Source organism: Arcanobacterium hippocoleae (assembly GCF_031456295.1).
Lineage (GTDB): Bacteria > Actinomycetota > Actinomycetes > Actinomycetales > Actinomycetaceae > Arcanobacterium_A > Arcanobacterium_A hippocoleae.
In genome coordinates this window covers 173,015-403,700 of record NZ_JAVDUJ010000001.1, presented here as the reverse complement: position 1 = coordinate 403,700, position 230,686 = coordinate 173,015, and the positions used below count along the sequence as shown (strand labels likewise).

Annotated in this window: 193 protein-coding genes, 4 tRNA genes, 1 other RNA gene, 2 pseudogenes and 1 riboswitch (2 of these 201 cut by a window edge); of the genes and pseudogenes, 83 read left to right on the top strand and 117 right to left on the bottom strand. The window is 47.9% G+C overall.

The genetic code is table 11. The annotated features are described in order from the left end of the window. Positions 1-418, bottom strand: partial view of an arginine deiminase-related protein gene (locus J2S36_RS01825; protein WP_309954949.1) — the beginning only. Its footprint begins 488 nt before the window's first position; only the first 418 of its 906 coding nucleotides appear in the window; its start codon is at positions 416-418; its stop codon lies beyond the left edge, outside the window. Between the two features lie 107 nt (positions 419-525). On the opposite strand from J2S36_RS01825, the gene J2S36_RS01820 reads away from it, so the two are divergent. After that, the gene (locus tag J2S36_RS01820; RefSeq protein WP_309954947.1) at positions 526-2,073 is read left to right on the top strand and encodes a Mur ligase family protein; all 1,548 of its coding nucleotides are present in this window, start codon (positions 526-528) and stop codon (positions 2,071-2,073) included. Positions 2,074-2,151: 78 nt separating this feature from the next. Here the strand turns inward: J2S36_RS01820 and J2S36_RS01815 are convergent, their stop codons facing one another. Next, positions 2,152-4,260: an ABC transporter permease family protein gene (locus tag J2S36_RS01815; RefSeq protein WP_309954945.1), complete on the bottom strand. Its 2,109-nt coding sequence runs from the start codon at positions 4,258-4,260 to the stop codon at positions 2,152-2,154. Continuing rightward, the gene (locus J2S36_RS01810) at positions 4,250-4,927 is read right to left on the bottom strand and encodes an ABC transporter ATP-binding protein (protein ID WP_309954943.1); all 678 of its coding nucleotides are present in this window, start codon (positions 4,925-4,927) and stop codon (positions 4,250-4,252) included. The genes J2S36_RS01815 and J2S36_RS01810 overlap by 11 nt, the downstream gene beginning before the upstream one ends. A 653-nt stretch (positions 4,928-5,580) precedes the next feature. Here J2S36_RS01810 and J2S36_RS01805 point away from each other — a divergent pair. Then, the gene (locus J2S36_RS01805) at positions 5,581-5,916 is read left to right on the top strand and encodes a hypothetical protein (RefSeq protein WP_309954941.1); all 336 of its coding nucleotides are present in this window, start codon (positions 5,581-5,583) and stop codon (positions 5,914-5,916) included. A 139-nt stretch (positions 5,917-6,055) separates the two neighbouring features. Here J2S36_RS01805 and J2S36_RS01800 read toward each other — a convergent pair whose 3' ends face one another. After that, positions 6,056-7,000, bottom strand: a complete 945-nt coding sequence (locus J2S36_RS01800; protein WP_309954939.1) for an aldo/keto reductase — start codon at positions 6,998-7,000, stop codon at positions 6,056-6,058. A 65-nt stretch (positions 7,001-7,065) separates the two neighbouring features. Between J2S36_RS01800 and uppP the strand changes: the two genes are divergently transcribed. After that, the gene (gene uppP / locus J2S36_RS01795; protein ID WP_309954937.1) at positions 7,066-7,908 is read left to right on the top strand and encodes an undecaprenyl-diphosphatase UppP; all 843 of its coding nucleotides are present in this window, start codon (positions 7,066-7,068) and stop codon (positions 7,906-7,908) included. Between the two features lie 71 nt (positions 7,909-7,979). Here uppP and J2S36_RS01790 read toward each other — a convergent pair whose 3' ends face one another. Beyond that, positions 7,980-8,810 (bottom strand): RecB family exonuclease, encoded by an 831-nt coding sequence (locus J2S36_RS01790; protein WP_309954935.1) that lies wholly within the window; start codon positions 8,808-8,810, stop codon positions 7,980-7,982. Positions 8,811-8,867: 57 nt separating this feature from the next. Between J2S36_RS01790 and J2S36_RS01785 the strand changes: the two genes are divergently transcribed. From J2S36_RS01785 to J2S36_RS01715, 15 genes are all read left to right on the top strand, one after another. Continuing rightward, entirely contained in the window at positions 8,868-10,040 is a 1,173-nt protein-coding gene (locus J2S36_RS01785) for a tRNA (adenine-N1)-methyltransferase (RefSeq protein ID WP_309954933.1), read from the top strand. Positions 10,041-10,043: 3 nt separating this feature from the next. Continuing rightward, positions 10,044-11,648, top strand: a complete 1,605-nt coding sequence (gene arc, locus J2S36_RS01780; RefSeq protein WP_309954931.1) for a proteasome ATPase — start codon at positions 10,044-10,046, stop codon at positions 11,646-11,648. Between the two features lie 132 nt (positions 11,649-11,780). Continuing rightward, positions 11,781-13,418, top strand: a complete 1,638-nt coding sequence (dop, locus tag J2S36_RS01775; RefSeq protein ID WP_309954929.1) for a depupylase/deamidase Dop — start codon at positions 11,781-11,783, stop codon at positions 13,416-13,418. 95 nt (positions 13,419-13,513) lie between these two features. Beyond that, a complete protein-coding gene (locus J2S36_RS01770) occupies positions 13,514-13,702 on the top strand; it encodes a ubiquitin-like protein Pup (RefSeq protein ID WP_309954926.1) in 189 nt (62 codons plus the stop codon). 2 nt (positions 13,703-13,704) lie between these two features. Next, the gene (locus J2S36_RS01765) at positions 13,705-15,108 is read left to right on the top strand and encodes a proteasome accessory factor PafA2 family protein (RefSeq protein ID WP_309954924.1); all 1,404 of its coding nucleotides are present in this window, start codon (positions 13,705-13,707) and stop codon (positions 15,106-15,108) included. Then, positions 15,105-15,992 carry an FKBP-type peptidyl-prolyl cis-trans isomerase gene (locus J2S36_RS01760; RefSeq protein WP_309954923.1) on the top strand — a complete coding sequence of 296 codons (888 nt, stop codon included), beginning with the start codon at positions 15,105-15,107 and terminating at the stop codon, positions 15,990-15,992. The genes J2S36_RS01765 and J2S36_RS01760 overlap by 4 nt, the downstream gene beginning before the upstream one ends. A gap of 116 nt (positions 15,993-16,108) precedes the next feature. After that, entirely contained in the window at positions 16,109-17,041 is a 933-nt protein-coding gene (lgt, locus tag J2S36_RS01755) for a prolipoprotein diacylglyceryl transferase (protein ID WP_309957440.1), read from the top strand. Between the two features lie 9 nt (positions 17,042-17,050). After that, a complete protein-coding gene (gene pyk / locus J2S36_RS01750; RefSeq protein WP_309954920.1) occupies positions 17,051-18,478 on the top strand; it encodes a pyruvate kinase in 1,428 nt (475 codons plus the stop codon). Positions 18,479-18,600: 122 nt separating this feature from the next. Beyond that, a tRNA-Leu gene (locus J2S36_RS01745) sits at positions 18,601-18,685 on the top strand. A gap of 121 nt (positions 18,686-18,806) precedes the next feature. Beyond that, positions 18,807-19,451, top strand: coding sequence for an ANTAR domain-containing response regulator (locus J2S36_RS01740; protein ID WP_309954918.1), 645 nt, complete (start codon positions 18,807-18,809; stop codon positions 19,449-19,451). A 19-nt stretch (positions 19,452-19,470) separates the two neighbouring features. Next, on the top strand, positions 19,471-22,296 hold the full coding sequence (polA, locus tag J2S36_RS01735) for a DNA polymerase I (protein ID WP_309954916.1): 2,826 nt from the start codon (positions 19,471-19,473) through the stop codon (positions 22,294-22,296). 159 nt (positions 22,297-22,455) lie between these two features. Further along, positions 22,456-23,925, top strand: coding sequence for a 30S ribosomal protein S1 (gene rpsA / locus J2S36_RS01730; RefSeq protein WP_309954915.1), 1,470 nt, complete (start codon positions 22,456-22,458; stop codon positions 23,923-23,925). Between the two features lie 199 nt (positions 23,926-24,124). Further along, positions 24,125-24,730, top strand: a complete 606-nt coding sequence (coaE, locus tag J2S36_RS01725; protein ID WP_309954913.1) for a dephospho-CoA kinase — start codon at positions 24,125-24,127, stop codon at positions 24,728-24,730. After that, positions 24,731-26,815: an excinuclease ABC subunit UvrB gene (gene uvrB, locus J2S36_RS01720; RefSeq protein WP_309954911.1), complete on the top strand. Its 2,085-nt coding sequence runs from the start codon at positions 24,731-24,733 to the stop codon at positions 26,813-26,815. Positions 26,816-27,335: 520 nt separating this feature from the next. Beyond that, the gene (locus J2S36_RS01715) at positions 27,336-28,328 is read left to right on the top strand and encodes a TerC family protein (protein WP_417281542.1); all 993 of its coding nucleotides are present in this window, start codon (positions 27,336-27,338) and stop codon (positions 28,326-28,328) included. 71 nt (positions 28,329-28,399) lie between these two features. On the opposite strand, the gene J2S36_RS01710 is transcribed toward J2S36_RS01715, so the two are convergent. Next, the gene (locus J2S36_RS01710) at positions 28,400-29,362 is read right to left on the bottom strand and encodes a bile acid:sodium symporter family protein (RefSeq protein WP_309954906.1); all 963 of its coding nucleotides are present in this window, start codon (positions 29,360-29,362) and stop codon (positions 28,400-28,402) included. 54 nt (positions 29,363-29,416) lie between these two features. Then, a complete protein-coding gene (locus J2S36_RS01705; RefSeq protein WP_309954904.1) occupies positions 29,417-29,695 on the bottom strand; it encodes a YciI family protein in 279 nt (92 codons plus the stop codon). Positions 29,696-30,002: 307 nt separating this feature from the next. Between J2S36_RS01705 and J2S36_RS01700 the strand changes: the two genes are divergently transcribed. The 13 genes from J2S36_RS01700 to J2S36_RS01640 all read left to right on the top strand — a co-directional run bounded on the left by J2S36_RS01700 (position 30,003) and on the right by J2S36_RS01640 (position 47,532). Continuing rightward, positions 30,003-30,695, top strand: a complete 693-nt coding sequence (locus tag J2S36_RS01700; protein ID WP_309954902.1) for a hypothetical protein — start codon at positions 30,003-30,005, stop codon at positions 30,693-30,695. 384 nt (positions 30,696-31,079) lie between these two features. After that, entirely contained in the window at positions 31,080-32,021 is a 942-nt protein-coding gene (locus tag J2S36_RS01695; RefSeq protein WP_309954899.1) for a hypothetical protein, read from the top strand. 159 nt (positions 32,022-32,180) lie between these two features. After that, positions 32,181-35,156 (top strand): excinuclease ABC subunit UvrA, encoded by a 2,976-nt coding sequence (gene uvrA, locus J2S36_RS01690; RefSeq protein WP_309954897.1) that lies wholly within the window; start codon positions 32,181-32,183, stop codon positions 35,154-35,156. 153 nt (positions 35,157-35,309) lie between these two features. Further along, positions 35,310-37,400, top strand: a complete 2,091-nt coding sequence (uvrC, locus tag J2S36_RS01685; protein ID WP_309954895.1) for an excinuclease ABC subunit UvrC — start codon at positions 35,310-35,312, stop codon at positions 37,398-37,400. A gap of 229 nt (positions 37,401-37,629) precedes the next feature. Then, the gene (rapZ, locus tag J2S36_RS01680; RefSeq protein ID WP_309954893.1) at positions 37,630-38,574 is read left to right on the top strand and encodes an RNase adapter RapZ; all 945 of its coding nucleotides are present in this window, start codon (positions 37,630-37,632) and stop codon (positions 38,572-38,574) included. A gap of 1 nt (position 38,575) precedes the next feature. After that, positions 38,576-39,550 carry a gluconeogenesis factor YvcK family protein gene (locus J2S36_RS01675; RefSeq protein ID WP_309957438.1) on the top strand — a complete coding sequence of 325 codons (975 nt, stop codon included), beginning with the start codon at positions 38,576-38,578 and terminating at the stop codon, positions 39,548-39,550. A gap of 114 nt (positions 39,551-39,664) precedes the next feature. Next, on the top strand, positions 39,665-40,645 hold the full coding sequence (whiA, locus tag J2S36_RS01670) for a DNA-binding protein WhiA (protein WP_309954891.1): 981 nt from the start codon (positions 39,665-39,667) through the stop codon (positions 40,643-40,645). A gap of 191 nt (positions 40,646-40,836) precedes the next feature. Beyond that, positions 40,837-41,844, top strand: a complete 1,008-nt coding sequence (gene gap, locus J2S36_RS01665; RefSeq protein ID WP_309954889.1) for a type I glyceraldehyde-3-phosphate dehydrogenase — start codon at positions 40,837-40,839, stop codon at positions 41,842-41,844. Between the two features lie 193 nt (positions 41,845-42,037). Beyond that, the gene (locus J2S36_RS01660; RefSeq protein ID WP_309954887.1) at positions 42,038-43,231 is read left to right on the top strand and encodes a phosphoglycerate kinase; all 1,194 of its coding nucleotides are present in this window, start codon (positions 42,038-42,040) and stop codon (positions 43,229-43,231) included. Between the two features lie 2 nt (positions 43,232-43,233). After that, positions 43,234-44,010, top strand: coding sequence for a triose-phosphate isomerase (tpiA, locus tag J2S36_RS01655; RefSeq protein WP_309954885.1), 777 nt, complete (start codon positions 43,234-43,236; stop codon positions 44,008-44,010). Positions 44,011-44,181: 171 nt separating this feature from the next. Beyond that, positions 44,182-44,427, top strand: a complete 246-nt coding sequence (gene secG, locus J2S36_RS01650; RefSeq protein WP_309954882.1) for a preprotein translocase subunit SecG — start codon at positions 44,182-44,184, stop codon at positions 44,425-44,427. Positions 44,428-44,759: 332 nt separating this feature from the next. Further along, complete coding sequence (locus tag J2S36_RS01645; protein WP_309954880.1) at positions 44,760-45,989, top strand: SPFH domain-containing protein; 1,230 nt, start codon at positions 44,760-44,762, stop codon at positions 45,987-45,989. Positions 45,990-46,023: 34 nt separating this feature from the next. Then, complete coding sequence (locus J2S36_RS01640) at positions 46,024-47,532, top strand: hypothetical protein (RefSeq protein WP_309954878.1); 1,509 nt, start codon at positions 46,024-46,026, stop codon at positions 47,530-47,532. Between the two features lie 80 nt (positions 47,533-47,612). Here J2S36_RS01640 and tkt read toward each other — a convergent pair whose 3' ends face one another. Then, positions 47,613-49,682 (bottom strand): transketolase, encoded by a 2,070-nt coding sequence (tkt, locus tag J2S36_RS01635; RefSeq protein WP_309954876.1) that lies wholly within the window; start codon positions 49,680-49,682, stop codon positions 47,613-47,615. Positions 49,683-49,994: 312 nt separating this feature from the next. On the opposite strand from tkt, the gene xerD reads away from it, so the two are divergent. The 8 genes from xerD to der all read left to right on the top strand — a co-directional run bounded on the left by xerD (position 49,995) and on the right by der (position 57,499). Beyond that, positions 49,995-50,957, top strand: a complete 963-nt coding sequence (gene xerD, locus J2S36_RS01630) for a site-specific tyrosine recombinase XerD (protein WP_309954874.1) — start codon at positions 49,995-49,997, stop codon at positions 50,955-50,957. A 77-nt stretch (positions 50,958-51,034) separates the two neighbouring features. Next, a complete protein-coding gene (locus J2S36_RS01625) occupies positions 51,035-51,892 on the top strand; it encodes a ParA family protein (protein WP_374717325.1) in 858 nt (285 codons plus the stop codon). Between the two features lie 101 nt (positions 51,893-51,993). Further along, entirely contained in the window at positions 51,994-52,833 is an 840-nt protein-coding gene (locus tag J2S36_RS01620; protein ID WP_309954872.1) for a segregation and condensation protein A, read from the top strand. Position 52,834: 1 nt separating this feature from the next. After that, positions 52,835-53,431: an SMC-Scp complex subunit ScpB gene (scpB, locus tag J2S36_RS01615; protein ID WP_309954870.1), complete on the top strand. Its 597-nt coding sequence runs from the start codon at positions 52,835-52,837 to the stop codon at positions 53,429-53,431. Continuing rightward, on the top strand, positions 53,428-54,183 hold the full coding sequence (locus tag J2S36_RS01610) for a pseudouridine synthase (protein WP_309954867.1): 756 nt from the start codon (positions 53,428-53,430) through the stop codon (positions 54,181-54,183). Before scpB ends, J2S36_RS01610 begins: the two co-directional genes overlap by 4 nt. Beyond that, positions 54,170-55,312, top strand: a complete 1,143-nt coding sequence (locus J2S36_RS01605) for a prephenate dehydrogenase (protein WP_309954866.1) — start codon at positions 54,170-54,172, stop codon at positions 55,310-55,312. Before J2S36_RS01610 ends, J2S36_RS01605 begins: the two co-directional genes overlap by 14 nt. After that, positions 55,309-56,007, top strand: a complete 699-nt coding sequence (gene cmk / locus J2S36_RS01600; RefSeq protein WP_309954865.1) for a (d)CMP kinase — start codon at positions 55,309-55,311, stop codon at positions 56,005-56,007. Before J2S36_RS01605 ends, cmk begins: the two co-directional genes overlap by 4 nt. Further along, complete coding sequence (gene der / locus J2S36_RS01595; RefSeq protein WP_309954863.1) at positions 56,000-57,499, top strand: ribosome biogenesis GTPase Der; 1,500 nt, start codon at positions 56,000-56,002, stop codon at positions 57,497-57,499. The genes cmk and der overlap by 8 nt, the downstream gene beginning before the upstream one ends. A 664-nt stretch (positions 57,500-58,163) precedes the next feature. On the opposite strand, the gene J2S36_RS01590 is transcribed toward der, so the two are convergent. Further along, a tRNA-Pro gene (locus J2S36_RS01590) sits at positions 58,164-58,237 on the bottom strand. 126 nt (positions 58,238-58,363) lie between these two features. On the opposite strand from J2S36_RS01590, the gene pepN reads away from it, so the two are divergent. The 4 genes from pepN to J2S36_RS01570 all read left to right on the top strand — a co-directional run bounded on the left by pepN (position 58,364) and on the right by J2S36_RS01570 (position 62,968). Then, positions 58,364-60,907, top strand: coding sequence for an aminopeptidase N (pepN, locus tag J2S36_RS01585; protein WP_309954861.1), 2,544 nt, complete (start codon positions 58,364-58,366; stop codon positions 60,905-60,907). Between the two features lie 128 nt (positions 60,908-61,035). Further along, on the top strand, positions 61,036-61,494 hold the full coding sequence (locus tag J2S36_RS01580; protein ID WP_309954859.1) for an FHA domain-containing protein: 459 nt from the start codon (positions 61,036-61,038) through the stop codon (positions 61,492-61,494). A 3-nt stretch (positions 61,495-61,497) separates the two neighbouring features. Then, on the top strand, positions 61,498-62,250 hold the full coding sequence (gene ftsR, locus J2S36_RS01575) for a transcriptional regulator FtsR (protein ID WP_309954857.1): 753 nt from the start codon (positions 61,498-61,500) through the stop codon (positions 62,248-62,250). Between the two features lie 133 nt (positions 62,251-62,383). Beyond that, the gene (locus tag J2S36_RS01570) at positions 62,384-62,968 is read left to right on the top strand and encodes a MerR family transcriptional regulator (RefSeq protein WP_309954855.1); all 585 of its coding nucleotides are present in this window, start codon (positions 62,384-62,386) and stop codon (positions 62,966-62,968) included. 94 nt (positions 62,969-63,062) lie between these two features. Here the strand turns inward: J2S36_RS01570 and J2S36_RS01565 are convergent, their stop codons facing one another. Then, a complete protein-coding gene (locus tag J2S36_RS01565; RefSeq protein ID WP_309954854.1) occupies positions 63,063-64,976 on the bottom strand; it encodes a solute carrier family 23 protein in 1,914 nt (637 codons plus the stop codon). Positions 64,977-65,242: 266 nt separating this feature from the next. On the opposite strand from J2S36_RS01565, the gene J2S36_RS01560 reads away from it, so the two are divergent. Continuing rightward, positions 65,243-65,596 (top strand): RNA polymerase-binding protein RbpA, encoded by a 354-nt coding sequence (locus J2S36_RS01560; RefSeq protein ID WP_309954852.1) that lies wholly within the window; start codon positions 65,243-65,245, stop codon positions 65,594-65,596. A gap of 116 nt (positions 65,597-65,712) precedes the next feature. On the opposite strand, the gene lnt is transcribed toward J2S36_RS01560, so the two are convergent. The 6 genes from lnt to J2S36_RS01530 form a co-directional block, all read right to left on the bottom strand. After that, complete coding sequence (gene lnt, locus J2S36_RS01555; protein WP_309954850.1) at positions 65,713-67,344, bottom strand: apolipoprotein N-acyltransferase; 1,632 nt, start codon at positions 67,342-67,344, stop codon at positions 65,713-65,715. Between the two features lie 57 nt (positions 67,345-67,401). Then, positions 67,402-70,161 carry a DEAD/DEAH box helicase gene (locus J2S36_RS01550; protein ID WP_309954848.1) on the bottom strand — a complete coding sequence of 920 codons (2,760 nt, stop codon included), beginning with the start codon at positions 70,159-70,161 and terminating at the stop codon, positions 67,402-67,404. 9 nt (positions 70,162-70,170) lie between these two features. Then, positions 70,171-71,082: a diacylglycerol/lipid kinase family protein gene (locus J2S36_RS01545; RefSeq protein WP_309954846.1), complete on the bottom strand. Its 912-nt coding sequence runs from the start codon at positions 71,080-71,082 to the stop codon at positions 70,171-70,173. Between the two features lie 54 nt (positions 71,083-71,136). Continuing rightward, a complete protein-coding gene (locus tag J2S36_RS01540) occupies positions 71,137-71,526 on the bottom strand; it encodes a hypothetical protein (protein WP_309954844.1) in 390 nt (129 codons plus the stop codon). 76 nt (positions 71,527-71,602) lie between these two features. After that, positions 71,603-72,628, bottom strand: coding sequence for a helix-turn-helix transcriptional regulator (locus tag J2S36_RS01535; RefSeq protein ID WP_309954842.1), 1,026 nt, complete (start codon positions 72,626-72,628; stop codon positions 71,603-71,605). A 12-nt stretch (positions 72,629-72,640) separates the two neighbouring features. After that, on the bottom strand, positions 72,641-73,756 hold the full coding sequence (locus J2S36_RS01530) for a helix-turn-helix transcriptional regulator (protein ID WP_309954841.1): 1,116 nt from the start codon (positions 73,754-73,756) through the stop codon (positions 72,641-72,643). 31 nt (positions 73,757-73,787) lie between these two features. Between J2S36_RS01530 and J2S36_RS01525 the strand changes: the two genes are divergently transcribed. Then, positions 73,788-74,945, top strand: coding sequence for a DUF3866 family protein (locus J2S36_RS01525; RefSeq protein ID WP_309954840.1), 1,158 nt, complete (start codon positions 73,788-73,790; stop codon positions 74,943-74,945). 4 nt (positions 74,946-74,949) lie between these two features. Here the strand turns inward: J2S36_RS01525 and J2S36_RS01520 are convergent, their stop codons facing one another. Both J2S36_RS01520 and J2S36_RS01515 read right to left on the bottom strand, forming a co-directional pair. Then, on the bottom strand, positions 74,950-75,939 hold the full coding sequence (locus tag J2S36_RS01520) for an ABC transporter substrate-binding protein (RefSeq protein WP_309954838.1): 990 nt from the start codon (positions 75,937-75,939) through the stop codon (positions 74,950-74,952). 121 nt (positions 75,940-76,060) lie between these two features. Then, positions 76,061-76,816, bottom strand: coding sequence for an ABC transporter permease (locus J2S36_RS01515; protein WP_309954837.1), 756 nt, complete (start codon positions 76,814-76,816; stop codon positions 76,061-76,063). A gap of 94 nt (positions 76,817-76,910) precedes the next feature. Continuing rightward, positions 76,911-77,083: riboswitch (FMN riboswitch) on the bottom strand. Between the two features lie 83 nt (positions 77,084-77,166). Here J2S36_RS01515 and J2S36_RS01510 point away from each other — a divergent pair. Then, entirely contained in the window at positions 77,167-77,913 is a 747-nt protein-coding gene (locus J2S36_RS01510) for an HtaA domain-containing protein (protein ID WP_309957434.1), read from the top strand. A gap of 367 nt (positions 77,914-78,280) precedes the next feature. Here the strand turns inward: J2S36_RS01510 and rpe are convergent, their stop codons facing one another. From rpe to J2S36_RS01400, 22 genes are all read right to left on the bottom strand, one after another. Next, complete coding sequence (gene rpe / locus J2S36_RS01505; protein WP_309954835.1) at positions 78,281-78,943, bottom strand: ribulose-phosphate 3-epimerase; 663 nt, start codon at positions 78,941-78,943, stop codon at positions 78,281-78,283. A gap of 45 nt (positions 78,944-78,988) precedes the next feature. Next, positions 78,989-80,413 carry a transcription antitermination factor NusB gene (locus tag J2S36_RS01500; protein WP_309954833.1) on the bottom strand — a complete coding sequence of 475 codons (1,425 nt, stop codon included), beginning with the start codon at positions 80,411-80,413 and terminating at the stop codon, positions 78,989-78,991. A gap of 25 nt (positions 80,414-80,438) precedes the next feature. Further along, positions 80,439-81,389: a methionyl-tRNA formyltransferase gene (gene fmt / locus J2S36_RS01495; RefSeq protein ID WP_309954830.1), complete on the bottom strand. Its 951-nt coding sequence runs from the start codon at positions 81,387-81,389 to the stop codon at positions 80,439-80,441. Between the two features lie 32 nt (positions 81,390-81,421). Continuing rightward, positions 81,422-83,662, bottom strand: coding sequence for a primosomal protein N' family DNA-binding protein (locus J2S36_RS01490; RefSeq protein ID WP_309954828.1), 2,241 nt, complete (start codon positions 83,660-83,662; stop codon positions 81,422-81,424). A 116-nt stretch (positions 83,663-83,778) separates the two neighbouring features. Next, positions 83,779-84,966, bottom strand: coding sequence for a methionine adenosyltransferase (gene metK, locus J2S36_RS01485; protein ID WP_309954826.1), 1,188 nt, complete (start codon positions 84,964-84,966; stop codon positions 83,779-83,781). Between the two features lie 96 nt (positions 84,967-85,062). After that, positions 85,063-86,367, bottom strand: a complete 1,305-nt coding sequence (coaBC, locus tag J2S36_RS01480) for a bifunctional phosphopantothenoylcysteine decarboxylase/phosphopantothenate--cysteine ligase CoaBC (RefSeq protein ID WP_309954824.1) — start codon at positions 86,365-86,367, stop codon at positions 85,063-85,065. 112 nt (positions 86,368-86,479) lie between these two features. Beyond that, positions 86,480-86,752 carry a DNA-directed RNA polymerase subunit omega gene (rpoZ, locus tag J2S36_RS01475; protein WP_309954822.1) on the bottom strand — a complete coding sequence of 91 codons (273 nt, stop codon included), beginning with the start codon at positions 86,750-86,752 and terminating at the stop codon, positions 86,480-86,482. 113 nt (positions 86,753-86,865) lie between these two features. Next, positions 86,866-87,504 carry a guanylate kinase gene (gene gmk, locus J2S36_RS01470; protein WP_309954820.1) on the bottom strand — a complete coding sequence of 213 codons (639 nt, stop codon included), beginning with the start codon at positions 87,502-87,504 and terminating at the stop codon, positions 86,866-86,868. Positions 87,505-87,618: 114 nt separating this feature from the next. Beyond that, positions 87,619-87,930: an integration host factor, actinobacterial type gene (gene mihF, locus J2S36_RS01465; RefSeq protein ID WP_309954819.1), complete on the bottom strand. Its 312-nt coding sequence runs from the start codon at positions 87,928-87,930 to the stop codon at positions 87,619-87,621. Between the two features lie 174 nt (positions 87,931-88,104). Continuing rightward, complete coding sequence (gene nusB, locus J2S36_RS01460; protein WP_309954817.1) at positions 88,105-88,629, bottom strand: transcription antitermination factor NusB; 525 nt, start codon at positions 88,627-88,629, stop codon at positions 88,105-88,107. 126 nt (positions 88,630-88,755) lie between these two features. Continuing rightward, on the bottom strand, positions 88,756-89,313 hold the full coding sequence (gene efp / locus J2S36_RS01455; protein ID WP_309954815.1) for an elongation factor P: 558 nt from the start codon (positions 89,311-89,313) through the stop codon (positions 88,756-88,758). A gap of 213 nt (positions 89,314-89,526) precedes the next feature. Then, on the bottom strand, positions 89,527-90,105 hold the full coding sequence (locus J2S36_RS01450) for a hypothetical protein (protein ID WP_309954814.1): 579 nt from the start codon (positions 90,103-90,105) through the stop codon (positions 89,527-89,529). A gap of 39 nt (positions 90,106-90,144) precedes the next feature. Beyond that, complete coding sequence (aroB, locus tag J2S36_RS01445) at positions 90,145-91,740, bottom strand: 3-dehydroquinate synthase (RefSeq protein WP_309954811.1); 1,596 nt, start codon at positions 91,738-91,740, stop codon at positions 90,145-90,147. Beyond that, the gene (gene aroC / locus J2S36_RS01440; RefSeq protein ID WP_309954809.1) at positions 91,741-92,970 is read right to left on the bottom strand and encodes a chorismate synthase; all 1,230 of its coding nucleotides are present in this window, start codon (positions 92,968-92,970) and stop codon (positions 91,741-91,743) included. 23 nt (positions 92,971-92,993) lie between these two features. Then, on the bottom strand, positions 92,994-93,584 hold the full coding sequence (locus J2S36_RS01435; protein WP_309954807.1) for a hypothetical protein: 591 nt from the start codon (positions 93,582-93,584) through the stop codon (positions 92,994-92,996). Between the two features lie 164 nt (positions 93,585-93,748). After that, positions 93,749-94,657, bottom strand: coding sequence for a shikimate dehydrogenase (locus J2S36_RS01430; RefSeq protein WP_309954805.1), 909 nt, complete (start codon positions 94,655-94,657; stop codon positions 93,749-93,751). A gap of 15 nt (positions 94,658-94,672) precedes the next feature. After that, positions 94,673-95,797: an endolytic transglycosylase MltG gene (gene mltG / locus J2S36_RS01425; protein WP_309954803.1), complete on the bottom strand. Its 1,125-nt coding sequence runs from the start codon at positions 95,795-95,797 to the stop codon at positions 94,673-94,675. Between the two features lie 161 nt (positions 95,798-95,958). Continuing rightward, positions 95,959-96,522, bottom strand: coding sequence for a Holliday junction resolvase RuvX (gene ruvX / locus J2S36_RS01420; RefSeq protein WP_309954801.1), 564 nt, complete (start codon positions 96,520-96,522; stop codon positions 95,959-95,961). A gap of 71 nt (positions 96,523-96,593) precedes the next feature. Next, positions 96,594-99,263 (bottom strand): alanine--tRNA ligase, encoded by a 2,670-nt coding sequence (gene alaS / locus J2S36_RS01415; RefSeq protein WP_309954799.1) that lies wholly within the window; start codon positions 99,261-99,263, stop codon positions 96,594-96,596. Between the two features lie 208 nt (positions 99,264-99,471). Beyond that, positions 99,472-99,846, bottom strand: coding sequence for a DUF948 domain-containing protein (locus tag J2S36_RS01410; protein WP_309954797.1), 375 nt, complete (start codon positions 99,844-99,846; stop codon positions 99,472-99,474). A 122-nt stretch (positions 99,847-99,968) separates the two neighbouring features. After that, entirely contained in the window at positions 99,969-100,589 is a 621-nt protein-coding gene (gene rpsD / locus J2S36_RS01405; RefSeq protein ID WP_309954795.1) for a 30S ribosomal protein S4, read from the bottom strand. Between the two features lie 170 nt (positions 100,590-100,759). Beyond that, on the bottom strand, positions 100,760-102,241 hold the full coding sequence (locus tag J2S36_RS01400; protein WP_374717324.1) for a replication-associated recombination protein A: 1,482 nt from the start codon (positions 102,239-102,241) through the stop codon (positions 100,760-100,762). A 109-nt stretch (positions 102,242-102,350) separates the two neighbouring features. Between J2S36_RS01400 and J2S36_RS01395 the strand changes: the two genes are divergently transcribed. Continuing rightward, positions 102,351-104,816, top strand: a complete 2,466-nt coding sequence (locus J2S36_RS01395) for an MMPL family transporter (RefSeq protein ID WP_309954793.1) — start codon at positions 102,351-102,353, stop codon at positions 104,814-104,816. A 69-nt stretch (positions 104,817-104,885) separates the two neighbouring features. Here the strand turns inward: J2S36_RS01395 and J2S36_RS01390 are convergent, their stop codons facing one another. Both J2S36_RS01390 and aspS read right to left on the bottom strand, forming a co-directional pair. Continuing rightward, on the bottom strand, positions 104,886-105,779 hold the full coding sequence (locus J2S36_RS01390; RefSeq protein ID WP_309954791.1) for a GNAT family N-acetyltransferase: 894 nt from the start codon (positions 105,777-105,779) through the stop codon (positions 104,886-104,888). Positions 105,780-105,926: 147 nt separating this feature from the next. Continuing rightward, on the bottom strand, positions 105,927-107,741 hold the full coding sequence (gene aspS / locus J2S36_RS01385) for an aspartate--tRNA ligase (protein ID WP_309954789.1): 1,815 nt from the start codon (positions 107,739-107,741) through the stop codon (positions 105,927-105,929). A gap of 333 nt (positions 107,742-108,074) precedes the next feature. Between aspS and J2S36_RS01380 the strand changes: the two genes are divergently transcribed. Then, positions 108,075-109,586: an MFS transporter gene (locus tag J2S36_RS01380; protein ID WP_309954787.1), complete on the top strand. Its 1,512-nt coding sequence runs from the start codon at positions 108,075-108,077 to the stop codon at positions 109,584-109,586. A 195-nt stretch (positions 109,587-109,781) separates the two neighbouring features. Then, complete coding sequence (locus tag J2S36_RS01375; protein WP_309954785.1) at positions 109,782-111,740, top strand: DEAD/DEAH box helicase; 1,959 nt, start codon at positions 109,782-109,784, stop codon at positions 111,738-111,740. 164 nt (positions 111,741-111,904) lie between these two features. Here J2S36_RS01375 and hisS read toward each other — a convergent pair whose 3' ends face one another. Together hisS and J2S36_RS01365 are read right to left on the bottom strand one after the other, a co-directional pair. Continuing rightward, positions 111,905-113,233, bottom strand: a complete 1,329-nt coding sequence (hisS, locus tag J2S36_RS01370) for a histidine--tRNA ligase (protein WP_309954783.1) — start codon at positions 113,231-113,233, stop codon at positions 111,905-111,907. Between the two features lie 174 nt (positions 113,234-113,407). Further along, positions 113,408-114,130 carry an MBL fold metallo-hydrolase gene (locus J2S36_RS01365; RefSeq protein WP_309954781.1) on the bottom strand — a complete coding sequence of 241 codons (723 nt, stop codon included), beginning with the start codon at positions 114,128-114,130 and terminating at the stop codon, positions 113,408-113,410. Positions 114,131-114,387: 257 nt separating this feature from the next. Here J2S36_RS01365 and J2S36_RS01360 point away from each other — a divergent pair, with 257 nt between their 5' ends. After that, positions 114,388-115,716 (top strand): DUF349 domain-containing protein, encoded by a 1,329-nt coding sequence (locus J2S36_RS01360; protein ID WP_309954779.1) that lies wholly within the window; start codon positions 114,388-114,390, stop codon positions 115,714-115,716. A 21-nt stretch (positions 115,717-115,737) separates the two neighbouring features. After that, positions 115,738-116,484, top strand: coding sequence for a hypothetical protein (locus J2S36_RS01355; protein ID WP_309954777.1), 747 nt, complete (start codon positions 115,738-115,740; stop codon positions 116,482-116,484). Between the two features lie 31 nt (positions 116,485-116,515). Here J2S36_RS01355 and J2S36_RS01350 read toward each other — a convergent pair whose 3' ends face one another. The 12 genes from J2S36_RS01350 to thrS form a co-directional block, all read right to left on the bottom strand. Next, positions 116,516-118,729, bottom strand: a complete 2,214-nt coding sequence (locus J2S36_RS01350) for a RelA/SpoT family protein (RefSeq protein WP_309957429.1) — start codon at positions 118,727-118,729, stop codon at positions 116,516-116,518. 258 nt (positions 118,730-118,987) lie between these two features. Then, on the bottom strand, positions 118,988-119,536 hold the full coding sequence (locus J2S36_RS01345) for an adenine phosphoribosyltransferase (RefSeq protein WP_309954775.1): 549 nt from the start codon (positions 119,534-119,536) through the stop codon (positions 118,988-118,990). After that, entirely contained in the window at positions 119,533-120,654 is a 1,122-nt protein-coding gene (gene secF / locus J2S36_RS01340) for a protein translocase subunit SecF (protein WP_309954773.1), read from the bottom strand. The genes J2S36_RS01345 and secF overlap by 4 nt, the downstream gene beginning before the upstream one ends. Then, positions 120,654-122,540: a protein translocase subunit SecD gene (gene secD / locus J2S36_RS01335; protein WP_309954771.1), complete on the bottom strand. Its 1,887-nt coding sequence runs from the start codon at positions 122,538-122,540 to the stop codon at positions 120,654-120,656. Before secD ends, secF begins: the two co-directional genes overlap by 1 nt. Before the next feature lie 71 nt (positions 122,541-122,611). Continuing rightward, the gene (locus J2S36_RS01330; protein ID WP_309954770.1) at positions 122,612-123,031 is read right to left on the bottom strand and encodes a preprotein translocase subunit YajC; all 420 of its coding nucleotides are present in this window, start codon (positions 123,029-123,031) and stop codon (positions 122,612-122,614) included. A gap of 159 nt (positions 123,032-123,190) precedes the next feature. Further along, positions 123,191-124,216 carry a Holliday junction branch migration DNA helicase RuvB gene (gene ruvB / locus J2S36_RS01325; RefSeq protein ID WP_309954768.1) on the bottom strand — a complete coding sequence of 342 codons (1,026 nt, stop codon included), beginning with the start codon at positions 124,214-124,216 and terminating at the stop codon, positions 123,191-123,193. A gap of 2 nt (positions 124,217-124,218) precedes the next feature. Continuing rightward, the gene (gene ruvA, locus J2S36_RS01320) at positions 124,219-124,842 is read right to left on the bottom strand and encodes a Holliday junction branch migration protein RuvA (protein WP_309954766.1); all 624 of its coding nucleotides are present in this window, start codon (positions 124,840-124,842) and stop codon (positions 124,219-124,221) included. Between the two features lie 117 nt (positions 124,843-124,959). Further along, positions 124,960-125,592 carry a crossover junction endodeoxyribonuclease RuvC gene (ruvC, locus tag J2S36_RS01315; protein ID WP_309954763.1) on the bottom strand — a complete coding sequence of 211 codons (633 nt, stop codon included), beginning with the start codon at positions 125,590-125,592 and terminating at the stop codon, positions 124,960-124,962. A gap of 243 nt (positions 125,593-125,835) precedes the next feature. Then, entirely contained in the window at positions 125,836-126,594 is a 759-nt protein-coding gene (locus J2S36_RS01310; RefSeq protein WP_309954761.1) for a YebC/PmpR family DNA-binding transcriptional regulator, read from the bottom strand. 198 nt (positions 126,595-126,792) lie between these two features. After that, entirely contained in the window at positions 126,793-127,380 is a 588-nt protein-coding gene (locus tag J2S36_RS01305) for an NUDIX hydrolase (protein WP_309954759.1), read from the bottom strand. 92 nt (positions 127,381-127,472) lie between these two features. Further along, positions 127,473-128,102, bottom strand: a complete 630-nt coding sequence (pgsA, locus tag J2S36_RS01300) for a phosphatidylinositol phosphate synthase (protein ID WP_309954757.1) — start codon at positions 128,100-128,102, stop codon at positions 127,473-127,475. A gap of 144 nt (positions 128,103-128,246) precedes the next feature. Then, positions 128,247-130,289 (bottom strand): threonine--tRNA ligase, encoded by a 2,043-nt coding sequence (thrS, locus tag J2S36_RS01295; protein ID WP_309954756.1) that lies wholly within the window; start codon positions 130,287-130,289, stop codon positions 128,247-128,249. Positions 130,290-130,480: 191 nt separating this feature from the next. Between thrS and J2S36_RS01290 the strand changes: the two genes are divergently transcribed. Next, positions 130,481-131,848 (top strand): L-serine ammonia-lyase, encoded by a 1,368-nt coding sequence (locus J2S36_RS01290; RefSeq protein WP_309954754.1) that lies wholly within the window; start codon positions 130,481-130,483, stop codon positions 131,846-131,848. 206 nt (positions 131,849-132,054) lie between these two features. Here J2S36_RS01290 and J2S36_RS01285 read toward each other — a convergent pair whose 3' ends face one another. Both J2S36_RS01285 and J2S36_RS01280 read right to left on the bottom strand, forming a co-directional pair. Continuing rightward, a complete protein-coding gene (locus J2S36_RS01285) occupies positions 132,055-133,713 on the bottom strand; it encodes an LPXTG cell wall anchor domain-containing protein (protein ID WP_309954751.1) in 1,659 nt (552 codons plus the stop codon). Positions 133,714-134,121: 408 nt separating this feature from the next. After that, positions 134,122-134,208: transfer RNA gene (locus J2S36_RS01280), tRNA-Leu, on the bottom strand. Between the two features lie 277 nt (positions 134,209-134,485). On the opposite strand from J2S36_RS01280, the pseudogene J2S36_RS01275 reads away from it, so the two are divergent. Further along, positions 134,486-134,947, top strand: a pseudogene (locus J2S36_RS01275) (pyrophosphohydrolase domain-containing protein); the annotation flags it as partial. A 78-nt stretch (positions 134,948-135,025) separates the two neighbouring features. Here J2S36_RS01275 and J2S36_RS01270 read toward each other — a convergent pair. After that, complete coding sequence (locus tag J2S36_RS01270) at positions 135,026-135,523, bottom strand: hypothetical protein (protein ID WP_309954749.1); 498 nt, start codon at positions 135,521-135,523, stop codon at positions 135,026-135,028. A 330-nt stretch (positions 135,524-135,853) separates the two neighbouring features. On the opposite strand from J2S36_RS01270, the gene J2S36_RS01265 reads away from it, so the two are divergent. From J2S36_RS01265 to J2S36_RS01255, 4 genes are all read left to right on the top strand, one after another. Beyond that, positions 135,854-137,269, top strand: a complete 1,416-nt coding sequence (locus J2S36_RS01265; RefSeq protein WP_309954747.1) for an FAD-dependent oxidoreductase — start codon at positions 135,854-135,856, stop codon at positions 137,267-137,269. Positions 137,270-137,360: 91 nt separating this feature from the next. Continuing rightward, positions 137,361-137,624: a (4Fe-4S)-binding protein gene (locus J2S36_RS08605; protein ID WP_374717323.1), complete on the top strand. Its 264-nt coding sequence runs from the start codon at positions 137,361-137,363 to the stop codon at positions 137,622-137,624. Positions 137,625-137,735: 111 nt separating this feature from the next. After that, positions 137,736-138,053, top strand: a complete 318-nt coding sequence (locus tag J2S36_RS01260) for a hypothetical protein (RefSeq protein WP_309954745.1) — start codon at positions 137,736-137,738, stop codon at positions 138,051-138,053. A 39-nt stretch (positions 138,054-138,092) separates the two neighbouring features. Beyond that, a complete protein-coding gene (locus J2S36_RS01255) occupies positions 138,093-138,371 on the top strand; it encodes a hypothetical protein (RefSeq protein ID WP_309954743.1) in 279 nt (92 codons plus the stop codon). A 54-nt stretch (positions 138,372-138,425) separates the two neighbouring features. On the opposite strand, the gene J2S36_RS01250 is transcribed toward J2S36_RS01255, so the two are convergent. The 4 genes from J2S36_RS01250 to J2S36_RS01235 form a co-directional block, all read right to left on the bottom strand. Beyond that, on the bottom strand, positions 138,426-139,799 hold the full coding sequence (locus J2S36_RS01250; protein ID WP_309954742.1) for an FAD-binding oxidoreductase: 1,374 nt from the start codon (positions 139,797-139,799) through the stop codon (positions 138,426-138,428). A 98-nt stretch (positions 139,800-139,897) separates the two neighbouring features. Then, positions 139,898-140,785 carry a MetQ/NlpA family ABC transporter substrate-binding protein gene (locus tag J2S36_RS01245; RefSeq protein WP_309954741.1) on the bottom strand — a complete coding sequence of 296 codons (888 nt, stop codon included), beginning with the start codon at positions 140,783-140,785 and terminating at the stop codon, positions 139,898-139,900. A 118-nt stretch (positions 140,786-140,903) separates the two neighbouring features. Continuing rightward, the gene (locus J2S36_RS01240; RefSeq protein ID WP_309954739.1) at positions 140,904-141,584 is read right to left on the bottom strand and encodes a methionine ABC transporter permease; all 681 of its coding nucleotides are present in this window, start codon (positions 141,582-141,584) and stop codon (positions 140,904-140,906) included. After that, on the bottom strand, positions 141,568-142,608 hold the full coding sequence (locus tag J2S36_RS01235) for a methionine ABC transporter ATP-binding protein (RefSeq protein ID WP_309954737.1): 1,041 nt from the start codon (positions 142,606-142,608) through the stop codon (positions 141,568-141,570). Before J2S36_RS01235 ends, J2S36_RS01240 begins: the two co-directional genes overlap by 17 nt. A gap of 481 nt (positions 142,609-143,089) precedes the next feature. Here J2S36_RS01235 and J2S36_RS01230 point away from each other — a divergent pair, with 481 nt between their 5' ends. Beyond that, positions 143,090-143,212 (top strand): hypothetical protein, encoded by a 123-nt coding sequence (locus J2S36_RS01230; RefSeq protein WP_309954736.1) that lies wholly within the window; start codon positions 143,090-143,092, stop codon positions 143,210-143,212. Between the two features lie 220 nt (positions 143,213-143,432). Next, positions 143,433-143,505 (top strand) — tRNA-Val (locus J2S36_RS01225). A 110-nt stretch (positions 143,506-143,615) separates the two neighbouring features. Here the strand turns inward: J2S36_RS01225 and J2S36_RS01220 are convergent. The 4 genes from J2S36_RS01220 to J2S36_RS01205 form a co-directional block, all read right to left on the bottom strand. After that, entirely contained in the window at positions 143,616-144,623 is a 1,008-nt protein-coding gene (locus J2S36_RS01220) for a permease (protein ID WP_309954735.1), read from the bottom strand. Between the two features lie 20 nt (positions 144,624-144,643). Then, positions 144,644-145,459 (bottom strand): TIGR03943 family putative permease subunit, encoded by an 816-nt coding sequence (locus J2S36_RS01215; RefSeq protein ID WP_309954733.1) that lies wholly within the window; start codon positions 145,457-145,459, stop codon positions 144,644-144,646. A 97-nt stretch (positions 145,460-145,556) separates the two neighbouring features. Beyond that, a complete protein-coding gene (gene phoA / locus J2S36_RS01210; RefSeq protein ID WP_309954731.1) occupies positions 145,557-148,748 on the bottom strand; it encodes an alkaline phosphatase in 3,192 nt (1,063 codons plus the stop codon). A 220-nt stretch (positions 148,749-148,968) separates the two neighbouring features. Further along, the gene (locus J2S36_RS01205) at positions 148,969-149,244 is read right to left on the bottom strand and encodes an ATP-binding cassette domain-containing protein (protein WP_309954729.1); all 276 of its coding nucleotides are present in this window, start codon (positions 149,242-149,244) and stop codon (positions 148,969-148,971) included. A 252-nt stretch (positions 149,245-149,496) separates the two neighbouring features. Here J2S36_RS01205 and J2S36_RS01200 point away from each other — a divergent pair, with 252 nt between their 5' ends. Further along, entirely contained in the window at positions 149,497-150,849 is a 1,353-nt protein-coding gene (locus J2S36_RS01200; protein WP_309954727.1) for an amidase, read from the top strand. A gap of 245 nt (positions 150,850-151,094) precedes the next feature. After that, positions 151,095-151,526, top strand: a complete 432-nt coding sequence (locus J2S36_RS01195) for a hypothetical protein (protein ID WP_309954726.1) — start codon at positions 151,095-151,097, stop codon at positions 151,524-151,526. A 231-nt stretch (positions 151,527-151,757) separates the two neighbouring features. On the opposite strand, the gene J2S36_RS01190 is transcribed toward J2S36_RS01195, so the two are convergent. Together J2S36_RS01190 and J2S36_RS01185 are read right to left on the bottom strand one after the other, a co-directional pair. Further along, positions 151,758-153,320, bottom strand: a complete 1,563-nt coding sequence (locus J2S36_RS01190; protein WP_309954724.1) for an aspartate-alanine antiporter-like transporter — start codon at positions 153,318-153,320, stop codon at positions 151,758-151,760. A gap of 157 nt (positions 153,321-153,477) precedes the next feature. Beyond that, complete coding sequence (locus tag J2S36_RS01185) at positions 153,478-154,053, bottom strand: TetR/AcrR family transcriptional regulator (protein ID WP_309954722.1); 576 nt, start codon at positions 154,051-154,053, stop codon at positions 153,478-153,480. A 103-nt stretch (positions 154,054-154,156) separates the two neighbouring features. Here J2S36_RS01185 and J2S36_RS01180 point away from each other — a divergent pair, with 103 nt between their 5' ends. Genes J2S36_RS01180 through J2S36_RS01170 form a run of 3 tightly spaced genes read left to right on the top strand, consistent with a single transcriptional unit; the run spans position 154,157 to position 157,135 of the window. Continuing rightward, a complete protein-coding gene (locus tag J2S36_RS01180) occupies positions 154,157-154,924 on the top strand; it encodes an ABC transporter ATP-binding protein (RefSeq protein WP_309954720.1) in 768 nt (255 codons plus the stop codon). A gap of 10 nt (positions 154,925-154,934) precedes the next feature. After that, positions 154,935-156,014, top strand: a complete 1,080-nt coding sequence (locus J2S36_RS01175) for an ABC transporter permease (protein WP_309954718.1) — start codon at positions 154,935-154,937, stop codon at positions 156,012-156,014. Further along, the gene (locus J2S36_RS01170) at positions 156,011-157,135 is read left to right on the top strand and encodes an ABC transporter permease (protein WP_309954716.1); all 1,125 of its coding nucleotides are present in this window, start codon (positions 156,011-156,013) and stop codon (positions 157,133-157,135) included. Before J2S36_RS01175 ends, J2S36_RS01170 begins: the two co-directional genes overlap by 4 nt. Before the next feature lie 120 nt (positions 157,136-157,255). Here J2S36_RS01170 and J2S36_RS01165 read toward each other — a convergent pair whose 3' ends face one another. The 14 genes from J2S36_RS01165 to J2S36_RS08650 all read right to left on the bottom strand — a co-directional run bounded on the left by J2S36_RS01165 (position 157,256) and on the right by J2S36_RS08650 (position 171,131). Continuing rightward, complete coding sequence (locus tag J2S36_RS01165) at positions 157,256-158,998, bottom strand: hypothetical protein (RefSeq protein WP_309954715.1); 1,743 nt, start codon at positions 158,996-158,998, stop codon at positions 157,256-157,258. A 374-nt stretch (positions 158,999-159,372) separates the two neighbouring features. Further along, positions 159,373-160,347, bottom strand: a complete 975-nt coding sequence (locus J2S36_RS01160; RefSeq protein ID WP_309954713.1) for a lactate/malate family dehydrogenase — start codon at positions 160,345-160,347, stop codon at positions 159,373-159,375. Positions 160,348-160,628: 281 nt separating this feature from the next. Then, positions 160,629-161,063 (bottom strand): hypothetical protein, encoded by a 435-nt coding sequence (locus J2S36_RS01155; RefSeq protein ID WP_309954711.1) that lies wholly within the window; start codon positions 161,061-161,063, stop codon positions 160,629-160,631. A 42-nt stretch (positions 161,064-161,105) separates the two neighbouring features. Continuing rightward, entirely contained in the window at positions 161,106-161,474 is a 369-nt protein-coding gene (locus J2S36_RS01150; RefSeq protein ID WP_309954710.1) for a hypothetical protein, read from the bottom strand. A 778-nt stretch (positions 161,475-162,252) separates the two neighbouring features. After that, the gene (locus J2S36_RS01145; RefSeq protein ID WP_309954708.1) at positions 162,253-162,795 is read right to left on the bottom strand and encodes a helix-turn-helix transcriptional regulator; all 543 of its coding nucleotides are present in this window, start codon (positions 162,793-162,795) and stop codon (positions 162,253-162,255) included. A 553-nt stretch (positions 162,796-163,348) separates the two neighbouring features. Then, the gene (locus tag J2S36_RS01140; RefSeq protein ID WP_309954706.1) at positions 163,349-164,383 is read right to left on the bottom strand and encodes a hypothetical protein; all 1,035 of its coding nucleotides are present in this window, start codon (positions 164,381-164,383) and stop codon (positions 163,349-163,351) included. Positions 164,384-165,139: 756 nt separating this feature from the next. Further along, positions 165,140-166,798 (bottom strand): UvrD-helicase domain-containing protein, encoded by a 1,659-nt coding sequence (locus tag J2S36_RS01135; RefSeq protein WP_309954705.1) that lies wholly within the window; start codon positions 166,796-166,798, stop codon positions 165,140-165,142. Continuing rightward, a complete protein-coding gene (locus J2S36_RS01130; protein ID WP_309954703.1) occupies positions 166,795-167,766 on the bottom strand; it encodes an ATP-dependent nuclease in 972 nt (323 codons plus the stop codon). Before J2S36_RS01130 ends, J2S36_RS01135 begins: the two co-directional genes overlap by 4 nt. Then, the gene (locus J2S36_RS01125; protein WP_309954702.1) at positions 167,750-168,442 is read right to left on the bottom strand and encodes a hypothetical protein; all 693 of its coding nucleotides are present in this window, start codon (positions 168,440-168,442) and stop codon (positions 167,750-167,752) included. The genes J2S36_RS01130 and J2S36_RS01125 overlap by 17 nt, the downstream gene beginning before the upstream one ends. Continuing rightward, the gene (locus J2S36_RS08600) at positions 168,417-168,695 is read right to left on the bottom strand and encodes an AAA family ATPase (protein WP_374717322.1); all 279 of its coding nucleotides are present in this window, start codon (positions 168,693-168,695) and stop codon (positions 168,417-168,419) included. Before J2S36_RS08600 ends, J2S36_RS01125 begins: the two co-directional genes overlap by 26 nt. 183 nt (positions 168,696-168,878) lie before the next feature. Beyond that, positions 168,879-169,952 carry a primase alpha helix C-terminal domain-containing protein gene (locus tag J2S36_RS01120; protein ID WP_309954700.1) on the bottom strand — a complete coding sequence of 358 codons (1,074 nt, stop codon included), beginning with the start codon at positions 169,950-169,952 and terminating at the stop codon, positions 168,879-168,881. Beyond that, the gene (locus J2S36_RS01115; RefSeq protein WP_309954698.1) at positions 169,949-170,371 is read right to left on the bottom strand and encodes a DUF7768 domain-containing protein; all 423 of its coding nucleotides are present in this window, start codon (positions 170,369-170,371) and stop codon (positions 169,949-169,951) included. Before J2S36_RS01115 ends, J2S36_RS01120 begins: the two co-directional genes overlap by 4 nt. Further along, positions 170,368-170,895 carry a phage antirepressor KilAC domain-containing protein gene (locus tag J2S36_RS01110; RefSeq protein ID WP_445344341.1) on the bottom strand — a complete coding sequence of 176 codons (528 nt, stop codon included), beginning with the start codon at positions 170,893-170,895 and terminating at the stop codon, positions 170,368-170,370. The genes J2S36_RS01115 and J2S36_RS01110 overlap by 4 nt, the downstream gene beginning before the upstream one ends. Next, entirely contained in the window at positions 170,892-171,131 is a 240-nt protein-coding gene (locus J2S36_RS08650; RefSeq protein WP_445344340.1) for a BRO family protein, read from the bottom strand. The genes J2S36_RS01110 and J2S36_RS08650 overlap by 4 nt, the downstream gene beginning before the upstream one ends. 499 nt (positions 171,132-171,630) lie before the next feature. Here J2S36_RS08650 and J2S36_RS01105 point away from each other — a divergent pair, with 499 nt between their 5' ends. Next, positions 171,631-172,326 (top strand): DUF3800 domain-containing protein, encoded by a 696-nt coding sequence (locus tag J2S36_RS01105; protein WP_309954696.1) that lies wholly within the window; start codon positions 171,631-171,633, stop codon positions 172,324-172,326. Continuing rightward, positions 172,323-172,850: a hypothetical protein gene (locus J2S36_RS01100; protein ID WP_309954694.1), complete on the top strand. Its 528-nt coding sequence runs from the start codon at positions 172,323-172,325 to the stop codon at positions 172,848-172,850. The genes J2S36_RS01105 and J2S36_RS01100 overlap by 4 nt, the downstream gene beginning before the upstream one ends. Positions 172,851-172,941: 91 nt before the next feature. On the opposite strand, the gene J2S36_RS08645 is transcribed toward J2S36_RS01100, so the two are convergent. The 8 genes and pseudogenes from J2S36_RS08645 to J2S36_RS01065 form a co-directional block, all read right to left on the bottom strand. After that, positions 172,942-174,177 carry a DNA polymerase gene (locus tag J2S36_RS08645; protein ID WP_445344339.1) on the bottom strand — a complete coding sequence of 412 codons (1,236 nt, stop codon included), beginning with the start codon at positions 174,175-174,177 and terminating at the stop codon, positions 172,942-172,944. Positions 174,178-174,328: 151 nt separating this feature from the next. Further along, positions 174,329-174,898 carry a hypothetical protein gene (locus J2S36_RS08640; RefSeq protein WP_445344338.1) on the bottom strand — a complete coding sequence of 190 codons (570 nt, stop codon included), beginning with the start codon at positions 174,896-174,898 and terminating at the stop codon, positions 174,329-174,331. Between the two features lie 70 nt (positions 174,899-174,968). Beyond that, positions 174,969-175,133 (bottom strand): hypothetical protein, encoded by a 165-nt coding sequence (locus tag J2S36_RS01090; RefSeq protein ID WP_309954692.1) that lies wholly within the window; start codon positions 175,131-175,133, stop codon positions 174,969-174,971. 7 nt (positions 175,134-175,140) lie between these two features. Continuing rightward, the gene (locus tag J2S36_RS01085; RefSeq protein WP_309954690.1) at positions 175,141-175,698 is read right to left on the bottom strand and encodes a DUF2815 family protein; all 558 of its coding nucleotides are present in this window, start codon (positions 175,696-175,698) and stop codon (positions 175,141-175,143) included. Between the two features lie 10 nt (positions 175,699-175,708). Continuing rightward, positions 175,709-176,850, bottom strand: a pseudogene (locus J2S36_RS01080) (DUF2800 domain-containing protein). Next, positions 176,837-177,268 carry a hypothetical protein gene (locus J2S36_RS01075; protein ID WP_309954688.1) on the bottom strand — a complete coding sequence of 144 codons (432 nt, stop codon included), beginning with the start codon at positions 177,266-177,268 and terminating at the stop codon, positions 176,837-176,839. The pseudogene J2S36_RS01080 and the gene J2S36_RS01075 overlap by 14 nt, the downstream one beginning before the upstream one ends. Continuing rightward, positions 177,265-177,519, bottom strand: coding sequence for a hypothetical protein (locus J2S36_RS01070; RefSeq protein WP_309954686.1), 255 nt, complete (start codon positions 177,517-177,519; stop codon positions 177,265-177,267). The genes J2S36_RS01075 and J2S36_RS01070 overlap by 4 nt, the downstream gene beginning before the upstream one ends. Before the next feature lie 15 nt (positions 177,520-177,534). Beyond that, positions 177,535-178,047: a sigma-70 family RNA polymerase sigma factor gene (locus J2S36_RS01065; protein ID WP_309954684.1), complete on the bottom strand. Its 513-nt coding sequence runs from the start codon at positions 178,045-178,047 to the stop codon at positions 177,535-177,537. 459 nt (positions 178,048-178,506) lie between these two features. Between J2S36_RS01065 and J2S36_RS01060 the strand changes: the two genes are divergently transcribed. The 6 genes from J2S36_RS01060 to J2S36_RS01035 are packed head-to-tail and all read left to right on the top strand — an operon-like array spanning position 178,507 to position 186,223. Next, positions 178,507-179,634: an ABC-three component system protein gene (locus J2S36_RS01060; protein ID WP_309954683.1), complete on the top strand. Its 1,128-nt coding sequence runs from the start codon at positions 178,507-178,509 to the stop codon at positions 179,632-179,634. Beyond that, positions 179,631-179,858 carry an ABC-three component system middle component 7 gene (locus J2S36_RS01055; RefSeq protein WP_309954681.1) on the top strand — a complete coding sequence of 76 codons (228 nt, stop codon included), beginning with the start codon at positions 179,631-179,633 and terminating at the stop codon, positions 179,856-179,858. Before J2S36_RS01060 ends, J2S36_RS01055 begins: the two co-directional genes overlap by 4 nt. Beyond that, the gene (locus J2S36_RS01050; protein WP_309954679.1) at positions 179,848-181,569 is read left to right on the top strand and encodes a DUF2326 domain-containing protein; all 1,722 of its coding nucleotides are present in this window, start codon (positions 179,848-179,850) and stop codon (positions 181,567-181,569) included. The genes J2S36_RS01055 and J2S36_RS01050 overlap by 11 nt, the downstream gene beginning before the upstream one ends. Continuing rightward, positions 181,566-181,790 (top strand): helix-turn-helix domain-containing protein, encoded by a 225-nt coding sequence (locus J2S36_RS01045; protein WP_309954677.1) that lies wholly within the window; start codon positions 181,566-181,568, stop codon positions 181,788-181,790. The genes J2S36_RS01050 and J2S36_RS01045 overlap by 4 nt, the downstream gene beginning before the upstream one ends. After that, positions 181,791-183,635 carry a site-specific DNA-methyltransferase gene (locus tag J2S36_RS01040; protein ID WP_309954675.1) on the top strand — a complete coding sequence of 615 codons (1,845 nt, stop codon included), beginning with the start codon at positions 181,791-181,793 and terminating at the stop codon, positions 183,633-183,635. It abuts the gene before it with no gap. After that, the gene (locus J2S36_RS01035) at positions 183,635-186,223 is read left to right on the top strand and encodes a DEAD/DEAH box helicase (protein WP_309954673.1); all 2,589 of its coding nucleotides are present in this window, start codon (positions 183,635-183,637) and stop codon (positions 186,221-186,223) included. The genes J2S36_RS01040 and J2S36_RS01035 overlap by 1 nt, the downstream gene beginning before the upstream one ends. On the opposite strand, the gene J2S36_RS01030 is transcribed toward J2S36_RS01035, so the two are convergent. From J2S36_RS01030 to prfB, 7 genes are all read right to left on the bottom strand, one after another. Further along, positions 186,207-186,905 (bottom strand): recombinase zinc ribbon domain-containing protein, encoded by a 699-nt coding sequence (locus J2S36_RS01030; RefSeq protein WP_309954671.1) that lies wholly within the window; start codon positions 186,903-186,905, stop codon positions 186,207-186,209. The genes J2S36_RS01035 and J2S36_RS01030 overlap by 17 nt on opposite strands. Positions 186,906-187,525: 620 nt before the next feature. Next, positions 187,526-187,906, bottom strand: a transfer-messenger RNA (tmRNA) gene (gene ssrA, locus J2S36_RS01025). A 285-nt stretch (positions 187,907-188,191) separates the two neighbouring features. Further along, the gene (smpB, locus tag J2S36_RS01020) at positions 188,192-188,728 is read right to left on the bottom strand and encodes an SsrA-binding protein SmpB (RefSeq protein ID WP_309954670.1); all 537 of its coding nucleotides are present in this window, start codon (positions 188,726-188,728) and stop codon (positions 188,192-188,194) included. 225 nt (positions 188,729-188,953) lie between these two features. Next, positions 188,954-190,297, bottom strand: coding sequence for a peptidoglycan DD-metalloendopeptidase family protein (locus J2S36_RS01015; protein WP_309954668.1), 1,344 nt, complete (start codon positions 190,295-190,297; stop codon positions 188,954-188,956). A 77-nt stretch (positions 190,298-190,374) separates the two neighbouring features. Next, positions 190,375-191,283 carry a permease-like cell division protein FtsX gene (gene ftsX, locus J2S36_RS01010; protein WP_309954666.1) on the bottom strand — a complete coding sequence of 303 codons (909 nt, stop codon included), beginning with the start codon at positions 191,281-191,283 and terminating at the stop codon, positions 190,375-190,377. Next, a complete protein-coding gene (ftsE, locus tag J2S36_RS01005) occupies positions 191,283-191,972 on the bottom strand; it encodes a cell division ATP-binding protein FtsE (RefSeq protein ID WP_309954664.1) in 690 nt (229 codons plus the stop codon). The genes ftsX and ftsE overlap by 1 nt, the downstream gene beginning before the upstream one ends. 91 nt (positions 191,973-192,063) lie before the next feature. Next, positions 192,064-193,200, bottom strand: coding sequence for a peptide chain release factor 2 (gene prfB, locus J2S36_RS01000; protein ID WP_309954662.1), 1,137 nt, complete (start codon positions 193,198-193,200; stop codon positions 192,064-192,066). Between the two features lie 261 nt (positions 193,201-193,461). Between prfB and J2S36_RS00995 the strand changes: the two genes are divergently transcribed. Beyond that, complete coding sequence (locus tag J2S36_RS00995; RefSeq protein ID WP_309954660.1) at positions 193,462-194,466, top strand: phosphotransferase; 1,005 nt, start codon at positions 193,462-193,464, stop codon at positions 194,464-194,466. Positions 194,467-194,478: 12 nt separating this feature from the next. Here the strand turns inward: J2S36_RS00995 and J2S36_RS00990 are convergent, their stop codons facing one another. Together J2S36_RS00990 and J2S36_RS00985 are read right to left on the bottom strand one after the other, a co-directional pair. Continuing rightward, complete coding sequence (locus J2S36_RS00990) at positions 194,479-198,267, bottom strand: ATP-dependent helicase (RefSeq protein WP_309954658.1); 3,789 nt, start codon at positions 198,265-198,267, stop codon at positions 194,479-194,481. Further along, the gene (locus J2S36_RS00985; RefSeq protein ID WP_309954655.1) at positions 198,264-201,536 is read right to left on the bottom strand and encodes a PD-(D/E)XK nuclease family protein; all 3,273 of its coding nucleotides are present in this window, start codon (positions 201,534-201,536) and stop codon (positions 198,264-198,266) included. The genes J2S36_RS00990 and J2S36_RS00985 overlap by 4 nt, the downstream gene beginning before the upstream one ends. Before the next feature lie 471 nt (positions 201,537-202,007). Between J2S36_RS00985 and J2S36_RS00980 the strand changes: the two genes are divergently transcribed. Beyond that, positions 202,008-202,232, top strand: a complete 225-nt coding sequence (locus tag J2S36_RS00980) for a DUF3107 domain-containing protein (protein WP_309954653.1) — start codon at positions 202,008-202,010, stop codon at positions 202,230-202,232. 54 nt (positions 202,233-202,286) lie between these two features. Beyond that, positions 202,287-203,885, top strand: a complete 1,599-nt coding sequence (locus J2S36_RS00975) for a DEAD/DEAH box helicase (RefSeq protein ID WP_309954652.1) — start codon at positions 202,287-202,289, stop codon at positions 203,883-203,885. 111 nt (positions 203,886-203,996) lie between these two features. Here J2S36_RS00975 and J2S36_RS00970 read toward each other — a convergent pair whose 3' ends face one another. After that, positions 203,997-204,614, bottom strand: a complete 618-nt coding sequence (locus J2S36_RS00970; protein WP_309954651.1) for a MarC family protein — start codon at positions 204,612-204,614, stop codon at positions 203,997-203,999. Next, positions 204,604-205,470, bottom strand: a complete 867-nt coding sequence (locus J2S36_RS00965; RefSeq protein ID WP_309954650.1) for a PHP domain-containing protein — start codon at positions 205,468-205,470, stop codon at positions 204,604-204,606. The genes J2S36_RS00970 and J2S36_RS00965 overlap by 11 nt, the downstream gene beginning before the upstream one ends. A 210-nt stretch (positions 205,471-205,680) precedes the next feature. On the opposite strand from J2S36_RS00965, the gene J2S36_RS00960 reads away from it, so the two are divergent. The 5 genes from J2S36_RS00960 (at position 205,681) to J2S36_RS00940 (ending at position 211,300) form a co-directional block, all read left to right on the top strand. Beyond that, positions 205,681-207,252, top strand: a complete 1,572-nt coding sequence (locus tag J2S36_RS00960; protein ID WP_309954649.1) for an aminopeptidase P family protein — start codon at positions 205,681-205,683, stop codon at positions 207,250-207,252. Beyond that, the gene (locus J2S36_RS00955) at positions 207,249-208,709 is read left to right on the top strand and encodes a magnesium transporter MgtE N-terminal domain-containing protein (protein ID WP_309954647.1); all 1,461 of its coding nucleotides are present in this window, start codon (positions 207,249-207,251) and stop codon (positions 208,707-208,709) included. The genes J2S36_RS00960 and J2S36_RS00955 overlap by 4 nt, the downstream gene beginning before the upstream one ends. Positions 208,710-208,713: 4 nt before the next feature. Continuing rightward, positions 208,714-209,268 (top strand): DUF1003 domain-containing protein, encoded by a 555-nt coding sequence (locus J2S36_RS00950; protein ID WP_309954645.1) that lies wholly within the window; start codon positions 208,714-208,716, stop codon positions 209,266-209,268. Positions 209,269-209,338: 70 nt separating this feature from the next. Continuing rightward, positions 209,339-210,466: an Mrp/NBP35 family ATP-binding protein gene (locus tag J2S36_RS00945; protein ID WP_309954643.1), complete on the top strand. Its 1,128-nt coding sequence runs from the start codon at positions 209,339-209,341 to the stop codon at positions 210,464-210,466. A 201-nt stretch (positions 210,467-210,667) separates the two neighbouring features. Further along, entirely contained in the window at positions 210,668-211,300 is a 633-nt protein-coding gene (locus J2S36_RS00940) for an O-methyltransferase (protein WP_309954641.1), read from the top strand. 81 nt (positions 211,301-211,381) lie between these two features. Here J2S36_RS00940 and J2S36_RS00935 read toward each other — a convergent pair whose 3' ends face one another. Then, positions 211,382-211,555 carry a DUF3117 domain-containing protein gene (locus J2S36_RS00935; RefSeq protein ID WP_309954639.1) on the bottom strand — a complete coding sequence of 58 codons (174 nt, stop codon included), beginning with the start codon at positions 211,553-211,555 and terminating at the stop codon, positions 211,382-211,384. A 160-nt stretch (positions 211,556-211,715) separates the two neighbouring features. Then, positions 211,716-212,477 (bottom strand): LOG family protein, encoded by a 762-nt coding sequence (locus J2S36_RS00930; RefSeq protein WP_309954638.1) that lies wholly within the window; start codon positions 212,475-212,477, stop codon positions 211,716-211,718. A 163-nt stretch (positions 212,478-212,640) separates the two neighbouring features. On the opposite strand from J2S36_RS00930, the gene J2S36_RS00925 reads away from it, so the two are divergent. Both J2S36_RS00925 and J2S36_RS00920 read left to right on the top strand, forming a co-directional pair. Beyond that, positions 212,641-213,474, top strand: a complete 834-nt coding sequence (locus J2S36_RS00925) for a purine-nucleoside phosphorylase (protein WP_309954636.1) — start codon at positions 212,641-212,643, stop codon at positions 213,472-213,474. Between the two features lie 16 nt (positions 213,475-213,490). Continuing rightward, complete coding sequence (locus J2S36_RS00920) at positions 213,491-215,182, top strand: phospho-sugar mutase (protein ID WP_309954634.1); 1,692 nt, start codon at positions 213,491-213,493, stop codon at positions 215,180-215,182. Positions 215,183-215,536: 354 nt separating this feature from the next. Here J2S36_RS00920 and deoC read toward each other — a convergent pair whose 3' ends face one another. From deoC to J2S36_RS00855, 13 genes are all read right to left on the bottom strand, one after another. Beyond that, complete coding sequence (deoC, locus tag J2S36_RS00915; RefSeq protein WP_309954633.1) at positions 215,537-216,196, bottom strand: deoxyribose-phosphate aldolase; 660 nt, start codon at positions 216,194-216,196, stop codon at positions 215,537-215,539. A 57-nt stretch (positions 216,197-216,253) separates the two neighbouring features. Beyond that, positions 216,254-217,543: a thymidine phosphorylase gene (locus J2S36_RS00910; protein ID WP_309954631.1), complete on the bottom strand. Its 1,290-nt coding sequence runs from the start codon at positions 217,541-217,543 to the stop codon at positions 216,254-216,256. Then, positions 217,543-217,977, bottom strand: coding sequence for a cytidine deaminase (locus tag J2S36_RS00905; RefSeq protein WP_309954629.1), 435 nt, complete (start codon positions 217,975-217,977; stop codon positions 217,543-217,545). Before J2S36_RS00905 ends, J2S36_RS00910 begins: the two co-directional genes overlap by 1 nt. Before the next feature lie 125 nt (positions 217,978-218,102). After that, positions 218,103-219,407: an ABC transporter permease gene (locus J2S36_RS00900; RefSeq protein WP_309954628.1), complete on the bottom strand. Its 1,305-nt coding sequence runs from the start codon at positions 219,405-219,407 to the stop codon at positions 218,103-218,105. Then, positions 219,404-220,552: an ABC transporter permease gene (locus J2S36_RS00895; RefSeq protein WP_309957426.1), complete on the bottom strand. Its 1,149-nt coding sequence runs from the start codon at positions 220,550-220,552 to the stop codon at positions 219,404-219,406. The genes J2S36_RS00900 and J2S36_RS00895 overlap by 4 nt, the downstream gene beginning before the upstream one ends. Before the next feature lie 52 nt (positions 220,553-220,604). Then, positions 220,605-222,173, bottom strand: a complete 1,569-nt coding sequence (locus tag J2S36_RS00890; protein ID WP_309954626.1) for an ABC transporter ATP-binding protein — start codon at positions 222,171-222,173, stop codon at positions 220,605-220,607. 227 nt (positions 222,174-222,400) lie between these two features. Next, positions 222,401-223,492 carry a BMP family lipoprotein gene (locus J2S36_RS00885; protein WP_309954624.1) on the bottom strand — a complete coding sequence of 364 codons (1,092 nt, stop codon included), beginning with the start codon at positions 223,490-223,492 and terminating at the stop codon, positions 222,401-222,403. Between the two features lie 169 nt (positions 223,493-223,661). Next, a complete protein-coding gene (locus J2S36_RS00880; protein WP_309954622.1) occupies positions 223,662-225,122 on the bottom strand; it encodes a YhjD/YihY/BrkB family envelope integrity protein in 1,461 nt (486 codons plus the stop codon). Positions 225,123-225,201: 79 nt separating this feature from the next. Further along, complete coding sequence (locus tag J2S36_RS00875; protein WP_309954621.1) at positions 225,202-226,029, bottom strand: exodeoxyribonuclease III; 828 nt, start codon at positions 226,027-226,029, stop codon at positions 225,202-225,204. Then, entirely contained in the window at positions 226,010-226,954 is a 945-nt protein-coding gene (locus J2S36_RS00870) for a bifunctional methylenetetrahydrofolate dehydrogenase/methenyltetrahydrofolate cyclohydrolase (RefSeq protein WP_374717341.1), read from the bottom strand. Before J2S36_RS00870 ends, J2S36_RS00875 begins: the two co-directional genes overlap by 20 nt. Next, entirely contained in the window at positions 226,941-228,230 is a 1,290-nt protein-coding gene (glyA, locus tag J2S36_RS00865) for a serine hydroxymethyltransferase (RefSeq protein ID WP_374717340.1), read from the bottom strand. The genes J2S36_RS00870 and glyA overlap by 14 nt, the downstream gene beginning before the upstream one ends. Before the next feature lie 222 nt (positions 228,231-228,452). Then, positions 228,453-229,184, bottom strand: coding sequence for a LuxR C-terminal-related transcriptional regulator (locus J2S36_RS00860; protein WP_309954615.1), 732 nt, complete (start codon positions 229,182-229,184; stop codon positions 228,453-228,455). Between the two features lie 34 nt (positions 229,185-229,218). Continuing rightward, entirely contained in the window at positions 229,219-230,535 is a 1,317-nt protein-coding gene (locus J2S36_RS00855; protein WP_309954613.1) for a PspC domain-containing protein, read from the bottom strand. A gap of 134 nt (positions 230,536-230,669) precedes the next feature. Between J2S36_RS00855 and J2S36_RS00850 the strand changes: the two genes are divergently transcribed. Next, on the top strand, positions 230,670-230,686 hold the 5' portion of the coding sequence (locus tag J2S36_RS00850; protein WP_309954611.1) for a PspC domain-containing protein. 1,525 nt of this gene lie beyond the right edge of the window; 17 of the gene's 1,542 nt are visible here — the first part of the coding sequence; its start codon is at positions 230,670-230,672; the stop codon falls past the right edge of the window.

Here is a 230,686-nt window from a genome sequence, read left to right as displayed (position 1 = left end):
CAAAAATCATTGCCCCGGTACTTTCTAAAGCAATTCCATCGCGTGTATAAGAAGTAAAATCAAGCGTCTGCTGAGGCTGATAGATCTCGATTAGATCGGGGGCAAATTTCGTTACTTCCAGTTGACGATTTTTTGCCATCATTGGGTAAAGGATCAAAGTACCTTCATGAGTGGAAAACCAGTTATTGGGAAATATTGAATCGGGTGTGTATGGGGAAATTGAGTCAAACAGAATTTCCACGCGCACTCCAAGTTTGCGAAGCGTATCTGCTAAATCGTTAAATTCAGCTAAAGCTGATTCCTGCAATTTTTCAGCTAAGTTTTCGGCCGTCTCTGTTTCATTTTGGGAAATGGGTTGTTGGAAGGCGTTGTCGATGGAGGTTTCGCAGTTATAATTAAACATTGCTGGACGTACCATAAGTACGTGATTCGTTGATTGAATAGTCAAAATGGTTTTCACTTATCTGTGAGATGCATCAGCATGAGTAATAACGCAATAATTATAACTGTTGAAGGTGATTTAGCTTGGAAAATAAATTGGGAACTCAAAATACATGCCAACTTTCCCAGCTGGTACAGGAAATACAGCATGCACAATTACTTGTCGATACGTGTAATTACGATGCGCAACATGAAATTCAGATTGCTGATATCACATTTGATTCGCGGAAAGTTTTCCCAGGTGCACTCTTTATTTGTAAGGGGGCCAATTTCAAAGTCGAGTATCTCCTGAACGCGATTGCGGCAGGTGCGGTCGCATATCTGTCTGAGACTAGATATGACGTACCGATTCCAGGGATCATCACATCAAATACGCGACTTGCGATGGCTGTGGCAGCTCGAAAATTTTTTGCTTATCCAGATCAGAAACTTCATTTGATTGGTGTAACAGGTACGAAAGGAAAATCTACGACGGTTTATATGGTCAAGGCAGTACTCGATGCTGCTTTGGCGGCAAGTGGAAAAGCGCCGTGCGGATTACTTTCTGGAATTGAAATTTTTGATGGCGCAACAACGAAAGAAGCACATCTCACCACTGAAGAGTCAGTGGAATTGCTGCGGATCCTTGCCGAATGTGTAAAAAATGGAGTCACGCATTGTGTAATTGAAGTTTCTTCACAAGCACTGAAATACGGTCGAGTGGCGGGAATCGAGTTTGATATCTGCAGTTTTGCCAATATTGGATTTGATCATATCAGTCCGGTTGAGCATCCCGATTTTGCTGATTATTTGGAGTCGAAGCTGAAAATTGCGGAACAAACCAAAGACTTCATTTACTCGCTAGAAATGGATCAATTAACCGCGGTAGAAGCGAAAGTAAATGCTATTGGAGTACATGCGCATACAATTTCCGGAGCAGACGGTAATCGCGGAGAATTTGTGATTTCAGATATTCTCGCTGGAAGCAGTGGAGCAAAATTTCAGCTTAACGGTCATCCATACGAAATTACGATGCCTGGAACGTACAATGTTGAAAATGCAGCAGTGGCAATTGCTTGTGGCTTGATTAGTGGTGTTACGCCCGAAGATATTGCTGCTGGTTTGCGTGATGTGGCAGTGCCAGGCCGCTCGGAGTTGCTTTCCACAGCTGACGGAAAAATTCATTTCTTCGTCGATTATGCCCATAATGCCTTGAGCTTTGAAAAAGCATTGCAATCTTTGCATGAGCTTTATCCGGCAGCAAAAATCATTACTCTTTTTGGCGCTCCGGGGAATAAAGCCTATAACCGGCGGATTGATTTGCCACAAGTAGCTGAGAAATATTCGGAAGCAATATATATCATCCCGGAAGATACCGGCACTGAAGATGTGCAAAAGATTGCTTATGAAGTAGTGCAGAATATCCAGACTTCGATCCGCACTGAGATTTACGATGATCGTGAAGCAGGGATCCAGATCGCTTTTCAAAAAGAGCTGGATCTGCTGAAAGAAGGCGCGCAAAGAGAAATTGTATTTTTTGTGGCAGGTAAAGGGCGTGAGAATTTCATGAAAGTCAATGGCGGATATGAGCCCTATATTGGAGATCATCGTGTGGCGCAGGATTTGATTCGTGCATATGCTTCTAAAAAATGATGGCTCCTTGCTATCGTTTCAAACTGGCTAAATAACAATCCACTAGCGATTTCACCCCGATTATTTGTCTGTTAGCCTTTAGTTACTAACAGCGCATTGAAGATATTGCTGATATATTGAAAGCTGTGACAAGGATCGATATGACACAATTGAAGTCAGAATACTAAAACCGAATACTTCGGCAAAGGTTATGCCCATCGCTAGAGGGCTCACGCTGATATTTATGAAAGTATCTGTACTGGCTAAGATCATTGACGTTAACTTATCTGTTAAAGGGTGTGCGAACGCGAGTACCAGTACTAATGCTGCAGCAGCTATTGCGAGAAGATGAACCACCGTAGCTGTTGTAAACTCCATAAAGGTTATGCCGAAGCCGCGTAGTACGTTTAATCGCCACATGATCGAACTGATGTAGACCGAAAGTAACTGATAGGCAATAAAGGCACTAACTAATGATATTGCAATACTCAAGGAAAACACTAAGACAGTCATAGTCGAGGCAGAGCTTTGATACAGCTGACGGTAGTCATCGCGTGTCTGAACGCTTGATCCAGGTGGCAATTTTGATTTGATAGGGGTGATATCTACATCTGTTGCATAAATCGTGTTTCCAGTAGTGCCAAATATTTTTGCGAAGGAACTTTGCGACAGATATACAATCATTCCCGCGTATTGCTCTGAGTTTACAATATGCGAGATTGTGAACGTTTTGCCATTAAGAACAATCGGGCTACCCACATCTGCTTTATTTCGAGTTGCAAGTGCAGCGCCTATCATAATCGAGTCATCATTGATCACCCCGCCAGATGTGACGTAGGAGGCGTACCTTTGCAAATCGGTGGAATAAATCAATGGATCAGCCTGCAGACCGGCTAAGGTCACGCCATCGAGTGGATTTATATAGGAAAATCTTTGAAAATCTTTCGAAGTATTGTACGGTTTCGGTAAGGTTTCAGCACGAATAAGAGCTTGGTAGGGCATAGTGGTTTTCACCGCAAGGTCTTCTTTGGAACTGGTAGCAGACCATAATGAGATAGCCACCGCATTGATTACCGCTATCATGGCGATCATTACGAATAGCGCTATTGCTGATGATCTGATGGTTCCATAAAGAGATTTCACCACGACAGAGTGACGGATAACGAAGGTGAGTGCTACGAGTAAAATAGCCGCGAGCCAGAATCGGTAATCGCTCCAAAAGGCTTTCCCAGCCAAAACCAGTACTCCCAGTGCGATGCAAGACAGAAAAATCCGTAGCCAAAACACACTCTTTGAGTTTCTGGTAGTTGGTGACCCCGTGTAGCTAAAGATAGCAACATAAACGGTGAGAAAGACGAGCAACCATCCTCCCAGCCACGATAAAAGTAGTAACAGTCCCGAAATATGCTGGAGCAGTAATGCACTGGCGACTCCCGCAGCCACGAAGACACCTACAGTTTCGGCACCGAGCCGTAGTAGCACTCTCCGTCGTACAGCGAGGAACACCAAGGGCATTTGCCAACGACTGATGCCAAACGAGGTAAGAGTTTCTAATTCGCCGCGTCTATCCACGACTAGCTTGAAAACATAGCTGAGCCAGGATGTCAACGCCATGAGCAGCAAGACTAGGCTGACAATATTGATTACTAAGTCAATCAAGGAAAAAGTCTCAGCCTGAATTTTTCGGTCTATATTTTGGGCATTGATCTGAACGAAGCCATTTTGGTGCAACACATCAGCCTGGGTCTGCGTAGGAGGCTTTCTCATCTCGATTTGAAGCAGCGAGACACGATTACCTGGCATCAATAGTTTGATGCTACCGACACCGTTGACAGTAAACGTTTCCTTATAAGTACCGACCATTATAGAATGGTGAGGTTGGATTTGACTTCCGTTTGGTTTGTCTACAACCGCAACATACTCATTTGCGGCTATTGGGGCGCGCCCTGAAATCAAAACCAGATCAGAAAAGTTAGAGAAATAAACTTGCTGATTAGAATCTTTCGCGATCACGTTAGCGTTCAGTGATTCAACAGTTTCTAGTATCAACTCAGGATCAGCAATGACTCCCTGCGGATTATTGGATACGTAAAAGATGCTACCCGTACTGTATTCAGATTTCTTGTCGTCAACGATGGAACCGACAATATTGTGGGCTACTGCAAACAGTAATAAAACAAGGAAAAGGAAACGGATATTAGCCTTCACTGTGCTCACCGCTATCAAGCAGCCGTCCACCCTGCAGCCAATGCTGATGCTTAAAAGTATCGGCAACCAGATGAGAATGAGTAACTAAGATAACAGTGCACCCATTATTGGTTGCGATATCTTGCAGCAGATTGACAATAATTTTTGAATTATCCTCATCGAGGGCACCAGTTGGCTCATCAGCCAGAATAAGCTTCTTATCTGAGGCAACAGTACGTGCAATCGCGATACGTTGTTTCTCGCCGCCACTCAGCTGATTCGCAGGCTTATTAGCAAAACCGCCTAATCCCATTCGTTCAAGCAAGACATCGGTACGCGAACGCCAATCCGACTTTGGGACATGGCTGAATCGTAGCGCGATCTCAATATTTTCTCGTACGCTTAAATCCTCAAAAAGCCGAATATCTTGATAGATGTATCCAGTAGTAGCCCGAATGATTTTTCTTGTCTCCCGATTGGATCTTCCGCTCACTATCACGCCATCATAAAGAATCTGACCAGCGTCCGCGCTTTCGAACAAACCGATAATATTGAGTAGCGTAGTCTTACCAGAACCAGACTCACCGAGAATCACATTTACCTGATTCGGAACAAAAGAATGGTTGAGTTCGCGAAAGAGATCACGATCTGCAAATGCTTTGGTAAGGTTGGAAATCTGAATCTGCATGGTGTTCCAAATTAAATATTTTCTATGAGTGAATATCGTCATCTGTGCGCTATAGGAATGTTCATAGAACACAGACGACATTTCCGGTTAGCAGTACCTCCATATCCAAAAGAAATGGCTTTCCGCACCGCAGGAAACCTCCTATTGCAAGCACCTTTCAGAAGGTTACCATAACATATAAGAGATCGACGTACCGTATGAAAAAATGAGCGCAAATAGTTGGCGATGATGAGTTGAGCTAAAAATCTCCGCTACTAACTCAGTGGCAGGCTCGTGAAATCTCACCACACACTCGCCAAATAGCTTAGTTTATTCACCGTTAGGGCGTTTAATTCCAAACCGTAGGCAATGCCATGTGAAACAACGACTAGTCTCCTAAGTTTAGTTCTCGCATTTTGACGGCTATTTCACCACGCCGAGCACCTAATAAACTGATAGTGTCGCGCACGTAGCTTCCGACGGTGTTTTCAGATAAACTTTCGTGAGAAAACCTTTCGCACCAGCAGCTAATGCTTGCGAAGCGTTTGCGGTCGTTGCTTTAGAATCGACCCAGTAGCGCGAAAGGAAATATATTTTGGATGAGTTGAGATACGGTAAGTGCAAATTATCTTTTAATCTTGGTAACTCGGGCAAATGTGAGCTAGGCTAATTACATGGCTATCGATATCACAAGTGCTTTTACTCGGCTTCAGAATGCGCTCGAAGAATTTCACAGCGCGGTTATTCAATTTCAGGATGCAGAAGCGCCAGCAGTGCTCCGCGCAGTTGACCAATTAGCCGATGCATACACGATCTATGATGATGCAATTTTTACTGAATATGGGGTAGAAGCTCCTTTTGATACTTTCAGTGATGACGAATACGAAGACGACGTTGATGATCCAGACATCGACGAAGACGACTACACCGAAGATGAAGAAGATGAATATTCCGATGATGAGGAATATGAGTATCTTGACGATACAGATTATTTTAGTGACGAAAGCTGAGTGCACTACGTAAGTTTTGCTTGCCAGATTTCCTGATTGCGCGGATTATGCTTCGGGAATCTGGCATTTTTACACCTAACTGATTTGAAACGTTGAAAATCAGGAACCTCTTTTGCTCACTTGTGCCTGGTTACGCATTTTATGGTGCGGATACTTCACTGAGTACTTCGTGAACTTGAATTGGGAGAATCCCAAAATCTAGCTTCAAAAGCTGTTCGGCTTGTGCGGCTGTACGCGGGCCACAGAGTAGGGCATTTACTTGTGGCTGCCCAAGTAGCCATGCTAATGAAACATCGGTTGGCGTGCGCCCGAGCCCATCTGCAGCTTTCACAACTGCTTGCGTGATTTTTCGTGGTCGATCAGTTAGAAAGGATTCAACTGTATCCGCTAGATGCGCTGTCGCAGCACGCGAAGTAGGCGGGATCGTGTTTTGATATTTGCCGGTAAGCACTCCGCCTGCAAGTGGTGCAAAGCTCAGCACACCCTGCCCGCTATAAGCGGAAAATGGTACTAAATCAGTTTCAATATCACGGCATAACAGAGAATACTGCGCGCCAAAAGCAATCGGAGTGGGCTGGTGTGCGTCCTGCATTTGTTGCCAGATCAGCGCTGCTTTCCATGCTGGAAAATGATGTAGGCCGTAGTATCGGATTTTTCCTTGCTGTAAAAGAGTGCTGATAGCTTGCATCGTTTCATTTACAGGAATCGGGGTTTGCCCAGACGCTAGTTCGAGCCCGTCGATTATCAATAAATCAAGATAGCTGGTATTTAATGATCTGAGTAGCTGCTCGACTGTCGCAATGAGTGAAGCGCGCCCAGTATCGCCAATTATCTGCTGATCAAGAAAATTCCAACCCGCATGTGCACAAATTACAAAGTCATTGCGACGATATGATTTTTGCAATAACTCTCCCAGCGCTTGCGGAGCTTGCCCTTCGCCATAGGCGGGCGATATATCAATCAGGTTGCCGCCAGCATCAAGCAAAGTTCCTAAAATCGCATGTGCGTCATCAAAATCGGTATCGCGCCCCCATGTGAGTGTGCCAATCCCAATTTCTCCTACGCGTAAACCACTATTACCCAAAAAACTATGTTTCACACCATAGAGCCTAACGCAATTTTTACAGTTTTAGGCGCTAGGCTTACCACGTGAATATTTTTGAAGCAGTGATTTTAGGAATTGTGCAAGGGCTAACGGAATTTTTACCGATTTCTTCGTCAGCACATTTGCGCATTGTTGGTGGTCTATTCCCAAACCTGGGAGATCCAGGCGTTACTTTCACCGCAGTGACCCAAATTGGTACTGAGTTGGCAGTAGTGATTTTTTTCTGGAAACAAATCGTGCAAATCATTCGGAAATGGTTTCAATCCTTGCCGATTGGTCCTTGGAAAAATCAGGTAGCGAGTTCAGATCCCGATGTACGAATGGGATGGATCGTAATTATCGGCAGTTTTCCGATCGTGATCCTTGGTTTGCTGTTAGAAGATGCAATCGATTCAGTATTCCGTAATCTGTATGTTACCGCTGGAATGCTGGCTTTGTTCGCGGTTTTCTTAGGATTAGCCGATCGCTTTGGGAAGCGTGATTTGCAATTAGAGAAAATCACATTTCGTGATGGTTTGCTTCTTGGGCTGGCACAATCGCTCGCGTTGATTCCGGGAGTTTCGCGCTCTGGGGGCACAATCACTTTTGGTTTACTTCTTGGGTATACCCGTGCGGCTGCTGCGCGAGTGAGCTTTTTGCTTGCGATTCCAGCAGTACTCGGATCAGGGTTTTATCGGCTGCTTTCAGATGATGGTACGGGGCCGCAGGTAGGAGCATTACCACTGTTTGCTGCCACTCTGACGGCATTTGTGGTGGGGTATGCAGTGATTGTGCTCTTCTTGAAATTGGTTGAGACGAAATCTTTCCTGCCTTTTGTGGTTTATCGGATTTTGCTTGCGATCGTAGTGGTGACGATGATCGCAAGCGGGCTCCTTGCAATTTATTAAGATCCATTGGAGTGAAAAAATCGGAAGCTGTTTGCCTGCGTGCAAATTGTGTGCAGGCAAACAGTTTCCGGTTATTTATTTCTTTTGGCAGTGAGCAATTTTTGGATGCCGCTTTGGCTCATCTGTGGTGCAACGCCCTGATATGCCGGGCAGATATTTTTGAAATGACACCAGTTGCAAAGTGGCCCGGTCTTTGGCTCAAAATGCGCCAAATCAATCCGGTGCGTGATTTGCTCCCAAATCGCATCGAGCTGTGCAATTACCTGCTGCACATCGAATTGTACTGGATCGTAGGTGAGTACTCGTCCATTTCCGAGGTAAATCAATTGGGTTCGTTTTGGCAATTGCCCTTGTTCTAAGAAAAGTGCCGTTGCATAAAATTGCATTTGGAAATGTGCTTCCCGCGCATATTGCGGTGCGGGAGATTTTCCTGTTTTGTAATCAACCACACGTAAATCTCCATTGGGTGCTTCATCGAGTCGATCAATGATTCCGCGAATTGCTAAACCTGACGGCAGCAGCGCATTTACAAATTGTTCACGCCCTTTCGGTTGCAGCCGTTGCGGGTTCTCGATTTGAAAATACTGATGGAGTAGTGGACGGGCGCTTTCAAACCATTTTTGAAATTGGGTGTCGTCTGCAAAAAGTTCTTTTAAGGCAGGATCTTTTTTGCTCAGGTTTTCCCATTGCGTGTATAAACTTTCCTGTGCGTTCTCTTCTGTTCGTAATGAATAAGGCAAATCGAAGAGATGCTCAAGCACCGCATGTACGAGTGTGCCGCGCAGCGCAGCAGTTGATGGCGGTTCTGGAAGTTGATCAATTACCCGAAACCGAAATTTCAGTGGGCACTGGCGGAAATCGTTTACCCGCGAAGGTGAAAGTGCTGCATGGTATGTGTTCATGCTCCTACCGTACCGCCTTGTCTAAAAGATTTGCGAGACGGCCGATAGAATGGATGCATGAATGATACTTATCCACACCCGTTTGGGGCAGACCGGCGGCGCGGGCCGTTTCGCGCTGGTGAGCGCGTGCAATTGACCGATACCAAGGGAAGAAAATACACCACAATGCTCCGGCATGGCGGGTTTTTTCAGTCACAGCGGGGAAATTTTCGGCATGATGATTTGATCGGGCAACCGGAGGGAACAGTTTTTACAGCCGAAAATGGGCACCGGCTGCAGGCAATGCGCCCGCTGATCAGCGATTACGTACTTTCAATGCCGCGAGGTGCTACCGTTGTGTATCCAAAGGATGCAGGGCAGATCGTGCATCAGGCTGATATTTTTCCAGGGGCAAGAGTGGTAGAAGCGGGGCTTGGATCTGGAGCATTGGCAATATCGCTGCTTGCTGCGGTTGGAATGGAAGGTCATTTAACCTCTGTGGAGCGGCGTGCAGAGTTTGCAGAGATCGCGCAGGCAAATGTGGAATCCTGGTATGGGCCGCAATTGCCACCGTGGGATGTACGTCTAGGCGATTTAGATCAAGTATTGCGTGAAATGGAGCCGCAATCAGTCGATCGTGTAGTGCTGGATATGCTTGCTCCCTGGGAAAATATTGATAGCGCGGCACATGCCTTGATTGACGGTGGTGTAATTTTGGCATACGTTGCCACCACCACTCAAATGTCACGATTTGTGGAAACTTTGCGTGAATCGCTGTGCTTCACCGAACCAGAAGCAAATGAGACGATGCTGCGCACATGGCATCTTGATGGCTTGGCTGTGCGACCAGATCATCGAATGGTAGCGCATACTGGATTTCTGGTAGTCGCACGACGGATCGCCCGCGGATCAGAGCCATTAGTGCCCAAGCGTCGTCCGGCACCGCTTGCGCATAATGAGGCTTTAGATTGGGAAGAATCAGAGCTTGCGGAACGGCCGATCGCAGCAAAGAAGTTACGTAAAGTACGCCGTGATGTGGCTACCCGCGCCGATCTGGAGGCATCTGGAGTTTCTGGAGAAGGCGCAGCTAGCGCGCAGATCCGTGAAAAAATTGCGGCAGAACTTGCCAAGCGCGATGCTGCCAGATACGCACAGCGTAAGGCGCGCCGTGATGCAGCACGGGAAGCTTTTAATCCATCCGATAATTTGGAAGCTGTGGCGCAAGATGCCGCACAAGAAAGAACAATATAAGTGATGACAGAAAATCTGCACGGAGAAATTTTTGGTCTACAAAGCCAAATCATTGCACTCACTGAGAAGAATGCGAAACTTGCGAAAGGACTCCAGGATGCGCGGCATGAGATTTCGCAAATGGGGGAGCAAATTGAGACGCTTACTCGTCCGCCAGGTTCTTTTGCAGTATTCATTTCAGCCAATCAGCTCAAACGTACAGTAGTTGCAATCGTCAATGGGCGAAAAATGAACTTAAATGTATCGCCATTGGTATCGCTTGGGAATCTTCAGCCGGGCCAGGAGCTATTCATCAATGAGCAGCTTGTAGTGGTAGGTGCAGGTGGATATGAGCGAGTTGGTTCTACCGTCGCAGTAAAATCAGTGATTGGGCAAGACCGGGTACTTGTTGCTGCAAATACTGGTGAAGAACGAGTATTGCGTTTGGCTGGGCGGTTGCGTGATCAGCGTGTGCATCCAGGTGATTTATTGCTTGCTGATAATTTCAGTGGTTTTGCATTTGAGCAGGTACCGCGTCCAGATTTGGAAAATTTCCTCCTTGCCGAGATTCCAGATGTGGAATATTCAGAAATTGGCGGTTTGTCCGCACAAATAGAGCAGATTCAGGATTCAGTAGAACTTCCTTTCATGCAGCCTGAACTTTACCGTGAACATGGTTTACGCCCTCCCAAAGGAATTTTGCTGTATGGCCCGCCAGGATGTGGCAAGACTTTGATCGCAAAGGCCATTGCCACCTCTCTATCTCGGAAGTGGCTTGCCAGAAAAGACGCTGATTTAGCAGATGCACAAATTACAGCTTCCCGCAGAGCATACTTTTTTAACATCAAGGGGCCACAATTACTTGATAAATATGTGGGAGAGACTGAACGCCAAATTCGTGAGATCTTTGCGCGTGCGCGTGATTTGGCGGCTGCAAAAATGCCGGTGATTATCTTTTTTGACGAGATGGAAGCATTATTCCGGACACGTGGATCTGGTATTTCCTCTGATCTGGAAACGACGGTCGTGCCGCAATTATTAGCTGAAATTGACGGCGTAGAAGCTTTGCAAAATGTGATTGTGATCGGTGCATCAAATCGTGAAGATATGATTGACCCAGCTATTTTGCGTGCTGGACGGCTCGACGTGAAGATTCGTATTGATCGCCCAAATGCACCCGCAGCTCTTGAGATTATGCAAAAATATCTCACTGAGAAGTTGCCGATTCATGAACGAGAATTGGTTGCACGAAGCCGGAGAGAAGCGGTTCTTACGCTCGCACAAGATGCGATCACACAGCTTTTTGCGCTTTCACCGGAAAACAAATTCTTGCGGTTGATTTATGAAAATGGACATCAGGAAGTGCTGTATACTGCCGATTTGGTCTCTGGCGCGATGATTGAGTCAATTGTTGATCGAGCGAAGAAACTTGCGATCAAGAGTTTCTTACAAAATCGCGAATACGGCATTACTGCGGCGCATTTAACTGCCGCGATTGCGGAGGAAATTGCGCAAAATCAGGATTTGGCGCAGATCGCAAATCCAGATGAATGGGCACGAGTCAACGGTAAATTAAATTCAGGGCGGTTGCTCGCGGTAGAACAAATTGAGAAACGAATAAAATCTTAGCTTCATCCTGATCCCACATGTAATGTGAGCATTATGCGGTAGCCAGGCTGATAATTACATTGTTCTGTTCGGTGGCGCATGCTGAATTTAATGGGTGAGTAATTGATGCAGGATAAGGAGAATGATAAAAATATGTTTCGCCGTAGTATCGGAATGGAAACTGAGTGGGGCATCGTCGATTTAGATTCTCCAGATGCGGACCAAATGCAGCTATCTTCTGAATTTGTAGCTGCTTATTCCCGTGCTGGGAGTGCAGTATCTCAGCAGCGCAAAACCCGGTGGGATTATGCGGGCGAAGATCCCTTGAATGATGCACGTGGATATCGTCTTTCCCGTCGCTTTGCTGATCCTTCCCAGCTCACTGATGCAGGCGAGCAAAAATTATTTGCAGCAAATTTGCAGAGCACGGCTGAAGCGTACGATTTATTTAGCTCAGCTCATCCCCTGTTGGAAAAAATCCCGCGCGCTGCTTTTTCGTGTGCATCTGGTGTAACGAATACAGTCTTATTCAATGGCGGACGGCTTTATGTTGATCACGCACATCCAGAATATGCATCGCCTGAAGTCATTAATCCGCGCGAAGCGGTCTTATGGGATCGTGCCGGTGATTTTTTGGCACAAGAAGCGATGCAAATTCTGGCACAAGAAGGCAAGAATTACGCGATTTATAAAAATAATGTTGATGGTAAGGGTGCTGCATACGGCACCCATGAAAACTATCTCCTTTCGCGGAATGTTGATTTCACAGATGTAATTCGATATTTGACACCGTTTTTTGTTACCCGTCCGATTATTTGCGGCGCTGGAAGAGTTGGACTTGGGCAAAAATCCCAATATCCGGGCTTCCAAATTTCGCAGCGTGCAGATTATGTGGAAAATACCGTCGGCTTGGAAACTACATTTAACCGGCCAATTATCAATACGCGTGATGAACCGCATGCTGATGGCGAAAAATATCGTCGATTACATGTAATTGGGGGCGATGCGAATCAATTCGATTACTCAAATTTATTGAAAGTGGGTACTACATCGCTCGTCTTGTGGTTGCTGGAACAAGATGATCTTCCTCTCGAATTGGATGCATTGCTGATGTTTGATGCTGTGGCAGCAAGCTGGGAAGTGTCTCACGATATTTCGCTGCGCAAGGGTATTGAGATGCATGACGGCATATCTCGCACTGCGATTGAGATCCAGCAGGTGTACCTTGATGCAGTTTTAGCAGCGGTAGAGCGAGTTGGAAATGATGATTTCGATACCGTTGAAATTCTGCAATTATGGCAAGAGGTATTAGACGCTTTACGCGGCGATATGACGCGCGCTGCACGAAAAGTTGAATGGGTGGCAAAATATTTAGCTTTGGATGGACTGCGGAAGCAAAAACAACTGCCTTGGGATGCGCCGCAGATTCGTGCTTTTGATCTGCAATGGCATGATTTGCGTGCCAGCAAGTCAATTGCGCAGAAACTGATCAAACTTGGGCAGGTAGATCAGATTTTCACTCCGGAACAGGTGCAATGGGCCGTGATAAACCCGCCAGAGCAGACACGAGCTTATTTCCGTGGAAACCTGCTCCGCTATTACGGAAAGCAGATTCCAGGTGCTGCATGGGCGAGTGTGATTTTTGATTTGCCAAATTCACAGCATTTGCTGCGGCTTTCGTTACCTGAGCCTTTTACCGGCACGAAAGAACAAGTCGGGATGCTGTTTTCAGCTGGTTTAGCACCAGATGCCTTGCTTGCGGCATATTTGCGTCAAATCAAGAGCAGCTAAAGTGAATATGTATGGGCATGCACAAATTTTATGTGCACCGGTGTAGTTTCAGACATTTCAAAATATAATTATGCAAATACGGGAGGAGGGCGTTAATGGCAGAAAGAATTTATCAGCAAGTGCAAAAATCATCGCAAAATGAGGTTACGCCTGCGGTGTTGCCGTCAGCTGGAACTCAGGATAATGAATTTAACGTAGCTGATTTGCTCGCGGATATTGATTCACTTCTCGAAACGAATGCTGAATCATTTGTGCAAGGCTTTGTGCAAAAAGGCGGTCAATAAAAATGACTCTGCCGCGGCGGATTTTTGGAATTGAGACGGAATACGGGATCACATGCGCTGCAATTGGCGGTGGATCGCCTCCAATTAGTGCAGAGGATGCTGCTGAGTTACTCTTTGCTCCGATCACTGCTGCACGGCAAAGTACAAACGCTTTTTTACCAAATGGTGCACGGCTCTATCTTGATGTTGGTGCGCACCCGGAATATGCCACTGCTGAGTGTGATTCTTTGCAAGATTTACTTTTGAATGATCTTGCTGGTGATGCAATTCTTGCTGATCTGATCGTGAAAGCAGATGCACAGCTTGCCCGGAAAAATATCGCTGGAAAATTGCATTTATTGAAGAATAATCATGATGCAATTGGGAATTCATATGGCTGCCATGAAAATTATTTAATACATCGCCGTCGTGATTATCGTGAGCGGATTGGGTCATTAGTGGCATTTTTTGTGACCCGGCAAATTCTCGTCGGAAGTGGCTATTTGGATCCCGGACGGCAGAATATCCGTCCGGCGCATTTTGCGATCTCACAGCGTGCCAATAAAATTTTCGATGCTGTCTCGAATGCTTCAACTCGTACACGTCCGATGATCAATACCCGCGATGAACCGCATGGGGATGCTCAGCGTTATCGCAGAATGCATGTGATCGTTGGTGATAGCAATATGAGCGAATCCACTACTGCGCTGAAAATTGCAATGACCGAAGCAGTCCTCAATGTATGTTCATTAGGTTTAAAATTTCCCGAATTTGAGTTGGCTTATCCGGTACATGCAATTCGACAAGCTGCCCAAGATCTGGACGGCAAAGCATTGCTTGAAATGGCTGATGGACGCAGTGCTTCAGCACTCGAAATACAGACGGCATATTACGAATTTGTGCAGGAAGTTTATGCTGCACAAGGGTGGTTTTCAGAGCTTGATGAGCTGCGTAAATACGCTTTTGATTTATGGTATCGAGCTTTGCAGGCGCTTCATTCTGGAAACCATGAAAATGTGGCGAATGAGATTGAGTGGATCGCAAAACGTAAATTACTGGATACGTATCGGGAGCGGCTTTCCTGTGGGTATGATGATTTCCGGTTAGCGCGAATCGATTTTGCCTGGCATGATATTTCGACGGACGGATTGCGTAATTCATTGTATGCAAGTGGTTTTTTGCGAAGTATTGTGCAAGATGCGGATATTGTTGTAGCGAAAACGATTCCGCCACAAACCACTCGGGCGAAGCTCCGAGGTGATTTTATTGCAGCTGCAATGGATCACCGTCGAGACTATTTTGCTGATTGGCAAAATCTGAAGCTGATCCATGATGCTGATCCCAGAAGTGTTTTATTACAAGACCCGTTTTGCGCTTTTGACGCGCAGGTGATGGAAATGATCGAACAGATGGAGATAACGCAATGAGGAAGTATGGTCACTGGCGTCAGTATTTAACGGTAATTTTTGGTGCGCTGATTGTGGGAGTGGCAATCAGCTTTGTCTCGCATTTTTGGGAACGCTCAAACCACATTGCCCAATCGTTTACAGTGCAGAGTTTTGGCGCTCTGGGAGCGCCGGTATCGTTGCAGGTAAAAGGCGGACTTCCCACATCCGATCAGCCAATTTTATTGGAAAGCGGCAGTGGCGATGAGCTGAAAAAAGGTGATCAGTTGCTTTATATTGTTTCGTCTTTTACGTACACTCCTGGGCGCGTACTGCAAGACAATAAACTGACACAAATACATGCAGGCACGGTCAACGAAAGCGAATTAGGCGAACTATCTGAGGCGATTATTGGGCAACGAGTTGGTGCAAGGGTGGCTGATACAAATACGAATATTGCACAAAATTCGACGGAAATAGTGGTGATCGATATTCTCCCGACACGGATTTCTGGCACGCATATTCAGCCTGCTGGTTGGCCGGGAAATCCTGCTGTAAATAATTCACCGCAGCTGCTGCCACAGATTGTGGGTCAGGGGGAGCCTCCAACCGAGCTGAAAGTACATGATCTGGTGGCTGGTAATGGAGATCAGGTAGCTGCCGGGGATCAGATCTATGCAAATTATCTGCTAGTTGATTTTTCGGGAAAAGTTATGAAGGATACCTACCGTGATCCGCATCCGGTGAAAATTGATACCAGTAAAATTTTTGCCGGGCTGCGGCAAGGAATTATCGATCAACGAATTGGTTCACGGCTCTTGATCGGAATTCCGGCACGGCTTGCGCATGGCGAAAAAAATCTGCTCGCAGTGGTTGATTTGCTGGGAAAGGTGGAAAATGCTACCGAAACGTCTTCCGATTCGTAAGGTTTGTGAAATAGGATAGAACCAGTTTGCAGTAATAAATCTGTGTTGCAGCAAATTTTTGCTAGATCAAGAGAAAGCGTCTCATCTTGTTAGAAACTGTTGGATTGGGTGCCCTGATGCATTTTGAATGGCTTACATCTATTCCGTCACCACCGATCAATTTGATTTATCTTGGACCAATTCCGCTGCGTTTTTATGCGTTATCGATCCTTACGGGGATCATCCTTGCATTGCTCTGGACTGATCGGAGATATCGTCGGATTGGTGGGCCAGAAGATATCGTGATCGATGTTGGCACTTGGGCAGTGCTGATTGGGATCGTTGGTGCGCGCATTTACCATGTGATCACTTCACCGGCAGCATATTTTGGCGAGCATGGTGATATCTGGCAGATTTTCCGGATCTGGGAAGGCGGTCTGGGAATTTGGGGTGGCATTGCTTTTGGTGCCGTTACTGCTGCGATCGTTTTGCATCGGCGAAATTTGCGTGTGGGAGCTTTTGCTGATGCTGCTGCACCAACGATATTAGTGGCGCAAGGTATCGGTCGGTTTGGCAATTACTTCAATCAAGAAATCTATGGTTTACCCACGGATTTACCTTGGGCCCTGGAAATTGATGCAGCCCATATTGTGGGAGGATATCCGCCCGGAACTACTTTCCACCCGACCTTCCTTTATGAAGCTTTGTGGTGTTTTGCTGGTGCTGGCTTATTGCTTTTTTTGCAGCGCAGGTTCCGGCTTGACGGTGGTCGATTGATGATTATTTACGTGATGTACTACACGCTTGGGCGGGTGTGGATCGAAATGCTGCGAATTGATGATGCACAAATAATTGCTGGTTTACGGTTAAATGTGTGGACTTCAATTTTCGTATTTTTGATTGCTTCGATTGCATATCTGTTGTACTCGCGGAGGCTTGCAAATCAGCGCCAGTTGGCGGAAATATATCTTGCCCCGGTTCCTCAGAACGATGAAAAATCAGCGGCAGAAATGAAAGATAAAATCAGCGCGGCTCTCGCCGAAGCTGAGAATCGGTACTCAATAGGTTAGGATTAGGCTATGCGTAGAGCGAAAATTGTATGTACTTTAGGTCCTGCCGTCAGCACAAAAGAATCGATTATTGATTTGGTGCGTGCGGGGATGAATGTTGCCCGAATCAATGCTTCTCATGGCACCCATGCGGAGCATGAAGAAAGAATTGACTGGGTGCGTGAAGCAGCTGCCGAGTTAGATACCTCAGTAGCGATTTTGATTGATTTGCAAGGTCCGAAGATCCGTCTGGGGAAATTTGAAAACGGTCCGGTATTGCTGCAAAATGGCGATATTTTCTCGATCACTACTGATGATGTGCCAGGAGATAAGGAGCTTGTCTCCACTACACACAAGGCGTTGCCGCAGGATTGCCATCCAGGTGATAAGATCCTGATCGATGACGGCAAGATCCAGGTGCGAGTGATCTCCGTTGAGGGTAATACTGTGAATACGGAAGTTATCGTCGGGGGTACGGTTTCAGATCATAAGGGTGTGAATCTTCCAGGGGTAGCTGTTTCGGTGCCTGCTCTTTCTGAGAAGGATAAGGTCGATCTTGAGTGGGGTCTTGAATACGGCTGTGATCTTGTGGCGCTTTCCTTTGTGCGTTCGCCAGAAGATGCTAAGGACGTGCACGAAATCATGGATCGCGTCGGACGGCGTGTGCCAGTGATCGCAAAGATCGAAAAGCCACAGGCTGTTGAAGTGCTTGAGGAGCTGATTCAAGAGTTTGATGGTTTCATGGTAGCGCGTGGTGATTTGGGCGTAGAACTGCCGCTTGAACAGGTGCCGATGGTGCAAAAGCGTGCGATCAATATCGCACGACGTTATGCGAAGCCAGTGATTGTGGCGACTCAGGTGCTTGAATCGATGATCAATTCGCCTACTCCTACCCGTGCGGAAACTTCTGATTGTGCAAATGCAATTCTCGATGGTGCCGATGCGGTGATGCTCTCGGGTGAAACTTCCGTCGGTAAGTATCCGGTGCGTTGTGTAGAAACGATGGCTTCGATTATTGAATTTACTGAAGAGCGTGGTCTTGAGTCGATTCCAAAGCTGGCAAATTTGCATCGCACCCGAAATGGTGTAGTGACGCGTTCAGCAATGGATATTGGTGAGGCTCTTGGCGTGAAATATTTGACCGTATTTACGCAGTCTGGGCAGACGGCACGTCGGATGGCGCGGTTGCGTGCGCGGATTCCGCTGCTTGTATTTACTCCGTCAGAGAATATCCGTCAGCAGCTTGCGCTCACCTGGGGTGTGCAATCTTTTATTGTGCCGGAAGTGAAGCACACTGACGATATGGTCGATCAGGTGGATTATCTCCTGCGTGAGAAGGGGATGGCTGTAGAAGGTGATCGTGTCGTGATTATTTGTGGAATGCCAGCAGGAAAAGTTGGTTCCACGAATACGATCCGGATCCATAAGATGGGTGAGACGGTAGTACACCATGACTAATCCGCTGCTACTGCTGGCCGATGGTGAGTGGTTGACCAGCCGAAATGATGTGATATAAAACTCGCATTGCTTAGAAAATTGCTCCTGGCTTTCGAAAAATGTATGCTTTGAAAGTCAGAACTGCTCCTGTGGTGGAATTGGTAGACACACAGCACTCAAAATGCTGCGCCGAAAGGCATGAGGGTTCGAGTCCCTCCGGGAGCACCAATAAAAAGTTAACGCGGCAAATTTCAGAAAGTCGATATTTCTGGATCTTGTTCGCGTTAATATTCTATTAGCGGACAATTTTCATGGCAGATTTATCCCGCGATGGTTCAAAGGAGAGGGAATGGCAACCGAAGAAGAGCAGAATCTGCAGCTTGCAGACGCGCAAATACCGGCATCTGACGGAGAAGACGCGCGAGAAACGGTGCGATGCTTAGTTGTCGAAGATGAAACGTTGATCCGCCTGGATATTGTTGAAACGTTGCAGGATGCTGGCTACGAAGTAATTGGCGAGGCCACGAATGGTGATGAAGCGATCGAACGTGCAGCTGAGCTTGATCCGGATCTGATTGTGATGGATGTGAAGATGCCAGGTACTGACGGGATCACTGCGGCTGAGAAAATCCTTGATGAACAAAGCCCAGCAATCGTGATGCTCACCGCGTTTTCGCAGCGTGATTTGGTGGAGCGGGCGCGCGATGCAGGAGCGATGGCTTATGTAGTGAAACCATTTACGCCAGCTGATTTGATTCCAGCTATTGAGATTGCGATTTCGCGTCGTCAGCAGATCAACTCGCTGTCTGAAGAAGTCGCTTCGCTCACCGATCAATTTGAGACACGGAAGCGTGTAGATCGTGCTAAAGGCTTGCTGCAAGAGAAGATGGGCTTAACGGAGCCAGAGGCGTTCCGTTGGATCCAAAAGACTTCAATGAATCGTCGTTTGACAATGCGGGAAGTTGCCGATGCAGTGATTGAGCAGGTCGGATAGAGCGCAAAGACTGCGTAGAATGGGTATGCTATTGTGTGTGAATACGCAAACCCTGTTATTGATTGACGGCCATTCGATGGCATTTCGCTCATTTTACGCACTGCAAGCTGATTCTTTCCGCACAGATTCTGGCATTTATACGAATGCTGTGCATGGTTTTACAAATACACTGTTGCGTTTGTTGAAGGATTATCAGCCGAGTCATATTGCGGTGGCTTTTGATCTTCCTGGTGGTACTTTCCGGACGCGGATGTATGCGCAATATAAGGGTGGCAGAAAGCAGACCCCGGAAGAATTTAAGGGGCAGATCGATTTGATCCAGCGCTTGCTTGATGCGATTGGAATCAAGTGGCTGACCTACTCCGATTATGAAGCTGACGATATTGTTGCGACTCTCTCACAACGCGGGTATGAACAGGGGATGCAAGTAGTGATTGCATCTGGAGATAAAGATTCTTATCAACTGGTAAATACGGCTGTGAAGGTGGCTTATCCGATGCCGCGTTCACAAATGTTGCTTCTTGATGCAGATGGTGTGCAAAAGCGGGTGGGAGTACGCCCAGAGCAGTATGGAGATTATGCTGCGCTCGTCGGTGAAGGCGCGGATAATATTCCCGGTGTGCCTGGCGTAGGGCCAAAAACTGCCGCAAAATGGTTACATCAGTACGGTTCGCTCGATGCTTTGATCCTTGCTGCAGATGAGCTGAAAGGAAAGGTCGGTAATGCTTTCCGTGAGCATCTTGCACAGGTGCAGCTCAATCGCCAATTAAATACGTTAGTCCGTGATCTGCCACTTGATCTGAAATTATCCCAGCTTGAACCGCAGGGAGTGGATTATGCAGAGTTTAATGATTTATGTGATTTACTCGATTTTCAAAGTGTGCGTACACGTGTGCTTAGCGCTTTGCCGGTTCGTGACGGTGGCACGGTTATCAACGCAGATGCTGCAGACGAGGTACAGCAGGGTGCGCATGGGCAGCAGCGTTTTGCTGCACCTGTAATGCGTGATGCAGTAAGCCGCACTACCGAGATGAGTTTGCGTGATTTTCTTGACGCGCCGACTCCTGAGAAGCATGACGATGCTTCTCAGCTCGTTTCACATGATCTTGAAGATGGTGAAAATCGCTGGGGGATCGCGGTTTTTGGCTCTCAAACACCTGGGAAAGGCAGTGCCGAAAGAATTGCGATCGCAAATAATGCTGGTGAGGTTTATGCGTTCAGTCCCACTGCGCTCGGAATAGATGATCATGCAGCGCTCACTACATGGCTGGAAAATCCAGAAATAGCAAAAGTCGGGCATGGAGTAAAAGGGATCATGCATGCCTTAGCTGGCAGTGCGCTGAGCTGCGAGAGTTTTACTTGTTGTACTGAAGTGCAGGCGTATCTTTTACATCCTGAGCGGCGTTCCTATGATTTTGCAGATTTAGTAAATACCTATTTGGGCGTAAGTATGCAGCTAGAGAATCAGGGGACGCTGGGGATCTTGGCTGACGGTACTTTAGCAGCTAATGAAAGTCTTGAAACGGCTGCAGTGCAAGTTCTTGATTTAGCCGATGTGCTTGATCTGAAATTAGCGCAGGTAGGGCAAAATGAGTCGCTGGTAAGCCTGGAGACGGAACTTTCTTTGGTGCTTTTCCGGATGGAAGATCGTGGGATAGTTGTCGATACGCAAAAATTGCAGGAACTGCATGATGAGTTTGCAACTCGGGTGGCGCAAGCTGAGCATTTTGCACATGCGGCGATTGATGATGATTCGGTTAATCTCGCCAGCCCGAAGCAATTGCAAGGAGTGCTTTTTGAACGGCTGCAACTGCCGAAAACGAAAAAGACGAAGTCTGGTTACACTACAAACGCTGAGGCTTTGGCGGGATTGCTCACAAAAATATCGGGGTTTGAAGACGAAAATAGTGTGCGTGGGCAGGAATTCCTGAATGCTTTGATGCAGCATCGTGATGCTGTGAAATTGTTGCAATCGGTGGAAGGCTTGCAAAAAGCAGTGCAAGCTGACGGCCGGATCCGCACTACTTATCAGCAGACTGTTACAGCTACTGGGAGACTTTCTTCGACAGAGCCGAATCTGCAAAATATTCATGCTCGTACTGAGGCAGGGCAGCAAATTCGGGAAGTGTTTGTGCCCGGTGAAGGTTTTGAAGCTTTGCTCACGGCAGATTATTCACAAATTGAAATGCGGCTGATGGCGCATCTTTCTCGTGATGCTGAATTGATTTCAGCTTTTTGTGAGGGAGCTGATTTGCATCGTTATGTGGCAAGCCAGGTGTTTGAAGTGCCAGAGGCTGAAGTGAGCGCTGCGCAGCGCTCGAAAATTAAAGCGATGAGCTATGGGCTGGTGTACGGACTTTCAGCTTATGGGCTTTCGGCACAGTTGCACATTTCAGTATCAGAAGCACAAGAATTGATGGACGGCTATTTTTCGCGGTTTGGCAAGGTCAAAGAATATCTTGATTCGCTTGTAGTGCAGGCTCGGAAAAGTGGATATACTCAAACGATCCTTGGACGGCGCCGGTATTTACCGGATTTACTTTCTGATAATCGGCAAATCCGGCAAGCAGCTGAGCGGGCTGCGCTGAATGCGCCAATTCAGGGTTCAGCAGCTGATTTGATCAAATTGGCGATGCTTGCTACTGAGTTTGCTTTGCATGATGCCGGTTTGAAATCGCGTGTTTTATTGCAGGTGCATGATGAATTGGTGCTTGAAGTGGCGGCAGGTGAAAGTGCTCAAGTGCGGGAAATCGTAGCGCAACAGATGGGGCAAGCGTATGCGCTTTCAGTGCCTTTGACGGTCGGGATTGGCGAAGGGAAGAATTGGCGGGCAGCAGCACACTGAAATAGCGAGTGAATGTGAGCGAAGTAACGTTACAGGTAAGTGCGGCGCGCAGAGAGAAGACTTGCGAATAACCGCACATTCCCAATAGTATTAATGACTGGTGCACTCGCACCATGTCCTTATCCGTAATCTATATGTAAATCCGGAGTCACCAACTCTATGACCATTAACAAAACCACCTCTTACCCAGAGGTCGCAATCAACGATATCGGCACCGAAGAAGATCTCATTGCTGCCGTAGATGAAACTATCAAGTACTTCAACGACGGTGATATCGTCGAGGGTATCGTAGTGAAAGTCGATCATGATGAAGTCCTGCTCGACATCGGCTACAAGACTGAAGGTGTAATTCCTTCGAAAGAACTTTCCATCAAGCATGACGTAGACCCAGATGAGGTCGTCGAAGTTGGTGACAAGGTCGAAGCTCTCGTGACGCAAAAGGAAGACAAAGAAGGTCGCCTGATGCTCTCGAAGAAGCGCGCACAATATGAACGTGCTTGGACCGAAATCGAAGGCATCAAGGATGCTGACGGTATCGTCACCGGTTCAGTGATTGAAGTTGTGAAGGGCGGTTTGATCCTCGATATCGGTCTGCGCGGCTTCCTCCCAGCTTCTCTCGTCGAAATGCGTCGTGTGCGCGATTTGCAGCCATACATTGGTAAGCAGATTGAAGCGAAGATTATTGAACTCGATAAGAACCGCAATAATGTGGTGCTTTCCCGTCGTGCTTATCTTGAACAGACGCAATCTGAGGTTCGTTCCAACTTCTTGAACACCTTGCAAAAGGGGCAGGTACGCGAAGGTGTGATCTCCTCGATCGTAAACTTCGGTGCATTCGTGGATTTGGGTGGCGTAGACGGTCTTGTACACGTTTCTGAGCTTTCTTGGAAGCACATTGATCACCCGTCAGAGGTTGTCGAAGTCGGAACCCCGGTTACGGTTGAGGTTCTTGATGTTGATTTCGACCGTGAACGCGTGTCGCTCTCCTTGAAGGCAACTCAGGAAGATCCGTGGCAAACCTTCGCCCGTGAACATTCGATCGGCAATGTTGTCCCAGGTAAGGTTACGAAGCTTGTTCCATTCGGTGCATTTGTCCGCGTGGAAGACGGCATCGAAGGGCTTGTACACATTTCCGAGCTTGCACAACGGCATATTGATTTGCCTGAGCAGGTTGCAAAGGTTGGCGATGAAGTATTCGTGAAGGTAATCGATATCGATCTTGACCGCCGTCGCATTTCGCTTTCTTTGAAGCAAGCAAATGAAGGTGTAGATCCAAATTCTGAAGACTTCGATCCTTCGCTTTACGGTATGAAGGCCGAATACGATGAAGAAGGCAACTACAAGTACCCAGAAGGCTTCGATCCTGAAACCAACGAATGGATGGAAGGGTTTGAAGAGAACCAGGCTGCTTGGGAAGCTGATTACGCAAAGGCAGAGGCTCGCTGGAAGGCGCACAAGGCTCAGGTAGCTCGTGAAGCTGAAGCAGATGCAGCAGCTGCAGCAACTGCCCCAGCACCGGAAGCTCCAGAAGCTGTACCTGCAAACTACTCTTCAGGTAACGATGCTGCTGGCACCTTAGCCGAAGATGAAGCCCTTGCTGCACTTCGTGAACAGCTTACTGGGAACTAATTCGCATTTGCTTTCAACTAATTTATGCTTTCGCTTTGCGAACTAATGTGAATTAGGAAAGTGATGAAAACGTTTTGTGGGATGGAAGCCATGAATTTGGTTTCCATCCCACTCTTTTAGCAAGCTGTGCATTACCGTCAGCGAAAAGTTAGCGATACTTAGCTCAGGTAAATTTTCATTTCGTAGTATGCTGAGATGCATGAAAAGAATTGCAGTAACCGGAGGAATCGCGAGTGGGAAATCGACCTTTGCGCAGTTGCTGGGTGAACTAGGTGCGAAAATTATTGATTATGATCAGATTTCCCGAGTAGTTTTGGCGAAAGGAACTCCGGCAACGGCTGCGATTGCGGCATCTTTTGGGCAAGATATTTTTGATGCGCAAGGTGCTCTTTGTCGTTCTCGTCTGGCCGAGATTGTATTTGCAGATGAAAAAGAGTTGGCAAAATTAAACGATATTACGCATCCGTTCATCACGAAATTGGCGCAAAAATCTGAGCAAAAATTTGCTGCAGAAACGAAAGATCTTGTGATTGTGCATGATATTCCGCTTTTTGTAGGTTCCTGGTTAATGGGGCAGACGGATTATGCAGTATTGCTTACGGCACCGTTTGATCAGCGAATCGAGCGCATGGTGACTAATCGAAAAATGAATATTGCAGATGCAAGAGCTCGGATTGCTGCGCAAATGAGTGATGCAGAAATTGCACCGCATGTGGATGCCGTCATTGAAAATACTGGTGACCTTTCCCAGCTGCGAAATTTCGCTGATCAGTTGTGGCAAAATATTACTGAGGATGATGCATAAATGAATTCAAATCAGCTTTTTCGCGCTGAAAATCGGATTGAAGTAGTTTCGCAATACACGCCATCGGGTGATCAACCACAGGCAATCAGGGAGCTTGCACGCCGAATCAATGATGGGGAAAAAGATATTGTCCTCCTCGGCGCTACCGGCACGGGAAAGTCAGCTACAACTGCCTGGTTGATCGAGCAAGTGCAACGCCCAACCCTGATTCTTGAACCGAATAAAACACTTGCTGCGCAAATGGCGGCGGAGTTTCGTGGGTTGATGCCGCATAACGCGGTCGAATATTTTGTATCATATTACGATTATTACCAGCCAGAGGCGTATGTGCCGCAAACGGATACATTTATCGAAAAAGATTCTTCAATCAATGATGAAGTTGAGCGGTTACGCCATTCAGCTACAAATTCTTTGCTTACTCGGCGCGATACCGTGGTAGTAGCATCAGTTTCCTGTATTTACGGGCTTGGTACACCACAAGAATATGTGGATCGCATGATTCAGCTGGCGGTGGGGCAGGAACTTGATCGGGATGCGCTGTTGAAGCAGTTTGTACAGATGCAGTATGTGCGCAATGATTTTGAATTTACCCGCGGTACTTTTCGGGTGCGTGGCGATACGGTGGAGATCATTCCAGTTTATGAGGAGCTTGCAGTACGGATTGAATTTTTTGGTGACGAGATTGATGAAATCGCGATGTTGCATCCTTTAACTGGTGATGTACTTGAGAAAGTAGATCATGCGCATATTTTTCCAGCCTCGCATTATGTGGCTGGTCCAGAGCGAATGGCAAAAGCGATTGCTTCGATTGAAACTGAATTGCAGGCACGGCTGGCAGAATTTAAGCAGCAAAATAAATTACTTGCAGCCCAGCGCCTGGAGATGCGTACTACTTTTGATCTGGAAATGATGCGCAATATTGGTTCTTGCGCGGGAATCGAGAATTATTCGCGGCATATTGATGGGCGCGGTCCTGGTACAGCTCCGCACACTTTATTGGATTATTTTCCGGAAGATTTCCTACTGATTATTGATGAATCTCATGTGACAGTGCCGCAGATTGGTGCAATGTATGAGGGAGATATGTCGCGTAAGCGAACGCTTGTTGAATATGGATTTCGCCTGCCGTCAGCGATGGATAATCGGCCGTTAAAATGGGATGAATTTTTGGAGCGTATTGGGCAGACGGTATATCTTTCGGCTACTCCTGGAAAATATGAACTGCAGATGAGTGACGGATATGTGGAGCAGATTATTCGTCCGACTGGGTTGGTGGATCCAGAGATTATTGTGAAGCCTACGAAGGGGCAGATTGATGATTTGCTTGAAGAAGTGCGTTTGCGTGCTGAGCGTGATGAGCGTGTGCTCATCACGACATTAACGAAGAAGATGGCGGAAAATCTTACCCAATATCTGAGTGATCGCGGTGTGCGCGTGGAATATTTGCATTCTGATGTGGATACGTTACGGCGAGTAGAGCTTTTACGTGAATTACGGCAAGGCAAATTTGATGTGCTGGTAGGAATAAATTTGCTGCGTGAAGGGTTGGATTTGCCCGAAGTGTCTTTGGTGGCGATTTTGGATGCGGATAAGCAAGGCTTTTTGCGTTCTACCACGTCTCTGATTCAGACTATTGGGCGTGCTGCGCGAAATGTTTCCGGGCAGGTGCATATGTATGCTGATACGATCACTCCGAATATGCAGCAGGCGATTGATGAAACAAATCGACGGCGAGAGAAACAGCTTGCTTTTAATACGGAACACGGAATCGATCCGCAACCTTTAAGAAAAAAGATTGCGGATGTAACGGATATGCTTGCCCGTGCTGATGTGGATACTGAGAGCCTTTTGGCAGGGGGTTATCGGAAAGAACAAAGTGCTGCTACTAGGCAAAAGAATGCAGCTGATCAGCGACGTAGTGTGGATTCAGAAAATCTTGACGGCAGTGAAATTGCTGCGCTCCTTGCCGAATTGACTGAGCAGATGCATGCGGCCGCGGAGCAATTACAATTTGAGCTTGCAGCGCGGTTGCGTGATGAAATCAATGATTTGCAGCGTGAGTTGCGGGTGATTAAAAATCGCTAAGTGAATTGTGATTGTGGTTGCTCATGGGGCAAGTGGTGAGTTGATTGCTCATGCTGATGTGGTGATTGACTTTTCGCATCATGAAATTGTTTTCTAAGATGAGAAGTCTTGGAGGGAAGATGCGGAAAGCGAATTTGGTAGCTAGTGGTTTAGCTCAGTATTTTGTATTTGATAACGTGTTAATTCCCACGCGTGCAGCATACGAATACCAGCAAACAATCAGATTAGAATAAGAATACGAGGGGAGTATTCCCATTAATATCGATTCGTCAATACGGCATCACAGATGCGTCGTTTCCAAGTATTTTCTGCGAAGCAGTTAGTTTTGGTGTGTCCGCAGTAGTGAGTCCGGATCGGCAGCCTAGTAATTTCAATCAGGCGGGAAGAGACCTCAGGGATATTTATAAATTCACTGATACCTAATTGATAGAAAAGGTTAATTCTCTTGAACGCTTTGATGAGCTTCGCTGCTGGGCATCTCCCGCTCCTTGCAGCTCCGAATACCGTTGACGATTCGTTAATGCATGTTTATCCGTGGGAGTGGATTGTGCTTGGCGTGCTTGTACTTGCGCTAATCGTTTTTGATCTGCTTGGGCATGTGCGCAAAGCACATGAGCCTACGATTCGTGAAGCAGCCATGTGGACAGCATTTTATGTTTCACTCGCAGTAGTCTTTGGTTTATTGACGTTCCTCCGGCATGGTTCAGATTTTGCTGCAGAATTCTTCGCCGGTTACATCACTGAATATTCACTGTCACTAGATAATATTTTCGTCTTCATTATTGTGATTGCTGCATTCCGGGTGCCGCGCATTTATCAGCAGAAAGTGCTGATGTATGGCATTATTATCGCGCTTGTGCTGCGATTTATCTTCATTATGATTGGCGCTGCGCTGATTCAGCGCTTTGTCTGGGTGTTCTTTATTTTCGGGCTGTGGATGGTTTACACGGCAGTAAAGCAAGTACTTGACGGGATCAAAGAAGAGCGGAATCGAAAAGCTGGGGTTACGGAAGAAGATGAATATCAACCAACGTTTATGACCCGTCTCGTATCTAAATTCGCCCCAGTGACGAATGGTTTTGAAAGCGATCGATTGATTGTGAAGCATGATGGTAAACGCTGGATTACTCCGCTACTGTTATGTATCGTCTCAATTGGTTCGATCGATTTGATGTTTGCTCTTGATTCGATCCCAGCTATTTTTGGTCTTACCAAAGAACCATTCATCGTTTTCGCATCGAATGCCTTTGCACTACTCGGTTTACGTCAGCTCTTCTTCCTCGTAGACGGTCTGCTTGAACGCTTGATTTATCTCCATTACGGTTTAGCAGCAATTTTGGGCTTCATTGGATTTAAGCTGCTGGTGCACGCTTTCCACGGATACGGAATGCTTGGGTTTATCCCAGAACCGAATATTCTCTTCTCGGTCGGCTTTATTATCGGTACAATCCTGATCACGATTGCGGCTTCCCTTTATGGTTCGCGAAAGATCGCGAAAAATAGTGAGTCATAATCCGAATTGCAGTTGTATAATTTTCGCTTAAATATGCAACTGTGTATTTAAGAAATGTGGGAGTTGATTTTTTATCCAGCTCCCACATTCTTTTTTCCGAGATGATCGGCTAATAGTGAGCAGACAAAGAGCTGGATTTGATGATACAAAATTACGGGCACGATGAGTGGAGCAACTGAAGCTGCGGGGAAGAAAGCATTTGCCATTGGCAAGCCAGTTGCTAATGATTTCATCGATCCACACATAATCAGTACGATTTCACTTTCTTTTGGTTGTTTTAAGATTCGTGCTGCGCTCACACTGAAAAATAGTGTGAGCCCAAGCATGATCAGAATTGCGCTGATTACGAATGTGAGTTCCCAAGCGCCAATTTTTGACCATACTCCGGCATGGGTAGCGCTGATCACTGCACTTAGTACGACGGTGATGATTGCGAATAGATCAACTATTTTTGTGATCCAATTATGTTTCCGTAAATATGCTCCAGTGAATGGTTGAAAGAGTTGCCCGATAAAGAACGGGAGCAAGAGTTGGGTCAACACTTTTTGGAAGTTTCCTGCGCTAACTCCTGCTACGTCAAGGAAGAGTAAAACGAGTACCGGAGTGAGGAAAATTCCAACGACATTAGAGATCGTTGCTGCACAGACGGCACGTGCCACATCGCCACCAGCAATCGAAACGAAAGAAACTGAAGATTGGATCGTAGACGGCAGGAGCGTAAGGTAAAGCAACCCCAGTAGGAATGGACTCGCACTGAAAATTCCGATCCCATAGTAAAAGGCAAGACCAATGAGTGGAAAGATACCAAAAGTGAGGGCAAAGACGGTACCTTGTAATTTAATATCCCGTAAGCCTCGCAAAACTTCACTGGTGCGAATCCGCAGACCATAGGCAAGGAATACTCCAGCTACGCCAACATTGCCGATAGTATTGATCACATTGGCAGCACTTTCTCCGATTGGCACAGCGATCCCAATAATAAAAGCGAGAACGATCCCAATGACGAGAGCTTTAGTTTTTAAGAATGCAAGCATAAAAATTAATTATCAATGAAAATGAGCGTATTTTGGCGTTAGCTAAATTTTGAATTATTCCCATGGTCCGATTACTGGATTCCATGGTTGAGCTGTGCGTTTCAGGATGATGTCTGCTTCGTAAAGCGGATCTGCTGCCAGTATTTCGAGGGCTGATTCTGGTGATTCAGCGCGCACAATGATCAGTGCTTCGTCTGTTCCAAGCGGTCCCGAAGCTAAAAGCTGTGCTGCGTCAAACAAGGAGCGAAGAAATTCCCGATGTGCTGGACGGTGTTGGTTGAGCTCGGCTGATTTTTCCGGATCGTATACGTAGTTAACTGCGATGATATTCATGTTTTGATTTTAGACCGGAATTTTTATTCTTTGTGTGATTTTGCGGTAAAGAAAAAATAAGGGCAGGAATCGGGGCAGTAGTTCGCTCAAAGATGGATGAAATTTTAATTTGTTTAGGCAATTTGTCCTACTTTTTCTCCAAATATTCACAAATGAGATTAGCTGATGTAGTTTTGCACACTTTTTATCTTTCAGTTGTCGAATATGCCTTGACAATCATTTGCGGGGGGGGGGGGTACGTTGAAGTTGTTGACAGCATTTATGTTGTCAGACAGTAAGCTCATGAGAAGAAAAATTGAGGTCAAAAATGAAACTTGTAAAGAAAGCATGTGCATTTGGTGCAGTAGTTGCACTCGCTGGTGCAGCTTCGGTTCCAGCTTTCGCCGCACCAGGTGGCACCGAAGGTGAAACCGAAGTTAATGCTACTTGGAACACCAATCCAGCACCAGCAGGCGAAACTCCTTCCGGTGACGCAGCAACTTTGAAAAACCTCGGTGTGCTTTTGGATACTGATGGTTCAATTCAGCCTTCCAGCGCTGCTGGTGAAGCTACCGATAAGGTTAACACTCCTGCTGGTTCTACCTATGGAGCTAGTGCACGCGAAAAGGTTGGGAACGATAACGCTCCTGCAGTTTCGAAGGTAGAAAAGGACACCAAGGGAGTCGCATCTGCATTGGATCTGGGTACTGTTAACAACAAGACTGAGGCATATGTGAATGCTCCAGGTAAGAAGGGTGCTACTCGTGGTGGCATCGAAGAACTGACCGCAAAGGCTGATGCTGCTAAGACTGCTGAAGCTGCTAAGAAAGCTGAAGCTGCTAAGAAAGCTGAAGTTGCTAAGAAAGCTGCTGATGTGAAGAAGGCTGAAGCTAAGAAAGCAGCTGTGAAGGCTGCTTCCGGCAAGACGTTGGCTAATACTGGTGCTGGTGTTGCAGCTGTTGCAGGTATCGCAGGTCTGCTTGGTCTTGCAGGTGCTGGTCTTCGCCGTAAGTTCAACTAATTACAAATTAGTGTAATTTTTTGTACTAAGCGTGATTTATAAGTGGTGTTACTTGAAATTCAAGTAACACCACTTTTCACTATCAAAAGTTCAATAAATTCACACCACAGCAATAGCGTAGTAGAACATTTGTTTGAAAAAATTAGGCTGGAGAGAATTATTTCGGGCAAAAGCCATATTAGGCTTGTGCTTTATTGAGATGATTTGAACTAATTTTCTTCAAATATTCACAATCAAAATTATGTTGCATTGTTTTGCACACTTTTTATTCTTCAGATTGTAGATATTGCTTGACAATCATTCGCGGGGGGGGGGTACGTTGAATTACGTCAAGGCTTCAATGTCTAACGACACTTAAACTCATGAGAAGAATAAGAGGTTAACATGAAACTGAAGAAGACGATTGCGGGCGCGATTCTCGCTGGCGCACTTTGCTTCTCTGGTACAACAGCAGCATTCGCTGCTGAATACACTCCAGGCTCGGGCAAGGCTTCGGTCGAGAATGCAGTTGCTGCTCGCGACAAGGTCGTAACCGATACCAATAAGATTGATCGTCCTGCTGAAAAGAAGAAGGCTGACAAAAAGCTTGAGGAAACTTTGACTGCGCTGAAGGCTCAGATTGAAGCAAAGCGCACTGAGCTTGAAAAGTCTGCTGCAGATCTTGAAAAAGCTCTCAAGGCTTCTGATAAAGCAAAGGAAGATTTGAAAGCTGATGCTGCGGCAAAGATTCCTGCTATCGACGCAGAAATCAAGGCACTTAACGACGCCATTAAGAAGATCGAATTCAACTACGAGATTCGCAAGGCTGGTGTTGGTGAAACTGCAGCTAAGGCACAGATGAAGGACGAACTTGCAAAGATCGACCTCCACAAGAAGGAAATTAAAAAGAAGGAAGCTGAAAAGGCTCACTATGCAGGTATTGAAAAGTCCCCTGCATTTGCTGTGGCAAACCAAGCAATCAAGGATAACACTGCAAAGCTTGCTGAAGTGAAAAAGCAGCTTGAAATTGTTTCTAATGATGCATACTTGGTTGGTAACGCACTTCGTAACGTGAAGTACGGCATCAATGTGACTCCGAAGCACGACATTACCGCTACTCCAAAGGCTGATAAGAAGCCTGCTGCTCCTGCTCCAAAGGTAGAAAAGAAAGCTGAGGCTGCGAAGAAAGCTGCTGACGTAAAGAAGGCTGAAGCAAAGAAAGCTGCTGACGTAAAGAAGGCTGAAGCAAAGAAGCTTGCTAATACCGGTGCTGGTATTGCAGCTGTTGCAGGTATCGCAGGTTTGATTGGTCTTGCAGGTGTAGGTATTCGCCGCAAGTTCAACTAAACAATTGGTGTAAATTTTTACACTAAAGCATGATTTATAAGTGGTGTTACTTGAGAAGATCAGGTAGCACCACTTTTCGCTATCGAACGTTCAATAAATTCACACCACAGCAATAGTAGAACATTTGTTCGGAAAAATTAAGACTGGTAGAATCACTACGTGCAAGAAATGATCCATGTACAGGGTGCCCGTGAGCACAACCTGAAAAACGTTACCGTCGAAATCCCACGTGATCAGCTCGTAGTATTTACTGGGCTCTCTGGTTCGGGAAAATCGTCACTTGCCTTCGATACAATTTTCGCTGAAGGGCAGCGGCGCTACGTTGAATCTCTCAGTTCCTATGCGCGTCAGTTCCTTGGGCAAATGGATAAACCGGATGTTGATTTTATCGAAGGTCTTTCACCGGCTGTTTCGATCGACCAAAAATCCACAAACCGGAATCCGCGTTCCACCGTCGGCACGATTACTGAAATTTATGATTACCTGCGATTGCTCTATGCTCGCGCCGGTGTACAATACTGCCCAATCTGCAATGAGCGGATCCAAGCGCAAAGCGCTGAGCAAATGGTGAATCATCTACTGCAATATCCAGAAGGTACTCGCGTAGAATTACTTGCGCCCGTAGTTCGTGGGCGCAAAGGCGAACATCTTGATATTCTCGCCGATTTGAAAGCAGAAGGATATACTCGGTTGCGGATCGACGGAGAAAATTACCGTATTGATGAAGTCCCCGCATTAGCAAAAACGAAAAAACACACAATCGAAGCTGTAGTTGACCGCATCGCGCTCAAGCCTAATGCGAGATCGCGGATCAACGATTCGGTAGAAACCGCACTTCGCCTCTCCAAAGGATTACTTATTGCATATTTTACTGATGCAGCAAAATTGCAGGAAAAAAGTGATCACGAAACTATCGAAACACAAGCAGAATCTCAGGGAGAAGAACTGGAAATCCAGCGTACCTTCTCTGAGAAGCGTTCCTGCCCAAATCAACATCCGCTTGAACTGGATGAAATCGAGCCGCGTACATTTTCTTTTAATGCTCCTTATGGAGCATGTCCTGATTGTGACGGAATCGGCTACTCGCTGCAAGCTGATCCGGATCTTGTGATCCCTGATCAAAATAAAAGTATTGCCGCAGGCGCGATTCTCCCGTGGTCCTTAGCCACCACGAAAAAAGCAGCTGATTATTTCCTGCGGCAGCTTGCATCACTGGGCGAAGAACTCGGATTCACTCTCGATACTCCATGGAAAAAACTGTCTCGAAAACATCAGGAAGCAATCCTCTTCGGGCATAATTTTAAAGTTAAAATGCGCTACAAAAATCGTTGGGGAAGGGAAAAAGAATACCACTCCGGATACGAAGGAGTAGTACGGTATGTGCGGCGCAAATATAACGAAACCGAATCAGACTACTCGAAAGAACGCTTCCGGGGATATATGCGTACCGTCCCATGCGAAACATGCGCTGGTGCGCGTCTGAAACCAGAAGTGCTTGCAGTACGGATCGGGAAACTAAATATCACTGAACTCACCGATCTTTCGATTGAAGATGCATTAAATTATCTTGACGAGTTGAAATTAGACGCGCGCCAAAGCAAAATTGCTGCACAAGTGATGCGCGAAATTCTTGCACGCCTGCAATTCCTCGTTTCCGTTGGTCTTGGCTACCTGACGATGAGCCGCTCAGCAGGTACGCTCTCCGGCGGTGAAGCACAGCGAATTCGTCTTGCCACACAAATCGGATCTGGATTGGTGGGTGTGCTTTACGTACTTGATGAGCCATCGATCGGGCTGCATCAAAGAGATAATACTAAACTTTTGCAAGCCCTCTTACGATTACGAGATCTCGGAAATACCCTCGTAGTAGTAGAACACGATGAAGAAACAATTCGCTCCGCTGACTGGCTCCTCGATATCGGGCCACGTGCCGGTGAACACGGCGGGGAAGTAGTCTACTCTGGTCCACCAGCAGGAATTGATCAATGTGAACGTTCAATCACCGGGCAATATCTTACCGGAAAGCGTCAGATAGCGGTTCCAGCTACCCGCCGGAAAACTCGAAAAACCGCACAAATAAAAATAAAAGGTGCGATCGAAAATAATCTGCGCAATATTGACGTATCCTTCCCAATCGGTGTATTTACTGCTGTTACAGGAGTATCCGGATCAGGAAAATCTTCACTTGTAAATACGATTCTCTACCAGGTGCTTGCGAATCAGCTAAACAATGCCCGGCACGTACCAGGGCGGCATCGCGAGGTAGTTGGGATCAGCGAACTAGATAAAATCGTGCACGTTGACCAATCTCCAATTGGGCGCACGCCACGATCCAACCCTGCCACTTACACCGGGATGTGGGATCCGATCCGGCAACTCTTTGCTGCTACCGAAGAAGCAAAAATGCGCGGATACGGGCCGGGAAGATTCAGTTTTAATGTGAAAGGCGGGCGCTGCGAATCCTGCTCTGGCGACGGCACATTGAAAATCGAAATGAACTTCCTGCCGGATGTGTATGTGCCGTGCGAAGTCTGCCATGGTGCACGCTATAACCGTGAAACACTCGAAGTGAAATATAAAGGGAAGAACGTTGCGCAAGTGCTTGATCTGACGATTTCCGAAGCGCGGGAATTTTTCAAAGCTGCACCGCGTATCGTACGCCATCTTGAAGTGCTCGATTCCGTCGGGCTCGGATACATCCGGCTTGGGCAGCCTGCAACTACGCTTTCCGGTGGAGAAGCGCAACGCGTCAAACTTGCCTCTGAGCTATATAAACGCTCCACCGGCCGCACGGTTTACGTGCTTGACGAGCCGACCACCGGATTGCACTTTGAAGACGTGCGCAAACTCCTCGAAGTATTGCAAGGATTAACTGATAAAGGAAACACCGTCATCGTAATTGAGCATAATCTTGATGTGATCAAAAGTGCAGACTGGGTGATTGACCTTGGACCTGAAGGAGGTAAAGGCGGCGGGCTGGTAATTGCTGAAGGCACGCCAGAAGATGTGGCACAAGTAGCGCAATCGTATACAGGTCAATATCTGCAGCCGCTTCTCGCATCTCCGCAAGCACCAAAACTTGTTGCATCGGCAGCCGCCAAAATAGCGCAGATAAAAACAAAAGCAGAAAAATAGAAAGAAAAATAGCTCCTAATTTATTCATGGCACGTACGTATGCTTCACATCCCGATATCTGTGGTGATGACAATGAGCAGCGACAATATTTCCTGAGATAGTGAAAATAGTGAAAAATTTGCAGAAATTTGCGTAGGGGGGGGGAAAAAATAAATGGCAGATCCGCAAAGCTACCGTCCAAAAACCTCAGATATTCCAGCGGATCCGGGAGTATATCGTTTTCTTGATCATGATGGGCGGATCATCTACGTTGGCAAAGCGAAGAATCTGCGAAACCGCTTGACCTCGTACTTCCGTGATCCAGCGCAGCTGCACCCGCGGACCCGTCAAATGGTATTCACTGGCGAACGCGTAATCTGGGTCGTCGTAAAATCAGAGTTAGAAGCATTAACACTCGAATATGCCTGGATCAAAGAATACAATCCAATCTTCAATGTGATGTATCGGGATGATAAATCATACCCATATCTCGCAATCACAGCCGGCGAAGAATATCCACGGCTTACCGTCACCCGTGACGCACATCGAAAAGGGAATAAATATTATGGTCCATACACCCAAGTACGGGCAGTCCGTGAGTCGGTGGATTTACTCCAACGCGTATTCCCGATGCGTACCTGCACAAAAGGCGTCTTTAATGCAGCTGCGCGCGCTGGGCGTCCCTGCCTCAACGGATATATTGAAAAATGCGTTGCCCCATGCGTTGGGCGAGTAAGCGCAAATGAACACCGTAACATAGTCGAATCACTCGTGAAATATCTCGAATCTGACGGAGCTGAGCTAATCGCGGAAAAACGGGCAGAAATGACAGCGGCAGCAACAAAATTAGATTTTGAAACAGCGGCGAAGATCCGCGACCAAATCTCCGCACTAGAAACCGTGACCGAAAAAAATACCGTCGTACTTGATGCAAACGTAGATGCAGATATTTATGGGATCAGTGCAGATGAACTTGAAGCAAGTGTGCAAGTATTCTATGTGCGCGGCGGAAGAATCCGCGGGCAGCGCGGCTGGATCACTGAAATTTCCGGCGATAGTACGGCACAACTATTGGCAGACTTATTACTACAAGTCTATGGAGCTTTTGCCACTCCAAAGAATAAAAATTCTGCAGAAGTAATCAGACAACAAAAAATAAAAAGCGATGCAAAATCTGTAGACGATGTGGCACACACTGCGGTAAATGCAATCCCGCGCGAAATTTGGCTACCGCAGTTGCCTGACGGTAGTAGCGAACTTACACAGTGGCTCGCTGAGCTACGCCGCGGTGCCGTCACAATTCGGACACCCCAACGCGGAGCAAAAGCAAAACTGCTCGATACTGTGGAAGTAAATGCGAAGCAAGCACTCACTAGGCATAAGATTTCCCGCTCAGGAGATATCACTCAACGCTCGCAAGCACTCGAAGAATTGCGGATTGGGCTGGATTTGCCGCGTGCTCCGCTGCGGATCGAATGTTACGATATTTCCCATATTCAAGGGCAGCATCAGGTAGCTTCAATGGTGGTGTTCGAAGATGGGCTGGCGAAGAAAAAAGACTACCGGCATTTTATTGTGCGCGGAGAAGACGGAAACGGCGCGCGAGATGATACTGCGGCAATGAGTGAAGTATTGCGGCGGCGCCTTACCCGGCTTACAAGCAGCGACTTGCTGGAAAGCGTTACCGTTGCCGGAGATTCTGTGCAGCCGCGCGATTCCGAAAATAAAACAGCCAATTTGTGTGAAACAGATAATTCCGCAGTTGCTGCGGAATCCGGTGCAGCCACACTAGCCGCAGCAATAGCGCAAACAAGGCAAAAACCGCGTTTTGCATATCGCCCAGATTTAATCGTGGTCGATGGCGGATTGCCGCAGGTAAATGCGGCGCAAGCAGTGGTAGATGAAATGAAAGCTGACGTAACTGTAGTCGGATTAGCGAAAAGGCTCGAAGAAATCTGGATTCCCGGAGAAAACTATCCGCTAATCCTCAGCAGAAACTCACCGGCGCTGCACCTTTTGCAATATTTGCGCGACGAATCACATCGTTTTGCAATCACTTTTCATCGTAAACGCCGCGGGAAAGCCCAAACTGTTTCCATTCTCGATGAAATTCCGGGGCTTGGCGCGGCAAAGCAGAAAGCACTGCTGCGTAAGTTCAAATCAGTAAAACAAATTCGTGCAGCGAGTATCGAAGATTTGCAGCTTGCCGACGGGATTGGGCCGGCACTTGCGCGCACAATCCGCGAATATTTCGATCAGCTGTGAAGAATGCGGAAATACGCAAACGAAACCATTACCTGCTGCGCATATCTAGCAATAGATAAAAATCTTATATTTTAGAGTTAGAGTATCTCTTTGAAAAATATTTCAAAATATAATGCAAAACCATGCGGCGCAATGTGAAAAATTTACACTTAGATTAAATCTGCTTTTTGAATCTGATTTATCGGATTTCAACTAGGTTTTTCTCAGCTTTACATGGCACGATTACTACATGAACGATTTCGATTCCATCAACGATACCGGCAAAATCCCACTCGATATTCTGCGGCTGGAAGCGCAGGCAGAGCTTCCCAAACCAGAACATTCCGAAATATTAATTATTACTGGGATGAGCGGGGCAGGGCGGAGCCGGGCAGCAGCCACTTTGGAAGATCTTGGCTGGTATGTGATTGATAATCTTCCTCCGCGCCTATTACTCCCAATGGCAGGTTTAATTGGGCCAAACGGTTCGGTAAAACAGCTTGCCTGCGTGGTGGATGTGCGCTCTCGTGAATTTTTTGTCGAACTGTTGGAAGTTCTCAATACTTTACGTGAGCAAAACTTTGATTACCGCATCGTCTATCTTGATGCTTCAGATGCGGCTCTTGTGCAGCGTTTCGAAAATGTGCGCCGCCCGCACCCGCTGCAAGGCGACGGCTCCCTCTTGCAAGGGATTCAAACTGAACGCCGCACACTCGCAAATCTTCGCTCACGGGCAGACGTAATTATTGATACGTCAAATCTTTCGGTACACGATCTTGCCCGGAAGATCCGCAATAATATTGCTGCTTCCGCAGAAACAAAAATTAACCTCACTGTAATGTCTTTCGGTTTCAAATACGGGATTCCGCTCGATGCTGACTACGTGGCTGATGTGCGTTTTATCCCGAATCCGTATTGGGTTACTGAACTGCGGCACCTGACTGGAAAAGATGCGCCGGTGCGCGATTTCGTGCTTGGAATCGACGGCGTAAAACAGTTTGCTGCGAACTATGCGGCATTGCTGCATTCAACCGTCGCCGGATATGAGCATGAACTAAAACCATACGTGACAATCTCAATTGGCTGCACTGGCGGAAAACACCGCTCAGTAGCGATTACTGAAGAAGTAGCGCGCATTTTACGTGAGTATGGGCATAGCGTGCGGACGATTCACCGTGACTTAGGGCGTGAATAAAATGCAGAAATCGCTGCGAACATCGCAATTTGGTGTGCAAGGGCCAAAAGTAGTTGCTTTTGGCGGCGGGCATGGTTTGTCAGCATCACTTTCGGCATTGAAACTGATTACACGAAATATCACTGCGATCGTCACTGTAGCTGATGATGGGGGTTCCTCAGGTCGGTTGCGTACCGAATTTGGAATATTACCACCTGGTGATTTGCGAATGGCGCTCTCGGCGTTGAGTGATAACGCTGAATGGGGGCAAACCTGGCGTGACGTCTTCCAGCATCGGTTTAATTCTCAGGGAGAACTCGATGGTCACGCGCTGGGAAATATTGTGCTCACCGCGCTCTGGCAGATTTTGGGTGATCCGATTGCTGGGCTTGATTGGGCTGGGCGTCTGCTGAATGTGAAAGGACGCGTATTGCCGATGGCGGCAGTACCGCTGGAAATTGAGGCTGATGTTAAGACCTGCAATTCCGCACTCGAAACAGTGTATGGGCAAGTTTCGGTAGCAATGTGTGAAGCGCCGATTCGTCGAATACGGATTCACCCTGAAAATCCGCCAGTCTATGCTGCGGCATTGGATGCGATTCGGGATGCACAATGGCTGATTTTTGGCCCAGGCTCATGGTATACCTCGGTACTTCCGCATCTTTTGATCCCAGATCTATATGCGGCTATTTGTGCGTCAAAAGCCCGGAAATTGCTTGTATTGAATCTTATTGCAGATACCGAAACAAGTGAGATGACGGCTGCTGATCTGGCACGCACCTTTGTCTCTTATGGGCCAGATTTGAAAATCGATGCATTCCTTGCAGATGCACAAAGTATCACAGATATTTCGGCATTAGAAAATTTGGCTGCAGATTATGGCGCCAGCTTGTTTACCCGAAATTTAGCTGCTCCAGATGCAATAGCTGTACACGATTCGTTATATTTAGCTGCTGCGTATCGTGAAATTTTTGGGAAAATGAAACAAGATAGCTAGGCTTTACGGAGTGCCATTAAAATTTGACGTGAAAACTTTCTGCTGCGCGTCATTTTATAATGGCAGCTGTTTTTATTTTCAAGATATTGAGATTAGTTCTGAAGGGAAGACGCAGTGCCGGCTTTGACGATTAGCGTAAAAGACGAGATCTGTGCGGTATATCCGCAGCTCGCCACGTCGATGGTGGCGGAAATATCGGCGATGTTCCGCTTTTCTGGAGGTATTCAGATCAACGGTGGGCAGGTTACCTTGCAAGCAGAGCTGACTCACCCAGGTGCTGCACGTCATTTATGGGAATTGGTGCGAAAAGTATTCAGTATCGAAGCTGATTTGATTGCTGTGCGCAATTCAATGCGCAATGGAAATCATTATCTGTTGCAAATCAGTAGTAATGGTGAACGTATTGCCCGGAAGATCGGTTTGATCGATGCAAAAGGACGCTTAGTACGTGGTCTTTCGCCGTTAGTGGTAGGCGGTACAAAAGCTGACGCAGCAGCGGCTTGGCGTGGCGCATTTCTCGCTCGGGGAACATTGATGGAGCCGGGACGGAATGCGGCTTTAGAAATTGTTTGCCCGAGTTTGGAAGCAGCTTATGCGATTGGCGGTCTTGCGCGTCGGCTGGGGATCCCGTATCGTGCGCGTGAATCACGTGGGGCGTTTCGGGTTGATATTCGTGAAGGTGATGCGATTTCGGCAATGCTGACACGCATCGGTGCAAATGATGCTGTATTGCAATGGGAAGCACTGCGTACTGAGCGTGAAGTTTCGGGAAATGCTAATAGACTCGCGAATTTTGATGATGCAAATATGCGTCGTAGTGCCGATGCGGCGGTTATCGCTGTACTGCGGGTAAAGCGCGCTTTTGAGATCCTCGGCGAGAATATTCCAGATAATTTGCGTGAAGCTGGTGAATGTCGGATCAAGTATCCGGAAGATTCGTTGAATTTATTAGGGGAGCGGCTGAATCCACCGGCCACGAAGGATGCAGTAGCTGGCCGGCTGCGACGCTTAAATACAATGGCTGATAAGAAGGCTGCTGAATTGCGAATTCCGAATACGCTCGATGCAGTGGCACACGCGACTCGTAGAAACTAAACAATACAAGAAAATATGCTCTGTGTGAACGGCTGAAGTAAATGGCCGTTAGTCCTTCATGATTTTGCTGTAATGCGCTAGAATTATCGAGGATCGAGCGCGGTTCACACCGCGAATCGTGAAGTCCCGCGCATCGCTCGGGAGAATACTTGAAACTACGTGCATTAGTTTATGCACAAGGAGGAATTAGAGTGACTGTTCGCGTTGCAATTAACGGTTTTGGTCGCATCGGCCGTAACTTCATTCGTGCAGCATACGGCAAGGAAAATTTGAACTTTGAGGTTGTTGCAGTTAACGATCTCACTGACAACAAGACCCTCGCACACCTACTTAAGCGCGATTCAATTCTCGGTACCTGGGATCATGAAGTATCCTACAACGATGATGCAATTATCGTTGATGGTCGTGAGATTAAGGCTTTTGCAGAGCGCAATCCGGCTGATCTTCCATGGGCCGAGCTCGATATCGATGTAGTTATCGAATCCACTGGCTTCTTCACCGATGCTACGAAGGCTCAGGCACACGTTGAAGCAGGTGCAAAGAAGGTTATCATTTCTGCACCAGCAAAGAATGAAGATGCTACTTTCGTGCTTGGTGTAAATGAAAAGGATTATGATCCAGCAAAGCACAACATCATTTCCAATGCTTCTTGCACCACCAACTGCCTTGCTCCTTTGGCAAAGGTGCTCAACGATGAGTTCGGCATTGTGAAGGGCTTGATGACGACTGTTCACGCATACACTGGTGATCAGCGTCTGCTTGATGCTCCACACTCTGATTTGCGTCGTGCACGTGCGGCTGCGCTCAATATCGTTCCAACCAAGACGGGTGCAGCGCAAGCAGTAGCAGTTGTGATTCCAGAGCTGAAGGGCAAGTTTGATGGTTACGCAATGCGCGTGCCAGTACCAACCGGTTCTGTTACCGATCTTACCTTCGAAGCTGGTCGCGAAGTTACTGTTGAAGAAATCAACGCTGCTGTGAAGAAGGCTGCTGAAGGTCCGCTCAAGGGTGTGCTTGCATACTCCGAAGAACCACTCGTTTCCAAGGATATCGAAACCGATTCCCACTCCTCCATCTTCGATTCTGGTTTGACGAAGGTGCTCGGCAACCAGGTGAAGGTTGTTTCCTGGTACGACAACGAATGGGGCTACTCCAACCGTCTCGTTGAACTCGCTGACCTCGTTGCAAGCAAGTTCTAATTTCGGTCAAGAAGCTTAAATGAAAGATAGGTGTTCGTGCAATGCTGTGCGGGCACCTATCTTTTAACCAGTAACCAGCAAAACTGCGAAGATTCAGATGCTATTGCTCAGATTTGCATTTGCTTTTGGGATAAACCTCCAAGTATGCAACTGTTAGCAGAAAATCTGAAAGCGCATGATGAAAAGGATTAGTATGCGTACAATCGATTCTCTCGGAGATTTATCGGGCAAGAAAGTGCTTGTTCGTTCCGATTTTAATGTGCCATTAGATGAGGCAAAAAATATCACCGATGACGGCCGGATTAAGGCTGCATTGCCGACGATTCAGAGGTTGCTTACAGCTGGTGCCAAAGTTGTGATAGCTGCCCATCTGGGACGTCCAAAGGGTGAAGTGAATCCTGAATTTTCACTTGCTCCTGTGGCAAAGCGTCTCGGAGAGCTACTTGATCAAGAAGTGAAGTTAGCCGGCGATACTGTCGGTGAAGATGCTCAGGCTTTGGTAGCGGAAATGGCTGCTGGGGATGTAGTACTTCTCGAAAACGTGCGTTTTGATGCACGTGAAACCTCGAAGGATGATGCTGAACGGGCTGAGCTTGCGAAAGAATATGCAGCGCTTGCAGATGCTTATGTATCTGATGGATTTGGCGTAGTGCATCGGAAGCAGGCATCTGTTTACGATATCGCCCAGGTGCTCCCAAGTGCTGCCGGTGAACTCGTCTTCAAAGAAATCGATTCGCTCTCAAAGGCAACGAATGATCCTGCCCGTCCATATACTGTTGTACTTGGAGGATCGAAAGTATCAGATAAGCTGGGTGTTATCGATAATCTTATTGAGAAAGCTGATCGGTTGTTGATTGGCGGCGGCATGGCATATACCTTCTTGAAGGCACAAGGCCATGAAATTGGTAATTCATTACTCGAAGCAGATCAGGTAGAGACGGCTGCAGCTTACCTGCAAAAGGCTGCTGAAAAGGGCGTGGAGATCTTCCTCCCAACCGATAATGTGACCGCTCCAGAATTTAAGGCTGACGCACCTGCTGCAGTACATGCAGTGGGAGAAATGCCAACTGATGAAATGGGTCTTGATATTGGTCCGCAGACTGCTGAAAAGTATGCTGCAGCAATCGCTGAATCACAGACGATCGTCTGGAATGGACCAATGGGCGTTTTTGAGTTTGCAGCATTTGCTGGTGGTACTCGTGCAGTCGCGCAGGCAATGCAAGATGCAGATGGATTCACCATTGTTGGCGGTGGCGACTCGGCTGCCGCAGTTCGGATCCTCGGTTTTGATGAGGAAAAGTTTAATCATATTTCTACCGGTGGCGGTGCCTCCCTCGAATTCCTTGAAGGAAAGACACTCCCAGGTATTGCAGTATTGGAGGACTAAAAATGGCACGTATCCCACTTATGGCAGGTAACTGGAAGATGAATCTTGATCATCTTGAAGCTACTGCACTTGTTCAGAAACTTGGCTGGACGCTAAATGATTTGAAGCATGACTACTCCCAGGTAGAGGCTGCAGTGATCGTGCCATTTACTGATATTCGCTCAGTACAGACACTCATCGAAGGTGACGAGCTGCCATTGAAGTACGGTGCACAAGATGTGTCGATTCACGACGCAGGTGCTTATACCGGTGAAATCTCAACGGCAATGCTGACAAAGCTTGGCTGTACTTACGTAGTTGTAGGGCATTCAGAACGCCGTGAGTATCATGGCGAAAGCTCACAGCTCGTAGGGCAGAAGGCAAAGAAAGCTCTCGATGCAGGCATGATTCCAATTATGTGTTGTGGTGAAGCACTTGAGATCCGGAAAGCTGGCACACACGTAGAATTTGTACTCGCGCAGATTGCGGAAATGGTTGCCGAATTAAGCGCAGCAGAAGTGGCGAAGTCTGTAATCGCTTATGAACCGATTTGGGCTATTGGGACTGGCGAAGTTGCAACTCCTGAGAATGCACAGGAAGTTTGCGGGGCGATTCGCGGAAAGATTGCTGAGCTTTTTGATCAGGCAACTGCAGATGCTGTGCGAATCCAGTATGGTGGTTCGGTGAAGAGCTCGAATGTAGTTGAAATCATGGCACAGCCTGATGTAGACGGCGCTCTTGTAGGCGGTGCTTCTTTGCAAGCTGAAGAATTTGCAAAGATCGTACATTACGAGGCATAACACAGTAACCAACTCATTTAGATATCCAAGAAATTTCTGTGATGAGTTAAGCTAAGTAAAATGAAATTCGGGAGTAGGCAACTTCGCATTGCTCCCGAATTTCTTGTACAATGACTTGTGGTAAATTGGCTTTTTTCTCAAAGCCTTCCCCGAAGAGAAATGTTTAGTTCCGTGACCGTAATTATGATTATTTGCCAAGTTCTCCTTGTAATCACGAGTTTGCTGCTCATAGGTACTGTGCTGCTGCACAAAGGCAAAGGCGGGGGAATCTCGGATATGTTCGGTGGAGGTATTTCTACCTCGATGCGCTCTTCAGGCGTTGCGGAGCGGAATTTAAATCGGATCACAATTGGCGTAGCACTTATCTGGTTTGTGGTTATCGTGCTGATTGGTTTGTTGACTAAATTTGGCGCATAAGTATCTTTTTCGAGTGGGGGCTCATCTGCGTAGGTGAGCCCCCACTTTCGGCTATTTTGGGTGAAGAATCGTGTTGATCAGCAACAATGAAATCATGCAGTCTTGCTGATTTGGGTAAAACTCCAGTGCACACTGTGAACGTTCAGCGATAATTAAACATCTGGAAACATTAGGTGAACGCCCGGTATAGATTTCTTTGGATAATTCCTAATTCACAATTTATCCAATGTAGGGTGATATTAGGAACAAATAATGTTTCCGTCGGAGTAATGATTCATCTATCGATCATACTTTCGAAAAATGCGAACATAATTCTCTAAATAGGAGATTCAATGGGATTTATACAGGCACTCGCAGGGGCAATCGGTGGCACATTTGCAGATCAGTGGAAAGACTTTTACGGTCCAGTCCCGTCGCTTCCTCCCACCGCTGGCGTGTTTCCTGGAATTCTAATGGGAACGAATAATAACCGTGGTGCAAATTATAAAGGCAACCAAAATATCATTACGAATGGCAGTAAGATTATCGTTCCAGAAGGTACTGCCGTTATTACGATGCAAGACGGCGGAATCACTGGCTGCATCACTCAGCCAGGTGCATACACCTACACGAGTAACGATCCGAATGCAACTTCGATTTTCGCCGGCGACGGGATTATTGCTCCGCTTGTGAAACAATCATTTGAAAAATTTAAGTATGGCGGTATTCCTGCTGCACAGCAACTGTTGTTCTATGTGAATCTGAAAGAGATTCCAAATAATCGTTTTGGAACACAATCTGAGATTTATTGGGACGACGCATATTTGGGTACGCAAGTGGGTGCCATTACGCGCGGTACATACACATTACGAATTGTTGATCCAATACTTTTCGTGAAAAATTTTGTGCCGGTTACATATTTAACTCAAACTGGGCAGATATTCGATTTTGCTGATTTAGATAATCCTGCTGGCGAGCAACTCTTCAGCGAAGTTGTCGGAAGCCTTTCTGCTGCTTTTTCAAATTATACGAACAACCCTGATAAAGGCAATCGTATGGCGCGGATTCAAGCCGATCAACTTGGCTTTGCCGCCTCACTCTCTGGAGCCGTTGAAGATGCATATCAATGGAAGACGAGCCGGGGATTAGAAATTATCAAAACGGCAATTTTGGCAATTGAATACGATGAAGCGACGAAGCAGTTGCTGCAAGATGTGAAGAAGGCAGACGCGCTATCAGGGAACAGAGCGAATACTTTCTTCCAGCAAGCTACAGCACGCGGGATCCAAGCTGCTGGTGAAAATGGTGGCGGCACAGATATGGCCTTCCTCGGAATGGGAGTTAATGCCGTCGGTAACATGATGGGGAATGTGGTGCAGCCAAATAACGGTTTTGTGCCAAATCAAAACTCTCCGCAAACGCAAGCTGCTGCAAATAATTTCGCTGCAGCAGCTACGGATCAACCAGCACAAAATTCTGAAAATGTAACTGCGAAACTCTTGGATATGAAGAAATTACTTGATGCTGGAGTGCTCACGCAAGAAGAATTCGATGCAGTAAAAAAGCAGCTACTTGGATTGTAGATAGATGATCTTAATGCAATAAAAAGCAACTACATTGAGTGAAATAACTGAGCCGGTAAACCAGATTCATCGCGTGGAAACTGAAGCAAAGAATGGGCAATCGAAGTGTCCGAAGTGCGGTGCGAGTGATATTTCACCGTTAGCTGAGGGAGAATATCTACGATGCAATTATTGCCGTCATGTTTTTACCTGCAAACTTTTTTCAAGTCAGACAGAAATATCGCAGTTAACGGGAGAACATATTGCCCGGAGAGCTGCGGACATTATTCCGGATGCATCTGAAATATTGACGCTGAAATGTGAGAGTTGCGGTGCTGAAGTGGTGATTGATACTGCTTCGGCACTGCAGGCGCGATGCCATTGGTGCCGCAATACTCTTTCGCTCAACTCACAGGTGCCAAATGGTGCTGTTCCTGATGCTTTGCTTCCGTTTAAGATTACAAAAGAAGAAGCGCGGCAAGAAATCAAGAAGTTTGTTTCGTTACGGAAATTTTTCGCAAATCGTAGATTCAAAAAAGAATTTAACGTCGATAACATTTATGGTGTTTATTTACCTTATATGATGATTGATGTAAACGCACATTTGTCTTTTGCTGGTACAGGTGAAAAACTTGTTCGCAGTTATAGTGTGAGATGCGATGAAGATTCGGATAAAACGATAACGTTGCATGATGCAGACGCGTTTCAAGTTAGCCGTGATTTCGATTTATCAGTTAAGAACCTTACTGTTGAATCTAGTAAAGATAAATTGGATACTAGATCAAAGACAAAAACTAATTATGTAATTAACGCAATCATGCCTTTTGATACGGAAAATTGTGTACGATTCGATGCGAACTATCTTCGTGGATATACTTCTGAAAAACGCGATACAAATGTGGCGAATCTAAAACCGATTGTGCATACGCAAGTGACAGATATCGCGCGATATGAAGCAAATAAAACCATTGCTGAATATGATCGTGGGGTTGCCTGGGAAGAAGAAAATTTGACGGTTAAAGGCGATTCTTGGACGACAGCCTATTTACCGGTGTGGATTTACAGCTATATGCAGGTGAAAAGAAAGCGGAAAATTCTGCATTATGTGGCAGTAAATGCACGTACTAAAGAAACTATGGGCAGTGTGCCATTAAATTATCGTAGATTGATTTTCTTTACATTTTGGCTGTGGCTAAGTGGCTTAGGATTTGTGCCATTTCTGCATGAAGAATATCGGATGTTGTCATTTGTACCATGTATCGCATTTTTCATTTTCATGTTCCGAAAATATCGAAATTTAGGTGCACGACATGAATATGAAAAAGAAACTTACCGTGAAGTGCGGAATATAGTTCCAATAGATAGATTTTTGGAACATCGTACTGAGCTTAGTGAAACGCGTATAGAAGGTGCGAATAATCATGCGATGAAAGGCTTTACGGAAAGATTTACCATCAGCGACACTCTTGAAGAGATGGTTAAAATGGGAGAGAAATACAACGGGATTCAAGAGAAACTATATACGCGTAAAGAAGAATGGCTGAGTAAGAGAAAACGTAATTGAGCTTGACATAGCACGTGCTGAATTAAGTGTGCGGGGTTTGGAATGTTTTCTTCCAAGCCCCGCACAAATTTTTCAGTAGTTTAAGCTTGCGCAGCTGCAATAGATTCTTTGGCTGCCATCGCCACAGCTTGTGGGGTGAGTCCATATTTTTCAAACAGCATCGCGCCATTTGCAGATTCGCCAAAATGGTCTATCCCAATGCATTGCCCTGCATCGCCAACGATCGCTTTCCAGGGAAGGGTTGAGCCAGCTTCGATACTTACTCTTGCCCGAATTTCTGGTGGGAGCACATTTGCTTGATATTCTTGTGGTTGTTGTTTGAACCAGGATAAACATGGTGCGGAAATCACAGCGGCACTGATACCTTCGGTTTCCAGAATTTCACGAGCTGAAAGAGCGATGTTCACTTCAGACCCTGTGGCAATGAGGAGTACGTCTGTGCCAGGAGCAAGGATATAAGCTCCGTGTGCTACGCCAGTTGCTGCAGCGTATTTTTCCCGGTCAATCACTGGCACATTTTGCCGTGTCAACACAATCCCTGCCGGACGCTCAGTTTGGCGCAAAATCTGCGCCCATGCTGCGGCAGTCTCATTTGCGTCTGCCGGGCGAACCAAATCAAAATTTGGGATCATCCGATAAGACCACAGATGCTCAATCGGCTGATGTGTTGGACCGTCTTCACCAACTCCGATCGAATCGTGAGTCCACACAAAGATCGAAGGCACCTGCATGATTGCAGCTAATCTTACGGCTGGGCGCATATAATCAGCAAATACGAAGAAAGTGCCGCCATATGCGCGAGTAAGACCATGTAATTGGATCCCGTTCAGAATTGCTGCCATCGCATGTTCGCGAATCCCAAAGTGAATTGTGCGACCGTATTCATTACCACTAAATAATTGTGATGAACGCTCAGGGGGGAAGAATGACGGTTCACCGACCATCGTCGTATTGTTTGATCCACCAAGATCAGCTGAACCACCCCATAATTCCGGCAGCGTATCCTTTAAGGCAGTGAGTACTTTGCCAGAAGCAGCGCGAGTAGCGATGGAGGTGCCCACAGCAAATTCAGGCAAGGATTTTTCCCAATCAGCTGGGAGCTCACGGGATTGTAGCCGACGCAGGAGCTTTGCGCGTTCCGGATAAGCCTGCTCCCAGGCAGCAAACTTTGCATCCCAGTCTTTGCGTGCAACTGCCGCATTTTTCGCTGCGTTCTGCCGGGTGTATGCCAAAACTTCTGGATCTACAACGAAACTCTCATCTGGATCGAAGCCGAGAACTTCCTTCAAAGCACGGACTTCCGCATCGCCGAGTGCTGCACCATGCGAAACGCCAGTATTTTGCAGTGTTGGGCAAGGCCAGGCGATGATCGTCGAAAGTTTGATCAAGGACGGCTTATCCGTCACTGCTTTTGCTGCTTCAATTGCGCTAAACAATGCTTCTGGGGATTCCTGATATCCATCATCAGTGCGCCAATTTACTTCACGCACATCCCAGCCATATGCTTCAAACCGTGCAAGTACGTCTTCAGAGAATGCGATCCGAGTATCATCTTCGATCGAGATTTGATTTTCATCGAAAATGAGAATCAAATTGCCGAGTTTTTGTGTGCCTGCTAAAGAGCACGCTTCACTTGTTAACCCTTCTTGCAAGCAGCCTTCACCGGCGACGGCGATGATGAAATGATCGAAAGGGCTTTCTCCTTGTGGCGCCTCTGGATCAAATAATCCGCGTTCGCGCCGTGCTGCCATTGCCATACCTACAGCTGATGCTACGCCTTGCCCAAGTGGACCGGTGGTCATTTCTACACCAGCGGTGTGACGGTACTCAGGATGACCTGGAGTAAGCGAACCTTCCTGCCGTAATTCTTGCAAATCTGTAAGTTCTAGACCATAACCGGCAAGAAACAGTTGATTATAGAGAGTAAGTGAAGAATGCCCAATTGAAAGAATAAAACGATCACGTCCAAGCCAGTTCGGATCGGCTGGATCATTACGGAGGGATTTTTGGAATAGCGTATAAGCCATCGGAGCGAGTGAAATCGCACTGCCAGGGTGACCGTTTCCGGTACGTTGCACCGCATCGGCAGCAAGTACACGCGCACAATCGACAGCTTTTTGATCAAGCTCGTTCCATTCAAAAGCACTCATTTAGCGGATTCCTTTTCCTTCAGTCGGCTTGTCGGCTTGGTGGCGCTCAGGTACGCCTCGGTTTTTATTCTAGGACAAAGGAAAGCATTTTCCGTCATTCGCAAGGGGATTGCAAGATGTAAGATATGGCACCGAATGATCTTGATCAGGGAATTTAAGCTATTCGGAATTACATTGCTACCGTCTTGCGGCAACGGGCTTTCCCATGTTTAACACGATATGATGAATGTCGTGGAGATACTCCTTTGCAGCAAATGAAGTTCTGATATTTAATACGATGAAAACGGGATCGAGAAAGAATGGGAGTGGAAATTGCAAATATCACGCATAAATTCCCAGTTCTTGGCGCATTTACAAGTTGAACGTTCACTTTCGGAAAATACTTTAGCTGCATATCGTCGAGATTTGAATTATTACGAAGAATATCTTACCCAAGCTGGTATTTTTGAAATTGCACAAGTTGATGCGTCGCGAGTAGCTGGCTTTGTGGATTACTTACATGCTCCAGTGCAAACCCGTATGAATCCAGGCAAAACGAATTTAGCGGATGGTTCAGAAAAAAAATTCGCACTCGCTAATTCCTCAATTGCCCGAATTTTAGCTGCCGTGCGTGGAATGCATCGTTTTGCACTTTCAGAAGGGATTACGCAAACCGATCCTGCTGCAGAAGTGAAGCCTCCGAAACTTGCAAAACGTTTACCCAAAGCGATCACCATCTCCCAGATGGAACAGCTGATCCAGGCTACGGGAAATGAAACACCAGTACAATTGCGCGACCGTGCACTTTGTGAATTGCTTTATGGTACCGGTGCACGAATCTCGGAAGCTGTAGGAATTTGCATGGACGATATTGATTTTACGCAACAAATAATTCGACTGTTTGGAAAAGGCGGGAAAGAGCGATTAGTACCATTGGGAAGTTACGCAATTGCAGCACTGACGGCATATGCCGTGCGATCTCGCCCGATGCTTGCGGAGAAAGGTAAAGGTAGCACGGCATTTTTTCTAAACAAACGCGGGAATCGGCTTTCGCGCCAGTCAGCATGGGAAGTGATTCAAAATGCGGCACAGAGCGCACAGCTCGAAAACATTTCTCCGCACACATTCCGACATTCTTTCGCTACGCATTTGCTCCAAGGTGGCGCTGATATTCGTTCAGTACAAGAAATGCTTGGGCATTCCTCCGTCACTACCACGCAAATATATACAAAAGTTTCCCCCGAGACTTTGCGTGAAATCTACCTCACCACGCATCCGCGAGCGCAGCACGCTTAAGCGTTGCAGCGGGCAAAAGAGGTTTCCAGGTATTAACTGTGGGTGTAGATTTGGCACTTATCGGGTAATATCGAAACGTGAGCTCAGAACAATCAGATATCTTTACAGAATTACAGCCGAGTGGAGAATTTCGGCTGCCACCGGATCTTGAATCGCATGGTCCGGCGCGAATTATTGCGATGTGCAATCAAAAAGGCGGGGTTGGGAAAACCACTACTTCGATCAATCTTGCTGCGTCTTTGGCAGGATATGGACGGAAAGTGTTACTTGTTGATTTCGATCCGCAGGGGGCAGCATCTGCTGGCCTGGGTGTGAATGCGATGGCGCTTGAGCGCACAATTTATAATGAGATGATTGCCCGGCAGTCAGATGTGCGTGAGGTGATCGTCCCAACCGGTGTAGCTAATCTAGATTTGGTACCGGCAAATATTGAACTTTCTGCGGCTGAAATCCAGCTGATTAATGAGGTGGCCAGAGAGCAATCGCTTGCTCGCGTATTGCGGCCGGTACTTAATGATTACGATGTGATTATTGTGGATTGCCAGCCTTCTTTAGGCTTGCTTACGGTGAATGCACTTACTGCTGCGCACGGTGTGATCATCCCGCTTGAGGCTGAGTTTTTCGCGATGCGTGGCGTGGCTTTGCTGGTCGATCAGATCGAACGAGTACAGGATCGTTTGAATCCGCGGTTGCAGATCGATGGCGTGCTATTAACGATGGTAGATAAACGTACATTGCATTCGCGTGATGTGATCCAGTTGGTGCAGGAACGTTTTGGAGATCTTGTTTTTGATACGCAAATTACGCGCACTGTAAAGTTTCCTGATGCAACGATTGCGGCGTTGCCAATCACGGAATATGCTCCAAATCATAATGGGGCAAGGGCATATCGGCGGCTTGCGCGTGAATTGATTGCGCGCGGTGCGAGTGCTTAAATTTCAATAGAAAATGGTACAGAGCGGCTCGTTCATCACGCAGACTAAGAAATTTTCAGCTCGAATTACTAACTGGGAAGTTATTACCGAAAATGGTCAAATTGGCAGTTACAGCGCACGGCTCAGCGTCAGCTGAAGCGCAAAATACGCAAGGCGATCTTTTCACGCATGAACCGGAAGATTTTGCCGTTGAGCTGGATGTATTTTCTGGTCCGTTTGATGTATTGCTTTCCTTAATTGCGCGGAAGAAACTTGATGTTACTTCAATTGCACTGGCACAAGTGACGGATGAATTTATTTCATTTGCGCTGGCACAAGAAGATCTGAACCTTTCGCAGGCGTCACAATTTGTGGTTGTGGCAGCTACTTTGCTTGATTTGAAAGCTGCGCGGCTACTACCGCACGAAGAAATTGACGAAGAGATCATCGCGATTCTTGAAGCGCGCGATTTACTTTTTGCCAAGCTTTTGCAATACCGCGCATTTAAGGAAGTGGCACGCGATTTCGCGGCACGTTTATTGAGTCAGAGTATGGCAATTGCACGTGATGTACCGCTTGAATCGCATTTCAAAACTGCACTTCCCGAATTGCGCATCAATTTTGATTGTGAAGATCTTGCGCGCTTGGCTGCAAATGCATTTTCGCGGAAACCTGCTGTCGTTGGTCTGGATCATTTACATGATCCGCTTGTACCAGTGGAGAGCCAAATTAATTATCTACGGCAAAAAATGCTGCCAGGGGAGCAGATTTCTTTTGCAAAATTATGTGCGTCAGCGCGCAATATCCCAACTGTAGTTTCACGTTTTCTGGCTGTATTAGAAATGCTGCGAAATAACGAAATAGCGATCATGCAGGAATCTCCACTTGCGCCATTGATCATCACGCGGTTGAAATTAGAGCTGGATCAAGATTTCGCGCAGCTGGCATCGAAAGAGGAGTGAAATGCAAAATAATGGATCTCAAATCCTCGCAAATAACGCAGAAGCACAGTTTGCGAAGGGTGCACTTGAAGCAATTTTGATGGTGGCAGCTGATCCGGTATCAGTTGATGATTTATCCAAAGCACTTGATTTACGTGCTGGGATCGTTGATCAATTATTGCGTGAACTGGCAGCACAATACGCTGATAGCGAGTTTCCGCGTGGTTTTCAATTACGCGAAGTCGGCGGTGGATGGCGTTTTTATTCGCACCCGCACTATGCCGATATTGTGCGAGGTTTTGTGACGGCCGGCCAAAAGCAGCAGCTTTCGGTGCAGGCACTGGAAACTCTTGCAATCATTGCCTACCGTCAGCCAATTACGCGAGCACAGATTTCAGCGATTCGTGGTGTGGATGTAGACGGAGTTGTACGTACTTTGCAAATACGTGGTTTAGTGGAGCAGGTAGGTGTTACTCAAGATACGGGTGCCTCACTCTACCAAACTACTGCTTATTTTATGGAGCGAATGGGCTTAAACTCACTTGATGAAATGCCTGACCTTGCCCCTTATCTGCCAGATAATGAAATACTTGAAGAAATAGAAAAGGAAATTAAATGAGTAGAGCGATAAACGATATTCATGTGGCTGACGGGGAGCGCCTGCAAAAAGTACTTGCCCACGCAGGTGTAGGCTCTCGGCGCGCATGTGAAGAGATGATTCAAGCTGGTCGCGTTAGCGTTAATGGGGTTATCGTAAAGCAGCTTGGGATCCGGATTGATCCTGAGACGGCTGTGATCCATCTTGATGGGCAGCGAGTGCAGCAAGATGCATCAAAGGTGACGATTGCTTTATATAAGCCACCTGGGATCGTCTCAACAATGCAAGATGATCAAGGGCGAAAGACACTGCAAGATTTGATTAGTGACCGTCCTGAGAGATTTTTCCATGTGGGGCGGCTTGATGTGCAGACGGAAGGTTTGATTTTGCTTTCCACGGATGGTGAGCTCACACATCGTCTTACCCATCCGTCTTTTGAGGTGCCGAAGACGTATATTGCGCGTGTGGAAGGTACTGTTACGCGCGGACTTGGGCGAGTACTTGAAAAAGGCATTACACTGGAAGACGGTCCGATCAAGGTCGATAAGTTTGTGTTGCGTGAAGCGGCACGAAAGAATTCAATTGTGGAAATCACGCTGCATTCAGGACGGAATCGGATCGTGCGCCGGATGATGGAAGAAGTGGGGCATCCGGTGATGGAATTGGTACGTACACGATTTGGAAATATTACTATCGGGCGGTTAAAGCCTGGGCAGAGCCGTGTGATTGGTGGTTCGGAACTAGGTGCACTAATGCATCTTGTCGGGCTCTAAAGTAGCGCAAAATAACTATGAAGTAGGGAAGATGACGATTTCATCGCTTTTGCTCACGCCTTCGCCAGTACTGATTATTGGTGCTGGTTTGCTTGGCACGTCGATTGCTTTGCGGCTCCGTCAGGGCGGGGTGGAGGTTTATTTAGCGGACGTTTCGCCGATTGCTGCGCGTTTGGCACAGGATTTGGGTGCAGGAAAAGCTACTGCGGTGGCTGCGCCAAAGCTTGTGATAGTGGCAGTTCCACCGGATGTTACTCCGGCAGTGGTGGCAGATGCGCTCGAAAAGTATCCGAAAGCTATTGTCACTGACGTGTCTTCTGTGAAACAGTTGGTGATTGATTTGATCGCGGTTCATCCTTGCGCGAATCGTTTCGTGGGTTCGCATCCAATGGCCGGGCGGGAGCGGAGCGGGGCAATTGCAGCTGATGCGGATTTGTTTGCGGGGCGTCCGTGGGTGATCGTGCCGCATGAGAAATCCGGACGTACCGCACAGCGTGTAGTACAGAATCTGGCAGTCGATATGGGCGGCTCGGTGATTCAAATGAGCGCGCAAGAACATGATCACGCGGTTTCACTCGTTTCGCATTTGCCGCAGATAATGTCTTCGCTTGTGGCTGGGCAGTTAACTGGTGAGACGGCTGATTCTCTGCAGCTGGCTGGGCAGGGATTGCGTGATGTGACTCGAATCGCGAAGTCTGATTCGCTGCTGTGGACTTCAATTATTAACGCAAATCGAAAAGAAATTGCCGCTGCTTTAAGGCGTACCCGTAAAGAATTAGATGACTTCATTAAGGCAGTTGAAAGTGATGGAGATTTAAGTACGATTTCACGTCTAATTGCACTTGGTAATGAGGGTGTTTCAAGAATTCCGGGTAAGCATGGTGGCGCGCCTACAAGATATACCGAAGTGACGGTACTAATTCCTGATCAGCCTGGGCAGATGGGTCGTCTTTTTACTGAAATTGGGCAGATCGGCGTAAATATTGAAGATTTCACTCTCGAACATTCCGTTGGACAGCCGGTAGGACGGGCGGTGCTTTCTGTGATTCCGGCGCATACGCGAGAATTGGAGATTGGTTTGATTCAGCGCGGCTGGCAAGTTATTTCTGTGGGTGAGGAGCAAAGATGAGTATCGTGATTGCAATTGATGGCCCGTCAGGCTCAGGAAAATCTACGGTTGCGCGCGGTGTAGCCAAAGAGCTTGGTTTAAGTTATTTGGATACGGGAGCGATGTATCGTGGTGCTACATGGTGGGCACAACGCTGCATGATTGATTTAGACGATCAGGATTTGGTTGCGCAAGCAGTGAAAAAAATGCCGCTGGAGGTACGTTTAGATCCGTCAGATCAGAGATTTATTTGCGATGGTGTTGATATCACTGAGGCAATTCGTGCCTCTGAGCTTTCGAAAGTAGTTTCAAAAGTGGCAGTGAATCTTGCAGTACGGCGCGAAATGAAACGTTTACAGCGTGAAATCATTGCTGCCGAATGTACTCCACATGGGTTTTCGCAAGGTGCCGGAATCGTTGCGGAAGGCAGAGATATTACTACGGTAGTAGCGCCAGATGCAGATGTGCGGGTGCTGCTTACTGCTTCAGCGGAGGCACGTTTGGCTCGGCGCGCGAAAGAAGTAAGAGGAAGTGTTGATGCGCAAGCGCTTGCTGCGACCCGGGATGAAGTCTTACGGCGTGATCGTGATGATGCTACTGTTTCTGAATTCATGACTGCGCAAGATGGAGTAACCACAATCGATTCTTCAAACTTGACGATTGCTGAAGTGGAATCAGCTGTAATTAAACTCGCCAAGGAGGCGTTCAATGGATAATAACTTTGCAGATAATTTGCCTGAAGAACTCGATATCACTGTTTTCAGTGCTGCGGATAATGACGATGATCCAGAAAAGCTGAAGGCATTTCTAGCTGATTATGAACTGGATGATGCAGACTTTGCATATCTCGAAGATAATTATGAGTTTGTGTCTCAGGATGAAAATAATGGCTTACCAGTACTTGCAATCGTGGGGCGTCCAAATGTCGGAAAATCTACGCTGGTAAATCGGATCGTTGGGAAACGCGTTGCCGTCGTGCAGGATGAACCTGGAGTTACTCGTGATCGGGTACGTTATGATGCAAACTGGGCAGGGCGAGATTTTACTGTTGTAGATACTGGTGGATGGGAATTCGATACTTCTGGAATCGACCGTTCGGTGGCGCAGCAATCAGAATTTGCGATTGAGCAGGCAGATGCGGTGTTATTGGTGGTTGATGCTGTGGTGGGTGCCACGCAAACAGATGAAGAAATCGTGCGTTTATTGCGCAAATCGGGCAAGCCAGTAGTTTTAGCTGCAAATAAGGTTGATTCTGCGCAATTAGAATCTGATGCGGCATATTTGTGGTCGCTTGGCTTGGGGGAGCCTTACCCGATTTCCGCCTTGCATGGGCGTGGTACGGGAGATTTGCTTGATGCTGCGATGCGGATTCTTCCTGAAGTTTCGGCCTTTGCAGCTGCACGGCCGGCAGGTGGGCCGCGCCGGATTGCGCTTGTTGGTCGGCCAAATGTGGGAAAATCTTCCTTGCTGAATCGGTTGGCAGGGGAAAATCGGGTAGTGGTTGATCCGCTTGCTGGTACTACTAGAGATCCGGTTGATGAATATCTTGAGCTTGACGGCACGATCTGGAATTTTGTGGATACGGCTGGGGTGCGGAGGCGCGTACATCAAACCCGTGGGGCTGATTATTATGCTTCCTTGCGTACACAGAATGCGATTGAGAAAGCTGAACTTGCCTTAGTTTTGATTGATGCTTCAATGCCGCTTACCGAACAGGATATTCGCGTAATGCAGCAGGTGATTGATGCGGGCAGAGCAATGGTAGTGATTTGTAATAAGTGGGATTTGGTGGATGAAGAACGGCGTTTTGAGCTTGATCGTGAGCTGGAACGTGAACTGGTGCAGATGCCGTGGGTGGAGCGAATAAATCTTTCTGCGCTCACTGGATGGCATACGAACCGTCTGACGCGAGCAATGGAGACGGCACTTGCTTCTTGGGATAAGCGTGTACCCACTGGCAAACTGAATGCTTATCTGGGAGAAGTAGTGGCTGCAAATCCGCATCCGGTACGTTCGGGGAAGCAGCCGCGGATTTTGTTCGCAAGTCAAGTTGCGAATCAGCCGCCCAAATTTGTGCTATTTACGTCAGGATTCCTTGATCATGGATACCGACGTTTTATCGAACGGAAACTGCGGGAAAAGTTTGGCTTTACCGGTTCTCCAATTCAGATTTCAATGCGCGTAAGAGAAAAACGCCAGCGGAAATAGTTATGCAAATCGTCAAACCAAAATGTTTTGAGTTGATAGATCATCTGCAGAGTACGAGGCTAGATCAGATTTAATTTTTAGCTGACTGTAGCTGCCTACTTGTATCAATTACGCATATATGTATTCCGTCTCACACGTTTAAGGTGTAAGATGTAACACATATTCAGTTGCAGAAAGGAGGGTGGTTAATTTTTCGTCCCAAAAGGCTGCGTTAGTAGCTTTTATTGTTTTGATATTTTTTGGCTCAATCTCTTTGCAGGTATTTGTTTCACAGGAACAAGGATATTTCTGTATCCTGCTCGTTAGATCAAAGAGAAGCTCTAGTGAAGCTGTTACCGAAGTTAAGCAGTGAACGATCCATTCTGTATTCTTCGCATATTATTGAAGACATAGTGGGTATCGCTACCAATATTTTGCATATTTACAAAGGACGCACTCGAAACTATAGTTTTTGGTAACGGCACTGAAGCAGATAAAAAACAGGCAGTGACAACTTTCAATACAGGATGGGGGAACTATTACTTGGCATATTGATATTGATGCGAGGTGGGGACTTTTTCTTCCATTAATCTGTCTGCTATTAAGTTCATTTTTATATGCGTACAAGTACCCTGCGCAATGGAGTCTACAATCCGTGTACGAATGATAAATATGTTTCATACCGTCGGGCTGACCGGATTTGAACCGACGACCCCTTGACCCCCAGTCAAGTGCGCTACCAAACTGCGCCACAGCCCGTGATGCGTTAAGCAAAGCAGAATTCAAAGTGATCCCTCTTTACCACTGCAACGCTTCGATAATAATCAATTTAGATGCATAATAGCAATTTCCAGAAAATCAGCATCACAATCTAGAATGAATAGCATGTCTGAGAATCTTACCCGTGAAATCGCCCAATATCGCAGTGAATTGTTAAAAATTGAGAAATATAAGATTGAGCTTGATGTGAGTGAAGCGCAATCCAAATCTGACAATTTTACTGTAACTTCTCAGATTTCACTCATACAGCTGCATGAAGGCTCCTTCCATATTGATTTTATTGGTGATTCCGTACAAGCCGTCTGCATTGATGATCAAGAAATTGATTTTCAATACGACGGCGCACGGATTACTTTCGCTGCGCTCACACCAGGCGCGCATGAAATCATGATTGCAGCAAAGGGCAAATATTCCACATCAGGGGAAGGTTTGCACCGTTTCCGTGATCCACTCGATAGCGAAACTTATCTGTACACTCAGTTTGAACCAGCTGATGCACGCCGCGTTTTTCCAAATTTTGAGCAGCCCGATTTGAAAGCCGAATTTGCGATCGCAATTACTGCACCCGCAGCATGGACGGTACTTTCCAACGGAGCTGAAATACATTCCCAGCCTGCTGGTGAAAACTCGCAAGGGAAAGCATGTAAACGGGTAATTTTTGCAACCACAAAACGCATGTCTACGTATCTCACTGCTTTTATCGGCGGACCATACCACAAGTTCAGTGATGTATATAGTGGCCCAGATGGAGATATTGCACTTGGTTATTACTGCCGTGAAACCTTGGCGGAATATTTCGATTTTGCTGATATCAATACCGTCACCAAGCAAGGCTTAGACATTTTCCCGCAAGCATTTGGGATGCCATATCAGTGGGGAAAATACGATTCTGTATTCGTGCCTGAGTATAATCTTGGCGCGATGGAAAACCCTGGATGTGTCACTTTCAACGAGAACATGTACATCCATCGTGGGCATACAACCCGTGCGCAAGCTGCTAGCCGTGGAAACACGATTTTGCATGAAATGTCGCATATGTGGTTTGGGGATCTCGTTACGCCAAAATGGTGGGATGATTTGTGGCTGAAGGAATCATTTGCGGAATATATGGGTGCCTGGGGGCTGGTGAACGGCACAAAATATGATGAAGCATGGGAAGCTTTTACCGGTGCACGCCTAGCATGGGCCTTAGCAAATGATCAATATCCAACTACACATCCGATTATTGCAAATGTGCCAGATTTAGAAGCAGCCGACCAAGTTTTTGACGGTATTACTTATGCGAAAGGTGCTGCTGTGTTGCGCCAATTGGTATCTTGGCTGGGAACAGAAACATTCTTTGCCGGTACGCGTTTGTATTTTGCAAAGCATGCTTTTGAAGCTGCTACTTTCGGCGATTTGCTTGCGGCTTTGAGCGAAGCCTCAGGAAAAGATGTACAACTGTGGGCAAAGGAGTGGTTTGAAACCCCAGGCGTTTCGCAAGTGGAAGTTACCCGCCTTGCTGCAGGGGTACAGCTAAAACAAATCGGCACAGATCCTTTTACGGGTGAAGATATTCGCCGACCGCATCTGATCAACGTATCGGGCTGGCAATTAGATGATCACAAGATACTCCAACGAGTAGCCGATACGAACATCGAGTTGATTGATGAAGTGATGATTCCGTGGGAAAACCTTGGCGGATCCGAGGTTGCTGCGATTTTACCGAATGACGGCGGACTCTCTTACCTCAAGATAAGTTTTGATCGTGCATCTTGTGATGCTTTCTTGAACTACGATGTAAATGATTCGCTTTCACGAGCCGTTATTGCAAATGCACTCTGGCAAGAAGTACGCGATGCGAAGCTGAAAGTAGCGAAATACCTCGAATATGTAATGCGGAATGCTGCTCTGAAGCAAAGCGCATTATTGAACCAAATGCTAAAGACGGCATTGCAGGCAATCAAAGATTATTTACCGGTGCAGCAGCGAAAGGATTTTGCAGCAAAATTATTCACAACCGGGATGCAGCAAATTACAGAATTTGCCGAAACTGAAGATCTCGGCGTGATTTGGCGGCATACCATTGCTGAACTTGCCCCAATTGCGACAACTGGTACAACGCAAATTCGCACGCTTCTTCACGAAACCACGGATCAGGAATTGCGCTGGGCACTACTCACTGCGCTGGCAAATATGAATTTGCTTGCGGATGGGGAACTTGCTGCTGAACTTGAAAAGTCACATTCAGCGAAAGATGAACTGGCTTATCTTGGCGCAAAAGCCAGCATCCCTGGTACTCAGCACGAAACTTTGGCACTCTTATTGCAAGAAGATGCAAAACTATCAAATCTGGAAATTGGTGTGCTGGCTGCGGGCTTTATGGCAGCGACCACTCCGGCAGCAGCTCGTGCTGCGCTCCCGAATTTCTTTGAACGAATCGATCAGATTTGGCGCTCACGCTCACAAGAAATTGCTGAACGAATTATTTATGGGATCTTCCCGCGTACTGAAATTATGGCCGCAGATCCTGACGCGGAAGTGTCCTTACAGCGCGAAGCAAAGAATTGGCTTGCTGCAGGTGGTCATGAAAGTGCACTTGTGAAAATTATTCGTGATTGTCTTGACGATAGCTATCGTTGCGCAAAAGCACAGAAATTTAATTCTTGAACGTTTCTTTGTATTCAGTTTGATTACGCTGATTGCAAAGTGGCATTGCTGTGAGTTTTCAAGTATGAACTAACTCGCACTAGAATTTCGTATTAGAGTAGGACTAACACGTCAACAGGGAGCGAATTATGGAAAATCAAGAGTTTGATTTGAACCGGGTCGATGCGATCCAGGATCCGTCGGTCACATCGCGTTTTTCTGCGATAAATCGTGCTCAATTTGAAGTTCCTGCACATCCGCGTGGTCTTGATGGCGATGATATTGCTGCGATTGAGGCTTTACCGCTTGGCTCGGCATTGCTAATTGTGCGTTTTGGTCCAGGAGAAGGTGCGCGCTATTTACTTAATTCTGATCAAGCCTTCGCTGGGCGTCATCCAAAATCAGATATTTTTCTTGACGATGTGACGGTTTCCCGCAAACACGCAATTTTTATGCGTCATAATAACGAATTTTACATTCAAGATTCTGGTTCGCTAAACGGTACTTATGTCAATGATGAGCTGGTGGATGAAGCCAAGTTGAATAATCATGACGAAGTGCGCATTGGAAAATTCCGTTTTACCTTCTTTGAAAGTGTGCAAGGCTAAGGTATGTCTGCACAGATTAGAATTGCCCAAGAGTGGCAAAATGACTATGTTTCGTGGCCGCAGGAAGTATCACATGAGCCGAATTTAAAGATTGGTGAAGTGATTTCGCTCTTAAATAAGGAATTTCCTTTTCTGCAAGCTTCAAAAATTCGCTACTACGAATCTCAGGAATTAATTTCTGTTTATCGGACAGATTCAAATCAACGCCTTTTTTCCCTGGCAGATGTGGAACGTTTACGTTTCATTTTGGTAGAACAGCGTGATCGTTATGTGTCCTTGCCGCAAATCAAAGAGCAATTGCGGCAGCTCGATTCGGGTCAAGCAAATGCAGAGCATCCGGGTAAAATGCGGGTATTGAAAGATGCTGAACGTTTCACAGTGCAAGCAGGTACACGGCTGCATAAAGCTGAATTAGCTGCGCTGACCGGAGCTTCGATACAAGATCTTGAAGAGCTAGCGAAGCATGGGATTTTACAAGCTGATGCGCGGGGTAGATTGACTGCGCAGGCAGTAGATATTGTGCGATACGTAATGCTGCTTTCAGAACAGGGGTTTGATTTACGTCAATTGCGTGCAGTGCGTAATTCGGCTCATGCACATGCGGTAAATACGATCAATCAACTCTCCACGGACGGTCCGCGTGGTACATCGCGAGGTAAAGAAAGAATGATTGCGCAAGCTGCGCAAATCAGTTCTTTACTGACGAATCTTTACCGTGCACTTCTTGTTGACAATATCGAGATTGAGCTTCGCTAACGAAAGTTTCATCACTTCACTAATACTTAAAGCTAAAACTTGAGGCACGCCGGCGCGACACGCCAAGAATACTTTAAGCTATTTTGTTGTTTTCTGTTCGTTTGCGCAATAGGCTTAGCTATAGAGAATTTTGATGATAGAGGAGGCTGCCTTGTTTGGTGACGCATCCACGCAAAGCGTTCGCCCGCAGCGTGCACAGCAAATGCTCTTTGGAGATTTGCTTCCAGATCTTGATGAAGAGACGGGATACCGCGGTCCGGCAGTATGTCGTGCTGTTGGTATTACTTACCGTCAGCTTGATTATTGGGATCGTACAGGGCTTGTAGTCCCAAATATTCGTGGCGCAAAAGGATCAGGCTCACAGCGGCTTTATTCATTTCGTGATGTGTTAGTACTAAAAGCAGTGAAGCGACTGCTTGATACCGGAGTATCATTACAGCAGATTCGTCTCGCGGTAGAACAGCTCGAATCTTATGGTGTAGAGCATTTAGCCGGCGTCACGTTAATGTCTGACGGTGCGTCAGTATATTTGTGTACATCAAATGATGAGGTTATTGATTTGATCAGCGGGGGGCAAGGCGTATTCGGGATTGCACTCGGTAAAGTCTGGCGTGAAGTTGAAGGATCACTTTCAGAGCTTCCAGTGGAGCATCTTGATGCGACAGCGAACCATGTGGACGAACTGGCTCTGCGCCGCGCGAAACGAAACGCGGTTTGATAGCTGAATAAAGTTTTTACTTTATAAAATAAATTAGCTGTGGTACGTTTTTCCTAACGTACCACAGCTAATTTATTTGAGGTTGATCTGTTTCTTAGTTGGAATACTTTGATTCCCAGGAAGCAATGATCGGATTTGCGTCAGCTACAATTTTATCGAAACGATCATTCGCAATTTCTGTTATTTCAGATAGCAATGCAATCCGTTCACGAGCAGGAGAGTTTTCTAGCCGTCGCAAACCCTGAGCAATGATCTGCTGTGGTGTATCGTAAATTCCCAGGTATGCGACCCAAGGATAAGCAAACTTTTCGCGGTACTGTTCAGAAATTTCTTTTAGTTGCGCAAGTTCCTCATCGGTAGCTGCATCAAGCGCAAGCGAACCAATATCTTGTGAAATTTCAGCCGCAGCTTCCGCGTCTGTAGCAATCAACTGATACATATCCGGATAATCAAGAATCAGCTGATGCTGCAGCTTCGGGTCGGCAGTCAATACTGCTTCTTGAATTGCGGCACGCAGATTCAGCACGTCAGTAAAATTCCGTGCTTCCCAAGCCTGCTCAAGTGGCCACGTCTGGTTATTAAATACTTTCCGGAAGGTTGCAACAAACGCTTCTCGCGACATCAAGTTGATGTCATCAATAGCGACTTTACCCATTTTTACAGCGCTGATTGGCTCATTTTGGTTGCCAACATGGAAAAAGAGTAGATTCAGTAAGATTGCGGTAATTGCACCAATCGTCATTCCAGAAGAGCAGAAAATCTGCGCCCATTCAGGGAATACCCCAGCAATACCTGGCTTGAAGGTGACGAGCATTGCCAATCCAAGAGCAGTAGTGACAATAACAGCATTGCGGGAACTCTTCATATCGGCCTTGGCGATTGTTTGCAAGCCAACCCAAGCAACATTTGCAAATAATGCAAGAGAAGCTCCACCCAGTACCGGTGAAGGGATCGCTGCAACGATTGCCCCAGCCTTTGGAATTAATCCGATAAAAAGCATGATCACGCCAGCGCCAGCAGCAACCCAGCGTGACTTAACTTGTGTAATCCGCACGAGTCCTACATTTTGTGCAAAACATGTGTAAGGGAAAGAATTGAGAATACCGCCGAGCAATGTGGAAATTCCATCAGCACGGATAGCTGCAGAAACATCTTTTTGCGTGATGCGCTTTCCAACGATTTCTCCGGTTGCAAATACATCGCCGGTAGTTTCAACCATTGTAATAATCATTACAATGATCATTGAGATCACGCCGGTAAACGTAAAGGCCGGAATTCCAAAATAAAATGGGGTGGTTATTCCAACGATATCGGCAGCTCCAATTGCCGAGACTTTTGCCGGATCAAGATGCCCAGCAATTGCAGCTACGATAGTTCCGCCAATCAGGCCGATCAATACGGCAATAGTTCCGAAGAAACCTTTGAAAAATCGTTGTGCCAGCACAATTACAGCAAGTGTACCAAAGCCGTATCCAAGCCAGACTGGATCGGGAGTACCTTCGGCGTAATTAATAAAATCATTTGCCGAAACTGAAAGCAGGGAAGTGCCCATGACTAAGAGCACAGTACCGGTAACGATCGGTGGGAAAAATCGCAACAATTTCGCAAAATATGGAGCGGCGAAAAAGGTGAATAATCCGGAGAAAATGATGGCACCGTAGATATAAGGCAGACCTGCAAGACCGCCTTTACCGCCCGTTGTTGCCAGCCCAATCGCGATTATCGGTGCGACGGCAGTAGTGGTTACGCCTTGAATAATCGGCAAGCGGACACCGATTTTCTTGCCTAATCCCACTGATTGAATCAATGTTGCGATACCGCAGGTGAACAGATCGGCATTGATCAAATGAATTGTGGTTTCCGGGTCGAGATTCAGCGAAGAAGCAATAAGTAATGGAACAATTACTGCTCCTGCGTAGAACGCAAGCACATGCTGGAGGGAAAGAATTGATATTTTTGCAGGACTTGGCACTGCATCAACTGGATGTGTTTTTCGTATTTTATTCACTTAACTTATTTTCGCTATCACAGCAGGGAAGTTCTTAACTGGTCAGAATCTGGACATGGTTTATTTTGAATCCTGAGACGGAAAGGCACAAGTAGGGGGCATTTGTCGGTCTGGGAAAATTACACCCTGCTATTATCTGACATAATGTACATTATCGGATACTTATTTTCTTTCGATTCAGCTCTTACCTGGAAGAACGCACCTCGTCTCAGGTAATAACTATAATCTTACTGGTAAATATCTAAACGAAGGAAGAAGGAAGTTACGTGGCAGAACGTTCATTACGCGGGATGCGGATCGGTGCTAATTCACTTGAATCTGAAGCAGGCGTTGCCTTTGTAGGTCGTCGCGACGAAGAGTACGGATGCACTAATGGCCATAAGTTTGTAGTGACACTTGCTGATGATGCTGAGGCTCCAATGTATTGGGAATGCAAATGCGGAGCTGAAGCGCAAATTATTAGCGGCGAAGGACACGAAGAAGAAGAAAAGATTATAAAACCAGTGCGCACGCACTGGGATATGCTTTTAGAACGTCGCACCGAAGCTGAATTACAAGAAATTCTCGAAGAACGCCTCGAATTATTGCGTACTGGCAGACTCTTTAAACGGATGCACTAATTTTATTTATTAGTAAAAATTGTGTTTACACTGAATCAAAAATCAGTGTAAACACAATTTTTTGATCAGCTGCATTTTTACGATAAACATTCCCTTTCAAGATAAGGCTTTTCACATCAAGCCTTTGAAATCCGATTTTTTCTACCTAATCTGACATAACTTATTGCCGCATACATTGTGGCAACGCCAGAAATGATGTAAATTGCCAGTTCACGAAGGTAAATAGTGCGCGTGGCAAAAGTACTTTCTGACTGCAAGATCACCTTTACCACGCGTGCATCCGCAGAATAAAGATCCGTGGTATATGCAACTACTCCATTCGGATCAATCGCACCGGAAATCCCCGATGTGGCAACCTGGATCACCGTCTTGGCGTGTTCTACAGCGCGGAATCTTGCCATTGCAAATTGCTGAGCCGCTTGCCCCGTATGCCCAAAAGAAGAATTATTCGTTGGAAAAATTATAAAATCCGTATTCTGTGCTGCTTCAGCCACAATCCCATCAAAAGCTACTTCAAAACAAATCGGTACCCCCACACGTACCGAACGTGATCTTTCAGTATTTTGTAGTGTTTCTTTCCGCAGTGGGACATCGAGACGAGCCGGCAATTTACCGGGAATCATATCGGATGCAATTTGTTCTATTTGAGTGAAATATTTTCCGAGTGTTTTACGCCATGGCACATATTCACCAAATGGAACTGGATGCTGTTTGGAGTACTTCCCTACTATTTGTCCGAAAACTGAAACTAGATAGTCGTTCGTACGAGTCCCGTCAGAAAAGTATTCTTGCGTGCCCAAAAGAATTGGAGTATCGCCAAGTATCGGAAAAATTTTTGCAAATGTACTGCGAGCTTTTGCGTCAGTACGAATATCGCGATCTGATGCAGACTCTGGCCAAACTACCAAATCAATGCCATCGCGAAAAGTCTTCTGTGTGAGTAAAACATGATTTTCGGTGATTTCCAATGCCCGCGCACCACCAGCATAATTTGCAAAAGAATCAGGAGCATTTCCCTGCACTACTAAAGCATTTATCGCTGGGCCTGAAACTTCTACTGATGGCACAAAGAATGGCAAAATTGCAAGCAATGCAGCGAAAAATACAAGCTTTAATGCAGCGAAAAAATAACTTTTTACAAGCAGCTGATAAATAAAAGCGAAGCACAGGCTGATCAACACTGCAAAAAACTGTAATAATTGCGTTGCACCAAAGCGTGCAAGTGGCAAAAATGGTGAATCAGTCAGCGAAAAAGCGATATTTCCCCAAGGCATCCCGCCAAATGGAATCGCCATCCGCAACTGCTCGACCCCGATCCAGGTAAAAGCAGCAAGCATCATGACCCCAAGAAGTCCAAGAAAGCTTTGCTTATTGCTGGAAAACGATATTACTCTCTCCCGATAAGGAGCAAAAAGTAACGCCCAGATCAGTCCGATAAAAAAGAAAAAACACGCCAGTACAAGTGCGAGCACAATACGGGCAATCGGGGTGCCCGCAGAAACAGTGATCCAGTCGAAAATCGTAAAGAAATAGGTAAAAGCCCAAAGCGCTCCCAGAAGTGCAGCTCTCAAAGGTTTATTGTGCAGTGCAAGGAGCGCGAAACAAGCTACACTCAGAAACACAAACGGCCAGAAATCAAAAGGTGGAATTGCCAAAGCACCCGCGATTCCACCTAGGATCGCAAGCAGCAAAGCGCTTAAGAGATGCTGATTTGGTTGCTGCATAATTTTTCGATCATCTGCTGCCATCTGCACAAACATACCCTAACTGATTTCACTGCTATTTTGAAGACTTTTGTGTGAAAACTAAAGCCAATCCCAGCGACGGATCAAATGGATCGCCGTATCTGCGCGCTTTCCAATCCAACTATCTGCACCTGCACGAGCGAGTTGACTGAGTAAATCAAGTAAGCGCCGAGTACTACCAATAAAATCGCCTACTTCAATCCGACCAAATTTCAAGATTGCAGGTAGCGTTGCGCCATCAGCCCAGAGAGTAAAAAGCTGTACTCCCGAAGAATTTGGTTCAGCGGTTAAATCAATTCCATGCTTTGCCTCCAAATCGCGTAAGAACCAATAATTAGCATCAATTCTTTTCCAGGCGGCTCGTAATTTTGGATCAGCTATTGGAAGCTTACTAATCCGCTTATCTCCTAAGAAACCGGCACAAATTCCAGCAAATTGTGCTGCGTTAAGTTCATGCAGCACCGACTCATTCAAACAAAGCGCCAGGAGCAAATCATTTTCTGTGTGTATCGCACGCAAAAAATCACCACCAATCCCCAACCGCAATTCACAATCAGGATTGTTTTGGCTTGATAAAACCCCAGTATCAGTTTTACGAATAGAAATATCTGTATCAGACTGCAGAAAACCCAACTTTTTCAGCACTTGCGCTGCTGCATCAAATTGCCGCGCAATCGAATCATGAGAAGCATCTGCCTTTGCTTCCAAGGCTTGGCGCCGATTCACAAGCGATAAATATTCTTCGGCAACAATAAGATGTGCTGCTAAATCTCGACAATGATGCACTGGATGTGCCAATAATTCCGGCGTTTCCCGCACTGCAAAACGATCCTGCGCACCAATCAGATCGGCATCCTGCTCTAATTCAATTCGTTCAGAAAGCTGCCGAAAGAGTTTTTGCGAAATTATTTCCCTTGCTGCAGCCTGCTTTGGAGAAAGCCCGTGCGGTAACAAAAATTCACCAAGATTACGTAACGGCGCACTCACCTGATTCGCATAAATCCACTCTAAATCGCCATACAATGAGATGATCCGCGCCCGACGCTCATTATGTGAAAGCACTACCCCATAAGTAACTTCCCCAGCTAAAGCGATTGCATAAAGTATTCCATTTTGCATTTCGCGCCAAGATGCTGCAATAGATCGACGATATTCAGATTTTGCCTTCCTCCGTGCAGCTTTTGAAGCTCTCCCTGCTTTCATGCGTAATTCTAAATACTGAGGCAAATTACCTTTTTGGCAGAGCGTGGCAAGGTCAGCAGAATGAGCATGAATTTTTCGCGAAATCCGGGCAAGCTTTCCCTGGATCTCCCCTAATTGCGAGTTTAACTGGTACTGTGCAAAGGAAGTCCCCATAATCAATCGGGCATCGCGATATCCATAATTCCCAATCAAATTCACAACAGTATTGTATGACGGAAAAAATACTGAGTTTAACCGTTCAAGTTCCCCACTGCTGAGCTTTGCCAGTAATTCAATATCCGTATGCGGACGAGCCAAAATCACTGCCGTCCCGAGCTGATCCTTACCCCGCCGACCAGCTCTCCCAATCAACTGTGTATATTCGGTACCAGAGAGATCTTCGAAAGAATCACCATTCCATTTATAAAGTTCCTCTAAAACTACAGTACGTACTGGCATATTGATTCCCAGTGCAAGAGTGCCAGTAGCATAAATCAGTGAGAGGAACCCAGCAGCTGTCAGCTCCTCAATCAACTCTTTCAATGCTGGAAACATCCCCGCATGGTGTGCTGCGAAACCGCGAAGAATTGCTTTCTCCCAGAGTCCAAACTGGATTGCCTTACGTTCTTCCGCATTTAGCGCACGACGCAAATGCCCAAGCTTCTTGCGAATGATTTTGCGCTGAGCGTCAGTGGTAAAAGAGACTTCACGCTCAAGTAGATCCTGCACTGCCTGATCACAGCCTTTTCGTGAAAAAATAAACTCAATCGCTGGCAGCAGCTCCAGATTCCGTAATTGGAGTGCGATCTTTTTCCGAAATACAGCAGAAAGCCGTTTTCCATTACTCCCCCGCCCCCGCCGGAGATCCCGTCCTTCCCGATTACTTCGCTGATTCTCAGATTCGATTGCACGCTGTACAGCTTGCAGCTCAAATTGACTGTCAGGCTGCGAGACTGCAGTATCCTGCGGCGAATTTACCGATATGTGTCTTTGGGTATTCCGATAAAGCTCGATTAACTTTCCACGATTCAGCATTGCCTGCGATAGTGGCACCGGGCGTATTTTTGATTCTACAAACGTTACTGCCGGACGTACCGTGCGCAGCCAAGCAGTAAATTCAGCCGAATTCGCGATCGTGGCAGAGAGCGCCACCAAACGAGTATCTTGTGGGAGTTGCAAAATCAATTCTTCCCATACTGGTCCGCGCGATTTATCTCCCAGATAATGTACTTCATCCAAAACTACGTAACCAATATCATGCAACGAAGAATCCTGGGCGAAAAGCATATTTCGCAGCACTTCAGTAGTAACCACGAGAATTTGTGCATCGCGATTAATTACAGTATCACCAGTCAATAATCCAATTTGCGCCTGCCCGTATCGCTCAGATAATTCCCGATATTTTTGGTTTGAAAGCGCTTTGATCGGAGCAGTATAGACACAGCGCAATTCGCGTGCGAAGGCAAGCTCAATTGCAAATTCTGCAACTACCGTTTTTCCTGCGCCTGTCGGTGCACTTACTAAGACATCTGAATCTTGTGTAAGCGCCGTAATTGCTGCTTGTTGAAAATCGTCAAGAAAAATCCCTCTTTCACGGTAGACATCTGCAAAATGCGCAATTAAATCTTGATACAACATCAACATCACTCACATTGCAAGCTGTAAAGCGCCCGGCAAAACATTGATTTTTGCAGGTAATTCGCAGATATATTCGCCGTCGGCCATTAATGCTGGCGGCTGTGCCCCGCAGCTCAAATCTGGTTCGATCAGTACCGACTTGATCCGCCGCGTATGCACAAAAGGATGCAAAGTATGGCGCTCAAACATTAACCGGGACAGTAAACCACCAATAGTACGCATTTTTAATCCGCCAACTAAAACTAAATCGAGTAAGCCATCATTTGGTAAAGCATCTGGAGCAATATTGAGCCCGCCACCAAAATAACGCGTATTAGCGATCGACAAAAGCGTGATCGAACCCGATTTTACGACCCCATCAATTGTCAGTTTTACACCATAAGGTTGAAAAGATTTCAACGCTGGAGGGATCGCGCGCAGATATCGCAAATTTCCCTTTGGCCACGACATCTGATTTGCGCGTTGATTCACGTCCGCATCAATTCCCACACTTGCAATCGCAAGTGCATAATGCGTTTCTGCACGAGAAGTAATTTCTAAAACATCTGCGAGATAGAATTTTTGTGTCAGAAAAGCCGTCATGATCTGTTGTAGTGATCCTTCGATGTGATGCGAAGGAAGCATGAATTCGCGCGCAATATCATTTCCAGTACCGATTGCAACGATTCCAAGCGGAATATTTGAACCAGCCGTCGCTGCTACCGCTAAGTGAATCATACCGTCACCACCGGCTACGATCAGTGCGTCAATTTCGCGAGTCTGCACAGCTGTACGAATCCGAAGCAACCGTTGTTCAGCGCTATCGGCTACCAGTTCAACAACTTTTACATCGTAGGTGCTTAATATCTGGAAAATTTCGCGTCGGTACCGGGAACCGCGGCCTTTACCCGATTCAGGATTCAATGAGATACCAATAATCAACCGTTACTCCATTTAATTATGCAATCGAACACGTTCACTTTATGCCGTGAATTGCTATTTTTCAGTTCGTAAGTTTTCTTTGCGTGCCGCGCGATAGTTTTTCGCCTGCATCCGTGCTGGTGTATCGATACGCGAATAGCTAGCTGAATCACTCTGCATCCAACGATCGGTAGCGAGTGTGAAACGCCGTTGGCGATTGCATTGCCGAGTATCCTTGATCTGTGCGTGCACAGCAAGCGCTGCAACAATCCGCTGCGGATCTTCCCAGACACTTCGGCTGGCAACGTATTTGCGCAAATGCGCAGTGGCATAAGGAGAAAATGCGGCGCCGAATCCAGAAGCCGCATGCGCCAGCTTTTTTAGCGCACGCACCAGGAGAAATACCTGATAGCCAAAATATATCGCAAGCACGAAAAGCCCTACGATTAAGATCTTCCAAGCCATTAGCTATTCCTTTCATAGTAGCGATGGCAGTTGCGGCACTGAATATCAATTTTTCTTTTGCCTGACGGAATCAGAGTTAGTTCGAGCTTGCTGAGAAACCGTCTGGATAAATATCAAGAATTTTCCTCGCATATAATCCAATCTTATCAGTTACCGATCCCGCTTCGATTTCCAGTATTTGCTTTCCTAGTCGCATCAATATTGCAAATAAACTCGCAGTATTCGCATAACTGATTTTTAGGCGGATAAAGTGAGGAGTTGTTGCAGATGAATCATGCGCACTGGTGCGAGTATCGGTGTCACTAATGATCTCGATTTCGGGATATGCATCGATGATCCATTGGGCTTGTGGCGTGCATTTTAAAATGAGCTTTCCGCCGGTAAACGAAATCTGCTCTTTGCGTGCAAGCGAGCGTGCAGTATTTAAATCTTTCCGATTTCGACGGGCTTTAATGACCGCAACGTCAGTGATGCGATCAAGCCGATATGTGCGAATTCCTTCAGCTGTATGCAGATGTATCGCTGGCTGACGGGTAGCGATAAATTCAAGTGGCGTACCAGTAACTAAATGGGATGAGGCACCCGAATTTTCTGTGGCAGCTTTCCAATATGCGAATTGCACATCGTGCTGGCGTGCCATCGCAAGATTAAGTTTTTCGATTTCGGTACGATTCAGAGTGTTACTTGGAACAGGCCAGGTTGCTTGCTGGTAGCCGCTTTTTGCCAATCCGGCACAGATTAAATCGCGCAATGAAAGTAAAGCTGTATGCTGCTGATCGTCAGCGATTGGCAATAAATAGTCGATCCATGCCAGTACAGTGATTACCTCATCGAAACCCAGATGTAATTTACTTAATGTACGTGCAGACTCAAGTTGTAAAGATACATAATCGTTGATTGAATAAGATTCACTAAAATCAAGATCGATCGGGCATTCATATCCGCCAGCCTGAGTCAATTCCACCAGAAATAAATCGCGTAATTCACGGTGCATTGCTTCTGGCGTAAGGTGATAATGGAGCGCAAGTTCGCGTAATGGTATCGGACCTTGAGCAGCTAAATATGCAAGTATTGAGAGTTTTCGAGAAAGGGTCAAATCCATGATTTATACTCCTTACTGCGCCGAACTGTGCTGAGACGGTGTTTGTATCAAATCTGCGCTTGTATAATGTGCAAGCTGTGTCAAACGTGTAATAAACTCATTGCGGAGTGCTTGTGGAGCTATCAACTCTACATCGTTGCCGTAGAAACAAAGCAGTTCAAAAAGATCTTCTGGATACATCTGGGGCAGTTTGAAATAATCAAAGTTGATCGCATCTTGAGTATTTTGGGGGAGAATTTTTTGCGCAATAGCGCGCAATGGAATTGCTTTCTCCTGCCGGATCCGAACGACTGCAGATGCAGTAGCGAAATGGTTAAATTGCACCGGACTATCCGGGGTATCTGAACGCTCTTGCGTATTTGATGTGTACCTATGCTGCTTGTAAGCAGTCGAAGTGGATCTTTGCGGCATTAAGCGAGGCTGCTTGGGAAGCGAAAAATTTGCCGGCAAGATAAATTCACTTGGGCTGGTGAGAATACGCGATGTACGGAAGATACGTTCATCTGGCGCGATGATCAATTCCGCATTCGAATGATTTAGCACTTTATATCCATATAGATAGAATGACTCAAAATGCGGCACTAATGCGCGTGGTACCACTGTGTAACGCTTTGGTTCTTGTGCGTTGACGGAATAGTAATCAAAGCTGATTCCGTTTCCTCGCGCAATTGCGCGAGCGATTTGTGGAATGAACCCGCCTTTTGGCAAGTTTGCAACTACCTGTGCGCGATGAACAGATTTCTGATCCGCAGGATTCGCCTCTGCAAGTAGTTTTTGTACCCCCGACATCGCAAATTGTACCTGCGTAAAATCCGAATGATAGCGCAAAATCGTCCGCAATAGGGTTGCATCAAATCCAGGAGGAATATCTAACGGAATCTCATCACTAGTATCAATCGAAAAATAATGCGTACCGGATATTTGGTGATTTACTACATCGATCCCCGACTCGCGAAGAATTTTCAGATCCTCGTGAATGCGATTTTTCAATGCTGCATCCGTCAGCTCCAGCGCGCGATAAATCGGTAAATTTGCAATCTGCTCAGCCGTCACCCGGAGATTACTTTGTAAGAAAATCTGCAAAGTAATTCGACGTTGACTCGTAAGTGAGGTTGTCTGCTTGACCATAGCTTCCATTCTAGTGAAGTACGATGTACTTATGATGATTTGGCGACGAGGAAAAGTAATTTCACTTGGACGTAGTTGGAGCGAAGCAGTTGAACTGCAAGTGCAACTACTTGACACAGATGCAAGTGAACTTGATAGTACAAAGCAATTGCAGACGCATCAGGCTCTTGCCTATCGTCCAATCACCGGAGAAGTACATATCGGCGATATTGTACTACTGTCGACAGCAGCCGTGCAGAAGGGTTTAGGGACAGGTGGATATCTTTTTGTTGTCGCAAATACTTCTTGTCTACCCGCTGATCCGCCGCCGCAACCAGGGCATCTAATGAAGGCGCGTTACACTCCAACGCAATTCATGGTACAAGGCGTCGATGAGCAAGAATCAGACTATCATCACTTACTTGCTGATGCTGACGATATCAAGCAAATGCCAGTTATTTGCGCAGATCTACATTCTGCATTGCCAGCTATTGTGCTCGGTATTCAATCAGTTTCTCCGCGCAAACGGATCGCTTACGTGATGACCGATGGTGGAGCATTACCAGCATGGTTTTCCCAGGTAGCTGCGCAACTAGAAGCGGACGGTGCGATCCTGGGCACGATCACTGCAGGGCAGGCTTTTGGTGGCAAACTGGAGGCAGTAAATATATATACGGCGCTACTTGCTGCAAAACACGTGTGGAATGCAGATATCACGGTGGTGGCGCAAGGCCCGGGAAACCTTGGTACTGGCACGAAATGGGGATTTTCTGGTACACAAATCGGTGAAGCATTGAATGCAGCGGGCATTTTAAACGGACGCCCGATCGCTGCGTTGCGTTTATCAAATGCAGATAAACGCGGACGGCACTATGGCATTTCGCATCACTCGTTACGAATCTTGAAAGATCTTGTGAATGTTGAATGCAGCATTATCGTGCCTGCACTTCATGAACTTGCGCAAGCTCAGGATTCTGCTGGAAATTTCCTCCTTCATTCAGATTTTCTTGCGAAGCTAAAGAAAAATCTTGCGCAGCTAACACAATACAAACAATTGCAGCTGAAGTCGGTAGACATTGCACAGCTGATTCCAATTCTGGAAAACAGTCCGTACTCGCTGCGCACAATGGGACGCAGTTTTAGCCAGGATGCAAGTGGATTTATTGCTGCAGCTGCGGCTGGAAAGTTCGCTGCCGAAATCAGTGGGTAAAAGTCTAGTTGCTTGCTGCAGTAAGTACAGCCGTCGTATATGATTCTTCGGCTGCTACGGGGCCTTCTAAAATATTATTTTCTGCCAGGAATTTAGCCATTTGTTTCCAAATAGTTGGATTCTGCTGCCCAAACTCTCCTGTTCCGCGATAAAGCCGTAGCGTTTCTTGTAATACTTCGCGTGCATTTTTACGGGCAGTTGCTTCGCTCAGGCTCGGCACATATTTTTCAGTAATGGTTAAGACAGTTTCAGGATCTGCACTTGCTTCTTGCACTGCTCGTTCAATACAATGCAAGAATTTGTGATACACCTCTGGATGGATATTGTTGCTCATTGATCCGAATCCTACTCCCACCAGTGGTGGTTGCGTGCCGTCAGTAAGTCCAATATTCACCACATCAAGACCAGCATTGCGCAATGCGATCGGATCATTATTAGCAAAACCAATGATTGCATCAACCCTTTTTGCCTGCAATGCGGCAGCTTGTGTATATCCAATAAATTCAATTTGTACTTTGTCGGTTAATCCATGAATCTGCAATGCCGCAAGTAAGCCGTAATAATTTTCGCCGTATGGACCTGGAAGCCCGACTTTCTTTCCGGCAAGATCTGACCAAGATTTAATCTGTGCGGCTTTCGGCGCAATTAGCAAAACCGGGTACTGTTGATACATCGTCGCCCAGTTTACGACATCAATTCCGGTGGAACGTGCCTGCATCATTTCATCGCCACCGGCAAAGACGATGTCTTCTTCGCCGGCTTGCAATGCACCAAAGAGTGTTTCCTGAGGTCCATGATGACGCAAATTAACATCAAGACCTGCCTCTTGGAAATAACCTTTCGCAGCTGCTACATATAATGGCGAAAATTGAATATCTGGGATATATGTTAATCCTACGGTGAGCTTGGTAGCACTTGCTTTACCAGTATTTTGTTCGGAATTGACATCAGTCTTGCCAGTGTTTCCAATAGTACATGCAGTGAGAGCTAGCATTATCGCAAGTATGCAGCTAAGGGAGCGGAATTTGTGAGACATTTCTTTCCTTTCGGATATTTTAATGATTTTCTCTGACGCTAGTTATTAGTGAATTATCGGCGAAATAGATGTGCCGTATTTAGACTGATACGATTTGCACTACCTTCATTTCAATAGCGCGGAGTATCAGGTAAATAAATACTGCTGTGATTGCAAGTAAAATGATCGTTGCGAACATCGCGGGCAAATCATGTAAATGCTGCGCGGTAATCAGCATGATGCCAAGTCCTTTTTGACCGCCAATAATCATTTCCCCTACTACTGCTCCCGTGATTGCAAGAGTGAAACCGTTCCGAAAACCGGCGAGGATATTTGGAGCAGCAAGTGGAATTTCAATCCGAGTTAATAGGTTGATACCGCCGGCACCGTCGAGACGCGCCGCAGCAATCACATCTGAATCGATGCTCCTGATCCCGACTCCTGTGCTGATCACGATTGGGAACACGACGATAATTGCACAGAGTGTAATGATGGGTGCGATCCCGTAGCCAATCCACGTGACTAAAAGTGGTGCAATTGCAACGGCTGGGATGGCTTGAGACGCGGCAAGATACGGCTCGATTGAAGCACTGAAAATTTTCCAATGTGCAATCGCTAATCCGAGAGGAACTCCAATTATTGCTGCAAATCCAGCGCCGATCCCGGCTTCGATATTCGTTTGCACAAGCGAGTCGAGAAGATATCCTGCAGTTAAGCCGTGAATCAGATTTGCTAGTACTGCTCCCGGATGCGGTAAAAGATACGGTGCAATGATGCCGGTAGTGGTAAAGATCAGCCATCCCAAGATTACGGATAATCCGAGTAATACTGGTGCGAGCCAATTTGGTAAACGCAAATTTGTGTCCTTATTCTTGTGCTATTGTTTTAGCGCAAAAGCACGCCAAGAAAAGTACACAAACAATCCAGATGCCGCAATAGCTGCATCTGGTAGAGTGCGCCTCCCATCCGGACTTTTACCGTCGGTAGAGGAATTTCACCCCTTCAACCAAAGCTCAGACAATAATCCATAACCAAAACTCATCGTGGCCGAATTAGATTGCTGCGCGAATGGCTCGCGGACTATCACCGCCGGTTCAGACTTTCACTGACCCTGGAGCACTTTCGTACCCGTTCAGTATAGCGCAATTATTCTGTACGAGGAAGGGGTGCGTGCCTTACGTATAGCAGGCTCCGCCTCAACCACAGATTCAGCCTCAACCGCCGACGCAGCATGAACAGCTTCAGAAGTGCGAAGCTGACCCGCACAAGAAGCGCATCACCAACGGATCGCTAAGCTGGGCGCTACGCTCCTCTTTCACATCCTACCTGCGCGGCCCGATCGCGCATGGTAAATGGGATCTCGCTGGCGCTTCCTGGGACGGGGCGCAGTTCAACTTCCCGGCAACCGGCGGACGCTACAACACCGCAACCCGCACCGGTAAAATTTACTACAGCGGTTCAGTTCACTTTACCGGCCATAACGGCGTTCTCGACATCCGTATCAGCAGCCCGGCTCTCGTTATTAACGGAAACACCGCAAGTCTCTATATGAATGTTTCCGGATCCGATATGAGCGGCAATAAGTTCAGCCTGGGTCGAGTCAATTTCGCAACCGTTACTTTCAACGGAATTAAAGTTACCGATTCCCGCCTGATCTTCTCTGGAGCAGCAGTCAGACTCACCGCTGACGGTGCAAAAGCATTTGCCGGCTTCTACAAAGCAGGTGAAAAATTAGCGCCGATGTCTTCCTCCGTTGCTCTAGTTTCGGCAACTACATGTGATAAGGACGGCAATTTGGTTGAATATGACGCTTTCGGCAACACACTTGCCCGTACCGGTGCTGCTGCAGGAAATTTGATTATTTGGTCGCTGCTGATTGCGCTTATGGGTGCAGGGATTCTTGCCTCGGTATACCACCGACGCAAGAACACATACCAAGCGGAAAACGCCTAAACATCACAACTGAGTGCGGATAGCGGCGATATCGCCGGCATCTTGCGGCGGCTGAGAATATTATTAATGTTCTCAGCCGCCGTTTCTGCCGCCGGAAATCCGCGCTAATATGTTCTGCAGACAACGGGTTTCTAATGAAAGTGTAGGGTGTCGATAATACGTAATATAGCAGCCGGTGCTATCGAGGTGGTTTACCACGAGACAGACATGCGAAAGTTATTGCGAAAATATCCAAAACAGATTATTACAATCCGTCGGGCTGTGGAATCGCAGTTAGCAGAGCAGCTTGCGAATAATTTTTCAAAATAGAAATGAAAAACCACTAGTTACACGCTGAACGAGATAGACCCACATAAGGCACACGTAGTTAGTGACAATGTGCGTGAGCTAAATTTCGTAAAGACTCTACTTCTTGATATGCGTCTGCAGCAGAATATACTGCTGAACCAGCTACAAAGGTATCTGCGCCAGCTGCGGCCGCAATTTCGATCGTGTCTCGTGAGATTCCACCATCTACTTGAATCCACACGTCTAAACCGGATTTATTTACAGCTTCACGTGTACGTATAATTTTTTGTTGCATCTGTGAGATGAATTTCTGCCCACCAAAGCCAGGTTCTACCGTCATGATCAAAATCATGTCGAATTCGCTTAAAATCTCAAGGTATGGCTCGATTGGTGTTGCAGGTTTTACTGCGAGACCTGCCCGCGCACCGAGTTTTCGTAACTCTCTTGCGAGCCGGATTGGTGCTTGTGCTGCCTCAGCATGAAAGGTGACAGATTCACTGCCAATTTCGGCATATTGTGGAGCCCATAGATCAGGTTTTTCGATCATTAAATGGCAATCGAGTGGAATTTTTGTAGCTTTTTTGATTGCTTCCACAATCGGCAAACCGAGAGTTAAGTTTGGCACAAAATGATTATCCATCACATCGATGTGTGCAAAATCGGCGTTGGAAATTTTTGCGATTTCTCCGCGTAAATTCGAGAAATCACAGTTTAGAATTGAGGGATTGATGCGGATACTCACATTCGGCCTTTCAGATTTCAGAATCAGTGATCGATAAATCCAGTTTTATTTCTTTATAACGGCTGCGAACATTGCATCACTGTGATGCAAATCAGGCCATAACTGTAACATTTTCGTGGGCGATGTAAATTTTATTTTTGCCACGCTGTTGGCAATTTTTGGCGCATCTAGTAGTTTGGCTGCAGGATGTTCAGCTAAAAATTGCTTTATGACTTCGTGTGTTTCCGGAAGATATGGCGAACAGGTGGAGTACACTAACACGCCACCTGGCTTGAGGGCATTCCATGCCGATTCGAGCAGTTCAATCTGGAGTTGCTGCAGATCGATTGCATCTGACGGATTTTTCCGCCATCTTGCTTCTGGGCGACGGCGCAATGCTCCAATTCCTGTACAAGGTACATCAACTAAGATCCGATCGTAGCTTTCCGGTTCTTCTATTCCGATATCGCGTCCGTCTCCGGTACGCAAAGAAATAATCTCTGACCATGGTTGAACTGCTTGGGAAACGAGATCAAGCCGATGTGAATGTAATTCATTCGCATATAAATGTGCGCTGCGCTGGGTGGCGATTGCAGCAATAGTGGCGCTTTTCCCGCCTGGTCCAGCGCATAAATCCAGCCATTTTTTGTCTTCATTCTCAACTGCGGCAGTGGTAAATATTTTTGCAACCAGTTGTGAGCCTTCATCTTGCACGCCAGCTAACTTATCTTTTACTGCAAAGATGCGAGCTGGATCACCATTAGTGAGAAGCAGGGATTGCGGCATGAGTTTACCTGGCTCGTGCCGCATTGATCCTTTTTCGATATCAGTTTGTAAATCTGAAATTTTCAGATCCCGTGCAACTAAGGCTACAGGAGCTGGAATATTATCTGCTTTCAGCACCGAAACGATATCTTTTGTTGATCTGCCATTGGCCTTCAATGCATTCACCAAAGCTCGCACGATCCACTCCGGATGAGAAAACCACGTTGCCAAAAATTGTACCGATCCGTAATTTCCACCAGAAATATCGCGTACATGATCACGCCATTGTGTAATTGTGCGTTCGGAAACTCGGCGGAGCACGGCATTTATGAATCCACTTGCGCCACTGCCCAATTCATTGCGTGCAAGAGTTACTGTTTCATAGATTGCTGCATGTGCTGGAGTTTTGAATTCCAATAATTGATGTGCACCCATGCGTAAAAGTACCAAGACCGGAATATCAATATCCGTGAGTTTTCTTCCATTCGTACACGTAGCAATAATTGCGTCCCAACGCCCTTGTAAGCGTAGAGTGCCATAACAAAGATTAGTGGCGTATGCTGCATCTTGTTTTTGGAAATTGCCTCGTTTTAATGCTTTCGGTAACAAGAGGTTAGCGTAGGAATCATTTTGTGCAACATCAATCAGCACGTCGAAAACAATTTTCCGAACGCGATCAGATGCAGCACGCCCTGGGCGCCAATTTTTCGGACGATATTGAGTCATAGAATATTCCTAATTTTGCGTGATTTTACGCTTGACTTGTATTTGTTTTGTTGGGAAGACCAAATTTCGGATCTGATTGGCGGATACCACGCAGCCAATCAGCAGCAGACATCCATTTTTTCCCTGCTGGTGCTACGTCACTCAATTCGATCGTGCCTTTTGCGGTAGCAACGCAAACTTTTTTTCCAATTAGAAAAATGCTGCCAGGCTGAAATTCAGAACTATTTTCGTTTTGAACTTTTACTGCGTTGATCTTGATCCTCTTAGCATTAAATTCCGTCCATGATCCAGGCTCAGGAAGATATGCATGAATTTGGTTCTGCACTGAGGAGGCAGGACGATCCCAATCGATTTGTGCCATTTGCGCGTTGATCATTGGGGCATAACTGGATTCGCCCTCTTGGTCATGAGATGTTGCAGTGCCTGCAGCAAGTTGTGAAAAGACATGCACCATTTGCTCCGCACCAGATTCTGAAAGTTGCGCAAGAATCTCGCCAGCCGTAAGACTTCGATCCAAGACGAAACTATTTTTACTCAGTACCGGACCAGTATCAAGACCCTTCTCAATTTGAAATACACAAGTTCCGATTGTCTGATCACCAGCAGCAATAGCAGCCTGCACCGGAGCAGCACCACGCCAACGAGGCAGCAGCGAATAATGCAGGTTAAACCAGCCAAGCCGAGGAATTTGCAATAGTTCCTCGGGAATCAATAAACCATAAGCAACTACTGCTACCGCATCCGGAGCTAAATCTTGCAACTCTTGGGCAACATCCGGATCGCGTAAAGTGCTGGGAGTATATACCGGATATCCATGCTGTAATGCATAGTCATGAACTGGAGAGTTTGTAAGTACACGTTTCCGCCCTTGTGGTGCCGGTTCACGTGTATATACTGCAATAATTTCATGACATTTTGCCAGTGCATGCAATGTTGGGATGGCTGTATGAGGTGTGCCAGCAAAAATAATACGCAATGGATCCTCCTAAAATTTCTTGTCGCTAATGATTATAGTGCCGGATTGCGGCAAATTCGCAGACCAGGCGTGAGCTTTTGAGCTGAAGCAATCCGATTAATACGATCAATTACAGCTAGGTAGGTATATCGAAATTCATTTTCAGGTACTAAGTATATTCGCTGCAAATTATCACTGATCGTGTTGGGCCCAAGAATTTTTGCGCCGATAAGTACTTCGTGGCTTCCTCCAGTGCTGAGCGGATCAATTATTTGTGCGGCAGAGCTTTCTTCTGCGAAGGAAAGATTTACGGTGGAGCTGCGGTGATTTTCGATCGCAGTATACTTCGCGATTGATTCTGTGATCATACTTTGCAATAGACCAAGGAATTTCCGCAATTCAAGATGTGAACCAGATACTTCGATCCAATCATGTGCTGGCGGAAGACCTAAATTAGTACGTTCTGCAAATGCATTTACTTCCCATTGCAGATATTCCCAGCGACCAATCACATTGATCAGCTCCGTTGGCACCGCGCCAATTAATAATATTTTTCCTCCTTCGGATCTAGGCTTTACAAAACTCATCGTCTTTGCAATCGTGCGTAAGAATTGTGCTTCCGTATTCAGACTATTTCCGCTGAGTAAATATCCGCAATCAAAAACCACCGCAGCCGCATACCGGGGGTGATATCGCGGCTCATTCCCCGGAGTCGCAACAACTATTTGCCCAGCTTTTACTGCTGTGTTCACATTTTGGCTTGCCGTTAAATTTATTGGAACAGACGGGAAAGCTCGCCCAATTTCAAAAGCTGTACGTTCGGAGCCTACTTGCGAGCTTTTGAGCTGCTGCCCTTGGCAGTGCACGCAACAATATTTTTGCGCACGCAATCCGCAACGAATGCATTCTGGAAAGCGATTTGGAGCAGGGATTTGGAGCCTCCCGCCGCACTCAGTACAAACTGCAATTTCGCCACAACGCAGACAAGCTAATTTTGGAATATACCCAGCTTGGGGAACCACAATTAGCACAGCATCGCGGTTCAATCCTTCCCGCACAACGGAATATAAGGAACTAGGCATCCTGCTCCAAGGCGCGGCTTCATATTGAAACTGATTTGCGCCAAGTACTTGTGGCAATAATCCTTTTCGAGCTGCTAAATCAGCCATTATCACTTGTTCTTTCGGCAAAAGATCTTCGCCTGCAGGTAAAAGTTTAAGAGCACCGTCATGAATTTGTTGATTTCTTTGTACTTGCGCAGCAATCGGCATCATCCCTGCAAGCGCGGGAATACTTGGACCATAAGCAGCAATACAAAACTTTGCTGATTCAATTCTGGTACGTTGCCGAAGCACATCACGCGCATCGAGATAAGGACTCCGCCGCTCACGATAGGCAGAATGAGAATCATCGAATTGGATGATTAATTTTAGATCCTTCAATGGCGCCCAGATTGCTACACGAGTACCGATTATGATGCGTGTACGCCCTTCGAGCGCAGAAAGAAACATCGTATAACGAGCTGCATGTGAATTATCTGAAGACCATTTCGCAAGCGATATATCAGGGAAAATCAGCTTGATTTTTGCTGCGATCCGCTCAACTTCACGCGCAGTAGGAGCAAGCAATAATACTGTACCTGCATCACATAAAACACGTTTGATACATGGCACAAAAATTTCGATATCATCGGAGGGAAGAAGATGAAGCAGCGTCTGCTCTGGAAGCGCGAGATAATCACCACTGGAGAAAGCAGCTGCATCCTGATAGTACTGTGGAAAACGATAATCATCAGAAATCTCTCCATGCGCTGCTTGCGCAGGTGGAAGTGCATAATACTCTTTTTCTGCGCGAGCATGCCGCCCCGGAATAGCCAGCCGAAATAATTCAGCAATTGGACTGAAATATGTAAGCGAGATGCATTCTAATAGTTCGCGCAACTGCGGCTGTAATACCGGTACATTTGAAATCACTGACTCAATTTCACGCAATTTACTATTATTCACTGTGGTTGCACAACGCTCGGCAACGATTCCGGTGACCTTTTGCCCGCCAAGTGAAATTTTTACACGCGCACCCACAGATAAATCAGCAAAACGGGGTGGAATTTCGTAATCAAAAAGCTGACTCATATGCGGCAATGGGATATCAGGGTAAATGCGCGCTATTGGATCATGCACTGATGAATCAATATTTACCGGCATTGGCGCAACACTAAGCAGCTCAGTTTGTTTAGAAAACTGAGGTAAATCTTGTAATAGTGATTCGCGAGAAAACTTCGTATTTGATCCCATGGATATATTGAATCACGGCCTTCCTCGGAAAATCGCTTGCTTTTTAACTGATTAAAATTTTCAGCTGCAAGAACCTCAGATTCTCAGCACACCAGAGTTAACAACAACCAGGAAAATTATAATGCAGCAAGCAAATCTGCAATACGATCAGTCCGCTCCCAAGTGAATTCAGGCAGCTCACGGCCAAAATGACCATAGGAAGCCGTCTTTGCATAAATCGGACGGAGCAAATCAAGCTGTGCGATAATCGCAGCTGGTCGCAAATCGAAAACCTTCTGAACCGCATTCTCGATCCGTGAAAGTTCATACTTTTCTGTGCCAAAGGTATCAACGCGCAAGGAAACTGGATGTGCTCGCCCAATTGCGTATGCAATTTGGATCTCACAGCGTTCTGCGAGCCCAGCTGCAACCACATTCTTCGCGACCCATCTTGCGGCGTAAGCAGCTGAACGATCCACCTTTGAAGGATCTTTTCCAGAGAAAGCTCCGCCACCGTGACGAGCCATTCCGCCGTACGTATCGACGATAATTTTCCGCCCCGTTAAACCAGCATCGCCCATTGGGCCGCCAATCACAAACCGTCCGGACGGATTAACCAATATTTCTGGCCGCCGTGGTAAATATCCCTCAGCATGAATTTCCAAAACTGGATCAATTACTGCATTTTCGATCACGGCAGCAAGCTCAGCTTGGCTGATGTGATCATCATGCTGTGTAGAAACAACGATCGTATCGATTGAAACAGGCACTCCACGATCATAAGAAACTGTGACTTGTGTTTTGCCATCAGGGCGCAGACCTGGAACTTCCCCACTCTTGCGAACCTTTGCCAATTGCTCGGCAAGTCGATGTGAAAGGTGAATCGGTAACGGCATCAAAACAGATGTTTCGTTAGACGCATAACCAAACATCAAGCCTTGATCCCCTGCTCCTTGCTGATCAAAAGTTTCAATCTCACTGCTAGCATTACGAGCTTCGAGAGAATTTACAACACCCTGGGCGATATCTGACGACTGTGATCCAATCGAAACTGAAATTCCGCAAGATCCTGCATCAAAACCAATTTGTGAGGAAGTATAACCAATTTCAGCAAGAACTGTCCGAATTATTTCCGGGATTTCCACATAAGCGGTTGTAGTAACTTCCCCGGCTACATGCACTAAACCTGTAGTTGCCATCGCCTCCACGGCCACATGCGCAGCAGAATCCTGCTGTAAAATCGCATCCAAAATCGCATCTGAAATACGATCACAGACCTTATCAGGATGACCTTCCGTAACAGATTCAGAAGTAAACGCTTGCATCGCCAAAGTTATACTCGCTTTATAAACTAGAACTTGAAAATAAATACCGGATTTGAACGGCTCAACAACCATTCATTCTATCGATCTATCGCCGATTCAGCTACTTTCTAAAGCTAGTACTTGCTCACTTATGAAAGCTGCAAACGCTTTTGCCACTTCGAGTTTACTGCCAGATGCAGCAGCGAGTATCTTACCGTCTCGATCGACGAAAGAAAGTTCGGTCTGTACATCACCAAAACCGAGTTCCTGCCCAACTTGATTTATAGCCAGAAGATCAGCACCCTTTCGCCGTGCTTTTTCCTTCCCATACTCAAGATATGTTTTTTCAGGGCTGCCTGTTTCGGCAGCAAAACCGCAAATAACTTGTGCCTTTCGCGCGTTTCTTGTATCCACCAAATGTTTTAGAATATCCGGATTCGGCACAAGCACAAGCTCTTGTAACGCATCACTTCGCTTTAACTTTACCGACTGAGCAGATGCTACGCGATAATCACTTACAGCAGCAGCCATGATCAGTGCATCCGCATTTGGTGCCAGCTGCTCCATTTTCTCAGCCAATTCCAGTGCGGTAGTTACTTTCACGATTTTCAACTCAGACTGTTTGCCACAATACTGCAAAGCCGAAAGATTTTCATCGGTAATATTTGCGCTCACAAGAGTAACTTGCGCACCAAGCCGCAGAAACTCATGGGCAAGAGCTACTGCCATCTTGCCAGTAGATTTATTTGCGATATATCGTACCGGATCAATCGGCTCATGAGTGCCTCCCCCACTGATCAGAATATTTTTTCCAAGCAGTTGTTTTGCGGCAGCAGATAGACGGCACTTTGCATGCTGCAAGAGATCCATTACTGAATTTAAGATTCGATCTGGTTCGCTCATTCTGCCGATACCGGAATCCGCTCCAGTCAGTTGCCCGTTTTCTGGACCAACGAAGTGAAAACCGCGCGCTTTTAAGATTGCGATATTTTCTTGCGTGGCGGGGTTTTGCCACATTTCGGTATGCATCGCAGGTGCGAGCAATACCGGACAGCGCGCAGCAAGCACAGTATTTAGCAACAGATTATCGGCTATTCCGAAACGAATTTTTGCAATCGAGTTTGCTGTGGCGGGAGCAATCACAATTAAATCAGCACGCTGCCCATAGGCGACATGAGTTACACGATCGGCACCGTCATCGGTATAAACATTGACAGAATTTCCGGAAATAGCTTCCCATGTGACTTTGCCAACCATCGAAAGCGCTGCGGGAGTAGGAACCACGTGTACTTCAATTCCCAGCTTTCGCAATTGACGCAGCAAAATCACGCTCTTGTACGCGGCAATGCCCCCCGTTACCCCAAGTACAACTACGGGACGGGAACCATTATCCAAATCGGATACTGCTTTTGAAGGATCCAATTGTGTTTCTTTCTTTAGCGCTAAACTGCTTGCAAGCAGCTAACTCAATATTGATCAGCGGCGCAATCTACAGCAATAATTTACACAATTGCATAAAATTACAGGTGAAATCTTAAGCTTCCTGGGCCAAAGACTTTTCAAGCTTATCTGCAGCTACTTCTTCAAGGGCGATTGAAAGCGGCTTATCTTCAGGATTAGCCGCAACAAGTGGCCCAACTTCGGTAATATTGCCATCACCAGACTTCATTTCCTGGCGGTATGCATTGATTTGACGAGCGCGGGTAGCACCAAAAACGGCTAACTCATATTTGGACTCAACACGTGAAAGCAACTCATCGATTGCTGGCTTCGTGATACCTTCTGGATTTGCCTTTGTACCAAACATTTGTACCCCTCAACTTTCGTTATCTAAATTCAGTTTACTCGTGCCCTGAAGCCGATTGCCGGACTAAGGCAAGATTTTCAAGCTAACATCGAAAATACCTACAGCGACCAATCTTACCGATGCTGGGTGATAATTTGCAGAATCTCTTCGGTGGCATTAGCCACTGTATTATTAACCACTATATAGTCAAACTCATTTTGTGCAGCCAATTCGATCTTTGCGGTAGCCAGACGCCTTTGCTGCTCTTGTTGAGACTCAGTGCCACGACCGATGAGCCGTGTTTGTAGTTCTTCCCAGGAAGGAGGCGCGAGAAAAATTTGTGGCGCCTGCGGCAAGGAATGACGAATCTGCCGTGCACCGTCGAGATCAACTTCTAAAATCACGGTCTTCCCGTGAGCAATCGCGTCATGTACTGGTGCTGCTGGAGTACCATAGCGGTGAATTTTGTGCACGGTCGCCCATTCGAGCATCTGCTGCGCTGCTACGAGAGCCGAAAACTCAGCGTCATTCAGGAAATAATAATCTTTCCCATTAGCCTCACCAGGACGCGGAGCACGCGTAGTTGCAGAAATCGAATACCACGATTGCGGTAAACGCCGAAAAACTTCCCGCAGAACTGTACCTTTCCCAACTGCCGTCGGCCCACAAATCACGAAAGCCAATCCTTGACATGAATTTGCTGGAGCTGAACTTTCCGAAGTTTTGAAATTAGGACACAGCAACTGATTAAAGTAGGGATTTTCTATTTCCATAGCGCAATTATCTACCGCTCCGCACCAAGATGCAAAAATTGATCGCAGCGCGAAGAAGCAGTTAATGCCGATCAGGAAGAAAACTACTAACTACTGAATTATATTAAGCGAAAATTATCCGAAAATTTCGATCAATGCTTCTGCCTGATGTTGCCCAAGACCACCAACTCGCCGAGATGCAGAAATCCCGATCTTTTCCATGATCGAAGCAGCCTTCGCAGTTCCGATACCGGGAAGTGAAGTAAGCAAAGCACTTACTTTCAATTTACCCGCTACACTATTTTCTTTTCCGGCAGCAAGAACTTCGGAAAGTTTAATTTTTCCGTCTTTCAAATCTTTCTTTAATTGCGCACGTTCTTTACGTACTGCTGCTGCCTTCTCCAACGCTACTTTGCGTTGTTCTGCGGAGAGAGCTGGGAGTGCCATTTGAATACCTCCGATTCTTTTTAGCTGCCGTAATAAATACGGCTTAGGTACATTTTACGGGCATTTTCGAAAAAATACTTGATATTTCAGCATTCAAATTTGCATCAGCCGAATAATTTCTCCAATTTTCGACATCAAAACTCCGCAGTTATAGCGTAGCTGCAGGTAGCGGGACTAATCTTGGTGTGAAGGCAAATTAAATTCATCGGAGGTACTGGCGTCTACAAGATTCGCGTTACCTTCACCCGAGGTTTCCAGAGAACGAATTTCGTCAATCCGGTTCAAAATACCCATTGTAAAGCTGACGGCTTTATCCCCGGAAAATTCGCGTGCTAAATTAGCGATCTCTTTGACAACAATTGGCAGATCCACATTCAGATACATCAATTCTGTGGCGCCAATTCTGAGGAGATTACGATCTACCATACTCATTCGTGACAGTGCCCATGCAGGTGAAGCTGCCTCGATCATTGAATCAATATCATCATGCGATGCAGCATAGGTTTCCACGATTTGCGTCCCATAAGCCTGAATCGGCTGTTGCGCAGTCGAAAGAGTTTGTCTTGCAGCAAGCAAATCAACTAAATCAGTAATCTGCAAATCCTTGCAATCGGCCTCAAATAGTACATCAAGAGCACGTTGACGTTGCTTTGAACGGCCTTTACGCTGCGTTACACGATGATTTTGCGTTTGTCCCACGAGTTCGTCCAGTCCTGATTATTGGGTATGAAATTCAAATTTAACACTCAAATAATGTGAAAATGAGCGAGATTATGGCCGAGGACAATACCTGGCAATGATCGCCCTCGGCCATATTCCGAAATATCAAGCGCGATTAATGTACTCGCCAGAGCGTGTATCAACCTTCAGCTTATCGCCTTCATTTACGAACAAAGGCACTTGAATTTCATAACCAGTTTCAAGGGTTGCCGGCTTTGTACCAGCATTAGAACGATCACCTTGCAGCCCCGGCTCAGTGTGCGCAACCGTCAGGATGACAGAAGCTGGAAGCTCAATGAAAAGCACGGTACCTTCATTTGTTGCAACCACTACATTCTGATTCTCAAGCATAAAATGCGCGGAATCTCCCACAACCTCTGCAGAAATTGGAAGTTGTTCGTAAGAATCAAGATCCATGAAGATGAAATCCTGACCGTCATTGTAGAGGTACTGCATATCGCGACGATCCACAGTAGCCGTTTCGACTTTCACGCCAGCATTGAACGTTTTATCTACGTTCTTGCCAGAAAGCACATTCTTCAGCTTGGTGCGCACGAAAGCTGGACCTTTACCTGGCTTCACATGCTGAAATTCAACAACCTGCCAAAGCTGGTTATCGATCTTGAGCACCATTCCATTTTTTAGATCATTGGTAGTTGCCATTATTACCTCATTCTGTATTCACTAAGCTCTTCATTATCGCATAAAAGCATTTCCATCTCTACAATAACCAATCTTTATTCGCGCAGATATATTGATATCTAAAGTGAGTGACGTTTAACTCTCGATACGTACAATAACTTTACTTTTGCATGTATGACCACACAGATCTGAAAATATTACGACAGATCGAAGCCTTTGCTGCGAACAATAATTTTAGTATTCGGCAATGATTTGTGTAACAATTTCCATCTTGGTCTGAGGAATACTCACGTCGATAACCATTGGTGAAAAATTACTTACCGCAAAAGTAAATTCAGCTAATTGCGAGCGGAGGATTCGACGCGGGAGGATCACGTTATTTCTATTCCCGAACAGATGATTATCAATTATCATCTGTGAAAGGTTTTCCTGCAATACTGCAAGTCTCACATTGTTCCGCGAAAGTTGGGTTGCAATCATTTGCGCAGTTAAGGGGCACAATCGCGATAAAAAGGCAATGGTCGGAAGCAAAATTACGAAATGCGGTTTCACTTCGGTTTGGCTTGCTCGTGCTTGCTGTGCTGAGATATCAGTGAACAGCAAATCTAAAACCGCAGTGCCTGCCTGATCAAATTGCGTATATGAGTTGAGTTCGATCGCGGTTTGCAGGTTTGCATCCCGATCATAACTTTCCACAAGAGATGTAAAATCAGCCACTTGGATTCCGCTATTTTCAAAAGCAATACCGACTTCTGCAATCCCAGTACCTGGAGCGCCTGTGAGAAAAAGTATTTCTGGATAATTCAGCTCCATCTTTCGTCCTCAGATTTTGCTATCGAAACGAATTCAAGTTTACGCCACCGATGCAGAATGAATACCAATTGCTGTGAATGCTTTATCAAGAACTTCCTGACTTGGATTCGTGATGATTTCGGGCTGACCGATATGACGTAAAATCACAAAGCGCAACTCTCCTTGCCGTACTTTTTTATCTGCATACATGAAGTAAGACAATTCATCCCGTTTTCCTTGCGGATATGCTACAGGCAACCCGAGCGCCAGAAAAGCGTCATGATGCAATTTTGTAAATCCCGGTGGCGCAATTTGTGCAGCCTCAGCTAAGGCACTGGCAAATACGCAACCAATTGCCACAGCTTCTCCATGACGTTTCTGATAATCTTCAGCACGTTCGATCGCATGGCCAAATGTGTGCCCGTAATTCAAAAACTCGCGCATTCCGCTCTCACGAAAATCACTTGAGACGATCTCGGCTTTCACTTTTATTGCACGGAAAATGCTTTCGGTAAGTCCAGGATTTTGCCAATTCAAAATATTCCGACCGTGCTGTGCGACTAACTGCAAAATTTCCTTATCAGCAATGAAACCGCATTTGATTACTTCCCCCATACCAGCGCGAATTTCATCAATTGGCAGAGTCGCGAGAGTATCCAAATCGCAGTATACGCCGACGGGCGCATGGAATGATCCTGCAAGATTTTTTCCTGCACCAGTATTGATTCCAGTTTTTCCGCCAATCGCCGCGTCAACCATGCCCAGCAGTGTAGTTGGTACATGAATTACATCTATCCCGCGCAGCCATGTAGCAGCAACAAATCCCCCAAGATCCGTTGTTGCGCCCCCGCCCACAGTAATAATTAAGCCATCGCGGCCAAGATGATGTTTGCCAGCTGCTTCCCAGGCTGCAGCGAGCACCTGCACATCTTTCGCAGCTTCACCGCACGGCAGCATGAAAATTTCTACTTGCACTCCGCAGATCTTTAATTTTCGCTGCAAAGATTGCGCCAGCTGCGCTAATTGCGGAGCGCAAATTATTAGTGCAGCCGGATAGCGCTGCGCCTGTGAAAGGATGGCAGATTGCAGATGCCTCCCGATTATTACTCGATATTCCTTTTCACCAGCTACTTTCACGATATTATGGGCAGAATCGATCGTTGCCATTGCATCCTCCACTACCGAATAAACTGGTTCTTCATTAGAAATTAATACTTCAGATGCAAGCGAGCGATATATCGGCAAACGAGTTTTCCTGATTTGCCCGAGTCGAGCCTCAACATCGTCAGCCAATATTGGACGAATATTTGGTGAATTGCGCAAGCGTGTAGCTAAAACATGATCTTCAGCTTCAATCAAGATCACTCTTTGCGTGCGCAATAACTCCTGCGTCCGGGGATGCGTAATTGCCCCTCCTCCAAGTGAAAGAATCCCTGAAAAATCTTGCAATGCCGCAGCAATCACATCAGCTTCAATTTCACGGAAGACGGCTTCTCCGTCATGCGCGAAAATTTCTTCGATGCTCTTGCCAGTACGTTCTTCAATCAACCAATCAGTATCTGCAAAATCTAAGCCCATCCGCTTTGCAACGCGCCTACCGACGGCAGATTTCCCAACACCGGGCATTCCGATGAAAATTGCCTTTGGAGCCGTCATTTATCTACGCTCCTGCGGAATCGAATTGATGAAAGAATGAAGATTTTCTTTCGCTTGGCGCATACTATCTCCACCGATCTGAGAATTCAGTGCGCGTGCAAGCACGAGTGCAAGCATTGATTCGCCAATTACTGCCCCTGGTATCACCGCTGTCGTATCGGAACGTTGGTGCAATGCTGTGGCTGCCTGCCCAGTTTCTGTATCGATAGTCGAAAGAGCATGTGGAACGGTCGAAATTGGTTTATAGGCTAAACGCACTACCACTGGCTCGCCATTACTCATTCCTCCTTCAATTCCGCCTGCACGATTCGTTTTACGGAAGAGCGTATCTGAGTTTTCTGCGCTTGCCGGAAAAATCTCATCATGAGCCGCGCTCCCCCTGCGCCCTGCGCTGCGGAAACCATCGCCAATCTCCACACCTTTTACTGCCTGGATCGACATCATCGCAGCAGCAATCTGTGCATCAAGGCGTTCTGCAGCAATTGTATAAGTACCTAATGCCTGTGGCACATTGAAGGCAACTATTTCAACTACTCCACCCAAAGTATCGCCAGCCTTTTTTGCTGCATCAATTTCAGCAATAAATCTATTTTCGAGATCAAGATCAAGGGTTCGGACGGGAGAAGCATCGAGATCAGAAAAATTATCAGGCGTGAAATTTCCGCGGAGCGATTCGGGGCCTGAAACAGAACCAACTTGCAGCACTTGGGAACCAATTTCGATGTGTGCTACTTGTCGTAAATACTCTTTTGCAATTGCGCCAAGTGCCACACGTGCTGCAGTTTCTCTTGCTGATGCACGCTCAAGCACATTCCGTGCATCTGTAAATCCATATTTATTCATTCCCACCAGATCAGCGTGCCCTGGGCGCGGCTTAGTTAGCTTTCGATTCCGCGCAATTTCGCGGGTATCACCAACGCCTGCATCAATCTGTAATGCTGCCGGGTCTACAGGATCAGCGCTCATCACCGTTTTCCATTTTGGCCATTCAGAATTGTGGATCAATACAGAGATAGGTGAACCCAGAGTTTTCCCGTGCCGGATGCCGGAAATCAACTCAATCCGATCTGCTTCAAATTTCTGTCTGCTCCCGCGCCCGTAACCAAGCCTCCGACGTTCAAGCTCACGAGAAATTTTCGTGCTCTCAATTTCAACTCCTGCTGGCATTCCTTCAATCAATGCCAGCAATGCTGAACCATGTGATTCTCCTGCTGTACTCCACTTAATCATGATTTGATTGTGCCACGTTCAGCTTATATTTGCGCAATTTGCCCAAATACCACTAATCCGGCAGAGATTACGATCGGCAGTCCCATTGGCGCCCGCTTTCTCCGGTACAGCTGGTTAAGCTGATCCTGAAAACTGTTTTCGTTCCTGCTTGTGGGCAAGTTTTCGCTGATTGCCTGAGCAGATAAGATTTTTGGATCAGTGAAGAAATTTTTCCCACGGATAAATCCGAATATCAGTAGCATGATGCATCCAGAAAGCATCACTGCGATAAATGCCGACGATACGCTGTGCAGCGCGCATAAATAACTGGTTGCTGCATAGACACGATAATCACCTTGACCAAGCGCGCCAATACCGGTTTTGGCAGGCGTTGCAGATTTCGCGATCACCTGGAGCATCGAAAGTATCAGGAGCATGGTCATAAGGGCAATGATGATCTTTCTTGGATGTAATTGTGCAAAACAGCATAAGCTGAGACTTCCAAAAATTACGGTAAAAATCGCAAAATCACTGAGCGGACGGAATAAATATCCAGTGAATGCATCAAAAATTCCATTGATTAATAGTGGCGCAAAAGTAAGAATTGCAAGCGTGAGAAACTGACTTTGGTTCATGATTTGAGCATAAAACAGCACAAATATTTTGCGTCAATGATGTTTTTAGCCTGTGCAAAATGAATCCAAAAGAGCATCTTGTGGATAATCTCGTGAGAAGCAGTGCACACTTCAGCTAGCTAGCTAAACCTATTCAATACGAGTACAGAATTTATTTTCCCAAGTCAGTTCTTCCACCGAAAAGCATCACGCTCAGCAAGTGCCTTTCGTAAAGCACTACGCATTGCTGATACATCAGGCATTTTTCCGGTAAAAAGTCGTGCCTGGTCAATTGCCTGATGCAACAACATCAACCACCCTGGAGCCACCGTACCGTGCGCACTCTCCCATGCTGACATCAGCTCCGTCGGCGATGGATCATAAATGACGTCCAATAGCACTTTGCCAGCAAGCGGCGCTGTGCCAGAGGCATTTTCAGCAGAATCAGCGAAGCTAAGTTTTTTCAGCTGCCTGGCAATTGGATCAGCAATATGCGCCGGCAGAGTGGAAATAACTAAATCGCTTTCGGCAATTCGCTGTGCGCATTGGATACTTTCAAGCGGAAGATATTGAAGATCTAAATGCAGACGATGCGCGGCTGCAAATACAGTATTGGGGCCGCCTGCACGCCGTGCACAAACGGTAATATCTGCGACACCTAATTCAACCATCGCAGCAAGCGCTGACGATGCAGTGGCACCAGAACCAAGGATCACGCCTCTTTGGAATCTGACCGTTTCGGTACTTTCACGAATCGCATTTACGATCCCCGCCACGTCTGTATTGAATGCGACACATAAACGCGAATTTGCCCCAGTAGGCTGGAATACGATTGTGTTTGCAGACCCAACCGCTTTCGCAAGTCCGTCAACAATATCGGCTGCTTTTACCGCCTCGTATTTCAACGGCATTGTCACCGCAATTCCTGCCCAAGAATCATCACATTCTTGTAAAAATGAAGCAAGTCCAGCTGCGGGTAATTCAATTTTTGTAAAATTTACAGCATTCCAACCGGCAGTATGCAGCTGTGGTGAAAGCGAGTGCGCAATCGGATTTCCAACCACTGCAGCTCGTGTACGCACCGAGCTATTCATCGAATACTCCCCCAATTATCTGCGATTTTTATCGTACCAGGCACGGAACTCAGCTACATATTTCTCATGTTCTTTCAACGTATTCGTAAACTTTGTCTCGCCCGTATCAAGATTTACGGTGACGAAATAGAGCCAGTCGCCGCTTGCCGGATTCATCGCGCCTTCGATCGCCTGCCGTGAAGGGTTAGAAATTGGACCGGGTGGAAGCCCCTTGTGTTTATAGGTGTTGTAGGGGTTCTCATCGGCTAAATCTTCAGCAGTTGGAACAGATTCAGTCTTCTGCAAACCGTACATCACGGTTGAATCCATTTGTAGTAAGCCATTTGTTTCTGAGTTATCAGTGAGACGGTTTTCGATCACTCGTGCCACTTTCGCATATTCTTGTGGATAGCTCACTTCACGCTGCGCAATTGAGGCAATCGTCAAAGTACGTAACCATTTATCGCGTGGCAGCCCAAGATTTTCAAGTTCTTTGATCCGATGGCTGACCATTAATTTCAAAACTTCGGTAGCATTCGTATCCGGTTTCAGCTCATAGGTCAATGGCGCGATCCAGCCTTCAATATCGCCATTTGCCTCTGCTGGCAAACCGATTGCGGCAGCGTTTTCCGCAGCTTTCGCAACTGCTTCTGGAGAAACTTTCAGCACGTTTGCAATACGCTGGAAAACTTGTGTTTTGCGAAATCCTTCAGGGATCGTCACGCGAATCTCTGCCCTGTTTGCGGGATCTAAAAGAGCAGAAACAGCACTTGCACCAGACATCTTTTGCTGAAGCTTAAATGTGCCGGATTGAATTGAATTAGCTCGTGGATTTTCAGTAAAAGCTTTGGTGAAAGCCTGCTTTGAAGCAACTATGCCCTCTTTTGCCAAAATCGTACCAATTTCTGTGCCTGTAGCATCCTTCGGAATTTCAATAACTACTTCGTTGCCATTGCCATTTCCTTGGTAATCTTCATATTTTGGGCTGTGCAGCAGTGCCGAGATCCGTGGCCAAACAATCACCAGTGACATCACGATCAGCATAATTGAAAACAATGAAATCACCCATGCCGCATATTGGCGTGCACGCGTTTTTCGGCTCTTTTGACGCCGCGAGTGATTCTGAGGGAATCCTGCATTCGTTTCAAAAATTTCAACCAAAGCAGCTAATCCTTTACGCTTCGAGCAAATAAACATATTTGCAGATAAATGTATATAACAGTTTTATAACACAGACGAAAGAGAAAGGCTTAGTTTTCTAACTGTGAGTTTGCTTCAATGACGGCATTACCAGTAGTACCAACAAAGTCGGAAAAATTTTTTTATTCCAGCGCTATCCCGGGGATCTGCCCCGAATTACGTTCCCTTTCAAGCGCACCTTCGAGAATTATGATCGCTGCTTGTTGGTCAACCACAGCGCGATGAGCCACCATTTTTTTGCCAGCTTGAGTTAACTGCTGATGCGCGGTAACGGTAGTCAGACGTTCATCGATCATCCGAATCTCAGGCCCAAAGCCGTAGTATTTATTAGTAATCATCCGCTTCAGGCGGTTTGCCCAGCGGCGTGCACCTTTTGCAGCTTTCCCCTCTGAGCCATCCATATTTAACGGCAAGCCGACATAAATTTCGAGTACATGAAATAACTCAAGTAAATTTAATACGCCTGCAAAATCGTCTACTTCACGTGTAAAAGTATTCACTGGCAACGCCATGATGCCATCTGTATCGCTCCGCGCTACTCCCACACGTGCAAGACCAACATCCACAGATATCCGCACGCCAGCACGGATTTTTCGATTGCCTCGATTTTCTGGATTTACCGCAAGAGAGGCATCTTGATTATTTTGCTGATCGGAATCGTCTCCGCCCTGATTCTGTGAGATCAAAAATAGCTCCATCCAAATAGCATTTGGCGCTTACATTGCAAAAGCCAAATGCTGTAAGCGCCAAAATGTATTTAGTTCTTTAGTGTGCCTTCGACAGCAGCCATCGCTGCTGCAATCTGTGCCGGATCTTGCCCGCCGCCTTGCGCCATATCATCACGGCCACCGCCGCCTCCGCCAAGGGTTTTAGCAGCTACAGATACCAATCTACCGGCTTTTACTCCGAGCTCACGAGCAGCTGGTGTAGTTGCAATTACTACGAGCGGGCGCCCTTTCGCAATCCCAAAGACGGATACTGTACCGGCAATATCTCCAAGCCGAGTGCGAATTTCTGATGCAGCATTACGCAATTCATCTACTGCAGCCACTTCACCGAAGTTATGCTGAACGAATTTCACTCCCCGCAGTTCACTCGCATTTTCAAGCAAGGTATCGAATGATGCCGCAATTTTCGCTTGCCGAAGTTTTGCGATCTCTTTCTCAGCAGCTTTCAGTTTCCCGAGTAATGCGTCAATATGTTCTGGTAACTCCTCGCTGCGCACATGAGTCAGTGCACCAATCTGCGCCAGAATTGCACGTTCTTTAGCACCTGCCGCATACGCTCCAGCTCCCACTAAAGCTTCAATCCGCCGTACGCCTGAACCAATTGAAGATTCGCCCAGAAGTGTTACTAAGCCCAGTTCACCCGCATCTCGCACATGTGTGCCAGCGCAAAGTTCACGGCTCCAGGTATCACCGATCGAAACCATTCGCACCTCTTTGCCATATTTCTCGCCAAAGAGTGCCATCGCACCGGCTGCCTTCGCATCATCAATGCTCATAATTTGATCTGTGACTGGCAGATTCTCTTGGAGTCTGTCATTTACACGAGCTTCAATTGAAGTGAGTACATCAAGTGGAATTTGCTGACCATGCCGGAAATCGAAACGCAACCGTGATGGGGAATTTTCTGAACCAGCCTGCGTCGCCTGCTCACCAAGATGCTCATGTAAAGCCTTGTGAATCATATGAGTAGCAGTGTGAGCTCGGGCAATCTGACCACGCCGAACTGTATCAATTTGTGCAAAGACGACATCATCAAGAGCTACAGCACCCTCAGTGAGTGTACCTCGATGTACAAATAATCCCTTCACTGGCATTTGTACATCTGCCACATCGATAATACCGCCGCCAGCTACGGAAATCGTTCCATGATCTGCAAGTTGTCCGCCTTGTTCTGCCCAGAAAGGCGTAGCATCAAGTACTACATCAACTTCAGCTGGTGCTTGCGCTGCTGGTACCGACTGCCCGGCAAGCAAAATCCCAAGTACTTTTGCTTCAGCTGCAGTTTCGGTATAGCCCAAGAAATGTGTTTTGCCGCCGGATTTTTCTTGCAACTCATGGTAAATCGTGGCGTCCACATGCCCTGTTTTCTTTGCTTGCGCATCTGCTCGTGCGCGATCCTTTTGCTCCTGCATGAGCCGCCGGAATTCGCCTTCGTCTACGGAAATCCCCTGTTCGTGAGCCATTTCAAGAGTAATATCAATCGGGAATCCATATGTATCATGCAGGGTGAAAGCATCTGCACCTGGCAATACTTTTGCCCCAAGTTTTGCCTTCGCAACAGCTAAATCAAAAATCTGGGTACCCGCTGATAAAGTGCGTAAGAAAGCATCTTCTTCTTGATATGCAATCTCAGAAATACGCTCGAAATCCTGTGCTACTTCCGGATATGTTTCCTTCATTGCATTCATCGAAGCCGGCAGTAAAAGTGGGAGTGTAGTTTCTTCTACGCCAAGGAGCCGCATTGAGCGTACTGAACGGCGAATTAGACGGCGTAACACGTAGCCGCGTCCGTCATTTCCTGGTCGTACTCCGTCACCAATCAGCATCAAAGAGGAACGTACATGGTCGGCAATCAGCCGCATCAATACATCATCAGCTTCTTTTACCCCATATTTTTTCCCGGAAAGCTCTTCCGCTGCAGCAATCACTGGATAGACCTGATCCGTCTCATACATATTTGCTTTATCCTGCAACAAGAAAGCAATCCGTTCAAGACCAGCACCCGTATCAATTGCGGTTTGATCTAGCCGCCCGAGGATCGGGAAGTCTTTCCCCTCCCCTTCACCGCGGAGGAATTCATCAAACACCAGATTCCAAATCTCCAAGTAGCGATCGCCACCTGGATCTACCGTACCGCCAACTGCTTCCGGACCGTACTCTGGCCCACGATCATAATGGATTTCAGCACAAGGCCCTGCTGGCCCGGGCTGACCAGTGGACCAGAAAATCTCTTCTCGCTTGAGTTTTACGATATGCTTCGGATCAAGCCCGACTTTCTTCGTCAGCTCATCGTAAGCTACCTGGTCTTCATCCCAAATCGTCACCCAAAGCCGATCGCCATCGAGCTCAAAGCCACCATCTGCACGCTTTGCCGTAAGCAATCCGAAAGCCAAATCGATTGCGCCTTCTTTGAAATAATCGCCGAATGAGAAATTACCGCACATTTGGAAAAATGTTCCATGACGGGTTGTGCGACCCACATTGTCAATATCATTCGTGCGGATACATTTTTGCACTGAAGCTGCGCGCGGGAACGGTGCCGGCTCAGTACCGACGATATACGGAATAAAGGGAACCATTCCAGCAATCGTGAAGAGGATCGACGGATCTGGCGAAACCAGCGGCACACTGGGCACGATTTCATGATCATGCTTGCGGAAATATTCGAGCCAACGATTTCGGATTTCAGCACTACGCATTTGGGTTCCTTTGAGATTTTGGGATGATTATTTTTTAATTCAGAGTCTATCTATTTTAACTGTTCTGGATCGACAAAAGTAAATGCCACCTCGATGAATGGCGTTCAATGCTGTGGATCAGGTGGAAGAAAATTTTGAAATGAAAATCTTAGCTAGAATCAACAGCCGTTTTATTGGCAGTGATTTCAAGTTTCTCTCGATCCGAAACTTAATCAGCTTCTGGCCGATCATTTTTCGCGGTAAATACACCTTTTAACTTCTCGGCTCCCTTTCGCGCAGCAAGAAATGGCGCACCAACGGTTGAAGTTACCAGCGTCGTCATTGCAGAAATATCTTCCGATGTACGTGCAGCAGCTTCAGTAATTGCATCAAGCTTTTGTACTTGCCGATTCGCCTCACCCACAGTTTTTGCAGCTTCATCAATTGCTGGAAGAGTATGTTCGGTGAGTTCACGCAGGCTTTCAGCCATCCGTTCGAGTACACCGGATAAACGCTGCAGTGGTTTGATCGAAAAATATACAAGTACAAGAAACGCAAGTGCCGCAATCAGCCCGGCAATCTGCCCAAGTGTAATTTCTGCCATGTATCAAAGCCTATCTCAATGCCAGGGATAATTAGTTTGTAAATAAGAGTGATTTTCACACTATTAGCAAATAGCACAGCGCGCCACATCTGTTGACGCGGCGCGCTGTATTTTCCAAAAAATTAACGAGAGTAGTGTTCGACCACCATCTGCACATCACAGGTGACTGGCACTTCTGCGCGCTTTGGACGGCGAACAAGCTCAAAACGCAACTTTGGCAAATCTACCTTCATATATTCTGGCACTGCTGGAAGCACATCTGCATGCTGACCTTGTGCTGCAACCAGGAACTGTGAAGATGTTTGTGAACGTGGCTTCACCTGCACAACTTGACCAGGCTTTACTCGGAATGACGGACGATCAACGATCTGACCGTCAACTACAATGTGACGGTGCACAACTACCTGACGTGCCTGTGCGATAGTGCGAGCGAAACCTGCACGGAGCACAAGCGCATCAAGACGCATTTCGAGCAATTCGACCAAGTTTTCACCAGCAAGACCATCTTGCCGACGAGCTTCGTCCCATACCTTGCGCAGCTGTGCTTCACGGATCCCGTATTGTGCGCGCAAACGCTGCTTTTCCTTCAAACGTACCGAATAATCGGATTCCTTCACGCGACCGCGACCATGCTCACCTGGACGGTAAGGACGGCGAGCCATGTATTTTTCAGCCTTTGGGGTAAGAGCAATTCCAAGTGCGCGTGATTGACGCACAGACTTACGTGAACGGTTAAGAGCCATTATTTTTTCTCCTGTCGTCTAATGGCACAGTTTTCACTGTGGGATCAACCTTTTGGCTAAGATCCCAGGTTTGCGCAAACCAATTGATTTGCTGATCTGGCTACCCAGCAAAGCGAAATCTGATCAATTCAATATCGATACCGCAAGCGAGCAACCCCGAAATTCTAGCATTATTCTTTTCCTAATGCCTGATTGATTTTTGCTAACCGCTCTGTGATTTTCGCTTCATAACCGTGATTCGTTGGGATATAGTAACGTTTTCCAGTCATTCCATCAGGTAAGTATTGCTGTTTCACAATTGATCCAGGTGCATCGTGCGCATACTGATACTCTCGCGCTTCCCCCGTTTGCTGTGCCATAACTCGCGATGCCAAGGCACTTTGATCCCATAGGTGCACCGGTACTTGCCCATAATTTCCACTGCGGATATCAGCAATTGCGGCATTGATCGCCTGATATGCGCGATTCGACTTTGCAGCCGTCGCCAAATGTACTACGGCTTCGGCGAGAATTATCCGCGCTTCGGGCATCCCCACAAGCGCTACTGCTTGGGCTGCTGCAGTTGCCGTCTGTAATGCTGACGGATCAGCGATCCCGATATCTTCAGCTGCCGAAATCATTAAACGCCGTGCAATAAACCGCGGATCTTCGCCAGCTTCAAGCATTCTTGCCAAATAGTGCATGGCTGCATCTACATCTGAACCACGAATTGATTTAATAAATGCTGAAATCACGTTGTAGTGCTGATCTCCAGAACGGTCATAACGGATCGCATAGGTGTCGATAGCTTTTCGCACTACTTCCAAAGTAATCAGCTGCTGTGGTTGAGGATCTAAAATCATTTCTGATTCGGTTTCTGCAGCAGCGGCGAAATGATCCTTTGCAGCATTTTGATCGGCTTTCTGCCCGTTCGGCTCCGATTCACGCAGCGAGCCTGGATCTTGTGCAATTGGCACAGCTTGACTCGCTGCTGCTTCAAGGATTGTTAGCGCACGCCGTCCGTCATTGCCCGCTAAACGTACTATTTCGGCTCGTGCCTCGGATTCGAGTGCAATCTCAGCAGCAAAACCGCGCTCGTCATGAAGAGCACGATCAATGATCACTCCAATATCTTCCCCGGATAAAGGATGCAAAGTAAGCAACAGAGATCTCGAAAGGAGTGGAGAAATAACTGAAAAAGACGGGTTTTCAGTTGTTGCGGCAAGCAAGATTACCCAACGATTTTCAACAGCCGGAAGCAACACATCTTGTTGGGCTTTTGAGAACCGATGTACTTCATCAACAAAGAGAATTGTTTCCTGCCCGGAAATGAGTAAATGATCTTTTGCGGTATCAATTACTGAACGAAGTTCTTTAACGCCCGCTGAAACAGCTGATACTTCTACGAAATTTCGTTGCGAACTGCTTGCGGTGAGATAAGCGAGTGTAGTTTTTCCGATGCCAGGAGGCCCCCAAAGAAAAATTGCCGCAGGCGCACCTTCCCCGCGTGCCTCGATTAATCGCCGCAATGGTTGGCCAGGCCCAAGCAGATGATCTTGCCCAACGACCTCATCGATCGTGCGTGGGCGCATTCGCACCGCAAGTGGGGCATTTACCTGGGTTGAGTTTGGTATACCAGCTTGAAGCTGTGCTGCATCTGAGAACAAATCCACAAAGCGATTCTAGCTGCAAAATCTCGTTAATACTGCTTCTAAGTTTGCTTTCCACAAATGATTTTCGATCTCATACAAATTTTGATCCGCAGCGCACTAGAATATAAGCATGTTTACGTTCCTTGGCAAATCTGTGGCGAAACGCCCTTTAGTGTATGTGATCCTCTGGTGTGTTCTGCTTGTATTGGGCTTTACTGCTGCGCTTTCGGGATTTGGTCAAGGAAATCTATTTCAGCGCATCGAATCTTCGTCTTCACTCGTTCCCGGTTCAGAATCAGATATTGTAGCGAAAAAGACGAGTAGTGAAGAATCTGGTGAAAAAATAACCGCAATCATCCAAGGCGTATCGCTGCAAGAATCAAAAAATGCACTATTGGAGTTGAATCAGCAAATCGCCGAAATTGAAAATGTTGCGCAGGTGCTTGATCCAATCAAAATCGATGAAAAATTTAAAGCAGAGCTGGCAAAAGAAGAAGAAAAAGCACTGCAGGAAACGATTAATAATGCTCAGCCGCAAATAACGGCAGCAATCACGCAAACTCTTGCAGCACAAAAAACACAGCTGCAACTTCTTCCAAGCTCGCTGCGAGAGCAAACTGAAGCTCAGATCAAAGCAAAAGTACGAGCTGAAATCACTGCGCAAATCACGGCTAAAGTAAAAAGTGAGTTTGCGGCAAAAACAGCAGATTTGAAAAATCCAGCAGCTGATTTTATGCCGGAAAATGACGGTAATGCAGCTACCGGATACGCAATGCTGGTAGAACTTGCACCCGGGATCCATCCAGCTGCACATGCTGCAGTTGTGTCCAGTTTTCAGCAATATCAACAAGTATTGCGCGCACACGGAATGAAATATGCAGTAGTAGAGATCGTGTCAAAGACGGTGATCCAAGATGTGATCTTGCAGCAGGTGGCAGCAGACTTGATTCATGGTGAGATAGCCGGGTTGCCGATCGCGCTCCTGTTAATGATCCTGGTTTTTGGCGGAATCCTTGCTGCGGGCTTGCCGCTTGCAGGCGCATTGACGGCAATTGGAATCGCAATGGGTTTGATTTGGTCTATCACCTTTGTCACCAATGTTGATTCTTTTGTCTTAAATATCCTTTCGATTACCGGCCTTGCACTTTCCATTGATTACGGGCTGTTGGTGGTTTCGCGATATCGCGAGATTATCCAGGGAAAATTAGGTCAAATCGCGTTTACACCTGCCGAATTAAAACAACGAAAAACCCAAATTATGCCATTGATCCGTGATGCAGTGAGCGAGACGGTACTCACTGCCGGTCGCACTGTTTCCTTCTCTGCGATCACGATTGCTGTCTCGATTGCTGGCCTATTCTTGATTAAAGCTCCGATGATTCAAATCATTGGTACTGGCGGCGTGTTGGTGACGTTATTTGCAGTACTCACGGCAGTCACCCTGGTGCCTGCGTGTATCGTCCTCCTCGGGATTCGTCTCCTGCAGCCTTCTCCACTTTCTCGTATCCCAGGAATTTCCTTTCTTTTCCGCCATCTCGGCGACGCTTCGGAAAAACGCGGCATTTTTTCTGCATTAGCTGCCTGGGTGCACGCTCGTCCGTGGAGAGTGTTGATTGCAGTGACGGCGATTTTGATGATTTCCGCGATGCCGATCAAAGATTTACGGATGCGTTCCAATTTCGTCGAATATGTACCGCAAGATACCCCGGTAGCTGCTGCAATGGAAGAAATCAAGACCCACTATCCACTATTCCAAACGCCTGATATCACAATTTATGCAGAAACTACTTCGGCGAACACAAGTGATCTGATCGCAGAAATTCAGGAAATGGATCATGTCCAGCGGGTCAGTGAACCAAATAATTTTGATTCAGGCGTAAATATTTCGATTTACACCGATGCAGCAGATGCTGTCGGAAAAGAAGTAACAGATCTGGTGCATCAGATTCGCGCTCTCGATCTGGGATTCCCAGTTTACGTCGGCGGATCAGCAGCAATGCAACTTGATTTCACCCAAGCAATTATCGCGGGAGCACCTGCTGCGGCAATCGTGATTATCTCCGCAGTATTTGTATTGCTCTTCCTACTGACTGGATCGTTGATCGTGCCGCTAAAAGCACTTTTAATAAATACGCTTTCGTTAGTTTCTTCAACTGGGATTGCGCTGTTTATATTTGAAAACGGACTCTTTGGAATGCCAGTGAGCCACGGTTTAGAAACATTTGTGGTAGCTTGCGCAGCTGCCTTTGGCTTCGGCTTAGCAATGGACTATGAAGTATTTTTGATTGCGCGCATCAAAGAATACTGGGATTTGGGGATGAGTAATGACGCAGCCGTTGAGCGCGGTTTACAGCAATCAGGGAGGATCATCACTGCTGCTGCAGCAATTATTATTGCCGTCTTTATTGGCTTCTCGCTTGGAGAATTAATGCCGGTCAAGCAAATTGGCGTAGTTCTTGCAGTGATCGTCTTTGTTGATGCCACGCTCGTCCGAATGCTGCTGGTGCCATCTTTGATGACCCTCATGGGTAAATGGAATTGGTGGGCGCCAAAACCATTGCTAAAATTCTATGAAAAATTCAAACTTGTGCATTAATACCAATACCGTGAGCCAGATCTATGGATGTAGCGAAGTAGAACTAGCTCACGGTACTGAGAATCTTCGCTAACGCCATTTTTGTGCACGCCCAAGAATCACTTTCCCATTTGCTGAGATGCCAAGGCGCTGATATAGGCTGCGGGCACGATGATTCCAATCCCACATGCCAAACCGGATAAAGTCATATCCGTTTTCCAAGTGCCAGTTGATGGCTGCCACCATCACTGCTGTGCCAAAGCCTTTCCCGCGATATTGCGGATCAGCGCCAAGACCCGCAAAATGCACCGAACGTACTCGTGATTTATCCAAATTTCGTGATTCTTCCCGCAATGCTTGCCGCAAGTCCATTCCAATGAGCTGCTGATATTCCTGCGGATCAGGATGTGCATCTGCTTCGACCCCCATTGCTGCGCTGATCGTACCATTTGGCAGACGATGTACAAACCAGTCAAAGTGCTCCATCTGATTCAACGCATGCGATTCTTTGATCGATTTGCGCAGCACTTTTTCAATTTCAGCTAATGCGGCAATAGTTTCCTCAGATCCTGCAGGAAGCCGCGCTACTTGTGTGGTCTGAGAAACTTCCGAAATCGGATTCAAAGCATAGAAAAATTCCCATGCTTCACCCCAGCATGGACCGTAATAGTTTTTTAATTCCAACGGTAATGCTTGAAAAATTCGCTGATCGATCATCGTCAAATCTGGACGCGGATATTTTTCTGCAACTTTTTCCAGTTCAGCCACGCCAGCAGTGCCAATACCAAAAGCATTGAGCACATACTGCGGGACTTTTGCATTTTCTGGATACGAAAGCGCAGTTTGCGTAAGTCTGATCGCCACATCTTCACCAAAGTAACGATAAAGCACGTCGGTGTGTGGTGGTAATGCACGTGCCCCAACTTCGAGCATCCAAAAAGCAGACTTTGCACCTTCCCCAAAGTTAAATTTCATTTTTCCCATCTAGATATTGTCATTACCTGTTACTGTATTGATGTTTTTAAATACCGTGCAAACTGGAAAACACACTCAAAAATGTGGGTGCAAGTATCGCTTGAAAGCGAAACACTTGCACCCATTTATTGATGATTGTGATTTCTGCTCAGTTCACTACATTTTTACATTCTCTGTGCTGTTTTCCGCAGTTGCCGAGCGCTTCTCCTTCGGCTTTGCATCAACACCTGCTTCTTTCCGCTGCTGCGCAGTGATCGGTGCTGGAGCGTCAGTCATTGGATCCCAGCCGTTACCAATCTTCGGGAATGCGATCACATCACGAATCGACGGTGCTTTAGTCAGCAAAGCGACGATCCGATCCCAACCGAATGCAATCCCACCATGCGGTGGTGCACCAAACTTGAAAGCATCGAGTAAGAAACCAAACTTTTCCTGCGCAGTTTCTTGGTCAAGACCCATGACCTGGAAAATTCTTTGCTGCACATCGCGCTGATGGATTCGGATCGAGCCGCCACCAATTTCGTTTCCATTGCAGACGATATCGTATGCATAGGCAAGGGCATTGCCTGGATCTTGATCGAATTTGTCTAACCATTCTGGTTTTGGCGAAGTGAATGCGTGATGCACAGCTGTCCAAGCACCGCCAGCAACTGCTACATCACCTTCAGCTTCAGCGTCCTTTGTTGGCTTAAACAAAGGCGCATCCACAACCCAGACGAAAGCCCAGTCGTCTTCATTGATCAAGCCGCAACGTTTTCCAATTTCAAGACGGGCCGCACCCAGCAAATCACGCGAAGCAGTAGGCTCACCTGCGCCAAAGAAGATGCAGTCTCCTGGTTTTGCGCCAGTAGCTTCGACCAAACCTGCACGTTCACTTTCTGAGATGTTCTTTGCTACCGGACCACCAAGTGTGCCGTCTTCATTTACCGTCACGTAGGCAAGACCTTTCGCACCACGTGCTTTCGCCCACTCTTGCCATTTATCAAAGGTCCGGCGCGGCTGAGAACCACCACCAGGCATCACGACCGCACCCACGTATGGTGCTTGGAATACTCGAAACGGGGTTTCTTTGAAATAATCAGTAAGATCAACAAGCTCATAGCCGAAACGCAGATCAGGCTTATCGGATCCAAAGCGCTCCATTGCTTCCTTGTATGGCATGTGCGGAATCGGGGTTGGGATCTCTACGCCAATCAGCCCCCAAACTTCTTTAATGATATCTTCAGCTACAGCCATGACATCTTCTTGATTTACAAATGACATTTCAATATCAAGCTGTGTAAATTCAGGCTGACGGTCAGCACGGAAATCTTCGTCACGATAGCAGCGTGCAATTTGGTAGTAACGCTCCATCCCAGCTACCATCAACAGCTGTTTGAAGAGCTGCGGCGATTGTGGGAGCGCATACCATGAACCAGGCGCAAGACGTGCCGGTACAATAAAATCACGAGCACCTTCTGGCGTGGAGCGAATCAATGTCGGGGTTTCAATTTCCACAAAATCATGCCCGTCAAGGACCCGGCGCGCAGCTTGCGAAACCTTCGCGCGCAAGCGGATCGCTTTTTGCTCAAATGAACGACGTAAATCAAGATAGCGGTATTTCAAGCGGGTTTCTTCATTCACGCTGCCGCCGTCTTCAGCATGATCTGAAACTTGGAATGGCAATGGTGCGGAAGGATTAAGCACTTCAACTTCACTGGCTGCAACTTCCACATCACCAGTTGGCAGCGCAGCATTTGCATTTCCTTCAGGGCGTTCATTCACTACGCCAGTAACTTTCACGACAAACTCGGAACGTAATTCATGCGCTACTTCTTCACGAATCGTTACCTGCGCAATACCTGAAGCATCGCGCAAATCAATGAAAGCAATTCCACCATGATCACGGCGCCGATCTACCCAGCCTGTAAGGGTAACGGTCTGACCAATATCTTCTTTACGCAGGGATCCTGCCATCCGAGTGCGGAGCACTTGAAACCTCTTTCAGTTGTACTTAAATTCACCCGCGAGACGAGCGGGCTACAGGCAGCCCGAGACGGGGGCTTGCCACGCGCATTATTTTACGCCCCTTGTAAATAAGATAAAAAGCTGCCGTTTGTGGGGAGCCGAAATTCACAGCAGCGCAAATTGCATGCTTTGCAATGAACTTGAGAGCATAGCATTAGTGCAAGGAGATTTGTGCAATAGAACTACCAAATTAAATACAATAAATACAAAGCTGCAGCAAAATCCGCTGCAACATCGAAACACACCACATAACTTCACTAGATTCAAAAATCGTTTTCTTAAAGGGAGCAGGCTTTCATGGCATTTTTCAGCAAGCATCGCAGCCAGGTGGCGAATTCTGAAAATGCAAACGCCACAGCAGAGCCGGTAAACTCTGGGATAAATCGCGATAAATATCCAACTACGGATGTGCCATCGGCACCGCAAGAAACAAAATATGAAGTACAAAAAGCAGTCGCTACAAATCTTTGTTTGTGGTTAAAGATCATCTCTGTATCAGTAATTTCATTAGTCGCATTTGAAGTGATTGCAGTAGCTACTGCAATGCCCTTTGTAGTTGAGGAATTACATGGAGAACACATGTATGCACTTGCTTCCGGGATCGTGCTTGCAACGCAGCTTATCACTACCGTCTTGGCAGGCCCCTGGTGTGATGCACGCGGACCGAAACCAATTTTCTACACTGGGATCACATTCTTTGTACTTGGCTTACTTTTTGCAACCGCTGCAATGAATATTGAGCTTTTAGTGCTCGGCCGTGCGATTCAAGGATTTGGCGGCGGGCTGATCGTGGTGCCGTTATACGTGATGATTGCGAAATTTGTGCCACCGCGCAGCCAACCGGCGTTCTTTGCCGCTTTTGCTGCCGCTTGGATCCTCCCTTCACTGATTGGTCCGATGCTTGCCGGATTACTCGTTGAACATTTAAGCTGGCGTTGGGTTTTCGGGCTTCCGGCAGTACTGGTGATTTTTGCAATACCACTTATCATGCTGAAAATGCGGCAATTCCCGAATACTCATAGCACTGCGAAAATTGCTCACTTACCACGCGTAATTACTTTCGCAACACTCGCTGGCGTGTCAGTTGGGGCACTGCAAATTATCTCTGGTACAAAAGCTGCGGACTTCACCGCACTGACCTTCCTCTCGATTGCAGTGCTTACGATCGTTGTTTTCGCAGCCGTGCGTCCGCTCCTGCCTCCGCATACGTTCAGAGTCACACCGGGGCTTCCAGCTACGGTGTTTTATCGTGGTCTGATAAACGGCTCATATTTAACCGTCGAACTCTTCCTCCCGCTAATGTTGAAAAATCTACACGGATATTCACCGACGGCTGCGGGGATGGTGCTTACGGTTGGCTCAATTACGTGGGCAATTGGTTCATGGATCCAAGGAAGAATTTTTGACCCGCAGCTGCGGGCAAAACTCCCAGTGATTGCATCCACACTTCAGCTGATTGGAACGCTCATTACCTTCCTTGGGATATTTTCTGAAGTAAGCGGGATCGCGGTCTACATCGGCTGGCTGATTGCTTCTTTCGGAATCGGCTTAGTCTACCCTGCCCTTTCAGCGCATGCGCTTGCACTCACACCAGCGGAACGGCATGGGCAAACCTCCTCAGCGATCCAAGTGTCTGATACCTTGGGTGCTGCTGTGCTGATCGCATTTGGCGGAATCATCTTCGCCTTCGCTGAGCCAGCAGGCTTCCTTGCATACCTCTATGCCTTAGGTTTTGCCGGGGTAATTATCGTACTTGGTCTGTGCATCACTGGGCGGATCAAGATGGGAAAGAATGAGAAAGTCAAATAGGTGTGGCATCTCACCGATTTGAATTGCACTTTCGAAGCTTAGAGCGCGTATGTTTGTGAAGGCGTTGCAAAGAATAAGCGCGCCTGCCTTGTGCCGAGTTTCGTGTGTTTAATGTGTGGGTTTTCGGCAAAGTGTAAATTGTTTAGTTTTTTACACTCTAGGCTAACCGAACAAACAGATGGATAAACACCAAAGATGCATAACGAAATTACTTTCTCTGATTTAAATTTGCCAACAGATATTTTGCAGGCAATCAATAATCTTGGCTTTCAGCACCCAACCGATATTCAACGCGAAGCTATTCCGCATCTCATTGCGGGAAATGATGTGGTAGGTGTAGCACAAACTGGTACCGGAAAAACGGCAGCTTTCGGTCTGCCGATGCTTACTCATGTGCTTCCTGCCGAGAAAAACGTACAGGCACTCGTCCTTGCTCCGACACGTGAACTCGCTTTACAAGGTGCAGCTGCAATTCGCACTTTCGCTGCGCAAACTGCAGAATTAAATGTCGTTGCAGTTTATGGTGGAAGCGCCTACGGCCCGCAGCTGAGTGCACTGAAAGACGGCGCACAAGTAGTAGTCGGTACGCCTGGGCGAATCATGGATTTAATGGATCGCGGCGCACTCAAATTGGCACACGTGCGATATTTTGTCCTAGATGAAGCTGACGAAATGTTGCGGATGGGTTTTGCTGAAGATGTCGAAAAAATCGCTGGTGAATTGCCTGATGAACGCGTTTCTGCACTATTTTCTGCGACGATGCCAAAAGCGATCCGAAATATTGCAACTGCGCATTTGCATGATCCGATCGAAATTACAATCACTCCGGCTGCCTCCACCGTCGATACGATCGAGCAAACTTTCGCAGTAGTACCAAATCGGCATAAGATCGGTGCGCTATCGCGGGTACTTGCGACCAGTTCGGCTGATGCTGCCTTGGTTTTTGTGCGCACCCGCGCAACCGCAGAAGAATTATCTCTCGAATTGACGGCTCGCGGGGTACATGCTGCTGCGCTTTCTGGAGATGTTGCACAAACAGAACGTGAGAAACTCGTAAACCGGCTGCGCTCTGGTTTTCTCGATGTGCTTGTTGCGACTGATGTGGCAGCACGCGGTCTGGATGTAGAGCGGATCGGTTTAGTCGTCAATTTCGATGTACCGCGCGAAATAGACACATACGTACATCGTATCGGACGCACAGGTCGAGCTGGCCGGGAGGGGCTTGCACTTACTTTCGTCACTCCCAAAGAGCGTTCTCGATTGCGAAAAATTGAAGCCGTCACAAAATCAAAAATGAGCCAGGTAGAGCTTCCAACGCCAGCTGAAGTCTCAGCTTATCGCGCACAAAAACTGATCCAACAAGCCGAAACAAGGTATCATTCCGGGCGCCTTTGGGTTTATGAGGAAGTACTTTCAAAATATCTTTCACAGGATTCAGCAACAAATGATCCAGAAAAGATCAACTCAGAAGGGGAAAAACTTTCTGAAAAGCAGCTTTTGCTTGCGCTCATGGCACTCGCTGTACGTGATTTCGGTCCGCAGGAGTCAGACAATGAACCTGATATCCTCACCGCTAAATTTGAAGATTCTGCCCGCGACGATGCAAAGCAGAGCAGACGCCGCAAAGAATCTGGAAAAGCGCGCACTTTTGACGGCATTGGCACCATGTACCGAGTCGAAGTTGGCAAACGTGACGGTGTAAAACCAGGCTCGATCGTGGGCGCAATCACCGGCGAGAGCGGATTAAATAGTTCCCAACTGGGCCGGATCGATATTTACCCCTCCTTTTCAATTGTTGAATTTGCCGATGAGCTCGATGAGAAAACGTTACGTAAAATTGCACGAGCAAAAGTGCAAGGACGTGCACTAGCTATTTCCCGCGATCGTGGGCCTGGTGGAACCAAATCGAAACATTTGAACCGTGATCTGCAGCGCCGAACAAAATCTGATCGTGAACATGAATATACTGAAGCCCAAACTCGGAAATATCGTGCCGATAAAAAATTTGGGCAGGAAAAACGTGCCCGTCTCGAATCAATGAGCCGTGACGAACGCCGGAGCGGAAAGCAGCACAAGCGAAAAGGTAAATTCGGCTCGTTTGCAAAGCACAACCGGAATTTGACGCATCGCGGATTTGGGAAGCACAGCTCCTGAGATATGATCAAATAGCTCGCTTGCGCTGAGTAAAATAGAAAAAAACATTGCAGCTCTGTCAGTAATTATTGACTACTGACAGAGCTGCAATGCATCTGCGATTTTTTGATTTCGACAAGATTTAAGTTTCTACTGAATTTTCAGCTTTGCTGGCAACTCGGATTTCAAAAATTCTCCGAGACTAATTGCGGATACAAATCAGCGACTGGAGGCATCCAATCAGCGATATCCACTGTGGATTGTGCTCCAGAGCGGATATCTTTCACCTGCTCTCCATCTTCGGTAGTAAACCAAACGTATGGGATCCCACGTTTATCGGCATATTTGATCTGTTTCCCAAACTTTGCTGAACTTGGTGAAACTTCTGCCGCGATCCCGCGACGGCGTAAAATCATTGCGGTTTTTGCCGCATGTGCACGTGCATTCTCGTCATTCACTGCGATCAGTACCACGGTTGGGACCTTGCGACTTGCACCAATCACTCCCTGCGAAATCACACGTGAAAGCATCCGTGAAACACCAATTGAAAGACCCACTCCGGGGAAAGTACGTTTTCCATCGCTCACTAGCGAATCATAACGACCACCGGAGCATACTGAACCTAAATCTTCATGCCCGTCCATTACCGATTCATAGACTGAACCCGTATAGTAATCGAGTCCACGAGCAATCTGCAGATTTGCGATTAATGATCCCGGAATCAGTTCATTAGCTCCTTCAACTAAGCGCACCAACTCGTCAAGACCAGTTTCTAATAATTCGTTGCGGTAGCCGAGCGCAAGTACCTGATCGGCGACACTTGCGTCATTCGCCCGAATCTGCGCGAGTGAGAGTGCCGCAGTGATTTGTGCATCAGTTGCACCAACATTTGCTGCAAGCATCTGCTGCACTGCACGTGGTCCAACTTTTTCGAGCTTATCGATAATCCGCAGTGTTTCTTCGATATTTTCAATCCCAATTGCTTCGTAGAAGCCTTGTGCTACTTTTCGGTTTGATGCATGTATCGTGATCTTCGGTAATGGTAATTTTCCAAGCGCATCAACCATCACGAGTGGAAGCTCAATCTCATGGTGGAAAGCTAAAGTATCCTGCCCTACTACATCTACGTCTGCCTGATAAAACTCTCGGAATCGACCATCTTGCGGACGTTCGCCGCGCCAAACTTTTTGAATCTGATATCGCCGGAATGGAAAATCCAGATGCCCGGCATGCTCCAGCACATAGCGTGCCAGCGGCACTGTGAGATCAAAATGTAATCCTAGTTCAGGAGCTTTTGATCCGTCGAGATCTTGTAACCGTGAAAGCAGATAGATCTCTTTTGATGTTTCACCCTTTGCAAGCAGTTGCGAAATTGGCTCAACGGCGCGCGTTTCAATTCCAGAAAATCCATGTAACTCGAAAGTTTTCCGCAGCGTATCAAGTACGGCTTGCTCAGCTAGACGACTTTCTGGGAGCCATTCAGGAAATCCAGATAAAGGTGCAATTTTTGCCATTTTATTTACTTTCGTGAGTACTCGATGCGGCACAAATAATGCACCGCATATTTGCGGTTTTCTCTTCAACTCTTAATAACGTTTTCAGTTTAGCTGACGAAATTCGGATGGCGATCAAGAAATGCGATCAAGCTAAACTTAGTGGAACTGATCTGATAGCTATTTGCGATACATTCAACTCATCACTGAATGCAGGTACGGAGAATGCCGTGTTTCATGGAACATCGTTGTATATTCACCATGACCAGGTAAAAGGTAAGTTTCTGGACGGATCACATTGATCAGAAAACGTAAAGAGGCAGCCATTTTTTGCGAATCACCGCCTGGCAAATCCGTGCGTCCGATCCCATTTTTGAAAATCACATCGCCGCTGAGCATAAAATGCTCTTCCCGATCAGTTTGCAAAATTGCTTCATCAGCCGAAAAATCACTGCGCCCGTCAAAAAGGAAGACGGAAGATCCTTCAGTGTGCCCTGGTGTCGCAACGGCTCGCACCGTCACTCCCGGCACAAATTCAAAACTATCTGTATACGCCGATTTTGGCACTTCCTGCAGATTTGCAGGTTTGCACCATTCATCGACTCCCATGCGCGGAAAAGCCAAAGCGAATTGCGGCATTCCGAGCGAGGCAAGTGGATCTTCCAAACGATATAAATCTGGTGCTGGCACGTATACCGGTACATCGCCAGCAAATGCGCTCACATCCCAGACATGATCTGCATGCCCATGCGTGAGCAATACAGCACCGAGCTGCAGCCCATGCGTCTCAAGCATTTGCTGAATCCAGAAGCGTGAGCCTGCACCTGGATCAACTACCAAAGCCACCCGTTGATGAGTATCGGCTAAAAGATAGCAATTTGCGTCGAGAAAAGTCCTAGAGTAGCGCAAAATAATCATATCTTCAGCATACTCGCGTGCACCCCTGATGAGCTAACTAGATCTTGTATAGCTGCTCTTGGAGATGAAAAATCAGCGTGTGTTTGTAAAATTCAATGCCCAAAATAAGATTACTTGGAAAAACTTCAGCATTTTCACGAAGAGAATGCACAATTATCGCGAAATACGCGTAAACTAAAACTGTTCTATCAATCAAATTACCGTGAACGGTGCGGATTTTGAATCCCTGACCCCGGCTGAACTTTTTAAGGAGCATCATGGCCGATAACACGCAAAACATCAAGCCAGTCCCCACACCCAAAGCTCATGTCTTGCCTACAGCTACACTCAAATCAGGTACTGACGAAGCTGCGCTTGCTGCTGCAAAATGGGGGCGCGTGGATGAAGACGGAAATGTATACCTGCGCCTGCCTGAAGGTGAACGCCTAGTCGGTCAGTATACAGCAGGTGGTACAGCTACTGACGCGCTCAATCTGTATGTACGCAGATTCCTCGATTTACAGGCCCAAGTTGCCTTACTCGAAACCCGCCTTGAGCATATTTCTCCTGAGGAAGCTCGTAAATCGCTGCAGACGATTAATAATGAATTAGTCGAGCCTGCCGTGGTGGGTGACGTGGAATCTCTTCGTGAGCGTGCTCAGGATGCGGAAGTGAAGATCGCACAGCGTGCAGAAGTTGTGGCTGCACAGCGTGCACAGGCAAAAGCCGAAGCGCTTACATTGCGCACTGAAATCGTTGAACGGGCTGAAGCGATTGCGGAGCAAGAGGTTGGCAGAATCCATTGGCGTAATTCTCGTGATGAATTAGCGCAGCTTCTCGACCAATGGAAACAAGCGCAGCGCAAAGGGGCACGGATCGATCGTGCAACCGAAGATGAGTTGTGGAAGCGTTTTTCAGCAGCTCGCACAAAGTTTGATCGGCATCGCCGGCAGCATTTCTCAGAATTAGATGCACAGCGGAAGCAAACAATTGCATTGAAGGAAGATATCATCAAACGTGCTGAAAAGCTGCAAGACTCTTCTGATTGGGGAAATACTGCAGCTGCTTACCGCGACCTATTAGAAGAATGGAAGCGAGCGGGAAGATCTACCAAGAAGGATGACGATAAGCTTTGGGAACGCTTCCGTGCCGCGCAACAAGTATTCTTTGATGCACGCGCAGGGCATAATGCAGCTATTGATGAAGAATTTGGTGCAAATCTGACGGCCAAGCTTGCGCTACTTGCTGAGGCAGAGAAACTGCTTCCGGTGGAAGATGTTGAATATGCCAAGGCACAGATTCGCGCAATTGGTGAGAAGTGGGATGCAATTGGCCGAGTACCGCGGGCTGATGTAACTCGTACCGAGGGAAGAATGCGCGAGATTGAGCGTGCAATTCGTGATGCTGAAAATCAGCAATGGGCTGATGCTGATTCAGAGCTTAATGAACGCTCAATGGGAATGGCAGCGCAATTGCAAGCCCTCATCACAGAGCTCGAAGAGCAGCTGGCACAAGCACAAAGCGCTGGAGATGAGCAGAAGATTAAGGAATACACTGACGCTCTAGAAGCTCGTAAAGCTTGGTTATCCACAGTTTTGGATAGTTAAGAAAGATTCCACAGTGATGCCGTGCGGAAAATAATTTCCCACGGCATCACTTATATTTTTAACGTGAATCAAGAATTACCACTTTCTCCCGCTTCCAATAGCGCTCCCTGGCAGAAACTAAACTCGATATGGGGCAAACACCAAACAGGGAAACTGAATATTTCGCGAACAAGCGCAAAATATCACAACAATCCACCTTCCATCCATAACGAATACCCCTTAGCGTACGCACATGATCTCGCAGCTCTAAACCATTATCGCGCATATCCCGAATACTATTTTGAATTACCCGAAAAGCATTTTGCAGCCTATGCTGCGATATCTTCTCCTGCATTGCGTGCGCTAGCGATCCAGCCTTTTATCAGCCGTGAAGATGTGCTCATCCAGGCTTCAGCGCTTTGGCTCCATACCGGCTATACAAATGCAAATATGCTCCGGAAAGTTGATGTAGCAGCAACTAATAGGCATCAAAAGAAAAATACGATACGCCGAATTATTCCTAATAATCATCTCACCAGAATTGCTGATGTAAAAGTGACCTCGCTTGAACGGACAGCAATTGATTTACTTCTTTCTGATCTCGAACTTGGAATTTGCGCAATTCCAAAGTTGATTCGCTGCGGCACGAATATCGCTAAAATTCATAGTTTCAGCGAAAATATGCACGGCAAACAAGGTATCGGAAAAGTCCGGAGTGTACTAACTCAACTGCGTGAAGTACGTTCATTGAAGCAACTTGAAAATCTCAGCAGCACTTCCCTGGCGTAAATTTTCCAGTGCGTGATTTACTGCAAACAGTTTATACTCGCCGTGCGGATTCCTTCCGGGAATTCGTGACACGATATGCATCGTATACGCCTTCAATCTTCTTTAACTCTTTAAGTACCTGCCGTAAATGCCGTGGATCAGCCATTTCAAACGTGAAATTAGATCGAGCAACTCGCTCACTGGAGGTATTGATATAACCGCTCAGCATATTTACATCATGTTCAGATAGCACCCGAGTGATATCAGCAAGCAGCCCGCGGCGATCAAGTGCCTCAATTTGCACCTGTACTAAGAACACACCATCAGCCTGGCTATCCCAAGCAATATCGAGAAACCGTTCTGGTTCATTGCGCAACTGCTCAACATTTGGGCAATCAGCACGATGGACAGAAATACCCTTTCCACGTGTCACAAAACCCACAATTTGATCTGGAGGTACTGGTGTACAGCATTTTGCCAATTTCACTAATACGTCAGTGTCCTCAATACTTGAGACTACCACTGCCGAAGAGACTGCTCCTACCCGGCGATGTGCAATGCGTGTAGGGGTGAGGGCTTCTGCGAGTGTCTCTTCTGCTCCTTGCCGTCCCCCCTGGCTTTGAATTAAATGATTAACCACATTCTCAGGAGAAATTGCGCCTTCGCCAATTGCGATATATAAATCGGAGACGTCTCGCCGATTCAAATCTTCGGCAACTGCTCGTAAAGTTTCATGCGTCATCAAACGTTGCACTGGTTCGTTCTTGCGACGTAATGTTTTCGCGAGCTTTTCCTTCCCAATTTCAAGTGCTTCATCGCGTCGGTTTTTTGTAAACCAAGCTTTGATTTTCGCGCGTGCCCGGGGTGTTACTACAAAGTCCAGCCATCCTTGTGATGGGCCGGCATCGTCAGATTTCGCAGTAATGATTTCCACTGAATCGCCAGATTCAAGCCGGTGATCAAGCGTGACCAGCCGGTCGTTGACTTTCGCGCCAACAGTTCGATGCCCAACTTCAGTATGTACCGCATAAGCAAAATCTACTGCAGTCGCTCCCATTGCCAGCTCCATCACTTCACCAGCTGGCGTGAACACATACACCTGTGATCCCGACATTTCATACCGGAGTGAATCAAGGAATTCTGCGGGATCAGCAGTTTCGCGTTGCCAATCTACGAGTTGCCGGAGCCATTCGAGTTGTGAATCTTGATCGGTTTGCGGTGCTTGCCCACTCGTCTTATTCGGATTTTCTTTATACCGCCAATGTGCAGCTACACCAAATTCAGCGCGGCGATGCATTTCAAAGGTCCGGATCTGGACTTCAACCGTGCGATTTCCCGGACCGAGCACAGTAGTATGAATCGACTGATAAAAATTGAATTTCGGACTTGCGATGTAATCTTTGATGCGCCCTTGCACCGGTGTAAATACAGAATTAACAATGCCTAATGTAGTGTAACAATCCTGTACTTCGTTTACTAACACCCGTACACCGATCAAATCATAAATATCTTCAAAATCGCGGCCACGCAGGATCATCTTCTGATAAATCGAATAATAGTGTTTTGGACGGCCTGAAATCTTGTATTCAACATGTGCGTGCTGAAGTTCCTGATTTAATTGCTGCGTGATTTTCTCGATATATGCTTCGCGCTCTGGATTGCGCTCTTTCACCATTCTTTCAATTTCTGAATATACAGCTGGATAAAGTGTAGAGAATGAGAGATCTTCGAGTTCCCATTTGATCGAATTCATGCCTAGCCGATGTGCAAGTGGTGCATAGATCTCAAGAGTTTCACGTGCTTTATTTTGCGCAGAAGTAGACGGCACATATTTCCACGTGCGTGCATTATGCAGCCGATCCCCCAGTTTGATCAAAAGTACGCGAATATCTTTGGCCATTGCGACAACCATTTTTCGCACTGTCTCAGCCTGCGCTGCGTCTCCAAATTCGACTTTATCAAGTTTAGTTACACCGTCAACGAGCAAAGCTACAGTCGGACCGAATTCTTTTGTCAGCTCTTTGAGCGTATAGTTCGTATCTTCGACAGTATCGTGAAGCAACGCTGCTACAAGTGTATCTTCATCCATCCCCAGCTCTGCCAGAATCGTACAGACGGCTACTGGATGTGTAATATATGGCTCACCTGAACGCCGCTTTTGCCCATCATGCTGCTTATATGCGACCCGATAAGCTTGCACAATTCGAGCAATATTCAAGGGACGATTTCCAATTGCTGCAATAACTGGTGCGAGCAGAGAAGGCATTTGTACTGGTGATTCTGCTGCCAACCACGGATACTTTGTTGCACGGGTGTCAGTATGAGCGTCAAAATGATTTGCTTCCATGTAGAAAGTATAAGGCCTGAAAGCATTTTGCCACAGCAGCACACAATGAAATCTTAAAATCAAGACAGATAGATTTCCCTGAAATAAACAAAGAAGTGGGCGGCTAGTTCATTTTGAACTAACCGCCCACAAACCGTTCCCGCTTGCGGTACCGTAATATTTCCGGAGATTCAGAATTTAATATGCAAGCACTGATTCAATCGGTACTCGTTCACCAAGACGATTGCGCCCGTCAAGATCTTTGAGTTCAAGCAGCACACAAATTCCAGCTGCTTTTCCGCCGGCTTGTTCAATTAAGTTGATTGCCGCACCAGCCGTACCACCGGTTGCTAAAACATCGTCAATGATCAAAACGCGTGCGCCATCTTTGACGGTAAAAGGTTGTAATTCCATTCGTGCTGAGCCATATTCAAGATCATAATCGATCCCGACAACTGGTCCAGGTAGCCGGCCAGCTTTACGTACCGTAAGCATGCCCACGCCGAGTTCCAATGCAAGTGGCGCCCCTAAAATGAATCCGCGAGATTCCAGACCGGCAACAGCATCAACTTTGCCGCGATAGCGTTCAGCTAAAATTTTAATCAATGCGCCAAATGCTTCTGCATCCGCAATTAATGGAGTAATATCTCGGAATAGCACGCCAGGAGCAGGAAAATCTTGCACTTTCCGCACATGACTTTCAACTAAATCCACTACTTCCTGGGGAAAGATAGCTGTTTCGCTCATTTCTTATTCCTCTTCTTTCGCTTTGGTTGCGAACGCTGACCAAGATGCCCGCCGGCTACACGCTCCTCAATTCCTGCATTTGCAAGCATATCGGATTCCATCTTATTACGGGTTTGCGCATCCACATTATTGGATGCAATTTCAACTGCATTTTTGCGCATTTGCTCAACCATCTCAGTGTGCGAGCGAATATCTTTGTTCCGCATCCCCAAGGCTACGGCAAGCGGAGCAGCTAAGAAAATAGACGATAATGTGGAAAGGATCATTCCCACAAACATCACTAGCGCAAGATCACGCAGCGTATCTGCACCCAGGAAACCTACGCCAATAAAGAGTACTGAAATTACTGGCAGAAGACCCGTCAGTGACGTATTTAAGGATCGAATCAAAGTTTGGTTGATCGCCAGATTTGCAGATTCTGCAAATGTGTATGCAGATTGCGCACGCAGTTTTTGCGTATTTTCGCGAACTTTATCAAACACAACAACTGTGTCGTAAAGTGAATAACCCAAAATCGTCAGAATCCCAATAATCGTTGCTGGGGTGATTTCAAGACCAAGGATCCAGTAAACGCCGAGTGTGACCACGAAATCGTGGAGCAAAGCTCCAATCGCTCCGACGGCAATAGTCCAGGAGCGGAAGTATCCAATCATCACGATTGATACCAGCACCATGAAAACGATCATTGCCCGAATTGCTTTACTGAGAATATCTTGCCCCCAAGATGGGCCGATATATGTGGAAGTTACTTCATTTACAGGTACCGCATATGCTTTCGCCAAAGCATCTTTTACTTGCTGCGTTTGCTGATCATCAAGCTGTACCGTCTGCACTCGTACACCGTTTGTGCCAACGGTAGATACGCGTGGTGCATCATCTTTTCCGACTTCTTTAATTACTTGATATGCAACATCATGGGATAGTGAAGCAGCCCCCGAGACAGTGAACTGCGAACCGCCCCGGAATTCGATCCCAAGATTTGGACTTTTTATCGCGAAAGATAGCAGCGAGATCACAATTGCTACAATCGCGATTCCAAACCAGATATTTCGCTTGCCAATAACGTTAAATGAGCGACGTCCAGAGTAGAGACTATTGCCAAAAGAATACATCGACATTACTCATCACTCCCTTCAACTATTTCAGTAGCAGCAAGATTCTTCTTTGCGCGACGTTCGGCAGCACGCTGCTGTGCCAGCGAAAAAGTAGTATTGCTACTTGACGCATTTGCTTCTAATACCGACGATTCTGAATCTTCTTGCACCTTCGGATCCACGCCTACGTTTTCGTTTGGATGCACATCATGCTGCAATGATTTGCTTCCGCGCCCTCGATAACGCGGCGTCTTCCGCAATTTCGCTTCATTCAAACCAGAATATGGCATTCCGTGACCAAAGAACTTGCTTCGTCCAAGAAGCTCCATTAATGGGTAGGTAAACATCATTACTACGATCAAATCGAGAACGGTGGTAATCCCAAGTGTGAATGCAAAGCCGCGTACTGAGCCAACCGTGAGGATGTAGAGCACAATTGAAGCCAAAAGGTTTACACAGTCAGAGATAATGATCGTGCGCTTTGCACGTTGCCAACCATGAGTGATTGCACCACGGATCGCACGTCCGTCACGGATTTCATCACGAATGCGTTCAAAATAAACAATGAAAGAATCTGCCGTCACGCCAACGGAGATGATCATACCGAGTACGCCAGCCATTGAGAGGCGATATCCCATCGTCCATGAAAGCAGACAAATCACAAAGTATGACAGCCCAGTAGAAAGCAAGATTGAAAGCACAGCAATCCATCCGAGTGCGTGATACTGCCAAACCATGTATGCCACAATCAGCAGCAAACCGATCAAACCAGCAATCAAACCAGCTTCAAGTTGTGAAATACCAAGGGTTGCCGAGATTTGTTCCTCTGACTGTACTTCAAAGTTTAATGGTAAGGATCCGAAGGAAAGTTGGTTTGCTAAAGTTGCGGCTTCGTCAGCTGTAAAATTGCCAGTGATTTGTGCTTGCCCGCCAACAATCGCGCCATGCGGTACTGGTGCAGAGATCACCCGCCCATCCAATACGATCGCAAATTGATTTTTCGGAGCTGGAAGATTGTAGATGCGCCCAGTGATCTCGCCAAATTTATCTGCCCCAGCCTGATCAAAACTCATTGATACTGCCCAGCCACCGCTCGGATTGCCTTGCTGATCGACGGCGAGATTAGAAGATGCTTGGGTCAGATTAGTACCCTGGATTTCTGCTGGACCGAGCAAATATTTCACTTGACCAGTGGTGTCACAAGCAACTACACCAGTATCTGGATTATCGGCAGTTCCCTTCAATTGGGCATCTTGAGTGCCACATTGGAGTTTGTATGCATCATAGAGCATTTGTTCGGTGATCCATGCTTCATCTGATGAATCAGCAGGTTTTGTAGCTGGTTGATCAGATAGCTTACCGTCGCCGTCTTTATCAGCGAGTTTCATCAGCTCTGCATCGATCTGTGCATCGCTCAGCTTAGGTGCATCTTTTGCCTCGGGAGCAGCTTGCCCAGCAGCTTGTGCTTTCATCGCTGCGATCGCAGCACTATCGAGTGCATTTGGGGCAAGTGCACCGATCACTGTACGCAGGCGCAGTACCGCAGAAGTACGCACCAAATCTAGGGTTTCTTTGGAAGGCTCGCCAGGTAGCCCAACTACGATATTTGAACCGCCTTGCGCAGTAATTTCAGCTTCTGCAACGCCTGAGGCGTCAACTCGCTGCCGGATAATTTCGATTGCCTGATTTACATCTTCCTGTGTGATTTCCGAACCATCGGTAGTTACCGGTGTTAAAATCAGCTGCGTTCCCCCCTCAAGATCAAGAGCGAGGGACGGAGTAAATTTAGTTTCTTTCTGAACAATGCTTCCGTATACAAGGCCACCGATTAAGACGGCAACGAGCACAAAAAGCACAATCAGTCTCTTCAACGGTGATGACTGAGCATCTACCCCATTTGTTTGTGCCAAGGGAAATCTTTTCTCTCGTTATTTATTGATATTTACAAATAATCTATTTATATATTCTGCATCTACAAAACTTAGCGCGATTCATTATTTTGATCGGCATCTGAAGGAGTTTCTGCAGTAGTGAGTACGCGCTGGTTTCCGAAGGATTCAGCAGCAGTTTCGACTTCGGTTTCTGCTTCTGAATCTGCTTCTGCTTCTTCCAGCAGCAAATCTGCTTCCGACAAATCTGCAAATGGAATATCCATTTGCGCCATGATTGAAGTGGCAAGCCAAACCGTTTCATCACCAGCAGGTGATTCAAGTGTTACTGCGTCACCATCGATATCGACGATTCGCCCGAAAAAGCCTGAAGTAGTAACCACATTATTACCCAATACAATTGCTGCTTTGCGGTGCTCTAGCTGCTTTTGTTGCGCTTTCTTCGCACCCGAGGACATCAGCCAAATAAGGCCAATCACTATTACAAAGGGGGCAATCATTAATGGATCCATACTGTTTTCTCCCGTTTATTAGTAAACTCTCATACCGTATCGATATATGAGCTAAAAAGGTCAGAACTAACACAAACTCTACCGCTTTTTGGCGCGAACTCGAAAAGAAAAATCAGAGCTGTGGATAGTACCACTCAATTCTGAAATTTGCAGTCCGATTTAAGCAAAGAGTGTGCCGGATTCACTCGGCGGAATCAGCCCGAGATGCTGCCATGCCAGAGCCGTTGCCATCCGTCCACGTGGAGTACGTACTAAAAATCCTTCACGAACTAAGAATGGTTCTGAAACGGTTTCTACAGTTTCCGGCTCTTCACCAACTGACACTGCAAGTGTCGTCAAACCAACAGGCCCTCCATTAAAACGCTTACATACAGCTTCAAGCACACTGCGGTCAAGTCGATCAAGCCCGAGTTTATCAACTTCAAAAACTTCTAAAGCAGATTTTGCTGCTTGCAGATCAAGCTCTCCTGTACCGCGCACTTGCGCCCAATCCTGCACCCGTCGCAGGAGCCGATTCGCGATCCGCGGTGTGCCACGCGATCGCGACGCAATTTCCATTGCAGCATCCGCCCTCAGTACTACTCCCAGTTTGATTGCATTTCGTTCTACGATCAATGCTAATTCTTCATGTGAGTAATAATCCAAATGTGCAGTAAAACCAAAACGATCACGTAACGGAGCTGGGAGCAGGCCCGCACGTGTAGTTGCCCCAACTACCGTAAAAGGCGGTAACGGAAGCGGAATCGAAGTAGCCCCAGGCCCTTTACCAACCATCACGTCAACGCGAAAATCTTCCATCGCAAGATAAAGCATTTCTTCCGCGGTACGTGCCAGCCGATGAATTTCATCAATGAATAAGACATCGCCTTCCTGCAGTGAGGAAAGTACCGCAGCCAAATCGCCTGGATGCTGAATTGCAGGTCCGGATGTCAGCCGCAGAGCACCATTTACTTCAGCTGCAATAATCATCGCCAGTGTGGTTTTCCCAAGCCCTGGCGGCCCGGAAAGAAGCACATGATCTGGCGCTTTTTGCCGCGCTTTCGCTGCTTCTAGAACCAGCGAAAGCTGATTTTGCACAACTTTTTGCCCCACGAACTCAACTAATTGTTTTGGCCTTAAGGCAGCTTCTTGCGCACGTTCAGTATCGCTTGCATCAGATTGCGTGATGCCCCAATCAGAATGCACCGCTATCTCCTACTTCCCAAAATTTGTAATGCAAGGCGTAAAACCTGCGGCACATCGCCGCTCGGCAATTCTAAAACTGCTTCTGCTACCGCAGCTTGCGCCGCACGTTCGTGCCAACCAAGATTCACCAATGCCGCAAGCACGTCAGATTGCAGCATCGGCTTGCTTTGTTCCGTGCCTTCCACTCCGGATTTATCCGTACCAACAATTGCACTGGAACTTACGGGAGCACCAAGCTTGTCACCGATTTCGAGAATAATGCGTTTCGCTACTTTTGGACCAATGCCTGGAACTTTGCAAATTATTTTCTCATCTTTTGCCATTAACGCACCCCGCAAATCATCGGGACTCAATACAGCGAGAGCAGCGAGCGCCGTCTTTGCTCCGATACCACTCACGCCAAGTAAAGTATTGAATACATCTCGCTCATCAGCATCGGCAAAACCAAATAAAATCAGCGCATCCTCACGGACTATCAGCGCAGTTAGAACACGAGCAGACTCTCCAATGTGCAGATGTGAAAGCGTATTTGCAGTAGCGAAAAAATGAAAACCCATACCTCCAACTTCGATCACCGCACTACCGGGGTGAACTTCAAGAACTTCTCCAGAGAGAGAGGAAATCACTGTACACACCTCCAGATCTCAAATCGAACAAATGTTTCAATAAATAAAGCATATCCTAAAATTAGATAATTCATCGAACGGGGAAAAAGCATCAACATAATATTCCCGCTGCAGATTTCACTTGCGAAATTTTTCTGGCGCAACTGCTCCGTGACGAGCTTGCAGGCGCTCAGCTTGTGCCCATAGTTTTTGTGCTGCAGTCAAATCAACACCTTCAGCCCGCGGTAATGTACCAGCTCCCCCATGTTGTGCTCTGGTTGCATTCGTATTCACAGCCAAATTTCCCCGCCAAGCATGACAAATTGCGATTGCAAGCGCGTCCGCAGCATCCTTTGGACGCACAATTTCTTTCAATCCAAGAATTTGTTTCACCATTAACTGTACTTGCGCTTTACTCGCGCGTCCGTTCCCACTTACGGCAGCTTTTACTTCTGAGGGACTGTGCATTTGTACTGGAATACCGTGCTGCGCAGCGCAAAGCATCGAAATTCCCACTACTTGTGCAGTACTCACCACGGAACGCACATTTTCTTGAGCAAAAACGCGCTCGATCGCAATCACATCTGGACGTAATAAACGTATTGTTTCTGCAAGCTTATTGTGAATCAAGAGGAGGCGTTTTTCAGGCAGCATTGCTGGATTTGACCTGGCGACATCGACGTCAACGAAAGAAACTCTCCTGGCACCTACAAAATCAATGGTACCCAAACCACACCTGGTCAGCCCTGGATCAATGCCAAGAATCCGCATTTGTATCCTTCACTATCTGCAAACATCGCATTACATAGTTGCAAAAATCTCTGCAATATTCGTAATTAAATTGCCAGTTCAAAATTCATCACTCTGATTCAAGCAGATTGATTTGAATCTAAAAGATGCGACTCGCCATAGTTATCAATTCTAAAGCGAGCCGCATCTTTTGAAGTACTGCAAGCTAATTTCGTATGCGAGGTAGAACTACCACGAATATATTTATCAGCTTACGCGGTTAACTTATTCGGCTTCTAGCTCAGCCATCACCGCATCTGGAATGTCTACATTCGAGTAGACGTTTTGAATATCGTCAAGATCATCGAGTGCATCAAGTACCTTTAATACTTTTTGCGCTCCTTCTTTATCCACGCTTACTTTCATTGACGGCACAAATTGCACTTCAGCAGAATTGTAATCAATGCCTTCATCCATCAGCGCACTGCGTACTGCCACTACATCATTTGGTTCACAAGTAACTTCGTAGACATCGCCTTCGTCGGTAACTTCTTCCGCACCCGCATCAAGTACTGCCATCAGAATGGTATCTTCGTCAATCCCGTCGGATTTTGGAACTTCAACTACGCCTTTCCGGTTGAAAAGGTAGGAAACGGATCCAGGATCAGCAAGCGTACCGCCGTTGCGGGTAAGTGCCACGCGCACTTCCGAAGCTGCACGGTTGCGGTTATCGGTCAAACATTCAATTAGTACCGCGACGCCGCCTGAAGCATATCCTTCATACATAATATCTTCATATACGACGGCATCTGATCCTTCACCGGCTGCACGTTTGAGTGCGCGATCAATATTGTCGTTTGGCACAGAGTTTTTCTTTGCCTTTTGTACAGCGTCAAACAGCGTTGGATTACCAGCAGGATCAGGACCGCCTGTACGTGCAGCGACTTCAATATTTTTAATCAGACGTGCAAACAGCTTGCCGCGCTTGGCATCAATTGCTGCTTTCTTATGCTTAGTTGTTGCCCACTTAGAATGCCCGGACACTAGATCTCCTAACGCATTGATATCATTACCGCGCTCATTCTACCCTGAAGCGCAAGTTGAGCGAAACTCCCGCTGTAATCTTGTTTTATTTTTGATGTTTTAACTCGAAAATATAATCACACGCATTCGCAAGTTCAAGGTCATGTGTTGCGATAATGAGCTTAACACCGTTCAAAAGCAATCGCACAAGTGCGCTATTTATTCTGTTATTTCGCGCATTACTCCATCCCAGCTAATAACCCATGATTCAAGCATCTGTGCAAAACCTGTCGGGTACACTTTCTCTCCTGCCTGGCTTAACTGCACCAATTCTGCTGCGCTAAACCACCCCTCGCGATCATGAACCTGCTTTTCAAGAGCCGTCAGCGCACGCCCTTTGCCGGAATCGATTACTTCCTGTTCCGCTTCGCTTACCCGCAAAATGAAAAATAATTCGTCTTGTTTGCGGATTTCACGAGCGAAATGGAAAGTAGCTTTTCGCGAAAGCACTGGACCTGCTAACCGCTCGGCTTCCACACGCAAACCAGTTTCTTCAAAAAGTTCCCGCAATGCCCCGTCGCGAAGATCTTCCTCCGGCTCCAAACCACCGCCGACGGTAAACCACCAGCAGTGCGAGAGATCAAAATAGTCGTGCCCCTGAATCAAATAGGCTTGCCCAAGAGAATTAATCAAAACTATCCGCGCTGCTTTTCGGTGCGGAAAACCATCGGCATCCAGCGGCCACTCCCGTTTTAAGTTTTCTTCTACTAACGAAAGTGTTTCATTTTTATTTTCCGCTTTTTCCAATACAACTCACCCCTAAAATCTGCTGTAAATATAATTCGCCCGTGAAAACGTAAAAGCAAAGTACAGCCGCTAATTTTCGCTCCACTTCGGATTTACGGATTATGCTGCGCCTGATTGCACTGCTGAAATACAACATACATTCGCTGGATTACTGTCACTAGCGCAGCGAAAGCCAGCAGCCATAATCCGGCTACAAGCACCCAAACACTTGCCCCTAATCCGACAAGCAGCGCACAAACACCAACAAAAACCAGCCGATCTGTACGTTCGGCGATCCCAACTGCTGCAGTTTTCCCAATTGCTTCCGCCCGCGCCCGGGCATAAGGCACAACTGAACCAAAAACCAAAGCCATTAGCGCCCCCAGCATTACCCATTCACGCTCCGGATGCGCAGCCCAAAAATAACCCCACAGAATAACTGACACAAACACTGCTGCGTCAGCGATCCGGTCAAGCGTGGAATCAAGGAAGGCACCCCATTCAGAGGTAGTTCCAGTAAGGCGCGCAATCTGCCCGTCAAGACTATCAAAAAGAATCGCCACAGTAGTTAACAGTGAACCAGCGATTAGCTGATTCCTCGGAATCAGCGTGAGTACAATCGTACAGCTCAATACTGTGCCAACTACAGTGACGACATTGGCTGAGATTCCAGCTTTCACAAAAAGTTTCGCAAAAGGACCGAAAAATTTTTGCGCAAAAGGACGCCCGGTTTTGCTCAGCACTATTTCCTCACTCGTCTGCAATACGCAGATGCCGTCAGCAACTGTTACTTTTCAAAGCAAAAGTATTTGACCGATGACGGCATCTGCTTTCATTTCACTTGGTTTATTCCCAATGATCTAAGCTGCTGGTCCAGCCGCCGATGATCACTGATTCGTGTGACGGCGAATCTGCTCTACGATCCGCTCAATTGCTTCATCTACTGGTACCCCGTTATCTTGCGAACCATCGCGCATCCGGAAAGATACCGCATTTGCTTCCGCATCTTCACCGCCAGCAATCAGTGTAAACGGAATTTTTTCTTTCGAAGCATTGCGGATCTTCTTCGGGAAGCGGTCGCCGGATTTATCAACTTCTACACGCACACCGCGTTCGCGAAGCTTCGCAGCTACGCCGTCAAGATATTCAGCGAACGCATCAGCTACCGGCACGCAGCGCACCTGCACCGGTGCCAGCCATGCTGGGAATGCACCCGCATAATGTTCAGTCAATACCCCAAAGAAACGTTCAATTGAACCGAAAAGTGCGCGGTGAATCATCACAGGACGCTGACGTGAGCCGTCAGCAGCCGTGTATTCGAGCTCGAAACGCTCCGGCAAATTGAAATCTAACTGGATCGTGCTCATCTGCCAAGTGCGCCCAAGCGCATCACGTGCCTGAACCGAAATCTTTGGCCCATAGAATGCAGCACCTTCCGGATCTGGGATAAGCTCCAGCCCAGATTCTTGTGCTACCTCTTCCAAAGTTTGAGTAGCTTCATCCCAAATATCGTCGGCGCCCACAAACTTCTTCGGATCCTTTGTGGAAAGCTCCAGATAGAAATCATCGAGCCCATAATCTTTCAGCAAATCCAGCACAAACTGCAGCAAACGTGAAAGCTCATCTTTCATCTGTTCCCGAGTACAGTAAATATGTGCATCATCCTGAGTGAATCCGCGTGCACGGGTGAGCCCATGAATCACACCCGATTTCTCATTGCGATAAACAGTGCCAAATTCAAAAAGCCGCAACGGCAGCTCGCGGTATGAACGCCCGCGCGAACGGAAAATCAAGTTATGCATCGGGCAATTCATCGGCTTGAGATAATAATCAGCGCCTTGCTTTGTAATATTCCCCTCGGCATCCTTTTCTTCATCTAAATGCATCGGCGGATACATTCCTTCAGCATAAAAACTTAAATGCCCGGAAACTTCAAAGAGATTCGACTTCGTAATATGCGGAGTATTCACAAAGGAATATCCGCCTTCAATATGCTTGTGACGCGAATAATTTTCCATTTCCATTCGCACGATTCCACCCTTTGGATGGAATACTGCTAATCCCGAACCGATTTCATCAGGGAAAGAGAACAAGTCCAGCTCAGTACCAAGTTTGCGATGATCACGCCGCTCAGCCTCTGCAATCCGCTGCTGATATGCCGTGAGTTCGTCTTTAGTTGGCCAAGCAGTACCGTAAACCCGCTGCAAGGAATCATTTGCCTGATCTCCGCGCCAATATGCAGCAGAGGCACGAGTGAGGGCAAAACCATTTCCAATCAGCTTCGTATTCGGCAAGTGCGGACCGCGGCAAAGATCAGTCCAAACCACTTCCCCCTTGCGATTTACGTTATCGTACATTGTTAGCTGTTCGCCGCCGACCTCGATTGCTGCACCGTCAGCCGCCTGATTGCTCTCTGCATCTGAGCCACCCTTCAAATCAATCAGCTCAAGTTTATAGGGCTGCGCAGCAAGCTCATCACGCGCATCAGCATCAGAAATCTCACGGCGTACAAACCGCTGCCCTTCCTTCACGATGCGCTTCATGTCTTTTTCAAGTTCTTTCAACAAATCTGGAGTAACAGCGTCAATATTGCCGAAATCATAGTAAAAACCGTCGGTAATGAAAGGACCAATTCCCAGATTCACTTCCGGAAACTTATTCTGCACTGCCTGCGCGAGCACATGCGTTGTTGAATGACGCAAAATATTCAGACCATCTTCACTATCAATCGTGACTGTCGCTACTTGACTTCCCTCAGGGAGAGACGTAAGTACTGTCGCTAAGTCTCGTAATTGCCCATTCACCCGCAAAGCCACGATCTCCCGTCGCTTTGCAAAATAATCAATACCATTCAAATCTTCGACGAGTTCTACAATTTCGCCATCAATATTGAGTTTCAACTCAACCTCCATTATCGGGTCAGCCGTCATACAAGGACGCCTAACATCTGGCACGCAACGATACCGGGGCCACGTGCACTTTGCTTACACCCCTAGCCTACCGTTAAAACCTGCAATGAACATATGTAAAATTCCGACTCACCCGCGAACGAGGCTAAGAGCACTTTCCGAACTTTTACATCAACAGGAGGAAAATATTATTCCTGAGATATCCTAAATCCATGGCATTAAGCGTATTTGATTTATTTTCAGTTGGGATTGGTCCATCATCATCACACACGGTAGGGCCAATGCGCGCAGCGTATAAATTTGCACAGTCACTAGGGGCAAAACTCTCAGTAACAACAAAGATTAAATGTGTATTATACGGATCATTAGGATCTACCGGGAAAGGCCACGGTACAGATTTTGCGGTGATTCTCGGACTCATGGGAGAAATTCCGGAAACCACCGATCCGCGCTGCACAATGCCAATAGTTGCGGAAGTAAACCTGAGCAATCAGCTTAAGCTCTTAGGGCAACACGAAATTTTCTTCTATCCTTGTGAAGATATCGAATTTGCCGGTCAAATCGAACTTCCTGCCCATCCCAATGGAATGCGTCTGCAAGCCTTTGACGCTGCCGGTAACCTAATTCAAGAGCACTACTATTATTCGGTAGGTGGCGGGTTTGTAGTATCTGGCGATGCATCCGGCGCCGAATCGATTGCAGAAGATGACACACTAGTTCCCTATCCGTATCGCAATGCAGCAGATTTACTTTCAATCTGCAAAGAAACTGGCTTTTCGATTGCGAAAGTAGCGCTTGAAAATGAAAAGTCCTGGCGCAGCGAGGAAGAGATCCGCAACGGTTTGCTCCAAATCTGGAATGTAATGAATGAAAGCATCGAGAACGGGATCAAAACCGAAGGGATGCTTCCTGGTTCACTCCGCGTTTTACGCCGTTCTCCTGGCTTATACCGCAAACTCTGCAATGAAAAAATGAGTGCAGACCCACTTGCCGGAATGGACTGGGTTACGCTTTATGCACTTGCAGTGAATGAAGAAAACGCTGCCGGTGGGCGTGTGGTGACGGCTCCGACCAATGGAGCTGCGGGAATTATTCCAGCCGTGTTGCGTTATTACACAAAGTTTGTAGACGGCACACACGAAGAAGATATCGTCACATTTTTACTTACTGCCGGTGCAATTGGCATAATTTTTAAGACCACAGCCTCAATTTCAGGAGCAGAAGTGGGTTGCCAGGGCGAAGTCGGTTCAGCTTGCTCAATGGCAGCTGGTGCAATGGCTGCGGTGCTCGGAGGATCGCCCGCACAAGTGGAAAATGCTGCAGAAATCGGGATGGAACACAATCTTGGTTTAACTTGTGATCCTGTTGGCGGTTTGGTGCAAGTGCCATGTATTGAACGCAACGCGATCGCGTCAATCAAAGCAATTGCTGCAGCACGGACTGCGCTTCGTGGCGACGGTTCGCATATCGTTTCGCTTGATTCGGTAATCAAGACGATGCGTGATACTGGGCTTGATATGCAGTCAAAATATAAGGAAACCTCACTTGGTGGGCTTGCTGTGAATGTCACTATTTGCTAATCAGAATCAAAGTTAAGGGATATGTGATTTCAGCGCTTTCATTGCCGTCGGATTTTTTTGATACACAACGGGAAGCTACGGCTGCAAAAATCGCGGGTACTCCGTAATTTGTATCCGGTGTCTGTGCTTGCAAGGTGAAAAATGGCTGGGAATATTGCAAAGATATTCCCAGCCATTTAGCCATTTCAAAAATGATTTACGAGATATTAGTCTTGACGGCGCTTGCGTGATCCGAAAATCGAGGCAACACCAGCGAGAACGAGAGCTGCTGCCCCGAGCAAACCGCCCCGCTGATCCGCACCAGTTTGTGGCAATTCCGCAGCTGCAGCCGTGCTATCGAGCACTGGCGTATTTGGCTTGTTCTTTGCATCAGCACCAGATGCTGAAAGACCGAAATCTTTCACACCCGCAATCTCCGGATATTCTAGTTTACCAGCGAATGTAGCACCTGCGGCGCTCTTTGGAAGTACAGCGGCTGTGCCTGGCTGATCCTTAGTGTCTGCTTCATTCACATTCGTACCGATTGCACTGTAACCAGCAAGCTTCGGATATTCGAGTGCGCCTCTAAATTCAGAACCGTTCTCCGTTGCCGGAAGTGTTGCCGGTAGACCGAGACGATCTTTGGTATCAGCTTCGTTTACTGGGGTACCGAAATCAGATAAACCAGTAAGTTTCGGATATTCGAGTGCGCCGGTAAGCGATGAACCTGCCGCATCCTTTGGAAGTACAGTAGCGTCACCAGCAGCTGGTTTATCCGTGACGGTCACATCCAACTTACCGCCGCTACCGGTGTGGAAGCTGCCCCAGATTTCTTCATCTTCTGCTGCTGATAGAGTCTCGTTCCATGCCACTGTCTCATATGGTGTTGCATCTAATTCGGCAATGGATCTTGCTTCTCGGTGGTTACCAAGATTAGCACCACGAACTGGTGCGGTAGCACCAATATTTTCAACATTATTAGCTGTAGTATCAGCCATTTCTAAACGTTCTGGGGTTTCCGAACCAATATTTTCGATATTGGTAGCGTCATTATTTACCAAATAATCCCGACCCGGAGTCTCAGAATCAAGATTATAAATATCGGTAGCATCATTAGCGACTAACTCACTACGCCCAGGAGTCTCATTCCCAATAAAATCAATATCCGTCGCCTCAGCATGATCGGGAGTATAGCTATCAATCGCACCAATGAGCGTAGCGTCACCAGCAGCTGGTTTATCCGTGACGGTCACATCCAACTTACCGCCGCTACTGGTGTGGAAGCTGCCCCAGATTTCTTCATCTTCTGCTGCTGATAGAGTCTCGTTCCATGCCACTGTCTCATATGGTGTTGCATCTAATTCGGCAATGGATCTTGCTTCTCGGTGGTTACCAAGATTAGCACCACGAACTGGTGCGGTAGCACCAATATTTTCAACATTATTAGCTGTAGTATCAGCCATTTCTAAACGTTCTGGGGTTTCCGAACCAATATTTTCGATATTGGTAGCGTCATTATTTACCAAATAATCCCGACCCGGAGTCTCAGAATCAAGATTATAAATATCGGTAGCATCATTAGCGACTAACTCACTACGCCCAGGAGTCTCATTCCCAATAAAATCAATATCCGTCGCCTCAGCATGATCGGGAGTGTAATCACCAAGCAAATCAATACTAGTTGCATCATTGTAAACCAACGGGCTCAATTTCAAATCAGGATTTTCAGATCCAATCGAAAGTATTGAAGCATTAGCCGTCGGAACGCCAAGCGCAAATAAGCTACCCACCATTGCGGACTTCACCCCGAATGATGAATATTTCGGGGAAACCTCAACCTTATGACGCGCTCGATACGCATCCTTCCCATCATTTTTACCAAACATGAAAACTCCTCCGTTTTATTTCAGTTTCACGCACAGGCACATCAGCACACCGAAAATACGCGAATTAAATCTCTGGTGTGTATACGCATAGAGCACGCGATTTCCACTCTATTGCCCCCCCCCGCATTTTTCAAGATCTGAATTCTCCCGAAACATATGACATAAATTACTGTGAGATGAACTTCGGATTCGCCGCATAACTGGCGGCAAGAACTCATTTTTTATCGCATGAGTGGATGAAGAAAATGGAAAGACGGCCTCCACATCCGAAAAGGCTGGGGCAGGACGATCAACATAAACCACGACACGCCGCCATAAGCAACGATTTTGGCACTTAGCCCGTCACGTAGCTCCGAACTTCACTAATAAGAAAGCCTGAACGGCTTTCTCACCGTTCAGGCTCATTCGTGCGCGGAGGGGGACTTGAACCCCCACCCACGTAATATGTGGACTAGCACCTCAAGCTAGCGCGTCTGCCTATTCCGCCACCCGCGCATTTATTTTTGCTTTCGCAACGGGTAATAACTTATCACTCTATCTACACATTTGCCAATTCTATTAACACTTAAACAATGTGATTTAGCGCAAGTTTGCCAATATCAGTTCCCGATATTGGCAAACAGATATTGCACACCATGCATTAATAATGCAGCATGAGTACACTTAGTCACGAATCGCTCCACACTGAAAATGCACAGAAGTAAAAACAGAAATAGAAAGTGATGCGTAATTAAGAAAGGATCCTCCTTTGCAAAAATCACAAGCAAATCCGGAAAATCCAGAATCGCTGGTACGTGAATTTCACGAAACGTATAATCTTCCAATCTATACCGGCACCCCAAGCGTAGACCGCGAACGGATCGATATGCGCATGGCGTTGATCGCCGAAGAATTCGCCGAGCTTGTAGGAGCCGTCTATGGGAAAACAGCACGTGAAAAAATCGAACGCGCCTACGCAGAAGCTTTGCAAGAGGACGACCACACTCGCGATGTTATTGAAACAGCTGATGCACTGGCAGATTTAACTTACGTGATCTACGGAATGGCATTAGAAACAGCTATTCCGCTCACAAAAGTACTCGCGCAAGTACAAGCGTCAAATATGTCAAAACTCGGCGCTGACGGAAAACCGATTTATCGTGAAGACGGAAAAGTATTAAAGGGACCAGGATTTTTCCCACCAAATATCGCGCTCGCACTCGGCTTAACAGATGAATCAGCAGCTAAATCTTAAATAACTGGGGTGGGCAGTTTGATAGATAAACTGCCCACCCCATGATCAGAAAGCATCATCTTTGCATTTTTGCAAAATTCAGTATGCCGTAGCGTCAGGATCATTCATTTCCCGCGCTTTTTGATTGCCTGATTCAAATTCTGCGTCTTCAATTTCATCTTCAATATTGGCCGAAATGATTGCTGCCGATAGCTTGTCGATCCGCTCATTTAATACTTTTAGCTCAACTTTTTGAGCTTTCTTGGCCATTGCTTCCAGCAAAGGTAAAGATTTCTCGATACCGGAAAGTTCTGTACGCCATTTTCGCGCACGCTGCGCAGCTTCTGGCGTATTAGCTGAGGCGTACAAGTAGGTTACTTGCTCCCGCAATATTGCGACGCGTTTTGCAAGACTTTCTGCATTTGCGTCGTCTTTTCTTGCCTTTGAAATCAAATTCATCTTATTCGTTAATCTTTGGAAGACTTCCGGATTTTTTTCATACAATTCACGCAATTGCGGACCGTATTTACGCACAATTTTGAATACTGCCGGCCCGGCTACCGTCATAATTTTAAATAGGATCTTCGGATTTAACATTTTTCTCCTGAAAAGTTGAATAATGACAAGTCTCAATTAAAACTCTTTAAGCATATCTAAATAGTGATGTCGGAAAACCTTTTCGCGCGAGCAGCGAACATGCAACATTTATTTCTGCATCTTAGACCGCGGTGAAATATCACTTTTACTACGCAACTTTCGCAAAACTGTTTTCACAACTGATTTTGGGCTGTTTCGCGTGCTGTTCGCAGCTTTGGGAATACGATTTTGCTGATCGGCGTTAAGCAAAATATCGCGTTTGTTGCACAAAATTTATAGTTACTTGCGCTAATTCAATAAATAACAGCTCTCAATCTGAAAAGGATGATCATGCCATTTTCTCCAGCTACACTCGAAACTACCCATGTTGATCTTGCTGTTATCGGATTTGGAAAGGCGGGGAAAACTCTCGCTGCCAAATTTGCGAAAACAGGGAAAAAGGTGGTGCTCATCGAACAAGATCCAGCCATGTTTGGCGGTACTTGTATCAACATCGGATGCGTTCCAACAAAAACACTACTCCACGATGCCACTGCATCTCACTCGCACCAGTTCTCCGATGATTTTTACCAGCAAGCAATGAGTCGCAAACGGACACTGCGGGAAAAAATGAATGCAGCAAATCTTGCAATGATGGAAAAACCAGGTGTGCTTGTAGTAGTTGCACATGCTGAATTTATTGACGAAAGAAAATTGAAGCTGACAGCCGGCACCGATGAACTCGAAGTTACTGCAGATCAGATCATCATCAATACTGGCGCCACCCCAGTAATGACTCCAATTACAGGTTTGGGTGATAATCCGCTGTTAGATCCACGAGTGCTCACATCTACTGAATTGATTGATCGGGAAAATTTACCGCGACGGCTAGCAGTTATCGGCGCCGGATATATCGCACTTGAACTAGCAAATATATCCGCACATTTTGGATCATCCGTAACTATATTAAATCGTAACGAATCAATTCTTCCGCATGAATCCGAACAAACCCGCGCCACAGTCGAAAAAATCCTCAGCGATGCTGGAATAACTTTCATGCATCAAACTTGGGTGGAAAAAGTAGCTGCACCAGCAGATCCTACTGCCCCACTCACAATCCACACTAATCACGCGTCCTTTGACACAGATGCATTGCTGATCGCAATTGGTCGGAAACCAAATATTGACGGCTTAAATCTTGCAGCAGCTGGGATAGAAGTAAAAAATGGCGCAATTTTCACTGATGAGTTTTTACGCACAACCGCCAGAAACATCTGGGCTGTGGGAGACGTAAATGGCGGCCTGCAGCATACTTATATTTCTTTTGACGATCACCGAATCGTAGCAGATCAACTCCTTCACGGGAAAGATCTTTCAGGTCGCTCTTTGCTAAATCGTGGCGCAGTACCAACTACTACTTTTCTCACTCCACCGCTTTCCCGAGTTGGACTTACCGCTGAGAAAGCTAAAGAACTAGCTGCGGAAAATAATTGGGAAGTAGCTATCGCAAATCGCGAAGTTTCATCTTTAGCTACAATGCCGCGCGCGAAAGCCGTCAATGACACGCGCGGGTTTATGGAAATCGTTGTAGACAAAAAGAGCGAACAGATTCTTGGTGCCACACTTTTCTGCATCGATTCACAAGAATTAATCAACCTGATCACGTTGGCAATGGATCATCAACTTCCTTACACGTCATTGCGCGATCGAATCTATACTCATCCTGCAACAACCGAAGCATTGAACGAACTACTCGCTGAAATTTAATATTTCACGCGCAAGATTCTACTTTTTCTGACAGCATAGAAATTAATTAATAATTCAACCGTTTAACGATAATTATGCTCAGAAAGCGCGTATGATTAAGAATAAGGGAAAGGAAAATATGCAAGATCCTAAAAGAAAGCTGTACACAGGGCCGCTTGTGGATGTTAGCTTCGATTCTGATTTATGTATCCATTCTGGAAATTGTGTGAGATCAATGCCTGAAATTTTCAACGTTAAGGCACGTCCTTGGGTAAATCCGAGTGTCGCCGATACAGCACAAAAAGCGGATTTTCTCCGTAACGTGGTAAGCACTTGCCCTCGGCACGCTTTGCGTATTGAAGAACACCCAGCTTAAATTAATGATTTTTGGGAGCAGTTCAGAATCGAATTGCTCCCAAAATACTCCCACCCCTACTTCCTAAGTTACATAGTTATAATCAGTAACATCAGGAGGTAGCTAAGATTGGTGAAATTAAAATTCGATTTTGATCCACACGGGTGTAAAGCAATCTTTCGAAAATATGCGGCACACGAAGCAGAAATTCGCAACACCGTGATAAATCAAATCACCCAGCAAATCGATACCGGATTTGCGAAGACGAAGCTGGCTACTCGCCTTTTATCTCACGAACTTCATGTCTATGAATGTCGTGTCAATATCGGAAAACTCCCTCCAATCCGGGCAGCTTTCACCGTCGCGAAAGAACACATCACGGTAGTCTACATCAGCATAAATATCCAGAAGTCAACCTTCACCAAAGAAATTACTGATTTCTTAAAATAACCGCTGTGTAATGCTTTGCTCTGGCAGAAAGGAATGCGGATGAAAGCGATGCCGTTAAAACAAGCACAGGCCCGGTTATATGCAACTGCACAACGAGGTCAGAATGCTGCTGTCACGGTTTATACCTGGAAGCAAGATCGCTGGGTCGAAGTAACATATAAGGACGACGGCAGAATCATTCTTCGTGAGCACGGCTATCGTAATGAGACATCCACATTTGACCAAGCGCACCAGCTGAAACGTGCCCTGAAAGACGCGTGCGCTCGCGAATTTCCCCGTTCCAATAAGGTACACGTGAGCGAACACTCCAAACGTTAAATTGCAATTAACTTCTTTGCAATCAGCGCAATCAGCAGGGAAAAGCTGCTCTGGCTAAATGCTATAGCTTTTGCCTGGATTAAAAATTCCTTTCGGATCTATTGCTGCTTTAATCTGCCTTTGCAAGGTGACGATTGCTGGGTCAGTTAACGCAAGATAGTATCGCTTTTTCGCAATACCAATACCATGCTCAGCACTCACCAATCCACCTAAGTCAGCAGCTTTCCGATAGAGATGCGTGAGAAAATTCGTTAAATCAGCCTGCCATTCTTCATCGTTTCTTTGCTCACGCAAGACGCAAAGATGCACATTCCCATCGCCAGCATGACCAAAAGCCACAGTTACCACACCAGTTTCGGCTGTTAGCTGCTGCACGGATTCGATTAAATCAGCAGTTTTATCTATTGGTACAACCAGATCAAGAGGCTCTTGTGCACACTGTGCTTCAACCGCCTTTACCAGACAACCGCGAATTTTCCATACCGTTACACTCCCTGATTTATCCAAAGTAAGAAAATCTAGTGCTTTGAGTTCTCGCAAATGGTTTTCGACGCGCCTGAGATCATCAGCAATCTGAGGTTTTGGACCATCAAAGGTAAGCAGTAAATACGCGGTAGCTTTCGGTGCTGGAAACTGTAAGCTAGTAAAACGCTCTCCCATTTGCACTACTGAACCGGCAATAAATTCAATTGCAGTAGGAATGACCCCCGTTTTCAAAATCTCAGGAACACTTTCCAACGCAGTGCGTAATGACGAAAAAGAAACTAAAACATCTACGGAAAACTCCGGCTTCGCAATCAGTCTAAGTGTAGCTTTAGTAACTATTCCGAGCGTCCCTTCGGCACCAATAATCAAGTTTTTCAAAGAAAGCCCGCTTGCATCTTTTACCGTCGCTGCCCCTAAGCAAACTATTTCCCCATTTGGCAAAACTACTTCAAGCTCACGCACGTAATCTCTGGTCACACCGTATTTGACGGCTCTCATCCCGCCAGCATTCGTAGAAATATTTCCGCCGATCGAGGCGTGTTTTTCTCCCGGATCAGGCGGATAAAATAATCCATGGGATTCAACATATTCTTGCAAATCACAAAGCAATACGCCAGGTTGCACTGTAACTGTGAACGTTTCTGGGTTCAATGCAAGAATTTGATTCATTAACGATAAGTCAATGATGATCGCATTATGCACAGCTTCGGGAAAAGTAGATCCGGCAAGATTTGTGCCCGCACCACGTGGAATCACGGGCACACGATATGCATCTGCCAAGCGCACGACTGTGCTTACTTGCTCCGTCGTTTTCGGAAATACAAGCGCAATCGCAGCACCCTTTTCTCTCCCGAAAAAATCTGAAAGATATTTTGCGTCAATATTATCGCCAATAAAAATCTGTTCACTTGGCAAAATTTCGCTGAGCTTGTGTAAAAACACGACCATCACTGCCTTAGTTCGTTAACCATCTAGAATGGAATTTTTGTATTGAAATTACTAATGTTTTAAGCGGCTACTGTGGTGATGCAACATCAGTTTTACTTTGCAGATAGTCCTTTTGGTGCTTCGCCTGCTTTTTGCCCATCTGGCTGATCCCATGCGGAAATCAAATTTCCTTTGAATTCGGCTGCAAATAGCTGCTGTACTTTCGCTGTCTGGTATGCTTGCGCGATCCGCTGATATGTTGGATTGTCTTTATCTGCAGTGCGCGCAGTGATATTCAGATAGTAAGCATTTGAATTCCATTCTTTTTCAGTGAAAAGTTTTTGCTCCGCAGGCAATTTTGCATCTAAAGCATAATTTCCATTCACTACTGCAATTGCAACATCAGGAATCAGTGAAGGAACAAGATTTGCATCTACTTCTTGGAATTGTAAATTTAATTCATTCTTCGTGATATCTGAAACTTCTGGTGTATCTCCTTTGGCTGAATCAAGTTCAATTATTCCTGCTGCTGCAAGTAATTTAAGTGCCCGTCCGCCATTTGTTGCATCATTTGGCAGGGCTACTTTGTCTCCGGCTTTCAGCTCTTTCAAATCTTTGATCTGATCGGAGAAAATGCTCATCGTGACGATGTAAGTATCGCCAATTGGGGTCAGATCGTATCCGTGGTTCTTAATTTCATCTTGCAAAAATGCGTGGTGCTGAAAGGCATTTAATTCGATATCGCCTGCTGCAAGAGCCGCATTCGGTAAAGAATAATTTGCAAATTGCACTGTTTTAATCTCAATCCCTTCATCTTGGAGATCGTCTTTCACAATTTTCCAAATATCTTCATTGAATGTGCCAGTTAAACCAACACGCACTTGTGTTGTTTCTTTTGCCGTCGCCGTATTACTTTTACCATCTTCACTGCTAGTGCCAGCACATCCGGAGAGGGCGAGAATTGCTGCAGATGTGAGTGCGAAAAGTACTTTCTTTTTCATTATCTTTTCCTTATATAGTTTGCTATTTGCTTATTTTGGATGAAGCGTATCCACGATTTGCGTGATCAAAAGATTCACGCGCTACTTTAGCCTTTGATATTTTCGATAAAATCCGTCGTTATTTCGTATTCCGCTTTGCGGCAAGATAGCCAATAATTTGGATTATCGTGACGATCACGACGAGGATAATCACCGTCGCCCAGATGATGTCCATTCGATTTCGCTGCTGACCATAAATATAGGCGTAATTACCTAGACCACCAGCACCCACGGCACCTGCCATTGCGCTTAAAGATACTAAGTTAATCAAAGTGATGGTAGTGCCGCGCGCAATACTGGCAATGCTTTCCCGCCAATATACACGGTAGATAATTTCAAATGTATTCATCCCAATAGATTGCGCCGCTTCAATCAGCCCTCTGCCAACTCCTGCGAGTGCTGCTTCAATTTGCCGGGCAAAAAATGGTGTTGTACCAAATACGAGCGGCACAATCGCACCGTCTACGCCAATGGCTGTACCCATGATCAAACGCGAGAGCGGCAGTAATAAAAAGAGCAAAATAATAAAAGGAATCGATCTTCCAAGATTCAGCAACTTATCTACCACCTGGTAGAGCGGAGGTAATGAATAAATTCCAGTCTTTTGCGTTACGGTAAGCAGGGTTCCAAAAAATAGTCCCAGAATAAATGAAATGATTCCCGCAACAACCAGCAGATACAGTGTCTCCCCTGTCGCTTGCCACAATGCCGGCAGATCAGCAAATACGTTGGGAAAATAAGTTTCAAGCCACTCTTGCATCAACAAGCACCTCCGCTCTAATTCCGAGTTCATTAAGATACGTGAGAAGGTTCGTAATATTTTCTTGTAAACCACTCAGCTTGCAAATCAAACCTCCAAGCGAAGCCTGCTGAATTATCTCCAAATCGGCAAGAATAATATTGAAATCTACATTGAAACGTCGTGAAAGTACTGATACTAACGGTATTTTTGTGCTTGAACTTAAATATTGCAGTTTCAAAAGCACTTCACCAGGAGCCAATTTAACGAGTTCATTATGATCAGCAATCAGTTCATGTACTACGCCAAGATTCCCTGCTGATTGCACAAAATCTTTGGCAATCAGAGTTTGTGGATCGGCAAAAATTGAATAGACATCGCCAGATTCTACGATCTCACCTTGTGCCATGATCGCAACGCGATCACAGATTGACTTAATTGCATCAATTTCGTGCGTGATTAAAACGATCGTAATCCCTAATTCGTGATTGAGCCGTTTTAGGAGTCTCAAGATCGAGTGCGTCATTTGCGGATCAAGTGCCGAAGTAGCTTCATCGCAGAGCAGTACTTTTGGTTTGCTTGCGAGTGCTCGCGCTATTGCCACACGCTGTTTTTGCCCACCGGATAGCTCTGCCGGATATTGATTTGCTTTCTCGCTTAAATCCACAAGCTTTAACAGTTCGGCAACGCGTGAGCTGCGTTCAGCTTTTGAAAGACGGAGATGTTTGAGTGGCAGTTCTACATTTTGTGCAACTGTGCGTGATGGAAATAGGTTGAATTGTTGAAAAATCATTCCGATTTCTTTGCGTTTTGTCCGCATTTGACGGGCTGAAAGCTCAGTTAAATCAACTTCATCTAAATAAACTTTTCCTGCAGTTGGGCGTTCTTGCAGATTGATCAGACGCACCAAGGTAGATTTTCCAGCTCCCGAAAAACCAATTATGCCAAAGATTTCTCCAGTTTCGATTGCGAGATTTACATCTTTCACAGCCGTAACCGGGGTGTTTCCAGTGAAAGTTTTTGATACATTGCTCAGTGTAATCACCTGAACAAATCCTTTCCTCAAAATATTGCGCAGCTTCCCGTCATCTAAAGAAAATACAGGTTTCCCTAGTACGTGATGCACTAGTGTGGAAAACACTTAATTTCACGATGAATATCTTCGAGATGCTCCAAATAAAAAACGGTTCTGGATTTTCTCTCCCGAACCGTCTGAGGAATACTGAAAGTTCTTCCGCTAAATCGCTAACACCATCAACAATCGAATCTAGTTAAATGCGAATGAACCCCACTAAACCTACGAAATGAACGGTTCGGGAGCTAAACATTCGCTGCATCATCGAAAGCTGATGATTATTTGCTGTGATTGCACTTTTAGCCAAGCTCATCGCGAACCTCCTTTCGTAGCAAAAATTTGTGTTGATGCAAGCGTAATCGCAGCTGCGAATATTTTCAAATGAGTAGATTTCCTGTTCATATTTTGGGATACAGCGGCAATGCATATGCCGCTGAGTATTCCCGAGCAGATGGGATTGCTAATCTTTATGATTATTGCTTCTAAAGGTGCAGCCGGTGTTTCAGGTGCTGGGCTTGCCACGTTAGCTGGTGGTTTGCAAAGTTTCCGTAGGCGTACCACCAGCACCAGTTAATCCTGCCGATCGGCTCACCCCCAACTCCGATGCCAATTTTACCGGAGGAAAAATAAAGCAAAATCATCTGAAAATAGCGGCTGATCAATCAATGAAAGTTGCAATATGTCTGATGATAGCGTTTCATTTTTTCTATGACAGCCACCTACGTGGGGCAGATCACTTCGATTTTTAGTAATTGGATTTTACAAATCCGTAAAGAGTCCGTAAATTCGTTTACGGACTCTTAGCTCAGTTGGTAGAGCACCTGGTTTACACCCAGGTTGTCATCGGTTCGAGTCCGGTAGGGTCCACCGCTAAATGTCGCTCTCTCAAAAGAGCGACATTTTTGCATCTGCGAAAAAGGAAATAAGCTGCCGACCGCCACGGGAAAGAAGCACTACAGGAAAGAACCGCAGCGCAATTACAGCGAGCCAAAGAACAGGAAGCCGATAAAACAACCTGCAGCTATCGCCACTAGCAAGGTGAGTGGTACGAAACGCCGCGCGAAACGCCCGCCCCAGGTGCCGGTCTGCATCGCGATCAGTTTCAGATCCACCATCGGCCCAACCACCAGGAACACAAGTTGTGCAGTCAACGAGGTGTGCGTCAGCGATGCCGCAATGAAAGCGTCAGCCTCTGAACACAAAGACAACAGCACTGCCAGCACCACTACTGCCAAGATAGTCGCAAAAGGCACCTGCTCCAAAGCTTGAAACCAGTAGCGCGGCACCAGCACTTTCACGGCCGCTGCTGCCATTGCCCCAAAAACCAAGAATCCCCCAGTATTGAGCAGGTCATGGAAAGCAGCCGTGCGAAACGCCTCCAATTTGGAAACCGTCACCTCTCCGTGCACTTCACTTCGCTTTATCGACGTATCACTGCCAAAAGCAATCCACAGCCAACCCACCAACACCGCAGCCACCAGCGAAGCCACCAGCCGCGCCCAAGCCATCTCCGGACGCCCGGTATAGGCAACGGCCGTGGAAATCAGAACTACCGGGTTAATAGCCGGACTAGCCAGCAGGAACGCCAATGCAGCAGCCGGGGGAATCCCCCGGCGCATGAGCGCGTTAGACACTGGCACCGAGGCACACTCGCATCCCGGCAGCAGTAAACCTGTCGAACAGACCACCGGCACCGCAGCCACCTCGTTACGTGGGGTAAAACGACGCAGCAAATCCTCAGGAACAATGGCGGAAATAACGGCAGAAACCAAAATCCCCAACACTAGAAATGGCAGGGCCTGGAAGACAATAGCGATGGTGATAGCCGCCCAGGATTCGAGAGTTCCCGGCATTTTCCATACCGGCCCGGTAATCGCAGTTAGCGCCACCAGCATCACTGCCGCCGCCGATAACAACACCAGCACCCAAAATTGGTGAGCTGCACGCAATCTGGCTAAAACCGGATTCTTAATCATCAGACTCATCCTCTTCTTTCACTCATCGCTCACAGATACGGTGAATCCGGTTGCTTCACCGGATTCACTTGCACCCCGCTCAGTGCCACAATCCCGTCAGACTGTGACACTTCCACAGTTCCAGTGACTTCTACCCAGGAATCTGCTGGCGGCATGGCTGCCCCAAGGACGGTAGCCACATAAGGCACTGCATCAGCAGCGCAACAGTAAATCTTGAAACGACTAACTCGCCACACCGCACTGTTATTGGGGTCTGGCGCCACAAAACCGACCAGTTTCACCTGTTTCCCAGCCAATTGTGATTTGGAGCCAAAAGAATAGCGGCTGTTTAGCTCCTCCAGGTCTAACTCGTTCACTCCGTCGTTCAGCATCGGGTAAGCTAACGTACCATCGGAATTACGCTGCACCCGCTGCACGGCAGATTGCGACGGAGCAGTAGGCGCCGTCCCCTGCCCGCCGCCTACTGCAGCAGAGTTCACCAGGGACGATCCCAGTGGTGCGGGCAAAGCCACCAACACCAGCAGCAGCGGCACTAGCAGCAGGTAGACCGTACGATGCAGGCGATGTTCATGCCCTGCCGATTCCGCATGAGCTTTGTGAATCTGATGCGCAGCATGGGACGATAAACACAGCGAAGTCCACAGCCCCAAAGCCATTAGGGACGCACCAGTCAAGGCAATCCACGGCTTAAACACAGGCTGCAGATAGTTTGAGAGACCGTTAGTAAATACCAAGGCAATCAGCACTGCCCCAATTACCGCAAGAATCGCGCACCCCGCGAAATTCGCCCGGCTAGTGTCCATCCGCAGCGAGTGAAACTCCGCATCTGTCGTCATTTTGCTCATCCTTCGGGATTCTCCCCGGCCCTTCTTGCACAGATTTTTGCAATGCCTTGCCAAGAGGACACTTCCATCCTTTTGGCAAGGCACGCTAATCTAGAAACTATTCTTCGTCGTTATTCGCTGTCACTCCAGCAGCACCTTGCGTAACCCCAGCTTTACGCCGTGATCCCACGATTGCCAAAGCCGCTACGAGCGCCACAACGATCCCGCCTACTAGCACCCAAATCATGATGTTGCCAGAACCTACGCCAGACTGCGGGTATTGGCTAGGCTTATCCCACTGCGGGGTAAGGTCAATCTTCGTATCCCCTCCGTAGAGCCCTAGGGCGTTTGCCACCACGAAATGCACATCGGTCTGGTCAATCTGCCCAACCACATTACCTGCGCCCGGCCCCTCAGCCGCGACCCGCAGCTGTGCACCAGTATGAGTCTGACCGCCCAGCGCTTCCTTATCGTCATTAGATGCAGCAGTAGCATAGTTGACGGTCATTTTCGACCCTTCGACCGTGTTCAAGGTGGTCGCCCGGCCCGATGTCAGCATCCCCGGTGCAACAATCTGTGAAGTATGAGCATGGTCAGCAGTCATGATCAGCAAGGTTGGCTCGTTATTCTGCTTCACCCACTCACGGGCTGCCTGCACTGCCAAATCCAGTTCGTTCAACTCGCCAATCTGCCCGCAAATATCAGCATCATGGTCAGCCTTATCGATCGACGCGCCTTCTACCTGCAGCAAGAAACCCTTGTCGTTCTTCAGCAAATCCATCGACTTGGTGGTCATCGCAGCCAAGGATGGAATCGTGGCGGGACGTTCAGCGTTATTGGTGCAGGTCACGGGCGGAGCTTTGGGTCCGTCTACCTCGGGAATGGTCTGGGTGTAATTACGCGGGAAGTTACCTTCCGCGAACAACCCGAGCACTGGTTTATCCTGGTTGGCTTCAGTAATCTTATCGAATTCTTCAGCAGTGGTGACCACCTGGAAGCCTTGCGCTTTGGCATTATCCAAAACGCTCTCACCTTCTGTCCACTTATGTCCGCCCCAGGTGCCGCCTTTCTTAACACTCTGTCCGAAAGCTTTGGATCCGCCGCCCATCGTAATGTCTGCACGGCTGTCTACCAACTGTTCGGAGATAGACCCAAGACCGCCGTTTTCCCGATACTGTCCCTTGAAGTCTTCTCCCTGACAGCTCTTAGAGTTTTCTTTCTCATCTGGTCCGTAACACTTGCGATTCAAGGCATGGGTAGCGAAAGCGGCCGGGGTGGCATCTTGAATCTCCGCGGTGGTGATGTTTCCGGTTTTCAGGCCTTGCTTCTTCGCCAGCTCTAAGAGTGTCGGCACCGGCTCGCCTTTCAGGTTTACCGATAATGCCCCATTGTAGGTCTTAACGCCAGCGGACCATCCTGTAGCCGAAGCGGCCGAATCCGTCACTAAGTCTGGCACCCCAGTTTTCTTGTTCAGCGCATAGGTCGTATAGCTGCCAGTGAAAGGCAGGTTATCAATTCCCGGCAGACGCCCAGAAGCCCCGTACAGGTAGTTACGCCCGCTGGTAAGCTCCGAATCTCCTGTACCGTCCCCGATGAACAATACAACATTCTTCGCCTTGGACTTATCCCGGCCTTGGCCCTCCTTGCCGAACTGGGCGCAGTCGCCAGCCCCTGGCACCACGCTGCCGTCAGCCGAAATCTCATAGCAAGTTGCTGGGACGTCCTTGGCCTGCGCACCCTTGGCTAACTCACCAAGCACAGCTTTGTGCTGATCCCCACCCTTGGTGATTCCCAAAGCATTAGTCATCACGAAGTGCACATCAGTCTGGTCAATCTGACCGATCACATTCTCTGCACCCGGCCCATAGGCAGCCACTCGCAGCTGCGCACCCGTGTGCTGTGTGGAAGACTTTGGATCGTTTTCAATCACGTCAGCAGGAATGGTGCCATAAGCCACGGACATCGACGAACCATCGGCAGTCTTCAGGCGCGTGACCGGGGAAACCGACTCAGAGTTATCGTAAATAATCTGGCTGGAATGAGAATGGTCAGCGGTCATGATCACCAGAGTCTCGCCGTCTTTTGCAGCAAAGTCCAGCGCAGCCTTGGCAACCTCGTCAAATCGCTCTACTTCACCAATCATGCCGCAAGCGTCTGCAGCATGTGCCCGCTTGTCGATAGAGGCAGACTCTACCTGCAAGAAGAAGCCCTTTTCAGATTTCGGGTCGTCCAATAGTTCCAGCGCCTTTTCAGTCATCGCCAACAGTTCTGGTTCGCCCTTTGTATCCTGTTTCGTACATGAAGCAGGGGCAGCTAGTCCCGCGCCGCGTTTAGCCTTGGACGGGGCGTTCCGAGTGGTCATATTCTTTTCATGGAACAGTCCCAGTAGTGGTTTGTCTTGGTTCGCTGCGGTAATTTTGGATAATTCGTCAGCGTTGGTAACGACCTGGAATCCGTTATCTTTCGCGTTATCCAACACCGATTTGTCTTTGGCCCACTTCATCGTATTTTCCACGTAAGGGTTACGTCCCTCACCGTCAGCCTGGACTTTCTGGTTGAAATACTTAGATCCTCCGCCCAAGGTAACATCAGCTCTCAGGTCAAGGATTTGCTCAGAGATTGAGCCTAATCCCCCATTTTGCCGCCACTGTTTATCGAAAGCCTCACCCGTACAAGAGTCGCTGTTTTCTTCCGGGGAATAGCATTTCCGGTTCAAGGCGTGTGCGCTGAGAGCAGCAGGTGTGGCGTCCTGAATTTCCGAAGTGGTGACGTTACCAGTGCGCATCCCATGCTTCTTGGCCATCTCCAAAATGTTCTCCACCGGCTTACCGTCCAGCGCCACCCCGATGGCACCGTTATAGGTCTTTACCCCTGTGGTCCATGCCGTCGCAGATGCCGCAGAATCGGTGACGTAGTTGATTTTCCCGTCTTTGCGATTGATGGAATGATGCGTGTAAAAGCCAGTCATCGGGAAGGCGTCGATTCCTTCAAAACGTCCGCCTGCACCTTTCAGATAGTTGCGTGCAGCGGTGATTTCTTGCTGACCGAAGCCATCCCCAATCAGTAAGATCACGTTCTTCGCCCGCGCATTAGTGTACTGCTGGCCTTCTTTACCGAACTGGGCGCAATCTCCTGGCCCAGGAGCCTTCACTTTGCCGGAGGAATCTACTGCGATGCAGGACTCTGGACCATTGTACTTTTGGAAGGTGCTCTCACCTTCCGCAAAGCTGACGCTCTGTGGGACTATAGAAAGAGCCGCGACCGTCAGACCTGCAGTCAACACCCCCACTGACTTTTTCTTGGAAAACATATGTACTCCTATTGCAACAATGTGGCTCAATAAACGCCGCGTTTATTGCCTGCCGATGGCGACTTTACCACCACCGCGAATCGGAAAATAAGCTTAAAATTCCCTGTTTTACAGACATTAAATTCAAACTAGATACCAGTAAGAAAGTGTTAACCAGATATTTAAGAATCAGGCTTCGTTGACGGATTCTATTCACAATATCTCGCGTAAGTCCGTGCATCTAAAGCGATTCACGGCGCATTCCGGCACGCAAACGAGAAAGCGCATACCGCGCCAGTTCGGGGTGTTTTACTGCGTCGATTCCGGCAATCTCAATACTTCCGGAAGTTGGGCGAAGCAAAGTGGCGCACATCCGCACTGTCGTTGTTTTCCCCGCTCCGTTCGGTCCCAGCAGGGCATGAATCTTTCCCGGCGTTACTTGCAATGAAATATCGGCGACGGCAGTGAACTTTTCTTTTCTCTCAAAAACACGGGAAACGTTGGTCAAAGTAAGCATAGTAGTATCTCAAAACACAACTTCAGTAAAATCTGGCAAGGTAGGCCCTAACTGATCTGATTTTACGAAATTGATATTTTTTACATTCATCCCTATCTAAAACATTGGGCTATTAGCACTAACAGCATATAGTACGATTTATATCAACGCCAAGATAAATCGTTTTCCAGCAGTTATTTACTATCTGAAAAATCACTCTTGATATCTGAAAAGTGTCTGCACGCCGCTCAAGAGTATCGATATACTCTGGCTATGGAGAACTACGAGCGGCTTACCGTTACCGAAATAGCTTTTCGAGTCCGCAAAGGAACGCTCAGCGCTACCGAGCTGTGCACTGAAGCGCTCAATCGTGCCGCAGCAGATGAATATAATGCTTTCCAACAGTTGTGCAAAGATTCCGCACTTCAGGCAGCAGCCGATATTGACGCTTTGCCGCTTGCACGCCGAGAATCGCTTCCGCTTGCCGGCGTTCCGATGGTGATCAAAGCAGAGAACGATATTAAGGGTATCCCCACCACTTTTGGCGGACGATCTCAAAGGACACCAGCAGCCCATGACAGTGAAGTGGTGCGGCGACTGCGGGATGCTGGCGCAGTGATCATCGGCGTCACCAATATGCCAGAATTTGGTCAATTCCCGTTTTCTGAAAGCGCACGCTATGGTATGGTGAAAAATCCGCGGGCTCCCAAACGTACACCCGGTGGGAGTTCTGGAGGTACAGCATCGGCGGTTGCATCAGGAATCGTCCCGGCAGGCATCGGAGGAGATGGCGGCGGATCAATTCGGATTCCTGCTGCTGCATGCGGGCTGGTGGGTCTAAAACCGATGCGCGGCCGTGTTTCTACCGCACCAAACGCAGCCTTGTGGGGAAAGCTCGGTACAATCGGCCCGCTGACTCGCACTGTCGAGGATTCCGCACTGATTTACACTGCAATATCTGGGACTACCAGCAAAGATCGCTGGCACGCCCCGCAGTTAAGCCGGTCATTACAAGCTGCCGTAAACGAACCGAAGAAGCCGTTGCGTATCGGCTGGACAGATCAGAGTGCTCTCGGGAGTGCCAAAGTCCAGCCAGAGGTAATTGCAGCTACGCGAAACTTTGTGAATCGGCTGAAAACCCTTGGACACCAAGTGACTCATATCGGAAGATTCCCTTCAGCATCACCATTTTTCGAGGTGCAATTCTTTGCTGCTCTGGCAGAAGAAGTCGATAGTGTAGAATTCCCTGACCGTGTTGAAAGACGCTCGGAGCAGACTGCAAAGGTGGGCAGACGAATTCCCGCAAAGATTCTTCGTGCTGCACAGAACAATAAACTGGCTGACCGTCTGGCTGAACGTTACAAAAATTTTGATCTGATTATCAGCCCCACGCTGGCGTGTGTGCCGCCCTTGCTTGGGCAGTTGGACGGAGTTGGCTCATTATCTGCACTACTTCGATCCATGCCAATGATTGCATTCACAGCGTTAGCAAACGTCACAGGAATGCCCGCGATATCGATTCCAGCCGGCAGTGCGCCTGACGGAACACCCATTGGAATCCAAGTCTCAACTTTCCACGGTGATGAGGCTGATCTCCTCTCATTCACAGCAAGTCTCGGATTTTAAATTGTTGTAAAACCCATTGCAGGTTAGGGGTACCTAATAATAGAATAGCTTTGTGCTTAACCAAAGCACCACTTCTTTCACGGAAGTAAAATCTACTATCAAAGAAGATAGAAATACAGTGTGAAAGGAAAACAAAGCAATGAAGCTGCGTAAAATTACCCGCATGGCAGCAGCAAGTATTTGCACGCTTGCGCTATCATTTACAGCCGTAGGAGCAGCTACTTTCAGGAAAGGAACTTACTACCGTGTCCGTCGCTGAAAGAATTGGCAGGCAAGTACTTCCGCTGCTTTTGGTTTCAGTGGGGATTGGCATATTGTGCTACCGTTTTTGGATCGATGTGGCGTACTTAGAACATGTTGCGGCATCTGTAGCTCTTATATTCTGCGGTATTTTTGCTACGAGTGTGCAAACGATAGCTACGTTGCTTTTTTCAAAACACCGGAACAAGTTTCTGATCGCATTCCTTGACGCTGTGATTTTTGCTGCTGCAGAATTCGTCTTACTTCAAGGGGAGGATATTGCAAACGATCTTGATATTACGATAGTTTCATATGACTACTATCCGGGTCCCATAGTAGATGGAACTAGCGCATGTATCGCAGCAGCTGCCGTAATAGCTTTAGCTTTCTACCCAAAAGCTGCACAACCCACAAACCCTAACTCAGCAACTTCGTAAATAAAATAAGATATCGGCGCAATTCACTTTAGCTTAAGTAAATTGCGCCGATATCTACCCTACTCAAACCGAGCCACAGTGCACATCTTCCAAACAACAGAAACTCACCGCAGCTCTTCCAACCCACTAGAAACTATAACCTAGACGAAAAACTCTGCAACCAACTAATCAATGAAGATTTAGTTAACACTTTAGGTCAAGCCAAAAAACAATCTTTCGAGCAGCATCAAATTAGAGCAGCATAAAAGGAATAATGAAAATCTTTAAGATCAGCGCAATGGCAAATACCGAGGTGTAGCCTTCCATCACACGCGGATCGGAGGAATTAGCCAACGCATATTGCAGCACCGCTGGTTGCCCCAGCATCCCGCAGCCACCGCCAGAAGCTCGTTCCACTGCCTTACCAAATAACCTAGCACAAAGAATAAAACCGGCGATAACTGCAATCACCACAGCAATCCCCAAAATCATGGCCAGCAGGCCGTTTAAGGAAAATGCCGTGGCCGCAAACGCCCGCCCCGCATTAAGACCAGCAGCCGCCAAGAAAATCATCAGACCCAACTGTTGCAAACTTGTGTTCGCACTTGCCGGTACCTGCCAAGCAACTCCACCTGTGCGCTTGAGCGTGCCCAAGATCAGCCCCGCAAACAATGGCCCCAAGGCAGTACCAAGCGCAAAAGATCCGCCGCCTGGCAATGGAATTTCAATAAGCGCTGCCAGATACCCGATTGACAGACCACCTGCCACAGAAATCCAGTTCAGAGCCGCATATTGCTTTATCGAATCTCCGAAGAATGCGCTAACATCCTCCCTGCGATCAGCATCAATAATGACTTCCACCCGATCACCGTAAGCAATATGGGTATCTTTATACGCCAAAATCGCGTCATCACCACGAAAAACTCGCACAATGCGGGCCTGAAAGTTTTTATGCAGTTGCAATTCTTCCACTTTTGCACCCGCCACCAGATGATTACTAACCACAAATTCATCAATCACCAAGGCTTTGTCCAAAAAAGGCATGGGCGCAGTGCGCCGACCAAACAGCTGCACAATATCGGAAGTATCCCCCTCTGACACCAATATACGCAGAATATCGCCTTTCCGGATGTCCACATAATCCGATGCCACGGTAGTTTTACCATCCCGCCGCGTACTGATAATCACGAAGCGCCCCGCGAAATTATCAACCAGATCTTGGAATACAGCATCGGTGGTAACCTGCACGGATATGATGTGCAGCGTGTCTACTCCGCCTGATTTTTTATCTTTCGGCGATTCCCATTTCAGTTTCATCGCCACCGCGATAAGCAAGATCGAAACAACAACACCGACCGGATACCCTAATGAATATCCCACAGCTGGCAGATCAGACCCAGTTTGCTGCTGCGCTACAGCCATTGACGGCGTAGAGGTCAGCGATCCGGCAAAAACTCCCACCGAAATAAAACGTGGCATACCAAGCAAAGTTCCCAACCCTAAGGCAACCGCAGCGCCAATACATACCGCCACCACTGCAGCAACCATCAAGCCCACTTGCTCTTTCAGGCCCCGAAAAAACACCTCGCCAGCAGTCAAACCCAGCATATACACAAAAAGACCCAAACCCAGACTTTGCAATAAACTTAAGGCAGCATGATCAACAATCACGAAAGCGCCGACCGCTAAGCCTACGAAAAGCGCTCCAGCAGCTCCAAAGCGAATCGGTCCAAAAGGAAGCTTTCCAAAGAGCGTGCCCAAGGCAATGACAATAAATACGGATAGAATGGTATTGCCGTCAAGAATGGATAACATGATTTTCACTATACGCGTCAATGCACATATAACGCCATCCAAAGGCTTCACCCACAGCAGGCCTCCACGCTATTTCGCCTAATTGCATTATGTTTTCTAACTCAAATCATCCGGACAGCGTGTTTTTATCCGGTTTCGGAGACGGTTAGACTTCGGCTCATTCTGCCGATTTGTAAGTAGCAACGAATTCTAGAACGGATTTAGAAAATACCTGGCTGATACTTTGCAGATAGGCATCGAATTTTTCGTCTATGGGTTTGCGTATCCAGGCACCGAGGATACCGCTAACTCCAGATGCCATGAAGGTGATGATAGCTTGCACATCACTCCTGCTAACATCCACATGGAAGCGCCGGATCCATATTTCTTGCAATACTTGTTTAAATTGCATTATCAGGACGTTGGCGCTGGCATCGCCAGCCACCAGCGATAGCCTTGCGATAGATTCCCTAGTTGCAGAATCGAGTTGCAGGCTGGCATGTGCTCCGGTCAGAAATCCTTCGACAAGGTCGATAAGGTTGACTGGGATTGACGTCGCGACTGCACGCCTAGCAAGGTCATCGATTGAATCGAAGTAATAGTAGAAAGTCGCTCGGTTGAGCCCTGCTTCCCGCACGATGGAGGCCACAGTAATGGATTTGTAAGAGCCTTTCGCGAGCTGTTTCCAGAAAGCCGTCACCATGCGCGCATCCCCGGAGGGAATACTTTCATCTTTTCTTGGCCTGGCCATCATCCCCTGCCCAACATTTACTGCTTGATTGCTGGTTTTATCTGTTCAAAATTCCTGAAACAATAAAATTATACAACAAGTGTCGGGTTTTTTGATTGGAGTACAGATGAGTGACGAAAATGTTGTATTTTGCGAAAGCATAACGAAAGTTCTCGGGAAGAAACCCCGTATCGACGGTCTCAATATTCAGCTCAATCCTGGGCGGGTGTACGCACTGCTCGGACCGAACGGTGCCGGGAAGAGCACCCTAATGAATCTAATCACCGGCCTGTATCGTCCGACGAGTGGAATAGTGCGCGTATTCGGGCTGGATCCAATCAAAGACGCCAAGCAGGTGCGCCGCATGGTTGGCTTGGTTCCACAAGATACCGCGCTCTACCCAGAGTTATCCGCTATTGAGAATTTGCAGTTCCACGCCGCCCTCTACGTCACCAAAACTCAACATGCAGCTCAACGAATCTCCAAGATCCTTGAACTTGTCGAACTCACCGATCGCGCAAAAGAGCCGGTTCGTACATATTCGGGCGGAATGAAACGCCGCCTAGCAATTGGACGAGCATTGCTGAGTGATCCGAAACTTCTACTGCTCGATGAACCAACATTGGGTGTTGATGTGCAGGGAGCCCATCGGATCTGGGATTACATCGAACGCTTTAAGACAGAAGGCCGCACCGTAGTGGTCTCCACGAACGTAATGACCGAAGCCGAGCGCTTGGCAGATGAAATCTTACTGCTCGACCAGGGCAAATTGATTGCCTTCGGCACACCTCAAAAACTCAAAGCAACAGTCGGCCAAAGTGTGACCCGCGTCGTCACCACACCAACCTTGGATGACGCGTTCTTAAACCTCACCGGCAGAAACCTCCGCGACTAGGAGCAAGACCATGCATATTCTCGCCATCATCGTTAAAGAAATACACAGCATCAAAGAAAATCCAGCGTTCAACGTAGCTACGATTATCTCTCCTTTGTTGTTTCTGCTCGCATTCACGGCCATGGTCTCTGGCGGCATCACACTTCCCGTTGAGACGCAGCCAAACCAAAGCCAATCACAATTTCTACAGTCTGCCGCCGCTTTCCAGGCACCCGACGGCACACCTTACTTGCAACTGGAATCCTCCTCAAAACCCGGCATGACACAAGCAAGAAACATCGATGGTTATACCGTCACCGACGAGCCGCAAGTGAACGCCGCAGGAATTTCAGGGTCAGTGACGCATGTAGTAACCGATGTCAACGCCAATATGACCAAGAATTACGCGAACCGGCTAACCGGAGCCGCCGTCAACTACATCAATCAACACCTAGACGCCGGTACGGTTGAGATTGTAGAACAAACTAGATATCAAGTAGATATCGGCTGGGATACAAGTTTCGCAGTCAACACGATAATCTTCGGCGCCATACTCGCAGGCTTCCTCTTTGGGCAACTTTCGATGACCAACGAATGGGAGAACAGCACCACGAAACTGCTTGCCCTCTCACCCAAACCCGCATCCATGATTGCAGGAGGCAAAATAATCGCGGCATTAATCAAATCAGCCGTCGCTACGGCAGTACTTGTTACCGTAATAGCGTTTATGTTCTCACTACCGATAAATCACCCATGGCATTTAGTCGGTGCAGCAACCCTGTTAGCAGCGACCTTTGCTTGTTTAGGATTGGTTCTCGGGATTATCGTTCGCTCCACCATGACGGCATTCCTTGTCTCACTCGTGATTTCACTGAGCCTATGGGTCGCTGGCGGCGGTTTCGGAGATTTATCCTATTTCGGTTCCCTTACACAAACAATCGGCATGCTTAACCCTGTAGCATACGGACTCAACGCTGCCCGGTACGCATACTTCGGCGGCACACTACAACCAATCACACTCCCACTCCTGGCTTCAGGCACAATTATCGTCGCATCCATCACGGTCATCGTGTTTTCGAAATGGATGCACAGCGAGCAGGTGGTATCATGAAACTTTTTCTCCAAGAGACACGAAAACTGGCCGCTTTGACCCGTTCAGATCCGAAATCACTCGCGGCAGGAATTATCGCCCCAACAGTGATCTTGATAATTTTTGCACTCACGTTCGGTAACTTCGCTGCGTTAAAAATCGCAGTCGTTAACAACGACACCGGCCCGATGGGCAATGAACTCACCTCGTCCGTGTTCACCCAAACCTCACCTTTAACGGGCAAACCTTACTTTGAAGCAGTTCCGACCACACTACTTGAGGCTACCCAGCTATATGAATCTGGAGCCATTAATGGGATTCTCACTATTCCAAGCGATTTCAGCGACGAACTCAGCTCTCACATACCTGCCCGTATCGGATACGAATTCAACAACTCAAATACCGACATGGCGAAAAACCTGCGGCTCTATCTCGACGAGGGCATCTACGACTTCTACACTCGACACTTGCCCGGCATGAATCTGCACATCAACACAGAGATGAAAGCACCAACTCAGTTAGACTGGTTTACCATTATCGCAGTCGGAATTTTCCTACTCGCCTTTCTAATGGGAGCAATGTTCAACTTTCTCTACCTATTCAACAAGGAACGCCAATACGCCACCCTCACCCAATACCGGCTCTCACCGAAACCATTACTAGCCACGTTCCTTGCCCGACTTACAGTAGCGTTGGCCGCGGGCCTCACTACAGCCGCAGTTAACGCTGCGCTCCTGCGGCTATTAACCAGTGTAAATCTAGCAGATCACGCCCTGCGCCTACTGCCGATACTTTTCATACTCGGCCTGGCTTTCATCTCCTACGCAGTACTGATCTCAATGCTTGTCAATAAATTTAGCGGCGCTGCAATGCTCGCCATGATTAGTGCCGTCGTAATCTGGTTCCTCTCCGGAGCTACTACCTCCGTCACCTACGCGAGTGGAGCACTCCTAAACATTGCACTTGCACTCCCCTCAAGCTATGGTCTAGCGCAAATCCGCGCCATTATATTCAACGTAGACCAAAGTGCAGGCGGTCTGCTAAACATTGAAAAAGGCTGGCTCGTCATGACTGCCTACGCACTCATCCTTACGATCACTGCCTATGGTGTCTATCGACGAAAGCTCAGCGCCGCAAGCTAAATCCTGGAAATCATGCTGGATCCGTACGACGCAATACCAGATACAGAAAGAAACGGAGAATATTAAACCAAAAGGGTGATCTAGCAATTCGCTAAATCACCCTTGAGGTTTTCTCAGTAACTACCGTCTGCGATAGGCAAGCAACGCGGCGCCTCCGGCGCTTAGCAGCACCAAAGCCGCAATCAAAGTCAACAGAGACGAGCCGGTCTTAGCTAGTTCCGCTACTTCCTTAGCAGGATGTGCCAGAGGAGAGCCTTTAATCTTTTGAATCTTTTCGATCTTTTGGATCTCAGCCTTAGCCGGCTGCAGCAACACCGGACCAGTAATACTCTTAATCTGCTTCTTCTCCGGCTGCAGCAACACCGGACCAGTAATACTCTTAATCTGCTTCTTCTCCGGCTGAATCAACGGCGAACCTTTAATACTCTCAACCGGCTTCTTCTCCGGCTGAATCAACGGCGAACCTTTAATACTCTCAACCGGCTTCTTCTCCGGCTGAATCAACGGTTCACCGGAAGTCTTGCTAACTGCTGGAGTTAGTTGAAGTCTCGAAGTAGCATCTGGCACACCCCAGCCTTTATATGCCACACCATTTAGCACATAGAAATAAGCCGCCCTAGCACCAAAGGAACCAATCCCGCCTGGCGCCAGCACCGTGTAACGACCATCTTTAAGGCCTTGCGGTAATTCCAGTGGGGCGTTTAGATTACCGTCAGCTCCAGCCATCACCTTTGGGGCAGAAATTTCTTTACCTGCCGGGTCTAATACTCGCAGAGTCACTTCAGAATTTGGCTTGAACACTTTGTCGGTAGATAGCGGGTCAGTATTGGTTGAAACGATCCGCAGTGTCTCTTCGTCGCTGGTCACATTAATCTGTGTTGAACGAGGCGCTTGTACTTTATATACTGCGTCCAGCTGGTAGCCGTGATTCTTGCCGACCGCAATCACGGAATAGGTGTCTTTAGCTGTAATTGGCAGCCAAAGATCCGCTAATAGCCGTCCTTCATTATTGGCCGCTACCGTAAGCGGAGTACCGACAGGCTGACCGTCAGCGAGCACCTTTATTTCAACCTTCTCTCCCGGTTCAAATGCATCCGGAACTGACTTATCTACCAGGCTAATCCCGTTGTGGCTTGGTCGGCTATCTAATTTGACCCGATCACCTGGCTTTGGCAAATGCGTATCTAATCTATCGCCAAAGAAATCCAATTCCAAATTTGCGCGTGTCAGTTTAGTAGTAGCCGACACTTCGTTGAATTTCTTCTTGCCATCTAGGCTCACGCACTTTGCTTTCAAAGTGTAATTCCCGGTTGGCCAAGTAGAAGAATTAATCGCAGCCTTACGGCCATTCTGGGTATTTTTCAGCGATACTTGCTTGCCACCAAAATACAATTCCACTTTTACGGTCTTTTTGTTTCGTACCGAGCATCCGGTGATATCCCAGCTCAAGGAACGCTTCGTCGGAATTTCAGAGAAAGCGAAAGTCTTAATCGTCATTTCGTTTTCTTGGGGATCCTCAGCAGTAATCACTAGCGGATCAGACGGCTTACCAGGATCTGGCGCTAGCCATTCGCCTCTATTACATTTACCTTCCACTTGGTAGGTACCACCTTGCCCATTAGTTGCGTAAGAGGTGTCTTTAGTCTTTTTCAACACCGGCTGCCCATCACGCTTCAAGGTAAATTCAGGCGTGTATGGAGATTTACAATCAGGCATAGACCACTGCAAAACAGTCTGTGCCCCAGAACCACTCTTGGTCAAAGTAATTGGATGTCCAACAGCTGCTTGAGCTGGGCTTTGCACCCAGACCCCTCCTCCTGCAGCTATCACAAATGCTCCCAGCAGAGCAGCTACCTTTTTCATATCTTAACTCCTAAACGAAGAAACATTATTAGGTAAGCCTTACCTAATCTTAAGATATGTTAAGGATTTATTGGGTTATTTGCAATTCTGGGCTAGATCCATGTGAGATTGAAGTCTCCGATTATCTTGGCGAAGATACGTTTTAGCTTGGATTATGCTCAAGTTTTGCGAGTTTGTAGATTAATGGCATGAGCTGATCAAATTTTGCAAAGGTCTGCTGCTGCTCGGGTGGGGGGCTTTTTCTGAGAACGCTCATATGCCAGTTTTCAGTGCAGCTGACAGATTGGAAGCAGCTTCGACGGGCGCTCCTGCGAAGCTGGAAAATAACGGTTACGCCTTAGCTTCTGTTAAGTACATATACCCGATTAGAATTCTTAGAATTCACATCCTGCGTCCCGCATCGCAGCCTGAATTGCTGAAACTGATCGTTCTAAAGCTTCTTTTTCCCACGTGTTAAGTTCATACACAAGTTTTGTTTCCAAACCAGCTGCTCCGATCACACATGGTTGTGAAAGCGCCACATCTCCATCATGGCCAAACTCTCCGCGTAATGTGGTTGATGCTGGGAACACCGCTTTTTCATCAAGCAATACAGCGCGAGCCATCGCAAGTGCAGTTTGGGCGACCCCGGCGTTCGTCCAGCCTTTACCGTTGAGCACATTGTAAGCTGAATCAACAACTTCTTGCGCAAGCTTTTCCGGATCGAGCGGCTCCATCTGATAAACATCTGACAAGTTGTCGGCGGGGATTCCTCCCACGGTGAGATGACTGAGCACGGGGAATGCTGCCATTCCGTGTTCACCCATCATGAATCCATATACTGCGCTCGGCGCTACCCCAGCTCTATCTGCCACAATCCGGCGCACACGTGCTGAATCTAGCGATGTGCCAGTGCCCCAGATCAGGTTTTCGGGGTAGTTGAATTCATTTTGCGCAATCCACACCATAGTGTCGAGCGGGTTGGTAATGAGAATGACGACGGCTTCTTGTGTGTGCGCCGAAATATCGCGCATTATCTGGCGAATATGCTTGGCATTTTCTACCGCAAGAATTGCGCGATCTGGTTTGGCGTGAGGATTCTCTGGGTCTTTCAGCATCGAGGGCCCTGCAGCAATGATGATGACGTCGGCGTCGGCGTAGTCCGCAGCTGTACCGGGATATACATCGACATTGCTAATCGTTAACGCGCCTGTTGCATGATGCTGATCAAGAGCTTCTCCTAAAGAAACGTCATTGAGGATATCAATCGTGGCAATTTCTCCGAATAGGTTCATTTTCATGGCGTCTGCCAAAACATAAGATCCAACATGACCTACACCAGTAACCACTAATTTGTGCGGCTTATGCATGCGTACTCCTTGAGACTATCGGGAACCACGTCGATATATAGCTGCTCCATGTGTATTCTATCAAAACTTTCTGGTGCCGCTATCGGCAGCGGCTCAGCGACGGCGCAGGTCATCTAGCTGTGCGTTGATTTATTGCTGTTATTGTTCGAGCTGGTTTTGCCTAGTTTCGAGTTGCTGGTAGCTTTCGAGTTACCGGTAGCGCAAAAGCAATACCCGCCGCGCGAACCTCCGCAATTAGTGCAGGCTCTTCGCAAACAAATCCGGATACGCATTTTGCATTGCTATGCGCCTGAGGCGCTCGGCAGGATTTTCTTCTCAGACGCCCTCATAATGCCAGTTCTCAGCACAACTGACTGATTTGCAGGCAGCTTCGACGGGTACTCTTCTGTGAAACTGGAGAATTCAAGCCAGCTGATAATTCCCGAAATGACGAATAGATTGGCTTGCCAATCAGAATCCTTAATGTCCACCACCAAGCAAATCTGACTTTCATCGGCGGCGCTTTCCGCAAAGAACTCGTTTTCCCACTCGTTTCGTCCGCGGTAGGCAAAGTCAAGGCATGGACAATTTTCAACCCCGCATCCTCCAGGCTCTGCAGTAAGATACTCAATCTGAGCTGCAAGCTTTGCGCGATCAAGGGAAACATCCGCATCTACCCAACCACGCATACAAATATGGCGAATAACGTCACTTTCGCTGCTAGTCAGTGGGCGCATCAAACCTCCCTCATCACGTGTCAAAACATTCGTCGGTATCTATCAGAGCGGTGAGAATGCTGTGGGATCTTCTGCCAGTTTTTTCCGAAATACCGCTGTGATAGCATCTGCATCACAAATTTCGTAGTACTCGCCGTCACGGGTTGCTTCGAGTTCTTCAACGTTGGCACCGTCTGAAATTGCTTGGTAAATTTCGAGTACCAAGTCCGCAACGACATTCAAGCCAAAATAGCGAAACCCCGCAACACCGGCGAGTATCTCACCTTCTTCAAGCAGATCATCGAGCGCATTTGCCATCCCGCCATTTTGAATCATTCCATCCAGCAGAAGCACTGCGCCGAGCATCTTGTCACCAACCCCGTCACCTTCGCCATCGACGGCACGGTTCCAAATATCATCTGCGCTACTCATACAGAAAGTTTAACCACAACTCAGATACGCTACACAATCTTTCACCCAGTTTCTTCATCTTTGTAGCATCTGCCGACGGCACTCTGCGGCCGACGAAGATAATCAGCGATTCATCTAAAACATTGCAGCAATAATTGCTGCATCAAAATAATCCGCGGCGGGTTCCTAACCAATATCTGCTGCCAGCCCAATTTTCCCACCTACTCAAAGAGAAGAAAAACTTGGATTCTTTCTGTTTTCTAAACGTCGATATACTTAATCGTAAAGGCACACTGACGATTAACCAGTAGATTCCACGGAGACAACATGGAACCTGTACATGGGGCATAAATTACATCTTGCCAGCGAGTTGGTGTGGCACGACTTTCTGTGTCTTGGAAGGAGCAGCTGATGTGGATCACCGGCGACGTCGAATTGCCCGATGAAATACTAGATGCCTATGAACGCGGTGAGCTCGTGTTTTTTGTCGGCGCAGGTGCTTCGGTGGGAGAACCTTCGAATCTTCCACTTTTTGAAGGACTCGCAAGACAGCTGGCTAAACTAGCCGCACACCCTTTTTCTAACAACGTCGCTCTAGACTTCTTCATTGGGCAGTTGGAGAAAATACCTCATGGATTTGATGTGCACCAACATACTCTCAATATTTTTTCTGATTCCGAGTCGAAACCCAATCAACTTCATGGTGCGATTGTCGACCTCGCGGGAATTGGTAAATCGTTCCGAGTAGTGACGACGAACTACGATAGTCATCTTACCTCTGCTGCAACTGAACGATCGATTACGGTGCCAGACATTTGGTATACCCCTGCTTTACCGCTCGGGAACGCTCCTTGGTCCTTTTCGATTTCTTTTTTCCATCGGCGATTGATTTAGCAAGCCACACATTTACGGCGGCAATGCCCGCGCCGATTCCGAGAGGCCCCATAAGAACTCCGGTACCAACTACAGCACCGGCTGCTTTCATCCATTCCTTAGACACATCTGCACGGGTAGTAGTGCCTGCAAGGATGGAAGGAGCCATCATGTTTGCTTTCGCCAAGAGTTCATTTCTGTGGTCTTCACTGTAGTTTTCCGGGTGATCCACAAGCACATCCAGAAGGACTTTCAGCATTTCAGTGTCTTCTGGCTTCTGAATCATTTCAGCATCAAGAACACTTCTCATGGCAATATACTGTGTTTTGGTTAGTTTATTGCGACCACTTTCAATATTGTTGATGGTCTGGCGAGTAACACCGATTTTTTCACCAAACTCCTCAGCTGTCCAACCAACGGTGCGTCGAATTAAAAGTAGATTGTCTTGCATACGAATTATTTCTTCCATATTCACACCTCCCATTTGTATACATAATAGCCATTGACAATAAATTTGTCAATGGCTTAAAAATTACTTTTTGCAAGATTACAAATAAAATAACCTCCTTGGTTTCATACACTACAACGACCGTTTTACACCGCAAAGGCACACTTTTAAATTCTTCCTTGTATCAAATTTTGAATAATTATTTCAGCACAATTTTTTATCCAAATAAGGCATAAGCATACAAAAAACCGAGGATCAAGGTACATAGTACCTTGATCCTCGGTTTCTGTTTTGACATCACAGCCACACCCTTACGGCAAAACCGCCTTTGAAAAAGTAGGTGTTCGTGTAATGTCCATCTGGTGGAGCCCAAGGGGCACGTGTCGAACTTATCGTTTTCCGCTCACATCTGATTCTACACTCCAGTCCTTCACTGGCAGTGCAAAGCGACGGGCATCAAATTACTAAGCTCTCCCCAAGGTGAGGTCTAATAGGTCAACGTGGGCAGCCCAGGGTACATCTAGCGGCTGTCGCCGCTAGAGATCATCAGGCGGGCCGCCTAATGGGATTGGGATTACTGAGCCTCTTCTGCGAAACTCGCGTCGTCACGGTCTTCGTGCGGACTCAACAGCCCGTTCTCATCGGGAAGCATCAAACGGCTTATCCCCATGATTTTTCGCTGATCCTCAGGCAAAGACTGCCGCGCGTTCCAGGCGTCGTAGGCGAAGTCTCTCCGTCCCAGCCGAATCGCCGACTCCACCACGAAATGACGACAACGGCGGAAGATGTCATCGGAAAGACCGGCTCCGGAACGCCAATGCAAATAAGCGTTCCCACCCGACATCATCGTGACCCTTGGAGTATATGCCAAGAAGAACGTATACTCTTGGACATCGATCCCTAGAACTAGAATTCTCACCCAACTATCTAAGTTCTCCAGCCACTCGAATGCTTTCTCCCCGACCTTCCCACCATAATCTTGGATATCGAAAACTGAAGGAAGAAAACTCGGCTTGGTCGTAATGAGGGGCCGACCCGGGGAGTAGCTCTTGCTTTGCTGGTACCCCTTCACCAGTGTCTCGAAGGCCAGGCGCAGGTACTGAAAAGCAAGCATGCGATCTTCGAGTGCGCCAGAGCTGCAGTCATCCGCTCGGTGTATGTACTCGCGCACCTTGGAATCACGCACAAATCCAAGCAGCGACACTTCGGCGAACGAGGTGTTGAGTCCTTGCACGGCTGCGTCAGCGAGGAAGTTGAGCCCGTTCGCGATGTGCCTGTCGATTGTCTGTTTGTTGCTTTGATTGCCGTGGTGTTTGAAGCCGACTCGGGCGTTATTCAGAGCAATCATGGCACCGCGATGGCCGGACAGATCCCCGCCCTGAGTTCTCATACGATCGCTGACGGCGTCAAATAACTTCGCGAAGTCCTTACTCGGAGTGGCCACTTGATGGGCCTCCGCAATAAGGCTCAGCATCGACTCGACTGCATCGTGGATGGTCGAGATGCTTACCGTGTTAAGCGGCTCCGGCTCCTTCGCTTGGTTCTCTGCAAGATCAGACTGGTATCTAACGAGGCTCAGCCACTCGACGTGTTCCCGCTTCAATTCCATGTGAGTCTCCTTCCCTACGACCATACTACTAAACAACAGGAGTGCCAAGACCGCAGCGAGAACCTTCTGGAGGCGAGAAAACAGGGGCAGTGTTGAGCTATCCCCTGCTCAATCATCTGCTGTTTGTGACCGTAGCACACGCGCCGTAACGCTAGGCGAACAGCAGTTCTGCTCGTATACGAGGAGAACCGAGAAGAGCGCTGCAAACGTGCCATTAAGGCCAAAAGCGCTAGACTGGGTGTGCCCTGTTCGCCATCAGGTTTCACAGTGGGGATGCGAGCAGAGAAAAAGAACCCCGATCCCCTCATCAGGGACTGGGGTCAGGCTAGGAGTCAACAGCTCAGGAAGACGAAGACCTCGCCATCCGGGACGTTAAGCACGTCGTAGTCGAAGCGAGCCTCGCGCTAATATGCGCCCTCATTGAAATAACTCACAGCCTCGTCAGGCCAGTTCCGCTGCATCTCCTCGAACGAGCTCAGGTCCGGGAGGTCGTTCGAGTCGAGAACACATAGCCGTTCTCGGTCCTGGCCAGCAGTGCAGGTCACTGCGCTTCTCCGACCTTATCGAACAGCTCACCCCACTGTAAGGCGGTCAAGGGGGACATCTCGCCAGTTCCCTGTGTGAAACCCTCGATGTTATTCAACGATCCCGTGAACTCGTCTACCGAACGCAACCACGCCATTCTCCGATAACCTCGGGCTAGCCTGGCGTAACTTACGCTTCCACCTGTCCCGCGCAAGGTCCCACACAGATCCGCTAATTCTCATTGGCGTAGCCTAGGAACTCCTGCATCGGATGGCGTTGCTCTTCCCATCTGGACACCACTCCCGCCGGACGAGGGCGTCGCTGTGTAGGGGTCAAGACCAATTCGTTCTTGGCCCTTGAGATCGCCACGAAGAACTCCGACCGGCAGTCTTCGATCATGTCTCCCCAGAAGAGCTGGCTCTCGACACCGAAGACCACGACCTTCTCGAACTCGAGTCCCTTGCTCTTGTGGATCGTAAGGATCCGGACAGCATCCTCTTCAGAAAGCCGCACCATAGCCGCTACGGGATCACCGTCCTTGTCGAGCTCTTGGTTGAACACGGCGATGGTATCCGCAATGACTTCCTCGAGCCGCTGCCCACGCTGGTATTCGGGCGAGAGGGCATGCAGAACCGGCAAGGTAATCATCTCCAGGAACTCTGCGATGGTTCTCTCCCAATCTGTCGGATTCGACCGTGCCGCCCGCCCCTCTCGGAATTGTTCTCGCCTCGCCGCCAAAAAACGAGTCATAGCTCTGGAGTTACGCAACGCTTTCTCCTCTGCCAGGCTGCTGGGGATGCACCTCCGCATAAGGTCCTCGTAGGCCGTTGAACTGCGATCATCGGCCACCGCCCGGATGAGATTCAGGATCAAAGCGGCTACTGGCTCAGCCGTCAGATCCTGATAACACTGCTCGTTACGCGACGCGATGCCAAGACCGTTCAGTTCACCGACCAGCAGTTGGCACACTAGCTCTGGCTGCTGACGTACCAAGCTGGCAATCTCGCTCGCCGGAACTCCTGCGTCGAGCCAGACCTTGATTCGACGTGCGATCTCCACTGCCTCATCCATGGATGAGGTGAAAGGTAGAACTTTGATCGAGCCTTCGTTGCCTGAAAGCTCTGCAAGTGGCACCGCGCCTTGTGGATCCATCACCTGAACCATGCGGTTCTGCATTCGGCGCAGCGCCGGGGCGGAGCGATGGTTCTGGTACAAAGTCAGTGCTTGAGCGTGGAAGTCCGTGGCGAAGGTTTGCATGATCCCGTCCAGCGCACCGGCCCAGCTCATGATACGTTGCTTGGTGTCACCGACAGCCGTGAGAATGGTGTTACTGCCGAGGAAGGCTTCCTTGAGTAACAAGTACTGGTCGCCTGTGGCGTCCTGGAACTCATCGAGGAAGACATGGGTGTACGTTTGTCGGATCACGTTTCGCGCGTACGGACTCTTCTGTAGGATTTCGAGTGCTAACGGCACCATCTGCTTGAAGGTTATCTGTTTGCGGGGAACGTGCTTTTCGCCAATCGTATAGTCCGGATCGAGGGACTTCGCTCCCGTCAACACGGGGCGGTAGTTGTCGATGATCCGCTTGGCGAACGCGTGGAAGGTAAGACTGTCGAATCGTAAGGCAAGTTGTTCGCCGCACCGCAGAAGAACGCGATCACGAATGTTCCGCGCCGCATCCACCTTGAACGAGATCGCCAGTATCCGATACGGATAGCGGCAGGTACCTGTCGTCAACAAGAACTCCGCCCGCTGGGACAGCAGTTCAGTCTTACCCGCTCCAGGACAGGCAGCCACAACGACATTAGACACCAACTGCTTGACTGCCCGTATGGCATTTGGCTCCAGCGTGATGCCGTCTGTCGGTTTCCAATCCTCTGGTCGGATCATTCTGGGATCGATTCCAGCCGTTGCTGAATGGCCTCCACCAACCGCTGAAGCGGCCCCGGCAGGGTCTCAAGCAGCTCTTCGTCTGTAAGCTTAGACATGGCAGCGATGTGACTGGCTGGTTTGCTGCCCCTCTTGAACTGCCTCATATACTCATCAAAGAGTTGAAGGTAGCCGTCGTCGAATCGGTCCACGTTAGCACGCGCCTTGCCAAGAACTGCCTCCTTAGTGGCCTCCTCTGGAGTCATCGTGGTGACCTTGTACGCATCGGGGTAGGCCTCCAACAGCATTAGGTCTAGGTCGAGCGGGTATGAGAAGAAAACGCCTTGCTTCTCTAGTTCTTTGAGCCAATTTGTGTCGTTAAATTGCGGGAAGTCAAGGTCTTCGTCCCAATTGGGGATCTTGTTTACTTCATCGTCGTCAAGCGTGCCAGGTCGGAATCTGTTCAGCTGTTTGGCGGCGTATTTCACCCTCCCCCAGCCGCCCTGGTAACGCCCGCAGTCGAGATCGAGCAGCGTAATGTACGGAATCCCTAGCTGCTCAAGCAGTCGCCAGAAATGATTGACATGACGACCGCCGAGTGGGACAATCGACACTGAAACATCGTCCTCAGAAATGCCAGTAGCAGCGAAAACCCGCGGGAGAACAATCTGCTCACTATCGCCCTCGACCAAGACAACGAGACGAGAGAAGTAGAGCTCAGGGTAGGCTAGCACAGCTTCGCGCACGTACTTTGCTGCCTCGCCAGTGGCGGGAGGCAGCACGATCGTGTGGACTGTCGTTGTGCGGTCCTCAGCCAACCGCAGGAACCGGATGTCTTCCGGCTCGGCACGGTGCAATAACGCTGGGGCATGCGTCGCAACGACACCCTGCACATCCTTCTTGTCGCATACCTCCCGGAGCTGCCGGATGATCCGGCCAAGGTATTGCGGAGCTAGGCTATTCTCCGGTTCTTCAAGAGCGATAACCATGTGAACTGGTGGCCGCAGCTGGCAGGTTCCTTGTCACCCAACACCTTACGCGTGACCCTTGCCATGCCAGGACGAGCGAGATATACAGCAGTGACTTCTGACCATCACTGAGTCGTTCAAAGCCGACCACGTCACCTACCGGCCCCGGTGTGAAGGTGACCGTCAGCTGACGCAACACACCCTCAATCTCGCCGCGTCCGAAGGCAATGGTCGGCTCCTTGAAGAACGCCCCCTTATGTAGAACAGCCCAAACTCGCTGGATCTCGAAACTGATATCGGTTACGGCATCGTTGTTAGCCATCGAGGTGGAGATTTCTTCCATCAAACGCGCCATACTGGATCGCTCTTGCGTCCAGTCGGCAGCTCGAAGCATCCGCCCGAGAAGAGAGGCGGTCGTGTACGCGATGTGGTCAAGGGGGTCGCGGCGTGCTGGCAGATAGTGCACCTCGATGGCTGCACGGTCATGGCGCGACATGTTCGATCGCTTAGTCGGCTCGCCGTGATCATCGACTTGGGTGATGTATTCGATTTTCTCGTCGATGTATCCGTCAGAGTCAAGGACTGCCGTAAGGCGGACTCGAATGCGTGGAAGCTCTCCTGGCACCTCTATCGCCATGTGGGCACAGAAGGGCGGAATCAACGGATGTTTTTCACCCTCGTCGGCTTTTCTCCTCAAACTCGATGTCGACCTCAATCCAGAGCTCGTTGTCTACCAGATCTCGGCCGACAGACGTAGGGACATGGAAGTCCTCAAGTTGTACGCGGCGGAGCGCAGGCGACGGACTGAAAAGCCGAGCTAGCGCGACAAGAGCAACTGTCTTGCCTGCACCGTTCGGGCCGAGGAGGAACGTGAGCTGGTTGAGCTTGATCTCGATTGGATCTGGCCCGAACGATTGGAAGTTCTTTAGCCGAAGTGTACGGATCCTCATGGAAGGTTGGGAACTCCTTGGTTGTCCGCCCAGTGTGGGCTCAATTTGAATGTGCTCGTGTCCACTCTATTCTAGTTCCGACGATTGACTCGAATGGGATGGACACACTGCCAACTGACAGTTTCCATCTATGTGATCTCCGCGTGGACGAGCAGGTGATGAGCAGGATTACCTCTGGATTACCTAAGGACACGACGATGCAGAGGCGATCACCAGGTCAGCGCCCGTGGTCTGCATGCGCTCCCACGCCTGAGCGACGTGAGCGTTGGCTTCATCGAGTTGGCGGGCGGTGAGTTCTTGAGCCACGCCTTGGGCAGACAGATCGTTTTCTACCCAGAACCCGCCCTCGAACACCAACCAGCGGGTAGCCAGCGAATAGCGGATCTTTGAGGCGTATTCGCCAGCGAGCGTGTCAGCCTGCCCAACATCTGTGAAATCTTCCGGTTTCAACCCCGTCAGCGCGGCATACACCTCTGGCGGCACGTAGCCAGGGCTGGTCGCAACCTTGGTGGCGAAACGTAGCACCGAAGCCCAAATATTCTCCACCTCGACACTCGGTAGGGGCGGTTCGCACAGCCCGGCCTTGCGATCAAACAGTTCACGGGCTTGCGGGCTATCCCCGTAGCGCACCAACACCCGCCCAGCAAACCGCGACAACGTGGCATTACGCGACCCTGGCGCAATCGCCTGCGTAGCAGTATCGAACGCGGCGAACATGTCCGCATCCACCGCCTCCACCAGCCACTCATCAACCAGTTTGTCGCCATCCTGAACCGTGGTCTCGGGTGCCGGGTGGCCGTAGATGAACCGACCAGCATCCACCGCATTAGCATCAAAGAAGCCGTATTTGGTGGCGAGTTGCTTCTTCAACCCCGCATACTTGTTCGCATCCGTCACGGGGGTGATTGGGAAATAGACGTGGAAACGTGGCCTGGCCGACTGGGCACCTTTTGTTTTCATATGGTTTCGGCTAGTAGCAGTCATAAACGCCACCCCCGGTATTAATCCAGCAAGGGTTTCTGGGGTTACCCAGTCGGCTGGCTCCTCGCTGTGATCGTTGTCCACATCCATCACCAAAGTGTTCGAGGACAAGAAATTCGCGCTCGAGCGTCGCCGGTCTTGATAATCGGCCACCACATGATCCAAACGCGCCACAGCTTCCAAATCAGCCGCCGTGCTGACTTCATGCCGGTTCGGGTAGACGGCGTTGTTGTGTTGGCCTGCGACAGTGGAGGTGTACATGGTCATTGGTTTCATAGGGTGACCTCCTCAAAATCGGCCGTGAAATAGCGGATGGGTTTACGGGCGGTTTTCGCCCAATCGATCTCTTTGGCCATGCCCTCACTAATCAACGGCTGATACACCCACACCTCGTCACAGCTAGCGAGGATCAGATGGTTGATACCAAACGCAACCCTGCGCTCGAACGGGTTTTCATCATCCATAAACTGGGTCAACAACAAATGAGGCGCGATAGGCGCGTAACCTGCCTCGACGGCGGTGGCGCAAAACTCGCGAGCCAGCCGCACGTTTCTGGCGATCTCGCCTCGGTAGGGTGAGCAGATGTACACCAGCGCCTTCGGGCAGTGTTCCGGCCGGTCGATACAGGCCAACGCATCGAAGGCAGTGAGGTCGAGGTAGCCTTCAGTGTTGCGTCTGGATAGTTTCTCACTCACGCCGCACCGCCTTGTTCGATCACCGGCAGCACACCTTGGGTTTTCAGCAAGTCGTAGATGAACAGGCGACCTTTTTGTGTCCAGTAGGTGTGGATGCGGGTGTGGCCGTCCTCGTCTATGACGTGAGTTTTGGTATCGGTGTACCCGTTACCGGAGTGGGGTTGGTACAACACCCATACCCCGGACTGTTTGTATTGCACGCCTAGCTCGTTGAGAAGCTGGTTGAGCCTGCGAGCCGAGTAACCGTAGTCCTTAGCGATCAGCGTGACCGGCACCGCATCTTTAGACTCCAACACCAAGTCGTAATACGAGATTTTCGGTGCGGCCTCCGCCAACGCCTGCTCGGCCGCTAGCCTCTTGGCTCGCTCCGCCCGCAACGTGACGAGAGCTTGTTCCAGCAGTTCGTCGTCGGCCAACAGCTCGTCGATGGCATACACCCCGTGCCTACGGATCGACGGGAGGACTTCATCGAACATCCACGACTCAAACTCGACCGCCGCTGGTAGCTTCGACGATGCGATCAACCGATACAAATCACCCTCGGTAATAAACCGGGTTTGCTGGATACCACCAGCAGTCTCAAGGGGGTAACGAAATGGACCCCCCCCTTGCAGTGGTCACGAATGGCTTTACCAGGGTTCTCATACCCCAGCGCGGTAGCGACATCACGGCCACAAAACATCACCTTGCCACCGTCGTCGATAGTGCGAATCGTTCCAAACCCTGCCCGGGTGAACACTCGTAGTGCTGTGTTTGCCATAATTTGGCTCCTTGTCTGAGAGCCAAATCAGTTATGTCCCACAGTCACCTGGTGTGGCTGCTTCAGGCTCTCACCGATACGCCCTTGAGCACCCCCAAAACCGGACGGGTAGGCCAGAGTTTTTTCCAAACTTCGGTGATGGCTCGTATCGAGTGCATTACGAGCGGCACAAGCTGGTGCTAAACTTGGGGGTAATCGTTCAGCCCGCCTCAACCCCTGGTTGGGGACGGGCTGGATTTCTGTTACAGACCAGGTGAGGTGTGGTTGGCTGGCGCGGGGGTTTGGTAGAGTTGTTCTCAACACGACGGGTTCCGCTGCCCGCTTCGGTGGGAGTCTAGGGCCGGTTCTCATTTTTCGTCTGGTACGAGGTGCGTGTGTGCTCTTCTGGCTTGCATGCGGATTTGGGTAGTATTGCTTCTATGACGTTGGGTTGAGCAGAGCTTCGCAGTCAACCCACTTAGACGGAGAGTCTGTTGATATTGATCTAGGGAGGTGAATTTTGTCTGCACTTAGTATTTACTGTGACGAGAGTACGCATCTGCCTCATGATGCCCAGCCATTTATGGTTTTAGGAGCAGTTGTCTGCCCAACAGCAAAATCGCGTGATGTTGCTGTACGACTTCGTGAAATCAGGGATAAGCATCAAATTCCTACAAGTTTCGAGATTAAATGGACAAAAGTCTCTCCGGCAAAACTCGATTTTTATCTCGACATAATTGATTATTTCTTCGATGACGATGACCTAAATTTTCGAGCCGTAGTTGCCCCCAAAAAAGGTCTTGACCATGAACGTTTCCAGCAAACACATGATGACTGGTACTACAAGATGATGTTTTATCTCATCCGTAACGTAATTCCAGCGCAGGACGAGGCCTATGTTTACTTCGACAAAAAAGACACAAATGGTCACCAGAAAATCATTCGACTGCGCGACGTTATAGCTAATGCAGAATACGACTTTAATCGCGGTAATATTCGCCGATTGCAAATAGTGGAATCCCATCATGTTGGTTTACTTCAGCTTGCCGATTTACTGATCGGTGCAGTGAATTACGCAAATAGAGGTGACGTAGCAAGCCAAGCTAAGTTACGTCTCATCGAGCGAATACGGCAGCGTTCAAGCGTGTCCTTAACCCGTACGACGTTACTTTCAGAAATGAAAATGAACATCTTTCGGTGGCGAGCACAAGGATGACTTCAAACCGCCGGTTTACTCCTGGTCAACGCTACAACCCGAAGGACATGACGCTCGATAACTATATCGAGGGTCTGTATCAGCTTTTTCTTTCAGACCTTATTACACGCCCACTCGCATGGAAAAATAATGGTTCAACAGTAAGTCTTCGTAGGCACCCTGAGATTGAGGGCCGCCATGCAGTTTTTTGGCACATCATCTCAGGCGGAACAGGTGCAGAAATGACACGGCAAATCGAGCACCAACGCTGCATCAGGATTCACTGGATACGATTACTTGTCGAAATCTTCAACGAAGAGTTCCCTCAAGAAACACAAATCCGTTGGTGGATTGACGAAAAACGAAGCAGCAGACATCGCTACGTCATAACTAGACCCGAATTTGACTACATCGTCGTAATCGAACAACGTGACAGCTACGCTCTCCTAGTAACCGCTTATTATGCAGAACAAGAGCATCGTCGCAGAAAACTTAAGCGCGAACACGACGATTTTTGGCAAAAACAAGAGCCGCCCAAAGAATGAACGGCCCCAGATACTCCTTCAACACCTGGTTGATGAGCTGACATCAGTCTAGCATCCAACCGCTCATCTGGCTAGCGAAACTACGAAGACATCAATCTTTGCGGTAGTAGTCGCATTCGTAGCCGTCGGCGGCTAGTGGTAGCCCGCCAGCCCAGTCGGGCGGACTGGTCATCAGTCCACAGATTTCTTGGATGGTGGCTGTGCGGGTTTCGATGATGATTTCATCGTGGATGTGCATCACGATCTTGTGCCCGGCTGCGGCTACTTGGTGCATGGCGTGGACGAGGATGTCTCGGGCGATAGCTTGGACGATGTTTTCGGTGAGTTTCCCACCATAAGTCTCGAGCCGGGCCCATTTACGGGCGGTGGTTAGGCCAGTGTAGGTGATAGAGGTGCCGCCGAACTGGTTTTCACCCAACCCCGGCTGCACATACGAAAGCCTCCTGCCAGACGGCAGCTCGACGAACAACATCCCTGCCTCAAAGCTGAACCGCAGATTCCGCAACCGCACTGAGCTTCTGGTGGTGATGGCTTCGATGGCTGCGGTCTCGATGTCTGCCCAGAGTTGGACGATGTTGGGGTTAGCCTGCCGCCACGCTTGGACGATGGGTTTCAGTTCTGCCTCGGATAAGCCCATGCGTAGTGCCCCCATTGCCTTCAACGCACCTACGGAGCCGCCATAGCCACAGGCCAAAACTGCGATTTTCCCTTTCTGCCGCAACTCACTGTTGGCACCGTGTTTTTCGACGGGGACATTGAACATGCGGGATGCGGTTTCACAATACAAATCCTTACCGTCACGGAACGCATCCAGGGTGGTTTCTTCTCCTGCCAGCCAGGCGATGACGCGCGCTTCAATGGCAGAAAAGTCCGCGACGATGAATCGGTTACCGGGGCTGGGGATGAACGCGGTTCGAATCAACTGTGAGAGGGTGTCGGGCACGGAGTCGTAAAGCAACTGGAGGGCTTCGAGGTTGCCTTGACGCACGAGGGTGCGAGCCGGGGTGAGGTCTGGCAGGTAATTCCTTGGCAGATTCTGTACCTGCACCAATCGCCCTGCGAACCTGCCTGTCCTGCCCGCGCCATAAAACTGAATCAAACCTCTGGCTCTGCCATCTTGGCCTTTGGCGTGTTGCATCGCCTGATACTTCTTCACTGAGCTTTTCGCCAGTTCGCTGCGTAACTGCAGCGCCTCGCGAACCTCGCCGTCGGCGGTTTCTAGGGCTTGTTCGACTTCACTTTTGGCGAGCCCATTCATGTAGCAGCCGCGTGTGGCGAGCCATTCTTTGAGCTGGATTGGCGAGTTCGGATTCTCTAACCCCGTCACCGCCCTGGCTCTAGCTAACGTTGCCTCACGGTGCTGAGCATCGATGGCGACCGCGCTATCAACCAGGCGGTGTCGAGTAGGACTCCTGTGTCGTTGATGCGTTGATCTAGCACGTAGGCCGTCCACTCGGCCTTGGGCATCGGGTGTTTCGCTAACCGGTGCTGGATTGCTTGTTCCACCTCGACGTCACGGGCGTTATGCGTTTGAATCTTGCCCAGCCGGCCGGGTCGGATGCGGGTAGGTTGCGGTTGGTGCCGTTGGAGAGGATGTTGGCTTCGGTGGGTGTGCAGAACTGGCGGATTAGGCGTTTACCAGCAGCATCCTTCTGCACATCAAGCCGGAGGGTTTTAGCAACATGGTCGAGACTCATCGGCAAACCCAGATAAGCCGCCCAGATCATGGTGCAACGCCACTGTGCCGGGTCAAGAAACCCGGTTGGCAACAAGCCCGGATGGTGTTTTCGTAGCCATGCGGAGAGGCAGACCCGTTCGAAGGTGGCGTTGAATGCCCACTTCACCACACCAGGGTCAACCAGCCCCTCAAGAACCTCAGTAGGTAGGGCTTCACCTTGGGCAAAGTCAACCACCCGCACCGGCAAACCGTCAACCGCATAAGCAAACAACAACACCTCAAAATCTGGGTGCTCCGCGTACGGGTAGACCCCAGTCTTGGCGAGGTTCACGGGGCTGAAAGTCTCAATATCGATTGCTATGGTGCGCAAAGTTTCGTCCTAGAGATAAGGGTGGGAGCCAACCAGGGCGTGTCGGCCCCCACCATATAGAAAGGGTTGGTTAGTTGAGGTTGAGTTTCTCGGCCAGTTCTTCACGGAGCTTTCTTAGCCGCCGCAGCTCAAACCAATTGGTGATTAATGTCCCTAGAGCGACACCAACGCAGGCCCAAAGCAGGGTGACGGTATTTGCCCAAAGGGCGGCTTCGTAACAGGCTTCATTCATCATGGTCTCCTTAGTTGAGGAAGTCATCGTCGGTGGTGAACGCACCAAAGTCAGACTCAGCACTCACTCGGCCGCCGCCCAAAGGTTCGCCATCTCGTAGCTTTTGGATATTACCCAACCCACACGCAATACCACGGTTACCGTTCGTGTTGAACGCATAGAAGCTGAGGCTGACGCGGGCGTAGCAGCCGGAATACACCTCGGAACGATCCAGGATCGGCTGGACATGCTCATCCACAATCTGCGGAGCCGTCACGGAATTAGCGTTAACAAAATAGGCGTTCTTATATGCGTCGTCATCACGCTCCACGTCACCGTCACGAAGCGGCAACTTGAGCGCTGCCTTATTCGGACGTTTGCCACCAAACTTCGCAATACCCGCTTCGATAGCGGCATCGATGGCACGCTCGATTTTGCCGATAGTAGTGATATCGGTTTTGGGGATGATTAGGGAGACGGAGTATTTGGGTTTTCCGCCCTCGACAGCGGTCGCATCCCACACATGCGCATAAGACAGGCGCACTTCACCGGTGACCACACGGGTCAAATTCGTAGTATTCGTTGACATAGTTTTCTCCTTACTTGTTGTTTGGTTGGAAGTCGGTGGCCGCATCAGCGACCTGAATAGCGGGACGCTTATCGCCCTCAGGGACAAGGCACGGTTTACCTGCAGGTTTTGTGACGAGTGAGCCGAGGATTTCAGCAAACCGAGCCTTACCGAGCTGCTTCTCCAAAGCAGTGATAGTTTTCAATTTCTGCTCGAACACATCCACAACCCCAGCCTTGACGAGTGTCTCAGCAGCTTGAGTTTCGTTGGTGTAGCGGCGGATGGAGCGGCCTTCAACGAGCTTGAAACCAGCCCAGACCTTGCCCTGATTCATAGCCATTGACAAGGCGTAGGCCTCAACATCAGCAGCCCAAGATTTGAGCTGTGGGATCCGTGTGAGCACGTCGGCAATCTCCACGTCGGACAGTTCGGCTGGTGGCGCGAACTCCAGCTTGGCAAGCGCCAGGTTGGCCTCGGCACGTGCCCGACAGGTGGGCGCGAGTTTGCAAAAAAACACCACGACCCCGACCGGAACTCGCCCTCACCCTGAGCAGCCAGCTCGGCGATTGGTTTAACCTGAGTTTCGGCCCAGTTGAGAAGCTCGGTGACGGGTATCTGCCAGGTTGAGACGTTGCCGCGGCGGGGCTGGAAAATCGTCAACGTCACTGTCTCGATGTCATACAAGTCACCGAACGCGTAGAGTGCCCCCAGGGCGTAGAGCATGAGCTGCGGATTCCGCTCCGCATCAACAAGCACGCCTTGGCCGTATTTCAGATCAATGATGTGCAAGGTCGGCTCCGCGATAATCACCACATCACCAGTACCAAAACCACCCGGCACCACATGAGAAAAATCCAGCCGCTGCTCAACCAACACCTGCGGATCACCACAGGTCTCCCGCGCCAGCGAGATATGCTCCTGGACGAACGACACGTAGTCATCGGTCAGGCGCTCCATCTCCTCGTCGATCCAGTCGGACTCTGGCTTGAAAGTGGATGCTTGGTGGAGGGCGCGGCGTAGCTTCCACTCCGCTAAAGCGTGAGCTGCAGTTCCTTGCTCGGCAGCAGACGACGAAGAATCCGGCTCACCAGACTCCAGACGTGCCGAGGGCGTGCAATTCAACCACCGGTGCGCACCAGAAGCAGACAACAAAGCATGATCAGAGGTCGCCATCAGCCAACCCCTTAGCCTGCTCCAACAACCACGAATACTTGGCTGGGTCAACCGCAGAAAGCCTGTCCGCACCCGCAGCGACAATCAACTCCCGCACCTTCACCGTCAACCCCTGAGAGGACAAGGCGGCCAGCACGCCACGCACCTGCTCTAACGACACAGGTTTAGGTGTTGGTTCAGGTGCAGGTGCTGGTGTAGGTTCGGGGGCCTGCGAGTGGGTGGCTCCATATTCGGCTACCGCTTCCTCTAGTGCGGGTTGTGCCAGCTGGGCTGCCGCGATAGGACGAGCACCAGACATTCCCGCGTGATCCTCAAACCCCTCCCACGCCAGCCGCTCCACATCCACCGCCAACCCGGTAACCAACTCAGCCACCTGATTCAACGCGGCAATCACATAATTCGCATCCGACACGTTCACGACCGATCACCACCACTACCAGCGACACCAACCGCATGGGCTAAAGCCATCAGATCGTCGTCGGGTTCGACGTGTTGAATTTCTACACTGGTTGCTTCAGTGCCTGGCAGTATGATGGCCATCTTGTGGCGTGGTTTAGTGGTGCCGAAAATAGTGCGCAGTATCCGCTTACTCGGCTGGATTTCTTTTGTTGAGAGCAGCGCCTCAGGATTGGGGTGTTTGCCGATTTTGACTTTGAGTTTTGTACTCATCTTTCTTCTCCTTCCTTAAGCGTTGCTGTGTGCTCCGCTCATTAGAAGGCCAGAAAGATCAGCCGAGTTAACCCCTGCCGCTGCCAGCCCATCGCGTAGCCGTTGGGTCGCTTTTTTCAAGGTTTTCGAGACAGCCGCTTTCGACACGCCACGCTGCGCAGCAACATCAACCTGCGAACGCTGCTCGACAAGCACCGCCACGATGACTGCTCGCTGCACCTCAGGTAGCCCCTTGACCAGGTCGAAGAGCAGTTGCCTGATGGTTTGGATGGAACGGTCTTTTTCCTCGGCAGTTTCCTTGTCACAAATGACGTCTTCCACCGATGGGCAAGCTCCCGTTTCTTGGTTACCAAAGGCGTTGTATACCTCCCAAGAACAAAACTTGACCCCCTTACGGTCTTGACGGTAGTAGCCGTGCTCGTTGTTGTATTCCTGCCGGTCAAGCTCAGCAACGATCTCGACCCACTGGTCGTTGGCCTCAATAACAATCGGAGCGCCAACAGCACTGTGATAAGTGATGAATCCCATGAGTGGGGTTCCCTTCTGGTAAAGGGAGACCCGCTCGAGGAAGCAAGTTCGGGTGTCAACGCTGCAAGGCGACAGTGCGGTAGAGAAACGAGAAGGCAGGAACCCAACACATGGGTTCCTGCCACTTGCTTCTCTTGCGCGTCTCTTATGGTTGACGGCCTTGTGTGATCAGCACGCGGCACTATGTAGGAGCACCTGCCACGGAATGTGGCCGATTCACCTCATGGGGCTCATGCCGTCGACTGCCTGAGCCCTTTCCTCCAGACATCGCGTCGAGACCGTGTCGTGTCTGTCTTCTTCTGCTAATGCAGTAAAATGTGAAGAAGTTCTACACAAACGCGATCCCGAATGGTGTGCCCGGAGATCTGTTTTCAGGCTACGAACACAGCTGTTTGGAACCGTGAGAAAACGTGATGGGCTTTCGTGAGGAGTCGTGAGATTTTCGATGGCAGGAGGGTGATGAAGTTCTTTGAACTGGCCGACGCTCTTCATCCGCTCGTGCCTGGCGGGCTCGCTCGCGCACCGTATCTGCGAGAACTGATCTCAATGTTTACAACTGTTACTGAGACTGAGTGGACTACGCGGGCTGACCCCTCGTTTCTACCAAGCGACGCGACCTTAGAAAGAATGGCCTCAACTGACAGCGCTTTCACTAAGAAGCTTGCAAAAGCGATAACCGCACGTTGGGGAATCAAGAATTTTGTAAACATTCTTGACGGGCTGGAGCTGGAAACTCAGCAATTAATCACCGATCACATCGCCGCATACGGTGAGCAGGTTCGGCTCGATCATTTCCCAGATGATGTTGCGCGACTACTTGTCGAGATCATTCACGACAAGGCCGGCATCGATAAGGGCAAGGAGGCAGTGCTTGAAGAGATCGCTATTCAAACAGCTCGTGTTCGATACGAAAAACTCATTCTCGCCCGCTCACGAGGTTGCACTAAATGCAGTATGCCGCTAGGTATTTCTTCCCACGGGCAGCAAGCCGACTCCTACACGATAGTTTTCCTTGATGCTGATCAAGCTGAATACACAGCCGATGACTTTGCCGCACTATGTAAACCGTGTGCAGAAAGATACGAGCTAAGCCACACGCCACAAGACGTCGCCGAACTGCGTAGAGCTAACAGATTGCTGTCCTTGAACGATCATGTCGGTGAGCACCTTGTTCCACTTGGCTTAGACCAGAAAATTGCCGACCTACTGATAGCGATATACAACCTGCCGGTGGAGAACCTTGCCCCAAACATCACCTACGACGTGATGCCGATGCAGGAAAAACTCGATGACACAAGGCTTGTTCGACGCGTGCGAGACCACATGAGTATCTACGAATCAGTTGTTCGTGAAAAAGCTAAATCTCTCGAAGAAGTAGGAAAACTTGATTTTGAGCGGATGCGAGACGACATTTGGGGCGCGTGGCGAGTTCTCGTCGATGCAGGGTTGAGCCAAGATGAGATATGGTCACGCCTAACCGAGTGGATTCACCGGCACACAAATGTTGATGAATATGCATGCGGTGTTGTTGTGTCGTTCCTGACGCAAATCTGTGAGCTGTTTAAACCGAGGAGGCAGATACTGTGATCCGCCTACCCAACAAGCTATACCGATTCAATGAATCAGTGCTTGCCGACTTCGTAACGATCCTAAAAACCATTGACGAAAGCCCAATCTCGGTTTTAGATCTTCAACGCAAACTCGCTCAAAAACTTCACACCGAAGACCTCATTGATGCCCTCACCCTCCTGCTCACTCTCGGGGTGCTCGACCTAGACACCAGTAAAGGGGTGCTCAGTCATGCTCACTAGACTCTGGTCACCCGCATTCAAACAGGAAGGAAAACCCCGCCCCGTCATCAATCTGCATACCGGGTTGAACATCGTTGAGGGCGCTGACGAAGCACAAAACTCCATCGGCAAGTCAACACTGCTGCAAATAATCGACTTCGTCTACGCTGGGAAAGATTTCCTGGACTCCGACGCTGTGCGACTCCCGCAAGCCGTCGGCCATCACGCAATACACTTCTCCCTCAGACTGCACGATAAAGACCATCACTTCGTCCGTGCTACCGACAGGCCCGGGTTCGTCACTCGCTACCACGACCCAAACTGGCAGGAGTTGGATCGGGACTACGAGCTTTCTGAATACCAACAGTTCTTGCTCGACGAATACGGTCTCGGGGATACCGGCGGCACATGGCGTGAACTGGTTGGGCGGTTCAGCCGCGTCGACGAACGCGACATGGCCCTGCTCGACAGGCCACTAGCCGCAGCTGCACGCGCCAACGACATCGACGGCGCTAAAGCACTACTTCGGCTCTTCGGTGCATACGAAGAGATCGACAAGATCCAATCCCGCTACGACCAGGTACGCAAAGAAGTCGACGCGCTCAACGCGATGGCAAAGGGTAAGTACTCCAACTACATCAAGTTCACCACAAAGAAAGAACGCGACGCAGCCCAAAGAGAACTTCTTCAAGCCCGCAGTGAAGCCAAACAGCTACGCACCCACGCCGACCTCGACCTGTTCGAAACCGAACGCCAAGCCAGGCACGAGCAGGCACAACGCCGCGCCGAGTTGCGACCTCTCACACAACAGCTCGACGCGATTAACAGCAGACTCGCCATCGTCAACGCCACCCTGTCTGGGCAAACACGCATCACCACCCGAGATCTAGAAGAGTTCTACGAATTCTTCCCGAACGCAAACCGTGAATCCTTAGAAACCATCGAGTACTACCACCACCAGCTCACCGGCATTCTCGAAGATCAACTCCACGAGCAGCAACATCACTACCAGGCACAAGCAGCCCAACTTCAAATCGCCATCGACAACCTCCAAGCCCAAATCCTGGCTCTCGGCGAATCCGTGCGGCTCGATGACGAGGTCTACGACCAGTCCGCCGAGATACAAGCCAAGATCAACCGGCTCGAAGAACAAATCCATACCTTCGACCACAACCAGGAACTCAAGAAGGAAAGCAAACAGCTCAAACAAGAAATCGACGAGGCAATCCCCAACACCCTCGGGCATCTCGCTGACACAATCAACGCGCAGATGAAAACTGTCAACGATGCTCTCTACCCGCAACAACACCGCAAGAGCCCACTGTTCACGTTCAAAGCCGCCACCAAAGGTGTCTCCTACACATTCGACCACAACGGAGACACAGGCTCTGGTGCCAAGGCCAAGAACCTGATCGTATTCGACCTCGCCACCCTTCACAGCACACCACTACCGTTCCTCATCCACGACTCGGCAATCATCAAACCCGTCGCTTTCGCACCAGTACGCGAACTACTCAACATCTATGCCGACAGCAGCACGTTCACCAGCGGTGCGAACGAACCCAAGCAGGTGTTCTTCTCCTTCGATGCCACCAAGGCCTACGGCACCGGAGCCGAGGACTCCGTTGCCAAGAACCAAATCATCCACCTCGACGAAGGCTCCGAAGCCCTCTACGGCTTCACCTGGAACCTCGAAACCGACCAACATGATGCAGGAGACGACCAGACGTGACTATCACCTTCAAACCCTTATGGAAACTCCTAATCGACCGCGACATGACCCGAGAAGACCTACGCCACGCAACCGGCCTATCACCAGCCACCATCGCCAAACTAGGACGTGATGGCAACGTCACCACCGACGTCCTCGCCCGCATCTGCCAAGCGCTCGACTGCGATATTGCTGACATCTGCGAGGTCGTCCCCACCGACCTGAAGGGAGAGACCGATTAGATGACCGCTCAGCGTCTCCAACTCACCTGGTACAACAAGGACAAGGCCCTTATCCCTACCGAGACCGGTAAGTACGGCTACACGTGGGTTGACCCCTCTGATCCGCGCTACTGCGAAACCCACACCCTCGTGCTAGACGACTACGTGCAAGGTGCGCAGACACCGAAGTCTGACGAGTTCGCCTACTCCGAGCGCGCTGACCTGGAGCCCCAGGATGACAACCTGCTGATCTTGGGTGAATCGGGCGATGTCCTCGAAGCCCTCACCCGCGTGCCCGAGCTTGCCGAGAAGTACGTCGGCAAGGTGAAGCTGGTCTACATTGATCCGCCGTTTAACACCGAGAAGGCGTTTAACTATTACGAAGACAACCTGGAACACTCCATCTGGCTGACCATGATGCGCGACCGGCTCATGCACATGAAGAAGCTACTCGCCGATGATGGGTCAATATGGATCCACCTGGACTTTTCTGAGAACCATCGCATGCGGCTTCTTCTGGATGAGGTGTTTTCTTCTGGCTCATTTATTGGTGAAGTCACGTGGAAGAAGCGCGGGAACTTGCCAAATGATCGCCCTATGGCAGCTAATGACGACAAAATTCTGGTCTACGGTTCAGAGGGCGCCTTCAACTTGCGCCCACGTCCTACCGGGCACGGAGGTTATATCAATACCGATGGTGATCCTCGTGGCCCCTGGGCTACGCACCCGGTTGACGCTAACGCGAAGGGTGGCAGAAATGTTGAGCATCTGCGCTATTCGATTATTAATCCCCAGACGGGAGTCGCATACACTCCTGCTGCTGGACGCAACTGGGTGTATTCCCAGGAAGACATGGAACGCGGAATAAGGGATGGACGTATAATCTTCGGGCGCACTGGTCATAGCGGACCTGTTAAGAAGGCATACCTGTCCGAAACTAGGGCTGGCCTTACCTGGCCCACGCTGTGGTTGGCCGATGAGATCGCTGATTTCGTGTACAACAATGCGGCCGATAAGCATTTGCAGTCCATGTTCCCTGGTAGGAGCCCATTCGACACCCCAAAACCAGAAGAGTTGCTGGAGCGCATCATTCATATCGGTTCGAATCCTGGCGACATTGTGTTGGATGTGTTTGCTGGGTCTGGTACGACGGCTGCGGTGGCGCAGAAGATGGGGCGGCGTTGGGTGACGTGTGAGTTGTTGGAGTCGACGTTCACGACGTTCACGCGTCCGCGTCTGGAGAAGGTCGTCAACGACGAAGACCTGGGAGGGATCACTCGGACTAAGGGCGAACGAGTCGACGCTACGGAAGACGGGCTGCCTGATGGTGTCTCGCCGGAGGACGCCGCGAAATTCACGAGCGTGCTCAACAAGCTGATCAAGGACGACCCAGAGCTAAAGACCAGCGCCCAGGTGAAGGCGTTGAAGGCTGCCTCGAAGACCAGACGCACGAAAGAAGTAGTGAACTGGCGTGGTGGCGGTGGTTTCCAGGTCGCGCATCTCTCGCCTGCCTGTTTTGACTACGACCCCGCGCTTGATCGGGTGATGCTAACTGCGGCCGCGACCGGACAGACTCTGATCGAGTCTGTGGCTGCGAATCTCGGCTTCACGTTACTGCACCCGGATGATGACTACGTTTTCGACGCTCGCCGAGGTAACATGCTACTCAAAGTCGTTGAGGGGGTTGCCACGCCCGAGATTGTTGATTGGCTGGCCTCACAGGTGCAGCCCGGGGAAACCATCGTGCTTGCCGCGACGAGCGTGATGGATGGGGTGCGCCAACTACTGCGCAAGGCTGTGAAGGGGTCGCGGGTGATTGCCTTACCCGATGATGTGTTTCGGTACAGCGAAGGTGGTGACCAGTGATGGCGAACAGGCTCAACATCAGTTTTGACTCCGACATGCTGGAGTCGATCAGTGCCGAGTTCGACCTGCGTGCTCCGAATAAGGAAGCGCTGCGCCAGCTGGTCTTCACTCTCGACGGCGACTATGACCCGACCGTGATGCAGGTGCTCAACCTCGCTACGGGCGTGGGAAAGACCTATCTGATGGCCGCGTTTATGGAGTATCTGCGCCGCCAAGGGGTCAGCAACGTCGTCATCGTCACCCCAGGCAAGACGGTGCAGGCGAAGACGGTGCAGAACTTCACGCCCGGCACACCCCGCTACATCACCGGCACGGCGGTGCCGCCCGAGGTGGTGACCCCACAGGACTACTCGGCGTGGATCGCCCGGCAGAACGGCCCGGCTCGACTCGCGTTCGGCCGTGAAGTGCCAATGCTGGCGTTTATCTTCAACATTCAGCAGCTCATCGCGCCGAAGGAAGCCGAGGGTGACACCCACGGTGGTACCCAGGACGCGATGCGCCGTAAGCCCCGCCGGTTCGATGAGAACGCCGGCGTGCTCTTCGACTACCTCAAGGGTCTCGATGATCTGGTTGTGATCGCCGACGAGTCCCACCTGTACGGGTCCAGCGCGGTCGCGTTCAATGCAGCGTTGAAGGAACTCGATCCAGCGGCGGCGATCGGTCTGACGGCCTCGGTGGATAAGAAGACCGATCACGTGATCTTTGAGTACCCGCTCTACCGGGCGATCCAGGACAAGTACGTCAAGGCCCCCGTGCTGGCGTTCCGTAAGACCGGATACGGCTCCGATGAATCCTCCGAAGAACAACAGCTACGTGACGCGCTTCAACTGCGCCAGATCAAGCAGGCCCACTATGACGCCTACGCTGCCAACCAGAACCGCGCCCACGTCAACGCGGTGGTTTTCGTGGTCTGTTCGGACGTCGAGCACGCCACCCAGGTGGCTGAGCTGCTGCGCACCCCCGAATACTTCGGCAAAGACGAGGCTGTGCTGCAGGTGGACTCCAAGCACGAGGATGAGTTGACTCAGCGTCGCCTCGACGAATTGGATCGGCCCGAATCGCCTGTGCTGGCAGTGGTGAGCGTGAACAAGCTCAAGGAAGGCTGGGACGTCAAGAACATTGCCGTGGTGGTCACACTGCGCGCCATGGCGTCCGAAGTGCTCACTCAGCAGACGATGGGGCGCGGGCTGCGGCTGCCGTTCGGCCGGTATACGGGTGTGTGGCAGATCGATCAGCTCGACATCATCGCCCACCAATCCTTCACCGAGCTGCTCAACGCCGAGAACGTGCTGCAGCAGTTCGGCCTGGACGAAGCCATCGCCGAGCCCGACAAAGCCAAGGTAGAAGAGGCGATCCGTAAAGCCGCCGAAGAGTCCGGCACGGGTACAGGTACGCCCACGACCGGCGGTGACCAACCAACGAAGACAACCGGTTCTGAACCGGGCACCGGTGTCAGTGGTGAGGTCGCCGGTGGTATGGCTCCGCAGCCGGGCACCGTTCCCGTCGGCGGCAGTGATTCCCCGGGGGCGGGTTTGCCCGGTGTCGGGGTTCGCACCATCACCGAGCAGGAGGATCAGCCCACCTGGGAGTTGGTTTCTATCGGACGCAACCCGAGCTTTGCTGACGTGTCCTACCGATTCCCGGTGACGACGATGACTGTGCAGCAGCCGCCCATTGACCTGTCAGAAATCAGTGACGCCGAGATCGAGCAAGCAGCGCGTCGGGTCACCTCTGCTGGGGACGTGCTGCTGCGCAAAGAGATCATCGCCGCCCTAGGCAAGAAACTCCGGGCAGAGGATCGAGAAAGCGCCGAAGTCGACTCCGTCCACGTCGACGACGCCGACGCCGAGGAGGCGCTGGTCAAACTGGTGATCAACATGTCGCTGGTGCCCAAAACCGAACAGACCGCTCGCTACGTCGCCACGTTCCTGGTGCCGAAGTTCATGCGCGCCGTGACGTTCACCGGCTGGACCGTCAAATCCCTCGACTCCGCCCGCGCCGAACTCCTAGCGCTGATCAAGAACTACACAACCGAGACACTGCGAGCCACCCGCGAGGTGCCGACCATACACCCTAAGTCGATGCCAGGCACCGGCTACACGCTCCCGTTGGGTGAGAAGGTGCATGACCAGATCGAGAGTCGTGACCAGTTCGTGCGAGGCCGGGTCTATGGCGGCTGGTTCAAGTCGCTATTCGCCGAGGAGTCCTTCGACTCCTTCACCGGCGAATACCAGCTTGCTCGCCTGCTCAACACGTCGCCGGGGATCGTGTGGTGGCATCGCCTGCATCCGCAAGACCAGACGTTCGTGTACTACAACGCGAAAGACCGCTACTTCCCCGACTTCGTAGCCTTGGACACCAACGGGGTGCATTGGATCATCGAAGGCAAGGACGAGCGCGGCCGCGATGACGCCAGGGTGCAGGCCAAACGTAAGGCTGCCGAGGCGTTGGTGCGCCGGTTGGTGGCTGAGGATGCCTACGCCGGTCAGCACTGGGGCTATCTGATCGCCTACGAGCAAGACACCGCCCGTGCCGACTCGTGGGAAGACCTGAAAGCCTTCGCCAGCCCGGTCAGCAACGCCCTGTAGCTGCGAGTTCGCCTGGGCGCATCACGGGGCTCCAGCGTTGCGGGAGGTCGAGGGTGACGGCCTCGCCGGTAATGAACACGAATCCGAGCCTGCCATCGGTGAGCCTGCACCCGCCCTCCAGAACCGCAAGGAAGTCCGGGATGTGGAACGCAAGCTGCGTCGGCGATTCGGTCAGGAGCTTGTCGATCGCGGCACTGAGCGTCGATGGACGTCGCCGCGCACCCGTTGACTGCAGGCTGTCCACGGCCTGGTCGACCGCCGTGCTGTTGCGCCCAGCGAGCACCTGCAGTGCTTCACCCATCTTGGCCAGCAGCACCTCCTGGTAGAGGTGGCTGGTGGTGCAGGTGCCGCGCTTGACGTAGTTCGTGGGGCACTCCCACACGTCGACCCGGTTCGGGGTACCGGAGTGCCAGGTCTTGTGGCCGAACGGCCGTCCGCAGTCGCCGCATACGATCTTGCCAGACATGCGCCGACCGAAAGACTTGTGGCCGCTCGGGTCGACGCGAGTGGCGAGCCAAGGCAACTCCCTCTCGGTGATCTTGAGGACGCTGGCTGTGTGGCGTTGGGCGCGGAATGCGTCCATCCACTCGACGGTGTGCCCGGCGGCGAGGTTTTCAAGGAGGAAGCTGATCAGCCGGTAGGTCAGGCGAGCTTGTACTGTTGCGAGTTCGGGGTAGTGCATGGTGGTGGCTCCTGTCTTTGCGTCACGTACATACACGCTCTAATCAGGGCTAATAGCAAGTCGTAACCGGCACTACCTTTTGGCGCTTGCCGCACCTTTTGGCGCTCCACTGACAGCTGTATCGTTCGTGGTTCACGTCGAACCACGACGCCTCCTGGACAAGTCGCCGCCGGAGCCGAACCGTCCGAGTAGACCGCTCAACGGCTCGCGCTATCCCGAGCTTTCCCTAGTGGCGCGCGAGTTTCTTCCAATCCAGGTCGCTCACGCCCCACGAACCCTTGTATCCAACCTGATACGGTCTGCGACCCGACCTGTGGCACAGTCCCGTACTTTTAAGACCTACACAAACCTTTTAGCGCTTACCAACACTTTTTAGCAGATACCCATACCTTTTAGCGGAACCCATACTTTTTAGCGGCAACAAGAACCCGCCACCCCACGCCACCTAAACCGACGACAAAAAGAGGCGAAACCACCGCCGCAACCCCTCACCAAACGCCCCAAAGACAGGGCAAGAACCGCCTCAAAACAACCACCAATACCGCCCTGACAAGCACAAACACCGCCGCAACAACAAAAGACGCCCACCTCGATACTTTGTATCAAAATGAGCGTCCTAATGGTGGAGATGCAGGGAATCGAACCCTGGTCCGATAATGCAATACCCAAGACTTCTCCGGGTGCAGTCTGCTAAACGTTGTTTTTGGCTCCAGCACTCACGCAAACAAGTTGCTGACAAACCTAGTTCGCTAAAAGTTCACTGCAAATCACGAACAAATCTGCAGCGCAGTGGCTTCCATAAAAACGACGCCAGTTCACTTACGCGAAAGCTACGTAAGGCTGACGGACTCCTTTAAATGCGCTCGCGCTTAGGCAGCGAGGGCGAAGTCGTTATGCTGCTTGTTTGCAACTAATTTTCGTACAGAATCGTTAAAGAGATGACTGTACATCCTCTACCCGCTTCTCTTCGGCCTTCATTACCGTCGAAACCGATCATCCCCATATTCAGTTATCAATTCGTCCAGCTGAATCTTCATGCCATTATCAACACCAAAAGATCACCAACAATGAAAACAGCTAATTCAGCAAACGCATTAACCTGCAAGCCAGTCTAGCCCATACTTTCGATAAAATCTAGCGCGCCGCAATGTGCAGCAAAACAAAAACATGACAAAGCCATCTACTAAAAATGCAGTTATCTGCAGATACCGCTTCCAATTCCCCGCAGCACAGAGCGAAACTACAACCAAGTTCGGCTCTCACGCACCACATTCACAAAATCAAAGCTAAATACGCCCACGCTTATGCGCATCAGACATTGCGCGCGCAGTATCTCGTTCATCTTGCTTTCGCCGCAGTGTCTCGCGCTTATCCCAATCTTTTTTACCGCGTGCAAGAGCAATCTCGATTTTCACTCTGCCGCGTACAAAATACAGCTCAAGTGGTACTACCGTCGTGCCTTTATCACGCACTTTCAAACGCAAATTATCGATCTCGTACTGATGTAATAAAAGCTTCCGCTTTTGCGTCGGAGCATGATTCGTCCATGATCCCATCGCATATATCGGAATATTACAGCCAACTAGCCAGGCTTCTCCCCGACGGTCGAACTCGATCCATGATTCCGTCAGTGAGGCACGCCCCATCCGTAGCGCCTTTACTTCGGTACCGGAAAGCACAAGACCGGCTTCATAAATTTTATCAATATGGTAATCATGCCGTGCCTTTTTATTCCGGGCAATCACCTTTTTTGCGTCAGCTTCCGCCTTTGCTTTTTGCGCTGGAGTGAGCTTTCCGGCAGATTTATTCGATTTTTTCGCCATTTTAGCCTCCTCACAATTACATCACAATCAAAATACACAGTGCACCAATGTATATTGGCGTTGTATCCGCACTCATTTCTACTCTGAGCCAGATATCCATTAAAACACATTCTTGCCCGCAGTAGAAAGGCATCATATTTTATGCGTATGGATGCAGAAAATATCTTCTGCAGCACCATCAGCACGCTTTACGCTACCCGTAAATACCGCAATTTTGAAATAAAATCAGTTGAAGCTGGGCAATGACATTGGATTGATTTGCTTCCCATTACGGAAAACCTCATAGTGCAAATGGCAGCCAGTAGACCATCCAGTAGTTCCGGTCAACCCAATTGGCTCTCCTTTTGCTACATGTTGCCCAATACGTACATCAATTCGGGAAAGATGCGCGTGGAAGGTGACCCAACTTGCGCCATTTACTATCCCGTGATTGATGTATACGGCGTTTCCATACGGATTGCCATCAGATGCATGACGGAACCTCGTGATCGTACCGGCAGCACCAGCCCGCTGCGTTGTGCCACATTGTGAACCAATATCGATCGCAGGATGAAATTCATACCGCCCAGATACAGGATTAATCCGGTAGGCAAAAGGAGAAGTGATCCGAAGTGGTTTTGGCAGAGGCGTTTGGATCCAGTCACTGGAAGTGATGATCACACCGCCACCATCGGAGTATCCACCTTCCCCAGCTTTCTTTCGGCGTGCAGCTTCTTCCGCCCGCCGACGATTTTCTGCATCAATCGCCGCAATCTCAGCCATAATTTCGGCTTGCACTTGCTTATGTTTCTCGATTGAAGCCGCGATATCTGACTTCTTACCTTGTAACTGCGCAACTAGATTCTCGTATTCTTTTTGTAAGGAGTTCAGATTTTCGCGTTTTTTCTCTGCGTCTTTCTTAGTTGCTTCACGTTCCACCACAATTGCATCAGCTTCACGCTTCAGCTTAGTGATTACCGCTTCAACAGCGTTTTGCCTTGCTTCTCTATTTTCAGCAAGCGCACTTGCTTTTGCCTGTGCATCGAGCACATTCGTTTGCGTGCGGGCAATTGCAGTATTTGCCCGATAAGCGTTCATGAAATCTTCAGCCGAGCTTGTACCGATAATTAATTCAATTGCTGACGGAGCCACATCGCCGCGGTATGTTGCTCGTGCAAGCGCACCTAAAGATTTCAGGGTGTCGTCTTTCGCGTCAGCAGCTGTTTCTTTCTCGTTTTTGATTTTGCGAAGTTCGGCTTGCGCAGAAGAGAGTACGGCCGCATTGCGTTGTGCTTCGCGCTCTGCCGCCGATAATTGTGATTGTGCATTGGCTAATTCGGATTCTGCTCCAGGAATTTTATTTTTTGTCTCGGTGAGTTTCAAGAAAGTTTCTTGCACGTTTACATCAAGCCCGGTAATTTGCGATTTTAGTTTTTCAATTTCGCTTGCTTGTGCTTTTTCACGCGCTACTAGGTCATCACGGTTCGCAGCGGTGGCAATGTTCCCTGAGAGGCTGATTGTAATTCCAGAAGCAAGGATTGCAACCGATGACATGATCGCTATCGTATTCTTCCCGATCTTGACTTTCATTTTCGTTCCCAATCAATATTTCCCATTACCAATTTTCCGTCTGATCTCTCGATGCGCGATGCGCATTTATTCAGCTTTCAAACTCGCGTATAGCGCCGCAATGCCAGGAATGATGCAAACGAAGCGATCATGATCGCTGCACCGAGGAGAATTGGCGCAAGGAAAAATACGTCTTTCGCATCCACTACTTGCACCCATGTGCTCTTAAACCAATCTTGAATGAAGAAATGTACAATCGCCCATAAGCTTATGGTCGCAAATACTGCGCCCACGAGTGATGCGAGCACGCCTTCAAGAATGAACGGCATTTGGATCATTCGATTCGTGGCACCTACATAACGCATGATCTCTGTTTCTGTACGTCGAAACATTGCTGATAGACGAATCGTGGATGGAATCAGCAGCATCGCCGTGAGAATCATGACTCCTGCAAGACCTCCAGCAATCAACGTGAATCGGTTTAACACATTAAATAATGGCTCTAGTTGAGCGCGTTGATCGATCACTGCTTCGACACCATCGCGACCTTCAAGTGCATCTGCTACCACCTGATATTCTTGCGGATTTACAAGCTTTACACGGAAGGATGCCTGCATTTGGGCTTCTGTCATTGTATCAGCCCATGCAGTATCAGCCATTTGCTTTTTGAATGCTTTCAGTGCATCAGCTTTATTCTCATAATAGACTTCTTGCACATACGGTTTCAGTTCGGCAGATTTGAGATATGCATCGATTGCCGTGATCTGCTTTTCGGTTGCTTCTCCGCCCGCGCATTGCGGTCGAGATGAGTCTGCAGGGCACATAAACGCGGAAACTTCAACTTTGTCATACCAGTCGTTTTTCAGGTTCCCGATTTGTGTTTGCAATAGTACTGCTGCACCAACAAAAAGTAAGGAAACGAAAGTTACGAGCGTGACGGAAAAAGCCATCGCCGCATTTCTCCGTATTCCTTTGAAGGTCTGCGCAAAAATAAAACGTAGTCGCATTAGTGAATTCCTCCGTATGCACCGCGCTCTTGGTCGCGCACCACTCGCCCGTCAACTAATTCGATGACGCGTTTGCGCATCTGGTTTACGATTTCACGATCATGTGTAGCCATGACAACAGTTGTGCCTTGCCGGTTGATCCGATCTAGTAGCTTCATGATCCCAAGTGCTGTTTGAAAATCAAGGTTCCCGGTGGGCTCGTCAGCGAGAAGTAGGTCTGGACGGTTGATCATTGCCCGCGCAATTGCTACACGCTGCTTTTCTCCACCAGAAAGTTCGTTCATTCTCCGGCGTTCCTTGCCATCTAGACCAACAAGTTCAAGCACGTATGGAAGTTCTTTCCGAATGTGATGCTTCGGTTTCCCGATCACTTGCATTGCTAATGCAATATTTTCAGCTACATTCGCGTCCGGCAGAAGTCGAAAATCCTGGAAAACGGTACCGATTTTCCTCCGCAGTAACGGGACTCGCCGCTGTGAAACTTTGTTCAGGTTCTTCCCTAAAACAAATACTTTTCCAGCTGTAGGGCGCACTTCGGCAGAAATCAGCGAGAGCATCGTCGATTTTCCAGATCCGGAAGCGCCAACGAGAAAGGCAAATTCGCCACGGTCAATATTGACAGTGACATCATTCAGCGCAGGTGCAGCACCTTTTTCGTACAATTTCGTTACGTTTTCAAATGTAATCATGTTCTTCAATTGCAATTGCAGTTATAAAATCGTTATCTACCCTATTGAAGAATAAAACTATTGCATTTAGGCACGCCGAAAGAATAAAAATTTACGCTGATTCTGTTTCGCGATCTTGAGCGTTACGCCAACGGATTCCTGCTTCGATAAAGCCATTGATATCGCCGTCGAATACCCCTTCCACATTTCCAACTTCATGGCCGGTGCGTAAATCCTTCACCATTTGGTATGGGTGAAGCACGTACGAGCGCATTTGGTCTCCCCATGCCGCTTTTACGTCACCTGCGAGTTCTTTCTTTTTTGCATTTTCTTCTTCACGCCGCATTTGCAGTAGTCGTGACTGGAGCACGCGCAATGCTGCAGCGCGATTTTGAATCTGCGATTTTTCGTCTTGCATTGACACCACGATCCCGGTTGGGAGGTGTGTCATGCGGACGGCTGAATCTGTGGTATTCACGCTTTGCCCACCCGGCCCTGAGGAGCGAAATACATCGATTTTCAGATCCGTTTCGGGAATTTCGATATGGTCGGTGGTTTCGATAAGTGGAATTACTTCAACGGCTGCGAATGAGGTTTGCCGACGCCCTTGGTTATCGAATGGTGAAATTCGCACGAGCCGATGTGTTCCTGCTTCCACTGAAAGTGTACCGTAGGCGTATGGTGCTGCGACTTCAAATGTAGTGGATTTGATCCCGGCTTCTTCAGCGTATGAAGTATCAAGTACTTTTGTGGTGTATCCATTGCGTTCAGCCCAACGCAGATACATTCTTTGCAGCATCTGCGCCCAGTCTGCAGCTTCGGTGCCACCAGCTCCAGAGCGGATCGTAACTACGGCATTGCGCTCGTCGTATTCTCCAGAGAGGAGTGTTTTCACTTGCAGATCGGCTAATTCAGTGGAGAGCTTTTGGAGTTCGGCATCAAGTTCTGCATATAGCATTTGCGCGCTTTCAGCGTCCGTGATTGCTTCTTCTTCAGCCATCTCGTTTAATGTTTGGAGATCATCTAGTTTTCCATGCAGTGCGTTGAGTTTGTCAATTTTTGATTGTGCATGTGAAAGTTTTGAAGTGACCGCTTGCGCAGCTTCTGGATCGTTCCACAAATCGGGCGCAGCAGATTCTTGCGTAAGTTGCGCTACTTGCTGGTTAAGTCGTTCAATATCACTGACGGCAGCAATTTGTTCATAAGTGTGCCGTAATTGGGAAATCTCTTCATTATAATCTCGTGCCACGTCTGCCTAGTCTACGCTATTTTGTTGTATTTTCGGTATTGAAGTGTCATCTTTGCGCATAATGCTCATAGGCGAAGCGCGTTTTATGTTGCTTGAGCTACTTTTTGTAGCTTTGTTTCGCGCTATCGATCGGATGCTTCGGATTAGTTTTGGCATGTACTTACCGCGTGTCTCTTTCCTTTTCTGCATTATTTTTCGGAGGATTTTGTTTACCCGGTGTGTGATTCCCATTTTTCCCGCAGGCACAGTTACCGTATAGGGGTGAGTAATTTTTCTTTGCATTTAGCGGCTCTCGCTGTGGCAGCGATTGATGGTTTACGTGTGGTTGGTATTCAGGCGCCGATTTCGCAGAATATGGATTTTGCTGTAACTGGTTTACTTGATTCCAATGGGCAAAGTTGGGTAGTGAAGTTTCCGCGTAATCCACATGCAGGTACGGTTCTTGAGGCCGAAGCAAGCATTTCAGATTTTTTATTGCAAGAATTGCGTGCCGGAAATCTCCCTTTTGATGTACTGCGTCCAGCTGGATTTGCGAAGGTGAAATCGGGACGGGCGATGGTTCATCGCGCTCCGATTGGGAAGAGTTTGAGTTTTGACTCTCTGGATATTTCAGCTGCTCATGATTTGGGGCGTGCGCTGGCCGCGATCCATTCTCTTTCACCACATGTGATCGAGCGTGCAGGTATGCCGGTTTATTCTGCACAGACTTGCCGCCAACGTTTGTTGGCAGAACTTTCGGATGCTGATGCTCATGCGGAGGTTCCTGCAATATTGCGCAGACGCTGGCGCGATATGCTTGAGGACGGCACATTATGGAATTTTATGCCGCGCGTAACTCATGGCGATTTTGCCGATGAGAATGTACTTTGGTCGGAGCAACATATTTCTTGTGTACTTGGTTTTGGTGAAGCGCATGTGGGAGATCCTGCTGCCGATTTTGCTTTGTTGCTTGCAGATTTAAGTGAAGAGAATTTTGCTGCAGTGCTGGAGTCGTATCAGAATGCGCTCGGTAAACAGATTTCTTCTGAGTTTTTACAGCGTGCAAATTTGCTTAGTGAGTTTGCATTATTACGCTGGCTGATGCATGGGATTCGGAATAATGATTTTGAGATTATTGAGCAAGCTGAGGATATGCTCAAAACTTTAGCTTTTGACATTGAGCTTGATCCTCAGCTTGCACCTGGTCCGAATTGGGAAGTGGATCTTTCCAATTCCCAATTCACTGCGGAGAAGGCTACTGGCGCTAGTTTTGATACTGATTCTTGATTAGTGAATATTTTATTGTGTTTCATCACCTTTGCTGCTGCTCCCGATGTGAGCAAGTTGGTTCATAATTTTTGTTTCTAACTCTTCTTTGTTCATCGGAGGGATCCGCAATTCACGTTTTGCAGTATCGTCTTCTCCGAGGTATACGAAACATGTATCAATTTGATCGATCGGGATACCGGTGGAGTGTGACCATGCGTAGCGGTAAAGCGTTAGCTGGGATTGCCGTGCAGCTATATCGGCTTGATTTGGGCGTTTTCCTGTCTTCCAGTCAACGATTGTTACTGGTGGCGCATCTGGAATTTGTGTTGTATCGAATACGGCGTCTATTACGCAACGCACTGGTATCCCGGCAATTACTAGTTCGACGCTTTGTTCGATGGCAATTGGTTTGAGGTTTGCGAAGCGACTTTGTGTAAATCGAGTAAAGAGCTTTTGTGCTTTGCGATCTTCCTGGATTAGCTCAGGATCGATTTTCATTTCATTTGGGCCTGCGATTTCGTCAATATTAAAATATTGTGGTTTTTCGAAGTATTGTGCGATTTTCGCGTGCACGAGAGCGCCGCGTCTTGCGCTTTCGTTTGGTTCTGTTGGAATTGGGCGTTGTTGCATGCGGATGAAAGTTTCCGCGTCTGAAATCAGAGATACAATTCCCGAGGCGGTAAAGTATGGTATTTCTTGTTCGAGCTGGGTTGATTCGTTTGTTTCTGCATTGAGCAATAGAATATGTGAGCTAATTTCGGTTAGAGCTGCTGCACTTTTCTCGTCTGGAATTTGGAAATCCTTGTGTTCTGGCGAGATTAATTCCCGATTCACATCTCGTGGCCAGTATTTCGCTGTATTTGCTTGATTTTCTGAAGATGTTGAATTGTTCAGAGTTTCTGCCCAGGTTTGAAATTCTTCTTTTGTTGCAAAAATCGGCTCATTTCCTGGGTCTGGGATGCAATAATCTGGTTCGTTTTTTTCTGATTGCAGCGTTTTGGAAAGAAGTTCGTTGAGAAAAGTGCTCAACTCGGCTGGCTGCCAGCTGCCAGTTTTTGTATTGCTTTTTTCTACAATTTGCATGACTTTTTGTCTGCTCTCATATTCGTGAGAGGCAAGGATGAGTGAATACTTTGGGCGTGTAAATGCTACATAAGCAAGTCTGCGCTGCTCGTCACTATAATATTTGGGAAGTTTTCGGTTGAGGTAGTCATAGTATCTGCATGCTGCTTCGCCTTTTTGTAACTTCAAATCTTCACTGCAGAATGAAATATCCTGGATCGATAAGTATGGGATATAGTCAGCATCTGCACGCAACGGATCTGGGAATTTTTTCGATGTTGTATGCCACGGTGCTAAGCCTTTATTTGCTCCCGTATCGATTCCCCCTGCCACTAATTCCGGAATTGCAACTACATCCCATTGCAATCCTTTTGCAGCATGAATGGTAAGGATAGTGACTTTCCCAGGTATTTGTACTTCACCATCAAGTACTTCAACGAGCGCACTATCATCGCCTTCTTTTTCTTGCCCCACATTCTCTTGGGCTTCAACTTCATCGATCCACGAAAGGAATCCTGCAAGTTTGCGTCCAGTATCTGCAGCACAGTAATCCGCACTGAGCTGGGAGAAAATATTGATCGCACTGCGTATTTTGGCTTGTCCTTCAATCCGGGAAGCAATCAAAATTGGAAGTTGTAATAGCTCTACGGATTTCTGAATCATAATCGGAATTTGTAGATTCCGATTCTCTTTTAACTTTGCAACGCAAGTTGCAATATAGTTGATGCGTTCGATTCCTGCACTGGTAATACTTGCTTTAGCTGCTGCGTAAATTGCGGCGTTTTCTTTGCAATTAGTTCGGAATTCATTATCAGCACGATTTTGTTTGCTGTCTTCACTATTGAGTTCAGCTTCGAATATCGCAAATACATCCATCAGGTTTGCGTGCTGTGATTTTTTATCCGGTGATTCTGCTGCCATTTTTTGTTTAACTAATCTGCGAAGATCAGCAAATGCATTGATATCAGCTGCACCCAGTGCAAAGTAGTTGAATAAATATACGAGACTGTCGTTGCATGTATCACTCACGCTCAATTTGAGTAAGGAGCGGATTGCACGAATTTCTGGCATTGTGATTACTGGAGTTCCACCAACGATTTCATATTCAAGACCAGCCGCTTTAAGCGCTGCAGCAACGTCTTCTTTATGCTTATTGGCACGCACTAGTACCGCGCCGGTAGGGGCTGTACTATCCGAATTTGCGAAACGTTTTTTCGTTATTACAGCAAAATCTTTCGCAATTTGTGCTGCCATTGCTTGGTAAGATTCTGACCGAAGATGCCGATGCACATGTATCACGTTTCCGTTTATTGCTTTCGGCTGAGCCTTAAGTATCGGAAGTTCAAGTGCTGCTTTTCCTGCTGGCACGATTGGCTCATCGATCCAAGGTCGGCCGATTTCAGCAATTTCATTGAAGTCTTCGTAAAGCAGATGTGGGGAAACTTCTTGGGCAAATCCTTGCGTAATTCGGTTTGCTACTCGCAGCACACTGCGCGGATTACGAAATGATGTATAGAGAGTTAGCTGGTGATTTTTTGCCACGTTGAATTGTTTCACAAAATCAACCAATGCATTTGCACTTGCACCACGCCATCCATAAATGGCTTGATTTGGGTCTCCCACGGCACAAACTGATTCTGCTCCTTTGAAAGCCTGTGAAAGAAAAAGGGCTTGATTCACAGAGGTATCTTGATATTCATCAAGCAGAATCAGTTTATATTGTTCACGTAACTTTTTTCCGACTTCCGGTGCAGCTTGTAAAATCCGCGTTGCCCAAGAGATTTGGTCGGCAAACTCGATTAAACTGTTTTCTCTTTTGTACTTAAAATATGCTTCAACATACGGAAGCACAGCCAAGCGATACTTTAAGCTTGCTGGCGCATCTTTCAATTTCGCAAATCCTTTAGACGCTTCAGTCTTAGTAAAAGGTTTTCCGCGAAAATTTCCGGCTGCTTCAAGATCAGAAATTATCTGAATTTCATTTTCCAAATATTCACGCAGTGTCTCAATATCGATCAGATTATCAATAATTGCGGCAGCCAGATTGAGTGAAACCTTAATAGCTGTATCTGCAGAATCGCTCTTTTCTCGTAATATCTCACGGAATTCTGCCGATATTTCTAGCTCTTGCACGATTTTTTCCATAATTTGCCAACGCTCAGCTTGATTGATCAAGCGTGCACGTGGATCTTCCCCAATCAGCATGGCATACGATCCAGCGATCTCGGAAGCAAATGCGTTATAAGTACTAATTGTGGGACGGAGAAGATCTTCATGTAGGTTTGTAGCGATCTGGTCTAAAGCCCGATTTCGTTCCACTGCTTTCTGCTCAAGATCTTCTTGGCGGGAATCGGCATCAGCTCTAGAGCGGGCATCTAGATTTGCTGTAAATAGATCCTCCGATTCCAACTGACTGACAAGATCATTAGTGCTCTCATTATTATTTTCTGCATCGTTTTCTGTAGCATGCACTAAGCGCAGAGTTTTTCTGGCATTTTCAATCTCTGAGTATGTACTTTCAGCTAATTCGCTTGCTGCTTTGTTGGTAAAAGTAAGACCAAGTACTTGCTCTGGCCGAACTTGCCCAGAGACTATTTTCCATGCAATCCTCTGGCTCATTGTAGTAGTTTTGCCTGATCCGGCACCCGCAATTACTAAAATTGATGGCGCCTGTGAGGTGATCACTTCAGCTTGCTCATCAGTCGGTGGAAATTCAAGTGTGGCCGCAAAATCTGAATAATTAATTTTATTTCTCATGAGAATATCCGTTTTCCACTATAAGCTGGGCAGATCGTCTGGAATACGCAGCTATTCTGACCTCGATTACATAAATCGCTTTCCGCTGCTGCTAGAAAATACGGACCTTTCACAGTTTCCGCAACTTCTGCTATTTGCGCACTTACTTCTGCCATTTGGATTTCATTGAGTGGATTTTGTGTCTGCTCTTTTGCACTATTTCCTCTGCCCACAAAACACAATGTGGCACCAATGCTTTCAGCAAATTTCTTTCCACTCTCTGGATTCACAACGCAACCATTATTTATCAGCCATTGATACACCCGAAGTTGCGCATTATCCTGCACTTTTACAGCAGATGGGATAAATTTTGAAGTCTTAAAATCGATGATTTTTGCGTGCTCTGGAGAACTGAGACTTGATTCGATCCGGTCGATCCGTGCGTATACATCGAAATCATTTCCAATATATTTTGCAGGCACTTCCACATATTTCAATGCATCAATGTGTTGTTTTGCGTATTCATCATATCGTTTCAACATTTCAATCATAGCTGACCGTTTATCTGCATACTTTTGCGCTGCCAGATCTGGGAAGTATTCGCTCCAGATTTCATCTAGCATTTCAATCATCTCGGATATGCCACCATTTGGAAATTTCTCACAAATAGCGTGAATCAGTGATCCTGTTTCTAAATGCATTGCTGATTCATCATCGGCTCTTGCTCCAATTTGTTGCAAGAATCCATGCAATGGGCATTTCAGATACGTCTCTACTTTTGATGGATTCACAACAGCTTTTCCGGGGATCTGGAATTCTGAAGTAAGCGATAATTCATCGACCCAATCCAAAGAATTATTCTTTTCTCCAAGTACAGAATTCTTTCTGATCTGTAAGGACGCAATCAACTGCTTCGCTTCTTCTTGCATTTGTAATGAACCATATCGCACCACCTGCCTTAAACTTCCCAATTCATTTTCATATTGGATCGCTCTGATCTCTGCAGTGATGTGTTGCACCGGGATCTTCCCAGTAAATTTAGCTGCTAAATTCTTTTCTTTTTTTTCCTCTAATACTTCTACAGTATCCGCATCCACTTCTGAGCTTGTTGTAAGCAAACTGAAGAAGGCAGATGGGTTACTCTCGTTTGAATCTACGGCAGATAAATACAGCTTTTCTGATGCACGAGTAACTGCCATCAGCAACATCCGCAGTTCATCATCGACTACCTCACTAAGCAATGTACGCGCTTTTACTGTTTCTCCAGCGATCAAGGAGTGAATCACGAGCGAGCTCAACTCTGGTACACGTGTGAGCGGGTTACGTAGCTTCAAATTTGGCCAATTGCCGTCATTAATATTCACAACAGCCACATATTTCCACGTTTTGGCGACTGTTGATACGGCAGTGGTCAAAGCGATCTGATCGAGATTATCACCTGATTTCGCAATTGAATCCTCAGGCAGATCTTGTACTTCAAGCAATGTAAGCAACCGTGCCAAAGTAGTAGTTTCCGCTTCACGCTCAGAAATTCGCTGTACGAATCGAAACAACTGCATTACTGCATCTAATTCATCATTTGCGCTACTCGCGTTTTCTGAACTACTCAATGCTTGGGCTTGCAACTCTTGTGCTAAATCCAGTTGCTCCCAAATGCTCCAGAGGATCCTTTGCGCGCTCTCGCCTCGTTCATTTGATTGCTTGATAATGTTCAGAATCTGCGCAATCTTTTCCAGTTCAGGTATTTTTGCATAAATTTCATTATCAGGATGCAGCGTAATATCGTTCAGGATTTCTCTTCCGGTACGCATACCAGCTTGATGTAATTCCCAGCCATGCAATTCACGGATGATCCGCCGAATCCGCGAATCTGGATAGCTAAATAACCTGCCGGTAAGCACTTCATCAATGCTTACCGATATTTGCTCTGATTCATATTCAATTCCGAGTGCAATGAGTTGAATCAAATCACGCACTAAAGGCGCTTCCCGTAATGGCAAAGTAGCTATTTCAGGTGCTACATTTACCTGAAATTCTCCAAATAATCGCCGTAATCTGGCATGTTCAGCAGCAGAACGGGTAATTACCGCCATATCGCGATATTTCACCCCTTGCTCAAGATGCAAGCGTTTGAACTCATTAGCGATATACGCAATTTGTGCTCGTTCGGTCACGAAAGTATATGCCAATGCATTTACATTATTATCGGACTTTGCTGAAACAGCAACCGCATCTTGTATCGCCTGGCGATGAGTCCCGCCCCCGGCAGTATGTATTGCCGCTTGGATCTGGGAAGCTACCCGCGCAATTTCATCGTTTATCCGATAACTTTTTTCCAGCGTCACCCGCTCTGCTCCCAGCCCTTTTTCCTGTGGCGAACGGGTGAAAAGCAATGGCAGATATGCAATCCCCCCACGATAACCTTCAATTGCTGTATCTGGATCGCCAAAAGTTACGATTTTCGCCCCGTCTTTCTGTAATTGACGGAGCAACTCTAAAATCGATAAAGGAGCATTTTGCACATCATCTACTATCACCAGATTCCAATGCGGCATCTGCTTTGCAATGATATTTCGTCCATCCTTGCGAATCTCATTGCGCCAAATTTGTAAATCTCGCGTAGCCAACGAAATTAGCCGGGCATGATCTACCCGATCGGGGTGAGCGTGTGTAACTCCCGCAGCAGAAGCAAGCATATTCTCATAAGTATCAAGTAGCTGCGCTCCTAACTCCCAAATTGGGATCTCGTGTTTCTCAGCTAAGCTACTCAATTCGGAACTAGTTAATTGCAGTTCGGCAGCACGCGTAATAAAATCCCGAAAATCTGCTCGAAATGCAGGTAAGGAAGCAATCTCAGCCGAGATATTTGGAATCCCGCTACGGCTTAGATCTAACTTGCTTGGTAATCCAGAAAATGCAATATCAAAGGCCTCTTTCAAAATCGCATCCTGATCTGGACCAGTAATCAATTCCGGACTTCGCCGATTGGAAAACTGCGCAAAACGTGCCACTATCGCATACGCAAAAGCAGCTAAAGACCGCACCTCCACGTTTTGCGGTAATCCTCCTAAATCCAATGAAAGTTGGTTTCGTAATTCAGATGCTGAACGCCGGTTCGTAGTCAAAACCACAATTTTTGATTGTGGATCAACTGTCAGTGAATCCGTGACAAGGGCGCGCACAGTATAGCTTTTGCCGCTGCCTGGAGCTCCAAATACACTCAAAGCACCTCTTTTTGAGTACCGACTCAAAACTGCCTTTTGTGATTCATCTAGCCAAAACTCCGCCATTACACTCCCCTCACTCTCGATCCGTTACTAAATTCTTCCGATACAATTCACTACAAATCAGTAAAGTTGATCATCACACCAAATCACCGATTGCTTTACCTGCTTTTAACTATAAAGTACCCCTCATCGAAATTTACCTTGCCTTTTCCATAAAATCAGAAAAACCGCAGGTAAATACACCAAAAAAAGAAAATTAACGGTAGCAAATCAGCATTCCGGATGAATTTTCTTTTCTGCTCCCGCTTCCTCTCCAAGCGATATCAGCCAGCTACGATACTCCATGCCTTACAAACCAGCTATACTAGCCACAGGAAAAGTGAAAGCTTGCAAGCTATAGCAGATCATCGGCTACCGAAAATCCCTTTAGTTTGCATCTTTCAGTGTCAGCAGAATGCTCATCCCGTTCTTGAGCAACAAATTTCTTGTACAACGCGGATCAGCAACAGCCAAGATGTAAGACGGAAGGAAAAAATGGAACTCACAATTGGAATTCGTGACGCAGCCGCACCACTCACGATCGAAACAGAACTTAACTACGAAGAATTAAAAGCAAAAATTTCCGATACCCTAGCTAGCTCGAAATATTTAGAAATTACCGGCGCTGACGGTTCCACCACCATTATTCCCGGCGCTGCTATCGGCTATATCCGTGTCGCAAAAGAAGAACAACGCCGTGTAGGTTTTGGCTTTATCTAAAACAAGCACGTCTCACACTTAAAAACCAGCAAAATACTACTAAGAAAATAAATAATGACGAAAATATCTGGAATCGTAGATTCCGCACAGGCAAAAGCTCCGAATCCAACACCGCCAGCAGCCGATATCACAGGTGCAGCTGCCGAACTTGGTTCCGCACAAAAAAGCTTCGCAGACTTCGGACTTTCTGCTCCAATCGTCGAAGCTTTAGCAGCCCAAGGCATCACCCACCCTTTTCCGATCCAGGCTCTCACTTTACCGATTGCGCTAAAGCGCGCAGATATTATCGGTCAGGCGAAAACTGGTACCGGTAAAACCTTCGGTTTCGGTCTGCCGATGCTCGAAAACATTATCGCGCCCGCAAATCCTGCTTTCAATGACTTGGCTCGCCCTGGCGCACCACAAGGTCTGATCGTGCTCCCCACCCGTGAGCTTGCAAAGCAGGTTGCTGGTGATTTAAGAGCTGCCGCAAAGCATCTTTCTTTGCGAATCATGGAAGTCTACGGCGGGATTGCTTACGAACCACAGCAAGCAGAACTCAAACGCGGCGTTGAAATCGTTGTCGGCACTCCTGGACGTCTGATCGATTTGCAGAAAAACGGTTCCTTAGATTTATCGCATGTGCAGACGGTGGTACTAGATGAAGCTGACGAAATGCTTGATCTTGGATTCCTTGAAGACGTCGAAACGATCCTCTCAGCCACCTCTCCGAATCGGCACACAATGCTTTTCTCTGCCACCATGCCCGGCGCTGTTATCGCAATGGCACGGCGTTATATGAACCATCCCACCCATATTCGTGCGCAAGATCCAAACGATTCGTCTTCTACCGTACAGACAGTACAACAAGTAATTTATCGTTGCCATGAAATGAATAAGCCCGAAGTGATCTCACGGATCCTGCAGGCTCGCAACCGTGGATTGACGATTATTTTTACCAAAACAAAGCGTCAGGCTGGCCAGCTTACAGATGAGCTTGAAACACGCGGATTTGCCGCTGGCGCTTTACATGGAAATTTGGGGCAAGGCGCTCGTGAACGTGCATTACGCGCATTCCGCAAAGGAAAAATCGATATCCTCGTAGCCACTGATGTAGCTGCACGAGGAATTGACATCGATAACGTTACGCATGTAGTAAATTATCAATGCCCAGAAGATGAAAAAACATATTTGCACAGGATCGGACGCACTGGTAGAGCAGGTCATAATGGCACCGCGATCACCTTCGTAGACTGGGAAGACACCCCGCGATGGGCGATGATAAATAAGGCCTTGAATCTCAACTTCCCCACTCCTGTTGAGACGTACCACACCTCAGAGCATCTCTATTCCGATCTCAATATCCCAAATGATGTAACTGGAAAACTTCCCTATAATCAACGTGTACGTGCAGGACTGACGGCGGAAGCTGTTGAAGATCTGGGCGAAACTGGGCGTGGCACACACAAAAACAGCGAAAACCGCAGCAGAAAAGATATAGACAAATCTGCAGGAACCGCGCGGAAACGTAATCGTACACGCAAACGAATCCATAAAAACTCTGCTGCAGAAGCTACTCCAAATAACTCACCGAGTACAAACAGCACTGGAGAAAAACACGGTCGTAAACCACGCAACCGCCGTCGTATCAGAACTGACATCAGCAAAGATTAATGCGCCCTAACTGGCTCAATATTGTGGTTGTGCAAATAAATTGCGCAGCCACAATTTCAGTTATCGGATGCTTTACTTTCAAAAAGATTGCAGATCAAAAGATCTATATCCTTAAAAGAAATTTTTAACCACTCCGATCACGCCTTCGATCATCAGCTGCACTGCGATCGCAGCAAGCAACATGCCTGAGAGTCTAGTTAAAAGCATTACCCCGGAATCGCCGAGTGCTTTCATGATCGGAGTAGCAAAATACATCGTTGCCCAGGAAATAAAGATCACCAAAACTAGCGCTAACGTCACGGTAGCCAGACTTAATACTGATCCTTGCGCGCGCCCAATTAATAGCATAAAAGCTACGATCCCGCCAGGCCCTGCGATTAATGGCGTGCCGAGAGGCACAAATGCAGCATTGATTGAGCCAGTTTCTGCTCCTGGATCTGACTCTTCGCCCGTCAATAATTGCAGCGAAACAATCAATAACAATAAGCCACCCGAGATTTGCAGCGCCTGGATGCTGATATCAAGCGCACTAAACATTTGCGCCCCAAAAAATCCGAATATGAGCAGCAAAATCAGTGCAATCATATTCGCGACGAAAGCAGTACGCCGTCTTTGCTTTTCCGAAGTGCGCGCCGTCAGCGACATAAAAATGGGAAGATTTCCAAAAGGATCGACAATCACAATCATCGTTGCAAATGCCGAACCAAAAAGTGCTAAATCAAATCCCATTCGTTCCTTCTTCACACGCTGAAATAACTGGCAGGTATACGTCGCGAATCAATTCTCGGTAAACATCTTCGCATGTGGTATTCTCGCCGATCCTATTTGGCTTCCCCGCGCCATGATAGTCGCTTGAACCAAATTCTGCTAACCCAAGCTCATCAGCTAGCCGCTTCAGCCCTGCTCGTTCGCTATCGGCATTATCACGATGGGCGATTTCGATCCCAAATAATCCGGCAGCCGCACTTTCGCGAATTCCTGCATCACTTAGTATCTTTCCGCGAGCTGGCGCCTTTGGATGCGCAATAACGGATTTTCCACCTGCTTCTCGGATCCAGCCCACAAAATCAAGCAAATTTGGAGATTCATTGCGCACATAATATTTCGATCCAGGTTTAATGATCTCGGCAAATGCCTGCGAACGATTCGCGATTACCCCGATCCGTACCAGTTCATCAGCCAGATGCGGACGCCCAAGTGTACCTTCTGCTCCTGCACTAGCCAAAATACGCTCGACACTAATGGGATAGTCTGCAGCTAACCGGCAAGCCATTTCTTGCACACGATCGCGGCGCCCGCTGCGCATTCTCAGGAAGTGTTCTTGCAGCTTCGGATGATTCGGGTCAAATAAATACGCTAATAAATGTACGATCACGCCATCATAATTGGTAGTTGTTTCCATTCCACGCACGAGGCAGATCTGCTCCTGTTTTGCAGCTTTCACAGCCGCATTCCATCCACCGATAGTGTCATGGTCGGTAAGTCCGAGTACATCCAAACCAGCAGCTTTCGCTTTTTTCACGAGTTCGTTTGGAGAGTCGGTGCCATCAGACACATTTGAGTGAGTGTGTAGATCAATACGCATGAGCAACTCCGAACAAAATGACGATGAGCATAATTCACTAATTTACCGCAATTCGAGATGATCCGCCGTCTGCCTGACTACTTTTCAGTAGACTAACGCCACATGAGGATTTATGATATCGCAATATCTCACCGCATAATTAAGTCCATCCCCTTTACTCACAGCAAAACATAACTTCATTGCACTAAAAAGAGTGGAATAATAGAAGACATGAGCGAATCGAAAAATGAAGAGACACAGAATTTGCCAGCCAACACTGCAGAAAAACTGGCAAACGAAGTCGAAAAGCGTGCCCATAATCGCACAAAAAGACCAGGGAATACTGCTTTCCGGAAGTATATTGGGGAAGATTGGGGTGAACGCCCGAATGGTCCGCAACGCAGCGAAGTAGCCGATTTTCTTCCTGCCCGCCACGCGAAACTCGGGCGTCAATTCATCGGCGAGCGGCTTGTTTTCCCAGCTGGCGATTTGCAGGTACGTTCCAATGATACCGATTACCGGTTTCGCGCCCATTCGGCTTTTGCGCATCTTAGCGGTCTCGGGCAAGAAGACGAACCAGGAAGTGTACTTGTACTAGATCCGATTCCAAATACTGACGGCAGCAACGACGCTCCCACACATACAGCCACACTTTATTTCCATCCTCGTGCTTCGCGCACATCTGAAGAATTTTGGGCAAATTCCCGTCACGGCGAGTTTTGGGTGGGTGCTCGTCTCTCTGCTGCTGAAATGAGCACACTCACCGGATTAAAAGTTGCGCATATTGACGGATTGCGTGATGCATTGGCAAAAGATCTTGGCGCTAGGCAAACTCAACTGCGTACAATCGCAAATGTTGATCCAAAAATCGATGCTTTAGTAACTGAAATCCGTTCCCAAAATGGCATCTTAGAAGGCGCTGCTGAAGCCGACTTCCAGCTTTCTGAAGCTGCCTCAGAATTGCGTTTGATAAAAGATGCTTATGAAATTGCCGAGATGCAAAAGGCTGTGAATATCACTCACGCAGGTTTCACCGAAATTCTGCGCAATTTGCCGCGCGCAATCGGGCATTGGCGCGGAGAACGCGTGGTCGAAGGAGCTTTTGGGGCAAAAGCCCGTGAAGAAGGCAATGGCCTCGGTTACGAAACGATCGCAGCATCTGGAAATCATGCTAATACACTACATTGGATCGGAAATGACGGCCCTGTCCGTGAAGGTGATCTGATTCTGGTGGATGCTGGTGCGGAAGTAGACTCGCTCTACACTGCTGATATCACCCGCACACTACCGGTAAACGGAAAATTTACCGATACCCAGCGCGAAATTTACGAAGCCGTATTAGAAGCTTGTGAAGCAGCTCTTACAAAGGCGAATGAATCAGGTGTGCGCTTCTGTGAGATCCATGCTGCAGCAATGGAAGTGATTGCAAAACATCTTGAAAATTGGGGGATCTTACCCTGCACCGCTGCAGAGTCACTTCACCCGGAAGCACAATATCATCGTCGTTGGATGCCTCACGGCACCTCGCATCATCTCGGCTTAGATGTGCACGATTGCGCCCAAGCAAAGCGTGAACTCTACGATTTGGCACAGCTCGAACCAGGAATGATTTTCACTATCGAGCCAGGGCTGTATTTCCGTGCTGACGATCTGAAAGTACCAGAGCGGTTTCGTGGCATCGGAGTAAGAATTGAAGACGATATCCTAGTTACTGAAACAGGCGCAATTCGCCTTTCTGAAGATATTCCACGCACTGTTGAAGCTGTGGAAGCATGGATCGAGCAGGCAAAGGAAAATCTATGACGATTCAAATGAATCGACGCGTCTTTATCGGGCGCCTGGCTGGCACTGACGTATTTGATCCACTCGGCGATCGCGTCGGTTCAGTAAAGGACGTGGTAGTTGTTTTTCGATTAAAAGGTGCCCCACTGGCCGTTGGCTTAGTTGTGGAAGTTGTCGGAAAAAGGCGTGTCTTCCTACCTTTAACACGTGTCACAACGATTGCTAATGGCCAGGTAATTACTAATGGAGTACTCAATATCCGGAGATTTTCCCAACGTGATGCAGAAACTCTCGTTGTAAATGAAATGTTTGATCGAATCGTTGAGTTCAAAGACGGCTCTGGCACGGCTTTGCTTGAAGACGTCGCGATGGAGCTGACCCGCAGCCGGGAATGGCGGCTGACCCAACTCTATGTACGCATGGACAAAGGATCTGAAGACGCAGGCAATACACGCGTTGTGGAATTTCACGAGGTCACTGGGTTTAATTCAAAATTAGCCAGCCAAGGGGCAAGTTCGATTCTTGCCCAACTTGAAGGAATGAAGGCGCCAGATGTGGCTGATTTACTCCGAGATCTACCTGATGAACGAATTATTTCCGTGGCAAATGCACTTGGTGATGAACGTCTTGCAGATATTATCGAGGAGCTTGGTGAAGAAGATCGCGTCACAATCATGGGAAGTCTTGACGTTGAGCGCGCAGCTGACGTACTCGATGTAATGCAGCCTGATGACGCTGCCGATTTGATTGCGACACTTCCCAAAACACAAGCTGAAATTTTGTTGAACCGGATGGAGCCGGATGAAGCTGAAGATGTGCGGCGATTGATGTCATACGAAAACCGCTCAGCAGGCGGTTTAATGACGACCGATCCAATCGTTTTACCACCCGATGCTACCGTCGCAACTGCTTTGGCACACGCACGGCGATCCGATATTCCTCCCGCTCTCGCGACGATGATTTTTGTTTGCCGTCCGCCTCTCGAAACGCCTACTGGCAGATTTCTCGGCGTAGTGCACTTGCAGCGTGCTTTGCGCGAGCCACCAGCAACACTTCTTGGCTCCTTGATCGATTCCGATTTGGAACCTTTTGCACCCGATGCAAAAATCGGCACGATCACCCGCATATTTGCCACATACAATATCACGGCAATGCCAGTAGTAGATGAAAAATTACTGGTAGGAGCGGTTTCCGTTGATGATCTCCTCGATCATCTCCTGCCGAAGCATTGGCGAGATTATGATGAATTGATTCTTGATCACGCGATCAATGAGAGCTTCGGTGCGGAAAGTGATGAACTTGCCGAACGCAGCAACGAACTGGAAAATAATTATTTAGAGCCGCAAATACCCTACGCAGATCCACAAATGCAAGCAGAATCAGCGCAAGCTGTACCGGATAAAACAGTAAAATCACAAGCGCCCCAAGCACAAACAGATTTCATGAAATCAAATTTCGCAACTGATCAGAGGAGGTAATGAGATGCCGGAATCTTTCGACAAGCCACTCGATAAGAGAGCGCGCAAACTGAAAAAAGCACGCTTCGATTCTGAAGTTTCCGGGATTGCTTCCGAGCGAATTGCACGTTTCACCGGTACCCCACAATTCCTGATCTACTTAACAGTTTTTGTTATAGTCTGGATCGCATGGAATACACTCGCTCCAGATCACCTGCAATTTGACTCGGCAGCTCTCGGATTTACTGCGTTAACTCTGATGCTTTCACTACAAGCCTCCTATTCGGCACCGCTAATTTTGCTTGCGCAAAATCGCCAGGATGATCGGGATCGTGTTACCGCACAACGCGATCGGCAAGTAGCTGCCCAAAATCTTGCAGATACCGAATATCTGACACGTGAAATCGCCTCTTTACGGCTTGGTCTTGGTGAAGTTGCAACGCGCGATTTCATTCGCTCCGAATTGCGTGAAGTGCTCGAAAATATTGAATATAATCGTGACGCAATCGCTCGCCGTGATGCTGTTATTGCACAATTAGAGGAGCGTATTGCACAGCTTGAAGAAACGCACAGAAAATAATAGAAAATAGCCGAATGCACAGGTAAATCTGCCTAAACGCATTAGCCTTTCATCAGTTAGAATGGGAAACATGAATTTACCTAGTGTTGAAGATATTACTGCGAAACTTGCTGAAGTGATTGATCCGGAAATCCGCAGACCGATCACCGAACTTGGGATGGTGCGCAGCATTAAAATAGCTGCTCCGTCTAAAGCAATTATTGGAATCGATTTGACGACAGCTGGCTGCCCGTTACGAGAAACTATCAGTACTGATGTAAAGAATGCACTGCTTTCTTTCGCCGAAATTTCTGAAGTTGAGGTAGAGATTGGCGTAATGAATGATGAGCAGCGTGCAAAGCTGAAGGAGATGCTGCGCGGTGGCACTCCTGAACGCGCGATTCCATTCGCAAAGCCTGGAAATCTCACACAGGTCTACGCGATTTCTTCTGGTAAAGGTGGCGTTGGCAAATCTTCGATGACGGTGAATTTGGCCACCGCAATGGCGCGATCCGGGTTGAAGGTTGGAATCGTGGATGCCGATATTTACGGTTTTTCGATTCCGCAAATGATGGGGATCACGACCCCACCGCAAATTGTCGACAGTATGATCATCCCGCCAGTTGCACACGATGTAAAAGTGATTTCCATTGGCATGTTCATTGCAGAAAACACACCGGTGGTTTGGCGTGGTCCGATGCTCCATCGTGCTCTCGAACAATTCTTCGCAGATGTTTTCTGGGGAGATCTTGACGTACTTTTGATTGATTTACCTCCAGGCACTGGTGATATCGCCATCTCCGTAGCGCAGTTGATTCCAAATGCAGAAATCGTGGTTGTCACGACCCCGCAGGCAGCTGCTGCAGAAGTAGCCGAACGCGCCGGAATGATGGCAAAGCAAACAGAACAACGCGTCGTCGGTGTAATTGAGAATATGAGCTATCTGATCACACCAGATGGTGGAAGGATGGAACTTTTCGGAAAAGGTGGCGGGCAGACTCTTTCCACTCAGCTTTCTGCACTGCTTGGATATGAAGTCCCGTTGCTTGCACAAATTCCAATTGAACAGGCCTTGCGTGAAGGCGGCGATTGCGGTATTCCGCTTGCGATTTCCGATCAGGATTCACCCGCAGGTGATGAGATCACGCAAACAGCACAAAAACTTGCAAATCGTACCCGTGGATTATCCGGTCGCTCACTCTCGGTATCCCCGCTATAATCAAAAATTGGATTAACCGGAGAAAACTGGTTTTCCCAGCTAGCTGCAAACATTCATCACAGTTGGGAAAACCAGCTAAAATATTGCTTCGATATTCCAGCAGTGCAAAGCTCATCTGAGTTGGCGATCAAACTATATTTGATCCGAATCTCAATCTTTCTTCAGCCGACGAATAAATAAAATAATGCGAAAAGGATAATTATGACAATGAACAAGGCAGCTACTTGGAGCTATTGCGAACAGGTAGGATCTAATGCTTCCCCGCTCATTGATAAGGCACGCTTTGAGGCTGAAGAACTCGGAATCACTTCCGTAAATGGAGCCACCGGACAATTTTTAACTACTCTGGCAAGCTTGCCACATATAAAAACCATTGCCGAAATAGGTACCGGCACTGGCGTCTCTGCGCTCTACTTTTTCAATTCTGGCCGGGATATTGTACTCACTTCAATCGATATTGAATCTGAAGCCCAAAATTATGCTCGCGAGTTCTTCACGGCTGCAGGTCTACGCCCCTCCCGCTATCGCTTGATTAACGGCCGTTCGGTGGATTTGCTTCCTCGTTTAGCTGATAATTCTTACGATTTAGTACTGATTGACGGCGATCCACTGGAAGCTGGAGGCGATGTAGCGGAAGCGATTCGAATGCTCCGTTCGGGTGGAATACTAATAGTTTTGCATGCTTTACAAGATGATCGCGTGGCTGATCCAGCAAAGCGTGATGACGAAACTGTGGCAATGCGCAACCTTGGTTTGGATTTGATTGCTGCTGAAGAAATGGAGACCACGATTCTGCCTTTGGGAGATGGAATCATTTTCGCAATCAAGAAGTAAGCAAAACTTTTTTCAATCAAACTATGAAACAATTGGATCAAAAAATAGCGTGTTGGATATTTCGGTCCAACACGCTTAAATTTATTCTTCCCGCATTTGTGCTTGAACTACTTGCGCAAGTTGCGCAAGTTCATCGTCTTTGAATAGCAACACCATCCTGCCACCGCCTTCAAGTGGAATTTTAATGGTAACGCCATGATTATCACGCTCAGCTTCAAGCGGACCGTCACCAGTGCGCGGCTTCATCGCAGCCATTTTACCTCCTCAGCCTGACTCAATATTCTGCCAGCGCAATAAGCACAGCAAGATATCAGCCATATTCATAGTTGCAAAACGTATCCTGAATCAACGCTTTGGCGCTATTTCAAAAGTTCACTTTCTATTTTACGCATTGCGGAGAAAGAAATCAGCGATTTTAATTTTCTGCAAGCAATCTTCGTAGCCCTGCCGTCACTGCAGCAACGGCTTCTTCAGGGGTATCTACGATCTGCACTAAATCTAAATCAGCTGGATTTACCATCCCCTCTTCCACTAACGTATTTTCAATCCATTTCTCCAGACCGCCCCAAAACTTTTTACCCACAAGCACGATTGGAAAACTTGAAATTTTGTGTGTCTGGACAAGTGTAATTGCCTCAAATAATTCATCGAGTGTACCGAATCCACCGGGTAGCACCACAAATCCTAAAGCATATTTCACAAACATCAACTTTCGCACAAAGAAATACCGAAAATTGATCCCTAGGTTTGTATATTCATTGATTCCTTGCTCAAAGGGAAGCTCAATACCAAGACCGACGGATGTGCCTCCGGCTTTGCTCGCTCCTTTATTGGCAGCCTCCATGATTCCGGGCCCACCACCAGTGATCACTGCAAAATCACGTTTTACAAGTTTTCTGGCGATTTCACACGCGATCTCGTAATACTTATCGTCCGGCTGAGTTCGTGCAGAACCAAAAATTGAAATCGCCGGCCCAATATCGTGCATCGCATCGAATCCTTCGAAAATTTCAGATTGGATCCGCATCATTCGCCAGCTATCTGAAATACGATCTTTCTTTGATTGTTTCCGTTTCAGCTTCGGATTCAATAGTTGCGAATCGAAAGTTTGTTCAGGAATTTGTGCACCGCGTAAAATCAACGGACCACTTTGATATTCTTCAGGATGATTCTTCATATCTCTAAGTTAACGCGAAAATCCGCAAAGCTTGATATAGAAATCTTCACTCTCAGATTTTTGCGCTTACAGCGCAGGAAAAGGCGCAACACAAAATTCTTTTTCCTCATTTTTACAAGCTGCAATGCAAGTCTGTAAGGCTCATGTGAAGTAGACTTAGCTCATGACTATTCAAAATCCAAAATCAGCTGCCATCCAGGCAGCAAAAGAAATCGCAGAAAAAACTGGCATCGAAAAATTCGATATTGCACTTACTCTCGGCTCAGGTTGGGGCGGAGCTGCTGATCTCATCGGTGAGAAAATTGCTGAAATCCCGGCTGAAGAAGTATTCGGATTTTCACCTGCAGCAGTAGCTGGGCATGGTGGGAAGCTGACGGCAATCAAGCTTCCTGCTGAAAAATATGCACTCGTACTTGGTGCACGTACCCACTACTATGAAGGCAAAGGCGTGCGCGCAGTTGCACATGGAGTACGGACAGCGGCAGCAGCTGGCTGCCAGATCTGTATCCTCACTAACGGTTGCGGCTCGACAGTATCAGAATGGGCTCCTGGATCACCAGTATTGATCAAAGATCATCTTAATTTTACTGGAACCTCCACAATTGAAGGCGCTAATTTTGTTGATCTCACCGATCTTTATGCAAGCCGACTGCGCGCAATTGCACATGAGGTCGATGCAACACTCCCAGAAGGCGTATATGCACAATTCCCTGGCCCGCATTATGAAACCCCTGCCGAAGTAAAAATGGCGAAAATTCTCGGCGCAGATTTGGTTGGGATGTCCACCGCGCTTGAAGCAATTGCTGCACGTGAAGCGAAAATGGAGATTTTAGGGATTTCCTTGGTTACTAATCATGCTGCTGGTTTCGCTCCTGGCAATCTCAACCATGCGGAAGTACTTGCCGCCGGAAAGGAAGCTGGCCCGCGGATCTCTCGTCTGCTCGCAAAAATAGTTGCGCAAATTTTCAATGCTGAAGATGCAGCACGCGCAAATTAGGGATAAGGAAAAGATTATGAACCTAGATTTAACCACGGTCGAAGATTGGATCGCGCATGATCCAGATGTTTCTACGCGCGAAGAATTGACGGCGATTCTTAGGGCTGCACGTGAAGGCAATACTTTGGCCGAAGCAGATTTAGCTGACCGTTTCCAAGGCACATTACAATTTGGCACTGCAGGTTTACGGGGGAAAATGGGCGCTGGCTCTTTCCGCATGAATCGTGCGGTAGTACGGCGCGCAGCTGCCGGGCTGACATCTTGGTTGCAGGCAAAAGTTGGCACAGATGCAGTAGTAGTAATTGGTTATGACGGACGGCATCATTCTTTTGAATTTGCTGAAGATACGGCAGCTATCGTCACTGCTGCCGGAATGACCGCACTACTCATGCCACGAATGCTTCCGACTCCAATGTTGGCTTTTGCCGTCCGTCAGCTCAATGCCGATGCTGGCGTAATGGTGACGGCCTCGCATAATCCACCCCAGGATAACGGCTATAAAGTTTATCTTGGTGCTCGCGCGATCGATGAAAACGGCCGCGGTGCACAAATCGTACCTCCAGTAGATGCTGAGATTGCTGCACAAATTGCTGCAGCGCCAGCCGCAGATGAAATCGAATTGGCAGCATCTGGCTGGCAAAGCGTGCCTGAAGCAGTAATTGACGAATATGTAAAAACTACTACCGAAAATATTTTCCCACGTAACCCAGGCGATTTGAAGATCGTCTATACGGCAATGCACGGCGTCGGATTGGAAACAATGCAGCGCGTCTTTACCGCAGCAGGTTTTACTGATGTGACTGGAGTACCTGAGCAGATCGATCCAGATCCTGATTTTCCAACCGTCGCATTCCCGAATCCAGAAGAAGCTGGAGCACTCGATTTAGCACAAACTCTTGCAAAAGAACTCAATGCCGATATTGTGATCGCTTCAGATCCAGATGCTGACCGTTGTTCTGCTGCCGTCCCGACAGCAGCAGGCACATGGCGGCAACTTTCTGGCGACGAAATCGGTGCAATTCTCGGTGAAGAAGTAGCTCGTACAGCAGTCTCAAATGGTCACACCGATGGCACACTGGCTGCTTCAATTGTCTCTTCCCGTTTGCTTGCACAAATTGCAAAACATCATGCTCTCCGCTTTCAAGCCACTCTTACTGGTTTTAAGTGGATTTCCCGCGCAGAACAGATTATTTACGGATATGAGGAGGCGATCGGTTTTTGTGTAAATCCGGCAGCTGTAAAAGATAAGGACGGCATTTCTGCTGCCCTGCTTTTAGCTACAATTGCTGCACGTCTGAAAACTGAAGGAAAGACCCTCCTAGACGAACTTGATCGTTTAGCGGTGCGACATGGGGTGTATTTATCAGCACCAGTGACGGTACGAGTGGAAGATCTTTCGATCATTCCTGCAACGATGGCGAAGATTCGCCAAACACCTCCCGCACAGCTTGCTGGATCTGAAGTGGCTGAAATTGAAGATCTTTCCGCGGGCAGTGCTACACTCCCGCCAACTGACGCAGTAAAAATTCTCACTGTCAATAATGATCGGGTAATCATTCGCCCATCAGGCACTGAGCCAAAAGTGAAATGCTATCTTGAAGTAATTATTCCGGTGCAATCTGCCGCTGATTTACCAGCAGCAAAAGAAGCTGGTCTAAATCGTCTCGCACAATTCAAAGCTGATATGCACGAAGTGTTGAAACTTTAAGCTGCCGCTTATTTCACCAGCTTTAAGCTAAAGCAGCTAATCTCATTTATGACGTTACTAGCTTTGTTCAAGTATCGTTGAGCAGCTAGCCTCTGGTGCAGGTGGGGATACACAGTGTGATAACTGCCTCTCCCCACCTGCACCAGCTGAAGATTACTTTTGTACCTGATACAGAACGTATCTCTCACGAATTGCTTGGCGATCGTAAAAACAGTTTTCGCCTTCCCTAAAGAAATCAATTTTGCGCTATATTTTCAAAATATAAATACTCCCCAGAAGAAAGATCCGAATTACTCGGCCAAACTTCCAGGGAGAATTTTCAAGCAAGCGTTCTTTCTGTATGCGCAGAAAAATTTACGCAAGCGTATCGAGCACTGCACGAGAAGCGGATAAGCCAAGACGAGTTGCACCTGCTGCAATCAATTCTGCAGCAAACTTCCCATCCCGAATTCCACCCGAAGCCTTCACCTCAAGTTCATCACCAACAGTGCGCTTCATTAGTTCAACCGCATGTACAGATGCACCGCCTGCAGGATGGAATCCCGTAGACGTCTTCACGAAATCAGCATCAACTTCGTGTGCAATTTCGCAGACCTTTACAATTTCTTCATCCGTCAAAGCAGCAGATTCAATAATCACCTTCAACACCGCGTATGGAATCGCATCACGTACTGAAGCAATATCGAGTGCTACCCCATCCCAATCGTGCTCTTTCACCAAGCCAATATTTACCACCATATCAACTTCGTCTGCCCCTGAGGCAACAGCCAGTGCAGCTTCTGCAGCTTTCACCGCAGGAGCGACAGCTCCCGATGGGAAACCACAAACTACCGCAAGCCGTAATTCTCCCAAATCAACATCCTCTGGAAGAGGCAGCATCGAAGGTGAAATACACACTGAATATGCACCAATTGCGTTCGCTTCTTCAATCAGCGCACGTACATCGTCATAAGTTGCTTCTGGTTTTAGCAGCGTGTGGTCAATCATTCCCGCAACTTGATCACGATTTGCCATTTTATTCTCCTTAAATAATTGGGTTTTTTGAAATAAAAGATTTTCTCGCAAATGCAATTAACTGATTCGCTGCAACACTACCGATTCTGGCAAATCAACACTTTCGCCATATTCTACAGCGCCAGCTAAAGATTCAAATGCACGCTCGAAACGTGATTCCTCATCAGTATGCAGGGTCATCAGCTTCTGCCCCTTCACCACCGGATCACCTGGCTTCGCAAAAAGCTCGATCCCTGCGCCAAGCTGTACCGGTTCGCCTTGCTTTGCGCGCCCCGCGCCCAGACGCCATGATGCCACACCTACACCGAGCGCATCCATCTTCGTGATCACACCACTTTCTTGCGCGATAACATCATGTTGATACTTCGCAACCGGCATTGGCGCATCCAAATCACCGCCCTGTACTGAAATCATTTCGCGCCATTTGTCCATTGCACGACCGTCCTTCAATGCTGCTTCCAAATCAGCATCCGGCTGCCCTGCCGCCCGCACCATTTCACGCGCAAGTGCAAGGGTCAATTCCACTACATCAGCTGGGCCGCCGCCCGCAAGAATCTCGATCGATTCGGCAACTTCGAGAGAATTACCGATCTTCATCCCAAGTGGTGTGGACATATCCGTCAGCAATGCGACTGTATCTACACCAGCATCGGTACCTAAATCAACCATCGTCCGCGCAAGTTCACTTGCCATTGCAAGATCTTTCATGAACGCACCTGACCCGACTTTTACATCGAGCACAAGTGAATCAGTACCTTCGGCAATTTTCTTCGACATGATCGAGGATGCAATCAACGGAATACAATCCACCGTGGATGTTACATCCCGCAGTGCATAAAGTTTTTTATCTGCTGGCGCCAAACCGCTACCAGCTGCGCAGATCACTGCACCCGGCCCTGCTAAGCTAAGCTGATGCATGATTTCATCATTTGCTAAATCAGCACGCCAGCCTTTGATCGCTTCGAGTTTATCAAGTGTACCGCCGGTGTGCCCCAGGCCACGCCCGGAAAGCTGTGGGACGGCAATCCCGAATACTGAAACAAGCGGAGCGAGTGGCAATGTGATCTTATCCCCCACACCGCCGGTAGAATGCTTATCTGCCGTCTTCCGACCAAGACCAGAAAAATCCATTCGTTCACCGGAGTTGATCATCGCATTCGTCCATTGCGAAATTTCTTCTCGATCCATCCCGCGAATAAAAATCGCCATTGCAAGGGCAGCCATCTGCTCATCTGCAACTACACCGCGCGTATAAGCATCAATCGTCCACGAAATCTGTGCTTGTGAAAGTTTTGCACCGTCACGCTTAGTCCGGATTACGTCTACCACATCAAATTTTTCTGCCATTATTCAGCTTCTTTCATTTCCACAACTGGTGAAATTTTCCCCAAATCAGACGGGCCGAATGCCCCTGGAAGCAATTGTGCTAAAGACATCGGTCCTTGCGGCATCGCCACTAAACATTCACTTCCACCGTGCTCATAAATTAGCTGACGACAGCGCCCGCAGGGGGTGATCACTTCATTTTCTTTATTTACACAAGCCACTGCTACTAGTCTGCTAGCTCCTGCACGGATCATCGCGGAAATCATCCCGCATTCAGCACATAGTCCAAGACCCGTGGAAGCATTTTCCACATTACACCCAGTATAGATCACGCCAGTTTCCGTCAATCCTGCCGCACCTACCGGATAGTGTGAATAGGGTGCATAAGCGCATTTCATTGCCGCTTGTGCCTGATAGATCAGTTCTTCCCAATCAAGCATCATTGCTTCATCCATTCAAATCGATTTTCAGATTCATAAAATACGCAAACAACATCTGAGATGAGATAATTTCGGTTAGCCACAATTTTCGAGTGGCTAACCGAAATCTAAATTTATCTCTCCCTAAAATATTGCCTAGCCTACTTCAAATAAGGAATATTCTCTGCAGCTGGTGGACGCGACTTCCCAACAAATCCAGCAACTGCCACAATCGTGACTAAATAGGGAATCATATTCACTAGCTGTGATGGAATTGCAGTCGTCAAACTCGGTACAAGCAATGCCAGAGCCTTCGCAAAACCAAACATCAACGACGCTGCAACTGCACCGATCGGATGCCATTTACCCAAAATCATTGCTGCCAAAGCAATATAGCCGTTACCTGCAGCCATATTGTCAGTGAAGATGAGCCCTGAACCGATCGTGAAAAACGCGCCACCTAAACCAGCAATTGCCGAACCAAGGATCGTATTTAAGAAACGGGTGCGATTAACGTTGATCCCGACTGTATCAGCTGCACGTGGATGTTCGCCGCATGCACGCATTCGCAATCCCCAACGCGAGCGATAGAGGAAAATCGTGAGCACAACTACTGTCACATACATGATGTAAACGAGAATTGTCTGATTGAAAAGCGCTGGACCAATCACCGGGATTTGTGATAACCCCGGAATCGGAAGCGTCTGCAGTGCGTAACGATTCGTATTGAAAAGCTGCGCATTATGGCTCATGATCGTGCCAGCGAAGAAGGTCGTAAGTCCAAGCGCAAGCACATTCAAGACTACACCGACGATGATTTGATCTACACCATAATTCACAGCGAAAAGCGCTAATAATACACCGAGCAGTGCACCCACGATCGGTGCCATTACTAATCCAGCGAAAACATTATGAAAGAAAGAAGCAGCCATTACTCCCGCGAAGGCTCCCACCAAAAGCTGACCTTCGATCGCGATATTCACCACTCCTACGTGTTCACAAACAACACCTGATAGTGAACCAAAGATCAGCGGGGTCGAAATTGCAATTGTGGAAACTAACGTAGATGTGATCGTAACAGCACCAGCTGATCCAGCACCAGCAAAAATCATGAAACCAACTACTGTTAGTAAACCTACGATGATCGCTCCGGTAGTATCGAGGTGACGTTCTAAAGCACCAAATTTTCCACGTGCAACTGCAGAGAAATATGAATATGCCGTCACAATCAAAACTATTGCGAAAAAGATCCAGAGTACTGTGCTTGCAGGAATCGTGAAATCTGGAATCCGGAAATTCTGCTTCGTATCATTCAACCGAATCAGGGTTTCCCCTACCGATCTAACTGCAAAGAAAGCAAGCAGAAAAGCAGCAAAAGTGAAAGTAATTGGTAGCTTCCACGAAATCTTGCGCAGCGCAGAACTACCGGCCGCATTTTGCATTTTCACTTCAGTTTTTACGCTCATGCTACTTCTCCTTTCGCCGTGGATTGTGCCTCTGAAATAGTTGCCACATATTCACGCAGAGTCTTTCCATCAGGTTTCGGCAATCGTACAATGAACCGAACCAATGCTGGTGCAGCAATGAAGAGCACGATCAAAGATTGCAAAATTAAAATCATATCGATTGGCACATCGCGTGTTTGCATCGCATACCCACCCGCTTGGAAGGCACCAAAAAGCAAACCTGAGAAAAATATCCCTAATGGCTTATTTCGTCCAAGCAGCGCAACAGTAATTGCATCGAAACCAATCGATCCGGCAATTCCTGCCGTTACGTAACCAAGTGTGCCAAGCGCCTGGTTCGCACCCGCCAAACCCAGGAAGATTCCCGAACCAACCATTGTGAGTGTAGTGACCCTCGCAATCGACATCCCTGCAGTATGAGCCGCATGGTGATTTGCACCGACGGCACGCAGTTCAAAACCGAAAGTTGAACGTTGCAAGACCCACCAGTAAATAACGGTAGCAAGAATCGCAATAATGATCCCTGAATGTAGCTTGAATGGCGCTGGCAGCAGCATTGGTAGCTGCGCTGTCGGAGATGCTACAGCCGTCTGTGGATTATTCGAGCTTGCTGCTTGCCAATATGGCAGTGAAAGTAAGTATGCCATTGCCAAAGCCGCAATTGAATTTAGCATGATTGTAATAATCACTTCATTGGCGCCCGTTTTTGCCTTCAGGAAACCAGCGATCCCAGCGTACAACCCGCCTGCGAGCATCGCCACAAGAAGTGCTACAAGGAGATGCACACCTACCGGAAGAGTAAGCTTTGTCGCCACCCAAATCGCACCTATTGCACCAAAAAGCAACTGCCCCGTACCACCAATATTAAAAAGACCAGCTTGGAAGCCAAAGCCTAAACCAAGACCCGCAATGATCAATGGAGCCGCATAAACGAGAGTATTTGTGAGCGGAAGGATTGCACGGGTAAAGTTTCTTGCCTGCGGATCAAAGATCGCCCCCCGGAACATTGCATAATATGCTTCTCCCACGTTTGCACCAGCGATCACGATCAGGATCGCCCCAATGAGGAAAGCGAAGATCACTGCCAATAGCGCTACGAGCCACCCTGAGCGCAGCCCAGTATGCAGAAAGCCCTTCAGCCACATACCAGCACTTGGTTTACTGGTTTGAGGAGAATTATTTTTCGTCATTTTCAGTTCACTTCCCTTCTCCGCCAAAATCGCCATCGTGCTTTGTAAACGCTCCATTTACCTGCGCAAAAGCTTCATTTTGTGGCACCCCTGCCATCATCAAGCCCAGCACATCACGCGGAGTATCAGCTGGCACAATCCCCATGATTGCACCGCGATACATTACCGCGATCTTATCGGCGAGTGCCACAACTTCATCTAATTCCGAAGAGACAAGCAGCACCGGTGTGCCGGCATCACGCTCAGCAACAATGCGCTGATGAATAAACTCGATCGAACCTACATCGACGCCACGTGTAGGTTGATTTACCACCAACAGCTGCAGCTGCCGTCCAATCTCACGCGCGACCACTACTTTTTGCTGATTTCCTCCAGAAAGTGTGGAAATCGGATCGTGGATCGAAGTTAGTCGAATATCAAATTCGGTTACTTTTTCTTCTGCATTCCGAATCATTGCGCCTGAATTCAATGCTAAACCGCGAGAAAATGGTGCATGACGGTATTGATCGAGCACCAGATTTTGCGCAATCGAGAAAGCGGCAATCATGCCATCTTTAGAACGGTCTTCAGGTACATAGCCAATCCCCTCTTCGAGATTGGCTTTTACACTCTGCCCAGAAATATTTTTCCCAGCAAGCTTGATCTTCCCTGCCGCAGTTGGAGAAATCCCAATCACTGCTTGTGCAAGTTCAGTCTGCCCATTTCCTTGCACCCCCGCAATCGCCAAAACTTCACCACGGTTGATCACAAAAGAAACATCATTGACCGCAAGCGCACCTGATTCATCGAATACGGAAAGGTTTTCCAATTCCAGACCGATCTCGCCAATCTTTGCCGGTGTTTTTTCGACCTTCATCATTACCGGACGGCCAACCATTTTCGTAGCTAACTCAGCTTCAGATGAAGTTGGGCTCGCTTGCCCAACCACTTTTCCGCGCCGAATCACAGTGATTTCATCGGCAACTGCACGTACTTCGCGAAGTTTATGTGTGATAAAAACAATTGATGTACCTGATGCAGCAAGTTGCTTCATAATTTCCATCAGCTCATCAGTTTCTTGCGGGGTGAGCACAGCGGTGGGCTCATCAAGAATCAATACTTTCGCGTCACGTGAAAGTGCCTTCACGATTTCTACACGTTGCTGGGCACCTACTGGTAAATCTTCAATATATGCATCTGGATCAAGATCAAAACCAAATCGTTTCGAGACTTCAAGCACCGTCTGCCGTGCCTTCTTCAAATCAATCAATCCAGCTTTTTTCGTCGGCTCATATCCCAGCGCAATCGACTCAGCCACGGTAAATACTGGAATCAGCATAAAATGCTGATGCACCATCCCGATGCCAGCTGCCACCGCATCTCCGGGACCTTTAAATTTTACTGGCTTGCCATCAAGCAAAATTTCGCCTTCATCTGGATCATATAATCCATAAAGCACATTCATGAGGGTAGATTTCCCAGCACCGTTTTCACCAAGTAGCGCATGGATTTGCCCCTCTTCGACTACTAAATCAATATGGTCGTTTGCAACCAGGGGACCAAACCTCTTTGTTATCCCCTTCAGCTCAAGCTTCACACCATACCCCTCTCAATAAAATAAAAATAGAAAAGGCATCTTCTTCTTTTTACACCAAACAACCTTTTAAGCCAAACGGTTTCTAGGTAGCAGTTGAGGTTCGGTTTTGGAAAAACCGAACCTCAACGTATTCTACATTTTTCTGCAAGCTAACACTATTTCAGCTGGAAGTTTGCAAAAACTAGCTCCGAGATGCACGGATCTTTCATGTGCTCTCAGCCCAGTTTTTACTTCACTTCAGTAGCGTGCTTGCTTTCGATCTTCAGCTTTCCGGTCTTGATCTCCTCGGTTAGCTTCTCAAGATCCTTCTTGATTTCATCTGATACCTGCGCATCGAAATCATAGAATGGTGCAAGCTTCACGCCACCGTTTTCGAGAGTGCCTACGTATGCGTTGTTATTAAACTTGCCATCTACACCAGACTTGATCGTATCGAAAACAGAAGCATCAATGCCCTTCATGACGGAGGTAAGCACGATCTCCTTGTAGTCTGGATTAGCCTGATACCAATCAGAGTCAACTCCAATGAGCAGCACATTGCCGGCAGCCTTTGCTGCAGCTGCAGCGCCAAGACCCACTGGACCAGCAACTGGCATAATAATATCTGCACCCTGATCAATGAACTGCTGTGCTTGTACCTTGCCAAGAGCCTGATCATCGAATGAGTTCACAAATGCACCTGTTTGGGCTTCCTTATCCCAACCGAGTAGTTCAATATTTTTGCCTTTAGCTTCGTTGTATGCTTTCACACCGTCAGCAAAACCATCCATAAAGATTTGTACGGACGGAATTGGCATCCCACCGAAAGTTGCGACCTTCCCCGTCTTGGTTACGCTTGCTGCTACGTAACCGCCAAGGAAAGCTGCTTCTTGGGTGTTAAAGAGCAGCGCACGACCATTCTTCACATCTACTGGCTTCCCATCAGATCCAGAAAATCCTGAATCGATCAGGGCATACGAAAGATCAGTATTATCTTGTGCGGACTTCGTAATTGCCGGAGCAAGTTTATATCCAACACCAATCAGCAGATTACAGCCATCTTGTACCATCTGCTGTACATTTGGTTCGAAATCTGTATCAGCTGAAGATTCTGCTGTATTATGCTGGATCTTCAGCTCGGCAATCGCCTTATCCAAACCATTCTTTGCAGACTCGTTGAACGACTTATCTTTCCAACCACCAGCGTCAGAAATAATACAAGCCTTGTAGTCTACACTTTTTCCCTCTTTGCCTGCATTGTTTGCATCGCCACCGCCACAAGCAGTAAGTGCAAGTGTGGCAGCTGCCGCGATGGCAAGCAGTGAATTTGACTTCTTCACGTGATTTTCTCCTGATTTGTGTGTATTGCTCAGGCTAGTGCATCAGCTCCGAGCACTGTTTGTTCACCGACTAATAATAACGCATCACCACGTTAAATGCTCAAATATTTCAAAATCAAACTAAAATTCTTTTTCATTCCTGATCCGCAAATATTTCGCAGCTTTCATATCACTTCTCACTACGCCATATTCCAGCAGACGGCACTGCATAATTATAAGGATCAAAACCAGCTTGCTGCGTCTGCGCAGCCTTTCTTGCTTCCCACTTTGCCTTACGCTCAGCAGATTTTATTTCTTCAGCTTCTCTTGCAGTCTTTTCCGCAATTTGTATCCGCTCTTTTTCAGCCTGCGCCTGCTTTTGTGCGATCTGCCGATATTCGGCTTCAAGCTCTAAAGCGCCAGCTGCCACTTCTTGATTTACTTTCCGCATAAATCCAGCACGTAAATCTGGAAGCACCACACCCGTGATCGGATCATGAGCCCACGCAAGTGTACGCAAATCAGATTTGGTCACGTAATTTGGCGCATCATTAGCGTGCGGAAAATAATCATTATTCAAGACAAGCGCTTCTGGCGGATTCGCGATGAAAGCAGCAGCATTGAGCGTGATCCGAGCAATCAGATTGACCCAGAGCAGAATCGTCACAATCGCAGCAAAAGGAGCTAAAAGCGGATTATCCGCAACAGATGAGACTGCAGAAGTCCCCAAGCCACGGACTACGGACGAAAGCACACCTGCAAGCAGTGAACCAAGCCAGAGATCACGCCGAGGCGCTTTAATTCCAGCGAGAACCACAAATATAAAAATAAATACTAACGTATCCACAAATACACCAACGAGAAACGTTAATCCCATTAGCAAAATTCGTGCCCACTGCCCCGGAAGATTCAAAAACTCAAAAATTTGATCTGCAAAAATACTCGCACCGCCTGCAATCACCGTGGAGATCACCACGCTCACTCCGAGCACTAAGAAAGCTCCCAAATCGCGAATCTTTTGTGAAATGAAAACCATCGGCAAACTGGCAATGCCAAACATATTCCAGATTGCCAAACGCAAACCCGACATCAACGAAAGTGCCGACCACAACACAATCAGCAAGGAAATTAACGTCACGATATTGAAAGGATTTTCGACAATCAAATCTTCTGGATTGAGCAAACCATTCGGATTTTCAGCAGTTTGCAGAACTCCTGGCAGTACACTATTAGTTTTCTCAATAAAGGAATCAAAAATTTCGCGATTACTGCCAATTGCTGCTGCCAAAAATGTCAGCGCGATCGTCAGCGAACCAGCAATTGAGAAAAGCGCAGAATATGCAATCCCACCTGCTAAAAGATATCCCCGCCCGTTAACATAACGAGAATTTGCGCGCAGCAAACGCGTACCATTCAAATACGCCAACAGTTTAAAAAGCTTGGCTGCAATCGTATCCGCAGGAGCTGCTTTTTTCCGTTCATTTTCCCAAGTTGGACTGCCTTCAAGAGCACCATCAAGCTCCGCATTTACTTTTGCAAAGCCGATCTTGCGTTGCCGAATCTGGGCTTGTGCTAAATCCAGCGGACGCTCTTTTCGTGGATCTTCATCTGCTACTAGTTTACGTGAACTATCTGATACTTGCTTCGTCATCATCCATTCCCTATAGCATTTTGCGATATCAATCTGCTGACGGAAAATACATACCGCAGATTTCTGTATTTCGTATTATTTAGTTATATTCAATCACGAGCGGAGCATGGTCTGAGAACCGCTGCGCATATTCTGTTGCACGATCGATTTGGAAATTCACCGCTCGCTTAGCTAATCCCGCATCTGCAAGCTGATAATCGATCCGCCAGCCAGCATCGTTATCAAAGGCTTTTCCGCGCTGCGACCACCACGTATATGCTCCCTGCACCTGTGGTGTAAGCATCCGTTGCACATCTACATATCCAAGGTCGGTAAGCCATTTTTCGAAATAAGCAATTTCAGTATCAAGTACCCCTGCCGTCCGATTGTGATTCGACTTCCAATTCTTGATGTCAAGCGCAGTATGCACGATATTGAAATCCCCTGCGATGAGCACATGCGCATACTCACGCCGGTTCATCAACTCTGTAAGCCGCTGGGTAACTCGCTCTAAATGACGATATTTGGCAGCCATCTTCGCTTCGTCCGTAGCTACCCCAGAATGCAAGTATGCACTAATAAAAGTGGTATCCAGTGCCGGTAAATCAACCTCTACCCAGCGCCCAGTATCTACCGCAGGCTCATTTTCCTCCGCAGATAATCCTGCCGCAAGGCCAATCCGGACCTGCCCAACTTCAATTCCATCACGGACGGCAACTGCCACTCCTGCGCGCCCTTTCAACTCACTGGCTTGCTGGAAAACCTGATACGCAATACCAGATTCCCCGATCAGCTGTGCCGCGATTGCTTCGGGTGCACGTACTTCTTGGAAAAGCAGCACGTCGGCATGAGTTTGCGTGATCCACTGCCCCATCCCCTTCCGAGCTGCGGCACGGATCCCATTCACATTACACGTCGCAATCCGCATTGATTTTCCTCATTTCTGAATTATTTTGTGACAGCTGCCGATGTGCCGTTTCCACAATATTTTGCAGTAGCATCGCACGCGTCATTGGACCTACTCCACCTGGATTTGGGGTGAAATACCCTGCTACTTCACTTACTGCTGGATCAATATCGCCATAAATTTTTGCTTTGCCCGTCGCTGGATTGATACCGCGACTCACGCCCACATCAAAAACGGCTGCTCCCGGTTGAATCATCGCAGGTTGCAGTAAATATTTATGACCAACCGCCATCACCACCGCATCGGCACGCAAAGTATGCTCAGCTAAATTTTTTGTTGCACTATGGCAAATATCTACTGTGGCATTCACATCTGCGCGCGTCAGCAGCAGTGAAAGCGACCGTCCGACGGTGATTCCGCGCCCCACGATGCACACATTTTTCCCTTGCCAATCAAAACCGCCACGGCGACCAAGCTCAATCACACCGCGTGGAGTACATGGCACTGGCGTATTTAACGCACCTTTCACGCTTAATACCAGCTTTCCCAGATTTGCCGGATGCAAGCCGTCAGCATCCTTTTCCGGTAATATCGCAGCAAGTATTTGATCTTGATTGATCCCTGCTGGCAGCGGTAGCTGCACGATAAACCCGGTACATTCTGGAGCTGAATTGAACTCGTGCACTGCCGCAATGATATCGTCTTGTGTAGCCCTCGCAGGCAGGTCAATACGCAAAGACGAAATTCCGATTTCGGCACAATCGCGATGTTTTCCTGCCACGTAAATTTGTGACCCTGGATCATCACCAACCATAATCGTGCCGAGTCCGGGAGTAATCCCCTTCTTTTTAAGTGCTGCAACTTGTTGTGCAAGCTCAGATTTAATTTGCGCAGCAACGGATTTTCCGTCAAGAATCTTTGCCGTCATTGCTTTAGTGCACCTGATCTAAATTTGGATACAGCGGAAAATCTGCAGTGAGCTTTGCGACCCGCGCAGCCAAGACGGCTTTATCGGCCTGCTTTCCGTCACGTAAAGCAATCGCAATAATATCGGCAACTTCCGTGAACTCAGCAGCCCCAAATCCACGCGTAGCTAAAGCTGAAGTACCGATCCGCAATCCGGAGGTCACAGCTGGCGGACGAGGATCGAATGGGATTGCATTCCGATTTACCGTGATATTGATTTCGTGAAGGAGATCTTCAGCTTCCTTCCCGGTTAGTTCACTCGCGCGCAAATCTACAAGCAATAAATGCACATCCGTACCACCAGTAAGCACCGATACGCCTGCATCAGCTACATCTGCTTCCAGCAGCCGCTGCGCAATTATCTTTGCTCCTGCTACCGTCCGCTGCTGGCGCTCCCGAAATTCTGCACTCATCGCAATCTTCATCGCAATCGCTTTTGCCGCAATCACATGCATCAATGGCCCACCCTGCTGACCAGGGAACACTGCAGAATCAAGCTTTTTCCCCAGCGGTTCCTTGTGTTTTGCTAAAATCATCCCTGAACGAGGGCCACCAATCGTCTTATGGATCGTAGTAGTTACCACATCAGCATATTCCACTGGATTTGGATGCAAACCAGCTGCCACCAACCCTGCAAAATGTGCCATATCGATCCACATATACGCATCAACTTCATCTGCAATTGCACGGAAAGCAGCAAAATCTTCGATCCGCGAGTATGCACTCCACCCAGCAATAATCATCCGCGGACGATGCTCCAAGGCCATTTGCCGCACCTGCTGCATATCAATGAGATAAGTTTCAGGATCCACACCGTATGCCACACAATGATAATTTTTGCCCGAAAAGTTTAATTTCATCCCATGGGTAAGGTGCCCGCCGTGCGCCAACTCAAGCCCCAGCACTGTCTCACCTGGCTGCAATAATGCGTGATAGATCGCCGCATTTGCTTGTGCACCTGCATGCGGCTGCACATTCACATATTCGGCACCAAATACTTTTGCCGCACGCTCACGGGCAAGATTTTCAGCAATATCTACAAATTCGCATCCACCGTAGTAGCGCCGCCCCGGATACCCTTCAGCATATTTATTCGTGAGTACTGAACCCTGTGCCTGCAATACGGCACGCGGGACAAAATTTTCTGAAGCAATCATCTCTAGTGTGTTGCGCTGTCGCGTTAATTCTTGCTCAAGCACTGTTGCGATTTCTGGATCTACCTGCACAAGCGGTTGGTTTAGCAAATCAGTATTCATCATGGGGGAATGCTCCTTTAGCAAAGTCCGTGAAATATCCACGGCGAATCACGACCGTCATGATCACTACAAATGTATCTGACTATGGTACCTGAAATGGAAACTTCTCGAAAAGCGGGCAGCTTGCCCAAGGTTTAAGATGAGGCACCCGCAATTTTGGTCAATACCGTTTAGCTGCAGCTAAATCCGGCTGATATCGTAATCCGAATACGCTGATTTTAACTATTCAATTCCGCGTGCAGCTGCCCACCTTGTAAGTTCACGCCGGTTTGAAAGCTGAAGTTTGCGCAACACCGCCGAGACATGACTCTCTACCGTCTTAATCGAAATAAATAATTCAGAAGCCACCTCACGATACGTATAGCCCCGCGCAATATACCGCATCACCTCTTGTTCGCGGATCGAAAGCCGATCAAGCTCAGCATCAGTTTGTGCTACTTCCGTCGCCCCTGAGCCGAATGCATCAAGCACGAATCCAGCCAAACGCGGCGAAAATGCCGCATCTCCGGAAGCTACCCGATTCATTGCATCTGTTAATTCACTGCTGGAAATTGATTTCGTGACGTAGCCGCGAGCGCCTGCCCGGATCACACTTACCACATCGCTGGCTGCATCCGAAACGGAGAGTGCCAGGAACTTCGGTTGCCATGCTGGCGCAGATACACGATTTTTGCATATTGCGTGGACCCGCCGCACGACCTCAGCTCCGCCACCGCCAGCTCCACCGGGTAGATGGACATCCAAAAGTACCAGATCGCATTCAATATTTGTAATTACGTTGACGGCACTATCTACGTCAGCTGCTTCGCCTACTACCTCGTATCTTATCGGCTGGTTGTTTTCTGGATTAGCCGATGCAGAAAATTGCGCGGTGTTTTGCGCAGAGAGTTGTTCGAGTTGTACACGGATCCCGGAACGTACTAAATCGTGGTCGTCAACGATAATGATCTTCATTGCTGCTTCCTTAGTTATCTTGATACATTGCAGTTTACCCCTGATATTTTAGGTGTACTTCAGTGCCGCCACTTTGCAGTGGAGAGCGAATTTCTGCGCTGCCGCCGATACGCCTCAGACGTCCGATAATTGAATCGCGAATCCCTGCTCGATCGGGAGCAATTGTGTGCGGATCGAATCCAGGTCCACGATCGCGGATCCAGACTTCGATTGATTGTCTGAGAATAAGGTGGTCTTTCTGCACTGCTAGATGTGCTTGTTGTACTGTTTCTCCAGATTTTTGCCCGGCCATAGTTTGCCGTAGTTCAGCGTAGAGTGAGACTTCTTTTTCTCCTCCGTATTTGCATGCATTTGTTATTGCCTCACGAGTGGCTGCAAGAACAGCACGTACACTCGTATCAGGTTTACAATCACCGGTTATCACCGTATTGATTTCTTTTTGGTAGCGTCGTTCTAATTCTTGAGCGATTTCGCGAAGTAGTGCAGCTGTCGAAGTGTCTTCGTTCTGCCGTTCAGAATATAGATATTTGCGCAAATCCTGTTCTTGTAGTCTGGCTAAAGTACGCACTGCATCGGCATCGTCGGCGCGTGCTCTGATCAAAGCTAAGCTTTGCAGTACTGAATCGTGCAAATGGGCTGCCATATCAGCACGTACTGATTCGCGTGCCTTTTGCGCAGCTGTCTCGCGTAATGAAAATTTTAGTCTTAATACGGCAGGATAGAAGACTAAGCAAAGTGTGATCACGGTGATCAACGCGATCGTCAAACTTAGGAAAAATGGATTCCTGGGAGCAATTTCGAGCACCAAGATGACGGCTCCAACTACGCAAATCCCTCCGCCAATCACTGCAACGACTTTCCGTGCCGCATTGAGAGCTGTGGTTTCGCGCTTATTTCGCTGTGAATCAATTGGTGTAGACCAGATTATTCCTGCTCCCGCGAGTAGCATAAAGCCTGCGCCAAGAATTCGTATTTCACGATTACCTGGAGCGATACCAGTTGTAATGAGGAAAAATGCTCCCGCACTGATGAGCACTGCGACCAAGAGAAACCAGCTCTTTGAAGATTCGTGATCTTCGCTAGTTGGGCCAAGGTCTAATCCGCGTGCTAACCGCTGATTTTGGATCTCGATCTCATATTCGCGCCGGTACCACGGTACAAGGATCCAGAGGAGTAAATAAAGCAATGGAATTACTCCCGTAAATGTGAGCATGATAAAGGCCAGGCGCCAAATCCACGCAGGCATGCCAAGGTGTACGCTTAATGCCCGGCAAACGCCACCAAAAATCCGTGGTCCTTGCCGATAAAAAGGCGGACGGTGTGATTTTTCTTCCTGAGATATTCCATTCACTCTTCGATATTGGCAAATTTAGGCGAATTTGAAAAGGTTTAGCAAAAATTTCAGGGTCATGCTCGCAGGTTTCAGGGTAATTTCAGGGTTGTTCATGGTCGTTTTATTTGCGACGTTCAGGAACAATTGAAGCCATGGACAGGTTTTTTCA

Coding starts and splice junctions, on each gene's coding strand:
- J2S36_RS01810 (WP_309954943.1), bottom strand. CDS start 4,927: ATGCAGATTCAGATTTCCAACCTTACCAAAGCATTTGCAGATCGTGAT.
- J2S36_RS01805 (WP_309954941.1), top strand. CDS start 5,581: ATGGCTATCGATATCACAAGTGCTTTTACTCGGCTTCAGAATGCGCTC.
- J2S36_RS01790 (WP_309954935.1), bottom strand. CDS start 8,810: ATGAACACATACCATGCAGCACTTTCACCTTCGCGGGTAAACGATTTC.
- J2S36_RS01785 (WP_309954933.1), top strand. CDS start 8,868: ATGAATGATACTTATCCACACCCGTTTGGGGCAGACCGGCGGCGCGGG.
- arc (WP_309954931.1), top strand. CDS start 10,044: ATGACAGAAAATCTGCACGGAGAAATTTTTGGTCTACAAAGCCAAATC.
- dop (WP_309954929.1), top strand. CDS start 11,781: ATGTTTCGCCGTAGTATCGGAATGGAAACTGAGTGGGGCATCGTCGAT.
- J2S36_RS01770 (WP_309954926.1), top strand. CDS start 13,514: ATGGCAGAAAGAATTTATCAGCAAGTGCAAAAATCATCGCAAAATGAG.
- J2S36_RS01765 (WP_309954924.1), top strand. CDS start 13,705: ATGACTCTGCCGCGGCGGATTTTTGGAATTGAGACGGAATACGGGATC.
- J2S36_RS01760 (WP_309954923.1), top strand. CDS start 15,105: ATGAGGAAGTATGGTCACTGGCGTCAGTATTTAACGGTAATTTTTGGT.
- lgt (WP_309957440.1), top strand. CDS start 16,109: ATGCATTTTGAATGGCTTACATCTATTCCGTCACCACCGATCAATTTG.
- pyk (WP_309954920.1), top strand. CDS start 17,051: ATGCGTAGAGCGAAAATTGTATGTACTTTAGGTCCTGCCGTCAGCACA.
- J2S36_RS01740 (WP_309954918.1), top strand. CDS start 18,807: ATGGCAACCGAAGAAGAGCAGAATCTGCAGCTTGCAGACGCGCAAATA.
- polA (WP_309954916.1), top strand. CDS start 19,471: ATGGGTATGCTATTGTGTGTGAATACGCAAACCCTGTTATTGATTGAC.
- rpsA (WP_309954915.1), top strand. CDS start 22,456: ATGACCATTAACAAAACCACCTCTTACCCAGAGGTCGCAATCAACGAT.
- coaE (WP_309954913.1), top strand. CDS start 24,125: ATGAAAAGAATTGCAGTAACCGGAGGAATCGCGAGTGGGAAATCGACC.
- uvrB (WP_309954911.1), top strand. CDS start 24,731: ATGAATTCAAATCAGCTTTTTCGCGCTGAAAATCGGATTGAAGTAGTT.
- J2S36_RS01715 (WP_417281542.1), top strand. CDS start 27,336: ATGCATGTTTATCCGTGGGAGTGGATTGTGCTTGGCGTGCTTGTACTT.
- J2S36_RS01710 (WP_309954906.1), bottom strand. CDS start 29,362: ATGCTTGCATTCTTAAAAACTAAAGCTCTCGTCATTGGGATCGTTCTC.
- J2S36_RS01705 (WP_309954904.1), bottom strand. CDS start 29,695: ATGAATATCATCGCAGTTAACTACGTATACGATCCGGAAAAATCAGCC.
- J2S36_RS01700 (WP_309954902.1), top strand. CDS start 30,003: ATGAAACTTGTAAAGAAAGCATGTGCATTTGGTGCAGTAGTTGCACTC.
- J2S36_RS01695 (WP_309954899.1), top strand. CDS start 31,080: ATGAAACTGAAGAAGACGATTGCGGGCGCGATTCTCGCTGGCGCACTT.
- uvrC (WP_309954895.1), top strand. CDS start 35,310: ATGGCAGATCCGCAAAGCTACCGTCCAAAAACCTCAGATATTCCAGCG.
- rapZ (WP_309954893.1), top strand. CDS start 37,630: ATGAACGATTTCGATTCCATCAACGATACCGGCAAAATCCCACTCGAT.
- J2S36_RS01675 (WP_309957438.1), top strand. CDS start 38,576: ATGCAGAAATCGCTGCGAACATCGCAATTTGGTGTGCAAGGGCCAAAA.
- J2S36_RS01660 (WP_309954887.1), top strand. CDS start 42,038: ATGCGTACAATCGATTCTCTCGGAGATTTATCGGGCAAGAAAGTGCTT.
- tpiA (WP_309954885.1), top strand. CDS start 43,234: ATGGCACGTATCCCACTTATGGCAGGTAACTGGAAGATGAATCTTGAT.
- J2S36_RS01645 (WP_309954880.1), top strand. CDS start 44,760: ATGGGATTTATACAGGCACTCGCAGGGGCAATCGGTGGCACATTTGCA.
- tkt (WP_309954876.1), bottom strand. CDS start 49,682: ATGAGTGCTTTTGAATGGAACGAGCTTGATCAAAAAGCTGTCGATTGT.
- scpB (WP_309954870.1), top strand. CDS start 52,835: ATGCAAAATAATGGATCTCAAATCCTCGCAAATAACGCAGAAGCACAG.
- J2S36_RS01610 (WP_309954867.1), top strand. CDS start 53,428: ATGAGTAGAGCGATAAACGATATTCATGTGGCTGACGGGGAGCGCCTG.
- cmk (WP_309954865.1), top strand. CDS start 55,309: ATGAGTATCGTGATTGCAATTGATGGCCCGTCAGGCTCAGGAAAATCT.
- der (WP_309954863.1), top strand. CDS start 56,000: ATGGATAATAACTTTGCAGATAATTTGCCTGAAGAACTCGATATCACT.
- pepN (WP_309954861.1), top strand. CDS start 58,364: ATGTCTGAGAATCTTACCCGTGAAATCGCCCAATATCGCAGTGAATTG.
- J2S36_RS01580 (WP_309954859.1), top strand. CDS start 61,036: ATGGAAAATCAAGAGTTTGATTTGAACCGGGTCGATGCGATCCAGGAT.
- ftsR (WP_309954857.1), top strand. CDS start 61,498: ATGTCTGCACAGATTAGAATTGCCCAAGAGTGGCAAAATGACTATGTT.
- J2S36_RS01570 (WP_309954855.1), top strand. CDS start 62,384: ATGATAGAGGAGGCTGCCTTGTTTGGTGACGCATCCACGCAAAGCGTT.
- lnt (WP_309954850.1), bottom strand. CDS start 67,344: ATGGCAGCAGATGATCGAAAAATTATGCAGCAACCAAATCAGCATCTC.
- J2S36_RS01550 (WP_309954848.1), bottom strand. CDS start 70,161: ATGTTGTATCAAGATTTAATTGCGCATTTTGCAGATGTCTACCGTGAA.
- J2S36_RS01540 (WP_309954844.1), bottom strand. CDS start 71,526: ATGGCTTGGAAGATCTTAATCGTAGGGCTTTTCGTGCTTGCGATATAT.
- J2S36_RS01535 (WP_309954842.1), bottom strand. CDS start 72,628: ATGGATTTGACCCTTTCTCGAAAACTCTCAATACTTGCATATTTAGCT.
- J2S36_RS01530 (WP_309954841.1), bottom strand. CDS start 73,756: ATGGTCAAGCAGACAACCTCACTTACGAGTCAACGTCGAATTACTTTG.
- J2S36_RS01525 (WP_309954840.1), top strand. CDS start 73,788: ATGATGATTTGGCGACGAGGAAAAGTAATTTCACTTGGACGTAGTTGG.
- J2S36_RS01520 (WP_309954838.1), bottom strand. CDS start 75,939: ATGCTAGCTCTCACTGCATGTACTATTGGAAACACTGGCAAGACTGAT.
- J2S36_RS01500 (WP_309954833.1), bottom strand. CDS start 80,413: ATGACTCAATATCGTCCGAAAAATTGGCGCCCAGGGCGTGCTGCATCT.
- J2S36_RS01490 (WP_309954828.1), bottom strand. CDS start 83,662: ATGGGATCAAATACGAAGTTTTCTCGCGAATCACTATTACAAGATTTA.
- metK (WP_309954826.1), bottom strand. CDS start 84,966: ATGCAAGCGTTTACTTCTGAATCTGTTACGGAAGGTCATCCTGATAAG.
- rpoZ (WP_309954822.1), bottom strand. CDS start 86,752: ATGTTTGGTACAAAGGCAAATCCAGAAGGTATCACGAAGCCAGCAATC.
- gmk (WP_309954820.1), bottom strand. CDS start 87,504: ATGGAAATAGAAAATCCCTACTTTAATCAGTTGCTGTGTCCTAATTTC.
- mihF (WP_309954819.1), bottom strand. CDS start 87,930: ATGGCACTCCCAGCTCTCTCCGCAGAACAACGCAAAGTAGCGTTGGAG.
- efp (WP_309954815.1), bottom strand. CDS start 89,313: ATGGCAACTACCAATGATCTAAAAAATGGAATGGTGCTCAAGATCGAT.
- J2S36_RS01450 (WP_309954814.1), bottom strand. CDS start 90,105: ATGGAGCTGAATTATCCAGAAATACTTTTTCTCACAGGCGCTCCAGGT.
- aroB (WP_309954811.1), bottom strand. CDS start 91,740: ATGACGGCTCCAAAGGCAATTTTCATCGGAATGCCCGGTGTTGGGAAA.
- aroC (WP_309954809.1), bottom strand. CDS start 92,970: ATGATTAAGTGGAGTACAGCAGGAGAATCACATGGTTCAGCATTGCTG.
- J2S36_RS01435 (WP_309954807.1), bottom strand. CDS start 93,584: ATGAACCAAAGTCAGTTTCTCACGCTTGCAATTCTTACTTTTGCGCCA.
- J2S36_RS01430 (WP_309954805.1), bottom strand. CDS start 94,657: ATGAATAGCTCGGTGCGTACACGAGCTGCAGTGGTTGGAAATCCGATT.
- alaS (WP_309954799.1), bottom strand. CDS start 99,263: ATGCGTAGTGCTGAAATCCGAAATCGTTGGCTCGAATATTTCCGCAAG.
- J2S36_RS01410 (WP_309954797.1), bottom strand. CDS start 99,846: ATGGCAGAAATTACACTTGGGCAGATTGCCGGGCTGATTGCGGCACTT.
- rpsD (WP_309954795.1), bottom strand. CDS start 100,589: ATGGCTCTTAACCGTTCACGTAAGTCTGTGCGTCAATCACGCGCACTT.
- J2S36_RS01395 (WP_309954793.1), top strand. CDS start 102,351: ATGTTTACGTTCCTTGGCAAATCTGTGGCGAAACGCCCTTTAGTGTAT.
- J2S36_RS01390 (WP_309954791.1), bottom strand. CDS start 105,779: ATGGGAAAAATGAAATTTAACTTTGGGGAAGGTGCAAAGTCTGCTTTT.
- J2S36_RS01380 (WP_309954787.1), top strand. CDS start 108,075: ATGGCATTTTTCAGCAAGCATCGCAGCCAGGTGGCGAATTCTGAAAAT.
- J2S36_RS01375 (WP_309954785.1), top strand. CDS start 109,782: ATGCATAACGAAATTACTTTCTCTGATTTAAATTTGCCAACAGATATT.
- hisS (WP_309954783.1), bottom strand. CDS start 113,233: ATGGCAAAAATTGCACCTTTATCTGGATTTCCTGAATGGCTCCCAGAA.
- J2S36_RS01365 (WP_309954781.1), bottom strand. CDS start 114,130: ATGATTATTTTGCGCTACTCTAGGACTTTTCTCGACGCAAATTGCTAT.
- J2S36_RS01360 (WP_309954779.1), top strand. CDS start 114,388: ATGGCCGATAACACGCAAAACATCAAGCCAGTCCCCACACCCAAAGCT.
- J2S36_RS01350 (WP_309957429.1), bottom strand. CDS start 118,729: ATGCCTTCTCTGCTCGCACCAGTTATTGCAGCAATTGGAAATCGTCCC.
- J2S36_RS01345 (WP_309954775.1), bottom strand. CDS start 119,536: ATGAGCGAAACAGCTATCTTTCCCCAGGAAGTAGTGGATTTAGTTGAA.
- secF (WP_309954773.1), bottom strand. CDS start 120,654: ATGTCGATGTATTCTTTTGGCAATAGTCTCTACTCTGGACGTCGCTCA.
- J2S36_RS01330 (WP_309954770.1), bottom strand. CDS start 123,031: ATGGATCCATTAATGATTGCCCCCTTTGTAATAGTGATTGGCCTTATT.
- ruvC (WP_309954763.1), bottom strand. CDS start 125,592: ATGCGGATTCTTGGCATTGATCCAGGGCTGACCAGGTGTGGTTTGGGT.
- thrS (WP_309954756.1), bottom strand. CDS start 130,289: ATGACGGCTGACCCGATAATGGAGGTTGAGTTGAAACTCAATATTGAT.
- J2S36_RS01290 (WP_309954754.1), top strand. CDS start 130,481: ATGGCATTAAGCGTATTTGATTTATTTTCAGTTGGGATTGGTCCATCA.
- J2S36_RS01285 (WP_309954751.1), bottom strand. CDS start 133,713: ATGTTTGGTAAAAATGATGGGAAGGATGCGTATCGAGCGCGTCATAAG.
- J2S36_RS01270 (WP_309954749.1), bottom strand. CDS start 135,523: ATGTTAAATCCGAAGATCCTATTTAAAATTATGACGGTAGCCGGGCCG.
- J2S36_RS01265 (WP_309954747.1), top strand. CDS start 135,854: ATGCCATTTTCTCCAGCTACACTCGAAACTACCCATGTTGATCTTGCT.
- J2S36_RS08605 (WP_374717323.1), top strand. CDS start 137,361: ATGATTAAGAATAAGGGAAAGGAAAATATGCAAGATCCTAAAAGAAAG.
- J2S36_RS01255 (WP_309954743.1), top strand. CDS start 138,093: ATGAAAGCGATGCCGTTAAAACAAGCACAGGCCCGGTTATATGCAACT.
- J2S36_RS01245 (WP_309954741.1), bottom strand. CDS start 140,785: ATGAAAAAGAAAGTACTTTTCGCACTCACATCTGCAGCAATTCTCGCC.
- J2S36_RS01240 (WP_309954739.1), bottom strand. CDS start 141,584: ATGCAAGAGTGGCTTGAAACTTATTTTCCCAACGTATTTGCTGATCTG.
- J2S36_RS01230 (WP_309954736.1), top strand. CDS start 143,090: ATGGGATTGCTAATCTTTATGATTATTGCTTCTAAAGGTGCAGCCGGT.
- J2S36_RS01220 (WP_309954735.1), bottom strand. CDS start 144,623: ATGAGTCTGATGATTAAGAATCCGGTTTTAGCCAGATTGCGTGCAGCT.
- J2S36_RS01215 (WP_309954733.1), bottom strand. CDS start 145,459: ATGAGCAAAATGACGACAGATGCGGAGTTTCACTCGCTGCGGATGGAC.
- phoA (WP_309954731.1), bottom strand. CDS start 148,748: ATGTTTTCCAAGAAAAAGTCAGTGGGGGTGTTGACTGCAGGTCTGACG.
- J2S36_RS01205 (WP_309954729.1), bottom strand. CDS start 149,244: ATGCTTACTTTGACCAACGTTTCCCGTGTTTTTGAGAGAAAAGAAAAG.
- J2S36_RS01200 (WP_309954727.1), top strand. CDS start 149,497: ATGGAGAACTACGAGCGGCTTACCGTTACCGAAATAGCTTTTCGAGTC.
- J2S36_RS01190 (WP_309954724.1), bottom strand. CDS start 153,320: ATGTTATCCATTCTTGACGGCAATACCATTCTATCCGTATTTATTGTC.
- J2S36_RS01185 (WP_309954722.1), bottom strand. CDS start 154,053: ATGATGGCCAGGCCAAGAAAAGATGAAAGTATTCCCTCCGGGGATGCG.
- J2S36_RS01180 (WP_309954720.1), top strand. CDS start 154,157: ATGAGTGACGAAAATGTTGTATTTTGCGAAAGCATAACGAAAGTTCTC.
- J2S36_RS01175 (WP_309954718.1), top strand. CDS start 154,935: ATGCATATTCTCGCCATCATCGTTAAAGAAATACACAGCATCAAAGAA.
- J2S36_RS01170 (WP_309954716.1), top strand. CDS start 156,011: ATGAAACTTTTTCTCCAAGAGACACGAAAACTGGCCGCTTTGACCCGT.
- J2S36_RS01165 (WP_309954715.1), bottom strand. CDS start 158,998: ATGAAAAAGGTAGCTGCTCTGCTGGGAGCATTTGTGATAGCTGCAGGA.
- J2S36_RS01160 (WP_309954713.1), bottom strand. CDS start 160,347: ATGCATAAGCCGCACAAATTAGTGGTTACTGGTGTAGGTCATGTTGGA.
- J2S36_RS01155 (WP_309954711.1), bottom strand. CDS start 161,063: ATGCGCCCACTGACTAGCAGCGAAAGTGACGTTATTCGCCATATTTGT.
- J2S36_RS01150 (WP_309954710.1), bottom strand. CDS start 161,474: ATGAGTAGCGCAGATGATATTTGGAACCGTGCCGTCGATGGCGAAGGT.
- J2S36_RS01145 (WP_309954708.1), bottom strand. CDS start 162,795: ATGGAAGAAATAATTCGTATGCAAGACAATCTACTTTTAATTCGACGC.
- J2S36_RS01140 (WP_309954706.1), bottom strand. CDS start 164,383: ATGGAATTGAAGCGGGAACACGTCGAGTGGCTGAGCCTCGTTAGATAC.
- J2S36_RS01135 (WP_309954705.1), bottom strand. CDS start 166,798: ATGATCCGACCAGAGGATTGGAAACCGACAGACGGCATCACGCTGGAG.
- J2S36_RS01130 (WP_309954703.1), bottom strand. CDS start 167,766: ATGGTTATCGCTCTTGAAGAACCGGAGAATAGCCTAGCTCCGCAATAC.
- J2S36_RS08600 (WP_374717322.1), bottom strand. CDS start 168,695: ATGAGGATCCGTACACTTCGGCTAAAGAACTTCCAATCGTTCGGGCCA.
- J2S36_RS01120 (WP_309954700.1), bottom strand. CDS start 169,952: ATGAAACCAATGACCATGTACACCTCCACTGTCGCAGGCCAACACAAC.
- J2S36_RS08650 (WP_445344340.1), bottom strand. CDS start 171,131: ATGGCAAACACAGCACTACGAGTGTTCACCCGGGCAGGGTTTGGAACG.
- J2S36_RS01100 (WP_309954694.1), top strand. CDS start 172,323: ATGACTTCAAACCGCCGGTTTACTCCTGGTCAACGCTACAACCCGAAG.
- J2S36_RS01090 (WP_309954692.1), bottom strand. CDS start 175,133: ATGATGAATGAAGCCTGTTACGAAGCCGCCCTTTGGGCAAATACCGTC.
- J2S36_RS01085 (WP_309954690.1), bottom strand. CDS start 175,698: ATGTCAACGAATACTACGAATTTGACCCGTGTGGTCACCGGTGAAGTG.
- J2S36_RS01070 (WP_309954686.1), bottom strand. CDS start 177,519: ATGAGTACAAAACTCAAAGTCAAAATCGGCAAACACCCCAATCCTGAG.
- J2S36_RS01065 (WP_309954684.1), bottom strand. CDS start 178,047: ATGGGATTCATCACTTATCACAGTGCTGTTGGCGCTCCGATTGTTATT.
- J2S36_RS01060 (WP_309954683.1), top strand. CDS start 178,507: ATGAAGTTCTTTGAACTGGCCGACGCTCTTCATCCGCTCGTGCCTGGC.
- J2S36_RS01050 (WP_309954679.1), top strand. CDS start 179,848: ATGCTCACTAGACTCTGGTCACCCGCATTCAAACAGGAAGGAAAACCC.
- J2S36_RS01040 (WP_309954675.1), top strand. CDS start 181,791: ATGACCGCTCAGCGTCTCCAACTCACCTGGTACAACAAGGACAAGGCC.
- J2S36_RS01035 (WP_309954673.1), top strand. CDS start 183,635: ATGGCGAACAGGCTCAACATCAGTTTTGACTCCGACATGCTGGAGTCG.
- J2S36_RS01030 (WP_309954671.1), bottom strand. CDS start 186,905: ATGCACTACCCCGAACTCGCAACAGTACAAGCTCGCCTGACCTACCGG.
- smpB (WP_309954670.1), bottom strand. CDS start 188,728: ATGGCGAAAAAATCGAATAAATCTGCCGGAAAGCTCACTCCAGCGCAA.
- J2S36_RS01015 (WP_309954668.1), bottom strand. CDS start 190,297: ATGAAAGTCAAGATCGGGAAGAATACGATAGCGATCATGTCATCGGTT.
- ftsX (WP_309954666.1), bottom strand. CDS start 191,283: ATGCGACTACGTTTTATTTTTGCGCAGACCTTCAAAGGAATACGGAGA.
- ftsE (WP_309954664.1), bottom strand. CDS start 191,972: ATGATTACATTTGAAAACGTAACGAAATTGTACGAAAAAGGTGCTGCA.
- J2S36_RS00990 (WP_309954658.1), bottom strand. CDS start 198,267: ATGAGAAATAAAATTAATTATTCAGATTTTGCGGCCACACTTGAATTT.
- J2S36_RS00985 (WP_309954655.1), bottom strand. CDS start 201,536: ATGGCGGAGTTTTGGCTAGATGAATCACAAAAGGCAGTTTTGAGTCGG.
- J2S36_RS00980 (WP_309954653.1), top strand. CDS start 202,008: ATGGAACTCACAATTGGAATTCGTGACGCAGCCGCACCACTCACGATC.
- J2S36_RS00975 (WP_309954652.1), top strand. CDS start 202,287: ATGACGAAAATATCTGGAATCGTAGATTCCGCACAGGCAAAAGCTCCG.
- J2S36_RS00970 (WP_309954651.1), bottom strand. CDS start 204,614: ATGGGATTTGATTTAGCACTTTTTGGTTCGGCATTTGCAACGATGATT.
- J2S36_RS00965 (WP_309954650.1), bottom strand. CDS start 205,470: ATGCGTATTGATCTACACACTCACTCAAATGTGTCTGATGGCACCGAC.
- J2S36_RS00960 (WP_309954649.1), top strand. CDS start 205,681: ATGAGCGAATCGAAAAATGAAGAGACACAGAATTTGCCAGCCAACACT.
- J2S36_RS00955 (WP_309954647.1), top strand. CDS start 207,249: ATGACGATTCAAATGAATCGACGCGTCTTTATCGGGCGCCTGGCTGGC.
- J2S36_RS00950 (WP_309954645.1), top strand. CDS start 208,714: ATGCCGGAATCTTTCGACAAGCCACTCGATAAGAGAGCGCGCAAACTG.
- J2S36_RS00945 (WP_309954643.1), top strand. CDS start 209,339: ATGAATTTACCTAGTGTTGAAGATATTACTGCGAAACTTGCTGAAGTG.
- J2S36_RS00940 (WP_309954641.1), top strand. CDS start 210,668: ATGACAATGAACAAGGCAGCTACTTGGAGCTATTGCGAACAGGTAGGA.
- J2S36_RS00935 (WP_309954639.1), bottom strand. CDS start 211,555: ATGGCTGCGATGAAGCCGCGCACTGGTGACGGTCCGCTTGAAGCTGAG.
- J2S36_RS00930 (WP_309954638.1), bottom strand. CDS start 212,477: ATGAAGAATCATCCTGAAGAATATCAAAGTGGTCCGTTGATTTTACGC.
- J2S36_RS00925 (WP_309954636.1), top strand. CDS start 212,641: ATGACTATTCAAAATCCAAAATCAGCTGCCATCCAGGCAGCAAAAGAA.
- J2S36_RS00920 (WP_309954634.1), top strand. CDS start 213,491: ATGAACCTAGATTTAACCACGGTCGAAGATTGGATCGCGCATGATCCA.
- deoC (WP_309954633.1), bottom strand. CDS start 216,196: ATGGCAAATCGTGATCAAGTTGCGGGAATGATTGACCACACGCTGCTA.
- J2S36_RS00910 (WP_309954631.1), bottom strand. CDS start 217,543: ATGGCAGAAAAATTTGATGTGGTAGACGTAATCCGGACTAAGCGTGAC.
- J2S36_RS00905 (WP_309954629.1), bottom strand. CDS start 217,977: ATGGATGAAGCAATGATGCTTGATTGGGAAGAACTGATCTATCAGGCA.
- J2S36_RS00900 (WP_309954628.1), bottom strand. CDS start 219,407: ATGAGCGTAAAAACTGAAGTGAAAATGCAAAATGCGGCCGGTAGTTCT.
- J2S36_RS00895 (WP_309957426.1), bottom strand. CDS start 220,552: ATGTGGCTGAAGGGCTTTCTGCATACTGGGCTGCGCTCAGGGTGGCTC.
- J2S36_RS00880 (WP_309954622.1), bottom strand. CDS start 225,122: ATGACGAAGCAAGTATCAGATAGTTCACGTAAACTAGTAGCAGATGAA.
- J2S36_RS00875 (WP_309954621.1), bottom strand. CDS start 226,029: ATGCGGATTGCGACGTGTAATGTGAATGGGATCCGTGCCGCAGCTCGG.
- glyA (WP_374717340.1), bottom strand. CDS start 228,230: ATGAATACTGATTTGCTAAACCAACCGCTTGTGCAGGTAGATCCAGAA.
- J2S36_RS00860 (WP_309954615.1), bottom strand. CDS start 229,184: ATGAAGATCATTATCGTTGACGACCACGATTTAGTACGTTCCGGGATC.